General features: G+C 46.6%; 213 protein-coding genes, 1 tRNA gene and 2 pseudogenes (2 of these 216 only partly in view). 78 read left to right on the top strand and 138 right to left on the bottom strand.

Features of this window, described 5'->3' with window-relative positions; translation table 11 throughout:
- The 5 genes from ACKU41_RS03810 to ACKU41_RS03830 form a co-directional block, all read left to right on the top strand.
- Window positions 1–372, top strand: the 3' portion of a protein-coding gene (locus ACKU41_RS03810) for a sensor histidine kinase (RefSeq protein WP_321404236.1). The gene continues 1254 nt to the left of window position 1, outside the view; only the last 372 of its 1626 coding nucleotides appear in the window; its start codon lies beyond the left edge, outside the window; the stop codon is at window positions 370–372.
- Window positions 369–1085 (top strand): response regulator, encoded by a 717-nt coding sequence (locus ACKU41_RS03815; protein WP_319779865.1) that lies wholly within the window; start codon window positions 369–371, stop codon window positions 1083–1085. Before ACKU41_RS03810 ends, ACKU41_RS03815 begins: the two co-directional genes overlap by 4 nt.
- Before the next feature lie 301 nt (window positions 1086–1386).
- A complete protein-coding gene (locus ACKU41_RS03820) occupies window positions 1387–2364 on the top strand; it encodes a DctP family TRAP transporter solute-binding subunit (protein WP_319779866.1) in 978 nt (325 codons plus the stop codon).
- 57 nt (window positions 2365–2421) lie between these two features.
- Window positions 2422–2943, top strand: a complete 522-nt coding sequence (locus tag ACKU41_RS03825) for a TRAP transporter small permease (protein WP_321404237.1) — start codon at window positions 2422–2424, stop codon at window positions 2941–2943.
- A gap of 2 nt (window positions 2944–2945) precedes the next feature.
- Window positions 2946–4220: a TRAP transporter large permease gene (locus ACKU41_RS03830; protein WP_319779869.1), complete on the top strand. Its 1275-nt coding sequence runs from the start codon at window positions 2946–2948 to the stop codon at window positions 4218–4220.
- Between the two features lie 249 nt (window positions 4221–4469).
- Here ACKU41_RS03830 and ACKU41_RS03835 read toward each other — a convergent pair whose 3' ends face one another.
- Complete coding sequence (locus ACKU41_RS03835) at window positions 4470–4808, bottom strand: DsrE family protein (RefSeq protein ID WP_321404238.1); 339 nt, start codon at window positions 4806–4808, stop codon at window positions 4470–4472.
- A gap of 410 nt (window positions 4809–5218) precedes the next feature.
- Window positions 5219–5434 carry a hypothetical protein gene (locus ACKU41_RS03840; protein WP_321404239.1) on the bottom strand — a complete coding sequence of 72 codons (216 nt, stop codon included), beginning with the start codon at window positions 5432–5434 and terminating at the stop codon, window positions 5219–5221.
- A gap of 516 nt (window positions 5435–5950) precedes the next feature.
- Between ACKU41_RS03840 and ACKU41_RS03845 the strand changes: the two genes are divergently transcribed.
- Both ACKU41_RS03845 and ACKU41_RS03850 read left to right on the top strand, forming a co-directional pair.
- A complete protein-coding gene (locus ACKU41_RS03845; protein WP_321404240.1) occupies window positions 5951–6997 on the top strand; it encodes a two-component system response regulator in 1047 nt (348 codons plus the stop codon).
- Window positions 6998–7057: 60 nt separating this feature from the next.
- Window positions 7058–11884: a PAS domain S-box protein gene (locus ACKU41_RS03850; protein WP_321404241.1), complete on the top strand. Its 4827-nt coding sequence runs from the start codon at window positions 7058–7060 to the stop codon at window positions 11882–11884.
- A 79-nt stretch (window positions 11885–11963) separates the two neighbouring features.
- On the opposite strand, the gene ACKU41_RS03855 is transcribed toward ACKU41_RS03850, so the two are convergent.
- A complete protein-coding gene (locus tag ACKU41_RS03855; RefSeq protein WP_319779875.1) occupies window positions 11964–14096 on the bottom strand; it encodes an EAL domain-containing protein in 2133 nt (710 codons plus the stop codon).
- A gap of 773 nt (window positions 14097–14869) precedes the next feature.
- On the opposite strand from ACKU41_RS03855, the gene ACKU41_RS03860 reads away from it, so the two are divergent.
- The 5 genes from ACKU41_RS03860 to ACKU41_RS03880 all read left to right on the top strand — a co-directional run bounded on the left by ACKU41_RS03860 (window position 14870) and on the right by ACKU41_RS03880 (window position 24059).
- Window positions 14870–16891 (top strand): sigma-54-dependent Fis family transcriptional regulator, encoded by a 2022-nt coding sequence (locus tag ACKU41_RS03860; protein ID WP_321404243.1) that lies wholly within the window; start codon window positions 14870–14872, stop codon window positions 16889–16891.
- A 417-nt stretch (window positions 16892–17308) separates the two neighbouring features.
- On the top strand, window positions 17309–18784 hold the full coding sequence (locus tag ACKU41_RS03865) for an aldehyde dehydrogenase family protein (protein ID WP_321404244.1): 1476 nt from the start codon (window positions 17309–17311) through the stop codon (window positions 18782–18784).
- A gap of 195 nt (window positions 18785–18979) precedes the next feature.
- Complete coding sequence (locus ACKU41_RS03870; RefSeq protein ID WP_319779878.1) at window positions 18980–19816, top strand: sulfide/dihydroorotate dehydrogenase-like FAD/NAD-binding protein; 837 nt, start codon at window positions 18980–18982, stop codon at window positions 19814–19816.
- Window positions 19809–21221 carry an NADPH-dependent glutamate synthase gene (gene gltA, locus ACKU41_RS03875; RefSeq protein ID WP_321404246.1) on the top strand — a complete coding sequence of 471 codons (1413 nt, stop codon included), beginning with the start codon at window positions 19809–19811 and terminating at the stop codon, window positions 21219–21221. Before ACKU41_RS03870 ends, gltA begins: the two co-directional genes overlap by 8 nt.
- A 693-nt stretch (window positions 21222–21914) precedes the next feature.
- Window positions 21915–24059: a methyl-accepting chemotaxis protein gene (locus ACKU41_RS03880; protein WP_321404247.1), complete on the top strand. Its 2145-nt coding sequence runs from the start codon at window positions 21915–21917 to the stop codon at window positions 24057–24059.
- Between the two features lie 244 nt (window positions 24060–24303).
- Here the strand turns inward: ACKU41_RS03880 and ACKU41_RS03885 are convergent, their stop codons facing one another.
- A complete protein-coding gene (locus ACKU41_RS03885; protein WP_319779883.1) occupies window positions 24304–25362 on the bottom strand; it encodes a YeiH family protein in 1059 nt (352 codons plus the stop codon).
- 134 nt (window positions 25363–25496) lie between these two features.
- Here ACKU41_RS03885 and ACKU41_RS03890 point away from each other — a divergent pair, with 134 nt between their 5' ends.
- Entirely contained in the window at window positions 25497–26372 is an 876-nt protein-coding gene (locus tag ACKU41_RS03890; protein ID WP_321404249.1) for a LysR substrate-binding domain-containing protein, read from the top strand.
- 302 nt (window positions 26373–26674) lie between these two features.
- Here the strand turns inward: ACKU41_RS03890 and ACKU41_RS03895 are convergent, their stop codons facing one another.
- Together ACKU41_RS03895 and ACKU41_RS03900 are read right to left on the bottom strand one after the other, a co-directional pair.
- Window positions 26675–27637 (bottom strand): alpha/beta hydrolase, encoded by a 963-nt coding sequence (locus ACKU41_RS03895; protein ID WP_319779886.1) that lies wholly within the window; start codon window positions 27635–27637, stop codon window positions 26675–26677.
- 96 nt (window positions 27638–27733) lie between these two features.
- Complete coding sequence (locus tag ACKU41_RS03900; RefSeq protein WP_319779887.1) at window positions 27734–27898, bottom strand: hypothetical protein; 165 nt, start codon at window positions 27896–27898, stop codon at window positions 27734–27736.
- A 113-nt stretch (window positions 27899–28011) separates the two neighbouring features.
- On the opposite strand from ACKU41_RS03900, the gene ACKU41_RS03905 reads away from it, so the two are divergent.
- Window positions 28012–28362, top strand: coding sequence for a DsrE family protein (locus ACKU41_RS03905; RefSeq protein ID WP_321404250.1), 351 nt, complete (start codon window positions 28012–28014; stop codon window positions 28360–28362).
- Window positions 28363–28695: 333 nt separating this feature from the next.
- The gene (locus tag ACKU41_RS03910; protein ID WP_321404251.1) at window positions 28696–29337 is read left to right on the top strand and encodes a peroxiredoxin; all 642 of its coding nucleotides are present in this window, start codon (window positions 28696–28698) and stop codon (window positions 29335–29337) included.
- 236 nt (window positions 29338–29573) lie between these two features.
- On the opposite strand, the pseudogene ACKU41_RS03915 reads toward ACKU41_RS03910, so the two are convergent.
- Window positions 29574–29972: pseudogene (locus ACKU41_RS03915) on the bottom strand (DUF6573 family protein).
- Between the two features lie 221 nt (window positions 29973–30193).
- On the opposite strand from ACKU41_RS03915, the gene ACKU41_RS03920 reads away from it, so the two are divergent.
- Entirely contained in the window at window positions 30194–30700 is a 507-nt protein-coding gene (locus ACKU41_RS03920) for a hypothetical protein (protein WP_319779890.1), read from the top strand.
- An 82-nt stretch (window positions 30701–30782) separates the two neighbouring features.
- Here ACKU41_RS03920 and ACKU41_RS03925 read toward each other — a convergent pair.
- Window positions 30783–31364, bottom strand: a pseudogene (locus tag ACKU41_RS03925) (integrase core domain-containing protein); the annotation flags it as partial.
- Between the two features lie 336 nt (window positions 31365–31700).
- On the opposite strand from ACKU41_RS03925, the gene ACKU41_RS03930 reads away from it, so the two are divergent.
- The gene (locus ACKU41_RS03930) at window positions 31701–33464 is read left to right on the top strand and encodes a chloride channel protein (protein ID WP_319779891.1); all 1764 of its coding nucleotides are present in this window, start codon (window positions 31701–31703) and stop codon (window positions 33462–33464) included.
- 434 nt (window positions 33465–33898) lie between these two features.
- On the opposite strand, the gene ACKU41_RS03935 is transcribed toward ACKU41_RS03930, so the two are convergent.
- The 3 genes from ACKU41_RS03935 to ACKU41_RS03945 form a co-directional block, all read right to left on the bottom strand.
- On the bottom strand, window positions 33899–34948 hold the full coding sequence (locus tag ACKU41_RS03935) for a hypothetical protein (protein ID WP_319779892.1): 1050 nt from the start codon (window positions 34946–34948) through the stop codon (window positions 33899–33901).
- A 131-nt stretch (window positions 34949–35079) separates the two neighbouring features.
- On the bottom strand, window positions 35080–36189 hold the full coding sequence (locus ACKU41_RS03940; RefSeq protein ID WP_319779893.1) for an aminotransferase class I/II-fold pyridoxal phosphate-dependent enzyme: 1110 nt from the start codon (window positions 36187–36189) through the stop codon (window positions 35080–35082).
- Entirely contained in the window at window positions 36173–37480 is a 1308-nt protein-coding gene (locus ACKU41_RS03945; RefSeq protein ID WP_319779894.1) for a hypothetical protein, read from the bottom strand. The genes ACKU41_RS03940 and ACKU41_RS03945 overlap by 17 nt, the downstream gene beginning before the upstream one ends.
- 145 nt (window positions 37481–37625) lie before the next feature.
- Between ACKU41_RS03945 and ACKU41_RS03950 the strand changes: the two genes are divergently transcribed.
- Window positions 37626–38837, top strand: a complete 1212-nt coding sequence (locus ACKU41_RS03950; RefSeq protein ID WP_321404253.1) for an MFS transporter — start codon at window positions 37626–37628, stop codon at window positions 38835–38837.
- 4 nt (window positions 38838–38841) lie between these two features.
- Here ACKU41_RS03950 and ACKU41_RS03955 read toward each other — a convergent pair whose 3' ends face one another.
- From ACKU41_RS03955 to ACKU41_RS03965, 3 genes are read right to left on the bottom strand one after another with little or no spacing between them, the layout of a single operon-like run.
- Window positions 38842–39681, bottom strand: a complete 840-nt coding sequence (locus ACKU41_RS03955; RefSeq protein WP_321404254.1) for a xanthine dehydrogenase family protein subunit M — start codon at window positions 39679–39681, stop codon at window positions 38842–38844.
- A complete protein-coding gene (locus ACKU41_RS03960) occupies window positions 39678–40157 on the bottom strand; it encodes a (2Fe-2S)-binding protein (RefSeq protein ID WP_321404255.1) in 480 nt (159 codons plus the stop codon). Before ACKU41_RS03960 ends, ACKU41_RS03955 begins: the two co-directional genes overlap by 4 nt.
- A complete protein-coding gene (locus ACKU41_RS03965; protein ID WP_321404256.1) occupies window positions 40154–42439 on the bottom strand; it encodes a xanthine dehydrogenase family protein molybdopterin-binding subunit in 2286 nt (761 codons plus the stop codon). Before ACKU41_RS03965 ends, ACKU41_RS03960 begins: the two co-directional genes overlap by 4 nt.
- Before the next feature lie 426 nt (window positions 42440–42865).
- On the opposite strand from ACKU41_RS03965, the gene ACKU41_RS03970 reads away from it, so the two are divergent.
- Entirely contained in the window at window positions 42866–43117 is a 252-nt protein-coding gene (locus ACKU41_RS03970; RefSeq protein WP_319779900.1) for a hypothetical protein, read from the top strand.
- Window positions 43118–43201: 84 nt separating this feature from the next.
- On the opposite strand, the gene ACKU41_RS03975 is transcribed toward ACKU41_RS03970, so the two are convergent.
- The 11 genes from ACKU41_RS03975 to ACKU41_RS04025 form a co-directional block, all read right to left on the bottom strand.
- Window positions 43202–44221, bottom strand: coding sequence for a hypothetical protein (locus tag ACKU41_RS03975; protein ID WP_321404258.1), 1020 nt, complete (start codon window positions 44219–44221; stop codon window positions 43202–43204).
- A gap of 1 nt (window position 44222) precedes the next feature.
- A complete protein-coding gene (locus ACKU41_RS03980) occupies window positions 44223–44459 on the bottom strand; it encodes an acyl carrier protein (RefSeq protein ID WP_319779903.1) in 237 nt (78 codons plus the stop codon).
- A 64-nt stretch (window positions 44460–44523) separates the two neighbouring features.
- Window positions 44524–46014 carry an AMP-binding protein gene (locus ACKU41_RS03985; protein ID WP_321404260.1) on the bottom strand — a complete coding sequence of 497 codons (1491 nt, stop codon included), beginning with the start codon at window positions 46012–46014 and terminating at the stop codon, window positions 44524–44526.
- A gap of 615 nt (window positions 46015–46629) precedes the next feature.
- Complete coding sequence (locus ACKU41_RS03990) at window positions 46630–47202, bottom strand: hypothetical protein (protein ID WP_321404261.1); 573 nt, start codon at window positions 47200–47202, stop codon at window positions 46630–46632.
- A gap of 54 nt (window positions 47203–47256) precedes the next feature.
- Entirely contained in the window at window positions 47257–48981 is a 1725-nt protein-coding gene (gene fliD / locus ACKU41_RS03995) for a flagellar filament capping protein FliD (RefSeq protein WP_321404262.1), read from the bottom strand.
- A 10-nt stretch (window positions 48982–48991) separates the two neighbouring features.
- Window positions 48992–50200, bottom strand: a complete 1209-nt coding sequence (gene flgL / locus ACKU41_RS04000) for a flagellar hook-associated protein FlgL (protein ID WP_319779906.1) — start codon at window positions 50198–50200, stop codon at window positions 48992–48994.
- Window positions 50201–50211: 11 nt separating this feature from the next.
- The gene (flgK, locus tag ACKU41_RS04005; protein ID WP_321404264.1) at window positions 50212–52242 is read right to left on the bottom strand and encodes a flagellar hook-associated protein FlgK; all 2031 of its coding nucleotides are present in this window, start codon (window positions 52240–52242) and stop codon (window positions 50212–50214) included.
- 26 nt (window positions 52243–52268) lie between these two features.
- Complete coding sequence (locus ACKU41_RS04010; protein ID WP_321404266.1) at window positions 52269–53810, bottom strand: flagellar hook protein FlgE; 1542 nt, start codon at window positions 53808–53810, stop codon at window positions 52269–52271.
- A 26-nt stretch (window positions 53811–53836) separates the two neighbouring features.
- Window positions 53837–54508: a flagellar hook capping FlgD N-terminal domain-containing protein gene (locus tag ACKU41_RS04015; protein ID WP_321404267.1), complete on the bottom strand. Its 672-nt coding sequence runs from the start codon at window positions 54506–54508 to the stop codon at window positions 53837–53839.
- A complete protein-coding gene (locus ACKU41_RS04020) occupies window positions 54505–55050 on the bottom strand; it encodes a sigma-70 family RNA polymerase sigma factor (protein ID WP_321404269.1) in 546 nt (181 codons plus the stop codon). The genes ACKU41_RS04015 and ACKU41_RS04020 overlap by 4 nt, the downstream gene beginning before the upstream one ends.
- A gap of 355 nt (window positions 55051–55405) precedes the next feature.
- On the bottom strand, window positions 55406–56263 hold the full coding sequence (locus ACKU41_RS04025) for a flagellin (RefSeq protein ID WP_321404271.1): 858 nt from the start codon (window positions 56261–56263) through the stop codon (window positions 55406–55408).
- A gap of 251 nt (window positions 56264–56514) precedes the next feature.
- On the opposite strand from ACKU41_RS04025, the gene ACKU41_RS04030 reads away from it, so the two are divergent.
- From ACKU41_RS04030 to ACKU41_RS04045, 4 genes are read left to right on the top strand one after another with little or no spacing between them, the layout of a single operon-like run.
- A complete protein-coding gene (locus ACKU41_RS04030) occupies window positions 56515–57219 on the top strand; it encodes a response regulator transcription factor (protein WP_321404272.1) in 705 nt (234 codons plus the stop codon).
- Window positions 57216–59147, top strand: coding sequence for a TonB-dependent receptor plug domain-containing protein (locus tag ACKU41_RS04035; RefSeq protein ID WP_321404274.1), 1932 nt, complete (start codon window positions 57216–57218; stop codon window positions 59145–59147). Before ACKU41_RS04030 ends, ACKU41_RS04035 begins: the two co-directional genes overlap by 4 nt.
- A complete protein-coding gene (locus ACKU41_RS04040; protein WP_321404275.1) occupies window positions 59135–59695 on the top strand; it encodes a YfiR family protein in 561 nt (186 codons plus the stop codon). The genes ACKU41_RS04035 and ACKU41_RS04040 overlap by 13 nt, the downstream gene beginning before the upstream one ends.
- On the top strand, window positions 59692–61203 hold the full coding sequence (locus ACKU41_RS04045) for an ATP-binding protein (RefSeq protein ID WP_321404276.1): 1512 nt from the start codon (window positions 59692–59694) through the stop codon (window positions 61201–61203). The genes ACKU41_RS04040 and ACKU41_RS04045 overlap by 4 nt, the downstream gene beginning before the upstream one ends.
- 27 nt (window positions 61204–61230) lie before the next feature.
- Here the strand turns inward: ACKU41_RS04045 and ACKU41_RS04050 are convergent, their stop codons facing one another.
- Window positions 61231–62196 (bottom strand): IS481 family transposase, encoded by a 966-nt coding sequence (locus ACKU41_RS04050; RefSeq protein ID WP_321404277.1) that lies wholly within the window; start codon window positions 62194–62196, stop codon window positions 61231–61233.
- 234 nt (window positions 62197–62430) lie between these two features.
- The gene (locus ACKU41_RS04055; protein ID WP_321404278.1) at window positions 62431–62829 is read right to left on the bottom strand and encodes a DUF6573 family protein; all 399 of its coding nucleotides are present in this window, start codon (window positions 62827–62829) and stop codon (window positions 62431–62433) included.
- A gap of 223 nt (window positions 62830–63052) precedes the next feature.
- Between ACKU41_RS04055 and ACKU41_RS04060 the strand changes: the two genes are divergently transcribed.
- On the top strand, window positions 63053–63949 hold the full coding sequence (locus tag ACKU41_RS04060) for a hypothetical protein (RefSeq protein WP_321404279.1): 897 nt from the start codon (window positions 63053–63055) through the stop codon (window positions 63947–63949).
- A 1-nt stretch (window position 63950) separates the two neighbouring features.
- On the opposite strand, the gene ACKU41_RS04065 is transcribed toward ACKU41_RS04060, so the two are convergent.
- The 3 genes from ACKU41_RS04065 to ACKU41_RS04075 all read right to left on the bottom strand — a co-directional run bounded on the left by ACKU41_RS04065 (window position 63951) and on the right by ACKU41_RS04075 (window position 66161).
- Window positions 63951–65054 carry a DUF4145 domain-containing protein gene (locus ACKU41_RS04065; RefSeq protein ID WP_321404280.1) on the bottom strand — a complete coding sequence of 368 codons (1104 nt, stop codon included), beginning with the start codon at window positions 65052–65054 and terminating at the stop codon, window positions 63951–63953.
- Between the two features lie 22 nt (window positions 65055–65076).
- Window positions 65077–65772: a hypothetical protein gene (locus ACKU41_RS04070; protein ID WP_321404281.1), complete on the bottom strand. Its 696-nt coding sequence runs from the start codon at window positions 65770–65772 to the stop codon at window positions 65077–65079.
- 312 nt (window positions 65773–66084) lie between these two features.
- Window positions 66085–66161, bottom strand: a tRNA-Arg gene (locus ACKU41_RS04075).
- 262 nt (window positions 66162–66423) lie between these two features.
- Between ACKU41_RS04075 and ACKU41_RS04080 the strand changes: the two genes are divergently transcribed.
- From ACKU41_RS04080 to pheT, 9 genes are all read left to right on the top strand, one after another.
- A complete protein-coding gene (locus ACKU41_RS04080; RefSeq protein ID WP_319780083.1) occupies window positions 66424–67032 on the top strand; it encodes a TetR/AcrR family transcriptional regulator in 609 nt (202 codons plus the stop codon).
- Between the two features lie 68 nt (window positions 67033–67100).
- The gene (shc, locus tag ACKU41_RS04085; RefSeq protein ID WP_321404282.1) at window positions 67101–69218 is read left to right on the top strand and encodes a squalene--hopene cyclase; all 2118 of its coding nucleotides are present in this window, start codon (window positions 67101–67103) and stop codon (window positions 69216–69218) included.
- 1 nt (window position 69219) lies between these two features.
- A complete protein-coding gene (locus tag ACKU41_RS04090) occupies window positions 69220–69945 on the top strand; it encodes an acyl-ACP thioesterase domain-containing protein (RefSeq protein WP_321404283.1) in 726 nt (241 codons plus the stop codon).
- A gap of 235 nt (window positions 69946–70180) precedes the next feature.
- On the top strand, window positions 70181–72109 hold the full coding sequence (thrS, locus tag ACKU41_RS04095; RefSeq protein ID WP_321404284.1) for a threonine--tRNA ligase: 1929 nt from the start codon (window positions 70181–70183) through the stop codon (window positions 72107–72109).
- A gap of 70 nt (window positions 72110–72179) precedes the next feature.
- Window positions 72180–72644: a translation initiation factor IF-3 gene (infC, locus tag ACKU41_RS04100; RefSeq protein ID WP_321404285.1), complete on the top strand. Its 465-nt coding sequence runs from the start codon at window positions 72180–72182 to the stop codon at window positions 72642–72644.
- A 43-nt stretch (window positions 72645–72687) separates the two neighbouring features.
- Complete coding sequence (gene rpmI, locus ACKU41_RS04105) at window positions 72688–72885, top strand: 50S ribosomal protein L35 (RefSeq protein ID WP_319780087.1); 198 nt, start codon at window positions 72688–72690, stop codon at window positions 72883–72885.
- A 93-nt stretch (window positions 72886–72978) separates the two neighbouring features.
- Window positions 72979–73332: a 50S ribosomal protein L20 gene (gene rplT / locus ACKU41_RS04110; protein WP_319780088.1), complete on the top strand. Its 354-nt coding sequence runs from the start codon at window positions 72979–72981 to the stop codon at window positions 73330–73332.
- Window position 73333: 1 nt separating this feature from the next.
- On the top strand, window positions 73334–74380 hold the full coding sequence (gene pheS, locus ACKU41_RS04115; protein ID WP_321404286.1) for a phenylalanine--tRNA ligase subunit alpha: 1047 nt from the start codon (window positions 73334–73336) through the stop codon (window positions 74378–74380).
- 32 nt (window positions 74381–74412) lie between these two features.
- Window positions 74413–76812, top strand: a complete 2400-nt coding sequence (pheT, locus tag ACKU41_RS04120) for a phenylalanine--tRNA ligase subunit beta (protein ID WP_321404287.1) — start codon at window positions 74413–74415, stop codon at window positions 76810–76812.
- A gap of 123 nt (window positions 76813–76935) precedes the next feature.
- Here pheT and ACKU41_RS04125 read toward each other — a convergent pair whose 3' ends face one another.
- Both ACKU41_RS04125 and ACKU41_RS04130 read right to left on the bottom strand, forming a co-directional pair.
- Window positions 76936–77460 (bottom strand): hypothetical protein, encoded by a 525-nt coding sequence (locus ACKU41_RS04125; RefSeq protein WP_321404289.1) that lies wholly within the window; start codon window positions 77458–77460, stop codon window positions 76936–76938.
- Window positions 77460–78242 carry a NifB/NifX family molybdenum-iron cluster-binding protein gene (locus tag ACKU41_RS04130; protein WP_321404291.1) on the bottom strand — a complete coding sequence of 261 codons (783 nt, stop codon included), beginning with the start codon at window positions 78240–78242 and terminating at the stop codon, window positions 77460–77462. Before ACKU41_RS04130 ends, ACKU41_RS04125 begins: the two co-directional genes overlap by 1 nt.
- Window positions 78243–78478: 236 nt before the next feature.
- Between ACKU41_RS04130 and ACKU41_RS04135 the strand changes: the two genes are divergently transcribed.
- The 4 genes from ACKU41_RS04135 (at window position 78479) to ACKU41_RS04150 (ending at window position 81370) form a co-directional block, all read left to right on the top strand.
- On the top strand, window positions 78479–79096 hold the full coding sequence (locus tag ACKU41_RS04135) for a TetR family transcriptional regulator (protein ID WP_321404293.1): 618 nt from the start codon (window positions 78479–78481) through the stop codon (window positions 79094–79096).
- Window positions 79078–79875 (top strand): hypothetical protein, encoded by a 798-nt coding sequence (locus tag ACKU41_RS04140; RefSeq protein WP_321404294.1) that lies wholly within the window; start codon window positions 79078–79080, stop codon window positions 79873–79875. The genes ACKU41_RS04135 and ACKU41_RS04140 overlap by 19 nt, the downstream gene beginning before the upstream one ends.
- A 241-nt stretch (window positions 79876–80116) precedes the next feature.
- Window positions 80117–80896 (top strand): DUF4198 domain-containing protein, encoded by a 780-nt coding sequence (locus ACKU41_RS04145; protein ID WP_321404296.1) that lies wholly within the window; start codon window positions 80117–80119, stop codon window positions 80894–80896.
- Window positions 80897–81370 carry a hypothetical protein gene (locus ACKU41_RS04150; RefSeq protein WP_321404297.1) on the top strand — a complete coding sequence of 158 codons (474 nt, stop codon included), beginning with the start codon at window positions 80897–80899 and terminating at the stop codon, window positions 81368–81370.
- 10 nt (window positions 81371–81380) lie between these two features.
- On the opposite strand, the gene ACKU41_RS04155 is transcribed toward ACKU41_RS04150, so the two are convergent.
- The 21 genes from ACKU41_RS04155 to ACKU41_RS04255 all read right to left on the bottom strand — a co-directional run bounded on the left by ACKU41_RS04155 (window position 81381) and on the right by ACKU41_RS04255 (window position 96594).
- Window positions 81381–82067 carry a hypothetical protein gene (locus ACKU41_RS04155; protein WP_321404299.1) on the bottom strand — a complete coding sequence of 229 codons (687 nt, stop codon included), beginning with the start codon at window positions 82065–82067 and terminating at the stop codon, window positions 81381–81383.
- Window positions 82068–82244: 177 nt separating this feature from the next.
- Window positions 82245–83915, bottom strand: a complete 1671-nt coding sequence (locus ACKU41_RS04160) for a portal protein (RefSeq protein WP_321404300.1) — start codon at window positions 83913–83915, stop codon at window positions 82245–82247.
- Window positions 83916–84031: 116 nt separating this feature from the next.
- The gene (locus tag ACKU41_RS04165; protein ID WP_319780099.1) at window positions 84032–84145 is read right to left on the bottom strand and encodes a Com family DNA-binding transcriptional regulator; all 114 of its coding nucleotides are present in this window, start codon (window positions 84143–84145) and stop codon (window positions 84032–84034) included.
- The gene (locus tag ACKU41_RS04170) at window positions 84142–84621 is read right to left on the bottom strand and encodes an aminobutyrate aminotransferase (protein WP_319780100.1); all 480 of its coding nucleotides are present in this window, start codon (window positions 84619–84621) and stop codon (window positions 84142–84144) included. Before ACKU41_RS04170 ends, ACKU41_RS04165 begins: the two co-directional genes overlap by 4 nt.
- 9 nt (window positions 84622–84630) lie before the next feature.
- Window positions 84631–84891, bottom strand: a complete 261-nt coding sequence (locus ACKU41_RS04175; RefSeq protein WP_319780101.1) for a hypothetical protein — start codon at window positions 84889–84891, stop codon at window positions 84631–84633.
- Between the two features lie 2 nt (window positions 84892–84893).
- A complete protein-coding gene (locus tag ACKU41_RS04180) occupies window positions 84894–85484 on the bottom strand; it encodes a GNAT family N-acetyltransferase (protein ID WP_319780102.1) in 591 nt (196 codons plus the stop codon).
- Window positions 85484–87025 carry a hypothetical protein gene (locus tag ACKU41_RS04185; RefSeq protein WP_321404303.1) on the bottom strand — a complete coding sequence of 514 codons (1542 nt, stop codon included), beginning with the start codon at window positions 87023–87025 and terminating at the stop codon, window positions 85484–85486. The genes ACKU41_RS04180 and ACKU41_RS04185 overlap by 1 nt, the downstream gene beginning before the upstream one ends.
- Window positions 86994–87275 carry a hypothetical protein gene (locus ACKU41_RS04190; RefSeq protein WP_319780103.1) on the bottom strand — a complete coding sequence of 94 codons (282 nt, stop codon included), beginning with the start codon at window positions 87273–87275 and terminating at the stop codon, window positions 86994–86996. Before ACKU41_RS04190 ends, ACKU41_RS04185 begins: the two co-directional genes overlap by 32 nt.
- A complete protein-coding gene (locus tag ACKU41_RS04195; protein ID WP_319780104.1) occupies window positions 87262–87441 on the bottom strand; it encodes a hypothetical protein in 180 nt (59 codons plus the stop codon). The genes ACKU41_RS04190 and ACKU41_RS04195 overlap by 14 nt, the downstream gene beginning before the upstream one ends.
- Entirely contained in the window at window positions 87429–87653 is a 225-nt protein-coding gene (locus ACKU41_RS04200) for a hypothetical protein (protein WP_319780105.1), read from the bottom strand. The genes ACKU41_RS04195 and ACKU41_RS04200 overlap by 13 nt, the downstream gene beginning before the upstream one ends.
- Complete coding sequence (locus ACKU41_RS04205) at window positions 87650–87859, bottom strand: hypothetical protein (RefSeq protein ID WP_319780106.1); 210 nt, start codon at window positions 87857–87859, stop codon at window positions 87650–87652. Before ACKU41_RS04205 ends, ACKU41_RS04200 begins: the two co-directional genes overlap by 4 nt.
- Window positions 87852–88241: a holin family protein gene (locus tag ACKU41_RS04210; protein ID WP_319780107.1), complete on the bottom strand. Its 390-nt coding sequence runs from the start codon at window positions 88239–88241 to the stop codon at window positions 87852–87854. Before ACKU41_RS04210 ends, ACKU41_RS04205 begins: the two co-directional genes overlap by 8 nt.
- The gene (locus ACKU41_RS04215) at window positions 88238–88447 is read right to left on the bottom strand and encodes a hypothetical protein (RefSeq protein ID WP_321404306.1); all 210 of its coding nucleotides are present in this window, start codon (window positions 88445–88447) and stop codon (window positions 88238–88240) included. The genes ACKU41_RS04210 and ACKU41_RS04215 overlap by 4 nt, the downstream gene beginning before the upstream one ends.
- Before the next feature lie 163 nt (window positions 88448–88610).
- Window positions 88611–89366: a sulfite exporter TauE/SafE family protein gene (locus tag ACKU41_RS04220; protein ID WP_321404307.1), complete on the bottom strand. Its 756-nt coding sequence runs from the start codon at window positions 89364–89366 to the stop codon at window positions 88611–88613.
- Between the two features lie 2 nt (window positions 89367–89368).
- A complete protein-coding gene (locus tag ACKU41_RS04225; protein WP_321404308.1) occupies window positions 89369–89749 on the bottom strand; it encodes a rhodanese-like domain-containing protein in 381 nt (126 codons plus the stop codon).
- A gap of 100 nt (window positions 89750–89849) precedes the next feature.
- Window positions 89850–90815 (bottom strand): alcohol dehydrogenase catalytic domain-containing protein, encoded by a 966-nt coding sequence (locus ACKU41_RS04230; protein WP_321404309.1) that lies wholly within the window; start codon window positions 90813–90815, stop codon window positions 89850–89852.
- Window positions 90816–90946: 131 nt separating this feature from the next.
- Window positions 90947–91939 (bottom strand): DUF6976 family protein, encoded by a 993-nt coding sequence (locus ACKU41_RS04235; protein ID WP_319780112.1) that lies wholly within the window; start codon window positions 91937–91939, stop codon window positions 90947–90949.
- Between the two features lie 8 nt (window positions 91940–91947).
- Window positions 91948–92181: a hypothetical protein gene (locus ACKU41_RS04240; RefSeq protein WP_319780113.1), complete on the bottom strand. Its 234-nt coding sequence runs from the start codon at window positions 92179–92181 to the stop codon at window positions 91948–91950.
- Between the two features lie 210 nt (window positions 92182–92391).
- Entirely contained in the window at window positions 92392–93384 is a 993-nt protein-coding gene (gene hpnA, locus ACKU41_RS04245) for a hopanoid-associated sugar epimerase (RefSeq protein WP_321404310.1), read from the bottom strand.
- Window positions 93385–93711: 327 nt separating this feature from the next.
- Window positions 93712–95454 carry a carbon starvation protein A gene (locus tag ACKU41_RS04250; RefSeq protein WP_321404311.1) on the bottom strand — a complete coding sequence of 581 codons (1743 nt, stop codon included), beginning with the start codon at window positions 95452–95454 and terminating at the stop codon, window positions 93712–93714.
- 387 nt (window positions 95455–95841) lie between these two features.
- The gene (locus ACKU41_RS04255; protein ID WP_319780117.1) at window positions 95842–96594 is read right to left on the bottom strand and encodes an N-acyl homoserine lactonase family protein; all 753 of its coding nucleotides are present in this window, start codon (window positions 96592–96594) and stop codon (window positions 95842–95844) included.
- A gap of 246 nt (window positions 96595–96840) precedes the next feature.
- Between ACKU41_RS04255 and ACKU41_RS04260 the strand changes: the two genes are divergently transcribed.
- The 7 genes from ACKU41_RS04260 to ACKU41_RS04290 all read left to right on the top strand — a co-directional run bounded on the left by ACKU41_RS04260 (window position 96841) and on the right by ACKU41_RS04290 (window position 106909).
- Entirely contained in the window at window positions 96841–98775 is a 1935-nt protein-coding gene (locus ACKU41_RS04260; RefSeq protein ID WP_319780118.1) for a hypothetical protein, read from the top strand.
- A gap of 368 nt (window positions 98776–99143) precedes the next feature.
- A complete protein-coding gene (locus ACKU41_RS04265) occupies window positions 99144–99917 on the top strand; it encodes a DUF169 domain-containing protein (RefSeq protein ID WP_319780119.1) in 774 nt (257 codons plus the stop codon).
- 167 nt (window positions 99918–100084) lie between these two features.
- The gene (locus tag ACKU41_RS04270) at window positions 100085–101245 is read left to right on the top strand and encodes a sulfite exporter TauE/SafE family protein (protein WP_319780120.1); all 1161 of its coding nucleotides are present in this window, start codon (window positions 100085–100087) and stop codon (window positions 101243–101245) included.
- Window positions 101246–101360: 115 nt separating this feature from the next.
- The gene (locus ACKU41_RS04275) at window positions 101361–101987 is read left to right on the top strand and encodes a hypothetical protein (protein WP_321404313.1); all 627 of its coding nucleotides are present in this window, start codon (window positions 101361–101363) and stop codon (window positions 101985–101987) included.
- 48 nt (window positions 101988–102035) lie between these two features.
- The gene (locus ACKU41_RS04280; protein WP_321404315.1) at window positions 102036–102989 is read left to right on the top strand and encodes a phosphate/phosphite/phosphonate ABC transporter substrate-binding protein; all 954 of its coding nucleotides are present in this window, start codon (window positions 102036–102038) and stop codon (window positions 102987–102989) included.
- Window positions 102986–104923 carry an ATP-binding protein gene (locus ACKU41_RS04285; RefSeq protein WP_321404316.1) on the top strand — a complete coding sequence of 646 codons (1938 nt, stop codon included), beginning with the start codon at window positions 102986–102988 and terminating at the stop codon, window positions 104921–104923. Before ACKU41_RS04280 ends, ACKU41_RS04285 begins: the two co-directional genes overlap by 4 nt.
- Window positions 104924–104962: 39 nt before the next feature.
- A complete protein-coding gene (locus ACKU41_RS04290) occupies window positions 104963–106909 on the top strand; it encodes a PEP/pyruvate-binding domain-containing protein (protein ID WP_321404317.1) in 1947 nt (648 codons plus the stop codon).
- A gap of 10 nt (window positions 106910–106919) precedes the next feature.
- Here the strand turns inward: ACKU41_RS04290 and ACKU41_RS04295 are convergent, their stop codons facing one another.
- The 8 genes from ACKU41_RS04295 to ACKU41_RS04330 all read right to left on the bottom strand — a co-directional run bounded on the left by ACKU41_RS04295 (window position 106920) and on the right by ACKU41_RS04330 (window position 118344).
- Window positions 106920–107663, bottom strand: coding sequence for a tetratricopeptide repeat protein (locus ACKU41_RS04295; RefSeq protein ID WP_321404318.1), 744 nt, complete (start codon window positions 107661–107663; stop codon window positions 106920–106922).
- Between the two features lie 16 nt (window positions 107664–107679).
- Entirely contained in the window at window positions 107680–109308 is a 1629-nt protein-coding gene (locus tag ACKU41_RS04300; RefSeq protein ID WP_321404319.1) for a SpoIID/LytB domain-containing protein, read from the bottom strand.
- On the bottom strand, window positions 109298–111748 hold the full coding sequence (locus ACKU41_RS04305) for a right-handed parallel beta-helix repeat-containing protein (protein WP_321404320.1): 2451 nt from the start codon (window positions 111746–111748) through the stop codon (window positions 109298–109300). The genes ACKU41_RS04300 and ACKU41_RS04305 overlap by 11 nt, the downstream gene beginning before the upstream one ends.
- A gap of 2 nt (window positions 111749–111750) precedes the next feature.
- Window positions 111751–113925, bottom strand: a complete 2175-nt coding sequence (locus ACKU41_RS04310) for an AsmA-like C-terminal region-containing protein (protein ID WP_321404322.1) — start codon at window positions 113923–113925, stop codon at window positions 111751–111753.
- Window positions 113926–113945: 20 nt separating this feature from the next.
- Complete coding sequence (locus ACKU41_RS04315) at window positions 113946–114917, bottom strand: hypothetical protein (RefSeq protein ID WP_321404323.1); 972 nt, start codon at window positions 114915–114917, stop codon at window positions 113946–113948.
- Between the two features lie 11 nt (window positions 114918–114928).
- Window positions 114929–116134 (bottom strand): S-layer homology domain-containing protein, encoded by a 1206-nt coding sequence (locus tag ACKU41_RS04320; RefSeq protein ID WP_319780133.1) that lies wholly within the window; start codon window positions 116132–116134, stop codon window positions 114929–114931.
- A 125-nt stretch (window positions 116135–116259) separates the two neighbouring features.
- Window positions 116260–117366 (bottom strand): hypothetical protein, encoded by a 1107-nt coding sequence (locus ACKU41_RS04325; protein ID WP_321404324.1) that lies wholly within the window; start codon window positions 117364–117366, stop codon window positions 116260–116262.
- Window positions 117367–117396: 30 nt separating this feature from the next.
- The gene (locus ACKU41_RS04330; RefSeq protein WP_319780136.1) at window positions 117397–118344 is read right to left on the bottom strand and encodes a hypothetical protein; all 948 of its coding nucleotides are present in this window, start codon (window positions 118342–118344) and stop codon (window positions 117397–117399) included.
- Window positions 118345–118888: 544 nt separating this feature from the next.
- Here ACKU41_RS04330 and ACKU41_RS04335 point away from each other — a divergent pair.
- Complete coding sequence (locus ACKU41_RS04335) at window positions 118889–119356, top strand: hypothetical protein (protein WP_321404327.1); 468 nt, start codon at window positions 118889–118891, stop codon at window positions 119354–119356.
- A gap of 60 nt (window positions 119357–119416) precedes the next feature.
- Here the strand turns inward: ACKU41_RS04335 and ACKU41_RS04340 are convergent, their stop codons facing one another.
- Both ACKU41_RS04340 and ACKU41_RS04345 read right to left on the bottom strand, forming a co-directional pair.
- Window positions 119417–119908, bottom strand: coding sequence for a YajQ family cyclic di-GMP-binding protein (locus ACKU41_RS04340; protein WP_319780139.1), 492 nt, complete (start codon window positions 119906–119908; stop codon window positions 119417–119419).
- Between the two features lie 92 nt (window positions 119909–120000).
- Complete coding sequence (locus tag ACKU41_RS04345) at window positions 120001–120330, bottom strand: STAS domain-containing protein (protein ID WP_319780140.1); 330 nt, start codon at window positions 120328–120330, stop codon at window positions 120001–120003.
- A 139-nt stretch (window positions 120331–120469) separates the two neighbouring features.
- On the opposite strand from ACKU41_RS04345, the gene ACKU41_RS04350 reads away from it, so the two are divergent.
- Window positions 120470–120766: a YciI family protein gene (locus tag ACKU41_RS04350; protein WP_321404329.1), complete on the top strand. Its 297-nt coding sequence runs from the start codon at window positions 120470–120472 to the stop codon at window positions 120764–120766.
- Window positions 120767–120798: 32 nt separating this feature from the next.
- Here ACKU41_RS04350 and ACKU41_RS04355 read toward each other — a convergent pair whose 3' ends face one another.
- Together ACKU41_RS04355 and ACKU41_RS04360 are read right to left on the bottom strand one after the other, a co-directional pair.
- Window positions 120799–123015 carry an EAL domain-containing protein gene (locus ACKU41_RS04355; RefSeq protein WP_321404330.1) on the bottom strand — a complete coding sequence of 739 codons (2217 nt, stop codon included), beginning with the start codon at window positions 123013–123015 and terminating at the stop codon, window positions 120799–120801.
- 215 nt (window positions 123016–123230) lie between these two features.
- Entirely contained in the window at window positions 123231–124274 is a 1044-nt protein-coding gene (locus ACKU41_RS04360; protein WP_319780143.1) for a hypothetical protein, read from the bottom strand.
- A gap of 758 nt (window positions 124275–125032) precedes the next feature.
- Here ACKU41_RS04360 and nhaB point away from each other — a divergent pair.
- Together nhaB and tsaA are read left to right on the top strand one after the other, a co-directional pair.
- A complete protein-coding gene (gene nhaB / locus ACKU41_RS04365) occupies window positions 125033–126655 on the top strand; it encodes a sodium/proton antiporter NhaB (protein ID WP_321404331.1) in 1623 nt (540 codons plus the stop codon).
- A gap of 246 nt (window positions 126656–126901) precedes the next feature.
- Window positions 126902–127294, top strand: a complete 393-nt coding sequence (gene tsaA, locus ACKU41_RS04370) for a tRNA (N6-threonylcarbamoyladenosine(37)-N6)-methyltransferase TrmO (protein ID WP_321404332.1) — start codon at window positions 126902–126904, stop codon at window positions 127292–127294.
- A 97-nt stretch (window positions 127295–127391) separates the two neighbouring features.
- On the opposite strand, the gene infA is transcribed toward tsaA, so the two are convergent.
- From infA to ACKU41_RS04430, 12 genes are all read right to left on the bottom strand, one after another.
- Window positions 127392–127610: a translation initiation factor IF-1 gene (gene infA / locus ACKU41_RS04375; protein WP_015852266.1), complete on the bottom strand. Its 219-nt coding sequence runs from the start codon at window positions 127608–127610 to the stop codon at window positions 127392–127394.
- Window positions 127611–127811: 201 nt separating this feature from the next.
- A complete protein-coding gene (locus ACKU41_RS04380; RefSeq protein ID WP_319780147.1) occupies window positions 127812–128078 on the bottom strand; it encodes an RNA-binding protein in 267 nt (88 codons plus the stop codon).
- 282 nt (window positions 128079–128360) lie between these two features.
- Window positions 128361–129350: a ketol-acid reductoisomerase gene (gene ilvC, locus ACKU41_RS04385; protein WP_319780148.1), complete on the bottom strand. Its 990-nt coding sequence runs from the start codon at window positions 129348–129350 to the stop codon at window positions 128361–128363.
- A gap of 126 nt (window positions 129351–129476) precedes the next feature.
- A complete protein-coding gene (ilvN, locus tag ACKU41_RS04390) occupies window positions 129477–129959 on the bottom strand; it encodes an acetolactate synthase small subunit (RefSeq protein WP_319780149.1) in 483 nt (160 codons plus the stop codon).
- Between the two features lie 9 nt (window positions 129960–129968).
- Window positions 129969–131663 (bottom strand): biosynthetic-type acetolactate synthase large subunit, encoded by a 1695-nt coding sequence (gene ilvB / locus ACKU41_RS04395; protein WP_321404335.1) that lies wholly within the window; start codon window positions 131661–131663, stop codon window positions 129969–129971.
- A gap of 11 nt (window positions 131664–131674) precedes the next feature.
- The gene (locus tag ACKU41_RS04400; RefSeq protein ID WP_319780151.1) at window positions 131675–131893 is read right to left on the bottom strand and encodes a DUF465 domain-containing protein; all 219 of its coding nucleotides are present in this window, start codon (window positions 131891–131893) and stop codon (window positions 131675–131677) included.
- 33 nt (window positions 131894–131926) lie between these two features.
- Window positions 131927–132247: a DUF167 domain-containing protein gene (locus ACKU41_RS04405; RefSeq protein WP_319780152.1), complete on the bottom strand. Its 321-nt coding sequence runs from the start codon at window positions 132245–132247 to the stop codon at window positions 131927–131929.
- Complete coding sequence (locus ACKU41_RS04410; RefSeq protein WP_319780153.1) at window positions 132244–132747, bottom strand: DivIVA domain-containing protein; 504 nt, start codon at window positions 132745–132747, stop codon at window positions 132244–132246. Before ACKU41_RS04410 ends, ACKU41_RS04405 begins: the two co-directional genes overlap by 4 nt.
- Window positions 132748–132762: 15 nt before the next feature.
- The gene (locus ACKU41_RS04415; protein WP_319780154.1) at window positions 132763–133053 is read right to left on the bottom strand and encodes a YggT family protein; all 291 of its coding nucleotides are present in this window, start codon (window positions 133051–133053) and stop codon (window positions 132763–132765) included.
- A 190-nt stretch (window positions 133054–133243) separates the two neighbouring features.
- The gene (locus tag ACKU41_RS04420; protein ID WP_319780155.1) at window positions 133244–133954 is read right to left on the bottom strand and encodes an HAD family hydrolase; all 711 of its coding nucleotides are present in this window, start codon (window positions 133952–133954) and stop codon (window positions 133244–133246) included.
- A 16-nt stretch (window positions 133955–133970) separates the two neighbouring features.
- On the bottom strand, window positions 133971–134768 hold the full coding sequence (locus tag ACKU41_RS04425) for a hypothetical protein (protein ID WP_319780157.1): 798 nt from the start codon (window positions 134766–134768) through the stop codon (window positions 133971–133973).
- Window positions 134769–134894: 126 nt separating this feature from the next.
- The gene (locus tag ACKU41_RS04430; protein ID WP_321404337.1) at window positions 134895–135287 is read right to left on the bottom strand and encodes a hypothetical protein; all 393 of its coding nucleotides are present in this window, start codon (window positions 135285–135287) and stop codon (window positions 134895–134897) included.
- 196 nt (window positions 135288–135483) lie between these two features.
- Here ACKU41_RS04430 and ACKU41_RS04435 point away from each other — a divergent pair, with 196 nt between their 5' ends.
- The gene (locus ACKU41_RS04435; RefSeq protein ID WP_163352498.1) at window positions 135484–135669 is read left to right on the top strand and encodes a twin-arginine translocase TatA/TatE family subunit; all 186 of its coding nucleotides are present in this window, start codon (window positions 135484–135486) and stop codon (window positions 135667–135669) included.
- A 71-nt stretch (window positions 135670–135740) separates the two neighbouring features.
- On the opposite strand, the gene ACKU41_RS04440 is transcribed toward ACKU41_RS04435, so the two are convergent.
- The 7 genes from ACKU41_RS04440 to ACKU41_RS04470 all read right to left on the bottom strand — a co-directional run bounded on the left by ACKU41_RS04440 (window position 135741) and on the right by ACKU41_RS04470 (window position 142016).
- Entirely contained in the window at window positions 135741–136316 is a 576-nt protein-coding gene (locus ACKU41_RS04440) for a CDP-alcohol phosphatidyltransferase family protein (protein ID WP_319780160.1), read from the bottom strand.
- A 9-nt stretch (window positions 136317–136325) separates the two neighbouring features.
- Window positions 136326–137285, bottom strand: coding sequence for a hypothetical protein (locus ACKU41_RS04445; RefSeq protein WP_321404339.1), 960 nt, complete (start codon window positions 137283–137285; stop codon window positions 136326–136328).
- A gap of 23 nt (window positions 137286–137308) precedes the next feature.
- Window positions 137309–138352, bottom strand: coding sequence for a hypothetical protein (locus ACKU41_RS04450; protein ID WP_319780163.1), 1044 nt, complete (start codon window positions 138350–138352; stop codon window positions 137309–137311).
- Between the two features lie 85 nt (window positions 138353–138437).
- The gene (gene miaA / locus ACKU41_RS04455) at window positions 138438–139355 is read right to left on the bottom strand and encodes a tRNA (adenosine(37)-N6)-dimethylallyltransferase MiaA (RefSeq protein WP_319780165.1); all 918 of its coding nucleotides are present in this window, start codon (window positions 139353–139355) and stop codon (window positions 138438–138440) included.
- Window positions 139356–139357: 2 nt separating this feature from the next.
- Window positions 139358–139858, bottom strand: a complete 501-nt coding sequence (coaD, locus tag ACKU41_RS04460; RefSeq protein ID WP_319780166.1) for a pantetheine-phosphate adenylyltransferase — start codon at window positions 139856–139858, stop codon at window positions 139358–139360.
- Window positions 139846–140406, bottom strand: coding sequence for a 16S rRNA (guanine(966)-N(2))-methyltransferase RsmD (rsmD, locus tag ACKU41_RS04465; protein ID WP_319780167.1), 561 nt, complete (start codon window positions 140404–140406; stop codon window positions 139846–139848). The genes coaD and rsmD overlap by 13 nt, the downstream gene beginning before the upstream one ends.
- Window positions 140407–140408: 2 nt before the next feature.
- Complete coding sequence (locus ACKU41_RS04470) at window positions 140409–142016, bottom strand: MBL fold metallo-hydrolase (protein WP_321404340.1); 1608 nt, start codon at window positions 142014–142016, stop codon at window positions 140409–140411.
- A gap of 123 nt (window positions 142017–142139) precedes the next feature.
- On the opposite strand from ACKU41_RS04470, the gene ACKU41_RS04475 reads away from it, so the two are divergent.
- From ACKU41_RS04475 to ACKU41_RS04495, 5 genes are all read left to right on the top strand, one after another.
- Window positions 142140–143027, top strand: coding sequence for a DMT family transporter (locus tag ACKU41_RS04475; RefSeq protein ID WP_321404342.1), 888 nt, complete (start codon window positions 142140–142142; stop codon window positions 143025–143027).
- 567 nt (window positions 143028–143594) lie between these two features.
- Window positions 143595–143816, top strand: a complete 222-nt coding sequence (locus ACKU41_RS04480; protein WP_319780170.1) for a hypothetical protein — start codon at window positions 143595–143597, stop codon at window positions 143814–143816.
- A 338-nt stretch (window positions 143817–144154) separates the two neighbouring features.
- Window positions 144155–145132, top strand: coding sequence for a tungstate ABC transporter substrate-binding protein WtpA (gene wtpA / locus ACKU41_RS04485; RefSeq protein ID WP_321404344.1), 978 nt, complete (start codon window positions 144155–144157; stop codon window positions 145130–145132).
- Window positions 145133–145187: 55 nt separating this feature from the next.
- A complete protein-coding gene (locus tag ACKU41_RS04490; RefSeq protein WP_321404345.1) occupies window positions 145188–145976 on the top strand; it encodes an ABC transporter permease in 789 nt (262 codons plus the stop codon).
- Window positions 145973–147010: an ABC transporter ATP-binding protein gene (locus ACKU41_RS04495; protein WP_321404346.1), complete on the top strand. Its 1038-nt coding sequence runs from the start codon at window positions 145973–145975 to the stop codon at window positions 147008–147010. The genes ACKU41_RS04490 and ACKU41_RS04495 overlap by 4 nt, the downstream gene beginning before the upstream one ends.
- A gap of 21 nt (window positions 147011–147031) precedes the next feature.
- Here ACKU41_RS04495 and ACKU41_RS04500 read toward each other — a convergent pair whose 3' ends face one another.
- Together ACKU41_RS04500 and xrt are read right to left on the bottom strand one after the other, a co-directional pair.
- A complete protein-coding gene (locus tag ACKU41_RS04500) occupies window positions 147032–149416 on the bottom strand; it encodes a tetratricopeptide repeat protein (RefSeq protein WP_321404347.1) in 2385 nt (794 codons plus the stop codon).
- Between the two features lie 48 nt (window positions 149417–149464).
- A complete protein-coding gene (gene xrt, locus ACKU41_RS04505; RefSeq protein ID WP_321405243.1) occupies window positions 149465–150409 on the bottom strand; it encodes an exosortase in 945 nt (314 codons plus the stop codon).
- A gap of 492 nt (window positions 150410–150901) precedes the next feature.
- Here xrt and ACKU41_RS04510 point away from each other — a divergent pair, with 492 nt between their 5' ends.
- The gene (locus ACKU41_RS04510; RefSeq protein ID WP_321404348.1) at window positions 150902–153172 is read left to right on the top strand and encodes a GGDEF domain-containing protein; all 2271 of its coding nucleotides are present in this window, start codon (window positions 150902–150904) and stop codon (window positions 153170–153172) included.
- Between the two features lie 58 nt (window positions 153173–153230).
- On the opposite strand, the gene ACKU41_RS04515 is transcribed toward ACKU41_RS04510, so the two are convergent.
- From ACKU41_RS04515 to ACKU41_RS04540, 6 genes are all read right to left on the bottom strand, one after another.
- The gene (locus tag ACKU41_RS04515) at window positions 153231–155423 is read right to left on the bottom strand and encodes an ATP-dependent RecD-like DNA helicase (RefSeq protein WP_319780179.1); all 2193 of its coding nucleotides are present in this window, start codon (window positions 155421–155423) and stop codon (window positions 153231–153233) included.
- A gap of 171 nt (window positions 155424–155594) precedes the next feature.
- Window positions 155595–156200: a recombination mediator RecR gene (gene recR, locus ACKU41_RS04520; protein WP_319780180.1), complete on the bottom strand. Its 606-nt coding sequence runs from the start codon at window positions 156198–156200 to the stop codon at window positions 155595–155597.
- Window positions 156201–156493: 293 nt separating this feature from the next.
- Entirely contained in the window at window positions 156494–156805 is a 312-nt protein-coding gene (locus ACKU41_RS04525; protein WP_319780181.1) for a YbaB/EbfC family nucleoid-associated protein, read from the bottom strand.
- 68 nt (window positions 156806–156873) lie between these two features.
- Window positions 156874–158814, bottom strand: a complete 1941-nt coding sequence (gene dnaX / locus ACKU41_RS04530; protein WP_321404349.1) for a DNA polymerase III subunit gamma/tau — start codon at window positions 158812–158814, stop codon at window positions 156874–156876.
- A gap of 270 nt (window positions 158815–159084) precedes the next feature.
- Window positions 159085–160008: a branched-chain amino acid transaminase gene (locus ACKU41_RS04535; RefSeq protein ID WP_319780183.1), complete on the bottom strand. Its 924-nt coding sequence runs from the start codon at window positions 160006–160008 to the stop codon at window positions 159085–159087.
- A gap of 231 nt (window positions 160009–160239) precedes the next feature.
- Entirely contained in the window at window positions 160240–160545 is a 306-nt protein-coding gene (locus ACKU41_RS04540) for an isoamylase early set domain-containing protein (RefSeq protein WP_319780184.1), read from the bottom strand.
- A 336-nt stretch (window positions 160546–160881) separates the two neighbouring features.
- On the opposite strand from ACKU41_RS04540, the gene ACKU41_RS04545 reads away from it, so the two are divergent.
- The 5 genes from ACKU41_RS04545 (at window position 160882) to ACKU41_RS04565 (ending at window position 165965) form a co-directional block, all read left to right on the top strand.
- The gene (locus ACKU41_RS04545; protein ID WP_319780185.1) at window positions 160882–162057 is read left to right on the top strand and encodes an aminotransferase class I/II-fold pyridoxal phosphate-dependent enzyme; all 1176 of its coding nucleotides are present in this window, start codon (window positions 160882–160884) and stop codon (window positions 162055–162057) included.
- Window positions 162058–162145: 88 nt separating this feature from the next.
- Complete coding sequence (locus ACKU41_RS04550; RefSeq protein ID WP_319780186.1) at window positions 162146–163435, top strand: homoserine dehydrogenase; 1290 nt, start codon at window positions 162146–162148, stop codon at window positions 163433–163435.
- Between the two features lie 9 nt (window positions 163436–163444).
- Window positions 163445–164626 (top strand): cofactor-independent phosphoglycerate mutase, encoded by a 1182-nt coding sequence (locus tag ACKU41_RS04555; RefSeq protein WP_321404351.1) that lies wholly within the window; start codon window positions 163445–163447, stop codon window positions 164624–164626.
- A 2-nt stretch (window positions 164627–164628) separates the two neighbouring features.
- Complete coding sequence (locus ACKU41_RS04560) at window positions 164629–165039, top strand: thioesterase family protein (protein WP_321404352.1); 411 nt, start codon at window positions 164629–164631, stop codon at window positions 165037–165039.
- A gap of 140 nt (window positions 165040–165179) precedes the next feature.
- Window positions 165180–165965, top strand: a complete 786-nt coding sequence (locus tag ACKU41_RS04565; protein ID WP_321404353.1) for an amidohydrolase family protein — start codon at window positions 165180–165182, stop codon at window positions 165963–165965.
- Window positions 165966–166001: 36 nt separating this feature from the next.
- Here ACKU41_RS04565 and ACKU41_RS04570 read toward each other — a convergent pair whose 3' ends face one another.
- From ACKU41_RS04570 to gpt, 19 genes are all read right to left on the bottom strand, one after another.
- Window positions 166002–166505, bottom strand: a complete 504-nt coding sequence (locus ACKU41_RS04570) for a DUF2867 domain-containing protein (protein ID WP_321404354.1) — start codon at window positions 166503–166505, stop codon at window positions 166002–166004.
- Window positions 166506–166680: 175 nt separating this feature from the next.
- The gene (locus ACKU41_RS04575) at window positions 166681–167178 is read right to left on the bottom strand and encodes a cytochrome c3 family protein (protein WP_319780190.1); all 498 of its coding nucleotides are present in this window, start codon (window positions 167176–167178) and stop codon (window positions 166681–166683) included.
- Between the two features lie 823 nt (window positions 167179–168001).
- Window positions 168002–169204 (bottom strand): [FeFe] hydrogenase H-cluster maturation GTPase HydF, encoded by a 1203-nt coding sequence (hydF, locus tag ACKU41_RS04580; protein ID WP_321404356.1) that lies wholly within the window; start codon window positions 169202–169204, stop codon window positions 168002–168004.
- Window positions 169194–170201: a [FeFe] hydrogenase H-cluster radical SAM maturase HydE gene (gene hydE / locus ACKU41_RS04585; protein ID WP_321404358.1), complete on the bottom strand. Its 1008-nt coding sequence runs from the start codon at window positions 170199–170201 to the stop codon at window positions 169194–169196. Before hydE ends, hydF begins: the two co-directional genes overlap by 11 nt.
- Window positions 170185–170787 carry a hypothetical protein gene (locus ACKU41_RS04590; protein WP_321404359.1) on the bottom strand — a complete coding sequence of 201 codons (603 nt, stop codon included), beginning with the start codon at window positions 170785–170787 and terminating at the stop codon, window positions 170185–170187. The genes hydE and ACKU41_RS04590 overlap by 17 nt, the downstream gene beginning before the upstream one ends.
- 1 nt (window position 170788) lies before the next feature.
- Window positions 170789–172222, bottom strand: coding sequence for an aspartate ammonia-lyase (locus ACKU41_RS04595; protein WP_321404360.1), 1434 nt, complete (start codon window positions 172220–172222; stop codon window positions 170789–170791).
- 18 nt (window positions 172223–172240) lie between these two features.
- A complete protein-coding gene (hydG, locus tag ACKU41_RS04600) occupies window positions 172241–173665 on the bottom strand; it encodes a [FeFe] hydrogenase H-cluster radical SAM maturase HydG (RefSeq protein ID WP_319780198.1) in 1425 nt (474 codons plus the stop codon).
- Window positions 173666–173679: 14 nt separating this feature from the next.
- Window positions 173680–173922, bottom strand: coding sequence for a TM1266 family iron-only hydrogenase system putative regulator (locus ACKU41_RS04605; protein WP_319780199.1), 243 nt, complete (start codon window positions 173920–173922; stop codon window positions 173680–173682).
- Between the two features lie 216 nt (window positions 173923–174138).
- A complete protein-coding gene (locus ACKU41_RS04610) occupies window positions 174139–174477 on the bottom strand; it encodes an iron hydrogenase small subunit (protein WP_319780200.1) in 339 nt (112 codons plus the stop codon).
- A 12-nt stretch (window positions 174478–174489) separates the two neighbouring features.
- A complete protein-coding gene (locus tag ACKU41_RS04615) occupies window positions 174490–175746 on the bottom strand; it encodes a [FeFe] hydrogenase, group A (RefSeq protein ID WP_319781009.1) in 1257 nt (418 codons plus the stop codon).
- A 475-nt stretch (window positions 175747–176221) separates the two neighbouring features.
- Window positions 176222–177076: a putative beta-lysine N-acetyltransferase gene (ablB, locus tag ACKU41_RS04620; protein WP_321404361.1), complete on the bottom strand. Its 855-nt coding sequence runs from the start codon at window positions 177074–177076 to the stop codon at window positions 176222–176224.
- Window positions 177066–178379 carry a lysine 2,3-aminomutase gene (gene ablA, locus ACKU41_RS04625; RefSeq protein ID WP_321404362.1) on the bottom strand — a complete coding sequence of 438 codons (1314 nt, stop codon included), beginning with the start codon at window positions 178377–178379 and terminating at the stop codon, window positions 177066–177068. The genes ablB and ablA overlap by 11 nt, the downstream gene beginning before the upstream one ends.
- A 414-nt stretch (window positions 178380–178793) precedes the next feature.
- The gene (locus tag ACKU41_RS04630) at window positions 178794–180011 is read right to left on the bottom strand and encodes a PAS domain S-box protein (protein ID WP_319780203.1); all 1218 of its coding nucleotides are present in this window, start codon (window positions 180009–180011) and stop codon (window positions 178794–178796) included.
- A gap of 176 nt (window positions 180012–180187) precedes the next feature.
- Window positions 180188–180478, bottom strand: a complete 291-nt coding sequence (locus ACKU41_RS04635) for a hypothetical protein (RefSeq protein ID WP_321404363.1) — start codon at window positions 180476–180478, stop codon at window positions 180188–180190.
- 155 nt (window positions 180479–180633) lie between these two features.
- On the bottom strand, window positions 180634–182175 hold the full coding sequence (locus tag ACKU41_RS04640) for an ABC transporter ATP-binding protein (RefSeq protein ID WP_319780205.1): 1542 nt from the start codon (window positions 182173–182175) through the stop codon (window positions 180634–180636).
- A gap of 9 nt (window positions 182176–182184) precedes the next feature.
- Window positions 182185–183105 carry an ABC transporter permease gene (locus ACKU41_RS04645; protein ID WP_319780206.1) on the bottom strand — a complete coding sequence of 307 codons (921 nt, stop codon included), beginning with the start codon at window positions 183103–183105 and terminating at the stop codon, window positions 182185–182187.
- A 256-nt stretch (window positions 183106–183361) separates the two neighbouring features.
- Window positions 183362–184420, bottom strand: coding sequence for an ABC transporter permease (locus ACKU41_RS04650; protein ID WP_319780207.1), 1059 nt, complete (start codon window positions 184418–184420; stop codon window positions 183362–183364).
- Window positions 184421–184426: 6 nt separating this feature from the next.
- Entirely contained in the window at window positions 184427–185503 is a 1077-nt protein-coding gene (locus ACKU41_RS04655) for a BMP family ABC transporter substrate-binding protein (RefSeq protein ID WP_319780208.1), read from the bottom strand.
- 164 nt (window positions 185504–185667) lie between these two features.
- Window positions 185668–186165 carry a xanthine phosphoribosyltransferase gene (gene gpt, locus ACKU41_RS04660; protein WP_321404366.1) on the bottom strand — a complete coding sequence of 166 codons (498 nt, stop codon included), beginning with the start codon at window positions 186163–186165 and terminating at the stop codon, window positions 185668–185670.
- 321 nt (window positions 186166–186486) lie between these two features.
- On the opposite strand from gpt, the gene ACKU41_RS04665 reads away from it, so the two are divergent.
- Both ACKU41_RS04665 and ACKU41_RS04670 read left to right on the top strand, forming a co-directional pair.
- Window positions 186487–187569 carry a GGDEF domain-containing protein gene (locus ACKU41_RS04665; RefSeq protein WP_321404369.1) on the top strand — a complete coding sequence of 361 codons (1083 nt, stop codon included), beginning with the start codon at window positions 186487–186489 and terminating at the stop codon, window positions 187567–187569.
- A gap of 3 nt (window positions 187570–187572) precedes the next feature.
- A complete protein-coding gene (locus ACKU41_RS04670) occupies window positions 187573–189495 on the top strand; it encodes a S9 family peptidase (protein WP_321404370.1) in 1923 nt (640 codons plus the stop codon).
- A gap of 78 nt (window positions 189496–189573) precedes the next feature.
- Here the strand turns inward: ACKU41_RS04670 and ACKU41_RS04675 are convergent, their stop codons facing one another.
- The 7 genes from ACKU41_RS04675 to ACKU41_RS04705 all read right to left on the bottom strand — a co-directional run bounded on the left by ACKU41_RS04675 (window position 189574) and on the right by ACKU41_RS04705 (window position 197181).
- Window positions 189574–190896: a deoxyguanosinetriphosphate triphosphohydrolase gene (locus tag ACKU41_RS04675; RefSeq protein ID WP_321404371.1), complete on the bottom strand. Its 1323-nt coding sequence runs from the start codon at window positions 190894–190896 to the stop codon at window positions 189574–189576.
- A gap of 18 nt (window positions 190897–190914) precedes the next feature.
- The gene (locus tag ACKU41_RS04680; protein WP_321404372.1) at window positions 190915–191685 is read right to left on the bottom strand and encodes a transporter substrate-binding domain-containing protein; all 771 of its coding nucleotides are present in this window, start codon (window positions 191683–191685) and stop codon (window positions 190915–190917) included.
- 45 nt (window positions 191686–191730) lie between these two features.
- Window positions 191731–193179, bottom strand: coding sequence for a mercuric reductase (locus tag ACKU41_RS04685; RefSeq protein ID WP_321404373.1), 1449 nt, complete (start codon window positions 193177–193179; stop codon window positions 191731–191733).
- Between the two features lie 12 nt (window positions 193180–193191).
- Window positions 193192–194148 (bottom strand): glucokinase, encoded by a 957-nt coding sequence (locus tag ACKU41_RS04690; RefSeq protein WP_321404375.1) that lies wholly within the window; start codon window positions 194146–194148, stop codon window positions 193192–193194.
- Window positions 194149–194383: 235 nt separating this feature from the next.
- Window positions 194384–195253: a MotA/TolQ/ExbB proton channel family protein gene (locus ACKU41_RS04695; protein WP_321404376.1), complete on the bottom strand. Its 870-nt coding sequence runs from the start codon at window positions 195251–195253 to the stop codon at window positions 194384–194386.
- Window positions 195253–195984: an OmpA family protein gene (locus ACKU41_RS04700; RefSeq protein ID WP_319780219.1), complete on the bottom strand. Its 732-nt coding sequence runs from the start codon at window positions 195982–195984 to the stop codon at window positions 195253–195255. Before ACKU41_RS04700 ends, ACKU41_RS04695 begins: the two co-directional genes overlap by 1 nt.
- 240 nt (window positions 195985–196224) lie before the next feature.
- Window positions 196225–197181, bottom strand: a complete 957-nt coding sequence (locus ACKU41_RS04705) for an MBL fold metallo-hydrolase (RefSeq protein WP_321404377.1) — start codon at window positions 197179–197181, stop codon at window positions 196225–196227.
- A gap of 158 nt (window positions 197182–197339) precedes the next feature.
- Between ACKU41_RS04705 and ACKU41_RS04710 the strand changes: the two genes are divergently transcribed.
- Window positions 197340–197942 carry a nucleoside triphosphate pyrophosphatase gene (locus tag ACKU41_RS04710; RefSeq protein ID WP_321404378.1) on the top strand — a complete coding sequence of 201 codons (603 nt, stop codon included), beginning with the start codon at window positions 197340–197342 and terminating at the stop codon, window positions 197940–197942.
- 55 nt (window positions 197943–197997) lie between these two features.
- Here the strand turns inward: ACKU41_RS04710 and ACKU41_RS04715 are convergent, their stop codons facing one another.
- The gene (locus tag ACKU41_RS04715) at window positions 197998–199272 is read right to left on the bottom strand and encodes a RelA/SpoT domain-containing protein (RefSeq protein ID WP_321404380.1); all 1275 of its coding nucleotides are present in this window, start codon (window positions 199270–199272) and stop codon (window positions 197998–198000) included.
- A gap of 181 nt (window positions 199273–199453) precedes the next feature.
- Here ACKU41_RS04715 and ACKU41_RS04720 point away from each other — a divergent pair, with 181 nt between their 5' ends.
- The 3 genes from ACKU41_RS04720 to ACKU41_RS04730 all read left to right on the top strand — a co-directional run bounded on the left by ACKU41_RS04720 (window position 199454) and on the right by ACKU41_RS04730 (window position 200638).
- Window positions 199454–199615: a hypothetical protein gene (locus ACKU41_RS04720; protein ID WP_321404383.1), complete on the top strand. Its 162-nt coding sequence runs from the start codon at window positions 199454–199456 to the stop codon at window positions 199613–199615.
- A gap of 31 nt (window positions 199616–199646) precedes the next feature.
- Window positions 199647–199910, top strand: coding sequence for a type II toxin-antitoxin system ParD family antitoxin (locus ACKU41_RS04725; protein WP_319780226.1), 264 nt, complete (start codon window positions 199647–199649; stop codon window positions 199908–199910).
- 314 nt (window positions 199911–200224) lie between these two features.
- The gene (locus ACKU41_RS04730) at window positions 200225–200638 is read left to right on the top strand and encodes a GFA family protein (protein WP_321404384.1); all 414 of its coding nucleotides are present in this window, start codon (window positions 200225–200227) and stop codon (window positions 200636–200638) included.
- 208 nt (window positions 200639–200846) lie between these two features.
- Here ACKU41_RS04730 and ACKU41_RS04735 read toward each other — a convergent pair whose 3' ends face one another.
- Window positions 200847–201644 (bottom strand): ZIP family metal transporter, encoded by a 798-nt coding sequence (locus ACKU41_RS04735; RefSeq protein ID WP_394700734.1) that lies wholly within the window; start codon window positions 201642–201644, stop codon window positions 200847–200849.
- A gap of 322 nt (window positions 201645–201966) precedes the next feature.
- Here ACKU41_RS04735 and ACKU41_RS04740 point away from each other — a divergent pair, with 322 nt between their 5' ends.
- On the top strand, window positions 201967–202581 hold the full coding sequence (locus ACKU41_RS04740; RefSeq protein WP_321404385.1) for a LysE family translocator: 615 nt from the start codon (window positions 201967–201969) through the stop codon (window positions 202579–202581).
- Between the two features lie 68 nt (window positions 202582–202649).
- On the top strand, window positions 202650–203072 hold the full coding sequence (locus ACKU41_RS04745) for a GNAT family N-acetyltransferase (RefSeq protein WP_321404386.1): 423 nt from the start codon (window positions 202650–202652) through the stop codon (window positions 203070–203072).
- Between the two features lie 68 nt (window positions 203073–203140).
- On the opposite strand, the gene ACKU41_RS04750 is transcribed toward ACKU41_RS04745, so the two are convergent.
- Together ACKU41_RS04750 and ACKU41_RS04755 are read right to left on the bottom strand one after the other, a co-directional pair.
- Window positions 203141–203737 carry a transglutaminase family protein gene (locus tag ACKU41_RS04750; protein ID WP_321404387.1) on the bottom strand — a complete coding sequence of 199 codons (597 nt, stop codon included), beginning with the start codon at window positions 203735–203737 and terminating at the stop codon, window positions 203141–203143.
- Window positions 203738–203820: 83 nt separating this feature from the next.
- Window positions 203821–204738 carry a hypothetical protein gene (locus ACKU41_RS04755; RefSeq protein ID WP_319780236.1) on the bottom strand — a complete coding sequence of 306 codons (918 nt, stop codon included), beginning with the start codon at window positions 204736–204738 and terminating at the stop codon, window positions 203821–203823.
- Between the two features lie 604 nt (window positions 204739–205342).
- Between ACKU41_RS04755 and ACKU41_RS04760 the strand changes: the two genes are divergently transcribed.
- The gene (locus tag ACKU41_RS04760; protein WP_321404390.1) at window positions 205343–206092 is read left to right on the top strand and encodes a transporter substrate-binding domain-containing protein; all 750 of its coding nucleotides are present in this window, start codon (window positions 205343–205345) and stop codon (window positions 206090–206092) included.
- 273 nt (window positions 206093–206365) lie between these two features.
- Here ACKU41_RS04760 and ACKU41_RS04765 read toward each other — a convergent pair whose 3' ends face one another.
- The gene (locus tag ACKU41_RS04765) at window positions 206366–207097 is read right to left on the bottom strand and encodes a hypothetical protein (protein WP_321404392.1); all 732 of its coding nucleotides are present in this window, start codon (window positions 207095–207097) and stop codon (window positions 206366–206368) included.
- Window positions 207098–207458: 361 nt separating this feature from the next.
- On the opposite strand from ACKU41_RS04765, the gene ACKU41_RS04770 reads away from it, so the two are divergent.
- Entirely contained in the window at window positions 207459–208661 is a 1203-nt protein-coding gene (locus ACKU41_RS04770) for a diguanylate cyclase (protein WP_321404393.1), read from the top strand.
- A 178-nt stretch (window positions 208662–208839) separates the two neighbouring features.
- Here ACKU41_RS04770 and ACKU41_RS04775 read toward each other — a convergent pair whose 3' ends face one another.
- Window positions 208840–209907, bottom strand: coding sequence for a glycosyltransferase (locus tag ACKU41_RS04775; protein ID WP_321404395.1), 1068 nt, complete (start codon window positions 209905–209907; stop codon window positions 208840–208842).
- 212 nt (window positions 209908–210119) lie between these two features.
- Here ACKU41_RS04775 and ACKU41_RS04780 point away from each other — a divergent pair, with 212 nt between their 5' ends.
- Window positions 210120–210722, top strand: a complete 603-nt coding sequence (locus tag ACKU41_RS04780; protein ID WP_321404397.1) for a MarC family protein — start codon at window positions 210120–210122, stop codon at window positions 210720–210722.
- Window positions 210723–210739: 17 nt separating this feature from the next.
- Here the strand turns inward: ACKU41_RS04780 and ACKU41_RS04785 are convergent, their stop codons facing one another.
- On the bottom strand, window positions 210740–211501 hold the full coding sequence (locus tag ACKU41_RS04785; protein ID WP_321404398.1) for a transporter substrate-binding domain-containing protein: 762 nt from the start codon (window positions 211499–211501) through the stop codon (window positions 210740–210742).
- A 301-nt stretch (window positions 211502–211802) separates the two neighbouring features.
- Between ACKU41_RS04785 and ACKU41_RS04790 the strand changes: the two genes are divergently transcribed.
- From ACKU41_RS04790 to ACKU41_RS04800, 3 genes are all read left to right on the top strand, one after another.
- Window positions 211803–212405: a cyclase family protein gene (locus ACKU41_RS04790; RefSeq protein WP_321404399.1), complete on the top strand. Its 603-nt coding sequence runs from the start codon at window positions 211803–211805 to the stop codon at window positions 212403–212405.
- A gap of 229 nt (window positions 212406–212634) precedes the next feature.
- The gene (locus ACKU41_RS04795) at window positions 212635–212883 is read left to right on the top strand and encodes a phage regulatory CII family protein (RefSeq protein ID WP_319780246.1); all 249 of its coding nucleotides are present in this window, start codon (window positions 212635–212637) and stop codon (window positions 212881–212883) included.
- A 101-nt stretch (window positions 212884–212984) separates the two neighbouring features.
- Window positions 212985–213449 carry a phosphatidylglycerophosphatase A gene (locus tag ACKU41_RS04800; RefSeq protein WP_321404400.1) on the top strand — a complete coding sequence of 155 codons (465 nt, stop codon included), beginning with the start codon at window positions 212985–212987 and terminating at the stop codon, window positions 213447–213449.
- Window positions 213450–213534: 85 nt separating this feature from the next.
- Here the strand turns inward: ACKU41_RS04800 and pal are convergent, their stop codons facing one another.
- From pal to rsfS, 12 genes are all read right to left on the bottom strand, one after another.
- Window positions 213535–214125 carry a peptidoglycan-associated lipoprotein Pal gene (gene pal / locus ACKU41_RS04805; protein ID WP_321404401.1) on the bottom strand — a complete coding sequence of 197 codons (591 nt, stop codon included), beginning with the start codon at window positions 214123–214125 and terminating at the stop codon, window positions 213535–213537.
- 239 nt (window positions 214126–214364) lie between these two features.
- Window positions 214365–215735 (bottom strand): protein tolB, encoded by a 1371-nt coding sequence (locus tag ACKU41_RS04810; protein WP_319780250.1) that lies wholly within the window; start codon window positions 215733–215735, stop codon window positions 214365–214367.
- A 16-nt stretch (window positions 215736–215751) separates the two neighbouring features.
- Window positions 215752–216690, bottom strand: a complete 939-nt coding sequence (locus ACKU41_RS04815; protein ID WP_321404403.1) for a TonB family protein — start codon at window positions 216688–216690, stop codon at window positions 215752–215754.
- Window positions 216691–216718: 28 nt separating this feature from the next.
- Window positions 216719–217138 carry a protein TolR gene (gene tolR, locus ACKU41_RS04820; RefSeq protein ID WP_319780253.1) on the bottom strand — a complete coding sequence of 140 codons (420 nt, stop codon included), beginning with the start codon at window positions 217136–217138 and terminating at the stop codon, window positions 216719–216721.
- A 3-nt stretch (window positions 217139–217141) separates the two neighbouring features.
- Window positions 217142–217858: a MotA/TolQ/ExbB proton channel family protein gene (locus ACKU41_RS04825; RefSeq protein WP_321404405.1), complete on the bottom strand. Its 717-nt coding sequence runs from the start codon at window positions 217856–217858 to the stop codon at window positions 217142–217144.
- A 61-nt stretch (window positions 217859–217919) separates the two neighbouring features.
- Window positions 217920–218666, bottom strand: a complete 747-nt coding sequence (locus ACKU41_RS04830; protein ID WP_319780256.1) for an NAD-dependent deacylase — start codon at window positions 218664–218666, stop codon at window positions 217920–217922.
- Between the two features lie 15 nt (window positions 218667–218681).
- Window positions 218682–219338, bottom strand: a complete 657-nt coding sequence (locus ACKU41_RS04835; protein ID WP_319780257.1) for a histidinol phosphate phosphatase domain-containing protein — start codon at window positions 219336–219338, stop codon at window positions 218682–218684.
- A gap of 9 nt (window positions 219339–219347) precedes the next feature.
- Complete coding sequence (locus ACKU41_RS04840) at window positions 219348–219827, bottom strand: bifunctional nuclease family protein (RefSeq protein ID WP_319780258.1); 480 nt, start codon at window positions 219825–219827, stop codon at window positions 219348–219350.
- Entirely contained in the window at window positions 219821–221197 is a 1377-nt protein-coding gene (miaB, locus tag ACKU41_RS04845) for a tRNA (N6-isopentenyl adenosine(37)-C2)-methylthiotransferase MiaB (RefSeq protein ID WP_321404406.1), read from the bottom strand. The genes ACKU41_RS04840 and miaB overlap by 7 nt, the downstream gene beginning before the upstream one ends.
- 153 nt (window positions 221198–221350) lie before the next feature.
- Window positions 221351–221593 (bottom strand): hypothetical protein, encoded by a 243-nt coding sequence (locus ACKU41_RS04850; protein WP_319780260.1) that lies wholly within the window; start codon window positions 221591–221593, stop codon window positions 221351–221353.
- A gap of 3 nt (window positions 221594–221596) precedes the next feature.
- Window positions 221597–223129, bottom strand: a complete 1533-nt coding sequence (gene gpmI / locus ACKU41_RS04855; RefSeq protein WP_321404407.1) for a 2,3-bisphosphoglycerate-independent phosphoglycerate mutase — start codon at window positions 223127–223129, stop codon at window positions 221597–221599.
- A 21-nt stretch (window positions 223130–223150) separates the two neighbouring features.
- Window positions 223151–223537: a ribosome silencing factor gene (gene rsfS, locus ACKU41_RS04860; RefSeq protein WP_321404409.1), complete on the bottom strand. Its 387-nt coding sequence runs from the start codon at window positions 223535–223537 to the stop codon at window positions 223151–223153.
- 524 nt (window positions 223538–224061) lie between these two features.
- On the opposite strand from rsfS, the gene ACKU41_RS04865 reads away from it, so the two are divergent.
- The 4 genes from ACKU41_RS04865 (at window position 224062) to ACKU41_RS04880 (ending at window position 227841) form a co-directional block, all read left to right on the top strand.
- A complete protein-coding gene (locus ACKU41_RS04865) occupies window positions 224062–225369 on the top strand; it encodes a phenylacetate--CoA ligase (RefSeq protein WP_319780264.1) in 1308 nt (435 codons plus the stop codon).
- Window positions 225370–225398: 29 nt separating this feature from the next.
- Entirely contained in the window at window positions 225399–225830 is a 432-nt protein-coding gene (locus ACKU41_RS04870) for an ACT domain-containing protein (RefSeq protein ID WP_319780266.1), read from the top strand.
- Between the two features lie 197 nt (window positions 225831–226027).
- Window positions 226028–227455 (top strand): RtcB family protein, encoded by a 1428-nt coding sequence (locus ACKU41_RS04875; RefSeq protein WP_321404410.1) that lies wholly within the window; start codon window positions 226028–226030, stop codon window positions 227453–227455.
- A gap of 41 nt (window positions 227456–227496) precedes the next feature.
- Complete coding sequence (locus ACKU41_RS04880) at window positions 227497–227841, top strand: Hpt domain-containing protein (RefSeq protein WP_319780269.1); 345 nt, start codon at window positions 227497–227499, stop codon at window positions 227839–227841.
- Between the two features lie 87 nt (window positions 227842–227928).
- Here ACKU41_RS04880 and ACKU41_RS04885 read toward each other — a convergent pair whose 3' ends face one another.
- Window positions 227929–230686, bottom strand: the 3' portion of a protein-coding gene (locus ACKU41_RS04885; protein WP_321404411.1) for a pitrilysin family protein. It continues 74 nt past the right edge of the window; 2758 of the gene's 2832 nt are visible here — the last part of the coding sequence; its start codon lies beyond the right edge, outside the window; it ends in the stop codon at window positions 227929–227931.

The raw sequence follows: 230686 nt of genomic DNA on the forward strand, positions 1-230686 counted from the left end.
ATGCTTGATGTTCCGGATTGGATACAGCAGGAGAAAATAGTTACTATTGTCGGCAACCTTCTGGACAATGCATTTGAAGCGGTGCTGGAACAGGATAAAGACAACCGCAACGTTTTCCTTTCCTTTACCGATCTTGGAAACGACATAGTCTTTGAAGTGGAAGACTCGGGTCCCGGAGTTCCCCCGGCCCAAATTGAAAAAATCTTTGAAAAAGGAATATCTTCCAAAGGGAGCGCGCGCCGTGGACTGGGACTTTATCTAGTCCACCAGCGACTTGATGAACTTGGCGGGTTGATTACCGTTTCAGCCGCCAAACCCGGCGGAACACTCTTCTCAGTTATAATCCCAAAAGTCAGGTGTACAATAGTATGACCGAAGTCAAAGTTGTTATAGTCGAGGATGATGGCCGAATTGCAGACCTCCACCGCCGCTTTACCGAAAGGGTGCCCGGCTTCAGCGTAGTAGCCATAGCCCAAAGTCTTGAAGACGCCAAAACCATCATTGAACTATACAAACCGGACCTGATCCTGCTCGATCTCTATTTTCCGGAAGGGACCAGTCTGGATCTGTTACGCGAAATACGCACCAGAGGCTTGGAAACCGATGTAATCCTGATCACCGCAGCCAAGGAAATGGGACCGCTCAAGGAAGCCCTGCGCGGAGGGGTCTTTGACTATATCATCAAGCCTGTCATTCTCGACCGCTTCGTAACCTGCCTTGAAAAATTCGGTGAATATTTTCGACGCCTGCATTCAGAAGATGCCATCGAACAAAAAGATGTGGATAATATCCGCAATCTCAACCCGGCCACATCCATGTCGGAGTCTGGCCCGGAGAACCTGCCTAAGGGCATTGATCGCCTGACATTAAAAAAGGTCAAGGCCGTATTCGGGAAGAAAAACATCGATAAGCAGGAAGGAATCAGTGCCGAAGAAATGGGCGAAATCATAGGGGCCAGCAGATCCACAGCCCGGCGCTATCTGGAATACCTTGTTTCCATCGGCAGAATCTATCCTGATGTTGTGTACGGAACAGTCGGACGACCGGAACGTAAATATTTCAATACCAATGCCGTAGACTCATGACGTAATTCTTCCGGCGCCCCTGCCGACATTTTTAATCCTAGACTTTTTTTAGCAGGCTTCGCCCCTTCGAAGCACTGAATATCCTGAAAATATCCCCCTCCCTGACCTACTGATCCTGCCGAGTTTGTTCACCTTTTCACATTCGTGAACAATATGCACAATATCCGCATAAAACACAAAAAACACATTAAGCAGATAATAACACCTCCTGCGTTTTTTCATATAGATTCTGATCACTGCAATAATTGGGAAGCAGCTGTATGACTAAATTTTGAAAATCTGCCTAAGCAGAGGAGGGTTTATGAGACGTTTATTCGCAGTGATTTGTGCATTAGTACTTATTGCGGCCATGTCGGTTCCCGCATTTGCCGGAAAAGTGGTTCTCAAGCTCGGACATATTGCCGAACCCGTGCATCCCTACGGACAGGGTGCCGAAAAATTTGCTGAGATCGTCAAGGAAAAATCCGGAGGCGAAATCATCGTCAAGGTTTTCCCCTCCTCCCAGCTGGGCGGACAGAAAGACCTCATTGAAGGACTCATCTTCGGAACCGTTGACATGGCTCTGGTGGGAACAGCCGTTCTCGGCCAGTTCCAGCCCCAGATTTCAATCTTCGACATGCCCTTCCTTTTTCAGGACCGTGAACATGCTTACAAATCCCTCGATACCGTGGGTATGGATCTGGGCAAGGCTCTTGAACCGAAAGGCATCAAACTTCTCGGGTACATGGAAAACGGTATCCGCCACCTGACAAACAACGTCCGCGAAGTCAAGACTCCCGCCGATATGGATGGACTTAAAATCAGGGTCATGACCAACAAAATTTACATCGAAATGATGAAATCCCTCGGAGCATCCCCTACTCCCATGGCTTTCGGTGAACTGTATTCCGCCATGCAGCAGGGAACTGTTGACGGACAGGAAAACCCCAGCGCCCACATCTGGACCAAACGCTTTTTCGAAGTACAGAAATTCGCATCCAAGACCGCCCACTCCTACGCCCCGGAACCGCTGGTAATGTCCATGATCAGCTGGGCCAGACTTAATCCTGCCCAGAAAAAAATCATCAAGGAATCAGCCAAAGAAGCTATAGACTGGCAGCGCAAGTTCTCCACACAAAAGGATGATGAATACTGGACTCTTATCGAAGGTACCGGAAAAATCAAGATAACCGAAGTGGACCGTGAAAAATTCGCGGAAGCAACCAAGCCTGTTTATGAAAAATTCGCCGACGTCGTAGGACAGGACAACATTGACAAAATCAACGCTCTGAAAAAATAGCCGTTTCAACCGGAGCCGAGGGATTCCTCGGCTCCGGATTCTCAGGGAGGATTCCTGATGGATAAACTATTCGAAAAACTTCGTGCGGTCCTTTACTGGATATCCGTAACTTCAATGACCGTAATGCTCGTCCTGATCTTTTTTCAGGTTGTTACCAGATATTTTTTCGGACACACTTTTGAGTGGTCCGAAGAACTTGCCAGATTTCTTTTTGTCTGGGTCGTATTCCTTGGCTCAGCCCTGATCATGGGCGAAAGCGGACACCTTGCAGTACAGATCCTGCCAAGCAAGTTGAAAGATACTGCTGCAGGACTGGCACTGGAAACCGTAATAAATCTCTGCAGCTATGCCTTCACCATGCTCCTGCTGGTGCAGGGAGCCAAGATGACCTCTGTCATGACTTTTCAGGTCGCGCCGGGGCTGGGTATTTCCATGAGCGTGGTCTATTCCATAATCCCCATCAGTGCCTTCCTGATGATTCTTTACCTTATGAAGGATACGGTGCGGATTTTCAAACAGGTCAGGGAACGTTGCGGATCGTCCGCAGGTGTTGAACAGAAAGCTGAAGTCGGGAGATAGTCATGGAGTTAGTATTACTCGGTTCATTTCTGGGCCTGACTTTTCTGGGTGTTCCCGTCGCCTACGCGCTGGGCCTTTCCGTATCTATAATTCTCTACCATTACATGCACATACCTCAGGTCATGATCACTCAGGTCATGTACTCCGGTATTGATTCCTTTTCATTCATGGCCGTACCCTTCTTCATGCTGGCTGGTTCATTCATGTCTGCCGGAGGGGTAACTTCCAGACTGGTCAATTTTGCGCAGGCTCTGGTGGGATCGTTCACCGGCGGACTGGCTCAGGTTGTCGCGGTTTCAGGCATGTTCTTTGCCGCTATTTCCGGGTCATCAGCAGCCACCACTGCAGCCATCGGTTCCACAATGGTTGATGAAATGGAAAAGAAAGGCTACCGCCGCGAACTGGCCACCGGCATCGTCGCTGCAGGTGGAACAGTCGGCATCGTAATTCCCCCGTCCATCACCCTGGTTGTCTACGGAGTAATCGCCGGGGCATCCATAGGCGACTTGTTCATGGGTGGAATGGTTCCGGGCCTGCTTATGGGCCTGACTATGTGTCTGGTCAGCTATGCCATTGCCAAAAAGGAAGGGATTCCTGCGGAAGGATCATTTTCATTTATCCATCTATTGAAATCATTCAAGGATTCTTTCTGGGCCTTAATGACCCCGGTTATTATCATCGGCGGAATTTACGGCGGCATATTCACTCCCACCGAAGCTGCCGCAGTGGCAGCCGTATATGGTATCTTCGTCGGCTTCTTCATCTACAAGGAACTGACCATCAAGGATTTTCCGCGCATCATCTTTCAAGCCGTCATGGGTACAACAATGATCATGTTCATTGTCGGTGCCGCCAAAGTCTTCGGCTGGATGCTTACCAACCTTGAAATCCCACACCATATCGGGGAGTACATAGTATCCCTTACCAACTCTCCGGCAATGTTCCTGATCATGATGAACCTGCTGCTGCTCTTCATCGGGACTTTAATCAACGCCTCCGCTGCGGTCGTCATTCTGACCCCCATATTCCTGCCTGTTGCAGTGAAACTGGGAATTGACCCGCTGTTCTTCGGCGTATTGATGGTTATCAACCTAGCGATCGGTTGCATTACGCCTCCCGTAGGTCTGGACCTGTTTGTCGCCAGCGCCATCACCAAAGTACCCCTTGAAAAAGTTATGAGGGCATCGATCCCCTATCTGGTTGCCTTGCTGGGAGCGCTGCTGCTGATGACTTTCTGTCCCCCGATCATCACATTCCTGCCCAATCTCCTGCATTAGCGGGCAAAACAAAATCACAACGCTCAATTCTGAAGCCCTCGCAACTGTTAACAGTTGCGAGGGCTTCAGTGCGTATTGGGCAAAAATCAAATAGATCTACTTTTCCGGTTAGAGTCTACTTTTCACTAAATCTGTTATTCATTAACGGGACCGCTGTTGTCTACTTCAGTCATCTATTCAGTAAATCTCAGACCCTGACTAAATCAATTCTTAGCCTGCGGGTAAAAAGCATCCAAAAATCCCATAGAACTATATGGTAATCAAGTGCTCATTCTTCTTAATTATTTCTGTCAAAGGTGATCCCCAGAACCTAATTTCAAGATCAAGTTCTTCGAGCTGTGACTTAACTCCCAACTGATTCGCACAGGATTCACAAACGCTAAACTTAACACCAGATTCTCTGGCATCTGCTATCAACTGCTGAACATGTACATCTTCAGCAACCAACTTTGATGGCGCACCCCAGATAATCACCTGAACTTCGTCCCACCAGCCGTTCTTGATTGAGTTCTGTGCATACATCATCACCATCAACTCTGCGGTCACAGGGTCGGCATTTGTCCATAAGATATTCAATTTATTATTCATACTGCCTCCATATTTTGATGTACATTAAATCAAAATTACGAGGACAACATCAACACAATGTGGTAGTGCACTTCTACTTCTTCCAGTTTTCTGTGGTCTTCCGACATCAAGAAAAGCGCTTAAAAGCTGTCCCTGTAATACTCTTGGATGTAAGAACGGTACAAGATAACGGAGTCGTCCTTCTATGCTCTTCCATCCGCCTTCAAGCCCTTCCGGTAGCATATTGTATATTTCAAAAAAATTCAGTGATACCTCACCAGCTATAGAAAATTGAAGCCGACCAACTTTTCACTATTTCTTTTTACTTTTTTTTCGTTTTTCTTTTTCTGCCTTCCTGTCTTCCTTCTTACGTTCCTTCTCATTTTCTTTTTGATTCTTGCGAGTCTTTTTGTCCTCTGCCTTCTTTTCCTTTAAAAGTTTTTTCTCGTTGCGGTCTTGTTCTCGTTCTTCTCTCTTTTGATCCTTTCTACGCTCCCGTTCGTCTTTATCTTCAGCCCGTTCCTGTTCTCTGTTTTCTTTCTGCCTTGCTCGCTTTTCTTCATCATTCTTTTTTTTGAGTTCCCGGTCTTCCTCTTTACGTTTTTTGCGCAGTTCTTTTTCGCTTTTGTTTTTCTTATCTTTTGCATGGGCAGCAAAACCAATTAAAGGACATCCGAATGCAATGGAGCATATGCCTAAACCTTTAAGCAGATGACGTCTTGAGATTTTTTTTTGTCATTTGATTTCTCCTTTTGATACAGTTGGCGCTATTATAATTTATTATACTTAGGCATGCTCTCTCAACATTAGAAATTTCTTAACCTGCGCGGATATTGATATCGCACCGTTTATCACTGAGGCGCAAGTATGCTAAATAGGTTTGAAGAGGGTTGTATGTGTGGTCCTGATGATGACATGTAGCCCGGGATAATTCCGCTGCTGTCGGCTGATGCTCGTAATTAAAGAGAAATGCATGAAAAAAGGAGTAGATTGTTTTTTTTGGGATCCGTTTGGCGTTTTATAGCAAGATGTTTACGATTGGTTGATAAAAAAATAGTGGATATCTGTTGTAACTTGTGTTTTTTTTAGAAAGTTGGGAAATAAAAATTTATGTCTAAGTCTGTATTTAGTCTTAAATTGTATATATCTACAAGGCTGTATGAATGAGTAAGAATGCATCAAGGCAGACTGTTCTGGTAGTGGACGATTCGGCTGATAATATTGCTGTTTTTTCTAAAATTTTATCTGAAAAATATCGCGTCAAGGCTGCTAAAAACGGAGCTAAAGCATTACAAATCGCTTTTGCTACAGTCCCTGACATTATTCTGCTTGATATTATGATGCCGGGGATAGACGGTTATGAAATATGCCGCCAATTGAAAAAAGACTCCAGAACTCAAAAAATACCTATCATTTTTGTCACCGCAAAAGATGAAATTGAAGACGAGACTAAGGGGTTTGAATTAGGAGCGGTGGACTATATCGCAAAACCGGTCAGTCCTTCGATTGTTCTTGCCAGAGTGAAAACACACCTTCAGCTTTATGATAACAGCAGAGAACTTGAAAATGCTGTCCTCAGTCGGACTAAAGAGTTGGCGCAAAGTCAGCTCGAAATTATCCGCAGGCTGGGCCGGGCTGCAGAATACAAAGATAATGAAACCGGTATGCATGTCATCCGCATGAGTTATTACTCGTGTGTTATTGCCCGAAGTATAGGTATGGATGATGCTACCATCGATTTATTGCTTAATGCTACACCGATGCATGATGTTGGAAAAATCGGCATTTCAGACTCAATTCTGCTCAAAGCCGGTAAGCTGACTGAGCAGGAGCGCGAGGAGATGGAAAAGCATTGTGAATTCGGGGCTGAAATAATCGGCGAGCATGATGATAAATTATTGAAGTTGGCAAGGTCAGTAGCCCTCACTCATCATGAAAAATGGGATGGATCTGGCTATCCTAAGGGCCTAAAAGGCACTGACATTCCTATTGAAGGAAGAATTGTGGCTATTGCAGATGTTTTTGATGCTCTGACCAGCAGAAGATCTTACAAAGAACCTTGGCCGATTGATAAGGCTATAAGTTTTATCGAAGAACAGGCAGGACGGCATTTTGACCCGGAATTGGTTGCTGCTTTTATCAATAATATTTCTAAAGTAATTAAAATATATGAAAAAAACAGAGAAGAATGTCACGTTAAAGATATATAAATTATCCCCAGAGTGTTTGCTGACATGTATTAACAAGCTGTAATTAATCCGGGAGGGAACTTGAAACTCCGTTATCTTGCCATATTGAGTATAGCGGCTATGACTATACTTTTTGCGGCAGCTCAGTATCTAGCTTCAAAACAAATTGTACAGAAAGGGTTTCAGGAACTCGAAAATGAAAAAGTATATTCCAGCCTAAGCTCTGCTAAAAAAGTGCTTCAGAGTGAACTGGTTAATCTTAATACCCTTCTTGTGGACTGGTCGTCATGGGATGATACGTATCAATTCGTTAAAGACGTAAACACTGGCTATATTGAGTCAAACCTGCAGGCTGAGACTTTTGATGACCAGTCACTCACCTCCATAATTATTAAAAATAATGACAATGAAGTTGTTTTTGCAAGTTCATATAATCAACAAGGTGAAGAAGATTCCGCGCTGAATAAGTTGATCATCAAGCGTAGCGAAGAAATTCTGCCCAGAATTTATGGAAGTTTGGCCGGGTGGGGTGGAATTATCAGCCTTAGTGAAGGTAATCTTGCCATGATTGCTAAACGGTCTATTTTGGCGAGTGACGGGACGGGAGAATCCGTAGGGTCCATGTTTATGGTTCGCAGAATTTCGCCCGAATTACTTGAAAATTTATCCGATCTATTGGGTTTTCCCGTTGTTATTCAGCCGATTGATTCTAATTCAAAGCTGATCTCTAAGTTGCAAGCCTCTCCCGACAAGAGGGTTATAGTCTACCCTGATGACAAAACAGCAATCGGTGTCACTTATCTTCATGATATCACAGACAAGGCCGTAGCAATCCTTAAGACTTCCATTTCACGTCGAGTTTCAGAGCATGGGAACATTGTAGCTCATTTTTATGATGTGACTGTCTTCATAATGCTTTTGACTTTTGCTCTGCTGGGATATTTTTTGCTCCATAGAAGAATTCTCACACGTATTGAAAGCCTTAGTGAGCAGGTGTCTTTAATTGGTAAAAACGGTTATTCCAAGGAAAGAATCAAAAGTGGGGGAAGTGATGAGATTTATAGCCTGAGCAGAAATGTAAATTTAATGCTTGATTCAATTGATGAGTATCAAAATGAAATAGTTTTGCATTCGGATAAGATCGCAAAAAAAGAACAATACTTGAATCAACTTGTCAATTCAATTTCAGCAGGAATCGTTCTTGTTGATGCCGAAAGCAGAAAGATTCTCCATATAAATGATTTCGCTTTGAAACTTAGCGGTTTTGAAGCTGAGGAAGTCCTTGGAAAAATCTGTCATAACCTTATTTGTCCTTCCTCTGAAAACAACTGCCCTGTTCTGGATTTGAAGCAGTTCCGAGATATGTCTAAACGACATCTGCGCAAAAAGAATGGCCAGTTGCTCCCGATTATGAAGTCAGCTTCGCTTATCGAAAAAGAAGGCAAGCAGGTATTGCTGGAAACATTTGTTGATATAACTGAAATAGAAGATTCGCAGCAACAACTTGAAAAAACCATGAATGAACTTGAGGCGACAGTTGCTGAACGCACGGCCAGATTACGTGGAATTATTGATACAGCAAAAAATGGGATTATAGTAATTGATTCAAAAGGTATAATTACAGAATTCAGTCCGGCAGCCCGGGAAACGTTTGGATATTCTGAGGATGAAATTATTGGGCAGAATATTAATCTGCTCATGCCTAATCCTTATAATACAGAACATGATATGTATATTCAAAAGCATCTGGAGACCGGTATTGCAAAAGTTGTCGGCAAACAGGTTGAAGTCCCTGCCAGGCGTAAAGATGGATCCGAGTTTCCCATGGAAATTGCAGTTAATTCAGCTGTAGTGAAAGGGGACACCATTTTTGTTGCTGTAATCCGTGACGTTACTGATCGTAAACAAATGGAAGAAGCTCTTGCCGGTGAAAAAGATCGATTGCAGTTAATTCTTGATACAAGCCCTATCGGGGTGGGAATTTCTGTTGATGGAATTACTCGATTTGCCAACCCGGCAATGACCCGGATGGGGTTGGTTGTTGGTGAACTTGCCAATCGTATTTATGTAGACTCTGAAGTTAGAGAATTGGTGATCAAAGATCTGGAAGAAAAGGGATGCATTAAAGATTTTGAAACCCGGTTGGTCAATCAGGAAGGAAAAGTTATTGATGCCCTCCTTTCCTATTACGATTTCGATTTTCATGGCGAACGGGGGATTCTGTGCTGGGTGGTTGATATAACTGAACGTAAAAAAATGGAGAATAAGGTAAAAAGCAGTCAAGAAAAATACCAGAAGCTGGTTGAAAACATTGGAGATCAGTTTGTTATTTTCAGTCATAGCCTTGACGGCAAATTGTTATATGCCAGTGAAGGTTTTGTTTCTGTGTTCGGGCTTGATAGAGATAGCACTGTCGGGAAAAATTGGCTTTCCCTAATTAATTGGAAGTCCGGTGAACTTGATGCTGCTTCCGGTATAATCAGTGACATGCTTAAAAAACGGCTGGACATACAGCAATTTGATTTGAGCTACATTCACCCGGACGGCAGTGAACGTGTGATTGCTATCTCTGCCCATTCTGTGTGGGATTCTGAGGGACACCCTATTTCTATCGACGGAATTATCGAGGATGTAACTCTCCGTAAGTCCTCTGAAAAGGCATTGGCCGAAGCAAAAGAAGTTGCAGAAGAAGCAACTAAAGCAAAATCCCGATTTCTTGCTAATATGTCACATGAAATCCGCACCCCCATGAATGCAATAATCGGGCTTTCACACTTGGCTTTACAGACGGAACTTAACCGTAAGCAGCATGGGTATGTCAGTAAAATAAGTAGTTCAGCTGAAAATTTATTGGGAATTATCAATGAGATATTGGATTTTTCCAAAATTGAAGCCGGAAAGATTGATATAGAAAGTATTGAATTCCGCTTGGAAGACACACTTGAGCATTTGGTAAGCATCATGGGATTGAGGGCCCATGAATCAGGTCTGGAGTTGGTTTTTGATATAGAACCGAATTTGCCAATGTGTCTGATAGGAGATCCATTACGGCTGGGACAGATTCTGCTTAACCTTGTAAATAATGCTCTTAAATTTACAGAGAAAGGAGAGGTTGTCCTCGGTATAAAATGCACTGAACAGAATGATAACGCGCTAACCCTGCTTTTTTCGGTAAAAGATACCGGAATAGGTATGAGCAGGGAGCAACAGGAGAAATTGTTTCAGGAATTCAGTCAGGTGGACTCTTCTACTACCCGGAAATACGGTGGAACAGGTTTAGGGTTGGTCATTTCTAAAAAGTTGACAAATCGTATGGGGGGACAAATCTGGGTTGAAAGTGAAGTGAATAAAGGAACTACTTTTCATTTTACTCTCCAGTTTGAAAAGGCAGAGGATTGCCCTAGTTTATTGGTAGAAATGTCCGATATCGATGCAGTAAATATTCTTGTTGTAGACGACAATTCAACCTCAAGAAGAATACTGGTGAATGCACTCTCGAATTTCGGATTTATTACAGCAGAAGCTGATTCGGTTGCTTCAACAACATCAATACTGACCGGACAAATTGAGCCTGTAAAATTTGATTTGATTCTTCTCGATTGGAGTTTGCCTCGTAAGGACAGAGTTGAGATTGCGCAGATTTTAAATACAAACAAAAAAAATTCTTCCATTCCAAAAATAGTAATGGATTCTGCATATAGCGGGCCTGCATCTATCGCTGTTGACGAAGTTATAGATAACGTAGTTGATTATTTGAATAAGCCTGTAATTCCTTCCGTTTTATTGAATTCAGTAGTTGGTGCTGTAAGTGATAATGAAAGGTCTTCAAAGTCGGCAAAGTCAAGGCGCACTGTAATTCGTGAGGCGGCCACCAAGCTTAGGGGAACCAAAATTCTTTTAGCTGAAGATAATAGAATAAACCAGATTGTAGCCACTGACCTTCTTTCCCAATACGGCATAGATGTGCATCTTGCTGTTAACGGTAAAGAATGTTTGGAAATGCTTGAAGTTGATACGTATGATGGTGTGTTAATGGATTGCCAAATGCCGGAAATGGATGGCTACACCGCTACGCGTAAGATTCGTGAAAATGAAAAATATAAGCATCTTCCAATTATTGCCATGACAGCTAACGTTATGGCCGATGACTATGAAAGATCTTTGCAGGCTGGCATGAATGATCATATTGGGAAGCCAATTAATATTAACGAGATGCTTTATACCTTGAGTAAATGGATTTCCCCTTCTGTTTCGGCAGATCTGCTTTCTGGTAAGAAGAAATCAACTTTAACAAGTTCAAACGAAATATCGGTAAAGAGTGATTTCAACAAAATTCCGGAAATAGATGCAAAGGCTGCACTGGGCAGAATACAGAATGATTTGGAGCTTTATATAGATATATTGGCTGTCTTTGTAGAGGAATGTAAAAATTTCAAGTCCATGTTTTTGGACGCAAGGGCCTCGGGAGACCCGGTCGATGCTATCAGATGCGCTCATTCATTAAAGGGTATGGCTGGAAATATTGGAGCCATTAAGCTTCAGGGCGCAGCAAAATATTTGGAATCAGCCTGCATTAATGATTTACCAGAATCAGAAATTGATTTTTTAATTGAGAAAGTTGTCGAATCTCTTGATCCGGTGCTTGACGGTCTGGAGGATTTCTTTGCTAATCGTGAGACTGCGGAATCTGCAACAATATTTGCAGCAGAAGATGAGTATAAGCTTCTGTTGCAAAAACTACGTAAGTTTGTGGAAGATTCAGATACTGAAGCTGCTAACGTGCTAAAGGAGCTTTTATCGTTTTCTAATTTGGGTTCTGTAACTGACAAATTGAAGTTGATTCAAAAAGCCGTAAATAATTATGATTTTGATGAAGCGCTGGAAGTTATGAACCGAATATCTCTATAGATTTTAAAATTGAGTGAATGTTAACCATTTGATGTAACGTTACAGAGTGTATGCTTTTTATTTATTTAAACAGAAGAGGTTAAGAGGAAGATTCGAGAATGGCGGAGAATCTTTCGATAGGTACTGGTGGACTGAAATAATATCCTTGCATAATCTCACACCCAATTTCTTTCATGAAATTAAGCTGCTCTATCGTTTCAATTCCTTCTGCGACAGTTGAAAGATCGAAACTTTTAGCCAGTGAGATAATCGCCCTTACAATTTTTGCGTCTGATTTGTTTGTTGGTAATCCTGAAACAAATGACTGGTCTATTTTTAGGGTATGCATAGGTAAATTTTTAAGATGCGATAATGAGGAATACCCAGTCCCGAAGTCATCGATTGAAAATGTTATACCCAACTCATTTAATTTATTTAATATTTTTTGTGTTTGCGCAATATTATCCATCACAGTTGACTCGGTTATTTCCAATTCAAGGCAATTAGGCTTAATTTCAGTCATGGTAACTATGTCCATGATATTTTTAGAAAGATTTTTTTGTTTGAATTGTCCTAGAGATAAGTTCACAGACACTTTAAGGTTTGTGCCAAATCGTTTATTCAACTCTACGGTATCCAAACAAGCAGCTTCAAGTACTTGCTCGCCAATAGGTACTATCAGGCCGGTCTCTTCAGCTAATGGGATGAATTGTGCTGGAGATATGATGTTACCATCGGGCTCAATCCATCGTACCAGAGCTTCCATGCCGACAACTTTACCACTCATAAGGTCCACCTTTGGTTGGTAAAAAACAGTAAAGCTGTTATCGTTAGCGGCTTTCCTGAGTTTGTTTTCCAAAGATATCCTGCGTAGCGCTGATTCGGTCAATCCGGGGGTAAAAAGATGATATCTGTTTCTTCCCTCTTGTTTAGCTTTATTCATGGCTGTATCGGCATTTCTGACTAAGGAAATAGGCGAATTGCCATCATCCGGGTAAAGAGCAATCCCGATAGAAGGAGTGATGATAAATTGATGTGATTGAACTGTAAAAATATTTGAAAACAAGTTGATAATTTTGTCTGCCATAACCGCAGCATCATGCTTGTTCTCTATATCTCTGAGCATGATAACAAACTCATCTCCACCAAGACGAGAAACAGTATCTCTTTCATTAATAAAATTTTTAAGTCTGGTTGCCACTTCTTGCAGGACAGCATCGCCAATGACGTAGCCAAGTGAATCATTGATGTTTTTAAAGTTGTCTAAATCAATAAATAGCAAGGCAATCCATTTTCCATTCTTTTTAAATGATTTGATTGCCTTGCGTATGCGGTCCATTAATAATGTTCTGTTTGGGAGGCCCGTAAGTGCATCATGATATGCTTGGTGTCTTATTTTTTTTTGCTTTGCTTTTGCATCAGAAATATCACGAAATACAGCTATATAATTAATTATATTCCCTTCTGAGTCCGGTATGGTTTTAATTGAAATCCATTCAGGGAATACTTCGCCACTTTTCCGTCTGTTCCAGATTTCTCCTTCCCAAGTTCCATTCAATTTTAGTGACCGCCATATTGAGTGGTAGAAGGAAGGATCATGCCGATTTGATTTCAGTAAGTTTGGATTTTTACCGACAACTTCTTCATGCGAGTATCCTGTAATATGAGTAAATGCTTCATTGGTAAATAATATTTTATTATTACTGTTTGTTATTGTAACTCCTTCTGATGAATGCTTGAATACTTCTGTAGCAAGATTCAGCTGCTCAGTTTTTTGCTCAACTATTAATTTTAATTTATCTTTAGCTTCTATAAGTTCTAGCTCAGTTTCTTTTTGAACAGTAATATCTCTGGCGATGCTGTTAAACCATTTTATATTATTTTTATTGTCTTTGACAGCGGTTATAGTCCAGAGCATGTAGCAGAAATTGCCGTTTTTATGGATTTGTCGATTGGTATATGAAAAACTGCTACTTGAATCTTTCAACCAGTTGTTAAAAGCTATAGCAGTTTTTTCTTTATCGTCAGGGTGTATAAAATCAAATGCGGAGAGTCCGATGCATTCTTCAGGCTTTAGTCCATAGTATTTTACAGATGAAGGACTGAGGTATAAGAATTTACCGTCTGTATCGACTTGTGTGAAAAGGTCATCGGTGTTCTCGATAAAGTCTTTGAATGATATACAATCTTCGTGAAATAATAGATTTGTATTTGGAGATTTATGGGATTTCATTGTAGTCAAGTGTATAATTAAGAGTTGTTTTTTTGCGTTGTTTTTTGCTTTTTGGGAGTGTCTTTTTAAAAACTATGTCTTTTGATTAAGGTCTATGTCAAGAGCATAAAAAGCGGCTCAAAATTTATGATAAATTGGTAAAGAGTCTATTGATGAGGCAGATGCAACAGGAGGCACGCCGGTCAGTTTGATTTGAGGCGTGCTTTTCAACTTAGCTGGCCCCCTGCTTAAACTCAGGGGGAAGCCAATGGGTAGAATTAACACTAACCTGCCCCGGCCCTGACCATTTCCGCAGAACGCTTCTGTAAAGGCCAATTTTTCCAATAAAGAAACAGGCTTCTAGGTAGAATTATATTTTTTTCAAACAAACATTTTTTTAGACACCAACACAAAGCAGTAATACTATTTTTTTTAATAATAAATATTTTTATATGGTTATGATACTTTTTTTATGTACAGTTTTGTGGCATACAAAATAACAACGTTACATTTTAAGTTTTACACAATTATTAAGCATCATGCTTACACAAGACATGAATATTAGCAGACGACTATCCATAGTGTACAATTCAGCAGATATGCACATTTATTAATAAACACCAGCTCAGTATTAACATGACCGATACAAAACCATTAGACAAATAGAGCGTACACATAATCTCTGAATTTTAAAACGGAAGCATAAGTTATGAAAGGACGGTTTCATAATCGTATTTGTAAGGAACTCAAGTTCTGGAAAACAGTATGTTGTTTTCAAGAGGAGGCATATTAATATGTATCCTGAGAGAAAATTTGAACCGTCAGGCTCTGCGTTAAAAGAAGCATGGGAGCAATTCATTCATACTGGGAATCTGGATAGTTTCAGGGGCAGAACCGAAATATCCCAATCATGGACGAGGTGCTACAGGGCAAGAGTAGACCCTTACAGCAAAGGCTGCACACATATCCTGAACCCAAAGAAGGTTGCAGAGTTAAAAAAGCGCCACTCCGAACTGCTCGATATAGCAAGACCTTTCATGGATAAGCTCTATGAATTCACCGCAGGATCAAGACTGATAGTATTTTTATCAGATGAGACAGGTGTAATACTTGAGAACATAGGCGACTATGAAGTGAGAGACAGTGCATCGAAAGTCAATCTCGTAACAGGAACCAACTGGCAGGAAGAAGAAGTCGGTACAAACGGGATAGGCACGGCACTAAAATTGAAGGTCCCTATACAAATATCCGGCAAAGAGCATTATTGCGCAAACCTTCACCACTGGACCTGCTCCGCAGCTCCCATAATTAGCGATGACGGCACAATTATAGGCGTGCTGCAGGTTTCCGGCCCCTCGGACGAAGTCCACCTGCACACTCTCGGAATGGTTGTTGCCGCAGTGGAAGCCATACGTGACCAAATCAGGATTAAACGAAAAAACAGAGAACTTAACAGGCTTAACCACAGCTTGAACAAAATTTTCCACACTATGTCGGACGGAGCGTTGATAACAAACAAGGAAGGAATAGTATGCCAGATAAACAAATCCGGTAAAAAAATTCTGGGCGATGACATAGAAGGTCTATCGATTAAGAAAATATTAAACAGCAATCCCGGCATGTGGCAGGACCTGAACAGAGGAACGGGATATTCAGATGTTGAAGTCATGCTCGAGACCCAAAAAGGATCCTTCCATTGTCTGGCAACCGGCACCCCACTTAAAGATGAAACAGGCAAAACGGATGGCTCGGTTATCTTTTTAAATCAGATAAACAATGTAAAAAAACTTGTTAACCGTTTCACCGGCGCTCAGGCGTCCTTCAATTTTTCCGATATAATCGGATCAAGCCATGAGATACAAAAAGCAATAAAAACGGCCAAAGGAGCTGCACCGAGTTCCAGCAACATATTGATTTCCGGCGAGAGCGGTACCGGGAAAGAACTTTTCGCCCAATCCATCCATAACCACAGCCCACGCCGCAATGGCCCTTTCATAGCAATGAACTGTGCAGCTTTTCCACGGGAACTGATCGCCAGTGAACTATTCGGCTACACGGACGGAGCTTTCACCGGGGCCAGAAAGGGAGGAAGACCCGGAAAATTCGAAATGGCTGACGGTGGAACCCTGTTCCTTGATGAAATCGGCGACATGCCTCTGGACCAGCAGGCCATGCTTCTGCGCGTGCTTCAGGATAAAAAAATAAACAGGATAGGCGGAGACCACGTTATTCCCGTTAGTGCCAGAATTGTCTGCGCCACAAACAGGAATCTCATGGAGGAGGTCCAGAATGGCAATTTCCGGGCGGACCTCTACTATAGACTGAATGTTATCCAGGTCCGTATTCCTCCCTTGCGGGAACGCAGCAACGACCTGCGGGACCTTTTCAATCATCTACTAGACAAGATCTGCAAAAGGCAGGACCGTTGCATCGGATTTGTATCTGAAAAATTGATGCAGCATCTGCAACGGCATGACTGGCCCGGCAATGTCCGAGAGCTGGAAAATGTTGTTGAAAAAATGCTCAGCTCCGATCTGGAGGCAATAAATCTGGGAATAGAACATCTGCCCGAAAGAATTGCCGCTAAACAAAAAGGACCTGCAGTCTGCTCCTCGCCATTTTACCCCATTCCCGACCGCGACAACAAAAAAAAGGAAATGTCGGACCTTATCATTGAAAAAGAACTGATCATCCAGCTTCTGACTGCACACCGAGGCAATGTAAGCAAGGTTGCCAGAGAAATGAATCTTTCACGCAACACGGTATACCGTAAGATGAATTTCTATAATATAACTAAAGAACAACTTTTCAGTTAAACCATCTTCCTGACTATACATTGGCTGCCACAATAAAGCCCCTAGCTGCCTAGAGCCCTCCTTGCCACACCTTCATGGTAAAAGTTAAGGACGCCTTTCCCCTGCCCTATAATCTACCGCACTTAAAACTCCTTGAGAACGACTATTCGAGTTCCCGCAAATTAATGCAGAACAACAGAAATGGAACACAACTGTCATGTGCTCCATAAAATGTAACACCTGTCACAAAGTGTAACTTTAAATAAAACACAAGGGACAGGCACTAAAATCGGTACAATTGTTTTAATTCAGTGTTTAAGCCAAAATTTTCCATTTTAAATTTTGCGGCATCATTATTGCTGTCTGTTTTGACATAATTAAACCGGCCGGTTTGACTGCAGTACCAATTAATTACTTAACCATTTCGGAGGAACGTTAATGCAGAAGCCAATTGATAAGAATTACAAACTGTATGTAGACGGCAAATGGGTGGATAGTAAGGACGGTAAAACATTCAAAGCGTATTGCCCTGCCAACGGGGAAGAGTTGGCAACATGCGCCAATGCAAGCAAAGAAGATGTCGATATGGCCGTGGCTGCTGCCCAGGAGGCTTTCAAAACATGGAAAGATGTGTCGCCACAGGACAGGGCAGCAGTTCTTCTCAAGATTGCCGATCTCATAGATGAAGAAACCGAAAAACTGGCCATGGTGGAAACACTGGATAACGGCAAGCCCATCCGGGAAACAAGAAACATCGATGTTCCCCTCGCTGCAGATCATTTCAGATATTTCGCAAGCGCCATCCGAACCGAAGAAGGTTCTGCGGTAATGATCGACAAGGATACTATGAGCATTATCCTCAACGAACCTATCGGCGTTGTAGGACAGATCATCCCCTGGAACTTTCCATTCCTCATGGCAGCATGGAAAATAGCCCCGGCTCTTGCCGCAGGAAATACCGTAGTAATCAAGCCCTCCTCTGAAACCTCCCTTAGTATGCTTGAATTTGCGAAAATACTCGACAGAGTCCTGCCTCCGGGAGTCGTAAACGTTATCACCGGCGGAGGTTCCACTACCGGAAACTACATTCTGGAGCACGAAGGCTTCAGCAAACTTGCTTTCACAGGATCCACCGACATCGGCTACATGATCGCAGACGCAGCGGCAAAGAAACTTATCCCGGCAACCCTTGAACTTGGTGGCAAGTCGGCCAACATTTATTTCCCTGACTGCCCTTGGGAGAAGGCTGTGGAAGGAGCCTTGCTGGGCATTCTTTTCAATCAGGGCCAGGTCTGTTGCGCCGGTTCCAGAATCTTCGTCCATGAAGATATTTATGACCGCTTCCTAGCAGCCATAACTGAAAAATTCGAAAACGTTAAAGTCGGTCTCCCTTGGGAAGAAGACACCATGATGGGCAGTATTATCAGTGAAAATCAGCTCAAACAGGTCATGGAATGTGTGGAAACAGGCAAAAAAGAAGGCGCCAAGCTGGTTACCGGAGGCACAAAAATCACTGATGGAGAACTGGGCAAAGGCAGCTTCCTGTGTCCGACTATTTTCGCCGATGTGAATAACTCCATGGAAATTGCCCAACAGGAAATATTCGGCCCGGTTGTCTGCGTCATCAAATTCAAAGATGAAGATGAAGTAATTGCCATGGCCAACGACAGCGAATTCGGTCTCGGAGGGGCGGTCTGGAGCAAGGATATCAACTGCGCCATGAGGGTGGCACGCAATGTCGAAACCGGACGCATGTGGATTAACACCTATAACCAGCTTCCGGCACACAGCCCATTCGGCGGATACAAAAAATCCGGCATAGGCCGTGAAACTCATAAAATGATGCTGGCCCACTATAGCCAGACTAAAAACATATTCCTGAGCATGGATGAAGGAGCCTACGGCTTGTACTAACATTTCAGCATAACATGCTGGGAAAAACCTGAACTGCTGTTTTATTATGCTCGGAGTGAAAGTCCGCGGTGAAAACCTGAGAGGCAAGACCATCCCGAACAGGACGGTATACCGCGGGCCTTCACAAACCCATCAGGCCTCCAGATGCAGACTGGAGGCCTGTTCTTTGGACTCTCACCAATCAGGCGGTATATGATGAATAACACCATTATTAAAAAAAGAGCGCTGATTCCTGGGCAGACAAGTATGCTGATTATCGACGCTCCCCAGATAGCCCGAAAAGCCAAGCCGGGAAATTTCATAATTCTACGCGTATCCCAAAACGGGGAACGCATTCCCCTGACCATAGCGGATACGGATCCTCAGGCCGGAACCATAACCATCGTCTACCTTGTAGTCGGTAAAAGCTCGGCTCTGCTTGAAACCCTTAACGAAGGAGATTCGATCCTCGATCTTTGCGGACCACTTGGCAAAGCCACCCATATAGAAAAATGCGGTACCGTTGTCTGCGTAGGCGGAGGAACGGGAATTGCCGCAATGCATCACATTGCTAAAGGACACCATATGGCCGGCAACCATGTTGTCGCTATAGTAGGGGCAAGGAGCAAAGATATGCTTCTATTTTGCGATGAACTTAGCGGTTTCTGTCCCGAACTGATCATCGCTACAGATGACGGAAGCAGCGGACGCAAGGGATTTGTCACGGATGTTCTGCGGGAACGTCTGGAAAAAGATAAGAACGTTGCTGAAGTTGTAGCAGTCGGACCTGTTCCCATGATGGAGGCTGTAGCCGGTGTAACAAAGCCATTCGGAGTTCGTACGGTTGTAAGCCTGAACTCAATTATGGTCGACGGAGTCGGTATGTGCGGCGCATGCCGTTGCAACATCGAAGGCGAAACCAGATTCGCCTGTGTGGATGGGCCGGAATTTGACGGGCACAAGGTTGATTTCAACGAACTCAGGATGCGCCTTGCCCAGTACAGAAATCAGGAAAAGCAATCAATGGATTTGTTCAGGAGGGAACATGGCTAGAAAAAAATTTAACCCTATCCGCACTCCGATGTCTGAACAACCGGCAGATGTGCGCAAAAACAACTTCATGGAAGTAGCCTGCGGATACACTCGAGACCAGGCGATAACCGAAGCATCCCGATGCCTGCAGTGCAAGGAACCTCCCTGCCGCAAAGGCTGTCCCGTTGAAATTGATATCAAAGGGTTTATCGGCCATCTTGCAGCCGGAGATGTTCCCTCGGCATATAAGGTAATCAAGCAAACCAACGCCCTTCCCGCAGTCTGTGGACGAGTCTGTCCGCAGGAAACCCAGTGTGAAGGTTCGTGCATACTGGGCAAAAAACATGAACCTGTAGCAATAGGTCGACTGGAAAGGTACGTTGCCGATACTTTTGACAGTGACTCAGCATGTGAAATCATAACCGGAGACACTGCCTGCAGCATGCCCAACGAGCATCTCAAAGTTGCCTGCATAGGCTCTGGGCCTTCCAGCCTTACGGTTGCCGGCTACATGGCTGCCAGAGGCGTCCCTGTCACCGTTTATGAAGCCCTTCACGAAGTGGGAGGCGTTCTTATCTACGGAATTCCTGAATTCAGACTGCCCAAGTCGATAGTGGCACGAGAAGTCGGGGCATTGTGGAGCAAGGGAGTCAAATTTCTTCCGAATTGGGTTGGCGGCAAAACAGTCACCATTCAGGACCTCATGGAGGAAGGATTCAATGCGGTATTTATAGGCGTAGGCGCAGGACTTCCTAAATTTCTCAATATTCCGGGAGAAAATCTTGTAGGGGTATATTCATCGAACGAATATCTCACTCGAGTCAATCTGGGCCGGGCATACAGTTTCCCGGACCACGACACACCTGCTCCCAGACCTCGCAATGTAGCTGTTGTCGGTGGCGGAAACGTCGCCATGGACGCAGCACGCACAGCCCTGAGGCTGGGGGCTGAAAACGTGTACATAACCTACCGCCGTACCAAGGAAGAAATGCCGGCACGTCAGGAAGAGCTGCACCATGCAATTGAAGAAGGTGTTAAGCTGAACCTGCTGACCTCGCCTATCTCCATAAATGGAGATGAAAATTCGCATGTAAAATCCATGACTCTGCAGGTGATGGAACTCGGTGAACCGGACGACTCCGGTCGGCGCAGGCCCGTACCGGCAAAAGGGATAACCGAGGAACTTGAGGTGGATATGGTTATCATGGCCGTTGGAACCGGAGCTAATCCGGTGCTGCTTGAAGCTACTCCCGGACTAGACTTGAACAAATGGGGCTATATTGAAGCTGATTCGGAAACCGGCGAGACATCTATTCCAAATGTTTTTGCAGGAGGAGACATTGTATCCGGTTCAGCAACAGTAATATCCGCCATGGGTGCAGGTCGCAGGGCAGCAAAAACAATTGCCGAACGTCTGGGAGTGTAAAACAGCCAACACTGTAATCACTCCATATTAATGTTCTTTATTCCAGCCAGACTCTTTGCAGTCTGGCTTTTTCATGACAGGACACACCATGAATATCATTCACCCCTAAAAATTCCAGCAAACACGAAATCCGATTCAAAATAAATTGAAGGTTATCCTGATTGGTTTGATTTGGTCACTGGGGTGGGTTGATTATTTAAGTGATTCTGTGGATCAGGTTGTATGGCGACAGAAAGATGGTGGCAGCCTGATTTTCATTCTATAGACAATTGATAAAAAGAGTACATAATGATAAATTTGTCGAACTAACTACAGCCACCGACGTTTGAAAAGTGATTAAGTACAGGAGGTTTGATGCGCCCCACTGTGAACTATTTACCAGTAGACGGAACTCGCTTGATGATTTTTTAAGCAGAATTCATGTATCTCCACCTAATGACAGAACTGACTATAAGGTCATCCTGATTGGTTTGATTAAGTCAATGGGGTGGATTGATTTTTGGTGATTCTGTGGATCAGCCCCTCTCTGGAAATATTCACCGCATAAGAGCCAATAATTACAGGCAACGTCGTTACACAAAATATAGTACCATTAACCTAAATGTAAAAGTTCATAGCAAGTATTTTGTTAACATTTTGCTACCAGTACAATAATTGCGCAAATCAGACTAACAACGTTCAAAAGGACTAGACATGAAATTCAAAGATTGGAGCTTAAAGACTAAAATCATTATACCAATATTCAGCTTTGTTGTTTTAATTCTTGCAGCTAGCACCATAGTAATGACCGAACAAGCCAAAACCATGGCTGTTGAACAAGCAACTTCGGCCGCTGAAACCCAAGCGAAAGGATTTGGGAATGAAATATCCAAGACCTTGAGTAAAGCTCTAACTGCAACCAGAACAGTTGCTTCCCTATATCAGGAAGCTGCAAACTACAGCAGCATTCCAGAGCGTGAACTTTTAGACGCTGTTCGACTAAACGTATTGAAACGTCATCCGGTACTGGCAGGTTCATGGTGTGTCTTTCCATCTAAAACCACATTTGACAATAAAGAAGATGAGTACCGCGCCAAATACAAAGGAGCATACCGTCAATGGTACTACCGAGACGGGGCAAGCATTGTCGGAGATTATGCCGGTGATCCAGACATGAGCAAAGTTTCATGGTTCACAACTCCAATGTCCGGCAACGATGAGACAATCACCGAACCTTATGCATGGAAAACGGGAGGTAAAAAGTCATGGTTCTGCTCCACTGGATATCCAATAACGAGAAACGGCGAAAATATCGGCGTAATCGGCTTTGATTTTTATTTGGATGATTTGCAGAAAACAATTCGCGACATTAAGCCTTTTGAAACCGGTTATGCCTTTCTGGTCACCAATAAGGGTAATATTGTGGCCCATCCAGAAAAAGATATACAGGCTAAGAACCTCTCAGACGTAATGGATGGAAAACACAAGGACAATATTCTAAGAGCTATCAAGAGAGGGCAACATTATTCGTATACAGGAAAATCACCAATCACCGGAAAGATGGAATACATTACCTTTGCACCGGTTGTTGTAGGCAAAACCGTTTTCCCATGGTCTGTAGCACTTGTTATCCCAATGGATAAAGTTAAAGCTCAGGCTAATACTATTGCCTTCAACAGTGCGATTGTCGGAGTGATAGCCATTTTGATTTTGCTCTGCGTTCTTTTTGTACTGGCAGGAGTTATAAGCAAACCTATTCTCAAGACAGCCGATTACACCAACAAAGTTGCTGAAGGAAACCACGATGCTGAACTTGACATTCATCAACGGGATGAGATCGGAAGAATGGCAGACTCTCTTCGCTCAATGGTTAGTGAACTGAAAATTAATATCACAAAAGCAAAAGAAGAAACCGATAAAGCCAGGGAAGAGTCCACCCGAGCCCAGGAAGCAACTAAAGAAGCGGAAAAAGCAAGGGCAAAAGCAGATACTTCTCGCGCTGAAGGTCTTCATCATGCAGCAAACCGAGTAGAGCAGGTCCTTCACCATGTAGTCTCAGCTTCTGAACAAATGTCTGTACAATCAGCTCAACTCCTCAAGGGAACTGAAATACAAAGTGAACGTATATCAACCACCGCCACTGCCATGGAAGAAATGAATGCCACTGTACTTGAAATCGCACGCAATGCAGGAGATGCTGCAAAATCCAGCACAGAAGCGCAACATAAAGCCAAAGACGGAGCCGAGATTGTCAGTAAATCAAGGCTTTCACTGGACTACACTGTTTCCGAAGTGAACAATCTTAAGGGTAACATGGAAGAATTGGATAAGCAGGCAAAGGGGACTGAAACAATCATCGGCGTAATCACTGATATCGCTGACCAAACCAACCTACTGGCACTGAATGCAGCCATTGAAGCTGCCCGCGCAGGTGAGGCCGGGCGTGGCTTTGCAGTTGTTGCCGATGAAGTTAGAAAACTGGCAGAAAAGACCATGACCGCAACCGGAGAAGTATCACAATCTATAGGTGCTATTCAGCGCGTTGCTGTAGACAATATCAAGTCCATGGAAATGGTATATAAACGCATAGGTGAAGCCAACCAATACTCAGAAAGCTCGGGCGGCGTGTTAAAGGAAATTGTAGACGGAGCTGAGGCGAGTGCCTCACAGATTCAAAGCATAGCTACAGCAGCGGAACAGCAATCTGCAACCTCTGAAGAAATCAGTAGTTCGGTAGAAGAAATAAGTCGAATCACAACTGAAACAGCTGCCGGGGCCAACGAATTTTCCTTAGCCCTTGGAGCACTAGCTGAACAGATTTCTGAAATGCAAAAAATTGTTGAAGACCTCAAAATGTAATCGGCAACTTAACAGTATGCCATAACCGGACATAAACACTGCAATTCCGCAAAAAAATGGTTAACCCTGAAAAAGGGTTAACCATTTAATTTATAATCACAAAAACTCTGCCCTTCCCCTCCAAGTCCTTTCGGTGGGTTGATGTATCGTTCATGCAGGTTCAGAGAAACAGCCACTGAAACCTTGAATATTTTAACGAGATCAATGATTACAGTCAGCTAGGTATTTAACTCGTAACAGCATTCTATGAACATAAACCAGGCATATACTTAGCTACGAGTAATCCGGCACCCATAAGCCAGATTGCCAAAATCCCGGCTAAAATAAATGGCTTTGGACCAACAACTTTAGCTTTCTCGAGATTGGTCTCCATACCAAGAGCACACATAGCCATTGTCAGCAGGAAAATGTCGGATGAATTTATGAAGTGTACAACGTTTTCTGGAATGATTCCCAGTGAATTTATGAATACGCATAAAACGAAAAGCAGTGCAAAAACAGGGAAGCCTTTTCTTTTTGAGGAGGTCTCTTCTGTCTCAGCATTTTTTTCAGGGAATTTGGCAAGCCACAATCCAACTGCAATAAGTAATGGAGCAAGAAGTACCACACGCAGCATTTTAACTATGACAGCAACATTACCCGCTTCCGGGGAAATTGCGTTTCCTGCCGCAACAGCATGAGCTACCTCGTGCATTGTTGATCCTACCCAGATGCCATATGATTGTTCCGTTAAATTCAGCAGTCCGCTTTTATATAATAATGGATAAAGGAGCATGGCGATTGTTCCGTAAACCACCACAGTTCCAACCGCGATACTGCTTTCATGTGCTTTAGCACGTACAACCGGTTCAGTTCCAAGAATTGCCGCGGCCCCGCAAACAGAACTCCCCGCAGCAGTAAGCATTGCCAGCCTTCTGGGCATTTTGAGCACTTTAGTGCCTAAAACTGTTCCGCCAATGAAAGTACTGCTTACAATAAAAACATCTGCCATGATCCCGGATAGGCCAACAGATGTAATATCTTGAAGAGTTAGGCGGAAACCATATAAAACAACAGCAGCTCTAAGCAGACGCCCGGAAGAAAATAAAATTCCAGAAACCCATTGTTCTGGCAGATTCTGGCGCAGTGTGTTTCCATATAGCATCCCCAGAACGATACCTACAATTAAGGGACTGATGTTGATCGAACGAATCATGTGCAGAGAAGAAATTTGTGAAGCCGCAGATGCAAAAAGAGCTACAAAAAGAATTCCATTGAAAGCTTTTGTTGAATAAAAGTCAGGCGAAATAATTTTTTGAATCATTAGTCACTCCTCGTTTGTTTTTGTTATTCAGACTTATTCTTAAAAATTAGCAAATAGGCAAACGGTAAAAGATTGATGATTCAACAAGAAAAAGTTATCAATCAGATATGAAGTTAAGGCACATAGAAATATTTTTGGCACTGGCCCGTACTCCGAATATGCGTGAGGTCTCATCTAGACTGTTTCTGTCTCAGGCAGGGGTCTCCAGCTCTTTAAGGCTGTTTGAAAATGAGCTTGGTGTTTTGTTGTTTGATAGAGTCGGGCGAGAGATTCGTTTGAATGAAAAAGGGAGGCTGCTTTTTGCCTACTTAGCTCCGCTTTACAGACAGATTGACGACAGCATTGATATGATCATGTCAGGAGCGATGGTAGGAAATGTGAAACTAGGAGCTTCGGCAACTCTTGCGGACTATGTGCTGCCACATGTTTTATACGAATTTAAAACCCGGCATGACCGGGTGAATATTTCTTTAGAATCTGGAAGTACAAAAGAAATCGTGGAACAAGTTGAAGCCGGCACGCTCGATATGGGCTTTGTGGAAGGTGACGTTACCTCAACAGGAGTTCGCACAGCCTCACTTTGTAAAGATAACCTTGTTGTAATCAGCTCTGACATTAAACTGGCCGAAAATGGCCCTTACCCTATTGCAAAACTTGCAGAAAAAAATTGGTTGATTCGCCAAGAAGGTTCAGGAACTCGAGAGTTGTTCCTGCAAAATGTAATGCAAAAAGGCGTTTCTCCTAAGATCTTTTTGGAATTCAGCAACAATGAAGCCATCAAAACTGTTCTGCATAACTCAGGAACGTTAACTTGTATCTCCCCACGGGTTGTTGAATCCGAATTAAGACGTAATGAATTTTATACTGTGCCAATAAGTGATGTCCAGTTTTCAAGGTTTTTTTTACAGGTTCTGCATAAGCGAAGAAATTTATCTCCGTTACTCCAAGGTATCTCTGAAGCTGTAATGGAAATGTTGGCTAATAGTTTTGCAAAAGAGACTGCAAGCTAATTTAATCAATTAAGTATAATCGCCCACTTGCGCATGTAGCTAATCATTCGGCTGCATTAAAACATTACAGGGCATCATATCATCATTCTGAATGAATCTTTTACCCAATATATTTAAACACCTTTCATAAATTATAATCACAAAAACTCCGCCCTTCCCCTTCAAGCCCTTTCGGTGGAATGATGTACTTCGCATACAGGTGGTGATTCTGTGGATATGATGGGGGTATGTTCTGGAGGATATGAACATTAGAATTTTATCAATACCCATTACCGGCAATTAGGTTTCAAACTGCCTGTGTGTTACTGCTTTTTCAACCAATCAATAGTGTATTTCTGGACCTTGTAAGCATCAGCAGCAGTCCAGAAACCAATATGAGAAGCTTTCTCAATCCAAAGAAGTTGGGAGTTGGGTATTGCATCATGGGCATACTCGGCATCACGAGGGAGCACGTCATTATCGGAATCACCGTGTATGATCAACGCAGGACAGCTGATTTTATCCAGAGGAAGTTTTCCGATTGCCGCTCCTAGTGCGATATCATTTTCAGCACCTGCCTTGCGTTCAGAAAACTTGTCACTCATTGTTTTGAACATTGCATCAATCATGGCAAATTTCCTGTCATCTTTGACGATTTCTTTGACTCGGTTTCCCAGTTCATGCTTTTCCAAAGAACTTTCCGTTCGCAAGAAACTTTTAACCACCGATGCCGGAAAATGCTTGAAGAAGAAGCTCATCAACCATTGACCGGAGTTGCTAAGGTACATCCATTCCTCAACTTTATTAATATCATCTCCCTTGGTGTAGTTCATACTTATGCCGTCGATGACCACCAAAGCCTTTGTTTTTTCAGGGTGTCGTTGTGCTAATTGATAGCTTGCAGGACCGCCGCCTGAAACTCCGATTACAATTGAGCTTGGAATGTTCAAGGCATCCAGAAGAGCAGCCATGAAATCACCTTGTTCTTCAGCTGTTTTCCCATGGTTCAATGGCGTTCCAAGGTATCCAGGTCGGGATGGTGCAATAATTTTAAATCCATGTTTGCGGAAAAGTTCTCCAAGCATCAGGGCTTGGTCGTATCCTCCAGGGCCGCCATGCGAAATTAAGATGATAGGTCCTTCACCATTTATGGCATATTCAACTTTGCCGTATGAAGTTTCAATAATGGTTGAGGAATGTGCCAAACAATCATATAAATCCTTGGGAGTCGGAGTTTGGTCCTCGGACAAAAATTCGATTAAATTTCGAGATGAAAGAGTCGTCACATGCTTCTCCTTTGCTAAAGCCAAATAGCAAGACAAATATCTTGACTCTTATTTTTTGCCAGACTTTGTAATCAGAGGCAAGGTGGAATTATTCAATTAGTCGGATACGATTGGGACACCTAAACCGACTGCCCAGTATGCTGGACATGTTCTATTCTTACTGTCAAACACCTGTGTTTTCTTTACGCAAAACTCTACACCTGTTTTTTCACCAGTGATTTTCAATACGTAAACAATTGCGTTTTTTGAATTGCCAGTCATTCTGCCACTCCGTACCAAATCTATTCCTGTATGAAATATATTATGCTATGAACCTGCTAACTGGTAATACTTTATGCTGGTCAGAATAACCAAGACAGATCACAGGAGATATCATGGCTAATTTTTTATTTGTGCTGAGTAAAAACGACAACGAAGCTGCAACCAGATGTTTTCAATTCGCTAAAATCGCTCACGGTAAAGGTCATCATGTGGATATGTTCTTCATTGACGGTGGAGTGGAATGGGCAGTCACAGGCAGAGATTTAACCCAAAAAACAACTACTGGAGATTGTCCTCAAGATTATCTTCCGTACCTGATTGAAAATGAAGTCAAGACGGGTATTTGTACTCCTTGTGCCAACAATCGTAATCTGGATGAAGCAACCTTTCATTCCAATATGCAGTTAGATGGTGGCCCCCACCTGATCGACATGGCAGCAGAAGCAAAAGTATTCAATTTTTAATTTTTGGAAATACCCTTGGATTAAGTTTCAAGGGTATTCCTATCCCGGAACAGGAATAAAACGAATAGAAGGACTACGTGTAGAACTGCACCCGATATTCACAGGCCCGGCATTGTCTGCATCAGTCTTCCATCAAGTAAAAGCCAGACATATACCGGATGCCCTAACCGGTCCTCACTCATAGCTATTTTCAGAACTTCAAACGTTAATATCATTAGTTAACACAAAATCCATATAATCGTTGACTCCATTCTTCAGATACGGATAATAATTAGTAGTATTTTGATTTTTATAGAACGAACTTCAACTCATTTTAAACTGAAGGAGTCTATTATGGAATCAGGAATCCCCCTTTTAGGTGATAATTTTCCAGAAATGGAAGTCGTAACAACCCACGGAACGCTTAATTTACCAAGTGATATGGCAGGAAAGTGGTTTGTGCTCTTTTCTCACCCCGCAGACTATACCCCGGTCTGCACCACTGAATTCGTAGCTTTTCAAAAACGCTATGCTGAATTCAAGGCTATGAATTGTGAATTAATTGGATTGTCAATTGATCAGGTATTCTCACACATAAAATGGGCTGAATGGATTAAAGAGAACTTGGATGTTGAAATTGAATTCCCCATTATTGCTGATGATATGGGCAAGGTTGCCGCCAAACTTGGTATGGTCCATCCTGGAAAAGGAACTAATACTGTAAGAGCCGTTTTCATTGCCGATGATAAAGGTAAACTCAGGATCATGTTTTACTATCCACAAGAACTAGGTAGAAACATGGATGAGATTCTGAGAGCGGTTAAAGGGATGCAGACCTCTGATGCCAATGGAGTCGCAATTCCTGCAGGTTGGCCCAACAATGAACTTATAGGTGAGTCAGTTATTGTTCCACCTGCAAACAATGTAAAAACAGCCAAAGAACGCACTGGTGCAACTGATTGTTATGATTGGTGGTTCTGCCATAAGAAAATTTAAATATTTAAACTAATTCTTGTATGAAAAAAGGGTCGATTTACAATAATCGACCCTTTGAATTTTTAGATGTAAAAATAGCCTGAAATGACAACCCTACCCCCATATTCACAGGCCCGGCATTGGCTGCATCAGTCTTCTATCCAGTAAATCTCATACTGCCACTGCTTCAGTTCTCAGCCTGTATGCTTTTGAATCCCCAAAATCCCACAGAATCCTAATAGTCCTTTTCTGCTTACCTAATCATCATCCGGCAGCATCAGAGTAATACATGGCTTCATGTCATCATCTGGACCGCACTGGCACAAGACCTCTACTTCTTCAAGGGTCCTCGGCTGTGACTTGGTTAAAAACAAAACCTTGAAGCTAATCCTGCTCTCATTCTATTTATCCGGCATCGCCAACAAACACATGCTGAACAGGTCATGGAGCCGACCAGTAACGCTCTGCCCTTCGCCTTCAAGTCCTTTGGGTGAAGTGATGTATCTTTCATACAGGTTCAGAGAAACAGCCACTGGAACCTTGAATCCGGTCTCCTTCGCCTGTTCGGTGACATCGATTAAATTTCCGTCTTCGAGTGCCTGTTTACGAGTGTAGAAATAGACCATCTGCAAGGATGGATCGCACTTAATTACCATCTTAATTTCTCCATCAATTTCATAAGTTAAGTAGTTATGATAAATTGACAGTTCTCCTGTTTAGATCCAGAGAGGCATACCCTAGCCCTTATATCCATTAAGACAAATAATCACATCACTGGTATAAACTTTGCAAATCTTAACAAATAGGGAATTTTTTTCCTGATAGGGGAAACAAATTGAAATAATATAAGTTCAATTCATGCCTACGGAGAATATGTATGAATATTTCAGCAGCAACCAGTGCATATCAGGCAAATCAAATTCAGAAGACACGCAATAATTCTTCAACACAAGCAAATGAGACGACTGTTCCGAATAAATCACAGGGCGATACTGTTACGATTTCGGAGGAAGCAAGAAAAGCGCAGAAAAAAGAGGGGTACGACCCAGATGCATTGGTCTATTTTCCTGATTCAATTATCAAGTATGTCCCTGATTGCCGCATACTGGTCATAGAGGTCGGAAGATACGGCCCAGTCTATAAACAAACTCCCACAGCAGAACAAAAGCAAGTTGGACCAGAATACAATAAAGAACTCACTCGTATCTATAATGCATGTTTAAGGAAGCATGATCTTACCGGGGAAAAGTTAGGAAAAATGCCAAAAGAATATCAAGAAAAATTTGAAAGAGATCTTCATCAAATGCTCGCTGATGATCCCAACAGTAAACGCATTCAAGAGTTAATGGATATTCTGGAAGTTAAAGTAGATAGACTGAACTAATCTACAAAAAGGCTGACCTAATCTGTAGTGGTTCATACTCGATCTGACAGTCCGCCTTTTTGATGGGACCGAAATTGTCAGTTTAGTTTAAACTTTGGACCTTATCGTTCCAGAGCGCTTTTCCATCCAGCATAGTTGCCAGTGGTGTTCGACCGCAACATATTTTTCCCTGATGAGATCGTTGTGTGTTGTATTCATCAATCCAGATATCGAGATCAGTCTGTAATTCTTCAAGTGAAGTATATATCTTACGTCTGAACGTGACCCTGTAAAATTCATCCAGAATTGTTTTGTGGAATCGTTCGCAAATCCCGTTTGTTTGCGGATGACGTGCTTTCGTTTTTGTGTGCTCGATGCCGCAAACGCCAAGAAACAGCTCGTAATCGTGTTTCTCAACGCATCCGCAATACTCGGTTCCTCTGTCGGTCAGCATGCGTAAAATGCCCATTTCCTGCTCCGCGAAGAAAGGAAGAACCTTGTCGTTGAGCATATCGGCTGCTGTGATCGGAGTTTTGGTTGTGTAGAGTTTTGCGGCTGCCCACTTGGAATAGGTGTCCACAAAGGTCTGCTGGTAGATTCGTCCAACGCCTTTGATTGTGCCGACATAGAAAGTGTCCTGACTGCCGAGATAGCCAGGATGGGCAGTTTCGATTTCACCGCAAGCCAAATTGTAAACCTCCCCATAAAACACCCCACTACGGCAGAATTCTGCGCAAACCACTACCCGGCAGCTTTATTTTCCGTAAAATTTTCATACGGTAATAAATCCTAACATCAGTTTTTTTTACCACCGGCTCAACCAATAACCACTTAACTTAATTGATCATTACCAAAAACACTCACCATCAGAAACTAATTACACACAAACTAACGTATCTTTAACAATATAGAATATTTTGACTTTTACACAAAATATACATTAGAATCTGAAGCACCACCGATTTGGTTATGGACCAGACGGGCTTCTGGACAGCAGGTTTAATTGATTAGGAGATTGTTGATGGGCGTAGGTTTGGAAAGATTCAGGTTTTCCAACTGGCATCAGCACGCACGCTGGCTGCTGCTGAGTATTGCTGTCGGGGTTGTTGCCGGGCTTGGAGCAGTGTTTTTTGACCGGCTTCTGGACAATGCCCTTGAATTTTTCGTAAAACTGCCAATCAGTTTTTTTGAGCCGAATGTAGGCAATCCGCTGGCCGTTGATATTTCAGAAACTGGTTTTTCCTTATGGATTATCCCCATTGCGACAATTGGCGGACTTTTGTCCGGGCTGCTTGTTTTCAATATAGCTCCTGAAACCGAAGGGCACGGTACAGACGCCATGATCGAATCCTTCCACCTTCAGGGAGGATTCACCAGAAAACGAACACCTTTCATAAAAATTCTGGCTTCCGCACTGACCATCGGCAGCGGTGGTTCGGGAGGTAAGGAAGGCCCGATTGCGCAGATCGGTTCGGGGTTCGGCTCGCTGCTGGCAACATGGCTCGACCTGAAACCGAGAGAAAGGCGCGTCCTGCTCCTTGCCGGAGCGGCGGGCGGCATCGGAGCAATTTTTCAGGCCCCACTCGGAGCGGCATTATTTGTCCCCGGAGTACTCTACAGGGAAACCGAGTATGAATACGAAGCAATCCTGCCCTGCATCATATCCGCCATCATGGCCCATGCTGTTTTTTCCGAAATGTACGGCAGACATGCCCTTTTCCAGCCCGGCAACGTTGCTTTCGATCTGCCGGTGGAATTTATTCCTTACACTATTTTCGGCATCCTCTGCGCGCTGGTGGGATTCATATACATCAAGTTCTTTTATGGAATGCGGGACTACTTTTTCAACAAGCTGCCCATCCCCCGGATGTTTCGCCCTGCCGTCGGCGGATTCATGCTTGGCTGTGTTGCCTATTACTACCCGCAGATTATAGATGGCGGTTATGTATGGATTCAGCTGGCTCTTGACGGCAAAATGATCTGGGAAACCATGCTGCTGCTGGTTTTCATAAAAATAGCAGCCACGTCCTTTACGATCAGTTCCGGCGGCAGCGGCGGTGTTTTCGGGCCATCGGTTTTCATCGGTGCCATGCTCGGAGGAGCTTTCGGCGGCATAGGCCACATGATAGCGCCCGATTGGGTCGTTAACCCCAATTCCTTTATTCTGGTCGGCATGGGCGGATTTTTTGCAGGTGTCGCCAAAGTTCCTATCGCATCAATCATCATGGCCTGCGAAATGAGCTCCAGTTACACCCTGCTGGTGCCGCTTATGCTGGTTTCGACAATATCCTACCTGATTCTCGGCAAGATGAGCCTGTATGAAAAGCAGTTCAGCAGCCGGCTGGACTCTCCTGCCCATATCAATGAATTTGCCAGAGGCGTGCTTTCGGTGCTGCATGTCCGCGATGCCCTGATCAGCGAACATGTTAGTTCCCTTGAGGAGGGCCTGCCCATCGGCTCTGTGGTGAAAATCGTCACCCAGTACCCGGAATCATATTATCCCGTGGTCAGCGTTGATGGTGACCTGAAGGGAATTTTATCTATCAACGACATAAGGGAACTGATGTTCGAGGAGGCTCAATCCAACGTTCTTGTTGCAAAAGATGTCGCCAGCACAAATGTTATCACCGTTCTTGAAGACGACACCCTGCAGACCGCGCTGGAAAAAATGATCGCCCTGAATGTCAACGCACTGCCCGTTGTAGCCAAAGACAACCCCAAGAAGCTTGTAAGCATGCTTTCAAAGCAGGATCTCATAACCTGCTATTACAACCGAGGTGATTAAATACTAATCATCCTGGAACGCTATGAACAGCCGGAAGCCCCCCCCGGAAACAAGTGCCTCGCACTATAAACATTGCACAAAAATTTGACCTCAGTTCCTGAATCCAAATGCGGTTAATTAATGTTATGGAACGGATTAACCATGTTGTGCTGTCTTGCATCGGCCCCGAGAAGAGTTACAGATTTCACCCCGTCAATTTTCATTGCGATGGCTTTGACATTACCAAGTTGTTTGTTGCTGAAGCTGCTTATAAGCTGTGGAAAATGTATAGTTACGTGACCTTCATCACATGACACCAAAGCATGTCTGCGTCAGCCTTCCATATAGTAAATCTCATACTGTCCCTGAAGTATCCTACAGACAGCGATATACTCAGATAATCCCCATACGGGCAGACTGGAACGGGCTGTTTCGCATATGTTTTAGCCACAGTCTCAGCCATGCAAATCATTCCAGTCGGCTTCAACCATGTTCAGCAACGCCTTGCTTTCCTTCACCAACAGGCTGGGCTTACTAAAATCCGGGGTCCCGGCCAGCTTTTGCAGCAACAAAGCGTCCCTTTCAAACCACAAAGGCAGCAGGCCTCCGAAGAAAAAGCCCTCCGCACGAGCAGCTTCAACTGCTACAGAAATACTGTAACACCATAACGGCAGATAGATATGATACTTATGCATACCTTGATGTTCTCGAAGCACTCCTGCAAGACATTCTGCGAAATCGCAGCCGATGGATTCAACTTCAACCTTTACCAGCCCGGCTTCATCAAGAAGCTTTACTGACAGATTTGTTTCACCTGCGGAAGCAAGTTCCTCTGCTCCGAACGTGTCCGGAACAAATGAACGGTTCAGCCCCATCCATTCATAAATATCACGCAGCTGTGAGTCATAGCGAAAAGGGAGAACAACTTCATCCGAGCTATTTCGCAGCACTATCATGCCATCCAAAAGTGAAATATAGCCGTAGGATTCCTCCTCTCCCGATCTGGGCGACATTGACTCGACTTCAAAGGCACACGGTAAGGCTTTAAACTTCTTGCAAAGTTTTTGCGAAGTTAAGTGATCGCACACACTCTGTCCGAAAAAACCGTCAAACTCCAAATCTTCTGGAGGACGATTATGAAATCTGCTCACCATCCGCAGACCGAGGGACGTACCTCTATAATCCGGATGAACAATCCATGACCCGCCTTCCATAATTTTAGGATTGGGGGCCGCTTGAAACAAAGCATACAGCCCCACCACGTCTCCCTTAGGAGTACGACCGACAATCTGAATCAAATCATCACCTTTGTTGATACGGACCAGTTCATCAGGATCATAGACATGATCCACTGGAAAATTTTCACCATAAACAGCGTAATAGAGCCGCGCTATACCTACAGCATCCTCATGTTTGAAATAATCAACCTCAAACTTCTGATCAGGTTCTACTATGTATGAATCTTCCCTCAAACGGACCAAATTCTGCTCTCTGCTATTATTCACCGTTATTCTCCATATGCACATCATCTTCAAAACTGCGGCAGTATATTCCCCAGAAAAGGACTCCAAACCGGGGCACAAAAAAAACTGTGAAATAAATCGTTCTCATTTCACAGCCGGTTACATTTATAAAATTATCTGAACACACTTTTCAGGATAGAACTGAACTCCTCCAGCACCTGCACTTCTACCAGACTGACGCGAATCCAGTTCGGAAAACGGAACCCGGTCATGGTACGAACCAAAAATCCACGACGCAGAAGTTTACGTTGCAGCAGGGTATCGGAAATCGGCGTTTGAATCATGGTGTAGTTTCCTTCGCCGATAATATGATTAAAGCCTAATTCCGCACATGCTGCGCCGATGATTTCACGCCCCCGGCGCACCATCTCCAGCGTCTGCCCGATGAATGGAGACTGATCCAGCAGTGCCGCTCGAGCGGCCACCTGGGCCGTAGTGTTGACGGAATAAGCCACATGAGCACGGCTTATTATGTCGGTGACTTCCTCGCCCGCACAAAGATAGCCCACGCGCAATGCGGCAAGAGCATACATCTTCGAAAAAGTTCGAAAAACCACAACATTGGGGTATTCATCCAGCAGCTTAATGCCGTCCGGGTAATCAGGGCGTTCCACATATTCGAAATAAGCCTCGTCCACCACCACGATGCACCGCCCGTCCACCGCATCCAGAAAACGACGCATGGTTGCCTCGTCCCAGTAGCTTCCCGTAGGATTATTAGGATTGCAGACAAAAACAATCTTGGTCCGGCCATCCATGGCGGCCAGCATGGCTTCAGGATCAAAGCGATAGTCACTATCCAGCGGAACCAAACGCGCTTCAATACCGGAAAACTCGGCAACCCATTCATAGACCGCAAAAGTTTTATCCGCTGTGATTATATTGTCACCCGGCTCACAGAAAGCTTTAACCACGCTGGAAATCAATTCACAGGAACCGTTACCCACTAGAAACCGGGACGGGGCCGGACCAAGAACCTGAGAAAGAGTCTCCCGCAGAACCTTACTGTCACCGTGCGGATAAACGGGCATGAACCCGGTATCCATGCCGGACAAGAGTTCACTGACAGCGGGCGATGGGCCTAAAAAATTTTCATTGTTATTCAACCGGTGCAAATGGTCGAGGCCGAAAAGCTGCATCAGTTCAGCGTCCGGAGGACTCGGTCGGTACGGGTCGAAGAGTCGGATATGAGCCGGGATGAGAAGATCAAGATTCAGCGGCATAACGAAAAATCAATGTATCTGACTGCCCTCCATGGGGCAGAAGAAGTTCGGGACGGAATCCGCTACGGAGCAGGTATTCGCCCATGGCGGCGTGCCAGCCTTTGGCAAGGTCGATTTCAAAAAAAATGTTTCGGTATCCTGCGGAGACAAGGGAAGCCACATGTTCGGATATATTTTCACCTATGTCCGCACCGTTCAGTTCCGGGTAAAGAAAGACTTCATTCAGCACAGGGGTAAAGCGCGCGCCTATAACAGAACTCGTATGAACGGCCTCACCAAGGTTGCTCACCGGACGCAGATCACGCAGCAATTCCAGCGACTCGTAACAACTGCGCAGAAAATCGGCAAATCCTTCATGAGTCCAAGCTGTTGCACCGTAATCCTCCTGAAGCATTCTACCCCAGACAGAATGTATAACCGGGGCAGTTTCTCCCTCAAGCATATACGGAAGTTCTGCCAGCAGCTCAAAACCATAGTCGACCAGCGGTTGCGTCGCCAGACTGCTGAATACATTTTTAGTTTTGGTCCGTCCCACGGCCTGCAGCATGGAATTGATCAATCCCCCGGCAACAGAGCCGTCAAAGGAAAAATCGTAGGGGCCGAAAAAGGTGACGCTCTGCTCAGAGCGCTTCTGCCAGAAAATGATTCCGCACAGACGTCCTGTCTCGTCGCGGGCTTCCATGGCATTGAGTTCTCCGGCCCGGACGAGGTCCGCAGCTTTGCCCGGACAGGCACACCACACCGGCACCACGTGAGGAGAATGTAGTGCGGAGATGGAACTGCAGGCCTCAAGCAACGCCCCCGAATCTTCAGTCACGGAAAACGTTATCTGCCCCTGCACCCGGAAGCTTTCTACCGGGAACAGATCAGGCTCAGGATATGTCTTGTCCACCCGCAGGGCAATCTCCATGCGTCTGCCCTCCAGCCCGACACGAAAACCGTCCGACATACGCGCGGCCAGCAACAAAGGCAGAGAGGTCCAATCCCGGTCATCCCCACACGAATCCGGGGAGAAAGCCAGATTCATAGCCGAAAGGTCGACACCTTTCGAATCGAAAAAGACCCCGATCTCCACTCCGGTGCATATAGGCCTGAATATTGCTTCTATTGCGTCAGTTTCGGCAGAGGCAAGATAGAGCAGCAGTTCTTCGGCACAGTGAACCAGACGCAAAGTTCTGGCGCTGTCCAGCCCGAAGACTCGGCCGCTCTGCTCGGCAGCAGCCTGCATAAGTCCGGCCCAGGCTGCATCGGCAGGAAGATGAATACGAATGCACTGTGCGTCGGTGCTCACAAAAATCCTCGCTAATAAATTTGATTAAATGGCGCAGTCCTGTCAGAAAAACTTTACAAAAGGTCCATCAAAACGATAATCGCAAGCAAAGATAAGTACTCTTGCATCCGCGAAACATCTAATACTATTATTGAGATCTGCAACTATGCTTCTTTTTTCCCGAAATGACAATTCCTTGTTGACCCCTGAGTTCTGCCTGCTCATGGCGGTTACATTTCTGGCCTTCTGTAACATTTCCCTGTTCTACGGGTTGAACGCATATCTTGAAACACAAGGTATTCCCTCATTCTGGCGTGGAGTTCTGCTGGGTCTGGAACCATTCACCGCCCTTGCAGTCAGACCGTTAATCAGTCCCTTTCTGACCGTACGCAACAGCATCTCCGTAGTCGCAGTCTCCCTGATAATCCTTATGGGCGCGTTGTGTTCCTATTCCGTAGCCGACACCATCTGGGCCTTGTCCTTGGTTCGGATCGCCCACGGATTGGGATTAGTACTGCTGATTTCGGCAGTGGTAATACTGCTGGTGGCATCCATTCCCCCCGCGCGGGCAGGTCAGGCATTCGGCGTATTTGCCATAGCAGGACTGCTGCCTTACGCAGTACTGCCACCGCTGGTGGAAAAACTTCTGCCCCTGGCCGGCAGTGAACCGCATGTCTACGCACTGTTCTCTCCGGCACTGCTTATAGCCATGCCCGTGCTCCCTTACCTGCGTAAACGCATTCTCAGTTCGGAAAACAACAGAGGGACCTCGCATAGCCGCCCTTCATTCGCCGAAATCAAAACGAATCTCCGCGCACCGGGAGTAGGACGCCTTCTGGCCGCCAATGGCCTGCTTTTCACCGCCACAACAGTAGTCTTCTTTTTCATGAAAAACCGGCTGACATTACTCGATACGCTTAATGCGGGACTTTTCTTCAGCGTTTCCACTGCCGCAACCATCGGAGTACGGGTATTCTGCGGTAAACTAATGGACGGTATGAACCGCTTCACCATGCTGTTTGCCGTTATGCTGGCACTGGCGACAGTCATCGCTCTTTTCAGTTTCGCAGGAGAGGCCTCAGCACTTCTGGCTCTGGCCGGGGCCTATGGAATTTGCATGGGATTCGCCATTCCGCAGTTGAACGCGGCCATGTTCGAAATCTCCCCGCCGCAATTACGGGGATTCAATACCAACATGATGTTATTCACCATGGATGCAGGGTATGTATTCGGACCGTTACTGGCCGGTGGGCTACTGGCAGCAGGAACATCAACGGCCCATCTGTTCGCATGGTTTGCGGTTTGCCCGCTGCTGGGAGGGATTCTGGCCGGCAGTATGCACCGCCGAAACTCACACAGATATAATCTCCCCGGATAAAAAACTAATCCGTCCCCTGCCCTGCCAACCTGAGCACCAGATTGGCAGCCACCTGCCGTCGATATTCTACGGAGGCGCGTATATCACTGATGGGCCGGACCGCACGCCTTACGCTTTCCCCTACTCTAATGAAAGTCTCCATGGTCGGCTCACGCCCCATGAGCAGGGCTTCGGCCTCGGGGCAACGGACGACTGTAGGTCCTACGCTGCCCCACGCCAAACGGGCCTCAGCGATGACTCCTTCCTCAATACGAAGCAGTGCAGCCAGGCTGACAACAGAAATGGCCAGAGCCTTACGCCGACCTACCTTTTCGAAATGCTGAATACAATTTTTCAGGGGCACGGGCACAGTCACGGCACCAAGCAACTCTCCCGGAACAAGAGCCGTCCGACCGGGAGCGGTGATAAAATCGGCGATAGACATATGACGTTTTCCAGCAGACGAATAAATCTCCACTTCCGCACCCAGCACATAGAGAGGCGGAAGGGAATCCGCTGCCGGAGACGCAGTACAGATGTTGCCGCCGAGTGTAGCCATGTTGCGCACAAGCGGGGATGCAAAAAACTTCAGAGCACTATGCAGCAGAGGCAGTTGTTCCCGGACGGCCTCGTTTTTCAATAAGGCTGTCATGGTCGTTGCGGCCCCAATACGGATTCGGTCTTCCAGAATCCCGACGCCCATAATATCCGCAACCTTCTCCAGACAGACAATGCAGCCCGGAGCTGGTGAACCGGCGCGCCGCTTCACCAGCAGGTCTGTCCCCCCGGCCATGACCTTTGCATCCGGGTTGGCCTGTAAAGAGTCCAAAGCTTCCTCTACTGTGACCGGGAATAGAATATTCATCGCTGCACCTTACACTCTTTTTGCAGCCGTTTTGCAGCGTCTTCCACGGCGTCGATGATCTTATGGTAGCCGGTACAGCGGCAAAGATTGCCGGAAAGGGCTTCGCGAATCTCCTCACGGCTGGGATCGGGATGACGCTCAAGAAATTCGGCGGAGGTAACAGCCATGCCCGGTGTACAATAACCGCACTGTACCCCGCCAAGCTCCACCAAAGATCTCTGGACCGGATGCACCCCGTCCTTATCCAATCCCTGCGCTGTGGTCACAGTGTGTCCTTCCAACTGGGCGGCCAGCATCAGGCAGGAAAGTCTGGTCACGCCATCGACCAGCACGGCACAGGCACCGCATTCCCCGGTACCGCACCCCTCCTTGGGGCCGGTCACTCCGCAATGTTCCCGCAGGACATCCACAGCACGCAATCCGCCGTCCACTTCAAGGGTCCGGGATTCGCCGTCCAATACAAAAGATATGATCATAATTTTCCGCCTCCGAGCGCGGCCAGAATTCTTTCCGGAGTAAAAGGAGCTTCAGTCATGGGCATCCCCGAGTGCAGCAGCGCAGAGGCTACAGCCGGAAGAGGACCGTTCATGCCCACTTCGCCTATACCCTTCATGCCGAAAGGACCGGACTGCTCTTCCGTATTCACCGCATGGGACTCGATATCGGGAAGATCCCCGGCTCCGGGGATGACGTAGGTACTCAGGTCCGTGGTCAACAAGCGTCCTTCATCTGCGACACAATCCTCCCAGAGAGCGAAACCCAACCCTTGAGCTACCGCGCCCTGCACCTGCTGTTCAAAATTCTGCGGGTTAAGCACCTGTCCTCCATCGGTGAAGGCCACGTAGTCGGACACGGACACAAGACCGGTAAGTTCATCCACCTGAATACGCACCAGATGGGCGGCATAGGGAAAAATCAAATGGGGGAAGCCGAGCCTGAAATTTTCACCGCCCTCAGGCATATCCTGCGTTACGGGCATCATCGCCTCCCCGATACAGAACCTGTCCTCGCGGTGAAGCATACCTGCCAGCGCGACCAAGGGAAATTCCCGCCCGGAAGCTGCATGGAAAACCGCACCGGACACAAGCTCAAGGTCCGCGACGTCATCGACCATCATAACCATGGCCGCCCGATGCAGGAGTTTGTCCCGCATGGCTTTGCAAGCCTCGATCAATGCTTTGCCGTAGGTATATGTCGTTCGTCCGGCGGATGATGATCCTGAAGGATGGGTACGATCAGTATCGGGCTGAACCAACTCCATCAGGGATTCATCCTGATTCAAAATTTCACAGGCCATCTGCACAAAGGTAGGACTGTTGCCCTGCCCCATATCGCTGACGCCGTTATATACCCTGAAGCGTCCCTCTTCGGTCATCCGAATTTTTGCCACAGCCGCATCAGCAAGCCCCCGGCCATAGCCCATTCCATTATATATCGCGGCAATGCCCACACCCCGCCGGGTAAAAGAAGGAGCATTACACACCCATTCATTCCGCGACAGCCAAAGAGGATGGTTTTGCAGTCCGGCCAGACATTCCACCATGCAGGTGGAACGGGCCATAGTCACACCTACTCCATTTTTATCCCCCTGACGGATGGCATTTTTGAGCCGCAATTCCAAGGGGTCCATACCGAGCCTTACAGCCAGACGATCCATCATGCCCTCAAAGGCAAAACAGACCTGAGCCACTCCAAAACCGCGAAACGCTCCGGCCACAGGATTATTGGTGTAGATACATCGGCCGTTGGCCTCCAGATGCTCCACCCGATAAGGACCGCTGGCATGTTCCAGACCGAGAGCCATTATTTCCACCCCGAGGTGGGCATAGGCTCCAGTGTCATAGTCCAGATCACAAATCAGGGCCCTCAGGGTTCCGTCCGCCCCGGCTCCGAGCCGGAAATGCATCCGTGCCGCATGCCGTTTGTATCCGGCAAGCATGCTCTCCTCACGGCTCCACCACATTTTTACCGGACGTCCGCCAGCATGCATGGCGGCCAGAGCCAAAAGACATTGGACGGTGGCTCCGTCCTTACCCCCGAACCCTCCACCGAGAAACGGGGCGATGATGTGCAACCTGTTCGGCGGCAGTCCCAAAGCCCGTCCTATCTCGAATCGGTCACGAAAGGGAGCCTGAGTGGAGACGGTCATATGCAGAATGCCGTCCTCATCCATACGCGCCGTGCCGTTTTCGGTTTCCAGAAAACAATGTGCCTGCTGGGGAGTAAAAAAAGTTTCTTCGATGACTACATCACACAGGCTCAAGGCAGCCTGAGCATCACCCTTGCGCAAGGTGGCCTGCTTAAGAACGTTGCCTGTTTCAAGGTCATGAATCTGGAGTGCATCAGACGCCAGAGCCTTATCCAATGTGTCCACAACAGGAAGGGGTTCAATATCAAGAACGATGGCCCGCAGTGCCTCGGCCAGAATCTCCTTCGTCTCGGCTACCACCAGAGCCACGGCATCACCTGCGTGGCGCACCTTGTCCACGCATAACACAGGCATATCCCAATAGATGAAACCCTGCCGATTTTCACCGGGCACGTCCTCAGCGGTAAGAACCGCCACAACACCGGGTATCTTTCGGGCTGCCGAAGTATCCAAACTGCGAATTAGACCATGAGGTACTCCGGCACGCAATGCTCCTGCCCAAACCATATTTTCAGGGTATTCATCCGAAGCAAATATCTCCCTGCCGAGAGCCTTAGCGGGAGCATCAAAACGAGGTGAGCGAGAGCCCAATTTATGAGCTGAGGACATGAAACCTCCTAGTTAATTACCAGAAACGATGATATAGCCGTTAACGTTTGTCAATTGAAGGAAAGCGAAGAAATCGACCATATCATAATAGAGACATTCACACGTATATGCTTGGACAAAAAGGACTTTTCCCAACAAATGAATCCCCTACGGGATCACCGTATTGTGAACTCTAAATCTTTCTATCTGTCTTCAGGACAGCATTAATAGGTATTTTTACATGACCAACAATATTATGGCGCTGGCTTAGAACAATCAACAGCGCGCCAAACGTGTTCTTGACGAAACTAAAATCTTGGAAATCTGGGCTGCTGCTGGGCTGCAAGCCGAATTGGTAGGCTCCGTACGTATGGAGCTTTTAATGCGCAATCCCGATATCGACATGCATGGTACGAAAACCCTGACGGGGAAACATGGCAGATCGATATGATACAAATTCATATGGACTCTCCTTACGCCGGATACTTTGAGCGTGTTGCGGATGCCATCCGAGACAAACTGACCCCCGAAACCAAACAAATCATTCTGGAGATAAAATACGCTGTTCCCGACGGACAAAAAGTCATGGGGATCGAAATCTATCAGGCAGTACTCCGTGACGGAATCCGTAACTATGAGGAATTCATGGAGTGGAAAGAAAAAAATCCGCAACAGGAAATCATCACATGGATGCCATAATTACGCAGGATTAATTCCTTCAATCGGGGTCTTCAGCACTTCCCGGACTGTCCGGCATATAGAAGGCCCTGCTTATACTCATCCCTATTTCGGATAGAATCCGCGCAGACGGTTAAGGATTCCCTTGGCCCGATCCGAGTAAAGCTGCAACCGCTCCCACTCCGGTTCAACTGTCAGCTTCTGGAGAAGCAGACCGTCATCATCAAACCAGCGGGGTATAAAGCCTACCGGGAAACAGCCGAGTCCAAGCAGGATTTCCGCAGCGGCCCCGCATTCCGGGCCCCCCAAATTCAAAAACCACTGAATATTAACGCATCCCTTACGGCTACGGCTCGCGTCTTCTTCCATGGCCCGGACATAATCCATGAAATCCATACCGGGGCGTACAACACTAACCCGCAAAACCCCGGCAAACTCAAAATATTCCACAGTCGCATCCGTGGCAGGTGCCACCAGACCGGCATCGGCCGAAACCGTGACTCGTTTCGGTTCATACCCGTCCATGAAGAAGGCTAAAGCATCCTCCAATCCTGCTGGCTCATGCACTATGCGCTGGACAGTTCCGCTTTCCCTGCTTTGATAGAGGCATGAAACACGGCCCTCACCTTTGTCCGGCAGCAAATCCAGCTCAATGCCGGTCTCCATGAAACCATACAGAGAACTCAGATGCTGGGTGGCAATGGTATCACATACAGCTTCACCGTAGAGAGCAGGCACCTCTTTGGCCGGCCCCTCAATAAGTTCCTTGAACAGAAAAAAGAGCATGAAGGAACTGCGGTAATGAGGGTGGATCATGCCCATACCGCACTCCAGTAATCCTTTGAACGGAGCTGAAGAATGATACAGGGCCATATGCCCTGCTATCGATCCATCTTCCAGAACGGCCACCATGGAACAGACATTGCCGCGCTCCTGCTCTGCACGGATGGCATCGGGAATGTAATAGGCATCAATGGGATAGGCCTCACCGTAAATAGTCAGGAACAGTCGGGCCAAACCTTCTGCATGCTCCGGTCGAAAAGGCACAACCTCGAATGGCAAATCCGGCAGAACCGGGTCCGGGATTGCACGCAAGGTCTCGATAGCCTGATCTCTGCTGGACATGTCACTTCCCTTTCGCATTGATGAAATTCACAATGTCATTAACAGTCCGCAGGGCAATAGTATCGGCAATGGTCAGTTCTATGGAGAACTCCCGCTGCAGAGCCACGGCCAGAGTGGTCAGTGCAAGCGAATCCACCCCCTGAGTCAGCAGAGGCGTATCAGGATCTATCTTGTCCAAGGTCTCAGGGGGAACGGCGGAGGCAAACAATTCTATGACATTGGCGACAGTTACAGACATAAAAAACTCCCTTTATCTATTATGAATATACGAACTAAACCGGACGCGATATAAAATATCCAGCCTACCGCAAGACGAAACGCTGAATTTTTCCAAGCGGAGTCATGGGCATATCCTTACGAAATAGAATTTCATTGGGAACCATGAACTCTGGCAGATGTTCAGCAGCATATTGCCTCAGTTCATCCATCAAGCTCCGATCCGCTTCGGTATCAGGACTGGTCACCACATGAGCGCGCACCATGGTAAACGCTCCCGCAGATCCTCCGGTAACAGCACATTGAGCCACAGCAGGATGTCCAAGCAATACATTTTCCACCCTGATAGGCGAAACCCACTGGCCGCCGGCTTTGAACATGTCATCCTTGCGGCCCAGCACGCTAACCACCCCGTTTTCCATCCGGGCCAGATCGCCAGTAAGCATCCACCCGTCTGCAGAGAACAGGGCAGCAGTTTTATCCGGCATATTCAGGTAGCCTTTAGTCATGGTCGGTCCTTTCAGAGCCAGTTCACCTTCGATTCCGTCCGGGACGGGCATATGGCCGTCATCAAGGACCGCAACCTCAAACGGAGGAATAGGCCTCCCGATTGTGCCGGGGGTAAAGTCAGGTGATTTGGTGCGAATATTTACGGTCATGGATTCGCTGGAGCCGTAGCCCTGCCGAATATCAATGCCCATCTGTTCCTTCCACGCGTTCTGAATAGCTTCCGGCAGTCCCTCCCCAGCAGACATGCACAGGCGGAGATCGGCAAAGAGCGTCGTGTCGGTAACGCTCATGAGCAGCATGGCGTAAAATGTAGGTGAGGAAGTGAAAACAGTAACCCCATGGTCTGCAAAGGCATTAAGGATGGACAAGGTATCCGGTTTACCACCGAAAAGAACGGTTGCGCCGCCGCTCCAGAGCGGAACGCACAGAGAAGAATAAAGTCCGTATGCATGGAAAAGCTTTGCTGTACTAAGGACGACGTTGCCTGATTCCAACTCAAGATCATCATAAGCGGATTCAGCAACAATACGAAAATCGGAATGGGTATGAGGGATACCCTTAGGGTGCCCTGTACTCCCCGAGGAATAGAGAATCACAGCCTCTCCCCCGCCGAAGGCAGGATGAGGCATGAAATCATCCGACTCATTTTCCAGAAATCGGGCAAGGCCGTCATCGTCCAACGCAATCTTCCGACATTCGACGGAAGATGCCGCGTCCAGAGCGGGATGACCTTCGTTGGCAACCACCAGCTTCGCTCCACAATCCTCCAGAAAGGCCTCATAATCAGATAACATTACGCGATTATTAACAAATGCCGCGCTCACTCCTGCCAAAAGTCCCCCGAGAAAAACTGTCATGGAGGTCATACTGTCCGGCATGGCAATAAGGATACGCTCCCCATGCAGGACCCCCTGATTTCGTATCGCTGAAGCCATTCGCCTGACCATCGCACCCAGTTCGGCATATGTTGCTGTGCGCTCACCGCAGATCAGTGCAGTCCTATCCGCCCAACGAGTACCACGATACAACAAATCCGCCGCAAAATTATATTCGGATTGTTTACTCATCGAATTATCCTCCATGTTGCTGATCATTCAGCAGGTCAACACCTGCAGCTGATACTCGGAACTGATCCGAATAACGTAGGAAGATATAAGCCTAAATGGACTAATCTCTCAACTTATAACTGATACACCGCCCCCCTCCGCCCACCATTTTCCGAGATGCACAGGGAAACGGATCTACACCCGGCCCCTTTTACATATCTCTGTTCACATCCATAATTTTCCTTTTACCTAACTTGAGCGATCCACCAGCCTAAATTGCATTATCTCTAGCGTATCTGCCTGTTTTTGTTTATAATTTTATCCAGCAATTGACCAAAATAATTTCACCCATTTGGTGGAGGGCTGGATGTCCAAGGGCAAACACAATAGATCAAAATCCATCGACGATGTTCAAGTCACAAGCGACTGCCTGACGGGGCGGGCTGCGCTTACCCTCTTCGTCCGCTATCTCCGTGACATTGGTCTCTTTCCGCACATTACTCGTCTATTCGGTTCCATGCGAAAGCATACCAAGGGAGCCCCCATCGAGGAACTGTTAAAGCAGATGCTTTGTTTTCTCTTTGACGGCACAAGTCGTCATTTCACGCACTTCGATGCCCTGTCCAAGGACTCCGGTTACGCCGCCCCACATACAATAAGGTCAAGGGCTTCCAGCCTCTCCAGATGACCTAGGGGCACTACATTATTGATGCCGTCTTCCGTGGCGGAGACAAGCACTCTAACAATGGCGACACTGTCGAGAAAATGATCCGCCATGTGGTATGCATGATCCGCACCCGCTACAGCGAAACCGTTCCCATCGTTATCCGCATGGACTCTGGATTTTTCGACCAAGATATCTTTGCCGAAATAGAAAAACTCGACATCGGTTTCATCTGCGGCGACATCAAAGCTATGATCGAGCTCCTTCCTGAAACCGCTTATACCCATCACTTCGGCAAAACCGATAAGGACGTCTGGCAATACTTCGAGTTCGGCGATCACCGCAAATCCTGGGACCGATTTCGTAGAGCCATTTTCTGGCGTCCGTTGATGGAAGAAAAACAGGTCATGGAGCCGACCAGTAACGCTCTGCCCTTCGCCTTCAAGCCCTTTCGGTGGGGAGATGTACTTCGCATACAGGTTCAGAGAAACAGCTACTGGAACCTTGAATCCGGTTTCTTTCGCCTGCCCGGTCACATCAATCAAATTTCCGCATTAGATTGCCTGTTTACGGGTCAAAATAATATAGGCCCTACAGGCCTAATCAGAACTTAATGAAGAAATCGTGCTATCCAGCTGATCTCCAAGGTTGGAATAATAAGACAACATGGTATCCAAAGCGGAATACTTTTCCTCCAGTCGAGTCTTATAAGCATCAATTCTTGCTTCTTCGTCGTAAATTTCACCTTCAAGCTTTGAAGTAAGGCCTTCGTAGCTTGCCATCAGCAACGGGATACTGCCGGTTGAAACATCGGTCAAAGCTTCGCACAAATCCGCAAGTTGCCCGATCTTCCCCTGCTTTACGGTCACTGTGCTAGTATACGTACCGTCAGTCAAATCCGAGATCTCCATATAAAGCCCGTTTGCATCACTGTCGCTTCCAGCCAGAATTGTGTTGCCTTCAATGTACATATCCACACCGTCTATGGAGGCTGACGTAATAGTTCCGCCTGAAACAGTGTACTGCACATCATAATCTCCTGCCCCGGTAAGACCGGGAATGGAAGATATCACACGCAGGTCGGAACTGTCAGTCTCCGCCTCGCCGGATGCTGCAAAGAGAAGGGCTACTGCTTCCGGATCTTCGGCAAGGGCGTCTTCCAGATCATCATAATCAATTTCAAGCTGTCCGAAAGTATCGGAGCCTTCAGTGCTGTCAGTAGTAATGCCTACAGCAGAAAGTGAAGTGAACAGGTCGCCCTCTTCTGTTTCACTATTGTAGTAAAGAAAGCCAAGACCGGCGGAAGTCAGGGCATTTTTTATGGAACTGTAAACCATATCCAGAGTTGCATCCTTAATGTAAACACTATCGTCATCATCGTCGTCCACATCAGCAAGAGCTCCGGTCACATCCAATAAATCATAAAGGACCTGATTCACCTCGGTGACAAAGTCCTCAATGGTTTCCACCATGGCATCAGTATCATAAGAGACACCGATATTAATTCCGTCGGAATCGGTCACGGCATTTAGGGTGAGGCTCATGCTGTCGATAACATCGTCCACGGTGTTTGAATCAGTTTCTATCCATTCATCAGCTCCGGATGGAAAGCCGTCCACTTTAAGCCGGGCATTCTGTGCTGTCTGCGTGTTGGTAAAAGAATCAGCGGCATAACCGTCAATGGCAGCCAGATTTGTCAACTCTATGTTATTATCCGCCCCGGTATCTTCCCCGGTAAGCTTAAGGTAATAGTCGGTGCCGTCACTGATCACAGACGCTGAAATCTTGTCATCACAATCGGGATCGCTGTTAATCTGGTCCACAAGATCCTGCAGCGAAGTTCCGGCAGTGACGTCCAAAGTTATGGCTTCCCCGGCATAGGTCAAGGTTATGGATGAATTTGAAGAGATAATCTCATCATCCGCGGAGGAATAACTTAGCTCCTCGGAAATCCAGATATCATTTTTAGCCAGTTGGTTGACAACTACATTGTAAGTGCCTTCTTCAGCCCCGTCTTCAATGGAAGCTGCAACTTCGCCGTCTCCTGTGGTTACCACGGAATAGGAAAGGAACTCATCCATCTCGTCATACCCCTGCAGGGTTCCGGCAAGATCGACCAATTCATCGTCAAGAGCCTCAAGAAGATCACAAATGGTTTCTGCTTCCTCAAGGTCTGCTTCGTATTGCTCAAGCTCGTAGCTTTCCGCTTCTACACTGGCCTCAATAAGATCGGTCCAGTCAGTACCGTCACCAAGTCCGTTGATGGTAAAACCACCGGAAGTGGAGGTGGACGTATATGAACTTGCTGAAACTGACATTGCCATGACTGCTCTCCTATAAATAATCCAGTATGCTCATTCCGATCACATCTGAAGTTGAGCTGAGTACGGCCTGATAAATATACTGGGTTTTGCTTAGCTCGATGGTCAGGGCAGTGCTATCGGCATCTTCCTCGCTGCTTATGGCCTCGCTGACCCGTTCACGAGTATAATTAAGGCTTGTTTTGGTGAAATCAGCCTTTTCCTCGCGCACGCCAACATCTGCCATTTCATTGGTAAGATTGATATTCCCTTCGGTAACGGTATCCAGAGTTGTGGACACGCCGTTCTCATCGCCTATCCATGCATAGGCAATGGCATCACTGATGGATTCAAAAAGATTGGGATCGCCATAAACATCCCCGGTATCAGCATCCACACCGCCAAAGATGTCGCTGCCCGCAGTGGTGATGTCCAGATCGGTGCTTTCCGAGATATCAATGGACATGGCATCATCCGCCCCTTTGTAGGCAACGGAATTGCGAACCACAAAACTGCTGCCGCTGTCTTCATCATCATTCCACGCTGTTACGGATGTACCTGAATTCATTTCCACGGAAACATCGCCAAGCTCCATGGTGGTGTCCGGCGGAGTGGCTGTTCCGTCCATGGTTCCGGTAGTCCAGGAGTTGCCGCCGTCCAGAGAGTAGGTATAGGAGACCGCATCCGTGCCGATGGTTCCGTCCGAGGTGAATTGGACAATGATCGGATCCTCAAGTTCGCCCGTGATTTCAGTAAAATCACTTTTGGCCGGAGAGTCCCCGGTTACAGTCACACCGGGAACATATTCGTACGGAGAAGTATCAGTGGATTCACCGGAAAAAAGATAGTCGCTGCCCAGCTTGGAATTAGCCACTGCCAAAAGGGAATCCTGATAGCTCTGAAGCTCTTCCGAGATGGACTGCTGCTGGACATCGGAATAGGTTCCGGTGGATGCCTGCTCGATCTTTTCCAACACGGAAGTCATGGTCGTGCTGGCTTCAAGGAGCAACCCGTCGGCACTGCCCAGATACTCTCCGGCCAGTTTGGAATTTTCATAGTAATGCTCAAGTGCGCTGTCGTAGCTGCGCAGGTTGACTACCTTTGCCATGCCCGCAGGATCATCGGAAGGCGCGTTTATATCCTTCTGACTAGAGTTCCTGTTGATGGCATCCATGTAGTCATTCAGGGAGTTACCCACACTGCCTGAGACCTGTGAATATATCTGTGATGTGCTGATTCTCATGGCCTGCTCCTTTACATAACACCCAGAATGGTCTCAAACATTTCCTGAGTTACCGAAATAATCTGACAGGCAGCCTGATACTGCTGCTGGTACTTGGTCAGGTTGACCAGTTCCTCATCAACATTGACCCCGCTGACAGATTCCTGCTGTTCGGCATAAAGCTCCGCAGAAGCTGTGTCGCAGGTAACCTGAGTCTCCGCCTTGGCTGCGGCGGCCCCTACCTCCGAAACAATTGCCGCAAGATATTCGGTCAAGGTGGCACTCTGGGCACTACTCCCCTCACCTATTGATACGGATTGATTCAGCAGATCGTTTATGCTCTCCGCAATTGAGTTGCTGCCGGATGACACACTTCCATCGTCTGCAACTGCCCCGGCATTAATATGCTCTTTGTTTTCAGCGACATAAGAATTAATAGAAATATCTGAAGCCGAACTGCCTTCAAAAAAAGTATTGATACCTGTTGCAGCCAGAAACCCGGAAGTGTCGTCAGTAAATTCAAAAGTGGTATCGCCCACACCCTGAATTTCCAATTCACCATCAGAATTAACTGAAGCGGTCAGGGAACCGGCAAAATCGGTATTGATTTTGGTTACGATGTCACCGAGAGACTCCGTGGAAGGATCAACGGTTATTGATGAGTTGCCGGTCACATTGCCGTCAGCATCATAAGTATTGATGGTGAAGGAGCCGGATTCAATCTCATCCTCATAAGCCAGTCCGCTGCTTGAAAGGACTGCGTTCTGGTCATCCACACCGTAGGTACCTTCCACAGCGGAGTGGTGTTCGGTTCCCGCCCCCTGCGAATGAGCGGAGTTCACTTCCCAGATAAGAGCTGAAGTGTAGTCGTCCAGATCATCAAGGGTCGGCTCGATGTAATCGTCACGGACCTTGAACAGCCCGGCGATGCTTCCGCCGGAAGTTCGGTTGTTGATGTCATTACCGCTGGAATCGGTCATGGGAGTGATGTTGACCAGTGCCCCGGAATCACTTTCCCAATACAGACCGGTCTTAGCAACGATGCTATAGCGGTCCCTAGCAGTATGATCGGCGGTTGCACCGGAAAAGGAGATTTCCACCCCGGCCACGGTTACTGAATTGTCCGCACCGTCAGCGGTGTAAAGCAGGGTGTTGCCGTTGGCGTCCTCTTCCCATGTTTCCCCGCCGTCGAGGGATACCTTGAACTGGGCAGTGCCGTCCGCACCGGAAGAAACAAACTCAATCAGGATCTCTTCACTGGAAGTACCCGAGTAGCTTATCTCACCGTCGTAAGCGGAACCGGGCTGCAGGGATTCAGTTGATTTTGAACCGCTGTAGACCAGATAATGGGTTTCACTGCCCTCAACCAGAGGCTGTCCGGTTTCGGTATAGATTTTGGTCTGCCCGTCACTGGAACTGACAACTTCCACCCCGATGAGTTCATCAAGATCACGAATAGCCTGATCCCGGCTGGCAACCAGTTCGTAGTTATCAGGGGAAGCGGCAATCTGTTCATTAAGCAGTGCTATGGAATCAATAAGTTCATTGGCAGTTGCAACCTGGTCTACAATCTCAGATTCCACAGTGTCAGACATATCCTTCAGCTCGGAAGCCGTGGAGTTCAAGGCATAAATCAGGGTTTCCGCTTCACTGAGCAGCGAGGTTCTTTCAGCCAGGGAATCAGGGTCCGAAGCCAGTTCACTCCATGCACTGAGGAATTCATCCTGAGCAGCGGCCAGCCCTTCATCCTCACTCTGGCTGAAGATGGAATCCAGCTGCGAAAGGTACTTGGAAAGGGCTTCGCTGGAAGAGAGGTCGGCAGAAGCCGCAAGGTACTGCTTCTCAATAAAGCTGTCCCAATTGGCCTGAATGGCAATGATGTCCGCCCCGGTACCGAGGCTGGTGCCGTACGTATTGATATTGCTGGCACTGTCATAGACGGCATCGGCACGCTGATAGCCTTCGGTCTCGGCATTGGCGATATTATTACTGGTGGTATTGATCGATATCTGGGCATTGGTTACTGCCTTCTGCCCGATTGACATTGCATTGCTTAAGCTCATGACCTGCATCCCATCCTTTCAGCTAATTACCTTTTCAGTCCGATTGCGGTCTGGATAAGTTCATCAGTGGTGGTAACGACCTTACTGTTGGCCTGATATGAGGACTGGATGATAATCAATTCAGTCATCTGGGAAGCAAGGTCCACGTTGGAAGCTTCAAGGGCGTTGGAAACTACGGACCCGAACCCGGCAGAGCCGGCAGTACCGATGATTGCTTCACCGGAATCTGTGGTGGCCCGGAACAGGTTGCTGCCTTCGGCTGTCAGTCCGCCCTGATTTGTGAAGTCGGCCAAAGCCAGCTGGTAGAGCTCAATGGACTGGCTGTTGGAATAATTACCGATAATGATACCGTTCTCATCAACAGTTACGGATTCCAATGAGCCGGTGGCATAACCGTCCTGAGAAACGGTGTAGGTTGCCGAAGAACTGTCGCTGTAACTGGTGGTGGCACTGTTCTCCAGAGTATAATCACTGAACTTGGGCAGATTGGAATAACTGATGGTGCTGGTAATATCGTCAAGACTGTCAATACCGCCGCTGGTATCCCAGGTGTTGTTATCACTGCTCATACCGAAGCTGATGGCCACATCTTGCCCTTCGGCACTGCCGGTAAAGTTAAGATTGACTTCCGGAAGACCGGAATCACTGAAGTCGGCCAGTTCCCAACTTGAGGTATCCTTGACGTCTGCTGCAGCAGCGTTGCTGGCGAGGGTGAAAGAAGTCATGGAAACCATCTGCCCCTCGGAGTTGAAGGTCAAAGTACCGGTCATGGCCAGACCTGCACCGCTGGTTGTGTTCAAATCATTTCCGCCGGAACCGGTGCGCATGTCGTCGGAAGCATCAGTTGCGGCAACATATTCCCAAACAATATTACCATCAGCATCCACATCAACCGGGTCCATGTAAAAAGTAAGATCATGGGCGGAACCGTTCTCGTCGTAAATTGTCAGGGTGGTGGAATAACTGTACTGGGAATCATCAAGAGGCGGATTCTCGGTACCGTCATAAAGCTCAAACAAAGAAGTGTACGGATTTGTTGTCTGCGCCTCATCAGTGCTCTGGGAGTTCAGGTTCAGGGTAACGCTGACCTCGGAAGTAGCTTTCGGCGGAGACTGGGACTGGTCCAGCTGGATGGTGGTCAAAGCACCGGAAGCGGTGCCGTTCTCGACTTCCCAACCCTGCACCTGATTGCCGTAGGTATCTACAAGGTAACCGTCTTTATCGAAATCAAAGTTACCGGCACGGGTGTAGTAAGTGGTGTTGGTATCGGGATCGATAACAATGAAATATCCGTCACCATTCAGGGCCACGTTGGTGGAAATACTGGAATCTTCATATGAACCCTGAGTATAGTCGGTGTTGACTGTGGCAACTCCGGCACCGTTACCGACCTGGTCGCCGCCGCTTCCGGTGGTGATTGAAGAATAGAACAGATCTTCAAAAACGGTTGTGGAACCTTTAAAACCGATGGTACTCGAGTTCGCAAGGTTGTTGGAAACGACTGAAGTTGCCTGAGAGTTAACATTCAATCCTGAAATTCCGGTGTATAATGAACTGGTAATACCCATTTTTTCACTCCTTATTATTTATAATGTTAAGAAATCAGGCTGACATCAGTGATTGAAACTTCACGCCCGTCATCAAGAGTCAGGACTGTGTCGCCGGAATCCTGCTCCACCGAGGTAACTGTGCCTGCTGACAGAAGAGTCACACTTAGTGCCGACTCATCCTCGTCATAAGCAAAGGCCTTCACGGAGTAGGTTCCGTCAGTACCCAGATCTGCCTGCGCACTGAGTGCAGAACCGGAAATTACTGTTTCGCCCGCATCGAGGTTGGTGGTGTAGACCGTGTTAACGATGTTTCCGTCGGAATCGTAAATATTAAGACCAACCACAGAAGCATCCTCTTCAACTTTAACGGTGATGTCGGAAACATCCCCGTCCTCCACTGTTATGATTCCGCCTTCAGCCATGACCTCCTTGCCCACGTAGCTGGAGGTTGAAAGAGCAGCGAGTGAATCCAGCTGATTGATGATGGTTTCCAGATTTTCATTCTGCTCTACGTCTTCATCGAGCATGGAATAGTTGGTCATCTGGTTGATCATTTCCGAGTTATCAACCGGGTTTGTGGGGTCCTGATATTCCAGCTGGGTGGTCAGCAGGGTCAGGAAGTCCACCTGATCCAGCGAGGTGTTGTCGCTGGAAGTCGTTGTGGTTGTGATCGTTGTGGTATCGCTGCTGGTGTAGCTGCTGATTGCAGTGGTCATGATACGACCCTCCTCTTGTCAGCCGCTGAAAAGTGGCGGCGAAGTTTTTGAATTGCCTGATGCTTAATGCAGCGCACTGTACGGGAGGTAATTCCCAACTGCTCCGCTACTTCAACAGCCTTTAAATCACCCCAGAAAATCATCCTGACCACTTCATTCTGCCTTTTAGACAAAATATCTTCAGGGAGATTGAAATCATTTTTATCTTTTTCGCATTCTTCAAAGTCTTCCAGCTCATCTATATTAATATATATGCGATTATTTTTTCTCATATAGTCAACAGCAACAGAGCGACTTATGATATATAGCCATGTTTTGATGGAACTTTTTTCAGAAGAATACTTAGAAATATAATCGTTTTTTAATATCTTCAATGCTACTTCCTGACAAACTTCATCAACATCACTTTTGTCAGCTCCAACGTATTTAGAAAAAATAAACTTATTAACTACATTTTTAATAAAACTAATATTCTCATAAAAAAAACAACCCATTTCTTTTTCAGAAATATATTCATATCTTTTATCAATGTAAGTATTCATGTTTCCTCCTTCTGCCTAGAATTGAGCAACATGCATTCCTTGCAATATTAAATTACAATTATATTACATTCAGAATGAAACAGATTAAATTTACTGATTATTAAATAGCTATAGGAGGATTAATAAAAACGGGACAAAACTAATGATTCTTAAGGTGTGTCGCAGGCAACAGAGGGGAAAAACGTTCATTTGCAGAACCAATTTTAGGACGAGGGAACTTTTTGCCGGGGGCATGAGCAGGAACCGCACACCAAAAAACCGCAATCCTGATAAGTCGGAATTGCGGTTTCGCATGCTTGCGGGCATTAAAAAGGCCCGGTATACCGGGCCGTTCAAAGCTTATAAACTTGTATAGCTAACCGATGAGAGACAGGGCCATCTGAGGCAGGGAGTTAGCCTGAGAAAGCATGGCCACAGCAGACTGGGTAATAATCTGCTGCTTGGAATAGTTGGTCATTTCAGTTGCAACGTCCACATCAGAAATCTGAGACTCAGCGGACTGCAGGTTTTCACCCTGAATTTCAAGGTTTGAAATGGTAGCTTCAAGCCTGTTTTCAAGAGCACCGAGGTTCGCCCGGATCTTATCCTTGGAAACAATAGCATCATCAAGTGCCTGCAGAGATGCCTGAGCAGCTTCCTGGGTGGATACGGTGAACCCTGCGTCCCTGGTACTCTGGTTACCGATACCGAGGGCTGATGCGGTGCAAGTACCGATTTCAACATCGTACTTATCTTCCGCACTGTCGTTACCTGTTCCGAAATGAATGGTTACGGCATTATCGCCGGAGCAGTTACCGTTAAGCAGGTAGATACCGTTAAAGTCGGTAGCACTCGCAATTCGGGTAATTTCAGAAGCCATTGCCTGATACTCACTGTCGATCAATGCACGCTGGGTAGTAGTGTAGGTTCCGGTTGCTGCCTGTTCCGCAAGCTCCTTCATACGAATAAGCTTTTCATCCACAACACTCAGAGCGCCGTCTGCGGTCTGAATCATGGAGATACCGTCGTTTGCATTTCGCACACCCTGCTGCAGAGTTGAGATGTCGGAACGCATAAGTTCGCGAACAGCAAGACCGGCTGCGTCATCAGCAGCGGAGTTGATGCGCAATCCGGAAGACATCTTCTCAGTAGAAGAACTCAGCGCACTGTATGCATCATTAAGATGGCGCGCGGTGGCATTTGCAACGGTATTGTTATTGATTACTAAAGACATAAAAACCTCCGTGTTGTATCGTACATCCTTGCACTATCAGGCAGATGACCGATTCATCTGCCTTTACTTGTTTATACGTAGCGGAGGTAAAGAACGTTTACGTGGGAATTTTTTTCATACCGACTTGTTTTTTTAATACTATAGATAAATTTTATTTATCTTAATGTTTCTTAACTTATTTAACATTTATTTACACGAAACTTATTTGCTTATCCCTTCTAAACACTTAATATTTGTTGTAGGAGAACATTATGAACAAGATACTTCTAATCGATGACGACCCCGAAATGGGGGAACTTTTATCCACCTATCTAGACGGCGAAGGCTACAGCCTGCATCACAAATGCACTGCAAAGGAGGGGCTCAAGGCATTCAGCAATGAAGAGTATGACCTCGTTCTGCTGGACATTGTCCTGCCTGACATCAGCGGGCTGAATGTGCTGGAAAAAATCCGGCTGGACTCAACTGTTCCGGTAATCATGCTCACCGGTAAAGGAGATGAGGTAGACAGGATCGTGGGCCTTGAAATGGGTGCCGACGACTACATCTGTAAACCATTCCCCTTGAGGGAACTGCTTGCCAGAATGCGCGCCTCCCTGCGCCGCTGTTCCATGGCACCGCAGCCTCCGAGCATGACTCCGGCTTCAAAAGGAAACATCAAAGTCGGAGGACTGGACATCAACCTTGATTCCCATTCCATTCAGGTTAAGGGAATCGACACTCACTTTACCGCTGCTGAATTCAGCATCATTGAACATCTGGCCGCCAGTTGCGGAAAACTCATTGAACGAGACGAACTCATGGAAATCGCCCTCGGCAGGACAGCCGACTTTGACGACTATGTGCTCAACGTCCACATGAGCAACCTACGCCGCAAAATCGGCGACTCAGTTTCAATCAAAACCATCCGCGGCCGCGGATATATGATGACCGCGAGAAATCAGGCCGAAGCATGATTCGATCGAGGTTAGCAGTTCTTGCCCTCTCTCTCTTAATTCTGGTCACGGTGGCCGGAATATCTCCATGTTTTGCAGCAGACAGGGATGTCTCTGCAGATCTGGACAACCTTGACCTTGAAGACCTGCTGCAGGTTGAAATGGTCTCCCCTTCCGAACGCAAGCAATCCCTTGAAAATATTGCCGGATCATACACTATCCTCACAGAGGAAGACATCAAGCGCAGCGGTGCCACATCGGTACCCGAAGCCCTGCGCACAGTGCCCGGTGTTATTGTAACCCGTACCGACACAGATAAATGGGCCCTCGGGGTACGTGGATTTTCCGGCACTTTCAACAGCAAACAACTCATCCTTGTGGATAACCGCCCGATCACTTCGCCCTATTTCAACGGAGTTATCTGGTCCAGTCAGGACCTGCCCATCCAATTGGTCAAACGGATTGAAATAATCCGAGGACCATGGACCAGTCTCTGGGGCTCCGAATCATTCAACGGCGTAATCAACATCATCACCAAATCCGCTGCGGAAATGCAGGGCAACAGGAGTGTTACTACCGCAGGCACGGATGGAGTTAGCCAATATCTACGCAAGGGTGGACATCTTTCCGAAAACGGAACCCTGGCCGTATACGCCAAAGGCGGATATGAGCCGGGCAAAAAATACCGCATCAGGGGCCGGACCGAAAAAGGATCCACCGACTGGACAACCGCAAGCGGAGGGTTCCGCGCCGACTGGCTGAACGCATACACCGACCAATTTTCTGTACAGGGGCAGATAGCCGGATCATCAATCACGGAGCACTCTCCTCCGGGCAACCCTTTTTCCGCCGACAAGGACAAAGATGATTACAGCGGCTATGCCCAGATTCTCTGGGACAGGAAAACCGGAGCAAGATCAGGGATGCAGTTCCGCACTTCCTACACCAGAACATTTCTCACCGTCACAGATATGGAAAACATATCCAATTCAGCTGACGCAGAATTCATTTATTCCAACGAACAGCTTGAGGACCATTTCCTTACTTTCGGGCTGGGCAGTAAATATTTCTGGAACTCCTTTAAACAGGGAGAACATGTTCAGGTAACAAACGACAGCATTTACAGTCTTGAATTCAGCGGATTTGCAAAGGACCGCATAACCCTGATTGATGAAAAACTGTTTCTGAACCTCGGCCTTAAGCTTGACTATTCAGGTGGCAGTGAACTGGCCCCACAACCAACAGCCCGTCTTCTGTATATGGAAGAGGATGAAGAGTACTGGCTTGCAGCTTCTTATGCCAACCGCAAACCTAGCTACTGGGTTCAGGAGGGCAGTTACCGGGTCAGAGTCAATGACAAAGAATACACCGTCGACTTTAGCGGGGACCTGAAAAACGAAAAACTGGCTACAATCGAAGCCGGATACCGCAAACTTTTCAGTGAAACCCTGAAATTTGATGTATCACTTTACTTGAATAATTACGACCAGATGGTCACCTTCAGCTTCGATGACACCACAAATACCGCCACCCCGGTCAGCGGACTGTGCGGAATTTCATACGGAACTGAAGTAGCTCTTGACTGGCAGCCGTATTCATTCCTGACCCTGCGGCCTTCCATTGATATTTCCAATCAGGATTTTCAGAATATTCCCCCAGGAATTCCAGGGTTCTCGCCTCCCTTGAACACCCCGCTATACAGCATCAAGATGCAGGCGCTGATTGATCTGGCCGAAAATTGGGAGCTGGCCCTATTCTCATCATACGTCAACAGCATGGATGACAAGGATCTTTCGACCGGATTCGGCTTTGATGCACGTCTGGCATGGCAGGTCCGGGACAACCTCTCATTGGAACTTATCGGTTCGAACCTGCTTACCACGCTTGATGAAAGCAATTTCTCTCCGACCGAACCGTCATGTACTCTGAGGCTGACATGGGATTTCTAACACTCCGTAAAACAACGGCGATCATACTTGCCGTACTTTTTATGGTATATTCCATGCCACCGATGTCTGCCCATGCCCGGCAGGAAGCAGACCGGCAACACAGGATTACAGCCACCCAGCCGCAGTTGCAGGCCCTATTCATAAAAAAAATAACCAAATATGTACTTGATCCGGGAAAACGGAAAATAGCTTCCAACAACCCGGTTACAGTTGCAGCGGTAGCCCCTAAAAAAATATCCCGTTTTTTCAAAAAACAGGATAATTTCAAACTGGTACGCTGGCCGGACGAAGAAAGCAACGTCCTGTTCATTGACATTGACAACCCACGCATTATTGCAGCCGTACTTAGCAAGGTAGAAGGCAAGCCGGTGCTGACCATCGGACAAAGCCCGGATTTTCTTCGGCTGGGCGGAATGATAAACCTTGTGGAATCAGGAGCCCGTTTCAAATTGCAAGTCAACATATGTGCTGCGCGCAAAGCCGGACTGACCATCAGCTCCAAACTATTGAAGCTTTCGGAAATATATTGCGGAGACACCCCCCGATGAAAAAATACCGTAACAGCATAGGGCGCAAGGTGGGCTTCGCAATTCTAAGTACTACCATAGTTGCAGTGATACTTTCCATGACTCTAAATGTTGCCTCCTTCTTTCATTCCTTCCGACAGGCTACACTACAGAAAGCGACATCATTGACACAGGTGCTGGGGACCTCCATTGCACCGGCTCTTGATTTTAACGACCCGGAATCAGCAACAGAGGTTTTGCAGTCACTGGCACTGGTCAACAACTCCGCTGGAGCTACTATCTTTACTGCCGACGGCCATGTCTTTGCTGGATTCGGGAGGCAGACAGCGAAACTACCGATCCGAAATGACGGCATTATTGAAGAATTCAACCGCTATCGCATAATTCAGGAAATCCGCTCCGGCGATGAATTGTTAGGATTCATCCTTCTGGACGGTCGATTTTCCGATCAGTTGGACTGGTTCATCCAAAACCTTGTCACTTCCGGGCTGATTCTGGTCTCTGTCCTGACCATATGCTTCCTGACCACCAACCATATCCGTAAAAAACTGACCAGCCCTATCGGACAGCTGACCGATACGGTCCGAGATATTTCCGAAAGCAAGGACTACACCCGGCGGGTGTCCTATCGCAGTAATGATGAAATCGGCTATCTGGTCTCGGAATTCAATTCAATGCTGGCCAAAATCGACAAGCGGGACCAGTGGCTGAACAGCCACCGCGAAATGCTGGAAAATATCGTGTTACAACGTACTAAGGAGCTGCGTTCCAAACAGGCTGAACTTGAGAAAAAAAACAAACTGCTGGTCCAGCAGATACATGAAAGGCGCACAGCGGAAATGATCCGTGATGAAGTGGAACGCATCAACAGACACGACCTCAAATCTTCCTTGAATCTTGTCATCGGTTATCCTGAACTGCTGCTCAACAGTGAAGAAGAACTGACCATTAATCAGCGCAAATATATTAAACGCATCGCTTCGGCCGGTTACCGCATGCTGGATATGATCCAGTTCCATCTGGATATGTTCAAGATGGAGCAGGGAATATACCGATTGAAAACAATGAGCATTGATCTGGTGGATCTGATGACATCACTGGAAGAAGAAATGGCCCTGCTGCTCAACCAGTCAGGAGTAAAGCTTTCGATCATGCTGGAAGATAAAGAAATAGAGGGCATGGAAGAACTGCATCTGACCGGAGAAGGCATGCTCCTGCGGACCATGTTCAGGAATCTGATCAAAAACGCTGTGGAAGCATCTAATGAAGGGGACACCGTAACTATCGCAATCAGCAGCGGACCGCCCGTTTCAGTTACGGTGAAAAACACGCTCGCTGTTCCCGAAGAAATCAGGGGAAGATTCTTCGATAAATATGTCACCCTCGGCAAGGAAGACGGCACAGGACTAGGAACATATTCTGCCAAACTCATTGCCGAGACTCATAAAGCAACCATAACCATGCGTTCTGCTGAGACCAGCGGGACGGAAGTCACTGCCTGCTTTATGGACGAAAACAGCGCAGCCTAATTTCATCTATTGTGGAGTTAATAGACATCATTTCAACTTTTTTACCGCTTGCTCGCGCTTGTAATGCTGCTCCCTTATTGGCTCTTCTTCTGGGAAATAGTTAGCAATCACTTCATCTGAGAACGGCGTTTTCTTGTTAAGCTCGTAATAGCGATCCATTGGAGTTTTGCCACCAAGAAAGGAATGATGGCGGTGCCAATTATAGAAATGCTGCCACTCATCAAGCCTGTCGTGTAAATCAGGAGCAGAAAGGTCAGCTGTAGCATAAAACTCTTGCAAATCTGTTTTGTGACCACGTTCAACTTTCCCGTTTAAATGCGGTGAATATGGCTTTATAGGTCTGAACTTTATACTGTATTCCTTCAACCATTCTTGGACCTTGTAAGCAAAAGATTCACGTCCCCGATCTGTTTGTACCCCCTGAATAGGGAAAGGCATTTCTTCAACAACCCGATCTAGAAATTTAATCGTATTTGCTGCGGTTCGGCGCGGATATAAACCCATAACTTTGTAGCGAGAACAATCATCAATGGCTGCGTACTGATAAAGTCCAGGAGCAATTTTGCAGACGTCGATTTGCACTCTATCGCCCGGAATAGGGAGATTGTAGCGTTTAGTGTGCTTTCTCCTTTTAAGCTTGCTGGGAAGGTGACCTTTCTTGTTTCTGTTCAGAACTTTCTGGATTGTTGGCGGCGACAACTCGATTTCGTGGAGACGTAACATCTCGCTGCTAATCCGTTTTGCACCGAGAGGCCTTTCTTCTCTCATGGAAAGAATGATGGACTCGGTTTCAGAGCAGACTTTCTGTCTAGGAGAAGATTTAGGACGACGGGACATATCTACCAACCCGTCAATGCCGGATTCCTTATAGCGGCGATACCACTTCCTCAAAGTTGGCCGAAAAATGCCACATCGACGGCAGACAAATCCGGCATCACCGACCTCTTCGTAGAGCTTTACCCAACCCAATCTGGCACGCTGCTTTTCAGTCATGATCGCAGGTTATCAGTTGAAATGATCTATGTTAACCCCACAGTTCAGGTGATGCCCTGAAGAATTACAGAGGCACACCCTATACCCATATTCACAGGATCGATTGTTTCTGCATCAGTCTGCTATCCAGTAAATCTCATACTGCCCCTGCTTCACTTCTCAGACTGTATGGTTTTGAAACCACAAAATCCCATAGAATCCGAATAGATCAACTCCAGTCCAGTTTGGTTATTTCTAATCATCATCCGGCAGCATCAGAGTAATACATGGTTTAATGTCATCATCTGGACCGCACTGGCAGACCACTTCTACTTCTTCAAGGGTCCTCGGTTGTGACTTGGTTAAGAATAAGACCTGAAAGCTTATCCTGCTCTGGTCCAGTTTATCCTGCATAGCCAGCAAGCACATGCTGAACAGGTCATGGAGTCGACCAGTAACGCTCTGCCCTTCGCCTTCAAGTCCTTTCGGTGGAGTGATGTATCGTTCATACAGGTTCAATGACACAGCTACTGGAGCCTTGAATCCGGTCTGTTTAGCCTGTTCGGTCACATCGATTAGATTTCCGTCTTCAATCGCCTGTTTCCGGGTATAGGAATAGATCATCCGAAACAGTGGATCGCAATAGATTACCATCAGTAAATCTCCTTCAATTTCATATTGTTAAATAATCATGAGAATTGAAGGTTATCCTGATTGGTTTGATTTGGTCACTGGGGTGGGTTGATTATCTTTTGATTTTTTTGGTGATTCTGTGGATCAGATGGTGGTGTGGTCTGGCTGGTGGATTCTTCGGTTGACCGAATCACCCAAGCAAAGTAACAATTATTAAATAATTATAACATCAAAAGCACTATTTATGATTGACTATACAGAAATACCCGATGGCGAAGTATGGGAACTATTTGCTAGAGAATATTTAGAATCATGTGGATTTTATATTGAATCTCCACCATCAAGAGGGGCAGATGGAGGAAAAGATCTCATTGTTACCGAGAGATTAAAGGGACGGATAGGAAGGTACGAGTTTAAATGGTTAGTTAGTTGCAAACATAAAGCAACAAGCCAACGATCTGTATCCGAAACAGATGAACCTAATATTCTTGAACGAATGAAAGCCTACAAAGCTGATGGCTTCATAGGTTTTTACTCTACGATTGCCTCTAGCGGACTTGGCACTAGACTTGACAACCTAAAAGCCAATGGAGACATAAAAGATTTTAAAATCATGGACGGCAAATATATTGAAAACAACCTAATAACAGGAGCGCGATCCCATCTTTTTATAAATTATCTTCCAAAAGCATACATTTCAGTAAAACCTATTCATCATGTAACAGATAAATACGAACCACTAGAATGTATTGTCTGCGGAAAAGACCTTCTAATGGCTTCATATAATGATGAACGAGGTGGAAACATAGTATTTGCTGAAGATCTAGATAAAAAAAGATTCGAACATGTTTATTGTGTATGCGCTGGAAGCTGTGATCGCCACTACGAAAGACAACTTTTTGATTCACAAGGTTTGATAACTTCTTGGCACAGCCTTACAGACTTAATGATCCCAATGGAATTTTTACGTTATGTGATGGTTACATTAAACAGACTTAGAGATAAAAACGATATATACACAGACAAAGCCTTTAAGGAAGAAAAAGCAATCCTAATCAAACTATCACAAAGGGTACTGCGCTACACAAATGAAGCTGAAATGGAACGAGTTAAAACCCTAATGTCGTTACCGCAGCTTTAATCTAACGCTTTGGAGCAAACTTTCTATGCATTTCTTGTGAACGCCTACCAACAACTTCTTTTCTTTTTCTATTATAAAACAAATCGTTAATTACAAATTCAAAAATTTCATAGCCATCAAGAATATCGCTTCGTTCCAAACTACCAACATGGCTCGCATCATTTCCAAGCCATTTTAAGGCTAGCAAGTGACCTCCTATTTGCTCTTCGTCAAGTTTGTAAGTTTCAATGCGTTTATGAAGACTCAACGGCATTATCCTACCTTTACGATTCTCCATCTCCGTGGGAACGTTGAAAAAATCCATCAACCTTTCCAGTGAAATACGGAGATGCATACCAGATGCAACAGGGTCGTTAAAAAAAGAAGCAAATGATTGTTTAAGACTTTTGCTTATTTCATCTGGGCAATCGTCAGGGATACTGAATAAATTGATGCTAGGAGTAAACCATTTCGGATAGAAGTATTCAAATGTCTCGACAATATTCCAACGCTCAGATGGTAGCTGCTCGGTAAATGCTTCCCCACCCATTGATACATAGCGATTACATTTTTCATTAGTACACATCAAAAGAGCAGAGTAGACAAAGTTTAAATCTTCAGCATTTATGTCTTCTGCATAATAACCATACTCCATCTGCAATGATTCAGATGAAACTTTTAATTTTCCTGAACTACAAAATGGACATTTTATCTCAGTTAACTCGTCTCTATTTTTAAAACATAAATCTTCAAAATACCTACGATCCAGAGCATAATTTACTTGGTCAGATTCACCATTAATGTGAGCAACTGAATCTATTACCTTTACCTTCGATTTTTTCTCTGCACAACAGCACCTACGCTCTATATATTTATTAATAATAGTTAAATTTTCTCGATCATTCTCAACCAACCGCATAAGCACATCCAAAACAATATCAGAATAGTCGCCACTGGGATTGACCAATCCATCATAAATGCGGTGATCCTCTTTTATAAAATCATCTTCTTTAACCAAATGAAAAAGTTCTTCCCAACTTTCAGATGAAAAAAATTTCAAGACAGCATCTTTTAGATCAATTACTTCATACTTCTCATCACTAGCCAACTTCCTGACGATCTTCACTACCGAACTCCATTTCAATAAATCAAAAATTTAACTTGTGCATTATTGACTTCATATTCTTCTCTATTTGCTCAAGATGCTTATTAATTTTTTCAACAGGAGAATACGTATCTTGGGTATAGTAAAAAGAGGTAATATCAAGCTTGGAAATGCTTTTAAGCTCTTTCCTACCATTACTAAAATAACATTCTGCGATTATAGCTTCATCGCCAATATCATCACAAATTCCGGTATACTGCCCCCAACCAAAAACTCTGCTTTCATTCGGGGCAAGCATTGGTGTAAATTTTAGAGCCTTCCAATCAACCGATTCAGATGGAGTACGCCCCCATCCATAACAGCGTCTTAGTTCTTTGGAAGTTTCAACTCTAATATCGTATGCTGGACCATTCCCAATATTTTTCAATTCTAACATTATTAATGTTGCTCGATGTTTATCTGCTCGTGGGTAAATAATAACATTAGGATTTGAATTCAATTCTCGTACCTTTTTACTCTCATAAGCCATCCAACACGTAGAGACTGCCAATACTAAGGTCAAAACAGCTAAACATGCTGTTGCCCATGCAGTTATTGAAGCGTCAGACGCTCCATTAATCATAAAAACAAACGCCAAGACTAAACATAAGAAGGCTAAATATTTGTATGATTTAATCAATTCGTACAAAAACAACAAAGCCTTTTCAAAAAAAGAATCCACCGTATGAAATACATTCATCTTTTCGCCTCAGAACCTTCATGTTGCCAACTTTAACCGATTAAATCGACGAGACAGAAATCAACTCTTTCAATACTCTGTTTTTCGTATAACAACGCAACATCAATTACAATACCATGAACAACTTCAGTCAACCGAACCACACACACTTATAGATATTAATTATCACAATCAATTTTATCTAACACAACTCACCCACCCCGGTTGGCACCAAAGGTTGGCAGCACACCAAAAAAACCGCAAATAAACGCAGAAAAGGGTTAACTCTAAAAACGAGTTAACCCTTTAATATTATACTAGTTTTGTACTAGATGGTGACCCCGGCAGGAATCGAACCTGCGGCACCAGGATTAGGAATCCTGTGCTCTATCCTACTGAGCTACGGGGCCACTTTATATGAAAACATCGGGAGAATTTTAGCGTATTTCTCCGTCTGAGGCGAGAATTAATATCCAAACCGTTTTTTGATTGCAAGCTATTTTTTATCTTTCTACTTATTTTTCCATATACTTCGGCTACAGAACCAAGTTATTAACCTCATACTGATGCCTAATCATAAAATATGTCGACGGCTTCTTCAAGTTGACAGAACTATACATTCATGACAGAACGCTTCTCAGCTTAACACTGTTAAGCTATGGAGAATCAAAGATGAATGCTACTTCAAAAACAATAGAGACACCGCAGCAACCCCTACGAATGCTGATTCTGGATGCTGCACGCAAACTTTTTGCGGAACATGGATACGCGCAGGTTTCCATGCGCAAGCTGGCGACCACCATCGGCTATTCGCCAACTACCATCTATCATCATTTCAAAGACAAAAAAGAACTCTTCCTCTGCCTTACAGAAGAGACTTACCGGGATTTCCTGCATCGCATCAACAGCATCATCGCTTTGACTCCTCCGCCACGAGAAGCCCTGAAAAACATCCTTTACACCCTTGTAGATATGGGACTCGAAAATCCCAATGCATATCGGGTGGGCTTCATGATGGAAAGCGATCTTTGGAAAGACCACGACTCCCACTTTCAGAATAACCCCCTAGGCAAAACCATGTACAACCGCATCAATGAGTGCGTAAAAGACTGCCTGCCTAAAAATGCTTCAAACGAAGACATTCTGGTTACTGCAAACTCTGTAGTTGCCGCAACCCACGGTCTGACTTCGCTTTTGATCACCTACCCTACGTTTGAGTGGGGGCCACTTGATAAATTAAAAAGGCAGGTAATCGACTCTGCTGTTGACGCCATCGACTGATTACTATACCCAAAAATATTTTTTTCGCTCGGGTCGGGTATCATCCGTTTATATAAAGGATTCTCATCATGAACAAAAAAAGCGCCATGAAAATGAACAAAAAGGCTAAAAATCACGTTGTATCGCTACTGCAGCCCAAAGATGCCCTTAACCGGGTAATAAAACGGTTCCGCTCTCTGCAGTCCCCCGAAGGATACTGGGTTTTCGCACTGGAAGCGGATGTTACCATTCCTTCAGAATACATCATGTTCAACAGATTTCTGGGACGAAAAATAGATAAAGGCCTTGCAGAAAGGCTGGGTAACTACATCCGCGCCAAGCAGATGCCCGACGGAGGATGGCCCCTCCATGATGAAGATGGTCCTATAAACATTAGTGCTTCCGTAAAGGCATATATGGCACTCAAAATACTCGGTGATGACAAAAACGCGGAACACATGGTCCGTGCCCGCCGGACAATCCTTGCCAAAGGAGGTGCGGAAACTTGCAACGTCTTCACCCGCATCTGCCTTGCGACCTTCGGCCAAATCCCGTGGCACTGCCCACCGGCCATGCCGATAGAAATCGTACTGCTCCCCAAATGGTTCTTTTTCCATCTGGATAAAGTTTCCTACTGGTCTCGATCAGTTATCTACCCCTTGCTTATCATCTACGCAAAGCAGCCGGTCTGCCGTTTGCGCCCGGAAGAAGCTGTGCCGGAACTTTTCTGCAAGCCTGCGGAAGATCATATTCATATTGATAAATACCGTGACAAAGGCTGGCGCAAGAATCTTTTTATCCTGCTAGACCGCATTCTCAAGCGAACCATGCATCTGGTACCTAAATCAATCAACAGAAAGGCCATGGTATTTGCTGAAAAATGGACCCGTGAACACATGGCCGGACGAGGCGGAATCGGTGCTATCTTCCCGGCAATGGCTAATGCGGTTACAGCCCTGAGCCTGCTTGGCTACGATGAATCTGATCCAGATTACGCCCGCGGCATTCAGGCGGTGGATGATCTTATGGTCGACAAATTCCACGTACCTGAAAAATCCCCATGGGAACACACGGTTATCACCGGAGGAACTGAGCTTTCAGCAGCACCGGAACTGGATATTTCTCCCAATCATGGCACTGCCGAAAACCTTGAACAAGCCATGTGCCAACCCTGCAACTCACCCATTTGGGACACCTGTTTGAGTCTTTCTGCCATGATGGAAGCCGGAGAGGATCAAAACAGCAAATGCACACAGCAGAGCCTGAAATGGCTTTGGGACCAGCAGATATTTTTTCGGGGCGACTGGATTTCCAAAGCTCCTAAGCTTGACGGCGGAGGCTGGGCTTTCCAGTTTGAGAACACTTTCTACCCCGATCTCGATGATACTGCCATGGTACTTATGGCTATGTGCCGTGCCGGAGTTCTGGAGCAGCCGGAACATCATGAAAACTTTATCAAGGGTGTCAACTGGCTGATCGGCATGCAATCCTCAAACGGAGGCTGGGCTGCTTTTGATATCGACAACTGCGCAGAGTACCTGAACGATATCCCCTTTGCGGATCACGGCGCCCTGCTCGACCCGCCCACTTCAGACCTGACAGCCCGTGTCATCGAGTTGCTGGGTGTTATCGGTTATGACAAGAGCTTCCGCCCCATCAAGGACGGCATCGACTTCCTGAAAAAAGAACAGGAAGATGATGGATCATGGTTCGGACGCTGGGGTGTCAACTATATTTACGGAACATGGTCGGTGCTGTGCGGTCTGCGTCAGGCAGGAGAAGACATGAACTCCTCCTACGTCTGCAAAGCTGTGGAGTGGTTGGAAAATCACCAGAACAAGGATGGCGGCTGGGGCGAAACCTGTATGAGCTACAACAGCCAAAATTACGCAGGTCTGGGTGACTCCACCGCTTCTCAGACTTCATGGGCTCTGCTGGGCCTCATGGCAGCTGAACGGGTCCACTCCAAGGCTGTCAGCCGAGGTATCCGCTACCTGCTGGACACCCAGAAGGAAGATGGAAGTTGGGACGAAACCCTCTTCACCGGAACCGGGTTCCCGCGTGTGTTCTACCTGCGTTACCATGGCTACTCCCAGTACTTCCCCATGTGGGCGCTGGGTGTATACAAACGTTTCGTAGCCGACGAAGATACGAAGCAGATCATGATGCGCCGTGACACCCCGCTTGACCTCGGCAGGAAGTGGTAACATGGGCAAAAATTCAGCACAGATCAATATGGTCGTCCCGGCTTACGAAACAGGCCCGGACGACCGCATGCACTGCCACTGGCTCATGAACCATATGCAGCAGGCAGCCACTGTCCATGCAGATTCACTGGGTATCGGTGTGAACGACATGGCCAAGGAAGGTCATATGTGGGTAATGACCTCCATGCGCATAGAAATTGACGAAATGCCACGCCGTGAAGAAAACTTCACCCTGAGCACATGGTCACGTGGAGTGAAGCGTTTGCGTGCTTTCCGTGAATTTTCCGGCTGCAATGAATCAGGACGTGAAATCATCAGGGCCAGCTCAGAATGGATGGTGCTGGATGAAACAACCCGCAAGCCTGTAACCATAAATCCGGAATACAATTTCTACGCTCAGGATAGATGCGTGTTCCCTGAAGCAATGAAACGACTGCGCCCCGGTACGCCGGAAAAAGAAATCCGGATCTTGAATGTGGGCTACAGCTCCCTTGATGCTAACGGACACGTCAACAATGCCGAATATCTGCGTTGGTCTTTTGACGGGTTGCGTCCATTGGGATTTGACCAGAACAAGGTTAATTCCATACGCATTGCATTTCTTTCAGAAGTGTTCGAAGGCAACACCATAAATTTAATGGATTGTGGATGTGAAGATGATGGCTTTGAGTTGATTGGCTTGAATGAAAGCGAGGGTAAGGCTGCTTTTGCCTTAAAAGTTGAATAATCCTGGCCTAAACCCCTTCTCCCACTTGACTTCCCATCATTTGTCAGATAAATATACCGCCTTTCGTGCAGTAATATTATTGCACTCTTTTCTGATGTCTAGAGTCTTCACAGCTTATGAATTCAAGGATAACGACAGGTTGCAGCGGCAACTTTTCCATTGAAACGAAGACATTTTAAGATTGTCCGGCAGGTTCGGGCATAGAAACAATTTTTCCGCAAAGAGAGAATGGATTATGCAAGTTGCAGGTAAAGAACTTGAGGTTCAGCAGGGTGCGCTTTGCGGCGAGGTTCTCAAAGAGGCCTTGTCCAAAAAGCAGTTCAAGAACGTTGTAGTTGCCAAATGCGGCGATACCCTTCTTGATCTTACCACCACCGTGCCTGCCGACTGTACCGACCTTGAGCCGGTAATGGCTGATTCCGAAGAAGGTCTGGAAGTAATCCGCCACTCCACTGCACACCTTATGGCTGAAGCAGTGAAGAAACTCTTCCCAACAGCCAAAGTAACTATCGGCCCCTCAATCGCAAGTGGTTTTTACTACGATTTCGACTACGAACGCCCCTTTACCCCTGAGGATCTGGAAGCAATCGAAGCCGAAATGCTGCGCCGAGTTGGTGCCGACGAAGAATTTAGCCGCGAAGTGCTTTCCAGTGCTGATGCATTGGAAAAATTCGAGAAAATGGGTGAGGATTACAAGGTAGAACTCATCAACGATCTTGGCGAAGAAACTGTTTCCGTATACACCAACGGTGAATTTGCAGACCTCTGCCGCGGCCCCCACGTGGCCCGCACCGGCATGCTCAAGGCTTTCAAACTGCTCTCCGTTGCCGGAGCGTACTGGAGAGGCGATGAACACCGTCAGCAGTTGCAGCGTATCTACGGAACAGCTTTTCCCGATCCCAAGTCCCTGAAAAAGCATCTGGCCCAGCTTGAAGAAGCCAAAAAACGCGACCATCGTAAATTGGGAACCCAGTTGGATCTCTTTTCCGTAAACCCCGATGTGGGTGCGGGCATGACCATCTGGCATCCCAAAGGTGCGCTTATCCGAGCTATCCTTGAAGACTTCGAACGCAAGGAACACCTCAAGCGCGGCTACCAGTTCGTACAGGGGCCGCTGATTCTCAAGCGTGAGCTTTGGGAAAAATCAGGCCACTACGATAACTATCGCGAAAACATGTATTTCACTGAGATTGATGAGCAGTCCTACGGCATCAAGCCCATGAACTGCCTCTCTCATATGCTGGTATTCAAATCCAGACTGCGCAGCTACCGAGACCTGCCCCAGCGCTATTTTGAGCATGGAGTGGTCCATCGCCACGAGAAATCCGGTGTACTGCACGGCCTGCTTCGTGTGCGTACTTTCACTCAGGATGATGCGCACCTCATCTGCCGCCCGGACCAGCTCCGCGATGAAATCATCGGCGTTGCAAAATTCGTCGGCGATGTGATGGGACTGTTCGGATTTGAATATGAAGCAGAAGTCAGCACCAAGCCCGAAAAGGCCATTGGATCTGACGAAGATTGGGACAGAGCCACCGAAGCACTCGAAGGCGCTCTCAAAGAAATGGGTATGGAATACTCAATTAATGAAGGCGACGGAGCGTTCTACGGACCCAAAATCGACATCATTATCAAAGATGCACTTGAACGTCGCTGGCAATGTGCTACAATCCAGTGTGATTTTACCTTGCCAGAGCGGTTCGACTTAAGCTATGTGGGCGAAGATGGTGAGCGTCACAGACCTGTAATGCTGCACCGGGTTATTCTCGGTTCCATCGAACGCTTTATCGGAGTTCTGCTTGAACACACCGGTGGAGCTCTGCCTGCCTGGCTGTCCCCTGTTCAGGCAAAAATTCTCACAGTCACCGACTCTCAGAATGAATTTGCACGAAAAGTCTTGCAGTTTCTGCAAGAAAAAGGCATTCGTGCCGAGGTTGATGATCGAAATGAGAAACTGGGTTACAAAGTTCGGGAAGCCCAGCTTGAAAAAATCCCGTTCATGTTAGTAGTTGGCGACAAAGAAGTCGCTGCGGAATCGGTCAATGTAAGAGCCCGCGACGGGGAAGACCCCGGACTCAAGTCTCTTGAAGACGCGGCAGAGCTTATTTCGACCGCCATTAACGAACCATTCAAACGCGGAGGCATGAGCTATAGCTTTTCATAGAGACGGTAGGCGTCCCTATCGCAGGGATGACGGTGCCCGCCGAAACGAGCGCATTAGAGTTCCCAAGGTCATGGTTATTGATGACGAGGGTAACCAACTGGGAGTACTTCCCACACGTGAAGCCCTTGAAATTGCACAGGACCGGGGTCTTGATCTGGTTGAAGTTGCAGAAAAGGCTGACCCGCCTGTTTGCAAGATTATGGACTATGGTAAGTTCAAATATCAGCAGCAGAAACGTAAGCAGGAAGCCAAAAAGAAGCAGACAGTAGTCCAGATCAAGGAAGTCAAGTTTCGCCCCAAAACAGACGAGCACGATTACCAGACAAAGCTCAAGCACATCCGCCGGTTTCTTGAAGGCGGCGACAGGTGCAAAGTCACTATATTTTTCAGGGGCCGAGAAATTGTCCATAAGGACAGAGGGTTGGCTGTTCTGGAGCGAGTCAAAGAAGAGACCATGGATATTTCCAAAATGGAACAGGCTCCAAGGTCCGAAGGCCGCACCATGAACATGATGTTGGCTCCAATCAAAAAATAAGGTTTTTTCCGGCTTCCGAGCCGGTATTCCCAAGGAGGATAAAATGCCTAAAATGAAAACCAGAAGAGGCGCCGCAAAGCGTTTCACTAAGACCGGCAGCGGTAAATTCAAACGCCGTAAGCAGGGTCTGCGTCACATCCTGACCAAGAAGAATGCGAAGCGTAAGAGCAGACTCGGCCAGAGCGCAACTGTTGACAGTGCGAACATCGGTCAGGTCAAACGCATGCTTCCCTACGCTTAATTGCGTAAAAACAACTAAGACAATAAATGAACACTCCTGTCCGCGGAACTACGTTCGTGGCTGGTTTTAGAGAAAGATTCCTGGAGGAATACAATGAGAGTAAAACGTGGTATTGCCGCTAAGAGGCGTCATAAAAAATATTTAAAGATGGCCAAGGGTTTCCGTGGCTCCGGATCTACCCTTTACCGTACCGCCAGAGAGAGAGTTGAACGCTCCCTCTGCATGGCTTACGTAGGCCGCAAACTGCGCAAACGTGATATGCGCAAACTCTGGATCCAGCGTATCAACGCTGCTGCACGCCTCAACGGCATGTCCTACAGCCGTCTCATTCACGGACTGTCCACTGCTGGCGTTATCCTGAACCGTAAAGTTCTCGCTGATCTGGCTGTTAACGATGCTCCCGCATTCGCCAAAGTAGTTGAGATCGCCAAAGCTCAGGTTAGCTAAGGTGTCGGACGTAAAGTCCCTGTTACAGGAACTTGAAGGCCTGGTCCCGGAGTGCTCCGCACGCCTGGATCAGGCTTCTTTGTCTGAACTGGAAGACATCAAGATCGACATGCTCGGCCGTAAGGGCCGTGTAGCCAAAATCATGTCCGGTCTGCCCTCACTTCCCAATGAAGACAAGCCTGTAGCAGGTAAAAAAGCAAATGAAGTAAAGGCCGCTCTCACCGAGCTCATCGAGGGAAAGCAAAGCGAGCTTGAAAAAGCCGCCACCGTTGAGAGCCTGTCCCGTTTCGACCCCACCATGCCCGGACGCAAACCTGCTGAAGGTTCGCTACACCCGGTCACACTCGTCATGGACGAGATCTGTGACGTTTTCATCGGGCTGGGATTCGAGGTTGTAACCGGACCCGAAGTTGAAAACGACTGGTACAACTTCGAAGCACTGAATATTCCACCGGAGCACCCTGCGCGCGACATGCAGGACACACTGTACATTTCAGAATCCATCCTGCTGCGCACCCACACTTCTCCGCTGCAGATCCGCACCATGAAGGACAGAACTCCTCCTCTGGCTGCAATTGCACCGGGTAAGGTATACCGCAGAGACTCAGACCTCACACATACCCCCATGTTCCACCAGATCGAAGGTTTTCTTGTCGATCAGAATGTGAGCATGGCAGACCTGCGTGGGACCCTGACAGCATTCGTCCACCAGCTTTTCGGACCCAAAACTGACGTGCGTTTCCGCCCCAGCTTCTTCCCCTTTACCGAGCCCAGCGCAGAAGTGGATATCTCCTGTGTTATGTGCGGCGGAAAAGGAACCATCGACGGCAAACCCTGCCGCGTATGCAAACAGACCGGGTGGGTGGAAATCCTCGGCTGCGGCATGATGGACCCCAACGTGATGAAAGCAGTTGATTACGACACCGAAAAGTATTCCGGTTTCGCATTCGGACTCGGCATCGAACGCGTAGCCATGCTCAAATACGGCATCGGCGACTTGCGCATGTTCTTTGAAAACGACATCCGATTCCTCGAACAGTTTTCCTAATATATACGCAGTAAATACTGCTGGAGGCTCAAATGCTTTTAAGCATGCAATGGCTGCGGGATTTCGTTCCTTATGAGGGCGAAATTCAGGAGCTTGGCGACAGGCTGACCATGCTCGGCCTTGAGCTTGAAGAAATTTTCAATCCATTTGAAGCGATCAAAGACATCGTTGTCGGCCATGTTGTGGAGTGTGACCAGCACCCCGAAGCCGACAAGCTGTCTGTTTGTAAAGTAGACGTCGGCGACGGCGAGCTTCTTGATATCGTATGCGGCGCACCCAACGTTGCCAAAGGCCAGAATGTGCCTGTGGCAAAAGTTGGCGTAACCATGCCCGGCGATTTCAAAATCAAGAAGGCAAAACTCCGCGGTGTCAAATCTCACGGCATGATCTGCTCCGAGCGTGAACTGGAACTTTCCGACGCGCACGATGGTATCATGGTTCTGCCCGAGAACCTGAAACCAGGCGTGAAATTCACCGAAGCAATGAACATGGAAGACACAGTCATGGATCTGGGTATCACCCCCAACCGTGCCGATTGCCTTTCCATGCTCGGTATCGCCCGTGAAGCTGCGCTGGCATTCGACCTGCCCATCACCATGCCCGAACTCAACCTCGTTGAGAACGGCGGTCACGCGGCAGATCTGCTTAAGATTGAAATCGACGATCCCGAACTATGCCCGCTCTATCAGGCCAGAATCCTGCAGGGAGCAAAGATTGCACCTTCCCCGGACTGGATGCGTTACCGCCTTCTTTCCGTAGGTGTTCGTCCCATCAGCAACATTGTTGACGTGACCAACTATATTCTTTTCGAACTGGGTCAGCCCCTGCACTCCTTTGATGCAGACCGGCTCAAAGGCGGCAAGATCCGGGTCGGACTTGCTCCCGAGGGAACTAAATTCACCACCCTTGATGAACAGGAACGCAAGCTCCTCGGCTCCGACCTGCTCATCTGGGATGCAGAGCGTCCTGTTGCGTTAGCCGGTGTTATGGGCGGCATGAACTCAGAGATTCACGACGGTTCCACCAACGTGGTCCTCGAATCCGCAGTGTTCCGTCCCGGCCTCATCCGCAAAACTGCCCGCCGTCTGGCCCTGCCCTCCGAAGCATCCTACCGCTTTGAACGCGGCGTGGATCAGCAGCTGAATACTTTTGCAATGGACCGTGCAGCCCAGCTTATGAGTGAACTGTCCGGGGCAAAAATTGTTTCCGGCGTGGCAAAAAATGAACCCAAGCCGTGGCAGGACCGTACCCACGATTACCGCCACAAACGCTGCAACAGCTGGCTTGGTCTGGACCTAGAACCTGAATTCAGCAAAAAAGCTTTCTCCCTCATGGGACTGGAAGTTAACGATAGCGATGCAGACTGCTGGAAAGTCTCCACCCCTTCCTACAGACTTGACCTCGAACGCGAGGCAGACCTGTATGAAGAAGTAGCCCGCTACTTCGGCATGGATAAGATTCCTTCCGTACTGCCCCGCATATCCAAGACCTTTGACGCTTCCGTTATTGCGGAAACCCCTTACGGCTTTTATCGTCGTATTAAAAACTGGGGTCGTGGCGTTGGTCTGCACGAAGCAATCAACTACAGCTTCGTGGGAGATGATGATCTCGACCTGCTTGGACTGCCCAAAGAAGGTCGCGTAAACATCGCCAATCCCCTGAGCGAAGACCAGAACGTAATGCGTACCGAACTGGCTCCCGGCCTGCTCAACACAGTACGTCACAATCTCGCTCAAGGTAATACCCACATTCGTGTTTTTGAAATCGCCAAGAAGTTCATTAAGGACGCAGAATCAGACACAGAAACCCGAGAGCAGTCCCGTTTGGGCATCATGCTCAACGGTCCCCGTTCCTGCGTTGAATGGCCTAACGAACAGGGCGATGCCGACTACCTTGATATTAAAGGTCTGGTAGAACATCTGCTGGCTGATCTAAAACTTGGAGAAGCAGCTTTCTCTCTGGTTAAGGATCACAATTACCTTGAACCCTGTGTTGACATTCACCTTGGTGAACAGAAAATCGGCTTCATGGGTATGGTCAAGGCAGATATTGCCGACAAGTATCACGCCAAAAAAGAAGTCTGGATGGCCGACCTTAACGCAGATCTCCTGCGTGACATCGTCATGGCCCACAAAATCAAATTCCAGACTCTGCCGGTGTTCCCGCCTTCCAGACGTGACGTGACCGTAATCGGTCCCGTTTCCCTGCATGCGGAAACAATTAAAGAAGCAATCCTCGGCCTCAAATTGCCGCTGATTGAGTCTGTGGAACTGGTCAACGTGTTCGTACCGGAAAATAATAACGACGAACGCAACCTCTCCTTCCGCATCACATACCGCCACGGTCAGAAGACCCTGACCGACAAGGCAGTAGACAAGGAACACAAGAAGGTTCTCGCTGGGCTTGAAAAATCCCTGCCTGTACATTTCTAGTTTCTGCTCGATGTAATTTAAAAGCCCGGCTGAATATGTTCAGCCGGGCTTTTTATATTTCTCAAAAGATCCTGAAAATATGATTCCTGCTTCTTCTCATTTTTTTAATAAGCTTCAGGGTTATCACAACCTCTCCGACTCAGACTTGTCGCAGACCAATGCCACCAAATATGCGGTCCCCATTGCTCCAATTAAATTAATCAGAACAAACACAGTAGAAAACTTCCAACCGAAATAGGCCAGCAAAACAGGAAGCAGAACAGGCTTCACAGAACGGCAGCCAATAAAATTGGCAATGACAAAAATAGAAGCACCTTTTTCTTTCAAGCTTTTAAACAACGGGTACCAAGCATAAATCGGTCCCAGGGAAATTACGCCTGCCAAAGAAGAAAAGAACACTCCTCTGATACCCATTTTACTACCAAGAAATTTGGCTAGAGCTGCCGGGTTAAGATAACGATTGATTAACGTCATCATAACCAACACTATGCAAATAGGTGGGCCTAATTGCACTAAAAGAGTCCTGCATACATGCAACGCATTGGCTGTGGATTGTGGATCGTGCAAATAGCATAGGCCGTAAACACAGCCTACGCCAAGCGGAAACAGCCACGGTTTTACATAAGGCCAGAAGTTGTTAACAGACATCAAAACAACCCTCCCCATGATGTAACCAATAAAGACATTACAACTGCCATTACAAATCCACATAAATTACGTACAACTGCGAACCTGATTCCCAAAGCAGCCGATTCGGCGGGTAGTTGAATAACTCCCACAGTGACCCAAGCCATCATCAGAGCTATTATCCCGGAAAGATTCACTCCGGCGTTAAGCAGACTATCACCGATTACATAACTATTAACAGGATTTCCCACCAACACACTGCCAACAGTTGCTCCCAAGATCGAATCCTGCACAGCTGATCCGGAAAATAACGCAAACAGATCTTTCTCAGAGATAAAACCGCGAAACAACCCCAACAACATAATCACACCGGCTAATTTCGGTAAGAGCTGATAAAACTGGCGAAGTCCCTTACGGAATGCACTGATCCATAACTCTCGCCAGCCGGGGATACTGCTTTGTTCCACTCTCCCGTCCGATCCAACTGAATTTTTAATAAGATATGCCTGCACAGCATCACGAACTTTACCTTTTACCCCCGTGACAATCTTAAGTGATTTTCCTTTCATGGCGTTAACGATATGAGGAGCCGCATATCCGACAAGCAGCGCTTGGGCATCATTATTAGCTGCCAAAGATATTATCGACACACCGGCTCCGGACCCCACATCTTTTGGAGGCCCATCCAAAACTTCAAAGGACATATCGTTACTATCAATTAGAAGAACATACTTTGCAGTACCCAGCTTAGGGGCAACACTTCCATCCAGATCAGAGTCAGTACAAGGAACCGCTATTTTCATAATTCTCACCAAATAAAAATATTGCGTAAGTGTATTAGAATTTAGTTGCTACTGGACGCACAAAAAACATATACCTGATTCCCTATAAATAAAAGACCTCAACAACACATGTCCCTTCCAATTTAACACTCCCCATTTACATACACATCTGGACTTTTCCGCACTCAACCTGTAATAAAGTCACGTTACGCGAATCAGCTGAATTAATACAAAAATAAGCATAAGCAGGAACTAACATGGCCAGAAAGACCAAAGAAGAAGCGGAAAAAACACGGCAGGCACTGCTTGCCTCTGCCTTCAAGGTATTCAACGAAAAAGGGTATGCTAAAACAACCCTGCAGGATATCGCCGAAGATGCCGGAGTAACCCGTGGCGCAGTTTACTGGCATTTTAAAAATAAGACAGATCTCTTTGAAAAACTTTTCGATTACGCGTTCATGCCTGTACGCGATCTTCTTTTCAGCAAATTTGAAGAAAATCTTGAGCCTAAAGAAATGCTTACCGGCCTGATGAGGGTCTGGATCAAACATGCGGGGACAGAAGAAAATTTCCGGGCCGCTTTCGGCATAATGTTCAATAAGACAGAATGGTCTGAAGAACTCATGCCTTTTAAAATGAAATTCAGGGAATACGAATACAAATTTATAAAAAAGACTGAAATAATTATTGAACAAGGCCAGCAAGATGGTGTATTCCGTGATGAATTGAAACCTGCTGTTGCTGCGGCCCAATACTTTTCCATCCTGCTCGGTTTGGCTCAGTATTCCCAATTTTTCCCGGATGAAGTTGATATCCACGGAGAAGTCGAATCCTTAATCGAAATGTTTATGCACTCATGTTTAAAAACAAATTAATCATTTTCACTATCGGTCTGCTGCTTATAGCCAGTTCCGCTTTTGCTGCGGACAAAGAGCTTTTTCCTTCAAGCGAATTCAAACTCGGCTATGAAGGAATGTACATGGATTACGATGAACCCGCGATGAATGAAAAAGGTATTCTCAACGGTGGATTCGGGTCATGGACAGGATATTTTTCAGAATACAACATCATGGTGAATGCTGAACTGGAAGGACTTGCAGGCTCACTTCGCTACGATGGTCAATACGGTGATGGAACACCGGTGAAATGCGACAACGATGATTACTTCATCAGCGGCAGGGCCACCATCGGTATGGGCTTTGACTATGGCCGCACCGGGATAACTCCGTACTTAGGCCTCGCTGCCCGGTACTGGAATGACGACATCAAAGCCACAGGCGGTTACGAACGCCAGATCAAACAGGTTTACATGCCGATTGGTGTAAACCTGATCACCCGTCTTGATAAAGGCTGGTCCATCGGCGGAACACTGGAAGGCGACCTTTTGCTTGGCGGCAATGTAAAAAGCAAACTATCCGCTGTTGGCTCAAATTACGACGACGTCAACAATACTCAGGAGTTCGCATCAGGTGGTGGTGGACGTATTTCCGCTTTCCTTGAATACGATCTCGAAGGCTATTCTCTCGGTATGGAACCATACTTTCGCTATTGGTATTTCAAGGAATCCGAGTCTGATACCATCAGAGCAGGAACTTATGTAGAACCGGAAAATAAATTCTACATGTCGGGTGTTCGACTGTACTTGAAATTTTAAAGGTTGCCATTAAATTAAAGATTAATCCCCTGTTGAGAATCTCAGCAGGGGATTTTTATTTTGGTACAAAAAACCGATTGAAATCAAACTTACGCAGCCACATCTTCAAGCCCTCCCTATGTGAGGGTTTTTTTTGCGTTTCTCAAATATCAACTTCAATTTGATTTTAATATTGACACATTTTTTCAAACTTCGTAGCACATAAACACAATCAATCTATAAATTTTAATTGGAGTTTGTTATGAAATTCAATAAAGCAACTACGCTCGTATTGTCCTGCCTGCTTGCTGTTCTGTTCTGCTCGACTGCATTTGCCCATGAGTTCATCCTTAAGCCTGTACAGTTGACCACAGAAAAAAATCATGTCGTACCGTTCAGTGTCGTATCCGCGCACGTTTTCATGATCAGTGAAGAAATGGAACCCCTCAACGAGGTTGACGCTAAACTCATTCTGGCCGGGAAATCTACTCCTCTTAAACTTGCGGAAAATGAAATGCTTATGACCCTTGATGGACAGATCAAGCCTGAAGCAGAAGGTACCGCAATCATTGCAGGACACCGTAAAGGAATAATTTGGACCAATACCACCAAGGGCTGGAAACAACAGTCTAAGAAAGGTCTGAAAGGTGTCATCAGCAGCGGGAAATATGAAAAATTCTGTAAAACCCTGGTCACAGTAGGCAAAGCTGACGGCAGCTACAATAAAGTAGTTGGCCACAAGCTTGAAATCGTACCTATGAGCGATCCTACTCAGGCTAAAGTTGGTGATGAAATTGAATTCCAGACCCTGCTCAATGGCAAACCTGTATCCCTCGAAAGCATGACTGCAACCTATGACGGATTCAGCTTGACCCCTAACAGCTACGCATACTTTACCGAGCCTTATGGAAACGGACTCGCAAAAGTGAAAATCAGCGCTCCCGGAACCTGGATGGTCCGTGTTCAGTACAAGAATGCCCAGCCGACTGCTGACTATGACAGCCACGTCATGCGCGCAGTACTGGTTTTTGAAGTGAAATAAATGATGCTTAGAAAAATTCTCCCGGCCGTAATTTTTATTGCGGTCGGGTTATTCTGTTTTGGAACTGTGGCACGGGCGCACGGTGTTGCCTATGAGATGATCGAAACTTCACCGACCATCACTTTCAAATCCGGTTTTTCTTCCGGAGAACCTATCGCCTACGGAGAAGTGCTGATATACGCACCGGATAACTCCGAAGTTGAATTTCAAAACGGGCGAACCGACAAAAACGGTGTATTCTCGTTTCTACCTGACAAACCCGGGATATGGAAAATTGAAGTAAGCGGAGGCCAGGGGCATAAGCTTATTTTTGATCTGGACATTTCCGACACAGGTAAAAATGGCTTAACTGCCCATAAAAGAGAAAACCCGTTGCATGGATCTATGGAGATCCGGGTTCTGCTGGGAATCAGCCTGATTTTCAACTTATGTTTTGCCGCATTCTATCTCCGGAGAAAGCGTAAGGAGACATAAATAATAAAGTCTACTCCGGATAATATCCGGGGAAAATATACACCCCATTAGCCTGCATCCAAAAGCCCTGTTTGCCATTCTTGCTTTTGTACAATCTGCTGAGCCCGGCACGGATGTACACTTCTTCTCCACCGGCGAGCAGGGCTTCCAACTCATCAAGACGATCCTGCTGCACATATTCCATAGCCATGCGGTGAAAGCACAGGTCCGCAATAGGAGTATGGCGAAAAGTACTCCCGCCCTTATCAGTAAAACAAAGCCGCAACTTCACATCTTCGCCGGAATTAATTACCGAAACACTTACGGATTTGGGATTTATTCGAATTGTCCTGATAGAATGGTCACAAACATCCCCAACAGGCAGACACCTGTTCTTGGGGGTGATCATACCGCCGAAGGCCTCCTTGATAGAATCAATTGCACTGCGCTCCAGTAAATCCTTGAAAGTCTGTTCATCAACACAGTCGAGCCAGACATCATTTTCAAAGGTACAATCTTCCAAATGAGGACAATCAGGATTGTCATGTGGAATAACATCTGCGGAAACTATAATGCCCGGCCGGATATTCCTGAACTCAACAAAATCCATATTTTCATAAGGAAGGGGACGGTAACAGGTACAATCATCCTCATCCAGAAGGGCCATGCAGACATTATCGCTATCATTAAATCTCGTTAAATCAGTCAAAACCAGCATGTAAAAATTCCTTTCAATCAAAAAAAAATACCAGACACCCTCGTACAAATACAGAAAGCACAAATAATCAAAAAAAGTCAAGTAGATCAACACTTGAAGAAGCACCGAACCGGACAACTATAACGTCTAGTTCACAATACATTAAAAAAAGCGGAGCCTTAATGACTCCGCTTTCCGCTATAACGCCGGCCCCATTCGGCCGGCCCGGTCAACCATTCCCTGAAACTGAGCCGGGTTCAAACCTGCTTGCGATAAATTCTTAATTATTGCCGATCCCAATGAAGCAGCCTGTAAATTTTGCTGCAACTGCTGCTGTTTCATGTTCTCTTCCCGGCGACTACTCCTGAATTTTTCGACCTCATCACCGGAACGGACAATACCGTTGGGAACTCCGATAAGCTCCGCATAATCATCAACAGCACGGTCCATGTCCACCTTGTCCAGAACCTCGGGGTTTGCCTGTGCAAGATTGCCCACAAACTGGGCCAGCGACTGTATTGACTGAGTACCAACCATTTTCTGGGCCTGTGCCAGTACGGAAATATAGTCAATTTTGAGATCTGCACCTTCCAGAACCGAGGGAGGATCAGGCAGTTGTCCGGCCCTGTGCAGAATACCGAAAACCCTGTCAATGAGCGGATCAAGCAGCTCGGTATGCTGCCGCTCAATAACCGGACCGAGCTGAATCAACTTTTCCTCATGCCGTTCGGCAACTTCCGCGGCAGTTATGGTTCTGCGGTTGGAACCTGCCATCATCATGAAGATATCATTGTAAAAACCTTCTCTGATAGCAGTACGCACATCCTGAATTTTATTGCTGACTCCAGCCAGATCAGGGCGAACCTGATAAAGCGGTGCAACCGAATCCTGCTGATTCTGCTCTACCGGATTCTGCCCACCCGGCAACAGGTTCAATCGCCTTGAATACATGGAAGGAACCTTCATGGGCGGACGTAAAGTCAGATGCACGGCCTGAATCTGGCTCTTGCTCATTTCCATGAGCATCTTAACATCCGCCAGTACATCCATAGCCGGAGAACGCCCGTAAACATCCATTGCCGCAGTATCCCAGCGCGGAGCCATGTACGGATTCTCCACAAATCCGCTCTCCGAAAGAACATGTCCACCCTGCCCATTAAGAAGGAATACGGACTCAAAAGGCATATTCATGGTATCCATGCGGTCCACATCGAACTCGTCACGTGGCTGGACCACATGCAGCACGTCAAACCAATGATCACGATTCACATTCAGGCTGGTATGCACTGTTCCCGGCAGATTTTCACTGCCGAATCTTTTTTCCAACTGACGGGCTGTCATCTTGAATTCGCGGTAGACCGTATCCACACGCCCCTGCGCATCCGTGGCAAGACAGTATTCACCGGCAGTCAGGGTGCGGAAACGTATTCCACGCTCTTCATCCGGTTCGCAATACAGAATCCCGGTGCCGAATCCTGCCAATTCCGTATACAGCGAATGAATACAGGAATAAAAGTTACTGCGGGCCAACGCGCGATACATGGAATTCTCCACTTTGGAAATCCATTCGCGCACTGACTTATGCCGGGCAAGGTCTCGATCTGAAATACCAAGACGGAACCACGGTCTGGCCGGAGAGGTCAAACCTCCTTGCAGTCCGGCAGCTAAAATACGTAAAGCTCTTGTGGCTGTTGAATCAATAATCCTGCCGGACCTCATGCGCCCGTCATTGGGGCGGTCTCCGTCATAAACTCCCTTGCGGGGCAGAATATAATCACTGATCTCCTGCCAATGCGATTCCCAGCTATTGCGTTCCTGGCGCAAACTCTGCAATCGTCTTAAATATTTATTATTTTTAGTATGTCTCATATTTAACCTTTGCCTCCAAAGGCTATCCGAGGACTTAAACCCTTTTGATCGCTCTACTATTAAAAGAGTATAAGATTTTACCTCGGACAACTTCACTTGGAGACGTTCTCTTTTTTTTACTCACCTATAATTTTCACAAGCTTCTTACACTTCGGACATTTTACCTGCACTTCAATAACTTTTCCTTTCAGCAAAAGCCTGCGGCAGACCGGACAGCGGTGTTCAATCATTTCAAAACTCCTTTGGAGCGGTTTAAAAATTCTTTACTGATCTTCGCCTTACCGGACACTCCGTCCGGTCCGGTGAGAATGGTCTTCTTGCGCCCAAGGGCATGAACCTTGCGCATGCGTCCCTGTGTTTCCTTACGCAGAGCTACCTTTGCATCAAACTCCGCATTCTGGCGGTCCACTTCGCGCTGACGAATATCGTTGGGATGCAGCCATTCTCCGTCAATTTTGCTGTACCCGGCATTCTGCATCTCTGCAGGAGTGTACCAATGCCCGGTTTTTTCCGAAAAGGTCCAGTCTTCCGGGACGCGCCAATCAGCCGGAGCATTCAACCCTTGTGCTGATGACCGAGGATTAGTGCCGTAAGTAGTACGGTGCCATTTAAAATATCCATTAAATCCCGGGGAACCGTTACTGAACCAGACATTTGATTGTCCTTCCTTTGCTGCAGGCAGATCCGGCCTGTAATAACTGGGCATCACATCCTCCTACTCGCCTAACTTGGTTTTCCGGGCCTGAAGATTCTGGGCTGCTGTTGCCAACTGCCCGGTATCACCCTGTCCGCCGGTCAGCACGGTCGCGCTGCGCCCTTTTTTCATGCGCTCCATTTCACGCATTTTCTTGGCCTTCAGCTCCTGTTCGCTTTTGTTGATGGCGTCCATCTTTGGTGGTTCTGGTACCGGGGCCACCGGGGGTGCCGGTGGCGGTGAAACTGGTGCTGTAGGTGCTTTTCCTCCTCCGCCTCCCATGATCATTCTCCTTTATTAAAAATTTTTACTACGGACTCTCCGTCCTGATTATTCCTGACCGCACAAAAAATTGCAGCATCCACGCTTTTGTTATCCGCAGCCAGATAAGCTGCCTGCGGGAGGATTCCCGCTTTCCTGAAACCGGACCGTTCCGCCATGCGACAGGCCAAAACATTGGTCACTGGTATCAAACCCTTTATACAGTCAAACAGATATCCGCCCGCCACGTCAGTCACTGACAATAAATGGCGCAATCCACCGCGCCCCATCTGCAAAGTTCCTTTGCCGTGAAATCCGGGCATGGAGGCAATGTGCACAAAACACGATTTCGGGGTAAATCCGTTCAACCAGAACAATCCGGACGGTTCTCGATCCTTGAAGCCGAAAAAGAAATGCTGATCTTCACGGCGCACCAGTTGCTGAAAATCGCTGAAGGATTCCACGGTTCCGTCATAAAAAATTACCGAAATCTGCCCGGCCTTACGCATTATTTCCCAGAACCAGTGCAAATGCCCGTCCGTGAGGGCTTCTGTGCCGTCAAAGTCCCGGAATTTATAGAAGGTGAAACCTCCCTCCACTTCAAAACCATACATCATCCGACTCCTGTAAAAATATCGTAATCCATCAATCCCTGCATATCTTCCTGCTGTTCCAGCACATGCTGCTGTTTTGGAAAAACCGCCCCCAGTGCCGGGTCCAGAATACGGGCCATGCAGTCCAGCATGTCGTCGTGCGGTGCCACGGGAAAAGCAAGATATTCATCGTCTATAAACTCACGTACCAGATCGCGCTCCCGACCCTGATGATCAATGAACCGCGCCCGCCAAGGCAGGTAAAACCGGGACTGCTCAAAGAGTGGAACCAGCTTTCTGATGCGATCTGTTTTGGGTACATTTCCGCCCAGCGGGTCAATGGCAAAACGGTAGTTCTGCTCATTCATTACGTACTGCATGTGCTCCACATCCGCCTGTTGGCCGTACTTTTCATACCCTACAGCAAGCGGCGAATAGGCTCGGTGCAAGCGAAACAAAGCCCGAGCACGCTCTGTAAGATTGAGCCGGTCACGAATACCATCGATAAGGTAATAATTACGGTCCGGTCCCAGACCGATAACCAGCATTACAGTGTAATCACTACCGGATTTCTTCTCACTTGCCGGGTCCACAAGTAGGTATCTATTGAATTGAGGCCAGCGGGTTTTACCATTGCTGTCGCGTGGGTCCCAGCGACAGATCCATTCTTCACGGAAGCCCTGCACATCGTCCGCGCGCGGATCCTGCATCATCTGGCATCCGAACACATATGGTCCCATCTCCCGGCGCTTGGTCTGTAATTGTTCTTTAGTCAGCAGAACAGGCTCACCTTCCAAGGTCCCGTCAAAAGTTGCCGGATAGATACGTGGAATTGCGGCCTGACGCTTCATGATCTCGCGATAGGTATCGTTAAAATGATAACGGGTTCCGATATAACGCTTTATGCCTTCGCGAGTGCCGAGGTTGATGGACAGCGCCCATGCCTCGGTGGTCTTGAAAATCATATCCGGGGATGAAACCGATTCACGGGTAACCACATCGTCATATATGAGCCGGGAAAAATGCTTACCTGTAGGCTGTCCGTCCACCAATCCCCATGCCTCCACAGTGGCCTCCTTAGGATTTGATTTACGTTTGACAATGATCCCGTCCTCCTCCGACCATTTTGGTGAATCTTTTTTTGGATTGTTCCAGAGCACATCGGGATAGCATTGTTTAAGCAACTCATTGCGCTCAAATTCCTGCTTGATCTGTCGCAGGAAACCCTTGGCTACAGGCCGGGTATGACTGAAAATTCCTACGGTAACTTCCGGGTCACGCAAAATATCCTGAACGGTCAACGCAAAGGTGATTATGGTAGATTTGTAATGCTCACGGGACCAGAGATCGAGGCACCCGTCCGGTTTTGCCTGCACGTCACGGCAACGTTCAAAAACCCATTCCCGGTTGGCATCGGCACGCCCAAGCAAACGTGTCAGCAGAAAAAACAAATCATTTCGCCCTAGCTCCGCCATAACCTGCAAAGGCTGTTTCTTTTCTTCCGCCTCGTGCAGGATTTCCGCATACCATTTATTGGCGCTGCCCAGATCCGTAAACTTCATCGAGCTTCTCCCTCAGTTCCGGGCTGATCGTGCGGCTTTTCTTCGTGTCTTTTGCTGCTGTGCCCTCCTTTTTTACGTCTCCGATGCCCCATGCCTTGCGCTCCATATCGTGACGTTTATGCATAATATCGAGCTTGGCTTTCAGGTCCTTGACCATATCAGAATCATCGCCCTCTACCGCCAGTGCGAATACCTCCCGGAACCGGTCCAGCTCCTCTTTCTGTTTTTTTATGACTTCATTTTTGGTCACTGTTTTCTCCGAAAATACTTTTGATTTGATGCGCTTCGCGCTTTTGATTGCTCTGATTTCGTCTCCGGCGGCCAAAAGGGATAATCACCTTTGCAATCCCTGATTGCTTAGTTGAGATTCCTTTGGGCAGAGGAACGGAACCATTTATCATTGCTAATGAATCCATTTATCTTCAGCGAAACAGGAAATTCCTACTTCCGCCAGCTTCATACATTTGCGGCAAAGCCGGGCTTTGCGAATTAACTTCTTCCCGCCGAAACGAATCTCAATCATGAACGGCTTCAACACATCCGTTCGTCCGCAACGCTCACAACGCTCGCCTTCAAACATTCCGCCGATACCTGCCGAAACATCAGACGGAATTGCAACCCCGTTCATTTGAACGCCTCATAAGCCACGCGCCCGGCAATACCTGCAACGACTGCAGCAGTCCCCCAGACAGCCCTTTCAAGATTACGGAATTTTTCAGCATGGGTGTGACAGCGCCGCGCCCCGTTAATCTCCGCAATGTCTTCCTGAATGGACTTGACCCGTTCATCTATGCGGATAAGCAGGTCCTGCAATTCACTCCTTTCCTCAACCATTTTTCTCCCTCCATGTTTTTGCAACCTTTTCGGCGCTGCGCCCGACCACATACCCTCCAAGCCCCAATTCCATCAGCGACCATAATTGCGCTGGCAGTTCCAGCTGCGGAGCTTTAGTCCAAAACAAGGCCAGATAGGGATAAAGCAGATAATTATTTGCCACGATAGCAACAATGGTCAGCATCAGGATCGGGCGCCATGAACGCTGCAACCAGTTACCGGACATCTCCGCCAGCATGATTCTGACCCGTACTTCAAGATCGGCTAGCTCACCTTTTTTTTGCATTTCCATAAGCCGAAGCTTGGCTTTTTCACGCTCTCCGGCATCAGGCCAGATCTTATCGATGATGGTTGAACCAATATCGAGAATTGAACCGATCATTCCACCACCTCAGATCCTCGTCCGGGTCCGCTGCGCTGCGGACTGTTATAAATTGGTCTTACCTTCTGACGTTTGTAGTCGAGTAACGAATTCCCGGACTCAAGCCACTCGGGATGCTCCTCAATAAATGATGCATAGTTTTTGATCATTTGCCGCGTCTCCAACGGATAAAGCGCGGCAAGTGTTTCAGCCTTAATTTCTTTCATAATTCTGTCCTCCTTTAGCTATAAGATAATTAGCCGGGCGGACCTGAGTCAGGTGACTCGTGTCCGCCATGAAGACTTTTTTGAAATTCAGGCAAAAAAAAATCCTCCCCGGCCAAAACCGGGAAGGAAATTCACAAATCCTATGGAATAAAGATTTAAATTATTAATTCAAAACAACAGACCATAGTAGTTTTATACCCAGCAGGATAAGTACCCCGCCGAGAAATTTCTTTACCGTGGCCGGTTTCATCTTAGCGTGCATAGCCTTTGTTCCCAGATATCCGCCCCCCCAGGCTGCCAATCCGGCAAAAACAAGCAATCTGACTGAAACCGAACCCATCAAGGCATAAGCCGCAAAAGCAATGATAGATGAAAAAGGAACGGCAAAAGCGGTGACAGTAGCCACCTTCTTGGGATTGAAACCCTGCAGAACCATCAGCGGCGAGATGACTCCACCACCGCCGACACCAAGCAGTCCGGAAATAAATCCCGCCAGAACCCCAACCCCAAAAGGGCCGAAGAAAGGACGGTCCTCTCGGAACTGATCCTTATATTTAGAAGCCTTGAAGAAAAGCATCATCGTCCCGGAAAAACACAGGAAACTGATAAAAAACAGCATCAATAACTTCAAAGGCAGAAAATGCCCGATCCAGGCACCGACCGGAGCCATAATCACAGAGGCCAGTACGATGGGAACTCCCATCCGGAAATCAAGACGTTTTTCTTTAATATTGGAGTAGGTAGCCCCTATCATGCTGAGAGCATTTACAAAAAGGCCTGTCGGACGTGCCAGATTGAAAGGGACCCCCATCCATGTCAATATAGGGATAAGCACCACCGCCGAGCCCACTCCGCCAAGCGCAAAAACAAAACTCAGCACAAATGAAACTAAAGCGATGCCCACAGTAAGCATATCCATGACTACATTTTACCTAACGGTCCGGGTTTGAAAGCCTTGATAATATCTTCCATTGAAGCTGCCATACCTTTTACCTGATCAAATCCATGCGCGCGGAGCAGAGTGTACGCCACAGCAGAACGAAAAACTGAAGAACAGTAAGCCACTACCATCTTATCTTTGGGTAACTCGTTCATACGAGCAGGCAATTCATGCAGCGGAATATGTTTGGCGAAAGGCAGCACTAGGTAATTCATTTCCTTATCGGTACGCACATCAAGAAAAACCACATTTTCCTGTCCATTACCTAATACTTTACGCATTCCTTCAACGCTCATGGTATGTTTACCGGAACTCAAAAAATCAAAATCCATTTCAGCGACAGCATCATCAAGAACTTTCATTTCAGACTCCATTTGTATGAATATGGTTATTTGGCAAAATCACCAAATTAAAAGCAGGAATTTGGTAATATTGCCAAATAACCTAGAAGTCAAGAAAGCATTACATCCGCACCAGAACTTTCAAAGCCCCTTTGCTCATAGCCTGACCGAAAGCTCTTTTGAAATCAGTAAAATCATATTCGGCTTCAATCAAACCACTCACATCAATCAGCCTCTGCTCCAATACGCTAATTACCAGCCCTATATTCCCGCAACGGGACCCGATTATCGAAATTTCATCCACAACCAATTTGGCAAGATTAATGGAGCTGGGCAGGTGCGAAGTGGTCTTAGCCACAACGGTCCCTTCAGGACGTACAAAATCAAGAGCATAATTAATGCCCTGTTCGCTGCCTGTGGCTTCCACAACCAGATCAAATTTATCCCACCGGGAGGCAAGCTCAGTCAATTCTTCAGGATCACTGATGCAATAAGTCTTCACACCCTGCTTAGCGGCAATAGCAAGCTTTTCCTCATGCTTACCCACGAGCAAGACATTGGGATTATACAATTTCAAGGCAATAGCAGTAAGTAAGCCCAACTTACCATCACCGAGAACCATAACCCGCATGTCAGCGGTTACATGAATCTGCTGGCTCACCTCTAACCCTGCGGCCAAAGGTTCAGCAAAGACTGCCACCCGGTCCTCAACTTTATCCGGCACTACAACAAGATTTTTTACAGGAACCTTCAAATATTCAGCAAATGCACCGTCATGATTAACAATGCCGATAACGGTCCGGTTCGCTGCGTGACGGGGGTCACCTTCAAAAGATCCAACCGGGCAATTGATATCCGCCACCACCCGCTTGCCAAGCAACTCCGGACTGCCCGGACACTCCTCCACCTCGGCTACAAACTCATGTCCCGGCACACCTGAAAAACCGTAATACCCCTTATGCAATTCAATATCAGTATTGCATATACCGACCAGACGGACTTTAAGTAAAGCTTCACCCTCTGCAACTTGCGGCTTATTCCGCTCAACAAAATTAATTTCCCCATCTTCAAAATAAATTGCGCGCATTTATTCTCCTTTGAAAATATTTATGTGCAATCATAACAACAAGTTCAAACACAGCCAAGCTCTGCATCAACCCAAAAAAAGAAGCCGGTCCAAGGACCGGCTTCTTGAAAAGAAACATTATTCAGACGAAATTAATCGTGAATATCCACATAAACAAGAGTCTGGTTTAAGAGCTGGTAAGCAATTTCCCCAAAGGTGATAGGGCCAACAAAAGGATCTGTCTTTTTGCCTTCCAATTCGGAATAGAGGTAATTGAGAATGCAGTTGCAGGAAAAAGCAATTTTCTTACCTGCAACATTGTTATCCATCAACTGCTTGCTGAAAGCCGCGGCATAATCACTTAATGATTTTGCGTGCTTATAGCGCACACCGGAAAAAACAGGCGCATAAAAGCTGACTCCATCTTCAGCTGACACTGCCTGAAAACTGGTGTTGATAAGAGCGCCGTAATAATCAGCAACAAGCGGCAACTTTGTATCAAGGCCTTGCTCAGCAATGTATTCCGCGAAATTCTTTTTGACCCCGTTAACCATAACGTATTCAGTGGCAAAAGCATCCTGATTAAAGGTCAAAGTATCACCTTCAGCTTGTTCAAAGATATTAACGATTCCCACATCAACAGTCTTTCCGGGAATCAAGTCAACATGCATTACCAAAGCTTCATCTTCATAACTGTTACCGGTAGCTCCGCTGAAAACCTTGGGTTTAACTTTTCCGAGGTCATCCAGCAATACACCGGATATCCAACCGACTAACGGCTGGGATCCGAAATCCTTATAATTTGGAGCGTTGAGAGCAAAGGAAACATGAGCTGGGCTTGAAGCAGGAATAATAATAAAACTGAATCCACCGTCCCCGGCATCAACATACACATTTCCAAGATCATCCTGATCATATTTTTTCAAAGTAACAGAAGCAGCAACGTCAGATATATCCGTCACAAACACCTGTTCCTGTGTAACCAGCCCGCCTTTGGAAGTAGAAATGAAATACGGAATAGTTCCACCAATCCACTTTCCCTTCGGAAGCTTGGCTAGAAGGGTTTCATCTCCGGCAATCAGAAGGGTTTTGCCATCAGCAATCATATCCATGGTTTCTTTGATGCTACAAAGTACTTGATTCATAACCCCTCCTAACCGAACATGGTTTGCAGATCTTCCTTAGCCGAAGCGTTGTCTGCATTCTTGGTGTAAATAGCGTGAAGTTCAGCAACAGCTTTGGACACATTGTCAGCGGAGCCATCAGCCTTAACATTGCGCATAAGACGGCCTAGCAGAATTTTTGCAGCAAGAAACTTCAAGGTATAAGTTTTCTTGCCAGTTACAATTTCTTTCCACCTGGAGTTTGAACTCGGAGGAACACCCATCAAAATACCCTCCATTTTAATTTGATTCTCAACTCACTTAACCCTAATGATAGGATTAATAGTACTTCAACCTCAACGATTAACCAAACCATAGCATCGTGCGGCGATATTGTCTTGCCTTTTAAAAAAAATATATCCATACACATAAAAAACCCCGGCCACGAAAACAACGCAACCGGGGAGAAATTGATTTTTTTGACAAAAAAAGAACTAACTGAGCATCTGCTGTTCCTTGAACCAGCAAACGGCATCCTGAACGGCCTCTATAGCCGGACGATGGGTATAGCCCAGCTCTCTCTCAGCCCTTTCGGAACTGTAATACATTTTTTTGGATGCCATGCGGACACTATCCATGGTGGCTACCGGATTCTTGAGAAATCCCATCCGAGCCAGCAACTCACCGGTAAAGCCAGCTAGATACATCATAGCTTGAGGAACCTTGAATTTTGGGCCCGGCCGATCGGTTATACGCGCAGTCATTGCAAATAATTCCCTTAGACTCAGATTTTCTCCGCCCAGAATATACCTGCGCCCGACCTCGCCCTTCTGCAAAGCCAGCAGATGCCCCTGCGCGATGTCATCAACATGGGCAACATTCAATCCGGTATCGGCATAGAACATCCCGCCGTCACGAGCGGCATTAAGCACCATGGTTCCAGTGGGAGTAGGACGGGAATCACCCGGCCCGACAGGAGTAGAAGGATTCACAATAACAGCAGGAAGTCCTTTATCACGGACCATATCCATAACCAGCTTCTCTGCCAGAAATTTAGATTTCTTATACGGGCTGATCATATCCGCCACTGTTGATGCGGCCTCCTCATCTACAGGGCTTCCATCTTCATTACAGCCCAGCACGCAAACACTGGAGGTATAGACAATACGCTCCACTCCGGCCTGAAGAGCCTTTTGCATGACCAGCCGGGTACCTTCAATATTGGTGCGATTCATAACTTCCGGGTCAGGAACCCAGAGACGATAGTCGGCAGCAAGATGGAAAAGATATCTGCATCCCCGCAGAGCTTCTTCCAACGCGGCTTCGTTAGTGAGATCACCGCGGATAAATTCTATCGGTTCTTTAATGAGTTGCTGCGCCCGATCTATGTCACGGACAAGCGCCTTAATGGCGAATCCCTGTCTTGAAAGAATTTTAACTAGACGGGAACCAATCAATCCGGTTGCCCCGGTGATCATTACATTCATAATTTATTGTTGTTTACAGGTAAGATACTGATATAAAATATTTTACTGGACCTTAACGGCTTTCATAAAAATTGAAGCAATGCAGGAAACATAGAAAAAAGCCGTACCTGCGAATGAAGCAATGAAGGATGAAAGGTGTTGTGTCAAGTTTGGATTTATAAATAAATCATGTAGGCGGATTGCCGAACGACTCTTCCTTGCACGAAATATTTAGCCCGGCCTTATCTCTACGCGAGTAAACAGCACTATCTAAGTGTCATAAAAACACCCCCGGCAACCATAGGCTGCCGGGGGCTTCTTCATTCAATTCTAAGCTAAACCGAAACGCTAAATGTTTTGCGTTGCTGCGGAAGCATTATCTTCTCCACTGTAAACCTTCTTCATGACAAGATAGGTTTCAGCGATCATCCAGATTTCAAGCACAAATACGATCAGACCTACCACGAAGAGCAACCATTTGCCTCCTGCATAGAATTTCTGGAGGTTAAAGACCATTGCCCAGCCGGTCATGGCAATCATGAATACCATGGGTATGCCGGTATAAATGGCTTTAACCTTCTTGCGGGCAAGATAGACAGTGATAATCAACAATGCCAACGCAGCCAGAAGCTGGTTTACAGTGCCGAACAACGGCCAGAGAGCCAGCGCACCCTTTTTAAGTGCACCGATGGAAAAGCCGCCGTTAAAGCAGAGAATCGCAGCAGTACCTACCGCAATAAGGGTTGCAGGAATACTGCCGGCAAGTGAAGGCATTTTATAGGCCTGAGCCAGCTCTCCAACCACGTAACGCTGGATACGGGTGGCACTGTCAAGGGTAGTGGCTGCGAAGCTGACCAGAAAGACCCCCATGATTGCGAGTGCTATATTGGATGGAATACCATAACTGGCCATAAGGTTTGCGGAGCCTTCAACAAACGCGCTGAGCTTGGCACCGAGTCCGGCTGCGGAAGCCCATGATGCATAATGGGTGGTGAAGGCAGCCGTACCGGTCAGCAGCTGACCGTCAGCAGTATGCTTGCCAAGACCAAGCCCGGCACCGACAGCAACAATAACAAGGATGGACAGGGCCGCTTCCATAAGCATTGAACCGTAACCGATCATGCGAGAATCGCGTTCGGTTTCACACTGTTTGGCAGAGGTTCCGGAACTTACCAGCGAATGGAAGCCGGAAATAGCGCCGCAGGCGATAATAACAAAAAGGAAGGGCAGCATCGGCGGAGCACCTTGCGGAGCAAGATCAAGAGCCGGGGCCACGAAGGTGGGATGAGCCACAACAGCACCGATCACCAACAGAATGAGTGCAACAAAGAGCTGATGTCCGTTAATATAATCTCGAGGCTGCAACAGGGTGGTAACCGGAAGTACGGACGCGATAAAGGCGTAGACAAGCATTATCAGAGTCCAGACTACGATAGGGTTCATTCCCGCAATGGCAGGCATCTTGAAAGGCACGTAAACACCGACCACAACAAATGCATACATTGCCAGCAGCGCGATGAGAGACCAGATGGTATGGTCAGCCTTCTTCTTGTACATGAGCCAGCCCAGCCCGATGGCGATAGGAACCTCACTCCATACCGGAACGACAGCTGCAGGGTACATATTAAAAAGGATAGCGATAATAAGGGCAAATACGGCGATGACGATCAACAATTCAAAGAAGATAATGATCAGAAACAGGGAGCGCACGCGATGGTTAAGCAGCCCGGCAGCAAGGTCCCCTACGGAACGTCCCTGATTTCGCAGACTGACCACAAGAGAACCGAAGTCATGCACTGCACCCATGAAAATGGCTCCGAAGAAAACCCAGAGCACAGCAGGAACCCAACCCCAGATAATAGCAATTGCAGGTCCTACGATCGGACCGAGACCGGCAATGGATGTGAAATGGTGCCCGAAAAGCACTTCTTTTTTTGTGGGAACAAAATCTTTTCCATCTTCAAGTTCGCAACTGGGACAGACCTTGTTCTCATCAATCTGAAAAATCTTTTTTGCCAAAAATTTGCCGTAGGTATGGTAAGCAATTATATACCCCACAAAGCAAAGACCGGCGATAACAAGTGAGTTCACCTCAATACCTCCAAAGAAAAAAGAACCAAAAATACGGAGAAATACCATACTTCCCCGCAACCACACACTTATATGAACACCACGCCATTCAACCCGCTCCGGAATCAGCCCGCCCGTTGCCGCAACGCAACACATATAAATACTGAATCCGGTCCCCTCGGCACATCAGTGGGTACTCATATTAATTTTAGGATTCTCTTAACTAAATTATTTCAGCAAAAATTACCAGCTCACTTTTAAAAATATCGCAACATCAACCGTTTGCATTTTCTGTATTCAAAATAATACGGACAAAAACAAACGATTCACCTGCAACAAAACTACTGAAAATCGTTTTTACGTAAATTATGTACCTACAATTTAATTCCGAAATCATTAGAAAAGCTTTCAAGTGCCCTCTATTACGTCATATTTTGCAAAAGCAGGCTCATGCAAAGGGATTAAAATATCGGCCATTTCCTTAACCTTGAGCATGATGTCATATGCCTCATAGGTATTAACCGAGGTTCCGGGAGGAATGACTTCCATTTCCATACCCCTCACTTCCGGTGGAGGATTAAAATTCTCCATAATCACGCAGAACCCGGTAATGGCGGCCAGTCCGCCTTCGGTATCAATAAGGATGGTCATACCGCCGGGCGTATGGGCCGGTGTATGCATCATGCGAATACCCGGAACAACTTCATAATCTCCGTCCACAGCAACTACCTGCCCGGCATCCTCCACGTCTTCCACGTAATCTTCCAGATAACGGAAATCCAGAGGATGCGGTTCATGAACATGATCCAGTTCCTTGCGGTGAACATAGAATTTTGCATTCACACATTTATAATCATTTTCGCAATGGTCATTATGCAGGTGGGTATGGATCACTATGTCTATATCTTCAGGCTTGAGGCCATACTTAGCCAGACCATCTTCAAAAGTATAAATTTTCCCGCCCAGATCGATTTCACGATCTTCTGAAATAATGGGCTGCATTTCTCCGGTATCCACGAGTATCTTTTTATCCCCTCCTTCCAGATACCAGCTATAAATAGGGATGATGTAAGGCTGTCCATAATCATGCTGATAGGTCATCATACCTTTGTCGAATCTCTTTGTTCCCATGACTATGGGATGAATCCTGTACTTGGCCATTTTTCCTCCTGGGCAATATATCCACATCGAGCAGTCATCCGCCGAAAACTGTTATTTTATCCCGAAGATGAAACTTAAAACAATTTAACATGAAAAGGAACTTATCAGTGTAAACAACAGGAAATAATTATGTTCATCCACAACCAGTCACACACATATTTTTTTTATAAAAAAAACACTCCACAGCCCTAAAGAATTCTCAACATACGCCGATGGATATATAAACTTTATCAAAGAGAGGCTGTTGTGAACGGAATACATAATACCTATAATTCTGAAATAAATAACGATATCTACACTGAAACACAGCAAAAAACGAACTCTGTAATTTCCGACAACAAACAGGAAACTGCTGGTACAGCAAAACAGGAAGATACGGTTGATATTTCACAACAGGGCTACGAATTATCCGAAACATTGAAAAACGAAAAAAAAGCCCCACTCACATCTGACGGAAAAGAAATCGCCGGACAACCGCAGCAAACGCCAACAGCTATTGACGGGGACAGCTTTACGGAAAACATTACCACCGAAACCCTTGCAACAGCTTCAACACAGTCCGGACGCACCGTGACAATTGAAAAATTCACCTACAATGCTGAAACAGTAACAACCGACGACAAAGCAGAAAATGAACCTAACAAAGTCAAAATGTTCGGTTACATGGTTAATATTTCCGGCAAGGACGGAGAGCAAGGAAAGAGCTATCTGCTGAATTCAGATGCCCGCATTACCGAAGACAAAAACGGTGAAATTTCCATCACGGCCTACACCGCTGGAGATGAAACAGACAAAGATGATATTATCATAGGTATGAGCGGACGCGACCTCAGTGGAGGAGGCGGCAATGACACTATAGTCGATTTGACCCATGACCGGACTGAAACAATCGGCTCCAAAGCTCCCTCATGGGATAACCCAGCCACAATGTCCGGCGGCGATGGCAATGATACAATTATCTACGCCGGTAAAAGGGTACAAAATGCAATAATTGACAGCGGAGACGGAGACGACACCATTGTATTCAGCCACGATGTCCATATAAAAAACATCAATACCGGATCAGGCAATGACACCATAAAGGCCGGGGGTAATATGGTGGTCGACAAAGGTTCAGTTGATACCGGAGAAGGTGACGATACCATCGTGGCCGAGAAAGATATTACTATCTTGGGAGGCTCAGTTAATACTGGAGAGGGGAATGATAGTATCAGTGGAGAAAGTGTCAGAGTCTGGAGGGACGCATCCTTAAATACAGGTTCAGGAAGCGACAGCATACAAGCGGACAAGAATCTCAAAGTTGAAAGTAACAGCATTCTGGATACTGGAAGTGGTGATGACCACCTTCATGCCGGGAACAAAATGTTTACAGGAAGCCGAAGCGTGCTGAAAACCGGAGACGGAGATGACAAACTCAGTGCAGGACACACCCTGAGTACAGACGGGACCGGGACTCTGGATACAGGAGCAGGCGACGACAACCTAAGCGCAGGATATAGAATTCATACAGACGGTTTCAGTACCCTGAAAACCGGAAGCGGAGATGACACCCTCACCAGTTATGAAATTAGCGCTGATGGACACAGCACACTGGATACCGGATCCGGTGATGACAATATCAAAGCATCCGACAGAATCCACTCCGGGGCAAGCATGAGCACAGGCGGAGGAAACGATTCCGTTTACGCTCATTACAACATTTCCTCAGACGGAAACGGAACCATCAACACCGGGTCAGGAAATGATCGCATAAAAACCGATGGCAGGGTTCACGTTGACGGAAATTCTCAAATCAAAACAGGTTCAGGTGATGACAGAATAACCTCAGGCAGAGTCTCGGTTGCTGGAGACAGCATATTCAATACTGGCTCAGGGGATGACATCATTTCAGCCACCTACTCATTTTCAGTAGCACAAAACAACATATTCAACACGGGCTCAGGCGACGACACAATTAATGCCAACATCTTTTATAATTCAGGCTCCCTGTTCATGGGATCAGGGGATGACCGGCTGAACATAAACCTGCTTCTCAATTCAGGAACAATTGACATGGGCTCCGACAATGACCGGATAGATGCTAAGAAAATACTAACATATGGTCAGGAGCAGGATATGTACGACTGGAGCACCCTGATCCGCGGTACACTCATAGATTTCAAATTTGAAGATAAATCCTGAAGTCAGGTACGCTTTGTAGATAAAATGTTATTATGAAAATGGAATCACCCTATCCTTATCATTTTTGGTGATTGTTTTACGTTTTCCAACAAAAACACACTTTAAGAATAAATAATTTAAAATTTATTTTCAAATTTATTTTAAATAATACAATATGTTATAAACTTACTTGTGAATTATTTCACACAAAGACACTCTATTTAAAGCCAAAAACGCTCGAAGCAATGTGAAAAAAAGTTATTTTTTTCTTTATTTCAAAAAAGATTGTTTCTTTTTTCACAGTCCCATAAAAAATTGAAGAGTTAAAAAGTTACCGCCAAACATGGTCGGTGTTTATCAATTATAAATAAGGAAGTGAGGAGGTCACCATGACTTACAAAGAGATTCAAGAACTGCTGATGAAGGAAATGAGGCTTTATCATTACCCTGTAGCCGTTAAATATTTCTTCGATCAGGCTGAGGTAGACGAATTCAAGGAAAAAGCTGAATTCCACGTCCCCATCAAGCCTATGACATTCTGCCAGTGGGAAATCGCAGCCCGCATGAAAGGCCAGACCGTTTATTCAGATGTTTCCGGTCTCGGATGCGGCAATGCCAAATATGCCTTTGCATGGAAAGAGCTGGACGAAGGCGAAATCAAAGGTCACTCCAAGTACGTTAAGGACCTTGATCAGGCCAAAAAATTCGTACTCAGCAAGCCACGCATGAAAGAAGGCCTTATCGGTATCGCAGTTGCCCCCCTTGGCTCCATCGACGGTATTTTCGAGCCTGATGTAGTCCACTTCTACTGTGACAACATGCAGGCCTACCACTTTGCAGTAGATTACGCCGCAGCAACTGATACACACCCCCTGCGCCCCAACGTAACCATGAACTCCTCCGCTTGTGCGGGCTGTGTATACACCTATAATGAGCAGGAATTCAACATGGTTCCGGCCTGCTCCGGCAGCTACAACGCAGGTAAAACCGAGCGCGGAGAAATCAACGTGATGATCCCCGGCACCAAGTTCAAAATGATGGTTCAGAGACTTCTGGACCGCATGGAACTGGCCAGCTCCTCTATCACCAAGCCCGGCGACGGCTTCCCCGGTCAGGATGTCTGTAAAAACTGCCCGCTGATTATCTTTAAGAAAGAACAATAAAAAAAAGCCTGTTCCCGGTACAGCAATACCGGGAACAGGCACAAATAGGAATGAAGGCGCTGTTCCTGTTAAATCTGAATCTGAAAGGGTCTCCGGCTGCTGCAACAGCCGGCAAGGAAGCAGAAAACAGACACAGCAAAACCAACTTTCGCTCAAGGAGATACACTATGTTTAAATCACGCAAAAGCCTTTTAATTATGGCTATCGCGGCACTGGCTGTGGTGGCCTACATCCAGCCAGCCTTTGCAGACCGGCTCGCAGACGCCATCAGCGCAACCCCCACCGGTACTGAAACAGGCCAGATCAATACCGAACTCGCCCCCGGATTCCTCGGAATTCCCGGCGGCCCTAGCGTCAACCTGGTAATCGGCTTTGTCTGGGCCATCTGGGTAGGTTGGATTTTCTCTACCGTCGGCGCATTCGGCGGCATCATGGCCGGTGTCGGTCACATCACCATTTATGGTTTCGGTAACTACGCATCCACCTTCAAAAAGACCTCCCCGGTCATGAACAAGCTGGTCACCGACTCTATCCGTGTATCCAACCAGTGGCTGGTAGGTACTTCCGCAGCCATGTCCTCTTTCAACTACTATAAGATGGGCCGTCTGGTTCTGCCGCTGGGTCTTTCCCTTGCAGCAGGTTCCATTGCAGGTTCCTATCTTGTTCCCTGGCTCACCGCCGGTAAAATTTCGCTGAAATCCTACATCGGATTCTTCGGCCTCTTTGTTCTCGCTCTGGGCTGCTACCTGTTCTACGAAACCACTCCCAAAGGACAGGCAGGTAAAAAACAGGCCAAAGAAGCAGCAAAGGCTTTCGAAGCTTCCATCAAAAATGAAAAAGAAGGCGGAAAAGTCGACACCGAAGCCATGGGCGTAAAAGTTGTCAGCTTCTCCCCGACCAAGTGCGTATTCACCTTCTACGGTGTTGAATTCTCCTTCAACCCCCTCATCCCCGTAGTCGGCGGTTTCATCATCGCAGCACTTGCATCCTTCCTCGGCGTGGGCGGAGGATTCCTGCTCGTGCCTTTCCTGACCAGTGTTGCAGGGCTTCCCATGTACCTCGTTGCAGGAACTTCCGCACTGGCAGTACTCGTAGGTATGACCACCTCCGTCTTCACCTACATGGTTGTTAAAGATACCCCGGTTTTCTGGCCCCTCATCGGCGTTGAACTGCTCGGTATCCTCGTGGGTTCCTTCATCGGCCCCCGTACATCCAAGTACATCCCGGACGTATGGCTCAAGCGACTCTTCGTCGTGCTGGCTCTGTACGTAGGTATCCGTTACGCCTCCAAAGGGTTCCTCGGCTACAGCCTGCTGCCTCCGTTCTAAGATTTGTCCCTGACAGCCTGAGGGGAAAACTTCTGCAAAAGTTTTCCCCTCCGGACTCCCCTTTCAAAATCTTTAACGGCTTCGCCACTTCGCATGTAAAAATGGGGTTTAGATTATGTTTGAGTCAATTTACCCGCTGATAGATTCTATGCTTATCGCACCTTACCGCATCGGTCTGCCCACTGTTGCGGCTTTCTGGTTCGGTACTGCCCTCATGGCTTTATGGTGTACCATCGCCGGGGAACTCAGCATGAGCCTCATTTATATCTGGAACCGGGAATACTACACTGACTTGAACCGCAAAATGACCCGCATGCACAATATTTCCGTGGAAGCGGTCCGCCATAAAGAAAAAGACACTTTCAAATCCGCCAATAAATGGGCCAATGAATATTTCGGAAAAGTTTTCTTTTCCCACGCCGCGCTTTTCGCTGTCTCGCTCTGGCCCGTACCCTTTGCCATGGGCTGGATGCAATCACGCTTTGCCGGGATCGACATACATACCGTACCATTTACCAAATTTTCTCTCGGCTATTCCTTTGTTTTTATTTCTGCCTATATTATTGTACGCTATGGCTTTTCTAAGCTAAGATCATACATACCTGTACTCAAAAAAATTGACGACCTGAGAGCGGAAGACGCCCAAAAAGCCGGAGAAATGACTTCATGGAATGAACTGGCGCAGGCCCCTGTTGCAAAGGAGACTGCAGCTACCGGGGCCGGGCTTGAAAGCAAGGCCTGATGCCCGGGAGACATTCTCCGGCCCCCTTTCTCTCTCTGCGGAGAATTCATGTTCAAGCTCAGATACACTCTCCCGGCAGTTTTGTTGCTTGCCGGAGCCGCAATCTATTTCTTCGGTTCGCAGCCGGAAGAAAGAATCGTGCGTGTAGATATGTCTATTCGCGAAGAAATCCGCGTTCCCGAACCCAGACCGGCCATCACTTACGCCTATCTGCCTCAATATTCACATAAAGTTTCCTACCTCCGCCACAACAGGCTTATAGAATACCTTTCCCGAGAGTCGGGTTTTTCCATCCGTCAGGTATTTCCCGATACCTTCGAAGAACACCGCCGTATGGTGGAAAACGGAGAAATCGACATTTCTTTTTCCAATCCCATGACCTACGTGGAAATAGCCAGAAGCGGAGCACGTGCATTCGCACGTATCATCGAACCTTCCGGCAGTCCCACTTTCAGGGGACAGATCATAACCCGCAAGGACAACCGGTCCATTACAAGATTAGAAGACTGCATTGGGAAAACATGGATCGCAGTGGACCCCCTCTCAGCAGGAGGCTACCTTTTTCCGCTGGGGCTTTTCCTCAAGCACGGAATCCAAAAATCAGACTTCAAGGAGATTTCGTTTGCTCCCGGACCGGGGGGAAAACAGGAAAAAGCGGTACTGGCAGTTTACGCAGGTAAATATGATTTTGCATCCATAAGAGAAGGCACACTCAATGTTGTGCGCGACAAAATCAATATTGATAAGATAAAAATAATAGCTGAAACCGAGCCATATCCCGGCTGGGTCTATGCGGCACGCAAAGGACTTTCGCCCAAAGTGGTCAATAAAATCAAATACTGCATGTTCGCAATGTCCATGGACAACCCGCAGCAGGCCTCCATTCTCTATCAAGCCGGTATGAGAGGCATAATTCCTGCGGAAGACAAGGATTATGATTCTGTACGGGAATTGACCGAAAAGCTGGGCCTGAATGTTGAAGAACAGGGGGGAACAAAATGATGGATATTTTTTCCCGTTTAAAATTCAGGACCAAAATAAACTTGGGCATTACCCTAATTGTAGCCTTCACCTCATTGATTATTGCCATCTTCGTTATTCGCATGTCTTCAGATGCACTCATTGAGCAATCACGCAAGAGAGGTGAAGTTCTGGCCGGGAATCTAGCCATGCGTGCAGAAAACCCTTTGCTTTCCGTAGACCTGCTCAATCTTGGTTCAATGGTCAACGAACTGAAAAAGGCTGACAATGAAATTGAATATGCCTTCATCATGGATGACCGGCAGCGGGTACTCGCCAATACTTTCAGTGACGGATTTCCCGTACAATTGAAAGACGCCAATAAAAGCTCTGGAAACGTCATCGGCGTAGTCATCATAGATACCGGGAAAAAACGTATTTTCGATTTTGCGGCCCCCATACTCCTTGGAGATAAAAAACTGGGCATGGTTCGCATCGGCCTTTCCAGATCAGGAATACATGCTGTGGTGCAAAACCTTATTTTCGCCATTATGGTACTGACCGGAGCTGTCCTGCTGATGGCAGTGCTCATTTCCACCCAGTTCGCCCGGCAACTCACTCTCAGGCTCGGTTCTCTTCAGAAACACGCCGAAGATATTGTTGCCACCCATCTGGGACCAGGACTGCGCAAGGAACAGGAAAAAAAGGAAGGAATTACCGACAAATTCAAACGGGCAATATCCCATCCCCCCAAAGGAGATGAGATCGAAGAACTGACCGAAACCTTCGACGCAATGGCCATGAGTCTTGCCTGCCACATTGAAGACCTGCAGATAACCGAAGCCGACCTGACCCGGCAAAAGGAACTGCTTAAAACAATTATTAATGTATCCCCGGATTTTGTTTCCCTGCAGGGTCCCCAGCTGACCTATCTTGCGGTGAACAAAACATATGCGGAACACCTTGGACGCAGTGAAGAAGAAATCCTCGGCCTTACTGACGAAGAAATCTATCCGGGAGAGGTCGCTGCAGCACGCATGGAGGAAGCCAAGATGGTCCTTAAAACCGGCCATCCGGTAAATAAAGAAACCCGTGAACCGGAAACAGAAGACTATCCGCCGCGCTGGTTTCACACCATCCGCGTCCCGGTTCATGGGCAAAAAAACAACATCATAGGAGTGCTTTCCACTTCACGCGAGATAACTGAAATCAAGAGCTATCAGGCCCAGTTGATTCAATCCCAGAAAATGGAATCCATTGGTAAACTGGCTGGTGGTGTGGCTCATGAAATCAACACACCGCTGGGAATCATCCTCGGTTACTCCCAACTGTTGCAGGAAGACCTTGATCCGGAAAACCAGATTGCCAAAGATCTGGGCATTATCGAGAAACAGACCAGAGTATGCCGCAAAATAGTGGCCGACCTGCTCGGATTTTCCCGTCAGACCGAAAGTGAAAAGATCACCATGTGCTTCAACAACTCCATTCTGGAAGTGGTGCAGTTGGTCAGTCACACATTCAAACTGGAACAGGTCCGGATAATAACGGAACTTGATGACCGCTTCCCCATAATCCACGGGGACCCGGAAAAGCTGAAGCAGGTCTGGCTGAACCTGCTTTCCAATGCGCTGGAAGCGATTAATGATAAGGGCATCATACATATCTCCACGCAACTGGATACAGACTCCATGACCATTACCGCCATCTTTTCCGATACCGGACACGGGGTTGAGCCTAAAAATCTCAACACCATCTTTGATCCTTTCTACTCCACCAAACCGGTGGGCAAGGGAACAGGACTCGGGCTTTCGGTCTCTTTCGGTATCATCAAAGATCACGGAGGAACTATTGAAGCGCTAAGCCCGTTGCCCCGCAGTTTACGCAATAAACTTAAACTCCCGGAAAAATCAGGTCCGGGCACTTTGTTTAAGGTAATCTTACCTCTTGATGAACTTTCGGACGAAGATCAGACTTAGGCTTCCTTTATGGTCATCTCTTCGATATAATGCATCATTATGAAATTTAGACATGTTTTCAGTCATTGGACATATGAGACCTTCCCTCCGGGAAGGCTGCTCAGGCGCAGGTACAATTCTTTCAAAAAACTCATGGAGCTTGAGGAAGAATGCCTTAAATCCATTTCGCATATAGAAGATATAGGATTCGGGCAGACTGTCACCGACTGGGCCTATGTGGAAAAACAGGCAGCAAACCTCGGCATTAATATCCGGACCATGCTGGAGCATCTTCAGGACATGAATCCGGTGCGGTTCATGGATATCATGGACTATTACAACAAGATCAATTTTTACGTACGCATGGCTGTAACCGTGCCTGATCCTGAGATTTCAAAACCGTTCACCTTTACTCTTGATGATGCGATAGACTATGAATTCAAGGCCGGTGCCTGCGCCGCCGACCTTGCGAGGTTAAAAAAGTCAGGAGTTCCGGTTCTGGACGGCATGGTCATAGGTTCCGATGTTTATAATTATTTCATAGAAGCCAACAACCTGCGCATATCTATTGATGAAATCCTTGAAGCAGCGGTATCCACTAACATTTCAGAACTGAACCAGATTTCGCGCACCATCATCGACCGCTTCATGCAGGGGAAAATGCCGGAATCAATCGCCAATGAGATTGAAATTGCGGCTCTTGAAACCTCGCGAGGCAGTGGCAGCCTTACCTTGACCGCATCTTCCACCCCGGAAGGAAGCCTCTACGCCCTGCCCGAAAGCTGGTGTACTATCGGCCCTGTTCCGGTCCAGAATATTATTGAGGCATGGAAAAAAGCGGTCACCTGCAAATTTTCTGCGGAATCAATTAAAGCCCGCATTGAATCCGGTTACGCCGACCGCGAAAGCCCGTCTTCGGTGATAATCCAGCCGGTTAAAGATCTCCACGATTCAGGTATGCTTGAAACCCTGCATAAATCATCAGACCTTCCCCCAAAAGACCGGGAGCATGGCTGTTCAGCTGTTTTCAGTAACAATTCGACTACGCCGTACCTGATTTCAAGACGTGAACAACAACGCATCCTCTCCAAACCGGACAAGGCCCAACTCTCAGCCCATTCTGCAAAAAGTATCGCCAGCATGGGCAGAAAGGCTGAAGATCTCTTCAAAACGCCTCAAAAATGCCACTGGGTAACAGACCGGCGCAACCGGGTCATGATCACTTCAGTACGCTCCTACCCTTTTAAAGGAGAAAAAGAGACTGTGCGTATCAAGCAGGCCCTTTCATATATCGCCAGCCTGAATATCTCTCCGCGCAATACTGAAATGTTCCTGCCGGAAAAAAGCCGCTCCATGTACGATCTGGTGCGCTTTGCCAATGAAAAAGGAATTGAGGAAATGTTCTCGCTGGTCAGCAAAAAAGGACTCGGCATTGACGGAGCCAAGCAGCTGAAAGCACGCCAGCCCATATCTGTAACGGTACTCAACCTTGCGGATGGATTATTCTCCACGGCTGCGGGGAAAATGGATATTTCACCGGACGACATCAAATCCGCCCCCATGTGGGCGCTCTGGTTCGGCCTTGGCGCAGACCGTTCTGGCTGGGACGGGGACAAGAGTATCGAAGGATACGCCATTCTTTCCCGGACATATATGAATATCACCCTGAAATCGGAAAAGGACCTTACCGAGGTAGACGCTGTCTGCGATCCAGACCCAAAAACCAACCATATCCATTTCCGCTTCAAGGGCGGCAAAGGAACACCTGCCCAGCGCATAGAACGGATCAGGTTCATTAAAACAACACTGGAATCACAAGGGTTCAGCACCACTCATCAGGGAGATATGATAGAAGGGGTACTCAGAAAAGGTATGGAACCGGAAATCCAGAAACTGCTGGCAACAACAGGCCACCTCATTGCCTACATTGCAACCCACCACCCGGTTGTGGCAGAGAATGAAGATGCGGATCAGATTGCAGCAAAATTTATTTCCGGACTTGGCTAATAACTGCTCGTCAGCTCTTCGCCTGTGATTTCTTATGAATCTGAACCAGAAAATGGACCAGCTTAGCCTCAATTTCACGATCATCAACATATTCGATGATCATTCCCTTGGCTTCTTCAAGCTCATACTCTTCTAAAAGTTCCCGCAAACGCATACGCAATTGGGCTTTTTCACGCTTGATCTGCAAATCCTCCAGAATATCAGTAACATAGTCAAAGTCCTTTTTAGCAAGGGCCTTCCTGAAGCTGGTACGCACAAAATGGGAATAGAAACGGCCCGAAATACCGGAAAGCAGTGTACCCAGCCAGACACCTATAACCAGCGTCACCAGATCTGCTGCTCTTTCCTTGGCAATGTTGACCCATTCCGTAATATCCCGGTCTTTGAGCAAATCCTGAGTCTTGCGCATTTCCAGGACCATGCGCTTGGCTGCGGGGTTATTTTTGTTGATATCCAAAGCCTTGCGGAATTGGGCTTCAGCCTGTCCCAGATCTCCCATCTTAAAATAAGCCCGCCCGAGCAGGCTGTAGAGCCAGTCCGAGCGGGGATGATCATTTAAACTCTGTTCAAGGCTGGAGATCGCAAGTTCATAATCTCCACGGTCAATCAACTCCTGCCCCATTCTGCCGCAGGAAACCTCGGAACGAAGTGCCGTAGACGCAGACATGTTCGCCCGGCACTCAATAATACCAACCATCACCGTTAGAGTGAGAACAACACAAATCAGCCAGATAATTCTCTCTGTTCTATTCATCAAAGGCCTTGTTTATCTACCACAGCTGCTTGATGCTGCTGCCGGGATAATAGAATTTCAAAATGTGATCGTACTTCTTGGATTTACCAAGCTCCGCAGCTCCCCATTGCGAATAGCCTACACCGTGACCCCAACCACGTCCTTTAAATGTATAATAATCTCCGTTCTTGTCAATTCTAAGAAGGATATCCGGCAATTTCAAAACACGGGAACTGCCTAATGTGGTCCGGGTCCGTAAATCGCGGTAACCGGACTTATACTTGATACGCACCTTGACAATCCTGCCGGACGGTCCTTTTTCCAAAGCGGTAATGGAACTGATACCGGGCACGGAAATACCAATCTTCTTCAGCTTGGACTCTATATCTTTTTTGCTGTACTTTTTGGACCAGGAAGCCATCTTACCCTTCAGGCTGGCCGGGTCTTCATGGGCTACAAGATAAGCCTTGCCCGCACCGAAAATAGCCTTGGCATCAGCAGTGAATCCGCCGCTGTTGGCAGTGTACTGCGAAAGGATCGGCTTATCCTTATACAAAAGCACATGGCCTGCGGTCTGTTTAACCGCCTGATCAGTGCGTTTATCCTCGCGGTCAACTCCGGCATACATCTGGTCATAAGTATCTGCGTAGACATCATAAAACAGATGGGTACGGTGCATCTTCTGATAATAGGCATAAGTCCGTGCAGCAACGGCCTGAGCCTTCAACGCTTCGGCAGGCCATGAGGCATAAGACTCTGCAGGAACCACTGAACGAAGGTAATCTTCTATCTCGACAAGATTAAGGATCAGCAGCTTGCCTTTGCGAATACTTACATTGATAATCCCGCGAACCGTCTTGGTTTCGGACCCGTAACTAACCTTAAGCGCGCCTTTGGATTTAAATTTTATCCTTGTCGCAGTTACGATCCTGCCATCAAGTGTCAAATTATTTCCGGACATACCGACCTTGTACTTGCGTCCACAGCCCAGATCATCAGTGCATATTTTGTCTTTGCCTGATCCGGTGGTCACAGTCATGGAAGAAACCTTCCGACTCAAACAAACTCGCAGAGTCGGTTCTTTACCTATCTTTTCAGGAATTTTCTCTCCGGTTTTTTCATCCGGCTTCTGAACTGGTTTTTGGTCGGTTTTTTGATCAGGCTTTTGCTCCTGCTCTACCGGCATGGAAGAAATCACAGCCTCAGCCTGAAATCTAAATTTACCTGTGGGGAAATAGTGAAGATACTGCCGGAACACGGATTTAGCCCGGTCATACCTGCCCATCTGATAATAAAGAAAGCCAAGACGATAAAGCGCGGTATCACTGTAATCCGGATAATTGCGTCCTACCATACGGTAAAGATCGGCGGCTTTTTCCGGGGCATCAAGAAAGGTGGATAGGACCATAGCCTTCCCGAACATGGCATTGACCCTTGTCTTAGCCACCGGAGAATAATCGATAGCAGTGTCATACTGTTCGAGGGCTTCAAAATATTTACCAATATCAATAAGGTAACTGGCATAGTTTATATGCCACTGGGCCTGAGCCTGATCCTCCAGTTCAACGGGAGAATAATCACGGGCCTGTGAACCCACAGGAATCATAAATACCAGAACCAACACCGGAAGAATAAATTTATATATCATCTTAAACTTATTTTTCATTGTTTGACTCCTCTGATTTTATATCATCCGGTTTGTCTGTATCAAAATTATCTTCAATCGGCTTTGGCTTTGCTTCATCCGTCCGAACCGGAGTTGAATTAATTTTCGAATCAGTTTCCGGCTCAACCGGAGCTGACAAATGATCAAGATACTCCTTCAGATAAAGCAGACTGCTGTCTGCCGGGCTGAGCGTCAAAGCTTTATCCAGCACCTGCCGGGCCTGTTTGAGATCCCCTTTATTCACCAGATACCGCACATAAAGCTGATGTAAACGGACGTCGTAAGGAAACTTAGAAATCCCCTCGATCAACGTATCCGCCAATGCAAGATCATCTTCGAGAGCCAACAGGGTGTAGGAAAGATAAAGGTAAACATCGCGGTCATCCTTCAGCTTAACCGCCTTATTCAAGGCCTGAAAGGCATCTCCGTAGTGCTGAACATGAAAAGCACTGACCCCTTGCTCCTTAAGCACCGCAAATTTCTTTTCCAGTTCTTCAGGTGTTATATCCTTGTCATCAACCAGAATGATCCTCCGTCCGTGCGGATAAGGTGCATCAAGGATGGATTTAACCAGAATATCACCCTTCAACTTTAAATCATCTCTGGAAGCGGTCCCGAAATAATTGTCGCTGACTACCATTTTTGCGGAAGACAATATGTTTATTTCATTATCAAAAAAATTGTTATCTTTGATTTCGGTATTGCCGCCACTAAAAACAATGCCCCGTGTACAATTATTAATATTTGAACGAACCACGGTTCCGTTCCCGGCACTGAACAACAGCCCCTGACGGGCACTACTTATACGCAATCCCTTTAAATCATAATTACCAGTCTCTGTGACCGCCACAGCATATTCGCCTCCGCTGAAATCAGAAGAACGCACTTCAACATATCCTCCGGCAGCAGTAACCGCTTTACTGAATCCGGTAAATTCACATTGCGAAAGAACTGCCTTGCCTCCAGGCAGAACTTTGATTCCCTCGGTGGCATTTGATTCCATACGGACCGGGAAACTTATTTCGCCCATAGACTGCAAAGATCCGGAAACATCTATACGGCCTTTGTTTTCAAAACGAATCCTTGTGCCTGATTGGATTGAAAATTCAGCACCCTCAGGTACAGTCACCGGGAACGCTATTCTATAGTTCCCCTTGACCAGAACCCCGGAAAGATCACCGAAAAGTTCACGCTCATCGAACTGGGGCATGATTACTTTTGTTACACCGTTTATCGGGGACAGGTTACCGGCTTTATCTCGGATACGTACCCGGTAAAAAATAGAAGTCCCCTGCATTATATCCGCATCAACAAATTCAGGCGTTCTGGTTCTGGAAACAATCTCAAAATCACCGACTGGATCAGTACCTTTTTCAATCACAAATTCATCAAGATCGGCAGCGGACGGTACTTCCCAGTGCAATAAGATTCCATCTCGACCGGTACGGAATTTAACAGTTTCAATAACAGGGGGCAGCTCTCCGTCCAAAGTGAGAAGAGAACCTGATTCCGGCCAGAGCCTTTCCACGCCGTTCGCCTTGCGCATCCGAACCATCAGGGTGTCATTTGCAGACTTATCGCCCTCGCGCACAACGTAAAATCCTTCATAAACACCCTGAGCAGTCTGAGGCAAAGGGATTCCTTTTCTAAATTCACCGATATCAAAAGAACACTTCAATCCCGGTTCTGCATCAACTCGAACTGCCACCTTTTGACCAACTCCGAACAAACCGTTGTCCACATTGGTATCCACGGCAATGACTTCGGGAAGCTTAGGCCCTTTGGGACAATCAGGCAGGACCTGCGCCATATTCCATGCCCAGTCGTAGACAACCATACGCATCTGTCGCCTGATCGGGTCGGAAAAGACCTCTTCAACGATTGTCCCGGCAAGTCCTATCACTCCGGTTGGCACTGAAATCCTGCGCTTGGAAGCACTGTCCCGCCATTTTCCAACCAGTGTACCGGAGGAATTATACATCATCACTTCCGCATCCAATTGGAAAAGGTCAAAGGCCAAAGCCTTGATCATGTCGGCACTGTAAATATCCGTCTTGACTATGCCGTCCGCATTAAGCAACTTGCACAACTCCGTATCACTCATCTTGCGCCAGCCTTCATCCCGGCCCAGCTCTGCAAGAGTGTTGTCCACAACATCCTTCTGCAAGGGCATGAAGCCCTTCCCGGCCAGTTGATTAGTTATGGACGCACGGGCAATATCCGCCACGAAAACACGGTCATCATCCAAAACCAGCACGGACTTATGCTCAGTGGAATTTTCAGTATATTTCACGTACTCTGCAGGCAACACCGCAATTTTATAAGGAATAGCTTCTTCCTCGGCATACTGCACGGCCTGTGTTGTTTTCTTAGCGAAGCACCCTGAAAGCAACAGCGCCGAAAACAATAAAAAAATAGAAAAACTAAGCTTGTTAGCCATGGCTAAGACTCCAACTTCCTGTCGACATTAAAAGAATTAACAGTACCGAGAACGGAACGGACTTCCCCCTCAAGTTGCAGGTGCTTGTCAGCAAGGGAATATGTCCCCCCTCCCCAGGCCTGAAATTGGCGTCCGCTAAGATTAAAAGTATTAATGAGCAGAGTTTTTCCGCTTAAAGCAGCACGCAAACGAGCAGTACTGAAATTCAACCCCTGTCCGCCCTGGGGATTGAAAGAAACAGCATCCAGCAGATCGATGAAAAATCCCAAGCGTGGATCAAGATTGGCAAGGTTAAAAATATGCAGGTTGTCAACCTTTGCAGAGGCCTCGCCACGCACTGACCGGACAAGCTCATCAGCATCACCGCCCTGCATGAACATATTGGCATTGAGATAAATTTTCCCACGCAGGGAAACAGAAAGATCTTTGGCAAAACAGGCTATCAGACTGGGCAGGCTGGTCCCGCGTCCTTTCACATTACACTGTGCGGCCAAATTATCCTTAGCCAGCACCACATCGGCATTAAGATTGAGAAGGAAAAGCTTGCCGCTTGCTTTAACTAAAGCGCGATCAGTCCCGGAATGAACAAATACGGCAACATCGCTAAAAGGCCAGTCATTGTAATAAAATCTGTGTATGGAAGCCTTACCGCTGATGCCCCGTCCAAGCAGGTTTTCAAAATCAAACTTTTTTTTTGATTCCGCCACATCTGTTGTTGAAGCGGACTTTTCTTTTTCAGGAACACGAATGCTCAAAGATTTCAGCTGGGCTTCATAACCGGAAAGATTGTTACGTGGAGTGTTAAAATACCCGGAAGCTTCAACTCGTGTTTCCCTGAGCTTCAGCCGGGTATCAAACACGGTCCGCAAAGGATTTTTTTTTTCAGCCGCACAGGTGATTATGTAATCGAAAAGAGAAAAATCCTGAGCTTCGGCCTTGAACCGGGCCTGTTTCAAATCAAGGGGAAACGGAATATAAGCCTGCATATTGCAGCTGCCACCAGTTGCCGAAGCAATATTAAAACTGCGTACGGAAACAACGGGCTTCCCATCCTTCAACTCTACGTCGGCATCTATCTCGGAAATACTCAATTCCTGCTTTTTGCCATCAAGAGACTCAAGCACCAGCACCAAATCCTTGGCGCTGACCGTCATCTTGCCGGAAAGCCCTTTATTGGCAACAGTACTTGGCGGAGAAACAAGAGTAACTCCCTTGAAAATCAAAGTACCCTGCGGTTTGATGGACTTCAGCTTGGCAGATTCACACAAAGAACGCGTGCCATTACGGCCCCGCTCACTTTTCTGGGCCATAGCGTAAAGCTCCCCGGCATCAACCTGCGCTTCATCAAGACTGAGCTGGAATGTTCCGCCATGCCCCATCTGCAGGGAAAGCCCCTTACCGCTGGTAGAATCGAGAACAAGTCCCCCGGCTTTCACATCCATGGTCCCGGCAGCACTGTCCACACTGAAATCAAGATTCGTTGTCTGGAACTTTCCGGCTTCGGCCAATTCGGGGATAGTGGAATTGGACATATAACCGAACCCGGTCAAAAACCCCAGAAAAGATGCGGGATCAACAGAACACTCTCCCGCCTGAAGATTAAGCTTCAGCGGAGAAGTTGAAATCATGTCCAGCCGGCCTGAAAATTTAAAGCCAAGTTCTGCAATGGATGCACTGCGTACGTTGAAAACAAATCCACTGCTTTCCTTTTCCATGCTGGCTGAAACAGTAAGTGGTTCAGCCTGATAGGAGTTAGTCAGCTGCACTTTGCCCGAAACAACGTCAATTTTATCTGGAAAGATGGCAGGCAATTCAAACTGGCCTGCACTTGAGCCGTCTCCTTCCCGATGAGCAAGAGCCTTCACGTCAGGAGCCTGTAGAATAACGTGCCGAAGCTTGATATCTCCGGTTAGCAGGCTTGAAATATCGGGAAATATTTCCAGTTGAGGAATACTGACGGTATCCATACCGCTCTGTACACGCAGATTCTTAACCAGCAAGGAAGGAAGGGGGGAGTAATGGAGTTCAATATCCTCCATCACTACCCCCATATCGGTCATTTCAGAAAGCAGTTTCTCTGTGGCGTCCACAAAATGGACCCTGACCAGCACCATGGAACCGACCATAACCATTGCCGCAATAATTCCGCCAATGAGGATTCCCTTTTTGTGCAACACCGCAATACCGCCTTATTCACTTACTTGAGTACAAAAACAACCCTTGCCTGTGCCAGCAGGTTATACCTCTGGTCATAGACAAATACGGTAGATGCATCATCAACACTGACCACGGCGTCAGTCACATTCTGCACAGTCTTACCCTTGAGTACCATGGGAGACTTACTGCCCCATGTTTCGAGCAGAGCACGGGCCTTTTGCAGATCAGTGGTATAACCGCCGCAGCCGCGTTCAATCAGAACCTGATTAAGAACCTTGGAAGGATCGAAAAGGACTTCATTCTTTTCGGTCAGGATACGGTTGACCAGCGCGGGTTTGAAATCAAAATCACGCACATCGACAATTATTCCGTCAACCGGGGTAGCTACAGCGGCCTGAATTTTTTGAGAGGCGGACTCGGTTGTCTGAACCTGAGCCTCCTCAATTTCTGTCTTTTCTTCGACTGCAGCAGGCTTTTCCTCTTCCTTGACTTCAATCTTTTCCTTGATCATGGGCACGGGGATAGCGGCTACCTCCTGCACATTATCAGGCTTGAATGCAGGAATCTCACGAACTTTGAGTTCCTTGGGTTCCTTAAGAATAATTTCATCAAATGCGCTGTAAACGGAGTCCTGACCGTGCAGATTCAAACGCAGGCAGACACGTGCATAACCTTCGGTCCGGTCAAAAGACTCACCGCAGGGGACAGCACCGCGCAGGGTTCCGTCAACAGTTGTGCGAATCCGTTCGCTGGAAAGCATACCATCACGGACAGTTGTTTTTCCGCTCAGGCGCAGACCCTGAAAGATTTCGAGCATCCTTCTCTGGGCTACAACTTCAGCAGCGCGCTTGGCACGGTAACGACTCTGCCCGGCTTCGGATTCACCGATAACCTGAATGTATCCCTTCTGGAATACTTCGTCGGCATTAACAACCTCAACAATTTTGTCCCCGGCAACAGCGGAGCCTGCAAAAAGCACGACAGCTGTCAGGGCTAGCAATATTTTTTTCACTTTATCCTCCACTAGTAAATATTCATGATATTACGCAGACGCATCAAAGAAAGAATGAGATCCGCACCATCCATGTTAGCATCCGGGCGAAACGCTCCTGACAAATCGGTTTCCATCAGGTTGCGGTTAACCACGGTGACAATGGCGTTGTACCATGCATCGGTGGATGCCACATCAGGATAGAGAGATTTACTCTGCCCCATGTACTTGGTGGAAATGGTCTCATCCCCGGTCAACTTAATGAGCACATCCTCCAGAACAAAAGCCAGTTCCTTGCGGGTCATTGGCTTTGCAGGATGAAAAAGATAAGCTCTGGTCTGCTCATCATAAGTAGGCTCCAGTCCTCTGACATTCCACTTGAGAACAGTCATGATCTCGGGCTCAAACATGTGCCCCACGACATCAGCGGGAGTAAATTCAGCCTTCCTGTCTTTATCAGGAACAGGAATACGTCCGGCAAAAAGCCTGTCCAGATGGAGTTCATCCACCAGCAATGCGGCAACGTCAGCACGGTCGACTTCTTCCTTGACCGCAATCTTCTTAGCGACATCCGTCAGGGTATAGTTACTCATGGCCCGCAGAATTTTCTGAGCACGATTATACAAAGCATTCGCCTTGTCATGCCACTTGCCCGGAGAAGCTGAAAGAACTCCACCTAGCACATCTTCGGACTTACGGAACTCACCACCCTTGAAATAAGCCTCACCCATAAAATAATGAAGGGCTTCGGTCTGGCGATAGTAAGGAAGATCCTCTTCCACTACGTATTTAACCATCAGCTTGGCGTCGGCGTAGAGGTCTTCAGCCCTCTGCAGCCAGCCACGGGTGGCGATATGGGTATAAACCCTGATACCGGTCACATAAACACTGAATTTCTGAGACCTGTCACGCCTTGCCTCACGCACAGCCTTGTCAAACTGTGTGATAGCTCTTTCAGCATCAACAGCGCTGTATTCCTTGTCGCTCTCGCTTTCAGCGCGCATAGCGTAAACAAGAGCCTTACCGGCAATGGCGGGTGCATATTCATCATCAAGAGCCACAGCCCTTTCAAAACGAACAAACGCCTTGTCAGGCATGCCTTGATCTATAAGCTCCATACCCATCAGGTAATGATGGGCCGGGTTGTCTTCAATGGATTGGGGTTTTACTTTTTTTCCGCAGCCCGCAAGGGAGAGAATTAAGAGTAATCCCGTTAGAAATATTAAATATTTTTTCATCCGGTTATCCTCCTTGCAGCGGATGCTTTCCGCTGACAATCATGATTTACCTGCATGATACATCAACATTTGATACAGGCGAGGGTTTAAATTTCATAATCCATCCCTCACCGGTTTCGTATCATTTAGAATCCTTCAGGATTCTGCCAACGGAATTTTAAATTCCTTCCTTCCATTCTGCTCTGGAATTTTTCCACACCAACATCTTTCAGTGCGCTCTTCACACGCTTGAAAAGATTTTCAGCACGCAGTGTAGACCAGTAGGCTACCTCCATGTTCATGCCGTTTTGACGTTTAATTTCCTTACGCACAAAACCGGGCACATCTTCAAGCGCAGCACTTACCTGCGGCAACTCGGGAAAACCTAGAAAGGTCATCGTATAACGAAAACCCTTACCCCGATCCAGTTCGGACTCCATGTTTTCCAGCAGGTCCCGAGCAATACGCACCGAAGCCCAGTAGGCTTCCGGCTGGGCAGCATCGACAGCACGGCTGTAGACTTCAGCAGGTTTACCGGAAAGGCTTACATACTTTTCAATCGGCTTGCGTACTTCACCGACTTTAAAACCGTCCGAAGTCCGCACACAGGTAAGATGGATTGCCGGGTTGGCATCACGCGGAAGCTCAAGCTCAACAGTAACTACGTAGTCGGCTTTGAGCAGACCGTTAAACTTTGCAGCTTTCCTAAGGTTCATGGAACCTTCGATTTCACTATACTTAGCCCGGGACATAGGCCAGTCGATAACCTCAAACTGGAACTTTTTCCCGAAAGTATCCGAAACAGCATGCACGAGTTCTTTCATGGATTGGGCAGGAACCGAATTGAATCCGGCCCCTGAACCGAAAATAAGCAGCCTTGGCAGGCCGGACATTTTCTGCAGGATGGCAAGAGTTGTATAATCAGAATACATGAGCTTGCTATTGACCACGGCATCAATGGTGATGGCGTAGCCGTCAGCTGTAGCTCCTTCCCGCAAGATCTTATAAGAAGAGATATACCCTTTGGAATGGCTGGCAATTTCGTCACGGACAAGAACCCCGGACTCCACAAGGGAATCAGAGGCTACAGCTGTACCGATCTGCATTTCAACCGCAGTCCGCAAAGCGGAATTGAGCGCCTGATGACGGTCAATTCCTTCCCCGGTTGCCTCCACAGCCAAAGCTGTGGAGGCAGCCAGCAATATTGCGAGCGAAACAGCAACCACCTGAGAGTACAGTTTTGCTAAGGACATACAGACCTCATCTTTTTACGGCAGAAGAACCTACCATTCACTGTTGCTCTGCTTTCTGCGCTGCTTTACGCGGTGCTGCTTAACGACCTTAACTTCATTACCGGAAACGTATACGCGTCCCTTCATGTTCAGCTTTCTGAGCATGCGTACCACGTTGCGCTTCAGGTGAGCGGAATCAATGGAAGACTTGTACCACATTTCGTGGTGGGAAGAAGTATTCAAGGCATTAGTCTTAGGACGATGGCTCTCGTAACCGCTGAAGATGGTGATATAATCTTCAACGTCGAGCATATCATCATCGCTGAAACCGTCAAAAACAAGAGTCCATTCGATAAGACGCCCACCGGAACCTATACCTGAACCGCCGCCTGCTCCGGAACCGGAAGCGCCTCCTTCAGAGTAATTGTCTCCGCCGCCTTCAGGATGATACTGATCAAGACGGTCTGCGAGCACTGCGCCCACATCGGAACCGATAATTTTGGAGAGCTTGCCGACTGCTTCAAGAACGTCATTGCGGCTGTAAGGTCTGGGAACAAGCTGGTACTGCTGAGGCTCTGCTTCGAAGTTACCCATTCTGGAACCGTCCCAGACGGAAAGGAGGCGTCCTTCAATACGGGCGGTAACCCTTACACTGTTCTGGTTGGACTTGGCATTTGGGTAAATGCTGAAAATGCAAAGCACATCAATGCCTGCATCCTTGGCAATCTGGATAAGCTCAGCATCGTCACGTCTGGTACGGCCCTGGGCATGGGTCGTATGAGTCAGTGCTGTTTCATCTTTAACGTCAAACCCGAGATTGATCATCTCATTGGAGATGGCATTAAGAACCCGTTTGAAAACCCTGGAATTACGGGGAACTGTATCAGGGTCGGCATCTTCACCGACAATCATGACCCTCGGCAGGTCGGTGGCAAGAGCCATGGATGGCGCTATAAAAAAACAAACTATAGCGATGAGAAGTAATACTGTTTTCCTCATGTCACTCTCCTTAGAAATGGGGGTTTACTATATTCCGCCCGGCAATCAACATCCGGACAATGATTTTAATGACTCTACCCTCAATCCCGCCTATTGAGCAGGCAGAAATCGAGCGTATTTTAGCAAACTTAATACATACAAACAGCTATATTATATTACACAACATATGCAACATAAATTAAGTTATTCCGCTAACTTTTCCCAAACAAACACATTAATTTCAAAAATAACAGCACTGCAATAAAACAACCATAACCATGAGTCAAGCCAGTTTAAAAAAAATAATGACATTCCTGAATGTTATACTTACCTTTCTTCACATATGCCTCTAAGCTGACCAGATTGGTCTATTTGCCTTCATATTGAAAAAGGCACTGTTTTATGTATAACATATTCAAACATTATTTATCCACGGTTTTTATATTGAAACTCCTGGGAATGAAAAGCGAGGGGAAAAATAAATCAGTTCAACCCACGCATTTCAAAATCGCATGGAGGTCAACCCCAGCTCACCATAACCACGATTAAAACAAAGGCTTTATGCATGAGACCAAAAAAGACAAATAATGCCTCCCAAACATGGGAAATGATGCAGTGTTCCCGCGAAGTACTGGGGGCAACCTGCCTGCAGAAAATCTTTTCAAGGGGCCAGACGCAGATCAACCGCTATTGCTCCTCGCCACAACATGAAGACCACCAACGTAATCCGTTGGACAGACTCCAGCTGCTTTTCACGAAACTTGACGAAGAAGGGGAAAAGGAACTGGTGATCGCGGCTTTAAACCATCTATGTGATTCTATCGGTTATCGCGTTCAGGAACAGGGTAAGGTAATACCGGACAAGCTTACAGTGGAAGAAGAATGCCTTGATGACTATCCTGAAAAAGTGGAGCTGGACAGGCTGATAGCCAGTAATGCAGCCCCGGAGCTGGTCCGCAGGCAAGGAGAACACACCTGCCGGGAAATCATGGAGACAGTGGTCAGTTACGAGGAGCATTGTAAAAACAAATAAGAAAACCGCCCTGAAAAATATTTCAAGGCGGTTTTCATAAAGTGCTTATAAACAATTGAATTATTTCTTCATATTTACGAACTGGAAAGGCATATCAAGATCGGAATCCTTAACCAGCGAGATGACCTCCTGCAGATCGTCCAGTTTTTTACCGGTAACACGAACCTGATCATCCTGAATGGCTGCTTGCACTTTCATCTTGGAAGCTTTGATCAATTTGACAATTTTCTTAGCAGTATCCTTATCAATACCTTCCTTAAGCTTTACTTCCTGCTTGAGCTGAGCACTTGAAGTAGGCTCGACCTTACCGAAATCAAGGAATCTGGGATCAACCTTGCGTCTGGTGAAATGGGTGATCATCATGTCCTTCACGGCCTTGATTTTCATCTCATCACCGGTCACAAGACTTATTGTGTTGGTCTTCTTATTCAAGGAAAGCTCAGTATTGACTCCGCGGAAATCGTAGCGGGTTTCAATCTCTTTGAGAACATTATTAACAGCGTTATCGACTTCCTGAGTGTCGATCTGGCTGACAATATCAAAAGACGGCATAGTATATCCTCCATGAAATTATTGGCAGTTTGAAATCGCCCTGTTATTTAACAATCAGCAAAACATAGTCAAGTCCTGCGTATAATCATGATTCAGGACATCAGGGCATCAGCAATAGATGGATAAATATCAAATATGGTGTCAAGTTTGGTAAGCCTGAAAACCTGTTCTACGCGCGGGGTCAGGCCGGCAAGTAGAAAACGTCCGTTTACAGGGACATCATATGCTGCGGGGATCAACCCCGCAAGACCGCAGGAATCCATGAATATCACCGCTGAAAGATCAAGCACAAATTTGCTGTCGCCTTCACCGACCAGCGAAGACACACGTTCCTGCAATGCACCAAAATTAGTTGAGTCAACCCGATTTTCTCCAATTCGCAGAATGACAAAGTCCCCGACCCTTTTCTGAGACAAAATCATATTCCGCTCCTGAGCAGCTAATGAGTTACCCCGCTCCCCCATTGTAATTTCAGAACAAACAGGATATTGAAATAAATTATGTATGCACGTCAATTACAAAGACAATCATTAACATTCAGAAAGATGAAGAGCAATAACTATGTACATACTGAATATAAACTATATCAAATCATTAGAAAGCATTGATTCCTTGTTGGAAGAGCACATAAAATTTCTGGAAAAACATTATAGCGAAGGTATTTTCATCGCTTCTGGCCGCAAAATTCCACGGTCAGGAGGAATCATTTTTGTGAAAAATATTACCTTCGAAAAACTTGAAAAAATAATCAATGAAGACCCCTTCAAACGAGAAGGAGCCGCTGAATACGAAATTATTCAGTTCACCCCCACTATGATGGCTGAGGGATATGAAATATTAAAGGATGCCACATCTTAAACCGTTAGCGCAGTGGACCTGGGTCCAAAAACTCAGGTCCAACCCAATTCCATGGCCTTAAATGCATGTATCTTCTTGCTGTCCTTGCGCCCCCAATCTCCCATGAAATACATACATTCTTCACCGGAAAGGGGTTTACTGAAATAGTACCCCTGAAAACACGTCCCCCCCATCTCCCGCAACTGCGCCAACTGAGTCGGATCCTCAACGCCTTCAACAACAACTTTCATATTAATGTTCTGGCAAAGATCAAGAATGCTGGACAAAATATGCATGTTAACATCATCCAGAAAACCGAATGTCAGAGAACGGTCTATTTTTACTTTATCAATAGGCAGTTCACGCAGATAACGCAGCGAAGTGTGCCCCATACCAAAATCGTCAATGGAGATGCGGACTCCCCGCTTACGAAGCCTGTTTAAATTTTTAAGCTCCCATTCATTGGACGACATGGCAACAGACTCAGTAATCTCAATTTCAAGGCAATCTGCAGGGACCTGCGTCGCATGCAGGCAGGCCATAACTTTTTCGTCAAGTTTTTCATCGGCAAAAAGAGACGGTGTAAAATTAACTGAAACAAAAAAATCTTTACCGAATCTGTCATGCCAGACACTAAGCTGTGCGCATGACTCTCTGAGGACAAAATAACTCAGGCTATCAATATAATTCATGTCTTCAGCAAGTGCGACAACCACCTCTGGGGGGATGTGACCGTATGAAGGGTGATTCCAGCGCAAAAGAGCTTCAGCACCTATAATCTTACCGGCGTCAACGTCCACCTGCGGCTGATATACCATGTAAAGCTGCTCTTCACGCCTGATAGCATATGCGAGATCATGTGCTAGCGACCGGGCTACAAAGCCTTCAAAACCTGACAGCCCAAGACATTTGTAGCCATTTATCCTCCCGGAGCCAAGGGCTGCGGCACGAACCTCACTCAGACCCTGCTCATACTGTTTTTTGGCTACCCGGTCGAAAATAACCACAAAAGGCATGTAAATTCCAACACCTACAGAAATAACAAAAATCTGCAGCAAAACTCCGGACCACGAACCTGTTGACATGTAACTGTTGAATAATGCCGGAGTTGTCCAATGCACAACACTCGAAATAACCGGAACAAGACCTGCAAGAGTAGCCGTATAGGCAATGCAATAGGTCAGTACCGGGGTAAGAATAAAAGGAATAACGTAAACAGGATTCAGGATCAGCGGAATGCCGAAAAGAAGGGGTTCATTCACATTAAAGACACAAACAATCAAAGCGAGCATGGAAATTCTTCTGATCCCTGAATCGCTCCCCTTAAGCAGGATTGCAATAATCAGACTCAAAGTAAGCCCGGAACCACCAGCCAGGGCAAAACAATCAATAAAACCTTTAGTCAGGATATGTGGAGGAACCCCTCCGGCTTTAACGGCAGCAATATTGGCAGCAATATTATCCGCGAAAAGAGTGCTATCAAAAAAAGACAAACAATTTGGACCATGTACTCCGAAAAACCATAGACTTTGTGAAGTTAAAGTATATACCAGCCCGCTTAAAAACTCGGAATCAGAAAAATTAACCGTGGCAAACACCAAATGCTGCTTAAGTTGTTGCAGATTGGTGAACCCTGACAACAACATCAGTTTTTTTAGCAGACCAAAAATCAAAATCACCGCCACACATGCCGGAATAAGGGATAAAATCTCCCTTGAAAAAAGGTCATATCCTGCCCCGGAAACCGGTATGCGCATTTGAAAATCAATAAATTTATGCAACAGGTAACTGGAAACTGAGGCCACAAAAAAAGCCTGCGCAATTCCTTTGCCCAAGGAAGCAATTTCGCTGAAACTTGAAAAATTAATATCGCCATGCAGAATAAAAAAGCATGACAGGGCAATTATCACAAATAAATTCGGACTGGCGTATTCACCTGATCCTTTCTTATTGTGCATCACCCCGAAATTATAACTCATACTACACAGAAGGACCAAAACGGCAACACCGTATGTTCCGTTTACAATGTCCTCCAACAACTTTCTGAGAGACTCAGATAAGCCTCCGGTAACACTTTGTAGGGGAAAATTTAAAATGCAAAGAAACACCGCTCCGACAACAATCAAAGGAAATACCTGTAACTGACTGCGCTTCAAGACCCGAAAAAAAGTCGTTGAAGAGATTCTACCCAAGGCAAGGTAGACCAATTCAAAAACCTTAAAAACGAAAATTATTCCCGGAATCTGCTCTTTGTCAGAATTTTCAATCATAAAGCCCTTCTACTTCAGAAAACACCCTTTTAAAACTCATATCTCGTGACGCATTAAAGACATAATAAAAAAAAGATTTTTTTTAAAGCCCTGAAACAGAGTAATTTATGCCTTAATTGCAATATTATCTATTTTCATACGACATAATGTATATAAAAAAAAAGAGCCTGCACTTGTTAAAAAGTACAGGCTCATAACAAAAGATACACAAAAAATTAATCTAAAGAATTTATCCTGTTGGTCAACTTGCGAAATTCAGTCTTCATTTCTGAGCTCTGAAACACAATTAAATCCGGAGTCTGCAATTCAGCAATACGGTCAAGCATGGCATTGGCATCGCGCATCAAAGAAATCAAGCTGTGCGCCCCCTGCACGGTTTCATAGGTATTCAGCGCCACCTCATACTCATGGCTCACACCTGATTTAGCATCCGCAATGCGATCCCGATTTCTGTTTAAATATTCGCTATACATTTTGGCTGTACGCACTGTGAGCCCCTGAGCCGCCAGGTTGGTTTTATATATACCCCGATACTTGGCTGGTTCATTGTTAATCTTTTCCACAGTCCTCTGAATCAGTTCTTCCTGCTTGCTGATAATATCTGCAATCTTGACCAGATAAACATCCTCAATCCTGTGCTCATAATTATCATACAAATTAAGCAGAATACGCAGCAGCAATGTATGCATTCCGTAATAACGCTTAGCCATCTCAATGTTCTCATTGGCCTCAGCTGTCAAACGCTGCAATTCAGTAGTTATCAATTTCACATTATTAAATACCGAAAGAAGGCGCACATCATCATCTCCGGTAACACTGTAAACAAGTGTCTCCACCTGTTCGCGGTCCACCTCCATCCCGATAGCGTGCATTTCCTCCAAAAGCCGGTCAATCAACTTTTCGACCCTCTTTCCGTTTACCTCTTCCCGTATTTCAAGATCTTTAATTTTATCATCAATGGAAGCGGCATCCTTTTTCCATACCTCCCATTTCTCTACTTTCTTGGGAGCCGCAAGCCGTTCTGTCTTAAGCTCTGCAACTCTTTCCCGGCACTCCCGTGAATCTTCCTGCAACCTGCGGATAATATCCTTCGTTTCAGACATACCGGAAATTCCCAAAACCTCAATACACTCATCCAACAAATCATTTATCTTGCCGTCGATACTCTCTTTATCCGCTTTTAACGGATTCCATGATGAATCCGGTACCCTTCCGCGTAAATCAAGCTCGGACACAGCATCTGACAGTAATGGATGCACTTCACCCCAGACGTCCTCCAAAGAGGACGCTAAAGCCGAAGAGACAAAACAGAACACCAATATCAATAAAATAAAAAAACTTCTCACCTGTATTCACCTTCGATCGATCAGCAAGATCGACATTCATCACTGTACGTTCTTCGCCGTCAAATATATTAGCTCAAAAATCACAATGCGTTAAATCCCGTTATTATAATAATCGTTTTCACAACTACTACAATAACTCCAGTCAAAAAACTTCCTTTTTTAAATTTTTAAAAAAAATAAAACCCATGCGAACATATTAGCGTAAAACGTTTAAAAAAAAGCTACGCGTGCTCGCAGTTAAATGAAATTGTATAAGAACATAACATCTTATAAAAGCGGATGTCATGTATAAAGTTCAAGCACACCATCAAAGTATAGATGGACTCGCTGCAATATATTTCATTATTCTAATCAAATGTGAATATTTTCCCGATTATAAACCAAAAATAATATAATACTATAATTTAGTACTTCACGACTGGACTTATGACTGACAGGCGAATATATAACCCACCGAAGGATAGTGGATTTTTCAACCACTATATACTGAAACCCGCGACACAGCCTCCTGACCACCGCCAGAAAATTCGGTCCGTGCGTTGTGTCCTGCCCCCGGACTTATGCTTTAGCATTTCCAGCTAGCCAGACAAAATATACCACGAACACGTGATATGCCGGGCAATCACTTCAGTATTCATTATTTTACAGATCTAAGCGAATGGAGAGACGCTATGCCCCAATCATTAGCAAAAACTTTTGTGAATACCTTTCTGGGCCATGCCCCGATGTGGTATAAACTGGCCATTCTGGCCTTCCTGATCATTAACCCTGTAATTATGGCAACCATAGGACCTTTCGTTGCAGGCTGGGTTCTTATTGCCGAATTTATCTTTACCCTGACCATGGCATTGAAATGCTACCCCCTTCCGGCAGGCGGACTGCTGGCAATGGAAGCTGTACTTATCGGACTGACCAACCCGGAAACCATCTATCATGAAGCCCACCACAACTTTGAAGTAATCCTTCTGCTGATTTTCATGGTCGCAGGTATCCACTTCATGAAAGACTTCCTGCAGTTCACCTTTACCCGCATTCTGGTTAATGTGCGTTCTAAAATGCTTATCTCACTGCTCTTCTGCTTTGCAGGAGCATTCCTTTCAGCATTTCTTGATGCGCTGACTGTTACCGCGGTCATTATCGCCGTAGCGCTGGGTTTTTACAGCGTATATCATAAGTATGTTTCCAGTGGCGCGGATACAGGCTCTCACAGCCTTGATTCAGACCTGCACCTTAAAGAAAAAAACCGCGAAGAGCTTAAAGAATTCCGAGGATTTCTTCGCAACCTGATGATGCACGGCGCTGTGGGTACTGCTCTCGGTGGTGTATGCACCCTCGTTGGCGAACCTCAGAACCTGCTTATCGGCAGCGAAATGGGCTGGCATTTTATTCCCTTTGCAGTCAATGTAGCCCCGGTAACCATGCCTGTTTTTGCTATCGGCCTGCTGACCTGCATGCTCGTTGAGCAGTTCAAAATCTGCGGATACGGCTTTACCCTGCCCGGCAACATTCGCTCATTCCTTTTTGAAGAAGCCATGCGTCAGGAAGAAAAACAGGGGCAAGCCGGTCGTTTAAGACTGATCATCCAGGCCATCATAGGTGTCTGGCTTATCCTTGCATTGGCCTTCCACCTCGCTGCAGTCGGTATTGTCGGTCTTTCCATCATCGTATTGCTGACTGCTTTCACCGGGGTTATCGAAGAAAGCCGTATCGGCCCCGCATTTGAAGAAGCCCTGCCTTTTACCGCATTGCTGGTTGTATTCTTCTCCGTGGTTGCCGTCATCCACTCTCAGGAACTGTTCAAGCCGATTATTTCATACGTACTCAGCTTGCAGGGACAAGCCCAGCTTATGGCTTACTACATCGCAAACGGATTACTATCTGCCATCTCTGACAACGTATTCGTTGCAACTGTCTACATTTCGGAAACCAAAATGCATTTCGTACATTTACTTGATGCCATCCCCGGAATCGGTATGAGCGGACAAGCCCTCATGGACAAACTGACAGACCCACACGCTGTACGTGCCGACGTTATCGCCGCACTGCCCCAAGCCGCTGCAACTCAAGTCCACGCAGCCATGCACCAATTTGACAAACTTGCTGTTGCCATCAACACAGGTACCAACATTCCATCTGTGGCAACACCCAACGGACAGGCAGCTTTCCTCTTTCTGCTGACAAGTGCTCTTGCCCCGGTCATCAGGCTTTCATACGGCAGAATGGTCTTGCTGGCACTTCCCTACACCCTGACCATGTCCATCACCGGCCTTCTGGCAGTTGACTGGTTTCTATAGAAAACTTCAGATAGCCCCTTGGGAACCCAAAAGAACTTCTGGCAAAATTATTGGGAAACTTCTCAAACTTTCAACGGGCTTCACTAAAATATAACTTAGAAAGCGGGTAAACTGATTATCAGTTTACCCGCTTTCTTTTGCCCTGCTCTAGACATACAGAAACAAAAAATTTAGCCTCAATATGAAAACAAGAATCACCTACAAGTTAGGCAACAGATTGAAAGGTCTTTAGTTGCCGGAGGCAAAATGAATACAACTCTCAAAATTATAGGAAACATAAGCTCCACGATAAAGACACGCAAAGATGCCCCCAAGCAGGGAAATGAAGGTGGGGTGGAAGCGGTGGTGGAGATCAATGAAGAATATCGTGAATCAATGGACGGATTGAATGTGGGAAATGAAATCCTGCTCTTCACATGGCTGCACGAAGCAGACCGCAACTGCCAAAAGGTTCACCCACGTGGAAAAGAATCTCGCCCTAAACGGGGTGTATTCTCCACCCGCTCGCCGGACAGGCCCAATCCCATAGGCCTGCATCCAGTTACCATCACAGAAATAAACGGATGCAAAATAAAAGTCCGCCCTATGGAAGCCATAGACGGAACACCGCTTGTGGACATAAAAATAAACCAGCGCTAATAAGATTGAAATGCCATCCCACGGGGTCGGTAACTTTAGGACCGACCCCGCATGGGGTATTCCATCAATACAGGTATCGTGAAATCTCGGGTAGCTACTACCGGGGACGGTAAGTAATTCTGCCGCGAGTGAGATCGTAAGGAGAGAGCTCAACCGTTACCTTGTCACCGGGCATAACCCTGATGCGGAATTTACGCATCTTGCCGGAGATGTGAGCCAGAACCTCATGACCGTTTTCAAGCTCTACACGAAACATAGCGTTGGGGAGAGCTTCTTCTACAATACCGTTTACTGCAATGCCTTCTTCTTTAGCCAAAACTTTTCCTCTTATTCTTGATTAGTTACATAAAAAATTAGTTACATAAAAAAAGCCCGCATTCGCAACTGCGACAGCGGGCTTAATTTTTGATTTTCCCGGTCTTGGGAAGATCAAGACTGTCTTTAGGTACAAAATGGTTTCAGCGAGAATAACACATTCTCGCCAGCCCAAAGGGGCTTTATACCAAATCGCAACAAATTACCAGCGTCTGGGACGTGGTTCACGGGGACGGGCTTCGTTTACTTTCAGATTACGGCCGCCAAAGTCAGTACCATCAAGATTTTCAATAGCCTGAATAGCGCCTTCATCTTCCATTTCAACAAAACCGAATCCACGGGGGCGGCCGGTTTCACGGTCATTGATGAGTTTAACAGAAATAACTTCACCAAATTCTTCAAAAGCTGCCCTTACATCTTCCTCGGAAGAGTTCCAGGGAAGATTGCCCACGTAAATGTTCTTCGACATCTCAAAAAACTCCATAAAACGTTAGAACTTAAAACAAAACCAGACCGCCGTTCGAACTTAAAAATTCTTTACGACACTTGCTGTACTCAGAAACCCGCTGAGATAACCAGCCATTCAACAAAATACCTATAAAGACAATCTATGATATTCGGCTGAAATCCGGTAGCCTATGTAGCCCCATACCCCAGCAAGGATAAAAGAGCAATAGGCCCGCGCAAAAAAGGTTATTTAAATACAACTTTTTTTTACGCGGGCCATAATATTTTAATAAAGAGTGGTCAGTTATTTTTTGAGCCAGCTCATCATTTTGCGGAGTTCACCACCGACCTGCTCGATCTGGTGTTCTTTACCGATGCGGCGCATAGCGCTGAAGTGAGCCTTACCGGTCATGTTCTCAGCAATGAATTCCCTAGCGAATTCACCCTGCTGGATTTCCTTGAGGATCTTCTTCATTTCTTTGCGGCTTTCTGCATTGATTACGCGGGGACCGCGGGTGAGATCACCGTACTCAGCGGTATCGGAAATGGAATTACGCATCTTAGCCAGACCACCTTCATAAATGAGGTCGATGATCAGCTTGCATTCGTGCAGACACTCAAAATAAGCAATTTCGGGCTGGTAACCTGCTTCTACGAGAGTTTCGAAGCCAGCTTTGATCAGTTCGGAAAGACCGCCGCAAAGAACAGCCTGTTCACCGAAAAGGTCGGTTTCGGTTTCTTCACGGAAAGTAGTCTGCAGAACGCCGGAACGGGTTGCACCGATGCCTTTTGCGTAAGCAAGAGCGATATCAAAAGCCTTGCCGGAAGCATCCTGATCTACAGCGATGATTGCAGGAACAGCTCCGCCTTCGGTGTAGGTACGGCGTACGAGATGGCCGGGGCCTTTGGGAGCAGCCATGATTACATCAACGTCTGCAGGAGGAGTAATCTGTTCGAAATGAATGTTGAAACCGTGTCCGAAAGCAAGGATATTACCGGGCTTCAGGTTGGGCGCGATGTCAGCTTTGTAGATTTCTGCCTGAACCTGGTCGGGCAGGAGGATCATAATGAGATCGGCCTGTGCGGCAGCTTCAGCAGCACTTACGGGTTCAAAACCGTGCTCTTTGGCAAGCTCGTAGTTTGCACTGCCGGGACGCTGACCAACAACAACTTTAACACCGGAATCACGGAGGTTCTGTGCGTGGGCATGACCCTGACTACCGTAACCGATAATGGCAACTGTCTTATCTTTAAGCAGATTAAGATCAGCATCATTTTCATAATAAACTTTCATTGCTTTCTCCTAGATATTATTCGCTTTAATTCGGACACGAAACTTGTGAATAGTTCCCCGGCGGCTCGCCTTGATAAAAGCCGTGCGGAGGACACTCTTGTGCCGAAATGTTTATGAAATTTTAAACTAAACTTGCAGGGCACGCTTCATGGCGACGGTGCCTGTGCGGGCTACTTCCTTGATACCGAATCTGCTAAGCATATTGATCAGTGCCTCGATTTTACCACGGTCACCTGTCACTTCAATGGATAATTCATCCACACTGACATCGACAACCTTACAGCGGAAGATATCCACAATACGCAGAATTTCAGCCCGCTTGGCATCTTCGGCATTGACCTTGAGAATGACCATCTCACGCTCAACAGCCTTGTGTTCCATCATATCAACAACCTTGATGACAGTAACCAGCTTACGAAGCTGTTTAACTATCTGCTCCACAATGTGCTCATCGCCGAAGGTTGTGATAGTCATCTGGGAAACTCCCTCCTCAAGGGTGGGAGCTACGTTGAGGGATTCAATGTTGAATCCTCGCCCGCTGAACAGTCCTGCAACTCTGGAAAGAACCCCGGGCTCGTTTTCAACTGTCACGGATAAAGTATGTCTCATTACTTCCTCCTAAACGAGCAGCATGTCGGTTAATGAAGCACCGGCGGGAACCATGGGGTACACGTTCTCTTCCGGATCCACACGGACATCGATGATAGTCGGCTTTCCATTGGAAAAAGCTTCCTTGAGTATCGGTTCGAGGTCTTTTTCTTCAGTAACCCTGTACCCGGCGGCTCCGTAAGCTTCGGCAAGTTTCACGAAATCAGGCTGGGCATCCATGCAGGTTTCACAATAGTTGCGATTGTAAAAAAGCTCCTGCCACTGGCGGACCATTCCGAGATATCCGTTATTCAAGATAACAATTTTTACGGGAAGGTTGTTGCAGACGGCAGTCATCATTTCCTGAATATTCATCTGAATAGAACCGTCACCGGCAATATTCACTACAAGTTTGTCCGGGAAGGCCATCTGAGCGCCGATAGCTGCGGGAAACCCGAAGCCCATGGTCCCGAGACCACCTGATGAAAGAAATGATTTAGAGCGTTTAAACTTGTAGAACTGGGCGGCCCACATCTGGTTCTGGCCCACTTCGGTAGCGATAATGGCTTCCCCTTTGCTGATCTCGTAGACTTTCTCCACGACCAACTGGGGTTTGATGAACTCGGTATCGCTTTTTTTATAACGCAGGGGATGAGTTTCTGACCATTCCTGAACCTGCCTGACCCAAACGGCGTGGGCAACTTCCCAATCCACGGAATCAAGATCCGGTTCCATTTCACTCTTTAATGCAGACAGCGCGCTTTTACAGTCAGCGACCAGAGGCACGTGTACGGCTACGTTCTTCTGAATTGAGGTGGGGTCAATATCGATGTGAACAAGAGTGGCTTTGGGGGCAAAAGTGCTAACCTTACCGGTCACACGGTCATCGAACCTCGCCCCGATCGCCAGGACGAGGTCCGCGTTATTTATTGCCATGTTCGCGGCGTAGGTACCGTGCATGCCCAGCATCCCCAACCAAAGGGGATCATCTCCGGGAAAGGCACCCAGCCCCATAAGGGTAGCGGTCACCGGAATGTTCAGGCTCTTGGCGAGCCATGTCAATTCATCCTCAGCTCCAGAGCTGATAACCCCTCCGCCTGCATAAATCAAGGGTCTTTCTGCACCTTCGATCAATTTTGCGACTTTTTTAATCTGCCGCGCATGCGGTTTCAGATTCGGGTTATAGCTTCTAAGAGTTACATCTTCAGGCCATTCGAACTTAAATTTCTGCTGCATAATATCTTTAGGCAGATCCACAAGAACCGGCCCGGGGCGTCCTGTACGGGCCAGATAAAAGGCCTGTCGGACAGTATAGGCTAGATCTTTGATATCCTTTACAAGATAATTATGCTTGGTGCAGGGACGGGTGATCCCGACAATATCCACTTCCTGAAACGCATCGTTTCCGATCAGTGGAGTGGGAACCTGCCCGGTGAAAATAACCACCGGGATCGAATCCATATATGCCGTTGCTATGCCGGTAACAGTGTTGGTCGCTCCGGGACCTGATGTCACGAGGCAGACCCCAACATCGCCGGTGGCGCGTGCATAGCCGTCCGCAGCATGGATTGCACCCTGTTCATGCCTTACAAGTATGTGCTTAAACGGATAATTGGGTAATTCGTCGTAAATATCAATTACGGCTCCTCCTGGGAATCCGAATACGACGTCCACACCCTCCCTTTTCAGACATTCAAGAAATATCTGAGCTCCGGTGAGCTCCATGGCACCCTCCCTTATTTATGCTTGTCGAGCAAAGCTTGCAGCTTTGTCTTTCCAGCGAGTTTTTTCTTTTTTAATTCTTTGACCTCCTGAGTTTCAGTTTCACTCAGGTAGGACTTGGCTTCCATTTTATCGATGAGTTTCTTAAATTCGTTGTGCTGGCTCCATAGAGCATTAATTTCGCTATCCTGGCCCACTAGCTGCTCGATCAGTTCAATCTCTCTCTGTTCCATTTGTGAAACTCCTTTTTGCAATTGGTTTGCAACTCAGGCGCCTTCAGGGATTATCCCTTCCCAGCGCGGTTCGACATCGGACTCAACCAGTAAAACCTTTTTACGGTTGGAATGCCCTGATGCAATGGAAATATTACGTTTTTTAAGACCCAGACGGGTCGCGACAAATGCGGCAAGGGCCTTATTGGCCTTGTTATCGACTGCGGGAGCGTTTATCCGCACGCGCACACTATCCTGATACTCCCCGGTAATGCCCTCATTTTTGGCACCGGGCTGGACCCATACAGAGACCCTCCACGAACCATGTCCGCAAGGCCTGACATAGGATGGCAGTTCAGCAATAGCTTCGGTCACTTGGCCTTCTTGAAGAATTTTAATTTGGATTCGATGGCTTCAACCTTCTCTACCTCGGGATCCCCTATCTCCAAAGTCTTAAGATGCGACTCAAGGAGAGCTTTCAACTCGACCTCAAAACGAGTTCGCTGCCGTTTCAGCTCATTTATGTCCTCGTGAATCTGCGCCAGCCTGTTATGAGCCTGCTGCAGAATCACTTCAGCCCTTGAATGAGCTTCATTGATAATGAGCTCAGCTTCTTTCCTTGCGGTAGCTTTCAGGTCGTCCACCATTCTCTGGGTGGTCATCAAGGTATCACGCAGAGTTTCCTCACGCTGACGAAACTCGGAGATAGTACTCTCTCTGCGGGAAACCTTCTTCTGTAGCTGCTTTTTTTCATCGGCAGAAGCGCCAAGGACATCCGCGAGTTCGACCATCAGCTGGTCAACTTCGCTCTTGGAATACCCGAACAGGGATTTAGAAAACTTTTTATTGAGTAAGTCTATTTTTGAAAGACTCATGCCCACCTCCGGCACTTACATACCATAAGCGAGTCTGGTGAGGTTGCCCACCAGCGCTATGTCGAGCATCTGAATAACCAGAAGCACAACAATGGGTGAAAGATCAAATCCACCAATATTTACAAAGGGAAGATACTGACGCACTTTGGCGAAAACAGGCTCGGTCACACTACGCAAAAACCTGACAACAGGATTGTAGGGATCAGGGTTGACCCAAGTAATCAGGGCGGAAATGATAACCACCCACATATAAAGATTAAGAACAAGCGAAAGGACCTTCGCCACGGCAAGAATCACGTAATCCATTTAACATACTCCTAACGGGCTGGATCAGAAGCAGCCGCTTCCGATCTTGACTATAAATTGGCACAGCAGGATTCAAGAATCAACTGTTTTTCCAAATTTACCTAAATTCTATTAAATATAAGTACAGTGGCCACGACAAAAGGGCCTGAAAACCCAAAAAACGCCTTCGCTCCATACTTCTTCATACTGCTTAACTAAACTTCTGCTGACCGCAACCGCAATTTGTCCATACATCATTGCGGGCCTTTTCCATCAGGTTACAGAGTGTCCAATAACTGTCCACATGTAATCTGGCCTTAAGAAGTGGGCTGCGATAAGCCCAGAATTCAACTCCGGCCCGCTCGGCGCAACGTTCATCCACCCATGTATCGCCGATGTAGACTACATCTTCCGGGCTCATATTCCACTTCTGCAGAATATAGTGAACCCCTTCGGGGTGCGGTTTGCTATTGGGCAAGGTTTCCGAGGTTACCATGGGTGAGAAAAAACTTTCAATGTCGAACATCTGCAGAACTGTAGGCAGGGTGTCGGTGCGGTTTGTGTTAATGCCCATACGGATATTGTTGGTTCTAAGCCACTCCAGCAGGCGGGAAAGGCCTTCTTCCACCTCAATATAATTGATACCTTCCTTGAGTGAAGGATCTGAGCTGAAAACAAAAGCCTCCTCATGAAACTCTTCAGGAAGAATATACTTCAAGGCTTCAGCGTGAGTCAGCGCATGAACCTGCTTTTCTTCCTCTGCGCTCATAAAATCAAGGCCGAATTTTTCCTTGAATTTATTGTAATACCATTTGTTGGCCTCGAATGAATTTATCAGTACCCCGTCGCAGTCAAAGATAACACCCTTGATTCTCTTCAGTACTTCAGGAGGGGTTACCGGGCTGATATATACGGATTCCATACTTCAATATTCCTCTTTATTTCTCGTCATTATTATTAAGGACCACGGTGAACTCACGATCAAACCACGGTTTATCTTCCGGCATGGAAGACAGGCCCAGCAATTTCCACACTTTTTCACGCAGAACAAGGGCCTTCTCCGCCAGCAGTCCTTCCTTCTCATAAAATTCAAAATCGCGGTCCCGCCAGAAGGCTACAGCCTCAACATCAGATGTCACCAGCACAGAATTTTCCGGCAGCAGCAAAGCGAATCCTTCCAGCACCTTCTTCCACGGCAGTTGCACATCTCCACCGCCCATTCCGGGCAGGTTAGCCATCAAACCACCGAGGACCATTGCTTTGCGATCATCTTCATCGTCTACATCCAGACCGAGACTTTCGCCAAAACCAGCCCATTTATCAGTCAGATTCTGTTCCAAAGTGCCAAGCTCGAGGTGCTTTTCTTCATAGGCATAACAAAGAGCCAGCACGATCTGATTCTGAATTCGAGCTTCTTCATCGCTTTTATCAACAATATCAGGGGAAATACGTGCGGTCAGTTCTGTGTGGATGGCTGAAGTCCTTTCGCCAAACTGGTCCCGGTCAAAGGGCTGGGGGTTGGCTATAAATTTAAACATATTACCAAGACTTTCCCCGTAACTGATAAAGTCATCAACCATGCGGCGGCAGGTCTGAGGCACCACGGGCAGATCTTCAGGCCGAAATACTGCGACCTCACCGGTGCCCTCCCGATCAATACCCGGATCAAAAATCAATGCACCTTCGACCTTTTCCCCGATCAGTTCTTCATGCATTTGCGGAAAATATATCAACACGGCTTGGACTCCTTATTATGATGCGCTACGCGTTTTTGATTAAAAGATTCGCCCCCGGCGGCTTAACCCTTTAAAAAGAGTTTAAAAATCCAAAACTTTTTTAATAATACTTCGCCGCCATTAATCTTAATCTGTCTTTTTTATAAAAATCTCATCCTTGCGTGGCTTGAAGAAATTGCAAACACCTTCACATTTCGGCTGTTCGAAAAGACAGATTTCATCGTGCAGTGCTCCGCAAAAGGGATCATCTTCTTCATCGCACGGGACCATCTTGCGACACACCACGGTGGATTTCAAGTGTTCTTCAATCCTTTGTTCCCAAAGATCGCGGAATGCCTGTTCATCCAGATGAAAGTTATCAGCCTGTAGCAGGAGCTTGTCATACTCCCCTTCCAGATCCTTCAGGACCCGACAACGCCATTCCCGGTTGTATCCGGGATTGAGCATCTCCTCATAGAGACACCTTCCATTCACATAGAACCGGCACATGCGGCCCGGCATCTTGGTAACCTTGGCCAAAAAAAACTCCTTCGGAAAAAAACACACCCAGCGTTCTGGATTGTTAAGTATACAAGTGATGAATTATGTACGGTTCGCACCTTTGTAAAGATTAAAAATATAAATTTTCCGTGCCGTTCCGGGACAAGAAGACATTCTTGACCAAAAGACAAGGCCCGTGTAAAAGTTCCTTACCGTCTAGCATTGGAGGATTAAAATGTTCGGTTTAGGAATCACAGAAATTCTTTTAATTTTGGGTATTATCATCCTGATTTTCGGAGCTAAAAAGCTTCCCGAGGTGGGCAGCGGACTGGGCCGTGCAATTCAGAATTTTAAAAAAGCAAGCAGCGAGTCTGAAGAAATTGACGTAACTCCGTCTAAAGATAAAGACAAAGAAGCGTAAACTTCTGCTGTCAGCTTGATTTTTTGCAGGTACTGCCTGCAGAGCCCCGGTTTGCCATGCGAGCCGGGGTTTTATTTTGGCGCACTATCTACTTCTTCAGCAAACATAACCAAACCCCGCCGAAGATACACAGCACCTGAAATAAACGTAAAAACAACAGTAACGATCTCAATTTCCGGAAACATGAAGCTGACATCAAGCCCGAAAGCCAAGCCGCTGAGAACGGAAAAGACCACCAGAAGTTGAAGGGCTGTGGTTATCTTGCTGGTCCATAGTGGATCGATCTTCTTCTCCACATTCACGCCATAAAATTTAAGCAGGAAAAGACCGCCAATAATTATCAGATCACGGGAGACGACAACAACTGTCAACCAGACGGGAATATAATTCTGGGCCGAAAGACAAAGAAAAGAACTGACCAGCAATATTTTATCCGCAAGAGGATCAATCATAGCCCCGAATTCGGTTCGCTGATTCATGACCCGAGCCAGAAAACCATCCAGACCATCCGAAATACCGGCCACCATGAAAAGCATCCACGCCACAAGGAAATGACTCTCGAGGTAGGCAATAACAACCCCCGGCGTGAGCAATATCCTGAATATGGTGATCAGGTTGGGAATGGTCCAGATATTCCGGCGCGCCATGGTCCTTCCTTATTCTTTCGCCTCCTCAAGTCCCTCCAGACTGAAAGTCAGCCCGCGGGGAGGCAGGTAATCATTCAAATAACCACGAAGCACCCACTGGTCAGAAATTTCAAGAGACCAACTGGCCGAGACAGCAGTGGGCTTCATTTCCACATCCAGCAACTGAACTTCCTGTACGGCTGAGTCCCATGTTTTCAGCTTGCGCCCGAAATCACGTACTCCCTCGGGATTGAACCAGCCGCTGACCACCAGCACTGCCTTGGGATTCATGAGGGCATCAATATTCTCAGAGCCGAAATATTTACCCCAGAGTTCACGCCAAACCGAATCAATACTGTCGCCTGAACCGTACCACTTTCCACGGGAAGACTGCAGTTCTCCGGCCCAACGTTTTTCGGAAGCATGGCGCACGGAAAAGACCGCAGCAGTACCGTTACTGTCTGCAACTGTGGATTTGCTCAAGCCGTAAAGAGTGACCAGACGGTCAATCTCCCTGTTCTGTTCAATCAGAAGTTCTTCATTCAAGGGGAACTTCCCGTTGGAGACTTCAATCTGCGCAGCCACTTCCCCGCTGGAAAAAAGACCCATTTTTTTCAATGCAGCACGCAGGCTCTTGCGGTTTACATTAACATCAATGGAAACAGACACGCCGTCTTCAGCCATCTTGACATCCATATCTTTATAACCGCTGATGTACTCTTCATAATATTTTCCGAAAGACTTTTTTACTGCTTCTGTCCTTGCTGCTGAGAGTGTTCCGGGAATCATACGCGAAGCCTCTGCAAACAGGGCCTGGGCAAAAGCCTCGGTCACAGCTTCCTGTCGCAGAGTCCTTTGCGGCACTTCCACTTCAGGATCCACAGGCTTGAAAATCTGAACCTTAACCGCATGGGCCGGCACAGCGGCACAAAGCAGCACGGCAACAAAAGCTGTAAAAACAAAAAATCTTATCTGATGGAAAAACTTCAATTTATAACTCCGGTCTGTATTCATTATTGCTGCTGGTTCGGGGTTGGGTTGGTTTCATCAAGAGAATCTTCCTGTATCCCGCTCTCAATATTATCAACATTGGAACCCTGTTTCCGGCCTGAGTATGTGTCTTCAACAGAATCATCATTCTTTGCTGAAACATTATTCCCATCAACAAGAACAACTACAGCACAATTCTCAACCACCGCCCTGCGTTTAAGCACGGCCCTGACTTTTGCTGCATCCTCAAGAGAGAGAATAATGCTGCTGCGTGAATTTCCGTGTGTATTCACGGCCTTGACTTTCAAAGGAAAATTTCCGGCTCTGGCGCGCAGATTTTCGGACTTTCCATCAACCATATAAGCCACAAGACCATGTTTGAGAACAGACTCCCTGCTGACCGCAAAAGTTCCGTACACACCTACCCCTTTACCGTCGTAGATAAGCGGCAGCAAAACAGGGGTGTAAGGAAACCCTCTGGCATCAATAACCACCCCGCTGTATACATTACTGTCTATGTAGCCGTTATCAGCTCCTTCAAGGGCCTGAATTTCAACCCCGGTTTCACCGCGCTCACCGGAAATGGTCGGCGGGATACCGGTCTGGAAAGAAATAGTAGGCGGAATAATAATCGAAGAAAGGCCGTTGCGCAGATTCAATGCTGAAGTAACTATTACGGTTCCGGTATCCAATTTCGTGCTGAGTAAAGAGTTCTGCACGTATCCGCGCAGAGAATTCAAGGATTTAATATCATTTTTCAGAAGGCTGGATACCTTGTGTTTACCATCCACGGATAAACCGAGGACCACATCCAGCAGCCCTTTACGTGATTCCACCCCGCCCTGCCGCACGGCGAGGGCCTTGCTGCGCACGGGGTCAATGCTGCCCGGCATCAGTTTGATCGCTGACGAAGCTGAAATAAAACCGTCAGCCCAGTTAATGACGGTCCTGTCTGTTTTTTCAATCAGGCCGCCAAAACCGTTGCTTTTATCTATGGCTCCCTCCTGGGCAAATGCAGAAGAAGCAACCAGCAGAAAGATTAAAGCCAGAAAAGTATATATTCTCATTGGTATTCCACCATTAAAATTTCAACTCAGGAAAAATTTATTCAATAACCGCCTACCCATATAAAACCCAATACCCTTCCAGGCCTCAATCCGCAAGCCACCGCTCTACAAAATTAACAGCTCTGTCAGACTCATGGGGTGCGAACCATTGGATATCCTGCTCCCGTTTAAACCATGTGATCTGCCGTTTGGCATAAGCACGGGTATTTTTCGCCCAAAGGTTAACGGTTTCATTGATGTCAATTTCACCTTTGATAAACCGCATCAACTCCATACAACCGATTCCGGTCCAGCCGGGCGCGTTTTCATCCGGACATTTTTCCCAAGCCTTACGAGCTTCCTCAACCGCCCCGGCCTCAAGCATTTTTTCAATACGCAACTTGAGCAGCGGGGTCAGTTCGTCAAGATCGACCTTGATGCCTATCTTCAGAAAATTATAAGGTGAAGGGGGGACTTCACGGTTATGCCACCATGTAAAGGGCTTGCCCGTGGCCTCGTAAACTTCGAGAGCTCGTGCGTTACGCTGACGGTTGTTGGGGTGGGTCCGTTTGCAGTATTCAGGATCAATCTTCTCCAGCTCAGCGTAAAGAGCCGGACCACCCTCCACTTCCGCACGCTTGCGGATGCTCTCCCGTATTTCGGCCGGAATATCCGGGATAGGTGCCAGTCCTGAAGTCAGGCTTTGCAGATACATACCGGTGCCGCCGACCAGCACCGGGAGTTCATTCTCCGCAGCAGCATCAATACGCTCTTTGGCCAATTCGACAAAACCGGCGGCATTAATGACCTCGGTGGTAGGCAAAAACCCATAAAGCTCATGCGGACAGACTCCCCTCTCCTCCAAACTGGGTTGGGCTGTGATAACCGGGAAATCTGCATAAACCTGCCGTGAATCAAAATTAATCACCCGTACGGGAAATTTCCGGGCCATGCCCAGCGATGTGGCGGTCTTTCCGGCCCCGGTAGGGCCTAGGATGCATACAACGGGTCTGCGCTTTTCCATTATTATTTACCGGGAACAAGCCTTTCGATTACTTCATCATAAATCTGACGCGGTACAAGTCCCTTGATATCCCCGCCGTTCACAGCCACATCTTTGATGATCGTTGAACTCAGATACATCCATTTGTAGTCAGTCATCAAAAAGATAGTCTGAATATCATTATCAAGACGACGGTTCATGAGTGCCATCTGAAATTCGTATTCAAAATCGGAAACAGCGCGCAAACCACGCATAATCACATTGGCCGGGCTTTTCTCCACGTAATGGACCAGTAATCCATCAAAAGAATCGACCTCCACCTGCGGATGATGCTCAAAAATACGCTTAGCCATGTCCACCCTTTCTTCAAGGGAGAACTTTGTCTTCTTCGAAGTACTGCCCGCCACAGCGACTATAACTTTGTGAAATGTTTTGATCCCGCGCATAACCAAAGAAAAATGGCCACGGGTAAAAGGATCAAAGGTACCGGGAAAAACTGCAGTTACTGGCTTTACTTCTGCCATAATAAAATCCTCGTTTGACCGTAGAGTTTGTTGACCAGCAAATCGAGACACTCCACGTATTCAGATTCCGGAGGTTCCACTTTATCCTCCACTTCCGCCAACACAAACCCATCCTCGGAAAGCCAACCGTTTTCCAGAGCTGCGTCAAGAGCCTTGGGCAGCAGATCATATCCGTAGGGAGGGTCTATAAAAATAAGATCGTACGGTTTATCCGGGGCCTTTCCGAGCACTTTGAACAAATCGGCCTTAAAGACCTTGTACTCTTTCTGAGAAACCCCCAGTTCCTTAAGATTGGTATTGATCAAGGCAGCGGCACGCCCGTTTTTCTCAACAAAAAAGGCAAACTCAGCTCCTCGGCTGAGAGCTTCGATGGCAAGGCTTCCGCTTCCGGCAAACATATCCGCCACGCGCAGCCCGTCCCAGTCCACGCCTCTTGATTCGAGCATGGAAAAAATAGCCTGCCGCACCTTGGATGTAGCCGGACGGTATCCGGGACCGCTGGCAGTCTTGATCACCCGGCCCCCGTATTTACCGCTTATAAGTCTCATATTTATAATTCCGAAATAAGTTCTATTACCTGACGGTTGATATCAAGCAATCTGTCTCGCAGTTCAGTCTGACTCAGGAAAGATTGAGCCTGAACCTTGTCCAGTCTGCCCCTGAATTCAGTAAAAAGCTTCTCAGAATCCTTGAGCAGAAAATCCCAGTCTATTTCAGGTTTTGCAGGCTTTCCTTTGATTACGGGCTGCATTTCCCCGCCGGGAACAAGCATAAGTTCTTCCCGGTAATCGGCGATATGCACCTTATAACCGAATTCCTGCTTGATGCGACCGGCCAGCACCTTTTGGCCTTTAGGCTCGCCGTGGGTCAATATGATTTTCATGGACGGGCTGTCAAAGTGCTTCAGCCAGTCAATCATCTCATCCTGCCCGGCATGGCCTGAAAAACCGTTGATTGTGAAGATTTTCGCCTCCACAGCCAGTTTTTCGCCGAAAATGGTGATGTTGTCCGCACCATTGACCAGCCTGCGACCCGGAGTACCCACTCCCTGATAACCTACAAATACCACACTGGAATCTTTTCGCCAGATATTATGACGCAAATGGTGTTTGATTCGCCCTGCGTTAGCCATGCCGCTTGCAGAAATAACAATAGCCGGGCCGGAAGTCTCGTTGATAGCCTGTGATTCCTCAGTGGAGAGGGTAAATTTCAGGTTTGGCAAGGAAAGAGGATCATTGCCGTTATGCATCATTTCCTTGGTATCAAGGTCAAAGAATTCTGGATGGCTTTTGAAGACCTCCGTGGCCTTGATAGCAAGAGGGCTGTCCAGATAAACAGGCATATCTGCCGGGAGCTTACCAGCTTTATAGAGCATATGCAGGGTGTAAATAAGCTGCTGCGAGCGCTCCACCGCAAAGGCCGGGATAACAACCTTGCCGCCCCTTTCGTAACTCCATTTAATTGCCTCGGCCAGTTCATCGAGACTGTTGGAAGAATCCTTGTGATTGCGGTCCCCGTAAGTGGACTCCATAAGCAGGTAATCGGCCTTATCAATGATACTGGGGTTACGCACTATAAGCTGGTCCTTATGTCCCAGATCACCGGAAAAGACTATCTTTGTGGTTTCCCCGGCTTCCTTGATCCATAATTCAATGAAAGCAGAACCGAGAATATGCCCGGCATCCTTGAAATTAACGGTCACCCCTTCCGCAGGGTCAAAACTGGACCCATACTGCACGGTGCGCATGAGCGGTACAGTCTTAATGGCATCATCCTGCTGATAGATAGGAGAAATGGGAGACATCCCCTTACGCAACCTTTTGCGGTTGGCCCACTCGGTTTCCATTTCCTGAATGTATGCACTGTCCAGCAACATGATATCCAGCAGATCGCGGGTGGGGGTAGTCATATAGATAGGCCCCTTAAAACCGGCACGCACCGCAGCGGGAAGCAGACCTGTATGGTCTATGTGGGCATGGGTAATCAGGATGAAATCGAGATTTTTGGGATCATATTCAGCTATGCCCCGGTTACGTTTTTCAATCTCGGCATTACCTTGATGAAGGCCGCAATCCACGGCGAATCTTGAATTTTCAGTTTCAATAATATAGCAGGAACCGGTAACGGTCTTAGCTGCACCCATGAAAGTTATCTTCATTCACCCTCCAATTAAAGTCCGTGAAATATTTCAGACTATCATTGTCTCTCTTTATTTGATAATTCGAATGCACTGTTACATGCACCAATAATGAAATTCAGGCAACAGCGGAGCACTTAGAAATTGCAGCAGCACAATCAGAAAAAAGCATACTTATACGGCCTCTCAGCCGTACTTATCTGGTCCACAGTGGCTTCGGCATTCAAGATAGCGCTGGGCTATATGGACCCGCTGCAACTGCTCTTCTACGCGGTAATATTCTCCACCGTCTCACTTTTTGCCATTCTGAAAATACAGGGTAAAATCGAGCTGATAAAACAAATGGGCGGAAAAGAGCTGCTCAAAAACGGACTGCCCGGCCTGCTCAACCCGTTCCTTTATTATATAATTCTTTTCAAAGCCTACGCCTTGCTCCCGGCGCAGGAGGCCCAGCCGCTGAACTACACATGGGCCATCACACTGTCACTATTATCCATCCCTTTGCTAGGCCAGAAGATGACCGTACGCGAACTGCTGGCAATACTGACCAGTTATATGGGTGTTGTGGTTATTTCGACCCACGGCAACTTGCTCGATATTGAATTCAGCAATGGATTCGGGGTCTTTCTGGCCTTGTTCAGCACGATATTATGGTCCCTGTACTGGATCATAAATGCAAAAAGCAAATGCGATCCACTGATCGGGCTATTTCTCAATTTCTGCTTCGGACTGCCTTTTGTGACCGGGGCAATGCTGCTCTTTTCCGGTCCGCCGCCTCTGGAAGTTCCGGCAATCCTCTCCGCCGCCTATGTGGGACTATTCGAAATGGGCATAACCTTCGCACTCTGGCTGAACGCCCTGAAACTTACAGAAAAGGCTTCCAGAGTCAGCAATCTGATTTTCCTTTCCCCATTTATTTCGCTTATCCTGATCCATTTCATTCTAGGGGAGGCAATACTTCCCTCTACGCTTGTGGGACTGATTTTTATCGTGGGAGGAAATGTGATTCAACAGCTTGGTAAAAAGAATTAAGCTAAGGCCAGAAAATGGCTAAAGGCCCCGCTGTCATTCCGCAGTATTGGGCATTGCTTCGAGTTTTTATTTGTGAGCGCGACCAAGTTGTCATCGAAGACAAAAATACAAAAGGACCGGGCTGGAGGCGTCCCGATCCTTTTTGTATTTTAAGGAGTGATGATGAAGAATGAAGACTATATATTTATTCGGGCTATTCTTGAAGCAGATGCAGGGGAACATCTTTTTCGCCCGTCTTGTTTTGCTACTTAGCATCTAGTGTGCCAAAATTTTTTTCACATATTTACAACAGCTTACCAAAAATCATATTTCTTTATCGCCATTTACTCATCTTTTTGCACATCTTTTTTGCACATATGTGCAATGCACAAGTTCACAAAACTGCACATCCGTTCAGTCCTGCACAAATATTTAAGTTTAAGAATTGACGTCAAAACTGTTAAATCCGCGCAACCTACTGTACATAACTTTTTTCCCGTATTATGTAGTTGGTAGAAGTATACGAAGAAACATTGAATTAGAACTCAATGTGGCTTCAAGCAACATGATTTAATAAAGGAGTAAACTATGCATACACGCCTTTCAGATGTGTACCTTAACAAGGAAATTAATGAAAAAATTGAGGATGCCTGCCATAATCTGGGAATCAGCAAAAGCATGTTTTTAAATGTTCTTTTGCAGGAATTGTTCAGCAAGGCCGGTCCGGAAGACCTTTTTTACAACCGGGTCAAACTCTGCAATGATAAAGAAATCTCATCAAAAGACACGACCGGGCAGATCCCCCAGTAACCAGATTACCCGTCACGCCAAGGCCGTATATTTAAAAAGAATCAATTCGAAAAACGGCAACAGAACTAAAGGACGGCGCAAAAATTCAGGACAAACAATTCGATAAACCTGTATTTTTGCGCCCATGTTTCTTCATTCAAGCTACCCACCTCATACCGCGCAGCATTTTCATGCTGCTTTTTTTTGCCCTTGATCCCCTCCGCAAACTCTTTCCTCTCACTACAATTTTATTATGCACGCAATGACATATGTAAGATTTGACAATAATTCACCTACTAAATATACGGTTATTGTGATTCCTTTTAAATTTTAACTATCTTACAACCGGAGAAAGAAGAATGCGTTTAATATCTTTAGGAGTAATGCTTGTGATGCTTTCCCTGATATCAGCTGTTCCGGCTTTTGCCGCAGATAAAATCAGCGGCGATGTAATAATGTTCCATGCCGGCAGTCTTTCTGTTCCCCTCGCTAAAATGGAAAAAGAATTTGAAGCCATGCACCCCGGAGTAGACATCAAGCGGGAAGCCGGCGGCTCCACAAAAATGGCCCGTATGATTTCTGAAGTCGGTAAACCAGCAGACATCATGGCCTCTGCAGACTACGTTGTAATCGATAAAAACCTGATCCCTAAATACGCGGACTTCAACATCCGTTTTGCCTCCAACCAGTTGGTTCTCTGCTACACAGACAAATCCAAATTCGCTTCTGAAATCAATGCCGACAACTGGTATGACATCCTTCTGAGACCCGGCGTAGTCTGGGGCCACTCCGACCCCAACCTCGACCCCTGCGGATACCGCAGCGTCATGGTACTGCAGCTGGCTGAAAAATTTTACGGCAAAAAAGGCCTTTACGATAAGCTGATCGCCCAGCGTAAAAAAGAATGGGTCCGCCCCAAATCAGTCGAACTGATCTCCCTGCTCAAAACAGGAAACATGGACTACGCATGGGAATACCTCTCCGTAGCAGTACAGCACGGCCTGAAGTACATAACCCTCGATAAACACATCAACCTTTCCGATTACAAATACAACAACTTCTACAAACAGGCTAAAGTGACCGTCAGCGGCAAAAAGCCCGGTACTACCATCGAACGTATAGGAAAATCCATCACCTACGGCATTACCCAGCTCAAGGATGCTCCTAACAAGGCTGCTGCCACTGCATTCATGGCTTACATGCTTTCCCCAGAGGGTGGCCTGAAAATCCTGAAAGAAATGGGTCAGCCTCCCTTTATTCCGGCTATCGTTCCGGACGAAGCAATGGTCAAAAAAATGCCCGCAGAACTGCAGAAACTTGTTAAAGTAAAAAAATAATACGAGATAAAAATGGAAAGCCGGGTTTTAGAACCCGGCTTTCTCCTCCCAGCCCATGAGAAAATTTCACAAGACATCAGTAAGCAGCATTGTCTCCACCATTCTGGTCCTCGGCTTTATTCTAGTTCCTTTAAGCCAGTTGATTCTTGGGTCCAGCTACGATGAATTACTTCAGACAATCATGGACCCGGACGTACGCGCAGCCATCATCCGCAGCATGCTCTGTTCCGGTCTGGCTGCACTTATTTCTTTCGCCATAGGCACCCCTTTTGCTTTCCTGCTGGCACGCAAGGACTTCAAAGGCAAGGCAATGGTTGAATCAATCATCGACATGCCGATCATGATCCCGCATCCGGTCATCGGTATTGCCCTGCTGTCCATTGCCGGACGCAACCACTGGATAGGGCAGATACTGATTGATGCCGAAATACGCATTATGGGAACAAATACCGGCATCGTGGCTGTGCTGGTCTTTGTGGGACTTCCTTTTTACCTCAATGCTGCACGTGACGGTTTTGAATCCGTACCGGAAAGGCTGGAAAAAGCGGCCCGCACTCTCGGGGCCTCTCCTGCCCAGACATTTTTCAGGGTAACCCTGCCGCTGGCATGGCGATCCCTGCTGACCGGGATGATCATGTGCATGGCCCGCGCACTCAGCGAATTCGGAGCTGTGGTCATTGTAGCCTATCATCCCATGATCGCCCCGGTACTGATGTACGAAAGGTTCACTGCCTACGGGCTGTCATACTCCCGTCCGGTGGCAATCTGGCTTATTTTCTTATCACTTGTGCTTTTTGCGGCACTTAGACTTCTTTCACGCGGACTGGGGAATAGGGATTCATGATAAAAATAGAAAAGCTGACAATAGAACTGCCTGAATTTGTGCTGCAGGAAATCGACCTGCATATTGCCGAAGGCGATTTTTTCACCCTGCTCGGTCCAACCGGTTCCGGAAAATCCGTACTGCTGGAAACAATCGCCGGGCTGGTTCCGGTCTCTTCCGGTTCCATTAAAATTTCCGGTAGCGAAATCACCCAAATTCCACCTGAAAAAAGGGGATTGTCCATTGTTTATCAGGACTACGCTCTTTTTCCGCATTTGAGTGTGCTGGAAAACATTACATTCGGAGCGAAATACAAAGGAATCAATAAAGACAGGGCAACACAAAAAGCCTCCGAACTTGCTGAAAAACTTAATATTTCACATTTACTGACCCGTACTCCGCTACATCTTTCCGGCGGAGAAAGGCAGCGCGCAGCCATTGCCCGCGCCCTGCTGGTGGACCCGGCGGTGCTGCTGCTCGACGAACCGTTGTCCGCACTGGACCCCGCCTTCAGGCAGGAAGTTCAGGACCTGCTCAAGAATTTGCATCGCGAAACAGGTATCACCTTTGTCATGGTCACCCATGATTTTGATGAAGCGCTTTATCTTTCGACAAACGGAGCAATCATCAGGAACGGAAAACTGGTCCGTAAAGGAAAAATCAGGGATATTTTCAATTCACCCGGCTCTGAATTCGTAGCCGGATTCGTCGGCATGAGTAACATCTATCCCTGCAACCCCATGAGCGATTACGTAAAGCTGGGCGATATCGATCTTACTTACACTAAAGAAAAAGAAGGCTCGGAAACAAGACTCGCTTTCAGGCCAGAAGAAGTCCTGCTGGGTAGTGAAATCGGGGAACACAACGAACAGAACAGTTTTTACGCCACTATCAAGGGAATCACTGCCGGTGGATTCCACGCCAGAGTAACCCTTGAATACGGAGACATGGAAATATTCGCCCTTGTACCCCGTAAAATGATCGGTAACGGCGAACTTGAACCGGGCCTGCCCATCAAGGTGGCTATTCCTGAGCAGAGTCTGCATCTGTTTTAATTACAGATACTCAAACTTGAATCATATCCGATTCAACAGAGTCTCCGCCTCTGCCCTTTCTGGAAAATAGTCTTTGTTTTTCAAAAGTTTGACAAGTATACCTTTGGCATCATCGTTCTCTCCCTCATGATTAATGACCATGGCTTTGTGATACAGTGCCGCTGGAAATCCCGGAAGAATCTGAAGAGCAGAATTCAGCACATGCAATGCCTGCTTATATTCGCCATTCAGGTAAAGCACAAAACCGAGCGTATCAAGTGCTTCCGGACTCTTGCTGCCGGCAGCCTCACGGGCCAGCTTCAAAGCTTCTGCCATGTATTCGTCATTATCCGAAAACCTTGTAGCCAAAAGATAGGCAAGGTTATTTTCCGCCAACTGAAATCCGGGATGCTGCTGCAGAAGCTTTGAATAAACCTCACGCGATTTTTCATACTCCCCGGACTTCTCGTATAAAAGTGCCAAAATAAACTTCGGACCGGGACTTTGGCTGTCTTTCTTTTCCTCTTCCTTGAATTTTGCAATTCCGGCTTGGAGTTTCTTATCGGCAACATACAAATCACCGATCCGCAGGTAAGGAAGCATCCATTCCGGTGCAAGTGCCACAGCCTTGAAAAAATTGGTTTCAGCTTTTTCAAAACGTCCCCAGTCTGCGTAAACCCGTCCCAGCAACTCATAGATACGCGGATTATCGGGTAACCTGACCAACAATTTTTCGCAAAATTTTATTGCTCTGGTATATCTTTTCCGGACGCAGAGAACATCAACCTTCCCCTTAATCGCAGCAAAGGAATCAGGTAAAATCTTCATGGCTTCGTTGTAATGCTTTTCAGCAAGGGAATACTTGCCTTCAGCACGGGCAAGTTCGGCCATTTTCATCGGCCCCACCGGGGAATCAGGAAACTTTTTTGATAGTTCATAAAAAGTGCGGTTAGCCAGGCTCCTCTCACCCTTGAGGGCATAGACATCGCCGATAGAGGCCATAATCCCAATGTCGTCAGGACGCTTTTCCCCTAAGCGCTGCAGTTCAAGTATTGCCTGATGCCAATCCTTGCTGTCGAGATAGGTATTGATCAACAACTCTCTTGCCGGAGCATAGCCGGGCTCAAGAGAAATTGCTTCCTTGAGATTATCAATGGCGATACTTGTTTCACCATTAATCAGATGCGCCCGGGCCAGCAATACATATGAGGAAGCACTCTCGGGGTTATCCCTGACCACCTGCCGGAATTCTGATACAGCAAGATGACCGCGCCCCTCAAAAAGGTAAATCCGCCCCCTGAGGTTGTGAGCTTCGGTATCATCAGGGTTGAGTTCAATAATCTTGTCCAGCTGCTCAAGAGCCTTACCCGGATCATTCATATCCAAAAACATTGTGGTCAACTGCTTGCGGTAAACAACAGGATCGGAGCTCTCGGCACCTTCAGGATCAAGGGCTACGCCATCCTCAAAAATCTTCACCGCCTCACCCTGCCGCCCCTGCGACATATAAAGACCGGCAAGGGCCGTCCTGATGGGCAGAGAAGTTTGATCTAAGGTCAAGCCTTCCTTAAGAATATTCTCCATCTCTAAAAATCGTTTCTGAGAATTAAGAATCCTTGAATAAATTACCCTGAACTCCGCTTTATCAGGATGGTTGCGCACGACCCCGGCCAGCAATTCAGAAGCCTTGCCGACGTTTCCAGATGCAGAATAGAACTCAGCTGCGAAAACATCAGTCCGGGCATCACCTCCCCCTGCCTCCAAAAGTTTTTCCACATATTTAACGGCGTTGTCATTTTGATTGCTGTTACGATAAAAAGTTACCGTTTTCATCAGCAAGGAAGTGTCATGGGGAATACTGCTTATCCCTTCCAGCAGTGCATTCTCTGCCTCGTACATCTTACCCTGACGTGAGTAGACACTATTCAGGGCAAGATACACATCCGGGTTGCCCGGATCTCCATTCAGGGCAATTTCAAGCATCTTTTCGGCTTCGGATAATTTTTTATTCTCAGCCAGAACGGAAGCAAGTACCAGCCGGGCTTCAATATTTGTTGAATCCTGATTCAAGGCCTCACGGGCCATGTCCCCGGCATTATCGTATTCATGGGCCAGCAGATAAAGCTTGCTAAGCTCAACCTTGGCATCGACCAACACTGGATCAAGGTCTGCGGCATACTTGAAATTGACAAAAGCTCCCTGAAAATTACTCTTTTCAAGATAAATTCTACCCAGCAATAAACGGCATGGAGCACACTCAGGGTCAAGGGAAAGAGCATTTTTAATCTCAAGACCGGCTTCTGTATTCATCTTTTTACTGTAGTAGTCCAACGCCTTCTGGTAAAAATCATCCCGTCTTTTTTCACATCCGCCAAACAGACAGACGGTTACAATAATCAGCACCAGCGCAACACTATTCTTTCGCATTGATTTCCCCGCGTTTGTTGATTCAATACAGAAACATTATTCAGGAAGCTAAGGCTTAAGCTTTATTGAAAAACTCTTGATAAAATTATCAAAACTAACGCGCTCAGGAACAAACAGCGCTGAATGCAAATACATATTTCCGGCAAAATACAAGCTCAAAACACAAGCCATGATGAAAATATGCAAAGATCTTCCAACTGGATTCCCATAATATCCAGGCCGTGAGTTGGCGCGCTGTTCAGGCTTTCGACCGCCGACCAGATTCAGCAGCAGACTGCATGCGGCCATCAGGCCGATTGAAAGCAAATAAATAACTATGCCCGAAGCATCGTGGAAAAAATTTTCCGCCGTTTCCACTGAAACATTACGGGCCAGATAACCGACAATGGCAATACGCAACGCGTTGGTAAAAATCGCAGTTGGCACAGTTGAAAGGAGAACCAGTATCCTCTGCCATGTTCGGGTATTAAACCAGCAGCCCATCAGTATCCCGAGCAGAACAGTCGGAAAAACATAACGCAGCCCGCTGCAGGCATCCACAACATGTAGTTGGATCAACCCGAGATCAATAACATTGCCCTCTCTGAATACCGGAATATCAATGAACTGCATTATGCGAACGGAAATATCTGATGAGATAAGGCGTAATTTAAAAGTCAAAATACGGTTGATAAACAGCGGCGGCGGAACAGCAAAAGCCAGCACTAGAAGCGGAAAGAAAAAAGCTTTCATGGAACGCCAGCCGTAGATAAAAAGAACCAACGCCACAAAGCAAAGCCACATGGATACAAAAACAAGAGCATCAACAGCCGAGGCTTTGCCCATGAAAAAAAAGATTCCGGTCAGCAGCAGGACGACATAAGCCGATCCGGTTGACGGGGTTATTACTTTCGGCAACAAATCCCTCCTCTGCCACGCCAGGAGAAGGGCAAGGGGAACTACCAGCCAGCAATAGGAAGAATCACCGGTATTCCACCGTCTCACCAGGGGCATAAAGGAATCCCAATAGAGCACAATCCATGCTGCCACAACCGAAACAAAAGAAAAAAAAGCTGCCACGTATAACACTCCCCGAAGCAATAATTCCCGCAAATAAAAACAGCGGAACGAACTAACGAGTAACAGAAAAACGCCTGATCAGAAACATCAAACCTGCTGGAATAAAAAACTTAGTGCAATGAGCCCCGGTTCTGCCGGGGGGAGGGACTGCATTAACAACAACCGCATTATCGCGCCCAATCTAAAGTCTGCGTATCTTATTATAAAACAACAAACTCAGTGTAATTTTTCCAGATAAACGACCGCAAACTTTCAAATTTGAACTGCAAAAACAGGTGCAAAGCCACCCCCGCAACAATTCTTCTGAACATTGTAACATTGCAGTAACAACGTAGTCTGAATTGAGAGTAATTCTTGCGCACCGTAATGATTCAAAGACCATAATACGGATAAATTGAATACTGTTACCTGTCGGGGACACTAATTATGCTGCAATTATTGAAAAAAAAAGCTTCCAGTTTCGCTGAATCACACCAAGACAAGCTAAATATCTTCGAGGGACCGGGAATCGGCAGCCTCATCCAGAATGTAGGCCTGCTTAATATATTATACTTTGCAATTCAGGACTTTCCCACCCTCTCAGCCATGTACGGTCCGGAATGGGCGGAACAACTCGAGGCTGAAATACGGTCAGCTATTCAAGAAGAAGGTAAAAAACTTCTGAAGCATGATGATTTTCATATCTTCTCATTTAATGCCGGAGAATTTTTCCTTCTGGATCCAACCGAAACCATAAGCAATTTTTCGTTGCAGGAACTGGCATATCAATTAAAAGTCAAGATTGAAAACCGCATCAAAAGCGACCAGATAAGCCGAACCGGAAATAGCATAACCATTAATAGCGGCCATTCCTCATTTAAAGCTGAACATTCAAATGACAAACTGTGGTCCAATTTTCTTTCAGCCATTGGTACAGCACGCCTTGAGGCACAAAAAAACGTCGATATTTCAAAACTTGAATTAAGCAACGAATTTAACGACATTATCATCGGTTCAAATGTCCGCAGCCACTACCAGCCAATTGTAAATTTAAACGATAAATCAATACACGGTTGGGAAGCGCTGGCAAGAGGTCCGCAAAAATCTCCCTTCCGTTCACCGCTGACTCTTTTTGATATGGCGGAAAAACTGGGGAAATTGTTCCAGCTGGAAAAACTCTGCCGCGAAGCCGCAATCAGGGCTTTCGGTAACCACAGCCCCCAGCATAAACTCTTCCTGAATATTCACCCCAGAACAATTGTCGACCCCAACTTCACCACCGGGGAGACCAAACGCCTCTTGGATAAATGGGGCCTGAAACCCGGCAACATCGTTTTTGAGATTACAGAAAGACATAGCGTGAAAGACTTTAAAACCTTCCGCAAAACCTTGGACCATTACCGCAATCAGGGATATCTCGTTGCCATTGACGATGCGGGAACCGGCTATTCCGGCCTTACTTCCATTGCCGAAATCAAGCCGGACTACATCAAACTGGACAAGTCATTTGTCGACAACATTGAAACCAATCAGGTCAACCGGGCCTTGATCGACACCTTCACAGATTTTGCCGAAAAAATCGGCGGCAAGCTGATCGTGGAAGGCATTGAAACTCAAGAACAGGCCATTACGGTCACCGACATGGGCGTCCATCTGGGACAGGGATTTTTCTTTGCCAAACCGCAACAGGAAAAACCGCAACTCAGTGAAAAAGCACTGACCCTGCGCCGGACATCGGACAGACTTTCAAACGTAACCACCTATGGCATCCCGGTAAAAAATCTGGTCAACAAAGTTGAATTTGTGGAATCAGACACTCCGGTACCCATGGTTCAGCAGCTGTTTAAAGAATCCAATGCCAGAAACAGCATTGTGGTTATCAAAAATAATTATCCTTGCGGACTGGTCATGGAATACAACCTCAACAAACACCTTTCCGGCAAGTACGGGGTAGCCCTCTACTCCAACAAGCCGATATCCTCGGTGATGGATGACGGCCCTCTCATTGTGGATCTCGAAACCACGGTAGAAAAAGTATCCCAGCAGGCCATGGCCCGGTCCAGAAAGAAAGCATATGATGATGTTATCGTTACACGGAAAAGCCAGCTCATGGGTACGGTTTCAGTGCAGCGTCTGCTGGACACACTGGCCCACGTTCAGGTTGAAATGGCCAAAGGAACCAACCCCCTCAGCGGATTGCCCGGCAACCTTGACATTGAAAAAGAGATTGGACGCCGTATGAAGGCAAGCGAGAGATACAGCATTATCTACGCAGATCTCGACAACTTCAAAGTCTATAACGACACTTACGGATTTAAAAACGGAGACAAGATCATTCTCCAGATCAGCAAAATTATCTCATGGGCAACCAAAAAACATGGAACAAATGGAGATTTTGTGGGACACATAGGCGGAGACGATTTCGTAATGGTTACCAACACCACAAAAGCTGAACGCATATGCAAATCAGTAACCCGCATTTTTAAAAGACTGGTCAAACAGAACTACAATGAACACGATGCCGGAAACGGCTGGATGGAAGGAAAAGGTCGTGATGGACATGTCTCCAGATTCCCGCTCGTATCAGTTTCGCTGGCAATCCTCGACTGCGAACCGGACCAGAATCTCATGGAGATCGGCGAACAGGCCGCATCGCTGAAAAAATGGGCTAAATCCATAGAAGGAAACTGCTGGGTACGGGAAAGAAGACGGAGATAGAATTTAAGACACTCTCCGACATTCAGCTATAAAAATTGAGCATCAGGCGGCAACATGATCACAATAAATTCTCATCGAAAATCTGCTTAATGCGATAGCGCAGGTTGGTAAATCGTTTACCTGCGGTCACGTTATTCAGTCCTATTGAAAAAGCCCGCTTGCTACCGATAAGAACAGCCAGTTTGCGGGCCCTTGTAAGCCCGGTATAAAGCAGATTGCGCTGCAACAACAAATAATGCTGGGAAACAATCGGCATGACCACTGCCGGATATTCGCTGCCCTGTGATTTATGCACGCTGACCGCATATGCAAGGGTCAACTCATCCAGCTCTGAAAGCTCATAGTGGACAATATTGCCATCAAATTCGGCTGTGAGTTCATTTTCCTCGGAATTAATATACATGACCCGGCCAAGATCACCGTTAAAAACTTCTTTTTCGTAGTTGTTGCGTAACTGTAAAATACGGTCACCTACTCGATATTCCACAAAACCGCGTTTCAACCCTTTTCCGTTTCCGGGATTAAGGCGCTCCTGCAGCAATGCGTTCAGCTTCTGGGTACCCACATCGCCCTTATGCATAGGGGTCAGCACCTGTACATCGGTCATTGGATCAAGGCCGTAACGCTCTGGAATCCTCTCGCAGACAGTCTGGGCTATCATTTCCTGCACCTTCTGCGGAGATTCCTGCGGAATCCAGAAAAAATCGGCCTCCGGTGCTTCTGCCGGATGCCCTAAAGGAAACTCACCGTCATTAATACGGTGAGCATTGACTACGATATAGCTTTCCTGTGCCTGCCGGAAAATATGATTCAGTACGGCACTCGGCACCTGTCCGCTCTGCAAAAGATCAGAAAGCACGTTCCCCGGACCGACAGATGGGAGCTGGTTCACATCACCCACAAAGATAACCCGGCAGGTTAAAGGAACCGCCCGCAGCACAGCAAGGCAAAGCTGGGCATCAAGCATGGAAGCTTCATCCACAACCAGCACATCAGCCTTGAGCTTCTGGTCCTCATTGTAATAAAATCCGCCGTCTTCCGGGGTAAACTGCAACATACGGTGGATGGTGGAGGCCTGACGCCCGGTTGCCTCGGAAAGCCGCTTGGCAGCGCGTCCGGTGGGAGCAGCAAGCTTGATTTTAAGCCCCAGCTCTTTCAAGGTCATAACCACGGCACGGGTGATGGTGGTCTTACCTGTACCCGGCCCCCCCGTGATGATAAAAAATTTATTTACACACGCCTCCAAGACAGCCTCACGCTGTTCATCTGAAAGCTCGAAACCAAGCTCCGCTTCAACTTCCGGTAGGGCTTTCTCCACCTTTTCCCGGCTGACCGGTGACGGATGGCTGACCAACCCATGCAGCCTTTTGCAGATCTCCCGCTCAAAACGGTAAAAATGCATCAGGAAAACAGCCTCGTCGATGTCCTGCTCCGGCAGGTTTTCCACCCGGACCCGTTTGCGTTCTTCAAGGGAAAGGATGCCCTCACTGATCAGCTCCAGATCAACCCCGCCGAGCATCTTGGCAACATCCTCGATGAGCTTGGCTTTCGGGGAAAACATATGTCCGCCCCGCTCACTCATAGAAAACAATGAATAAATAATGGCCGCTTCAATACGTTGCGGAGAATCCGGCGCGAAACCGAGTTTCAATGCCATTGTGTCAGCTGTTTTAAAACCGATACCCCGGATCTCATAAGCCAGCTCGTAAGGATTTTCACTTATCCTGCTGACAGATTGCGCACCATAAAGATTAAAAATTTTGGCAGCGTAAGTGGGAGGAACATCATGTGTGTGCAGGAAAAGGATAAGATTCTTTATCTCGCGCTGGGATGACCACGACTCTTTGATATCTTCAAGCTTCTTCTTGGAAATACCTTTGATCTTGAGCAGTTTTTCCGGTTCATCGTCAAGAATATCCAGCACGTCAATGCCGAAAGTCTTAACCATATCAGTAGCAATAGCTTCGCCGATGCCCTTAATGGAAGATGATTTCAAAAACCGGATAACTCCGGCCTCGGTCGCAGGCCGGACCCTTTCATAAAAATCGGCCTCAAACTGACGGCCGAACTTTGGATGCTGTTTCCAGCGCCCGTGGAGTTCTACCGATTCTCCGGGTGTAAGAGAGCCCAGAACTCCCACAACCGTAATCTGCGAAGGCTCGTCCTTGGATGAGACACGGGCTACAATATAGCCGTTCTCTTCATTGTGATAAACAACTGTCCGGACTTCACCAGTAAGCGTATCTGACATTTTGCCTTCGGCGACCCTGCGGGGCTTCATTTTGATGCGCTACGCGCTATTTGATTAAATTATTTTGCCTCCGGCGGCTTAAACCCTTTTCCAAAAGGATTTAAGAATCCCAAAACGTTTTGATAGTTTTGATCTACTGGAATTCAGGAAGGCATACCTTGTTATACTCAACTACAACTTCTGGCGATATTCCAATGACTGCCGGAGAGTTTCTTTATCTGTATACTTAACTTCCGATCCGATGGGGATGCCCTGCGCAAGACGGGAAAGCTCGATTCCGGGAAATTTATTTTCAACCATATTTTTAATATAGGAAGCAGTGGCTTCAGCGTCTACAGTGGCACCCAGTGCAAGAATAAGTTCCTTGACCTCTCCCTTTGCAAGGCGCTCCTCAAGTTTCTGGAACTCCAACTGCTGCGGAGTCACCCCGTCAAGCGGAGAAAGCAGGCCGCCAAGCACGAGGTAGTAACCTCGGTACAGTCCCATCTCCTCAATTGCCAGCAAGGAATCCCATTCCGAAACAAGACAGAGCTTATCGTGCTCCCGCTTGGGATCGGAACAGATCTTACAGGGGCAGGTATCGGTAATGCTTGCGCACTGCTCACAGATGCAAAGCTTCTCACGCAGATCAATCACGCTCTGCCCGATGCCCGTAACTTTCTCTCTGGGCATCTTCAACATAGTCAACGCAATACGAAGTGCGGATTTGGGACCAAGACCGGGAAGTTTCGCCAATTCCTGCGCGACTACCCTTAACGGCTCAGGTAAATTTTCCATTTAGAAGCCTCCGGCGGCTCTCCGAGGGTCAAAAAAACCTTTTACAAAAAGGTTCTCTGGACTCTCCTAAAACTTTTAGTAAGCTTCGCATCTGTTAACAACAGAACCGTCTAAGCTCAAAAATCGTTCCACATAAAATATCACTATGGGGAAAAATATTTACAAAAAAACACCCCAAAAACCAGCTCTCCCGGCGACGAAGCCCTATCAAAAAATTTTGAAAGGATGGGGTCTGGGGAAGGGAAACTTTTGGAAAAGTTTCCCTTCCCCTGCCGCCGGAGGCATCAAATAATTTAGAACATGCCGGGAATGTTCATACCACCAGTAATGGCAGACATTTCTGATTCCATCATGGCTTTTGCTTTTTTGTTGGCATCGTTGACTGCAGCAAGTACGAGATCCTGAATCATTTCAACATCACCGGACTCAACGATAGTGGGGTCAATTTTGATTTCAAGCACTTCAGAAGAGCCATTAACTTTCACGTTGACCATTCCGCCACCGGCAGAGCTTTCCACTTCACGGGTCTTGAGATCATCCTGCAGAGCGGTCATTTTGCGCTGCATAATCTGAGCCTGACGTACGAGATCGTTCATACCTTTCATTATATTACTCCTTGAGATAATTGACTTGTTTACAACAATGAACCGCCGGAAAAATCCCGTCGGTCCGGTTAAATATCTTTGCGCGGATCAATGGAAATAATACTTGCCCCGAAAGACTCAATCACCCTTTTTACATCCGGGTGAGCTTCCACTTCATCACGAATTTCCTGCCTGCTTTTACGTTTGCCCTTCTGGCTGATCTGGATTTCCAGCTCAGTTTCAGGGCCGAAATACTCGGAAACCAATCGTTCGACAACCCCACGTGAGTCACGTCCGGCCACCTGACCATGATGAAACGGATTGGCACAGGTCAGGACAAGCTTACCGTCTATCAACTCACCCTTACATTTGCTCAGGCCGGAAATGGAACCATTCCCGCTATCGGACACGTACTTCAAAAAGCCATCAAAATCACGCGGACCGCTGACAGATGCAGGGAATGACGGCTTGGCAGAAGCAGGTTCAGGAACCGGCTCCAATTGCAAATGAGGTTCCGCTGCCGTATTTTTGGGTTCAGGTACGGGTGGATTAATATCTGTATCGAGCTGTAAATCTGCCGCGTCAGGGAGGGAGGAATCCTCAGCTCCCATATCGTTTGCAGAACGATTACCGGCCGGAGAACCGGACTCTGTACGTCCCATGGGGCGACCATTCACGGCCCCCATTCCCTGCGGCTGCATACCCTGATTCTGCATAGACTGATTTTGAGGCGGAACCTGATGCGGCTGCATACCCTGCTGAGCTCCGGCCTGCCACGGCGGAGTCTGTCCGCCTGTTTGTCCGCTGGTCTGATGTCCACCGCCTGAGAGACCCGTAGCGGGCTGACTTGGAGGAGGAGTCTGATTTAGTGATTGCGGTGCTTGTTGCGGACTTGGAGCAGCAGAAGCGAGCGCACCGGCCCGTTCCATGGAAATAAGGTCACTCAGACTGGCCATGTTGAGCAGCAGCAGCTCCAAAGCCATAGCCGGTTCAAGACTGGTCATAACTTTACGCTGTCCGTCAACGGTCATCTGCCAACAGGCATGGATAAAGGAACGGTCAAAAGTCTGAGCCCATTTCATGAACTCGGCAGCTTCCTCAGAAGATAATCCAAGCAAAGGCACAGCCCGCTCACCGGACTGGTTAAGCAAAAACATGTTTCGCCAGCAATTGCCCAGTTCACGGATAAAGAAACCAAGATCAAGTCCGCGCCCGAGAACCTGCTGCACAGTCTCACCCACTGAAACCAGATCACGCACATGAATCGCCTGCATTAACGAGAAAAAAACATCCCGCCCGGCAAGACCGAGAATGGAGCGAACATCTTCTTCCAGCAGTTTCTCACTGCCGAGAGCCAGCACCTGCCCCAGCAAAGACATGGAATCACGCACACTGCCCGCGCCGCGTTTGGCAATAAGATCAATTGCGCCCTGCTCAAAATCAATCTTTTCCATATTCAGAATATTGGAAAGATGGGCGGTAAGCTCATCATTGGTTAGCATCTTAAAGGCATAATGCTGGCAACGGCTGATAATGGTGGCCGGAAACTTGTGAGTTTCCGTTGTCGCCATGATAAAAGTCGCATGCGGCGGCGGCTCTTCAAGAGTTTTAAGCAGAGCGTTGAAGGCCTGCACTGTAAGCATATGCGCTTCATCTATAATAAAAACCTTGTACCGGAATTCAATCGGCGCATAGCCGATATCTTCCTTGAGTCGGCGGGCGTCATCAACTTTACCGTGTGATGCGGCGTCAATCTCGACCACATCAACACCCACGCCGGCAGTAATCTGACGGCAGTTGTCACAAACGTTGCAAGGTTCGGCGGTCGGTGCATTTTTACAATTGAGCGCCTTGGCAAAAATTCTGGCAATGGTAGTCTTGCCGACCCCGCGTGTGCCGCTGAAAAGATATGCGGGTGCAACCTTATCCTGAGCCGCTGCACGGGAAAGGATTGTTTTGACTGCTTCCTGTCCTGCGACTTCAGCAAAAGTCTGCGGACGGTATTTTGCTGTCAGATTCGATGTACTCATAATAATTAAGATGCCTTCGGCGACCCTGCCGGGAACCTTAAACCTTTTTTGATTCGCAAGGTTTAAGAATCCAAAAAACTTTTATTAAGCTTCGCTGCTGTTAGCAACGAATCCCACATACAATCATACGCGGGGAAAAAAATACAAATAATACCCCGTTCTAAATAACCTGCGGCGAAACCTTATCAAAAGGTTTTGAAAAGATGGGGTTTGGGGAAGGAAAACTTTTGCAAAAGTTTTCCTTCCCCAGCCGCCGGAGGCATCAAATAATTAAATTTCGTAGTAATCCAGCCAGCCTTTGTACTTGTCATTTCCGCCTTTAACAGCGTTGAAGTACTCTTTCTGGAGGATGGTACCGATAGGACCGCGCTTGCCTTCACCTATTACGCGGTTATCCACTTCACAGATGGGGGTAACTTCAGCGGCAGTGCCACAGAAGAAAGCCTCGTCAGCAATATAAAGTTCATCGCGGGTGAAGAGCTGCTCTACCACTTCGTAACCGAGATCGCGGGCAACCTTCATCAGGCTGGCACGGGTGATACCCGGAAGTACTGAAGTAAGCGGGGTTGTCTTGATCAGATTATCTTTTACGATAAAAATATTCTCGCCGGTAGCCTCGGAAACAAAACCTGCGGTATCAAGCATGAGCGCTTCGTCGTAACCGTCTTTCACAGCCTCAACCTTGGCAAGGATGGAGTTTACGTAGTTACCGCAAGCCTTGGACTTGGTCATCATTGCGTTTACATGATGACGGTTGAACGAAGAGGTCTTTACACGGATGCCTTTTTCAAGGGCTTCTTCTCCAAGATAGGCACCCCACGGCCATGTTGCAATGCAGACACGGATGGGGTTGGAGCCGGGATGTACACCCATGACACCGTCACCGATGAAAACCAGCGGGCGGATGTAACCTTCCTTCAGACCGTTCACCTTGAGGGTTTCAAGAATTGCATCATGAATTTCTTCAACAGTGAAAGGAATAGTCAGACCGAGAATCTTTGCGGAATCAAAAAGACGAACCACATGTTCACGCAGTCTGAAAACAGCGGATTTGCCGTCCACAGTGGCGTATGCACGAATACCTTCGAAAACACCGGCACCGTAGTGCAGAGTGTGGGTCAGCACATGAACCTGTGCATCGTCCCAGTTAACCATTTCTCCGTCAAACCAGATTTTTTCTGCTTTTTGAACCATTAAGTCCCCCTAATTTTCTTCTATAAATATAAGCAGCGCAGGAGCATGATGACCTCGCTTAATTGCAACGCATAACAACAGAATGAATGAAGCTAAAAAAAAGAGGGTCCGAGGTCAAGAAGGAACGGGAATATCAAGGTCATGAAATAGCAGAAATCATTCACAGGGAAACACGAAATGGACGGAAGCCAACAAGCTCCCGCCCTATATATGGTACATCACCGGCAAAAATCAGACGCTGACAACGGAGTTTTCACAATCTCCGTAAGGAGTCGTTTCAGTACGGTCAGGTTCGCTATCGTTAAACCATTTGCTGCCGGCCAGATAACGGAACTGATAATCGCGCCCGGTTTCAAGATCCACGGTAACAGTATATTTACCGCTTTTCAGTTTTTTCATGGGAATGGCATTTTCATCCCAATCATTAAAATCGCCGACCAGATAGATTGCTTCGCCGTTTTCTACCTGAGTCTTTTCCACTTCAAATTTAACCTTGCAGACAGGTTTGGTTTTCAAAAACTTCTTGGAAAGAGCCACATGGTCCTCCTGATGATTTAAATTTCAGAAACGTCAGTGATAAAATTTTTCTATTAACAATTAATCGCGATTTTTTTTTAATGTCAACATAGTCGAAAAAAAATACATGCAACCGTCACTATAAGTAAGGGAAACGATATTCAGTAAAATTGAATTTTATCCGATGTATACTCATAATAAACGAATTTTTTATAAATTTATAACTCATTATACAAAAACAAACCAACGATCTTACAAACAGGTAATACACCGATCACACGAATAATAATTTTGACAGCAAGAGTCGCCACGGGTAAGTATAAGCCTCAAGTTTATAATTATTTAGGAGTAACGACCATGGACAAATTTCCGAGAGTTCACCGGCTGCCCCCCTATGTGTTTGCCAAGGTGAACGAACTGAAAATGCAGATGCGCCACGAAGGTGAGGACATCATCGACCTTGGCATGGGGAACCCAGATATCCCCACCCCTCAACACATTGTAGACAAACTCGTTGAAGCGGCGAACAAACCCGCCAACCATCGCTACAGCGCGTCAAGGGGAATCAAGGGCCTTCGCAGGGAAATGGCGCTTTGGTATAAAAGAAGATATGGCGTTGAACTGGACTATGATCAGGAAGTGGTCGTTACCATGGGCGCCAAAGAGGGGCTGGCGCACCTGGCGTTGGTTATGCTTTCACCCGGTGACGTTGTGTTCGCGCCGGATCCGTCTTACCCTATCCATCCTTACGCAAGTATCATTGCCGGAGCGGATGTAAGACGTGTTCCCATCGGTGCAGACAGGGATTTCTTTGAAGACCTTGAACTGGCAATGCGCCAGACATGGCCAAAGCCAAAACTTCTGATTATCAACTACCCGCACAACCCCACCGGGGTTACTGCGGAAATTCCGTTCTTTGAAAAGATCGTTGATTTCGCCAAAGAAAACGACCTGCTGGTCATTCACGACCTCGCCTATGCCGACTTCACTTTTGACGGCTACGAAGCACCTAGCTTCCTGCAGGCACGGGGTGCGAAAGATGTGGGAGTTGAATTCTTCTCACTGTCCAAAAGCTACTCCATGCCCGGCTGGCGCGTAGGCTTTTGTTGCGGTAACCGTGAAATGGTTCAGGCTCTGACCCGGATCAAAAGCTATCTTGATTACGGACTTTTCCAGCCGATCCAGATTGCGGCCTGCCATGCCCTTTCCGGACCGCAGGAATGCGTGCGGGAAATAATGGACATCTATCAGGACCGTCGCGATGCTCTTTGCGAAGGGCTGCAGCGCATCGGCTGGGATGTCACTCCGCCCAAAGCCACCCAGTTCATATGGGCACCGATCCCTGAACAATTCAAGGACCTCGGATCAGTGGAATTCTCCAAGCTGCTGCTGCGGGAATGCAAAGTCGCGGTAGCACCGGGACTTGGTTTCGGGCATTACGGAGATGACCATGTTCGAATGGCCCTTGTTGAAAACAGACAGAGAATCAATCAGGCCGTACGCGGCATGAAAGATCTCTTCACAAAAGGCTAAAAGATTACTATTCAAATTTCTAACAGGCTGCGGTATAACGCAGCCTGTTAGTTATTTTGAACCCCGTGAAATGAATTAAGAGGTTTTAATGCAGACTGTAAAGCTTGCCATCGCCGGATTCGGCACCGTCGGAACCGGACTCGCCCGGATTTTGGAAGAAAACGAAGATGTAATCCTTGCCCGCTGCGGCAAAAAATTTGAGATTGCATCCATTCTGGTCCGTGACGTGAACAAAAAAAGGGATTTCCTGCCCGGCCCGGGAGTAACTTTCACCGCCGACCCTGATGAATTCACATCCAGCCCGGATGTGGACATTGTGGTAGAACTTATGGGCGGAACTTCTCTAGCCAAAGAAATCGTCATAAAAGCCCTTGAAGCCGGCAAGCATGTAGTCACTGCCAACAAACATCTACTGGCTGAACACGGCATTGAGCTTTTCGAAATAGCTGCCCGGAATAAAGTCGGCCTGTATTACGAATCAAGCGTTGCCGGCGGCATTCCCATCATCCAGTCCATCAAGGAATCTCTGGCTGGAAACCGCATTAAATCCATTGTCGGCATTCTCAACGGAACCGCCAACTATATTCTTTCCGAAATGTCCACCAATGGGCTGGAATTTGACACCGCACTGGAACAGGCCACAGAACTCGGCTACGCCGAAGCTGATCCCACTTTTGATATTGAAGGTATCGACGCCGCACACAAAGTCTGCGTACTGGCACGTATTGCCTACGGTAAGGACTACCCTCTGGCCGAACTGCCCATAGAAGGCATCACCAAAGTCGAAGGTCAGGATATCCGCTTTGCCCGTGAATTCGGTTACCGTATCAAGCTGCTCGGTCAGGTCCGCGACGTAGGCGGCAAGCTTGAAGCCGGAGTATTCCCCGCATTGGTCAGATACACGATGCTGCTGGCCCGTGTCGGCGGTAACTACAATGCAGTGCGCGTCGAAGGCAATGCAGTGGGTCCCGCATTTTTCCACGGTCAGGGCGCAGGATCGCTGCCCACCGGAAGCGCAGTTCTGGCTGACATTATGGCCCTTGCCAAAACAGACCAGCCGGATAACACCGGATTCTGCAACGCTCCCATTGAAAAAGCCGAAATTCTCCCCCCGGAACTTAGTACCTCGGAATACTATTTCCGCTTCACTGTTCAGGATAAGGCAGGCGTCATGGCCGCGCTTTCAAAATGCCTTGCCGAACACAATATTTCCATTGCGCAGGCTGTTCAGAAAGGCTCGCCCGAAGACAGGGATATACCAGTGGTATTCACCACCCATAAGGCCAGCGCCAAGGACGTTAATGCTGCTATTGCCGAAATCGACAAGATGCCCTTCATCACCAGACCGACCATGTCCATGCGCATTTTAAAAGGATAACCTTTACATATGAAACTTCTTTTTCTCATTGCAGACGGAATGGGCGGTTGGCCCATTGAAGAACTTGGCAACAAAACAACCCTCGCAGCAGCGAAGACACCAAATATGGACATGCTTGCCGGAAAGGGTTTGATCGGCACCTGCCGCACCGTACCCAAAGGCATGGCTCCCGGTTCCGACGTTGCCAACATGTCCCTGCTGGGATTTGATCCCGCCACCTACCATACAGGACGCGGTCCCATTGAAGCCGCAGCGCAGGGCCTCAAGCTTGAACCTGATGATCTGGTCTGGCGCATGAACCTGGTTAATATTTCCGAATTTGCTGAAAACGGTACCATGTTCGACTATTCTTCCGGCCATATCGGTACGGAACAATCGGTACCGCTGGTGGAAAAGCTTCAGGCTGAACTCGGCAATGACGAGTTCACCTTTTACCCCGGCATCCAGTACCGCCACCTGCTCGTGCAGAAAGGCGGAGCCAAGGAAATGGAAGCGGGACTTAACATTCGTCCGCCCCATGACCTGACAGATAAGCCCATTGACGAAGATGTGCGCGAATTTGCAAAAAGCCCGCGTCTGGACAAACTGGTACGTGACGCAGTAGAAGTGCTCTCAGGAAACGGTACTAAGGCTGTATCCATCTGGCCTTGGGGTCAAGGACGCCCGCTGAATCTGCCTCCTTTTGAAGAAAAATTCGGCATGAAAGGCGCTGTTATTTCCGCAGTTGACTTGATCAAAGGACTGGGCAACGCATCAGGCATGGAAGTGATTGATGTTGAAGGTGCCACCGGACTGGTCGATACAAACTACGAAGGAAAAGTTGAAGCGGCCCTGAAATTTCTGGAGCATGGCGATTTCGTATACGTACACCTTGAAGGACCGGATGAATCCGGGCACATGGGTAGTGTAGAAGACAAGATCAAATCCATAGAACATTTTGATTCCCGCATTTTGGCTCCGCTGTTGGAAAAATTCCCTCTTGATAAAGCCAACTACGTAGTCACCTGTGACCACTACACCCCGATAGAAACCAGAACCCACGATGAAACCCCGGTTCCATTCATAATGACTTCTCCACGCCTGATTCCTTCAGGGGAGACCTCATTCACGGAAGAAACCGCTGACCGCGCAGGTATAATCATCCCCGACGGACATGATTTCATGCAGTGGGTGTTAAATAAAACAAAATAACCATGAAAAACCAATTTCCAACTCCGCATTCATGGCTGGAGCACAGTGTTTCCTATGGCGAAACCGATGCCATGGGCGTAGTTTATTACGCAGAATATCTGCACTTTTTTGAACGGTCCCGTTCGCTGTTTATCCGCGAACGGGGCATGAGTTATGCCGAAGTTGAAGAACGCGGAATCTACCTGCCTGTGCGCGAAGCCAACTGCCGTTACCGTGTACCGGCTCAATATGACGACCAGCTTGATATTCAGGTGGGTATCATCGAATGGAAACGAGCTTCAATCAAATTCATCTACGACATCTACAAGGATAACCGTTCAACACTGATCGCATCCGGGTTCACCGAGCACGCCTGCGTCAACAAAGACGGACGGCCTGTACGCGTCCCGGAATGGCTCAGAGAAATATTTTAACCCAAAATGACGCCCTCCACCTCTCTCCAACAACGTTGGCGAAGCCCTGATAAAAGTTTTTGAAGAGTCCAGCGAAACTTTTTTTAAAAGTTTCACTGGCCCTCGGAGAGGCACCCGGCAGGGTCGCCGAAGGCACAATCATGTACTACGACGTTCATACTCACGCATTTCATCCCAAAATTGCTGACAAGGTAATCCAGCAACTGCACGATCATTACGGCATAACCGCAGTAGGTAACGGACATCCGGAAGACCTGCTGAACCGTGCGACCCGTGCAGGTCTGGACCGAGTCATCATTCATACCGCTGCAACCGCCCCGGATCAGGTCATCCCAGCCAACAACTGGTCTATTGAACTGGCAAAATCAGACGAACGCATCGTTACCTTCGGGACCATGCACCCTGATTACGCCGACCCGGAAAAAGAATTCGCAAGGCTGGAACGCAACGGTATCAAGGGTCTGAAATTCCACCCGGACTTTCAAGGCTTCTTCATGGACGACCACAAATTTTACCGCATCATGGAAATGGTGCAGGGCCGCTTTGTATGCATGTTCCATATCGGGGACAGACTGCCGCCTGAAAAGAACCCCTCCTGCCCGCTCAAGCTGAAAAAACTGCTCCAGAACTTTCCTAAGCTGAAAGCCATCGGCGCGCATATGGGCGGGTTGTATCATTGGAAAATGGTTGCTGAAGAACTGGCTGGAATGGATGTATATTTTGATACTTCCAGTTGCCTGCCCTTCATGGATAAGAAAGTGCTTTATGAAATAATCAACAAACACCCACGCGAACGGATTCTGTTCGGAAGCGACTACCCGCTCTTTGATCCGCAAGATTCAATGAAAGAATTGCAGCACGCCCTCAAGCTCAAAGACAGCGAACTGGAGCTGCACATGAGCGCAGTGGAATCTCTGCTTGCCTAATAAACAAAAACGCACAAGACACCCCTTGTGCGTTTTTTATTCTGCCGCATTCCTACCCATAAAATAAACCACCAAATGATGAAAAGGCCTGATCAGGTTGAAATATAACGGACCGGTCCAATGCCTATAATGGACGATTGTAAAGACGTGATAACGATTTAATCCTTCATGTACAGGTTCTGAGACCACGCCGATATATGCACTTAGATGTTTATCCACGGCCTCACCAATCCAGAATCTTTCGGCTTCAAAATCAACAGACTGGAAAAAATCAACCTGCCCTCCGGCCTTGAAGTCGTAGTCAGAAACCTGAAGGCCATGACCAACTAATTCATCATGCTTGAGCCCCAGTAATCCGACCAGAAGCCCCCTTATCTTGTATAAGAATTTCAACCAGCCCGGTTTATAGGAAATCAGGCGGATCAGGAAATCCTCCATATTTCGGTGACTATCAAAAGCCATGCTGTCCATATGATCGGCATTGATAATTAATTTATTGATGGGATCTACGGATTTTACGATTTCTATTGATTGTGCCACAGATGCGCCTCCTTGAATATCCGAACTGAGAATTAGCCGATAAATATATAATTTCTTAAATTAACAGACATATACATCAAATAATTACATAGGCAAATCTAAAAAAGAAAGAGCCGTCTGCGGGCAACCACAGACGGCTCTATCGTACAACTTCGAAAAGTCTTGAAAATACTTTTTAGTTGTGTGTTCTAACCCGCTTGGGGTGACATGCGTTGTTCGCACAAGGAGCAGTGGCAATATCAGTCTCGCCGGCCTTGTTCATCTTCACGTGACAACCACGACAGCTAACGTCGCTCTTCAGAGTGTGGAACGCCTTAAAGTAAGAATGAGGCGCAGCCTTTTGCTTCAGGTTGTCATGACAACCGGCAGAAGCACAGCCCTTGATCTGGGTTTTACCGTCCCAAGTATGGTGACACTTGGCACAGTTAACGTCCTGATGGTCAAAATGGGAGAACTTAACCGGGGTAAACCGGGTCTGATTCAACACTTCAGGGCGTTTGAATTGAAGATTAACGGGAAATCTTACAACCAGCTCTTCGGAAACAACTTCAACCTTTTTGTCGCCGGAGATGCTTGCAATCTCCTCACTGAGATTACTGGTAGCAGTTGAATACACAATAACAAGAACGGCAAAGACCACAGCCGCTCCAACATACAGAAAATTCGTCTTCATTCTATTCCTCCTCATGAAAGTCGTCCTTACCTACTCAAAATCAGGGATTATTTCAATAAAAATACGTAGATGTATATACTCTGCAATGCTTGAGAACAAAAGAACAAGCGACTACACAACATAGATTGAGAAAATTTTCACACAAATCACTTTTATATACAATAAAATATAAGATCACTAAAACAACTGCATTTATCAACTCCAACAAGACACAACACAACTCAATTCATAAAAGTTATATTCAGTAAGCCATGATTTAACTTTTTTTACACTTCAAACTAAAGCATAAAACCGAAATCAATATCGCATTATTTTAATTCAGAATTAAAAAAAACTTCATATTTTTTCTAATATGACACACTACTTTTCTCTATCCTGAGTAACAGACGTTCACAGAGGACAACTTATACCCCGTCTTATATTCAAAACAATAAAAACATCACCGCAATGACCAGCCGAAAATCATTAACCGCTAAAAACACAAATTAAAATTATGTACGACATAAGTAACAACTTTCATTGACTAGTAGCACGAATTGGTCTAAGTTATATTCAACGAAGAACAAAGCCTTGCTTGGGAAACACACCCCTACCTCCTGTGTTTTCCTGTTTTCTAGGGGCGCAGCCTTAAGAAACAACCTCCATCCCCAAGGCAACCTGTTTTTCAATCCCACGGCGACTCGGACATAGCGAAAATTCTGATTCGGATGCGGGCCTGACAGCACCCAATCCATGCAGTCAGGCCCGCAGGGATACAACAAAAAAATGACCGGTGACCATCTGTAAAGACGGCTGCCGGTCATTCCAGTCAGGCAGATAAAATCTAAATATCAAAAGGCTTGATAACCCGGTCAAGCACTCCCTGCACTTTAGATATGGCCACTCCATAATTGGTTACCGGAACTCCGTTCCGCTGACACTCTTTGATGCGGCGCAACATCTCACTGCGATTAAGCATGCATGCTCCGCAATGAATCACCAGCTTGAATCGCTCCAAATCATCCGGGAAGTCATGTCCCGAATACATAACAAAATTTATGTCCTTGCCGGTATACTGACGAATCCAACGAGGAATCTTGACCTTACCGATGTCGTCAGCCACCGGGTGATGGGAACAGGCTTCCCCCATCAGCACGGTATCCCCGTCCTGCAAGGAATCAATCGCTGCCGCACCTTCCACGAGGCTGGCCAAATCCCCTTTGTAACGGGCAAACAAAGTTGAAAATGTGGTCAGGGGAATTTCGTCCGGGACATCCCCAGCTACGCTCATGACGACCTGAGAATCTGTTATGACCAACGCCGGATCACGCTTCATCGACATCAATGTTTCTTCAATTTCACGCTCTTTTACAGTTACCCCCACCGCATCTCTATCAAGGATTTCCCGCAGGACCTGCACCTGCGGCAGAATCAACCGTCCTTTAGGAGCAGCAAGATCAATTGGAACAACGCAAACCACCCAATCTCCTTCATCAAACAGATCACCCGCAAGCACAGGCTCCCGTTTCATTTCTTCCGGAGCCAGATCAATTACAGCCGCTTTGACTTCGTCCACAGAAGCTGACTCGAGGGTCGACGTTCTGTAAAAAGGGATGCCTTTCCGGCGGCAATAATCCATATCCGCCTCAACCGGTTCCTTCAAATCATTTTTATTGAAGACAACCATATAAGGAATCTCAAGCTTGGAGACCCTGTTCATCAGCTCGACTTCATAATCCGTAAGTCCATCTTCCCCCACAACTATAAGAGCCAGATCAGTCCGCATCAGAATCTTGTTAGTAGCCTTGACACGCAATTCACCGACTTCACCTACATCATCAAGACCAGCGGTATCATAAAATGTAACTGGACCAAGTGGAAGCAACTCATAATGTTTCGGCACCGGGTCTGTTGTCGTACCGGGGTGATCGGAAACAATGGCAACATCCTGTCCGGCAATGGCGTTAATTAACGAAGACTTACCTACGTTGCGCTTTCCAACAAGAGTAATCACCAGCCGCACGCCGCGGGGAGCCTTATTCGACATTATTCATTCTCCTTACAGAACCTTTGGTAGCCGAAGGCACAAAATCCAGTGAACGGATCAACTCTTCGGCTCGAGAAATAGTATCGGTAACATCAACTGAAATAGAATTTTTGCCCGGATAGATGTTGTAATCTCCTCGTCTGGCAACAGGTGTCACCGAAGGCATAATGACATTACAACCACGCAACAAACCTTTTGCCCGGCCTTCAGGGTCAAATGAATCAAGAGCAGAAGTTGCTGGAATATTAGAAAAGGGACTAAGCAAACGGGCTAAGGCCGTGAACCGGAACGAGAGATTGATATCTCCCGAAACGCTTGAGGAAAAAGGAGTCTCCGGGTGAGGGACAAAAGGCCCAGCCGCGAGCATATCCAACTCCAATCCAGCCAGAAAAATCAAATCATCAGCCAACTGCTCCACGCTGTAATCCGGCAGCCCTACAATGATCCCGGAACCGACCTCATAACCAATTTCCTGTACTGAGCGAAGCAAGGTAATGCGATCATGGAATTTTTCTCCGCACCTTATTTTGGCATAAATATCCGGGGCGGTTGTTTCCAATTTAATAAGGCAGCGGTCAGCTCCGCAATTAAACCAATGCTCATATTCTCCAATACTGCGGTCTCCCAAAGAAAGAGTCACCGCCACATCATATGAATCCTTGATCCTGCGGATAATTTCCTCAATCTGCAGGGTGGAATAGCTGAAATCGTCTCCGGATTGCAGCACAATTGTGCGCGCCCCTGCTTCAGCTGCCTGACAAGCGGAAGCGACAATGGAATCCACATCCATTCTATAACGATTTACATTTGAATTCGGGGCTCTCAACCCGCAGTAATTACATTTTTTATTACAAACATTGGAAAATTCGACAATGGCCCGCAGATAGACCTCCCTGCCAAAAACATTACCCCGGACACTGTCTGCTAATGAAAACAACTCTTCATCATCGCCGCCGTTCAAATAATAAATCAATTCATCACTAGCAAGCGAAACCATAATCACCTTCTCCACCATCTAAGCCGCATTTCATAGCCCTTGAGCATTCACTGACCAACCTGAATGCGGCAATTTCCTCCGCATCGGCTTCGCGCGGCACCTCACCGGACTCGGCCCAGCCGAAAAGTTTCTCGACATCAGCCTCAACACACCCCCAGAATCCCTGCGGAGCATGAACACAGGCATGGGCATACTGGCCGAAGCAGATGCAATCATCCACAATCACCACCGGCAGACACGGTAAGTTATTAGCCGGGTAGACATTAACTTTTTCCGGGTAACGTCTAGCGAGTTCACTTAAAAAAAATTTTGAATAATCAAGTTCATCAACAACAGACTGCCGGGAAATACCGAACCGAAGAGCAGTTAAAAACGGCTGATCCCATCCGTTTTCCCCTCCGGGCTGTACGGCAATGACATCAAAGCGGCTGAATTCAGCCCTTGAAAATGCTTTTTCCAATCCATCAAGGTGGGGTTTGGACTTTGCAAAGGGTCCGTAAACCGATGCATGAAGTACAATCCTTCGTTTCGCCCTTGAAAACATTGCGGGAATCCCCAACTCCCCAACTCCGCATACAAGCTTCATTTTAATTACCCCTTATCTTTTCACCCGGGGTAAACCCCTGCTTGCAAAGTCGTTGCGGAGAGAGAAGTTCATCTACTTCATCGGCATCGGCAAGACCCTGAAAAATGATCTCGTCGCGTAAAGAACGTCCCGAACTCCGGCAGGCATCAACGATCTTTTCCACACGGGAATATCCCAGAAACGGCACCAGAACGGTAGCCAGCGCATCACTCGATTCGACATGTTTCCTGCAGCGGTCTTCGTTTGCAGAAATACCCTGCACACAATTACGGGTAAAACTTCCGCTAACATTCAGCAGCAGACTCAGGGAATTGAGCAGGTTGTGCGCCAGCAACGGCATGAACTGGTTAAGCTCCAACTGCCCCATGGACGCAGCCAAGGTTATGGTTTGATCATTACCCATGACCTGCAAAGCCACCTGCGCAACAGATTCAGGTATGACCGGATTGACCTTTCCTGCCATAATGGATGAACCGCACTGGCGCGGAGGTAATTTCACTTCCCCGATCCCTGTTTCCGGTCCGCTGCCAAGAAGACGAAGATCGTTTGAAATCTTCATCAGATTTGCAGCATATGATTTGAGCATGCCGGAAACTTCCACCATAGAATCAGTGTTCTGGGTGGCATCAATAAGATTTTCAGATCTTGAAACAGGCAGGCCGCAAAGATTCTTCAATTCTCCGGCGACCTGAAGAATATATTCGCGGGGAGCGCCAAGGCCTGTACCGATAGCAGTTCCGCCTAGATTAACTTTCTTTATCCTTTCCCGGCATTTGAAAAGCCTCCAGCGGTCACGGGCCACTGCATCGGAAAAGGCGCCGAAAGTCATCCCCAAGGTCATGGGGACAGCATCCATCAGCTGCGTCCGACCGACTTTTACAATTCGTGAAAATTCACTCTCTTTTGCCTGTAATACTTCTTGGAGCTTTGAGACCTCTTTTTCAAGATCAACAAGCAAGGTAAAGACAGCAACTTTTAAAGCCGTAGGATAAACATCGTTGGTGGACTGATGCATGTTTACATGCTCAACAGGGTGGACCAGCCCGTAATCACCAAATTCACCACCTAGAATCTCAACAGCCCGATTGGCGATAACTTCGTTCAGATTCATATTGGTGGAAGTTCCAGCCCCGCCCTGATAGGGATCGACCATTATACTGTCATTCAATTTACCGGAGGAAACATCCCTGCAGGCCGCTATAACCGCCCTTCCAGTACTCTCATCCAGATACCCCAGCTTCATATTCACTGCGGCACAGGCTTCTTTCACCTGCGCAAAGGCCCGAATGAACCGTTCATGCAAACGCTGACCGGAAAGCGGGAAATTAAGCATAGCCCGCCGGGTATGAATACCGTAATACGCGTCAGCGGGAATTTTCATTTCGCCGAGCGAATCCTTCTCGATACGGAAATCATTATTTCCGGATTCAGACATGTTTCCTCCGGAAACCAATTACAAGTAGAGATCCCGCTCGCCATTCTCCATACGGGCAAGACGGTCAGTCAGAAGCTTACGGCGCTCAGGGTCGGCATAGCTTTCAATTTCATTCCTGATAAGTTCTTCGCCAACCTTTTTAGTCTCCTCGGATGCATAGTCCTCGAGATATTCCTTAAAAGTCAGCAAGCCGTTAGGCAGGCAGAATTTCTGGATAAACCCGGTCTTGGCCAGTTCCATGAAATGTTCACCGGTTCGCCCAAGGCGATAACAGGCAGTACACCATGAAGGAACATAACCATGATCGCCGACGATGGAACGGATGGTTTCATCAAGGGAACGGCTGTCGCCGATACAGAACTGCTGAACCTCGGGACGGTCATATTCAGGGTCACTGTAGGCACCGGGATATGTGCGTGATCCGCCTGAAATCTGGGAAACGCCTACTTCCAGCAATTCCTTACGGGTTTCCGGATTCTCTCTGGTGGACAGAATAAGTCCGGTATACGGCACAGCCAGACGCAGAACAGCTACAATTTTCTTAAAATCATGAGGAGAAGAAAGAAATGGAGGATTTAATGCCAGATCAGAATTCTGCGCGGGCTCAATGCGGGGAAAAGAGATAGTATGCGGTCCAACTCCGCAATCGATTTCCAGTTGTCTGGCATGGTAAAGAAGGCCCATTACCTCGAAGACCGGATCATAAAGACCGAAAAGAGCACCCATGCCCACATCATCAATACCGGCTTCCATGGCCCGATGCATGGCATAGAGACGCCAGTTGTAGTCCGTCTTGCGTCCTGCGAGATGATATTTCTTGTACGTTTCCTGATGGTAGGTCTCGTGGAAACACTGATATGTTCCGATACCAACATCATGAAGTTTCTTAAATCCTTCAACATCCAGTGGAGCACAATTTATGTTTACCCTGCGAATTTCACCGCTCTTTCGTGAAGTTACGGAGTAAACTTCTCTAACTGTCTGAGCAATCCAATCAGCATCATATTTGGGATGCTCACCATAAACAAGAAGAAGACGTTTATGGCCCAGATCTTCAAGGACTTCTACTTCCTTATGAATTTCTTCCGCGGTGAGTGTGCGGCGCTCGAGGTCTTTATTGGTGGCGTTAAAACCGCAGTATGCACACTGGTTGGCACACTCATTACTGACATAAAGAGGTGCAAAAAGAACCAACCTGTTACCGTAGATTCCCTTTTTGACCTCAATAGCGGCTGAAAAAATTTCGTTATCCAGATCTTTATCTTTATTCTTCAGCAAAACTGCTGCTTCAAATGGAGAAAGACCTTTTCTCTCTTTGGCCTTTGTTATTACATCACGGACAAGGGAAGGTTCCGGATTGGTGGCTTTTTCCATTTCCGACCAGATAAGCTCTTCATCAATAAATGACTTGAGACCGGTTCCAAGAGTAGCATTCTTATTCATAATTGTATCCTTTCCTACACGAGAAGTGATTTTACTTTTACACCTTGAAGCATGCCCAGTTGACCGGTCAATGCTCCGACCTCGTCCGTGGTTGCCTCGATAATTATACCGATGACATTCACGCCCTTTTCGCGGAAAGGAAGTCCCATGCGCCCTACAATTATCTCTCCATGTTCACTAAGAGTCTGGTTGACCTTAGGTGCAGATTTATATCTGTCTTTGATGGTTATCCCTATAATTCCCAAACGCTTATTCATTAAAAAGGCTCCGCAATGGTCGAAGTAAGAGAAGCAACTGACAGCTTCCGGAGCTTGCCGGGGAAACCCCTGCAGGAAGTCAGGACACACCCCTTTTCCTCGGTAATTTGCCGGTAAGAAAGACACTGGCTGATTAATATAAACAGCCTCCAACGCTTGCGCCTGCCCTTGGGTCAGATTCATCCTCACCTCAGGTTAACGCACGCAGATTTTTTTTTAGAGATTAAGCTCGATTCCCTTTTCTTTCAGGGCATTAAGCTTACTGCTACGATCATAGTAATGGGTATGCAGAAGATGATGGGATTCATGTCCACAGGGACCGTCATGCAGGAAACCGTCTTTATGATCGTAAATTTTAACAATCATGGGGTTGTCCTGAGACTTTCTGTATTTGTAGATATTCTTATTCGCATCAGCCGCATAAACCGAGTTCTGACGACGGGCGACAAAGTCCATGACTTCCGCTGCCGCTTCTTTGGCGATATTAACGCCAAGAACCGCATAACCGGCTACCGCACCAGCGGCTTTGATGAAACTGCGTCTACTTAATTTCATGTCAGTTTCTCCTTATGCCTTAATTTTGCGGGCTCTGAACCGTTTATTGATCTGAGCCACGGTAGAGCGGAACAAAGAAGCCCTGATTTCAGGATCAAGAGGCTGTCCGCCACCGTTAACACAACCGCCGGGACAGGTCATAATCTCGATAAAATGATAAGGAGATTTACCTGCACGTACTTCATCACAAAGCTTGGCGGCATTGCTGAGTCCACTGGCCACAGCAACTTTTACAGTACCGAAGTTGGGCACCTTCACATCAGCAGTGTTGATACCCTCGTGGGTACGTACAACTTTGATATCAGGGTTGGCAAGCTTGGTACCGGAAAGGACTTCGTAAGCGAGTCTGAGAGCCGCTTCCATTACCCCGCCGCTGTTACCGAAGATAGTCGCCGCACCGGTTGATTCACCCAGGACCGGATCAGGATCTTCATCAGGAAGATTATTAAAATCAATACCGGCAGCCTTAATCATATAAGCCAGTTCACGTGTGTTGATTGTGGCGTCAATGTCGCGGTCAAATCCGGCATCATCCAGCTCACTGCGCACACCTTCATACTTTTTGGCAATACAGGGCATGATGGAAACAGTGTAAATCTTTTTACCGTCTGTCTTTGTTTCCTTTGCACCATATGTCTTAGCCAAAGGACCAAGCATACCGATAGGTGATTTACAGGTGGACAAATTAGGGATCAGGTCGGGATAAAAAGTTTCTGCAAACTTTACCCAACCGGGACAACAGGAAGTGAACTGAGGCAAAGCCATTGCGTCCTTGGTTCCCTGGCTCTTAACTCTGTTAAGAAGCTCAGTACCTTCTTCCATGATGGTAACGTCAGCAGCAAATTCGTTATCCCAGATATAATCGAACCCCAGCTTGCGTAAAGCCGCATGCATTTTTCCGCCAACGTATGTTCCGGTGGGAGCACCGAAACATTCGCCAAGCCCATAGCGGACAGCCGGAGCAGGCATGGAAACAACGATGGTGTCCGGGTCCTTAAGTTTTGCCGCGAGCTCGTCTATGAAGGAAACTCCTTCAGAAATAGCTCCATAAGGACAATTGACAAGACACTGACCGCAATTCATGCAGGCAACCGGATCGACGATACCGTGAATTCCGTCATCATTGATAGCCTGAATAGCTCCACTCGCGCAGACCTCTTCACACGCCCCGCATCCTTCGCACTTGGACCCATCAACCCGCACAAATTGTACTGTGTCTGCGTCTACCCCTACTGGAGGAGCGTAAAGACTGTACTCAACACCCTCCATTCGTTTGGCATTTTCATTCACAGCAGGCTGAACTGCTACAGCCCCGGCAGGCGGGGACTTAGGCGCACATCCTGACATGCATGGCCTCCTTTGTTAAAATTAGTTAACAAAACTTCAAACACAACAAACACATATAATTAAAAAGTAACACTAGAAACGTACTAATACACTTCCATTATACATGTCAATTCATCACCTAAAAGATAAATTACCCTAGGCAAATAAAAGATCACTGAACACAGGACCTTTTGAGGTAAAGTACATAGCCTACTAATTATTCTATGGAAAATTCAAAAAGATGATGGGATGTAGGACGAACTATCAGCCCTAAAATGAGGAAAAAGATAAAACTCAAAATAACCACAATGACACGAAACTGGCCACGTCGGTTATTTAAATCAAATTTCAGTTTTTTTTGAAGGGTGATCAGGAAGATCACCCTTCAAAAAAAATGGATGGACTAAGAGAAATTAAACTAGTGAGACTGTTTCTGGCCAAGTTTATACCAGACATTCATGGACTCAAGGCTGCCGCTGATATTTGTATTGTTGATTAGACAACCTGAAAAATTATAATTCCCCTTGGAAAACAGGGAATTAATTCCATATGAGCAGGCTCTGGCGATTGTAAAGAAGCACTTTATGCCGGACTTTACGCAATCCTCCTCCAGAGAACACAAAAGCGCCCCGGCAAGACCGGCTTTACGGTAGTCCGGGAGAACAGCAAAATCGGTCATCTCAGCACTTATCCCGTCAGCGGCCACTTCCGCAGATGCGGCACCCACAAGGTGGTTACCATCATAAACGCCCATGAAACGTACTCCAGCCTCCATTTCCTGACAGATGTAGTCAGAATCGGTGACAGGAAATGGATAGGTTTCAAAAGTCCGCTCATAAAGATGCGCGAGTGCTTGCGCATCTTTATGGCCGAGTCTGCATAGCTGCAGATTCCCGGGAAGAGATTTAACATTGCCCTTCCCTTTCTTGCTTTCGGCAATAGAAAGAACACGATCAAGCTCCCGCCTGTTGCGCTGCTCTTTTCGCCACTTATACCGATAGAAACTTAAAAAAACACCATCGTCATCGCCAAACATCCCCGGCACCAACGCCTCCTTCTCAAACCCGCAGGAAAGAAAGGGGACCATATATTCAGCAGGAACTTTTGCAAATATCTTCGACAGGTCTTCCTGCACAGCAATATCTATCAATTCATCTGCAAGATTGATATTCTTACAATCTTCAACCGCATATGACATCAGATAAATACGGTCATTAAATGAACCTATCTGCACTCTGCTTTGACCTACACTGACAATCGAATCATACAACATGGGAATTACGCTCCGCCCTTTCGTTGTCTTCAGGAGTCAGGCTGAGGGTGTCATCCCAATCGGAGATCAATTTTTCGATACCGATTGCTTTTTCTTCAGCCCCTTCTTCCTTGAGCTGAAGATTGCACTCCTCACAATTGCGGTCACAATAGTTGCATTCGTAGGAATCAGGCTCCGTATAAGTAGTTATAACACCTTCATAATTTCGTAACACAACCTTATTGGTGGCCCATGACACAATATAATTAGGCATAACCGGAATCTTACCGCCTCCGCCGGGAGCATCCACAACGTATGTGGGGACAGCAAAACCGCTGGTATGCCCTCGCAGGCTTTCAAGAATCTCGATACCTTTGCCCACGGGAGTTCGAAAATGGCTTAAACCTTCGGAAAGGTCGCACTGATAGAGATAGTACGGACGCACCCTGTTCTTGACCAGCTTGTGGTTCAAGCTCTTAATCAAACGCGGACAATCATTGATCCCGGCCAGCAGCACGCTCTGGTTACCAAGCGGAATTCCGGCATCAGCCAGCTTGGCAAGAGCCCTGCGAGAAGAATCAGTTACTTCCCGAGGATGGTTGAAATGGGTATTGACCCAGAGAGGATGATGTTTTTTGAGCATATTTACCAGATTATCAGTAATGCGGTATGGCAGGACAACCGGCATACGGGTCCCGATACGGATTACTTCAACATGTTCAATCTCACCCAGTCTGGTCAGAATCCAATCCAACTTCTCATCCGAAAGCATGAACGGGTCCCCCCCGGACAGCAACACATCACGCACCTGCGGGGTATTGCGGATGTACTCGATACCCTTTTCCAACTGACTGCGCGACGGAACGGAATCCTGATCACCAACCTTGCGTTTACGGGTGCAGTGCCTGCAATACATGGAGCAAAGATTGCTGATATGAAAAAGTACCCGGTCCGGGTATCGGTGGGTCAGCCCGGGTACCGGACTGTCTTCATCCTCATGCAGCGGATCGGTCATATCACAACGCTCAATCTTCAGCTCTTCCGGGCTGGGGAAAGATTGCAAGAACACGGGATCGTTTTCATAATCTTCAACATCAATAAGCGATAAGTAATAAGGGGTGATCGCCAACGGAAATTTTTGCAGGGTCAACTCATGTTTCTTACGTTCAGAATCACTGAATTTGATGCCGAGTATTTTTTCAAAGCTGGAGACAGTCCTGACTGTATTGCGGACGTGCCACTTCCAGTCAGTCCAGTCAGACCTTGAAGAGTCATCATCAATCACACATGCCAATGCTTCCTGTCGCTCAGTGTAAACAGTCATAATATCCTGTAGTTTTATAAAATTTGAGAAAGAAATCCCTGAAACGGACTTAAACTAGAAAACCCGCAAGGTATAAGGCAGCAAAACGTTTCTGTTTTCTCCTGAATATGTAAACTATTTTAGAAGATATACGCTCTTATATATCATTATATAAGGTGCTGAAGTAGCTTTTCGAATTTCGCTGCGATGCACATACGAAAACCCAAGAAATAAACACAATGCAACAACAGCCAGCACAATAGTTACGATTGCGTTTTGCAGGTCACAATTTGCTATATTATCAGGTTTCATTTGTATGCAGGTAGATAAAAATAAATTGAGTAATTCTGTCGTTACGCAAAACAATACAGAATTACCGTCCACCAACAAGGCGATTTATTGGGTACAAAATGGGTACAGGAAGTACCCAATAATCTAAGAATTCATTTGATGTTTGAGATAGGAAATCAATGAAATGCTCTTACCTTGCAGGCCGAGCTTGCGCCGAATATTTTTACGGTGAGTGCGTACTGTATCAGCAGTTATTTTCAGAAGTTCAGCGATATGCTCAGTGCCTTTACCTGCTTCAATATAGCGGCAGACCTCCACTTCACGGGGAGTTAGCTTAAGCAGCAGGTCTTCAAACTGGTCCCCGGTCTCTCCGGCGAGTGCAGAAAGACGTTCTTTGATAAACTTTCCAAAACTCCTGCGCATCTGGGGAACAGGTTCTTCAATCATCCGATCTAGAGCAGGCATAATCTGCTCACGGACTTGCAAGGCGAAATCCTCATGCATGTCCTTTTTTTCTTCTTCAACAGATTCAATAACTGTGCGCAAAGCTACGTTCATGCCGTCAACCTGCTCACGTGTCTCCTCCAAACCGGTTTCAAGACGTTGAATATCAGTCATATCCCGAAGTCCGACATGAAACACTGTACCGGATTGAAGGCGTACTTTATGCATGGTCAGCTCTACTGAAATTTCCTTACCGGAACTGTTTCTGGCGGTAAGTAATTCATCAAAAGGTACCGTAATTTCGGTGGTACAGGTTTCAAAATGCTCACGCACTATCTTAGACGATTTCGCACTGAAAATACTCAAACAGCTATTACCGGAAAGAGTGCGGCTACGCCCAAAAATCCTCTCCGCAGCAGGGTTTGAGGTGAGTATACGAAAAGATGAATCAGCCAGAAAAGTTGGATCATGAGCTGCTTCAAAAAGAGCATTAAAGAGCGCAACACTGTCATCAAGAGCTGCAATATTATCTTCAATACGTTCTTCGTAAGTCTCATGCAATTCTACAAAAGGAGCATTATTGGTGACAACAGCAGCATAACCTTCCGAACAATAAGGCCCAAGAAGAGGAATCAGGCGCAAGGAGTAGCTACCGCCGCTTTCACCATAAGGGATTTCATGTACCCCGGCGACAGGATAAGCTGAAAGGAAATCTTCAATACCGGAGGCTTCTACACCCAGAATTTCCCAAAGCTGTCGTCCTTCCAGAGGGCAGCCAAAAAAATCAACTACCCGTTCACTGGCTGAACAGACGAAACCTCCGCCATCGGTGAAAAAGAAATAATCGGAAAAGGACTCAAAAACTTCAGAGATAGGTTCAGGGAGTCGTTCAAAATTGTCGTCTGTATTTGAGCTCACGGTAAATTCCTGCACTTAAAAATTATTGAAGGCCAATATTTATCAGGCAAACAAACTTAATTCAAACATGCTGCTGACCGGATTTTATCCAAGAAAAAAGGCTCAGCTTAAAATTTAAGCCAAGCCTTTTGAAAAAGCATAATTTTAAAGATACAGCCGTAATTATTCAGGCAGAACTAGTGCCCCTTGCAGACATGCTTGCTCGGTGCCCATCCGTCCATATACCAAGCCCGATCACCCTGTATCTGCAAACCGTGATAACGCACGTACTCCAATTGTTCTTCAGAATAAGTATGTCCCTCAATCGGCATGATTGCCTGAACCTGAGCAGGCCCATATGCTTCTGAGGATGAATCAGCAACAAATACCGGCTGTCCTATCGAACCGGAAGGATGCTTAGTTGTTAATTTTCCGAGTCCAATACCCTCCGCCATGCACGGAACATCTATATCGTGGATTATATCCATTTTGAATCTCCTTAGATTTGGTTGAAACAGATCGGATCATTACGAATACCAACAAAATACATTTCGTTAATTAAGCACATAACTCCCATATAAACAATATATCAGTACTGCCTAGCAAAATGACAGGAGAAAAAAAAGCACAAATTTTCATGCCCTTATTCACGTACACCGGCCATGAGCAGTCCGATACTTTCAACCTTGGCTTTATCTTTAACAGAAAATTCATCCATAATCTGACCACAATACATTACCGCTACACGGTCAGCCAGCTGCAGGGCTTCGCCCAGATCGCCTGTTATGAGCAGTACTCCGGCCATCTCGCGGGCCTTGAGCAGTCTATTCCAGACCTCTTCGGTAGCGGAAATATCCAAGCCCTGTGTCGGCTGCTCCGCAACTATCAGGTGCGGCTGACGGTAAAGCTCACGGGCAAGCACCATCTTCTGCAGGTTACCGCCGGAAAGCTGCCACGCCAGAGCACGTATGCGTCCGGGACGCACATCATATTCTTCTACAAGCTCTTCAGCCACTTTAGCGGCATGATCATGCTTGAGAAAAGGTCCTGCGGTAAATCCCTGACGAGTGCTCAAGAGAAGGTTGTCCACCAGATCAAGGTTGCGGGCCGTTGCAAGGTCCAAGCGGTCTTCGGGAATGTAGGACATGGAATTATTCCAGGTCATCTCGGCAAAAAACTTGCGCCACGGCTTACCCATGATAAAAATTGTATCTTTCGGAGGCTTACGCATACCGCAAACTCCTTCTACAAGCTCCTGCTGTCCATTCCCGGCAACACCAACAATAGCTACAACTTCGCCCTTACAGACGTGCAGATTGATGTCGCGCAAGCCGATCCCGGTCATATTCCTGACTTCCAGAACCTTCTCACCGGGTTCAATCTCTTCCTTGTTCACTTCAAGAATTATTTCCTTACCGACCATGCGGCGGGCCAGATCACCCTTGGAAGTAATCTTGTCGCGGGGAACCTCGGCATCAATGTTTCCCCGGCGCAGAATGGCAACTTCGTCGGCAATGGCCATGACTTCTTCAAGTTTATGGCTGATGAAGACAACAGACTTGCCCTGACGGGTCATTGCCCAAAGGGCTTCAAAAAGGCGAAATGCTTCACGCGGAGTCAGAACTGCGGTTGGTTCGTCAAAAATAAGAACCCGGCTCTCGCGATAGAGCAACTTGAGAATCTCAACCCGCTGTTTCTCACCCATAGACAGGGTTGAGACTTTGGCAGAGGGATCGATTTCAAGTTCATAATCATCGGCCAGTTTACGCACCCGCTCTTCCATTTCCTTAGGATTAACGAAGAAACCGCCCTCCTGACCGAGAAGCACGTTCTGTGCTACGGTCATTGTATCCACAAGCATGAAATGCTGGTAGACCATGCCCACTCCGGCTTTGATGGCATCTTTTGAGTTGGCGAAGTCCATGCGTTCGCCGTCGACTTCAATGTATCCTTCGTCAGGCCTAAATCGTCCGGCAAGCATAGACATGAGCGTACTTTTGCCCGCACCGTTTTCTCCGAGCAGGGCCTTGATACGTCCGGGATAGAGATCAAGTGAAATATTATTGTTGGCTACAACCTTACCGAAACGTTTGGTAATGCCCTTCAACGAAATAAGCGGAGCACAGCCTTCAAATCCGGTAGCCTTCTGGCATTCGGGACGTGTGAAATCCTGTAGTGAACTCATCGTGACCACCTACCCTTCAGGCTCGATGTTGATTCCCAGATGTGCGGGAGCATTGCCGCTGCGTCCCCGCATGGCGGAGAAAATCAGCACAAGAATGGTCAACGCATACGGCAGCATCAGCAGCAGAGATGATGGGATATGGGTTCCCACAGCCTGCAAGCGCAGCTGAAATGCCATAACCCCGCCGAAAAGATATGCGCCGAATACGGCCCTGCCCGGTCTCCAGAAAGCGAAGATAACAAGGGCAACAGCGATCCACCCGCGTCCGCCGGAAAGTCCGTTGGCCCAGAGATGGGTATAGGCGAGAGAAAGGTAAGCCCCACCCAGACCTATCAGGAACCCACCGCCCAACAATGAGATCCAACGCAGGCGAAGAGCCTTCAATCCTACTGCGGCAGCTGCAGCCGGCTTCTCACCAACAGCGGTAATGGCCAGACCTAAGCTGGTTCGGTTGATAAAAAACATGAACAAAACAGGAATCAGGTAGGAGACATAAACAAGAGCATCCTGCTTAAAGAAAATATCCCCGAGATACGGGAGCGCGGAAAGCACCGGAAAACTGAATTTATCGAACCCGTCAGTAGCTGTACCGATATATGGAGTGCCGAGGAAGTTGCAAAGTCCCACACCGAGGATGGTCAGTGCCAAACCGGAAACAACCTGATTACCGAGACAAGTGATACAGACAAGACCATGCAGCGCAGCCATGAATGTTCCGGCAAGACCTCCGGCAATGAAACCGAGCCACGGATTGCCTGTGGTCATGGTTACAAAAAAAGCAGCAAAAGCCGCCATACTCATCATGCCTTCCACACCGAGGTTGAGCACCCCGCCCTTCTCAGTGAGAATCTCACCAAGGGTCGCGTAGAGAATCGGTGTACCGGACTGCACTGTCGCAGCCAGCAAAGGGACAATAAAACTTTCTAACATCAGGAACCATCCATATTAGTATGCCTCCGGCGACCCTGCCGGGGGCCTTAAACCCTTTTTGTAAAAAGGGTTTAAGAATCCCAAAAACTTTTGATTAGCTTCGCATCTGCTAATTGCAGACCTGTCTATGCTTAAAAATATACTTACACGCAAAATGTCATGCGAAAAAACTTTACTAAATCCAATCCCGACTTGACGTCTCCTGCAGCGGAGACCCACCAAAGAAGTTTCCCTTCTCCAGCTGCCGGAGGCAAAACTAATTTTTCTTAACTATCTTATAAGTTACAAACATCTGGCCAGCGAGCACAGAGAGAAGAATCAACCCCTCCATAATAGACCCGAAAGAAGCCGGAGTCTGAAGCTCGAGCTGCATGTTTTCAACACCGACACGCAGAGCTGCCAGCAGGTAAGCGGAGATGCCGATGTAAAGAGGATGAAGTCTGGCAAGCCATGCTACGACGATTGCAGTATATCCGTAACCGACCATAATTGATGGCTGCAGCCTATTGATGGTGGCGGAAGCTTCAATACATCCGGCCCATCCGGCCAGCGCACCGGAAATAGCCATAACGAGTATGGTCAACATTCCATAAGGCAAACGGGAATACATAGCGATGCGTTCGCCTTCACCTGCAATTTTGATCTCATATCCGAGCCGGGTAAAACGCATGAAGGCCCACATGGCAATACCGGAACCGACACAGACCGCAAATCCCCAATGCAGCCGGCTATCTCCTATCTGCCCGATAATGGCTGCGGGTGTAAATTCCGGGGTCACCGGAAAACCGAAGCTGGCCGGGTCCTTCCATACACCGAAGACAAGGTATTCGAGCAGGAGGATGGCAATGTAGTTGAGCATCAGGGTGGAAATGATTTCGTTGACCTGCAGTTTAAGCCGTAGAATAGCCGGAATGTAGGCCCAGAAAGCGCCGAAAACCGCGGCACAGATAAACATAAGCGGCATAAGCAGATAGCCGGGCAGGCCGGAAAAATTAAGCGCAGCCCAAGTGGCCCCGATTGCACCGAGAGCGAACTGCCCTTCGGCACCGATATTCCAGACCTGCATCCTGAAGGCTGTAGCAACACCCAGAGCACAAAGAAAAATGGGAATAGATTTTAGAAGGGCATCTTCCAAAGCCCATGAAGCACCAAAAGACCCCTGCCAGAGCACTAGGAGTCCTTGTACAGCAGATTTTCCCTGCAATTCAAGCAGGAGCGCGCTGATCCCGAAAGATAGAACCAGAGCGCCCACGATAATAATCGGGGCGCCCCAGTTCCAGGGTTCATCACGCTTTTGTAAGCGATAACCCAACATAAATTATTACTTGGTATTCCCGATTACGCCTTCAACAAACCACATCATACCGAGCAGTTCAGGATCGGCCATGGTTTTTCCGGCGGGAACCATTTCTTTACCGTTCTGGTCGTTAATGGGACCTACGAAAATTGCATTACTGCCTTCAACAATAGCTTTCTTGGCAGCAGCCACCTTGTCCTTTACGTTCTGAGGAACCATGGGGCCGAAGGGAGCAATATCCACGATGCCCTGATCCATACCCCACCACAGGGATTCATTACCCTGCCATACACCGTCACGAACCTGCTCTACAGCGTTCTTGAAAAGCGGTGCCCAGTTCCAGACAGCAGCGGTCAGGTGAGCCTTGGGAGCCATCTTGGACATATCGGAGTTGTAAGCGATGGCATACTTGCCGCGTTCCTGAGCAGCTTCCATAGGACCGGGGGAATCCTGATGCTGGGTGATAATATCGGCTTTCATGTCCAGCAGGGAAATGGCTGCGTCTTTTTCCAGAGCGGGATCGTACCATGTTTTTGTCCAGACCACGCGGACGGTAGCTTCGGGATTGACGGAACGCACACCAAGGGTAAAAGCGTTGATACCGCGGATAACTTCAGGAATGGGGAAAGCGGCAACATAGCCGATTACGTTGGATTTGGTCATCAGGCCCGCAACAATCCCGGTCAGGTAACGAGCCTGATACATACGGCCGAAGTAGTTGCTCATATTCGGAGTTTTCTTAAAACCGGAGCAATGCATGAATGCGGTCTTGGGAAATTTCTTGGAAACTTTGACCATGGGATCCATGTAACCGAAGCTTGTGCCGATTACCATATCGTAACCCTTGCGGGCAAAGTTGAGCATAACACGCTCGGAGTCCGGACCTTCTGCAACGGATTCTACAAAGGAAGTCTCTACCCAGGGGAGGGCGTCAATTGCCTTACGGCCCTGATCCTGTGCATAGGAGTAACCTTCGTCACCCACGGGAGAAATGTAAACAAAACCGACTTTCACTTTATCCTTTTTGGTACCGGCAAACGCTACGGATGCCAGCATCACGGACATGACCGCAACAATGGCCATAAGCAGAACTTTACGCATCATCCACTCCTTGAAAATTGTTTAGAAACCCTGTTGAAGTTCCGTATAAACGAACCTTCCCCTGATTGTAAAAAAAACAAATACACAACCAGCCCCCGGACTCCCTTCGTCCGGCAGCTGGCAATGCAAATGTCTAAAAACCTGAACCGTGTTAAGATAAAATCTTAACTATTATTTTCCTGCGAAACCTTCACAATGGGTTGAGCGAACTGGGTTGCACTGTCCCATGGAAAGAGAATCCAGGTATCCTGACTTACTTCAGTAATGAAGGTATCCACCAAAGGACGGCCTTCGGGCTTGGCGTAAATTGTGGCAAAATGAGCCTTGGGGACCATTTCACGGACCAGTCTGGCAGTGCCTCCGGTATCAACCAGATCGTCAACCAGCAACCAGCCTTCGCCGTCGCCTTTGAAATTTTTGAGTACAGTGGCTTTCTTTTCCTGAGTTTTCCAATCATAAGTGGAAATGCAGACGGTGTCGATAAGTCTTATCTCGAGCTCACGGGCTAAAATCGCCGCAGGGACCAGTCCGCCCCGGGTTATAGCCAGAATGCCTTCAAAAGGCCCTTTTTCAAGCAGCCGCCAGGACAAAGCCCTGCAATCCCGGTGCAGCTGTTCCCAAGAAATGGGGTACATTTTATTATATCTGTCTGCCTTGGACAATTTATCTTCTCCTTAATTTCCATGCATGCACGCGGTTTTCCCTAGCCCAACGAATGGACAAGGGCAACATAAAATTTAAAGCATTTCCACATTTATGAAAATTCAGGTTTATTTTCACCATGCAAAACATTTTTGCCGTTGCCGCAAACAGCAGGATACTTTTTAGCAGCAGATAACTGTTTACGTCTACCCTGCACAAGCCCTCAGCCTTGCACACGCCTTGGCAAACTTTATTTTTGGTTTTACATAAACCTGCGCCAAGGTTAAAAGAAAATGATAGGAAGCGAAAAACAAAACACCGCAAAATAAAGGTCATAGCTTATGAGATTTCAAGATGCCGCCAGATTACGCTACAAGATTACCCTGCCCCTTATCCTTCTGCTGGCCCTGAGCGCACTTTACCTTTTTCATACCCTGCTGATTGAACGCAGAAATTTCACAGACACCCAAGGACTGCTGACCGGACTTCATCTTACCGCAGTGGAGATTCTTACCTCGCAGGAAGGTATGGGTGCGGATTCCGCCATAGGAACCTTCGCTGCTATCATTAAAAAACTACAGGAATATCCTGCCGACAACCGCTTAACCAAATCACTGAACAACGAAGATTCCAGCCTGTTTTTTTCCGCTGAAAACTTTATCCGTGCAGCCAATTCAGGACAGGCAGACGCAATCAATAAAACTATGCGCAAGCTGGCTTCATCAATAGGCACGGTATCATCGGACATAAGCAAAGCTTCGAACAGATTTCACGTAAATCTGGTTAAATATGAATATGCAATCCTGTTTTTGATCTGTATTCTTGCAGTTATCCATTACTATATTGTGGACTCGCCAATGCGGGAAGAACTTATCCGCTGCGTACGGGAAAAAGAGCTGAGCCAAACCACCATCAAAAAACTGGCGGAACGGGATTCACTGACAAATCTCCCCGGCAGAATGAAATTTTACGAAGAATCGGAAAAAGCAGTATCCACTGCGACAAGATACGGGTCAGATCTGGCACTCATCAAGATGGACATCCACAATTTCAAAGCAATCAATCAGAAACACGGCCAGAAAACCGGAGACAAGATTCTGGCCGGTTTTGCCCGTGTAGTACGTAAAAATTTAAGACGCCCGGACAGCTTCTTCAGGGTCGGCGGAGATAAATTCATTATTCTGGCCCCGCACACTTCCGTGAAAAACGCAAAAAACCTTACTGACAAAATCAACAAACTTGTTTCGCAAACCAAAAGTCTGAACGCCGTACCCTTTCTGATGAATACCGGAATTGCAATGTGCGGACATGATGAAAATTCCGAAACCCTGCTCAAAAAAGTTGATCTGGCCTTAAAAGAATCCAAAAAATATGGTCCCGGAACTGTATACACACACCCCGAATCCATTAAACCTGCCGAGTAATAAATGAAAAAGCTACAAATTCTCGTTGCTGCACTCACTGCTGCTGTTTTTATCTCTATCTCTGCCTGCTCCAGCCATCAGCCCGATACGGTGCAGGCTGTCCAGCCATCACATACCGGCTCAATTCCCCTACGCGATTTTTTTAAGAATCCGGTGGCAGAAGCTTTCAGCATCTCACCGGACGGCAAAAAAATCGCATGGCTTGCACCTTGGGAAAACCGGCTCAATATCTTTGTCAAAGATCTTTCCAGCGGGAAAACCACAAGAGTGACAAGTTCCACCAAGCGTGACATCTACGGTTATTTCTGGGTCGGCAATGAGCGCATTGTATTCGGACAGGATTCCGGCGGAGATGAAAATGTCCACACATTCTCCGCAGCCATTGACGGAAGCGGGGCAACCGATCTGACTCCTTTTGAAAATACCCGTACCAATCTGCTGGATGAACTGGAAAACGATGACGAACACATCCTGATTGTCATGAACAGGGATGACCCCAGACTCTTTGATGTATACAGACTTAATGTTGTCAGCGGAGAACTTGAACTTGAAGCCCGCAACCCCGGAGATGTAAACGAATGGAGGACAGACCATGACGGAAAAGTCCGCCTCGCCATTGCAAGCCGCAACGGGCAGAACGAAATTTTATACCGCAACAATGACTCCGAAATATTCCGCCCGATCATGGATGTTGACTTAAGGACTCAATTCAGTCCTCTGATTTTTGATTTCGATAACAGGAAATTTTACGTCAGCACCAATATAGACCGGGATAAACAAGCCATTTACCTCTTTAATCCGGAAACCAAAAAGCTGGAACAGTTAATTTTCGAACACCCGGATGTTGATGTAGAGCGGCTTCTTTATTCAAAAAAACGTAAAATTATTACCGGAGCAGGCTTTTTCACTGACAAGCATCATTACGTTTTTTTTGATGATGACCGCGAAAAAGTACAGAACGATCTGGAGAAACTGCTGCCCGGATATGAAGTTGTCATAACTGCTGCGGACCGGGAAGAAGACAAATATATTGTCCGTACATACTCCGACCGTAGTTTAGGGGCGGGTTATATCTACGATGTCAATAACAAGAAATTGACAAAAATTACTGATGTCAGCCCTTGGCTTGATGAATCGCAGATGGCTGAGATGAAACCGGTTTCCTTTATTTCCCGTGACGGACTGACTATCCACGGCTACCTGACCCTGCCCAAAAACAGAAAACCGGGCAACCTGCCTGTAGTCATTAACCCGCATGGCGGACCGTGGTTACGCGATTACTGGGAATTCAACCCGGAAACTCAATTTCTGGCCAATCTGGGCATTGCGGTAATGCAGGTTAATTTCCGTGGCTCCACAGGATACGGACGCGAATTCATGGAAAAAGGGTTTAAGCAATGGGGCCGGAACATGCAAAACGATCTGACCGACGCAGCCCACTGGCTAATGGATCTGGGCATTGCGGACCCTGACAGGATAGCTATTTACGGAGGGTCATACGGAGGTTATGCAACCCTTGCCGGACTGACCTTCACCCCTGATCTATATGCCTGCGGAATCGATTATGTAGGGCCTTCCAACCTGTTCACCCTGCTGGAGACCCTGCCTCCGTACTGGGAAAATGAAAAACAGGATTTCTACCTCAAAATAGGTGATCCGGTCCGCGACTATAAAATGTTACGCAAGATTTCACCTGTTTTCCATGCGGATAAAATCAAAGCTCCCCTTTTTGTTGCGCAGGGAGCCAACGATCCCCGAGTGAAAAAAGCCGAATCGGACCAGATAGTAACAGCCCTGCGTAACCGCGGCGTTGCCGTGGAATATATGGTCAAAGATAACGAAGGACATGGCTTCCACAATCAGGAAAACCGTTTTGATTTTTACGAAGCCATGGAAAAATTCCTGAATAAACACCTGCTGCGGTAGCTTAAACTATCGAGTCATTAAAAAACGCCGCATCCTCTATGGAGTGCGGCGTTTTTATTTTGAAAAACAAGGATCAAACTATCTTCGCAGCAGCGATATTCCCGAAATTTTATTAAAAGTCCGTACTGCAAAGGTATCGGTCATACCGGAAACATAATCTACAATCTTCTGGATATTTTGATACACACTTGCATCTGGTGAAGGTGCATAAAGTTCGGGCAGCAGCTTGACTGATTTTCTGCACTTGGCACCAAGCTCGCCTTTATTGTGGATTTCAATGACAATCTGTCCCAGAAAGTCCAAAATCTTCCAGAGCACTTCGTATGCAGCGGACTCGGTTTCAATTACTTCGGTGGAGTTGTAAACTTTTTCAATTGCGATTTTTTTGAGCCTGCTGAATTCCTCTGCCTTGGCAATTTCTTCAGTAAGGCTGGAATTGAATCTCCCGGCCAGAATTTCCTGTTCGTGCTCAAAAAAGATATCGCTGCAACTTTCCACCAGCGCATTGATGGTGCAGGCCCGCAGGTATTCAACCTGCTCCTTCTTGCCCGGGATACAATCAACTCGTGAAATTATATCCGGCTTGTTATCCAGAACATCCAAGAAAATACGCCGCAATTCATCAAAAGATATTAAATCGAGCCGATGCCCGTCTTCAATATCAATGACATGATAGCAGATGTCGTCCGCTGCTTCCACCAGATAGGCAAAAGGATGGCGCGCCCATTTTTTATCTTCCAATTCGATTAACCCGAGATGCCCTGCAATCTCAGCATAGATATCTGCTTCACTGGCAAATATTCCGAATTTAGTCTTATTTTCAATATGTCCCGAGATATAGGGGTATTTGGTAAAAGCAGCCAAAGTAGCGCAGGTAAGCTGCATACCTCCCTTACTGTAAGGTCGTTGCAACGCAAGAATATTGCGCAACCCCTGCGCATTACCTTCAAACCAGATGAAATCAGCCTGTTGTCCTTTATCGACCATGGAACAAAGTTCCGTACCTATTTCCGAACTTTGAAACCAGTCGCGGATTACATCCTCTCCGGAATGTCCAAAAGGCGGATTGCCTATGTCATGGGCAAGACAGGCCGTGGCTACCACGGTTCCCGGTTCCGAAGGAATCAAATCAAGATCGTCATACTTTTTTACCAACCTGCTACCGACCATATTGCCCAGAGATCTGCCCACAGAAGAAGTCTCCAGACTGTGAGTCAGTCTGGTTCGCACGTAATCACTACGCGAGAGAGGGAACACCTGTGTTTTATCCTGTAATCTCCTGAAAGCGGAGGAGAAAATTATGCGGTCGAAATCACGCTGGAATTCGCTGCGGTCTTTATCTATATAATTAGATTTTTCTTTTCCGATTCTCTGCTTGCTGATTAGCTTATTCCACTGCATTTATATCCTATCCTTTAACTACTCATCAAAATACTTTTTCCTGATCCGATCCAAAGTTCCATCATAACGCATTGATCTTAATGCTGAGTTGAATCTCTTTCTCAGGAATCTCAACTTGCGTTTTTTGGAAAAAGCAACATGCACATCGCTGGAATTGATAGAAGGTCCAAGCTTTCTAACCTGTTCCGCAACCCCCATCTCTTTCATGATATTCAATGATGAAATAGTATCTCCGACATAAATATCAAACCGGCCTCTGAGAAGCTTGGCTATATTCATTTCCGGGGAAACACCTATTTGAACTCTGGATGCCGGGATTTCATTTTCTAAAAAAGAGTCCACAGCCTTACCGTAACTATACCCACTCACAATCCCGAACGAACAATTCTTAAGTTGATTTAAATCACCATCAAAAACAAGGGGGGAATCTCGACGCACGAAAAAAGATATCTTTTCTTTACGTACAGGCTCACTGAAAAACATTTTCCTTACACGTTCAGGACGCTTGAACACTCCGAAAACACCATCCACTTCTCCAGACATGCCCATAGATAGAGCCCGTTTCCATGGAATAAGGGTAATTTCTAATTCTTCACCCATACGGCGAAAACATTCCCGCAAAACTTCAACATCATAGCCTTGAAATGTCCCGTTGCTATGGTACGAATACGGCTCATACTCCAAAGAGACAAGAGTATACGCCTTCGCTACTCCATGATGAGAAGCGAATATAAAAATAACGCCAAACAGTAATGCGATAAATTTAAGTTTCAACCACTTTTTATCCATACCGTAAACATAGCGCAATAGGGATATTGCGGCAATAAAATCATCCTAGACGCCCACTTCCGACCCTCTATATGCAAAAAATAACTTCAATATTTTTCGAATCTTATCTGAGAACAGCTTTTCTCCCAACAACTTTCCGGCAACCTTTTTATTCATTTCAGATAATGTCGGGTAAGGATGGACAGCCCCGGCAAGAGTTGAAAGACCGACCCTGCCGTTTAATACCGCAATCCACTCGGAAAGCAGTTCCCCGGCATGAACCGCCGCAAGCTGACAACCGATGGGTTTGCCTTTCTCGTTCAGCAACAGCTTTATCAGCCCCCGTCCTTCTCCTTCGGCCAAAGCACGGTCACAGGTGGAAAATTCTTCGATTACGGTTTTATACTTGATGCCTGCCTTATGCGCTGCTTTTTCATTCATTCCCACACTGGCAAGTTCCGGGTCTGTATAAGTACACCAAGGCAGCCATGTATAATCAGCCTTGCGCGGTAAATGAAAAACCGCATTGGAGATTACAATGCCTCCCTCGTAGCCCGCAGCGTGGGTAAAACGGTATTTCCCGGTCACATCTCCGGCAGCATAAATATTTGATACTGATGAACGCATTCGTGCGTCCACCGTAATAGAACCATGAGCCAGCTCAACACCAATCTTATCCAGCCCCAGCCCTGTTGTATTGGAACTGCGGCCCATAGCCAGAAGCAATTTGGAAGCTGAAACAGTTATGCTCTCACCGCCCGACTTCAAATGAACCTCAACACCACTATCAACATTACGGACGTCCTCAATCGTCGAACCAAGAATAAAGCGCACTCCATCGTCTGCCATTCCGTCCATTACATAGCGGGCCATATCCTCATCTTCACGGCTGAGTATCTGATTACTGCGCTGCACAACCGTAACTTCGCTCCCAAGACGCTGGAAAGACTGTGCCATTTCCACAGCGATTGGTCCCCCTCCGAGCACGATAAGAGACTGCGGCAACTCCGGCAGTGAAAAAAGATCCACATTGGTCAAATAAGGAACTTCATCCAAACCTTTAATTAGCGGAACCGCAGGAGATGATCCGGTAGCGACAACCCATGAACGGGCTGAAACATTTCGCCCATTCAGGGAAACGGAATGAGCATCAATAAAATAAACTTTGCCGAAACGGACTTCAACTCCCAACGAGTTAAACCGTTCCACGGAATCGTGAACTTGAATCTCAGCTATTACTTCGTTAATACGTTGAACAACCTGAGAGTAATCCACCGGGGGCAATTCGACCTCAGGCAAACCGAAATCTCCGGCCCGGCCCATTAGATGACGCACCCGAGCTGTGCGGATCAAAGTTTTGCTGGGAACACAGCCATAGTGCAGGCAATCCCCGCCAAGCCGCTCATCCTTATCAATAAGCAGCACCTTCACCCCTAATTGCGAGGCACCGGCAGCAACTGTCAATCCGGCAGCCCCACCGCCGATCACGCCGAGATCAAAATCGTATGAAGCCATTATTTTTCCACCTTAAACGTACAGCACACCCCGCAAAGCAGCACCGTAAAGGCCGCTCTCCTGATTATCATTCAAAAAAACAGGTATCTGTTTCAAAAAATCGCCCATGGAACTGGAATCGAGAAATTCATCCATGAACACAGGTTGCTCAACCACAAAGGGGTTCTTGGCCACGATCCCCCCTGCAATGTAAAGTCCCCCGGTAGCGCAGACGCTGATAGCGTAGTTTCGACAGCAACGAGCGGTAAACCGGGAATACCATTCAAGTGTTTTTCCGCCCTGCTTCATTTTCTCGGCCACTTTGCTCGGCTCAAGGTCTTCTCCGGTTAAAAAAAGGTGTAACATGTTCAGACCGCGACCGGTAAGCACCTCATCACCGCAACAATAAGAAATTTTGCGTTTATCCATGACAAATCTACAAAAATCCAATTCATCGGCTGTCTGGCACGGGAAGCTGATGTGTCCTGCTTCGGACGGGACAGGCACATAGCCCAGTTCCGAAACAGGAACAGGAACCAGTGCGCAATGCCCCAGCCCGGTTCCGGCACCGATTACCCCGACTGTTCCGATAGGTGAAATCTCAACATCATGAATAATCCGGCAACCTTCAACCGCCGCAGTACGGCAGGCATAGGCCTGTGCCGCAAAATCATTGATCAGTACGGCAGCGCGAAAGCCGTATTTCTTATAACCTTCACGAAAATCAACTTCCCAGTCCACATTAGTCACGTTACAGTAAACCCCGCCAACCACAGGGCCTGCCACGGCAATAACTGCAACGTCAAAATCTGAAGGCACATACGAAAAATCGCTTTCAGCCAACATTTCCATAAGATGGTCAAAGCTGCGGGCTTCCACACTGGAAAGCCAGACGGTTTCTTTCATGACCAGCTTATGGCCCGGACCAGACTCAAATGCAGCAAACCTGCTGTTTGTGCCACCAATATCAACGGCAAGAACAAGACCCATTACAGCAATCCCCTGCTCTAAAATTTAACAAACGGTTCCAAACAACCTGACTGAATTCTAATACATTAATAAGAATTAATAAATGTGCTCTACACAGTTTTCACATGAATAATAGATTTCAGGCTAAGCTGTTGGTGTCATAAAATAGACACCAAAAAGCCCGGGCGGACTGCCCCATTACAGGACGCCGCACCGGGCTGTTTATTCAATTATGCCTAAGAGATTTTTTAATGAGCTAGGAAGCCTTGGCCTTAACCAAAGGGACTTCATGAAGAATCTTATCTTTGGACTTCTTCTCATCCCGGCGCATTTTAATATATTTGCGGGTGATATTCCTGAGAGCTTCGGCCTTCTCTTCACGATCATCAACATCCAAAAAAGCACCAAGTTTACGTTCCAGCTTGTAGGGATTCTGTTCATTTTTAATTGCAATTACGCCATCAAGAATCATTTTCTGATTAATCAGCTCGTTACGGGTCCGGCAACGCACAGTTTCAGCCATGGGCGCGAAAATCATGTTACTGAAAATTACTCCGTAAAGGGTTGAAATAAAAGCTACCGGAATATGTTTAAGAATCATGGCAGGGTTATCAATACCCATCAACAGTCCGATCAGTCCGATTACAGACCCGGCGACCCCGAAGGCAGGAGCAAAACGGGCCATGGACTGGAAGACTCTTTCGGATTCACTTCGGCGCATGTTGAAAAATGACATTTCGGTCTTCAGGCAATCCTTAATCTCATCTTCCTCAAAATTATCCACCAGCAGCATGAGCGCATTACGTAAAAATGAAATTGTTGTTTTCTCTCCTGCTTTTTCAAGGGATAACATGCCATCCATTTTCGAGCGAACACTCAAATCCAGCAGGGTTTCCACAATTTCCTCATGAGTGGCAAGACGAGTAGAATAACTGTCCTGCACCACCCGGAAAGCATTCTGAAGCTGCTCCACCGGATAGCTGAGCAACACTGCCACAGCGAGGCCGGAAAGCACAATTGCAAGGGCTGCGGCATTCCAATAAAGGGCGACACCTCCGCTAAGCCAGAAACTGCCTGCAAAAACAGCAGAAGCGACAACCACACCAATTAAATTTTTCTTATTCATTACATACCTCCTTGGGCATTAACGTCGGTATTTATGACTATGATTTCGACCCTGCGGTTATTGCCTTCCACCTTGCCCATATCGCCGGGTAATTCGGGAGCTACACCGCCACGACCGCTGACAATTATCCGTACCGGATCGATTGATTTCTGATTGATCAGATACTCAGCCACCTTTGCGGCCCGCCTTGCGGATAGCTCGAAAACATTTTCCCGGCCTGTTTCGGCAATGTCGGAAGCATCAGTATGACCGATGATATGAATAGCGTGAGTGCTGGTTTTAAGAACCTCAGCCACTTCGGCAAGATATTGACGGGTCTTGGACTCAAAGACGCTTTGCCCCGGAGCGAAAAAGGCATTACCGCGCATGACAATCTTAAGTTCGCCATTCTCCTCTTTCATGCTCACCGCACCGTCATCACTGCGGTAAAGCACGTCCTCCGGAGACATGACCACCCTTGCGGAACTGGACATGGCTTCACGGTGAAAAGAGATCATTTCAATTAGTTCATCCGCAGGGTTCACAGCAACCTGCGAATTGGCATTACCCTCGAAGATGACTTTGATATTCTCCTTGGACTGGCTGTAGATAAACAGCACCACGAAAAGAACAAACATCACCATCATCAGGTCGGACCATGGAACCGCCCAGCCGTTCATGCCGGAATTATCCGCTTCACCGGAATCAAATTCCATCAGTTCAAGTTCACATTTAAGATCATCAAATTTCATAACATGCTCCGTCATCGGAAGGTTCGGGTTAGTCCCGTGATTCTCTTCTGACTTCAAAGCAAGGGTAATGCCAATCGCTAAAACAATGTATATTACGGGGGCTAAGAAAGATTTTTTTTACTTAAGGAAAAGATAAATAATGAAAAAGTCAAAAACAGGACATAAACGGATAATTAGAAAAAAAGGACGTTCCCCGATTACGGGAAACGTCCTTTGAAAATCATATACTTTAAAGATCAGCTATAAATCAATGCACAGTCCGTCCTGAGCCATGATGATGTTCTCAGGCCGGTACTCAGCCAACTGGGAAAATTCTTTTGTATCTTCAAGAAATTTCTGGAGCTGAAAATCATCAAGAACCGGTTCCTGATGGAAAAGGCAAAGGGTTTTGACCTTAGCCATACCGGAAAGCTCCACCGCAATGATATTATTGGAATGCCCCCAGTCTTCTTTGATTGAGTTGGCCTCTGCAAATGAATACTGGGCATCCATAATTAACAGGTCGGCTTCATTAAAAAATTCTACAAACCCTTTATCTGCAAGGGCCGTGGCGCTTTTGTGTTCACAATCCGTAGAGTAAACAGCCGATTTGCCGCCTTTTTCAAAGCGGTATCCGAATGAACCGCCGGGATGATACTGGGCCTTAATCTCTATACTTACTCCGGCCACATCCAGCTTCTGCCCGCTTTTCAAGCGGATAAAATCAAATTCAGCCCCCAGATTATCAAAATGAACCGGAAAACAAGGTTCGCTTTGCTGCTCCCGCAGGACCTTTTCTATTCCGGGATGGCCGCCATAAAAAGAAATCCTGTTACCGGGAATATAGGCCGGAACAAAGAACGGAAAGCCCTGAACATGATCCCAATGCAGATGTGACATGAAAATATGGAAATGAGCTCCGGGAGCACCTTGCCGCTCAGACATGACCCGGTTACCTAAATCACGCAATCCGGTTCCGCAATCACATATGATGTAATCATCCCCTTCCCCTTCTACCTGAATACAGGGAGTATTGGTCCCGTATGAACCTCGGACAGAAAAAGGGAGTTCATTATCAATGAATTCATCAAGATCTGTTGTTGAATCAATTCCTTTTTCAACAGCAATCTCCAGTGCGGCCTTGACTTTGGCTCTAGCCCTTTCGGCATTGAATGTGGCAGACAGGGAACCTCGCGCTCCCCAGATGCAAACCCTCATTAAGCTCTCCTATTCAGTAATTTATTAATTATTACATTTAGAAGCGCAAAAGGGCAACAAAAGCATACAAAAAATAACTTAAAACCTATGAAGGCCATTCACTTTTAACCATTTTCAAACTATCAAAATATTTTCAGATCAACAAAACAGGAATCATCATGAGCATATACCGCACAGTCAAACCATTGATACTCGGCTCCGGCTCACCACGCCGCAAGGACCTGCTTCAATCTGCCGGTCTTGAGTTTAAAATCACCCCCGCAACCTGTGACGAGCCTGCCCCGCTCCCCGGTCAGGACCCGGAAGATTACGCAATCAAAATGGCCGAATTAAAAGCAGAAAACGTAGCCGCTAGCAACAAGGGAGCGTATATACTCGGCTCGGACACTATTGTTGTTCGTGACATGGAAATCCTAGGTAAACCCAAGCATCGCGAAGAAGCATATCAGATGGTTAAGTCCCTATGCGGACGCAAACATAAAGTTATCAGTGGATGTGCCCTTATCTCGCCAGACGGGGAAAGAATAAGCTACGCCGTATCTACGGAAGTTGAATTCATCGAATTCAATGACCCTGCAGTACGGTCCTACGCCGCCACCGGAGAACCGGACGACAAAGCCGGAGCCTACGCTATTCAGGGGCAGGGAGCCTTTCTAGTCAAAGGAATCTGCGGATCATACACCAACGTGGTCGGATTACCCTTGGCGAAAGTGCTAGAAACCTTAGTATCTTACGGAGTTATCGTTCCGGGAGATGGGTAAAAAATCGTACATTCGGGGTGGTTTACTTGGGTGGTTCCCACGGGATTCCCACAGTTTATAAATAACTTTCTATTTGAGCCTTTTGCCCAATATTTAAGGAAACTGAGGTCTTAGAGTTAGCGTAAGTAATTAATTCCTTTTCTGCCAATGCTTCAAGCGAACTATCAAAGGTTAATACATTATTACAGAAATGATTCTTGAGTGTGGGTATTGTAATTATCTTACTCCCCCAATGCTTTCTCCTACTTAAGACTAAAAGAATTCTTCTAGCCCCGGTATCAATATCCATTTTACTTGAAAAACCTAGAACAGATTCACTTAAATTTTCTAAAATATTGTCGCCGTGGGTTATTCCGAAATAGTGACTGTGAGTTTGTCTTATCGTTGCAACACTTGATGATCCTATCAACACAACTTCAAACCCTTCTCCTTGATTGTACTGACTTTCAGCCTTAACGTACGTATTTACAGCTTCATCAATGTCCCTTCCCACATCGGACCAATCTATAAACGATCCTGAATTCCAATCAAAAATCATTAACCAATTTTTGAACCCAACGCCTCTTGATTTCTCACGAGATGCCATTGTTTTCAAAATATCATCATGTATAAAACTATCAAAAATTCTTTTATTATCTGAAGACTGTATTATTTCTTCTGCTTTTTTTCTAAATTCTTCTAAACCAATCTGCATACTTGATGTAATATCGCGCCCAGATTCTATCTCATAAAAAGCGGAAGACAACTGCTGAAAATAATATATAACCTCAGGGTCTCCTTTCTGCTCTTTAAGAGTAAATCCATACACAACGGAAGTACGTTCAATCAACTCAGACCAGTAGTGCTGAATCCTACTTCTAATCTGAAGTTCAATAAATACACCGTCAAGAGACAGAATCACATGTAAAGCGCGGTACCCCGTTGTATCTCTACCTTTTTCTCGATAATCCTTTACCCTAATTACTGATATTTTATCTTGCTTTCTTAATTCATCACGAAGATATGAATATATTTTTTCAACCTGATCATTATCTTCTACAACTATTCTCGCTCCACCAATATCTTGCAACTGTGTCAAGCGGACATGTAACCTTTGTAACTTACTGATTATCTGTGGTTTTCGTTTTAATCGCTGTGCAATATAGAACTCACATTCATAATCCGCTAGCCATCTCTGTAAGTCCATTGAAATTTCAGTTAATGGCCCTAAATGTCTTTTGCGATATTCATCAAAAATATCTTCTAGCGCTATATAATCAACTTCATCTTTATAAACGTCCTTCGATAGAGCCAAGCCGGACTTATCAATTTTTGTCTTAGATATCTTCATAGCTTACTGTGTGGTAATTATGCGTTACACTACTTTTAAAGAATTTACTAAGTATTGCCCTATTTACATAAAATGTAAACCAACATTTTATTATCAAGATCACACCACACCCTCGTGGCCAACCCCCCACCCCACAGGATACCCTCCAAATTTTACCACCCAAATTTGAAGGAGAATCATGATGGCAATCCATTGCGATCCACTGTTTAAGATGATCTATTCGTATACCCGGAAACAGGCGTTGGAGAACGGCAACCTTATCGATGTAACCGAACAGGCCATGGATAAAAAACTTCAAATTCAGCTTGCCAACACCATTACGTGGTCTTATTCATATGAGTAGGATTAAATCCTACACATCACTGGAGGACAATATGAGATCAACAAAACAGATGAGCATTACGCTGCCCCATGAAATGGCTCAGTTGGTAAAAGATAAAGTTGCCAAAGGCGAATATGCATCTGAAAGCGAAGTCATTCGCGATGGACTAAGGGCTTTGCTGGCACGCGACCGTGCAGTTGATGAGTGGCTCAGAGAACAGGTGGCACCAGTTTACGATGCTATGCAGGAAGATAAATCCCATGGCAAAAGCCTTGATCAGGTTCGGGCCAAATTATCTGAAGAACATGAAGCGTAGGTCATAAAATTTAGATGTCCTACCCAGTAATTTTCTCACCGGAAGCAGAAGAGCAGCTTGTCAAATTATACAGATATGTTGCCAAAGCAGTATCCTCCGAAACGGCATAAGGATTTACAGATGCCATTATCAACCATTGCGAAGAGTTAAAATCTTTTCCGCAACGAGGAACATTACGTGAAGACATCCGCCCCGGCCTGAGAATTACCCATTTCAAAAAACGTACAATTATATGGGAAGTGGGATCGTCCATATAGAAACGAAGCTATAGCTGGAACGCCCCAGTAAAAAACTAAACACTAGCAGGAGGCATAATGAAATATACAGGGACATGCCTATGCGGCAAGGTCGCCTTTGAGGTGGAAGGAGATTTTGATAATTTTTTCCTTTGTCATTGCGAACGATGCCGTAAAGACACCGGATCCTCCCATGCCGCGAATTTGTTTTCCTCCACGGCCAAGTTGAGATGGCTTGCCGGGGAAGAGGAAGTAAGGACATTCAACTTCAATTCAACTGGGCATATCAAGAGTTTTTGCAGCACTTGCGGCTCGGCTCTTCCTAATATCCAAATGAATGGCACCCTTCTTGTCGTTCCAGCGGGCAGCCTAGACAGTGACATACCTGTTAGAGCGGATGGTCACATATTTATCGCAAATAAAGCCAATTGGGACTTTGAACTGGAAAGTTTGCCCATGTTCGACCTGCTTCCCGGAGAAAATGAAGGTTAACGAGAGGATAACATGCTTGATAATAAGGCATCGGCTATCGAAGAAATGGGCTTTTTAGTCGACTTGCCGCTCGCAAGGATGTAGACCGACACTCCCTCACAGGTCCCCACACACTTTTGGCTTAGCCATTAAAAAATGGCTAAAGCCAAAATTCTCCATTCCATGAATAGTGCGTCAAACCACCTAGTGGACAGGCAAGGCGAGCCATCTAGCCCAGTGCAACATCAAGAGTCATCATCACCGCGAACCCGAGAATACACCCCATAGTCGCTTGGTCCCCGTAACCGGAAGCCTGTGATTCCGGCACAACTTCCTCCACAACAACAAAAATCATTGCTCCGGCGGCAAAAGCCAACGCATAAGGCAGAATGGGCCTAGCTATAATGACTGCCGCCGCACCGATAACCCCGGCTATGGGCTCCACAAGCCCTGAAGCCTGCCCGTAAAAAAAACTCTTCGCCCGCGAAAAACCGATCCGGCGCAGAGGAACTGAAACCGCAGTTCCCTCCGGGAAATTCTGGATTCCTATACCCATGGCAAGAGCAATAGCTCCGCCGATGGATGCCGAATCATATCCCGCCCCAACAGCTCCGAAGGCCACACCAACAGCCAGCCCTTCCGGAATGTTATGCAAAGTGATGGCGAGAACCAGCAGGATAGAGCTATTCCAGTTGGTCTCAATACCTTCCGCCTCCGAACGTGGGGCGTTGATGTGCAGGTGCGGTAAAAATTTATCCACCAGTCGCAAAAACACTGCACCCATGATAAAGCCAACCGCAGCCGGCACGAACTTGAACGGCCCCATATGCTCACTCATTTCAATAGCCGGAGCAAGTAGCGACCAGTAACTGGCAGCAATCATCACCCCGGCGGCAAAACCGAGCATGATGTCTAATGTACGTTTACTGATATCCTTACCGATGAAGACCACCGCTGCGCCTAGAGCGGTTAGTCCCCATGTAAATAAAGTAGCTATCAAAGCCTGCATAACCGGCGACAGGGCCATAAAATAATCCACGTTCAACCTCCTGACCTGCGGGGAATTTTAAAAACAGAGTAGCAAGATTAATAATACTATGCCTTAATTTCGCATCAAGCAAAATAGGCTAAACCATGGTATCAGCAGGATCAACTCCCCTAAAATAAATTAACACGATAATTACAATAGTTACTGAGTTAATTTTGGATCAACGCCGTCGAATTGACCATTGCGAGGGTTATTGAGACACTGGTTCTCAGTATGAAGTTTTTCAGGTGGACATCCTTCCCTTAATTTAATGCATGATTATATTGAAACGACCTCAAACACATAGATCAGGAGCACTAGCATGATAAGTCTTGAATTCCTACTGACGGCATTGGTTGTTGTACTCGTGCCGGGGACAGGTGTAATTTACACAGTCTCAAGCGGTCTTTTTCTTGGGAAAAAAGCAAGCTTAGCTGCCGCAGCCGGCTGCACTGCCGGTATCATTCCTCACTTGGTCGCATCCATTCTTGGCTTATCAGCCGTCCTCCACGTAAGCGCAATAGGCTTTCAAATAGTTAAATATGCCGGAGCAGCCTATCTTCTTTATCTGGCATGGGCGACATGGCAAGAAAAAGGGACCCTGAAATTCAATGAATCAAATGGAAATCAACGCCTGCTCCAAATTGCCAAACGCGGGTTCCTGATCAATATACTTAACCCGAAACTTTCAATTTTCTTTCTTGCTTTCCTACCCCTATTTGTACCGGAAAACGCTGTATCCCCAACTCTAAACCTGATCATATTGAGTCTGATTTTTATGCTCATGACGCTTATAGTGTTCGTTCTTTATGGACTATCTGCCACCAGTGTGCGCAAATATGTAACTCGATCTCCCAATATTATCAGCTGGATGCAACGCTCTTTCGCTATTGTATTCGCTACTATCGGACTCAAGCTTGCGATGACCGAACAGTAAATTTGACTTCACAACCGCCCACTCAATACACCTCGGTTATAAAATACAACTAAACAAGAGGAAAACCAATGAGCATTGAAATAAAATATAGCTGTAATGGAATAGATTGGAATCACTTAGCCGGCATACTCAAAAAAGTTGGGATGGCCCACTATACTCCTGAAATTCACGCAAAGGCCTTCCAAGCCAGCCATACGACTGTTTTTATATTCGATAATGACAAAATGATTGGGTTTGGCAGAGCTATCTCAGATGGAGCATATCAGGCTGCCATATACGATTGCGCTGTTCTTCCTGAGTATCAGGGGCAGAAGATTGGCTCGCTTATAATGGAGCACATTCTAAAGCAACTTGAAGGTTGTAATGTTCTTCTTTATGCAGCCCCGGGGAAAGAAGGATTTTACGAGAAACAAGGATTCAGACGAATGAAGACGGGTATGGCAAAATTTGTCACAGAAGAAAGTATGCGCGAGAAAGGCTTTATTGAATAAATCACCACACCCTTGTGTACAGGACCAAAATTTGGATCTTCTGGATAAGCAAAAGGACATCTCACATATCAAGAAGAAATAATTTCTATATCCGGTAAATTTTCATACACGGCATCATAAGTATTATACTTTTCCAACACTTGAACGACAAGAGGATGAGGCTCAGGCCAGATTTCAGGTAAAACGGCTTCTTCTTTTAATAACGTTGTAAAAGCCAGTTGTTCAATCGGAGGATTAAATTGTGCGTCAACACCTGCTTTATTCCCCCGAGGATCTATTCTATACCAACCATACTTATTTAAATGCACTGCAACAAAACCATGCAGACAAAACGGTGCTCCACCACCCGCAAGACTCAAACGCTGATAGCAAAGCCCAGCTGGAATTTCAGAAGCTCTGAGGAGAGCAACCAAAAGATGACTCTTGGCAAAGCAATAACCCGTTCTATGCCGGAGGACATCCGAAGCCTTACATGTTACCGGGTTCATTTTATAATCAGCACTGTGTTTGATGTTATCACGAACCCACTCGAAACATTTTTTTGCAACATATTCGTCTTCCAAACCTGATAACTCAAGTGACTCCAAAAGGCGTAACACCCCACTGTCACTATAATCAATATACTTTGAGCATTTCAAATACTGCTTCATCATTTTCAAATCCATATTCATACACCCTGAAATGAAAAATTAAATCACGTTACTCAAATATTCTGCACAGAATTAGGCAAATAAGCACAAAAAACAGACTAGAACCGCCACATAAATTTGACAAGTCCCCCAAACGAGTCACCCAAATCCTGTGCCGATAATTTGCGTCCGTTGCTGCTGTAAAAAGTATAACTCCGGTCATAGATATATTCCGGCCCGATTGATAAAGTCCAATTATCATAGGGAGAATAATCAAGATACAGAGCGAACTTTGATTGAGTTTCTTTTACAAAGCCATCAGTTTCATAAATTTTATTTGACCCGGACATGGCCACGGTCATTCCTATGGTTTTCTTTTTGCCATCGCCCATTTCCACCCCGATCATCTTAAGGGTCTCGGCAATGGCTTCATACGATACGGAAAGGACTAATCCCAATTCAATATCCCCGAAAAGCTCATCATTAATCGGGCTGACAGCGACGGCTTTAACTCCGCCGCCCAGAATAGAGCCTTTCCACAAATCGTAAGCAAGTCCTCCCTGCAGACCAAGCCCCAAAGCTCCGGGGAGATTTTTTTCAAAAGCTGAGGTGGCAGTGCAATCAAGCCAATATATCCAGTCCTTGTAAAATCTACCGTTAGCCAGATGTGCCTCTAGGGTTAGATCCTGCAGATTTTCAAAAGGAGGGTTGGAACTCTCTCCTCCGCTGATCTGCTGTGAAAACTCACCCGCGTCTTCCCATAAAAAATTGGAGACTCCGTATGTTAACTCAAAAATGGAGTACCCTGCTTTGATCGTGTTACGCACAACACTGACCTTACCGGAGGAATTGGCAAAAGAAGCCGGCAATGCATAAGAGGAAGAGACTGTAATATAGGGCTTCTTTTTAAACTTGGTAGGAGTATCCATTAAAGCGTCATCAACAAGTCCGACAGGTCCCAGCCCTATTCCTGCAGCAGGCTGTGGGCATAAAAAAAAGCATAGAATAGCGAAAAAAATAAATTTAAAATCAGACATTTATATATAACGGCTGACAGCAAGGTCAGATGATTTTAGCTTTTACAAAATTTTGCGGCAGCAGATGTATTCAGCTGCCAATTACATGTGAATGTTCAATGCGAGAAAACCTGTTTGTCGCAGCAAAAATTTAAGCATATGTGATGCATTAAGTAAAAACAAATTACGCAATACGGGTTGTTAAAAATACGCATTATTTAGATAATCCCATCAAAATCAAATCTGTTACATCTATCAACAGCATACGAATATATATGGCTCAAACAGATTCTTCCCGTACAACCTCCGGCTAAACCAAAAATGAAATACTGTTTTTGATCAATGGGGTCGGAAACCTTTATCACTGAGAATTGAGACGCGCCTTTAGGGAAGTGCTATACATGCGCGGAATGAGCAAGGAAATTTTTGTCGCTGTTTATTGCCGCAAAGCTGTTGAAGTGCTAAAATAATGCAAAATCTAAAATAACCAAAACTAACACTTGCCAGTCAATTATTTATCCGCTTGTGCAGTGATCATTAATCAACTTTTTAATACGAATAATCTACCATGAACACATAAAACTGGTTATTATTTTGATAACATGTCTCAATCTAAGGACAAAAAATGATCCGCAAGCAAACATTAATCATAATCTTAATAGTAGTTTTAATGCTTTGTTTTGCAGTAAGTGCAAAAGCTAAAAAAATAACTATTCTGGTAGATACATGGCCTCCATATAACTTTAAGATAAATAATAAAATTGTCGGAATAAGTACGGAACTGGTAGAGGCAGCATTACAAAAGACCAAGCTTAATTACGAACTTGTATTATATCCATTTAAACGAGCCTTAATTACAGTACAAAAAAATCCAAACACAATGCTCTATACAGTGGCACGTATTCCGCAACGCGAAAATATGTTTGCATGGATTGGTCCCCTACACCCCAGAAAAGTATACCTTTTCAAATTGAAAAGAAGGACAGACATACATATTGCTGGAGTAGAAGATATTAAGAAATATCATACTGGAGCTCTTTCAGGCGGCTCTGTTGAACAATTTTTTATCACCCATGGCTTTCATGAAGGAGACTACTACTTAGTCAGCAAGTCAGATCAATTATTGAAAATGCTCTTCAAAAAACGAATTGATCTCATCCCGGGCGATCCTTTAGATTTAGCCTATCAAATGAAACTGTTGGGGCTTAAATATTCAGAACTTGAAAAAGTGTATATGCTATCTGATGAAGGCGGTTATTACATGGTAGCAAATAAAAATACTCCAGATGCAATCATCACAATGATACAGAAATCTCTAGACGAAATAATAGCAACAGGTCTCAGAGAAGAAATAATTAATAAATATTTAAAATGAGTTTGGCCTTGGCAAGCTAATGTCAATAATTCAGCGCAGAAGACTCCCACACACATCAAATAAGTTTAATTATATTTTATATTAGCTACAGGGATACATTTCAGTTGTACAATTAAGTACTGTCATTTATTAAAAATAAAAACATCGTATAGTAAAGATCTATTACCATTCTCAAAACATTAATACGTTGCGTTCTTGAAACTGAAATTATTAAATTATAGCTAAACAACTCATTCTGATTATTTAAAAGACCATATCACTTACAGTAAAATTTTACATATCTCTAATTTGCATCAGAATAAAATAATGATAAGGATTTGGCGAATGAAAAGCACTAAGGATATCAAAAGAACATTGGGTACAAACATCGAATACTGTATCTAAAGATATCCCTTCGCGACCAATTTCCCAATAATGAACTGCCCACGGAAATTCTTCTATATATTCTTTTCGGTATTTTCGTTGCGGCAAATTAGTAGGATAAAAATCTTCATGAACGCTCTCTTTTAGAACATTCTGTCTTTTTTGTGACACAACATGAACTCTAGAACCATAACAAGAATAGGGAAGACTTATGAAAATGTACTTCTTGCTCAATAAAGATAATTTCATCAAATTTAACTTAAAACTAGACCAAGAAAAATGTTCAAGAACTTGAAATGCACAACAGATGTCATATTTTCGAGGGTGACTCTTTACATCAAAAGTGTTCCAATCGCCAACAATAGTTGGATTATGAGTTTTCTCAAAATCGAATGTAGTATAATCATAACCAATATTACGCATATTATTAGCACAAAAATGTTCACCAGGGCCTAGCTCAAAAACTGACCGAACATCTGGTATCCTATGTATCGTCTGCATCTGCAGCATGTACGACCCTGCATGAGCTTGAGTTAAAAATTTTCCAGAATTAATTTTTTTGCTATTTACTATTCGATCTAAAGTTTCTGGAGCATAAGCCTCATCAAACATTTTGATTGATCTGTCATATTTTGCGGCCATAACAAACTCCTGCGGAGAACAGATATTCATGGGTTGCATCTTAAATGCAGTACCTCAGTGCGTACTGCAACATTCAACAAATATTAAAGATTCAATATTTTGATACTCAACTACAGTACTTATCACAATATGCACTTAAACAGTAGCATATCTAAAAATAATTTTTCAACCATGACGTGGCATTGTAACCTAAGTAGAGCCTCAACGAAAAAAGACTCGGCAAATACTCATATTTTTTAGGAGAACCGTATCTAAATTCAACCAAGCTCTTGCTAAACTGGAAAAAAACGGACAATTTGATATTTGATTAAAGAGTCAGGTGTTTAAGTTCAACCCCAACAGTAGCAGAAATACTTAATCAATGATGGATCAACTGGACATGCGAACAATGTTGCTGGTGGGGGCTATGGTCTGCCTCACACTGGCGATGGTAATGACGTATTATTCTTTTGCCCGGAAGACATATCGCGGATTCCAATACTGGACAGCAGGGATAGTTAGCATCGGCTTAGGCGCTGTCCTTGTCTCCATGCGAAGAGTTCTACCTGCCTTTGTATCAATCGTAATTGGAAACTTTCTGATTATCTTGATGCCTTACCTGCTCACCCAAGGCTTAGCTGTTTTTTTAAACATAAAATGGAAACTATCCAAACTTAACGCAGCAGCTTTAGGCCTGTTTTTTTTGGGATTTGCATGGTGGACATACATAAAGCCGGACCTGCATGCCAGAATAATAGGTCTAAGTCTGGTAATGGCCTTTTTTTTCGGACAAGCTTTATACCTTACCACAAAAAAGATGCCGTCTATATTAAAAACACAAGAATGGTCTTTAACTGTAGCACTAGTAATATCTACCATATCTTCATTATTCAGATTTGCTGTAACAATACTGAGCACTCAAAAAATAGGATTTTTGAATAACTCCGGAGCACTTCAATCAACAGCCCTAATGATGATTATCATAAGTGTTGTAGCAAGTGCATGTTCAATACTGATCTTGAATTCACACCGCATGGAAAAAGATCTTAAAGATGCTAAAACAAAAATAGAGAAACTAGCCAACATAGACGAACTGAGTAACCTATTCAACAGAAGATACTTTAATCAAAAGTTGGAACAAGAATTTAAACGACATCAAAGATCAGCATCTTCTTTATCTTTGATCATGCTGGATATCGATTGTTTCAAATTATACAATGACACATACGGACATCAATCAGGAGACCAATGTATCCAAGAGGTTTCCGCAATTTTAAAGGACTCAGGCTCTCGCCCCTCAGATATTGCTGCAAGATACGGAGGAGAAGAATTTGTTTTACTTTTACCGGATACCGATACAACCGGAGCTCAAAAAGTCGCAAAAACAATTCAAAAAAAATTGAAAGCCAAATCCATTCCACATAAGGCATCTACGGTAGCTGATGTTGTTACTTTAACTTTTGGAATCGCAACAATTATTCCAGACAGGACAACATCCCCGGAGTCTATTATAAAATTAGCTGATCAATATCTGTACAAAGGAAAAGAGAATGGAAAAGACCAAATTAAATTATACTGTTCTTAGTAAAATACTATCCTACAGAAATCATACTCTGCAACAAGTATATCAAATCAATATGACTAAATATAATAAGATGTCATTCAAATCATAAGCCATACAATTTATCTTTTCATATATTTGACCACAATTGATTGATCAAAATAACACCCCAAAACACATAAATAAGTTAGCAAAATTGATCTTAACTTTTATTTTTATTACGAATTACATCATGCAAAAGCCATTTTTCCAGTTCTTCAACTTTTCCTGGCAGAAAAAAATGCTCTTTACAGTTATTGCGGGCTAATTCTTTTGCTGTAAGAATCTGCTCATCCGCCATATCAAGCACCTTTTCAAAGGCTGCTTCAAATTCGGCTGGTCCTGATTCAAACGGCAGCAGGAACTCATTGAAATAATCAGGCCAGACTTCACAAATTCCACCCACATCTCTTGAAATAGGGAGCAATCCTTCCGCCATGGCTTCCAGCAGAGTATTGGGCAGTCCTTCAAAATATGAAGGCAGCACAAACACATCAGCCCTGCGCAGATACCCGGAGACATCTTTGGTGAAGCCTACCCACTCTATTTTCTCAGACAATCCCAATGAATTGCATAAAGCATGAAGCTCTTTTTCAATATTTCCGGTACCGAGAATAATGCACCTGAAATCAAAGCGGAGTCTGGCGAGCGCGTTGAGCACATCCTCATGACCTTTGCCTTTGTTCAACTGAGAAGTGCAGATAAAGGTCAACGGCCTGTTCACTGTAAGTTCGTGCTCGGAATAAATCTTTCCATTCAAAATAACTTCGGTATCTTCCTTTTTTATATATGGAAGACTGTCCACAAAGCCGTCACGTATATATTCACAAGGACATAAAAAATGCGGTTTGATCCAGTTGTGCAAAAAATCAACTTTTTTGGTGTAAGGGATATCTTCCGGTAAACCTATCCTTTGAATCAAGGGGATACCCAGAATCTTTGCTGCAACACCGGCAGTGGTGAGATCCTTACCTACATTAATAATTACTGCATCTATCTTTTTGATTTTAAATTCATAAATAAATTTAGCAATTGCAACTGGATTAAAATCAGGACCGAACCATGTTTTTTCTCCGTGTCCTGCCTTATCCCGGCATTTCTCCACGAATGCAGGCTGCCTGCCCCAGATATAAACATTGTTTCCGCGAAGTTTAAGCTGTTCCGCGAAACTTACGACCCATGATTTTACTCCACCCCATTTATGGGTAGAGTTTACAAACGCAATATTCATATTTTCCACCTAATATAAAGAACTACCTAAACTTGATATGTAAATCATTTAATGAAAATAAATTTGTTTAAAAATTCTGCTGTTCCTGAAACTGGAGCTTTTTAACCGATATCAACGGACGCGGCAAGATTTTCCAGATGAGAAACCTGTTTGAACATGCTGAGGCGAGCCGGGGATTGTTGTAACTGACAAATCCTTGTACAGATATAATTATGAAAGAATACATTCAAGCAGTAGTAACAATACTTGCCCTGATCAACCCACTGGTATGCATGGAAATCTTCACTGACTGTGTATCCGGGATACCGCCTGAGCAAAAAGTAAAGGAAGCACTGAAGGCGCTTACAGCAACAGGCGCAGTGCTATTCGCATCAGCTTTTTTCGGCATGGCTGTATTAAAAAACCTCGGCATATCCATGGCAGCTTTTTCCTGTGCAGGCGGTGGTATTCTTGCGTGGATCGGTGCAAATATGCTTACACCAGACCGTAATGCACCAAGTGCTATAGCTACCAGAGACAGTAAAGACATATCATTATCCCCACTCATACTTTTTGCAGCCAGTCCCGGAACTATTACCGCGGTAATAACAATTGCAGCCACGCACAACAGGCACGACATGCCCGTAACGGCAGTTGCCGGGGTGGCAGTTGCACTTGTAGTTCTAGCGGCTGCACTACTGTCTGCAGCAAAATTTTCAAAAGTAGAAAACAAGAAAAGCGGAATGCGGGAGATAATTTCCAGCTATATGGGAGTATTGATTATCGCCATGGGAATTCAATTTATCCTCAGCGGTATAAATGAATTCTCGAAGTAGAGAGGGACAATGTATGACTAGTGGTAGCTGTCATAAATTTTTTTAATTGTTCCATCCTTCAATAATTTATCAATTGCTTTATTGAAACGCGGAACTGCATCTTTCTTACTTGGATGAAATCGTATCATCATAGCCGGAGAATCGTACGGTTCGCTGACAACAAGTTTACCTGCCAGCCCATTTGTCTTTATCTGATATAATGCAAAATCCTTATTCATAAGGGCCTGATCGAGACGACCTGCAAGAATAAGCTGAACAAGTTTATTCTCATTTTCAAGAACATGTGGAATTATACGCCCATCAGCAAAGTAAGGATCATATTTTGGATACACGTATCCCCTGACCACACCTACAGTTCTACCCAGTAATTCATTGGGGTAAGCATGAGGTACGGCCTTCTCAGCATTAAAAAGAACTATTGAATCCGAAACAGCAAACGGCTTGCTGAAGACTCCAATAACTTTTGCAGATTGCCTCCACGCGGGATTCGACATTGGTTCGATATCTACTTCACCTGCATCAAATTTCCGCTGAGACCGGTTGAACGGACAACGCACAAACTCAATAGTATCCCCGGTTTCTTTGGCAAAAGCATTAAAGACGTCTTTGACAATACCTGTGTAGGGGGTATTTTCCGGGAAATAGTATGGGGGGAAAGAACCTGTGTGCAACATCACCCGAAATTTTTCTCCAGCACAGAGACATGAAAAAGAAGTGCTTAATATGAAGAATGCAGCAATAAAACAAATCGCCAAAAGTCGCATATTCTGATACCTCACGCTGAACATCATACACAAGACAATATCAAGAAAGGCATATATCTTAAAATTATCTACAAAACAACTTTTCGTGCTAAAATAAAACGAGTACATTCAAGTTTAAAACAAAATCCAATTATAATTTACGGACTCATAATTAATATGCTTTTATTTCCAAGCATTGCGGTGTCATGCCCCGGAACATACCTACATCATTTGCTATATCAGATTGGGTTGCAGCAAGCGCAACAATATCTGAAAGGGCTAATTACTTATCTAACACATGAATACTATTGACCTTTCTCATACAATAAAAGATGGAATGCCCGTTTTCCCCGGCACGGAAACACCCTGTATTGAAGACGTCTTCACCCATGAGGTTCATGGATTCTGGGAGCATAAACTCACTCTGTTTTCCCACGTGGGGACACATATAGACGCGCCAGCCCATATGATCAAAGGAGCCCCGACTCTGGATAAGATGACAACAGACCGTTTTATCGGACCGGGGATATGCGTTGACTGCACCCATAGAAATCAGAATGCTCCAGTGATCAGCATTGATGACTTACTCCCTTACGAATCTGAAATCAGTGAGATTGATTTTGTTCTCTTGAATACAGGATGGTATAAACACTGGGGCAGGAATGAATATTTCACCAACTACCCGGCCTTGAGCCCGAATGCGGCGCGCTGGCTTATGGAATTTGATCTCAAGGGAGTCGGTGTTGACGTTATATCGATCGATTCTGCTGAATCAAGCGGCTATGAAGTCCATACCATCCTTCTAGAACATGGTACGATAATAATTGAGAACCTGACCGACCTGCACCTTTTGCCTTCTGATGGATTTATCTTCTCCTGCCTGCCGCTCAAATTCGATGAAGCTGACGGATCGCCGGTAAGAGCAATTGCAATAGACTAATATCGTAGCAGGTCAATCTCAAATAATTCGAAAGTTATTACTTGAGTTCACGTTCAGCAGAACCCTACTCTGAAAACCCCACCCCACCCCCGAAACCCTACCCTCAAATACAGTACGAATTAAGCAATATACAAAGTTTAGCCCGTTTACAGAGAATCCTCCCCGCCACATAATGCAATTGAAAGGAGAGGCTTTATCAAGCAAGCCTGCATCAGAGGAGGAGAAAAAAATGAGCTACGAAACAATCACAAAAGTGACTCAGGATATTGTTCTGGAGGGCACCAAACCAGCTAAAGAAGTTGCCCAATCCATAGGAAAACCATATTCCACGCTGCTGCGCGAGATCAATCCATTTGACAGCAACGCAAAACTGGGAGCAACCACTTTGATGGATATACTAAAAACCACAAACGAAACCAAACCGCTAGAATTCATAGCACAAAGCATCGGCTACACCTTAAAGCCACGTGTTAATTAGAGCTGTAAGAATAAGCATTTTATAAGATAAGGCAGTATTCATCATGAATACTGCCTTATCTCCTTCTGGACATTTAACTGATATAGACCGATACTGACCTTATGAAAAAAGTCAGCATAAATCTAACGCATGTGGCAACTCTCGGCCCAGTGGGACACCTACCCAAAGCACCGGGGACCTGGGGATCTGCCGCAGCCCTAATTACCGCACCGTTTTTATTTTTGCCCTTTCAACTTCCGATAAGAATTCTGATTCTGGGTCTAATCTTCTACTTCGGTGCCAAAGCCTGCACAGCAGCAGAAATAGAGCTTGGCCAAAAAGATCCGGGCTGTGTTGTCATTGATGAGCTATTTGGACTATGGTTTGTCTTTCTGCCCTTTCCGGCTGTTGTATACTGGCACCTGATTGTAGGTTTTATCCTGTTTAGAATTTTTGACATCACCAAACCTTTCCCCATCAGGCAGTCTGAAAAATGGTTGAAAGACGGATGGGGAGTCATGATTGATGATGCCTTTGCCGGGCTTTATGCCATGCTCGGGCTCTTACTTATCCGCTATCTGACCTGATTAACGAACTTTATACAAATCCAAAAAATCCCCGTTTTTCTGAGAAAAACGGGGATTTTTTATGCAGTTTGTTTTTACTTGAAATCTAATAAGTCAAGCGAAACTGGGCTCTTCTGTTTTTTGCCCATGCGGTTTCGTTATGACCGGGATCAAGAGGATCTTCTTCGCCGAAACTGACGATGCTCAATCTTTCAGGCCCCACTCCAAGCAGGATGAGGAACTCATAGGCTGCACGAGCGCGTCGTTCGCCGAGAGCGAGGTTATATTCTTCAGTACCGCGCTCATCACAATAACCTTCTATGATTAAGGTCACATTGTCGAACTTCTTAAGAAGCTCAGCCTTCTGCTGCAGTAACGGGCGGTATTCCTGTTTAATTTCAAAAGAATCGAAATCAAAGTGAACCATGTTACCAAGTTCTACAACAGCATCATTAAATTCCTTTTTAGCAGCTGCAGCCGTACGCTCTTCTTCCAGGGCCTGCTCCTGAAGAGCCTGTTCCCTTTCCAGACGAGCCTGCTCATCTTTATTGAGCTGATCTTTGTTCTGCTGTTCAGCCATTCTTTCCTCTACAGCAGGGCTGGCGGCGGAAGACTCAACACGCTTTTTGGAACAACCGGTCCCCAGACCGGCAATCAACATGAATACTACACACAAAATTATCGCTTTAGCTCTCATTTGCCCTCCTGAATAAGGAACTTTTAGGACAGGAGTTTGTCCACGCTAAGAAATACTACACTAAATTAGACTTCCAATACAATGACCCTAAAGTGTTTTGTAAAAAAATCAAGTCATGACTGCAACAAAACAGTTAAACAATTCCTTTGGTGCGATGCCCTAAAATAAATCAATGTTTGTTTTAAAGATATAATATTTTAACTTAAAACGCATATCCATTAATTTAATGGACACACTGATCACGACTTATGGGCCTTACCCCATGCAGGGGCCTTCGCAACACCGTTCCCTGTAGGCACCAGCATGGCCGGATCTCCATGGCGGGTGGTCAGGTAAATTTTATACTTACCATTTCTACTGGAAGCGAAAGCTATAAAATACCCGTCCGGCCCGAAAGCCGGTTCTTCATCATTCCCGGGGCCGAAAGTCAACTGTCTTTCAGTCCTGGTTTTCAGATCATGCACAAAAATGCGATGACCTAAAGGAGTCTGACGGGAAAAGGCCACATAACGGCCATCCGGGCTTATGGTCGGGTTGGTGTTATACTTGCCCTCGGTCGTTACCCGCGTGACAACACCGCTTTTCATATCCAGAAGAAAAATATGTGGATTGCCGAACCGGGCAGAAGTGAAAACCATTTTTTCACCGGTGCGGTCAAAGTCTGGTGAGACTTCTATAGCCCAACTCTTGGCCAGCGCCTTCTTCGGTTTGTAATTACCGTTAATCAGAAAAATATCTGAATTACCGTTCATGGTCAGTGTAGCAGCCATATTTCCGTCCGGCAGAAACTCCGGACCGATAACGGTATTCCCTGGAAAACTTTTCTGATCAATCTTTCCGGTAGCCCGGTCCCAGACACAAAGCAGGTGCTGGCGAGATCCCAGACGGGTAAAAACCAATCTGTTCCCATCCGGGGACCAATTGGGACTCAGGTTTATACCTCCAAGGGAGCTTATCTGCCTGAGATTGCGGCCCTGCGGACTTACCGTGTAGATTTCCTTATTCTTCCCCACCTTGCGCACAAAAGCGATGGAGGATTCGAAGAATCCATCCCTCCCGGTCAGAATCCGCATTAGATGCGAACTGAAACGGTCTGCAATACGGGGCAGCACTTCCTCGGTTACCATAGAATATTTCTTGCCAAGGATGGTACGCCCGTTAAAAGTTCCAATACAACGGATGAGCAGGTTCTTCTCGCCGTTCGGACGAATTTCCCAACCGGTTGTCAGAGCAAGGTCAACCTTGGAAAGCCTGAGCGGTTTGATATCTATATCTCCGGGACGTACGCCACGAGAAGGATCTCCGCCCAGAATGTCGGTGATCGGTACGATGTTCAAAAAAGGCAGGTAGGCGAGATCCTGGGCAAGATCATTGTTGAAAGTCCATGCTTCTGCTGGAAGAGGAAGATCTTTTTCCTTGGAATTCTTATATTTTCCTGCCTGCACAGTCTTGGGAGGCAGCAGAATGATATTCACCTTGCGCTGTCCCGGACCGTAAATATCCACGGTAAGGGTATCCGCAGCAAAAAGGTTTCCGGCAGCAAGCAGCAATAGCAACATTACGGCCAGCAACCCGAAAACGTATTTTATACTTAACTTAAATCTTTTCATAATTATAAAACCTGACCTACTGATCGAGATCGTGCAGGTTAAAGTTAACAACAATGGTTCTGATAGAATTTCCCGGAGGCTCGGGAAGCACTTCGGTATCACGCAATGCGGTCATTACCGAGTCATCAAAATCAGCATTGCCTGACGAATTCAGCAGCTTTATGTTGCTGATTTCACCGTTTGATTTCAACTGAATCTGTATCTGGGCAACCAGATTATCTTTCTGTCCGAAAACAGGATAGCGCCAGTTTTTTCGCACCGCCTCCATAACAATGGAAGCATAAACCTGAACCAACCCGGAAGCACCGGCAGTACCATCTGCCGATCCGGTTACAGCTGTTGCTTTAGCACTCTCGGTGAGAGATGCCAGATCACTGGCAACAGCCTGCCTTTCTGCCTTTTCCTGTTTTTCCACCAGCTTTGTAAGGGAGGCTAGGTCGGCAGCCAGAGCGTCCTCTGCCGAAACTTCAGGTTTCTTTTGCTCTTTTTTAGAAGGTGTCTTTGCCGCAACTTTTGTCTCTGCCTTTTTCGGTGGTTCCGTCTTTTTGACCGGTTGCTCGACCTTTTTTTCCGGCTTTTTCTTTGTTGTAGTCTCTACTTTTTTGGATGAAATTTTCTTGGTTTCCGGTTTTGGTTTGGCTTTCGGCTTGGGAGCAGGCTTGGGAGCTGCCTTTGGAGCAGTAGTTTTAGCTGTTTCTGGCTTGGCCTTGGGTACCGCTTTTGGTTTGGCATCTGGAATAGCAACAGCGTTGGGTTTAGAAAGTTTCGGAGTTGTCTTGGCAGGAGCTTTTTTGACAGCAGGTGCAGAAGGCAAAGGAGCAAGGCTGACCAGATCAACCTTGTAAACAGGCATATCAAGTGAGATTCTCACCGGTGGTGAACTTGACCACGTCAGAACCAGAATTACCAGACCGGCATGGAGCAGTAAAGATATGAAAAGGCCGAGGATTTTCATCAATTAATTCGCCTGTGATATTCCTGAACTATTTCTTTTTCTTTTTTTCCACAGGTTCGGCAACTACGCCCAGCCTGTCGATTCCGGCAGCCTTGATTTCACCCATGACTTTAACCACTTCGCCGTAAGCCACATTCTTGTCTGCGCGCAGGAAAAGCATCTTATTCTGCTTTTTAACCAGCTTTTCAAGATGGCCCTGCAATTCGTCAAATCCGACCTTGTACTCATCAAGAAAGATTTCACCCTTATCGCTTATTGAGAGCACAAGGTGCTCATTATCCTGCGGCAGGGAACGCACGGTACGGGTCTGCGGAAGATCAACCTCAACCCCTTGAGTCATCAGCGGAGCCGTTACCATAAAGATAATCAGAAGCACCAGCATGACATCCACAAAAGGAGTCACGTTGATTTCGGCCAGCATGCCCCGGTTATTGGTGGAAACACCCATACCCTACTCCTCTGATGAATTTTTCCCGGAAGGCTCGACCCATGCGACTTCGCGCTCAACACGGTTGAGAAAAGTGCCTGCGAAGTTGACCAGCTCGGTCTCGATTCCGTTCAGTACTCCGAGAAAAAAGTTATAAAAAATGGTTGCCGGGATAGCTACAGCCAAGCCGATAGCTGTGGCGACCAGAGCTTCGGAAATACCGGGTGCGACCGCAGCCAGTGCGGCGGACTTGGCAGCACCGATGGAATGAAAAGAATTCATGATCCCCCAAACGGTACCGAACAGGCCTATGAACGGAGCACCGTTGGCACAGGTTGCCAGAAAAGAAAGGGATGAGGTAAGCTTTTTCATTTCCGAGCTGACTTTGCGGCGCAGAATCCTGCGCAGGGTATCCTTGATCAACCTGCGCTTGTGGCTGGCACTGACCGCAGATTTTTCCAGAACACGATATTCCTTAACTGCTGCGGTTCCGATGCGATTAAGTGGCGAGCTTTCAGTCTTGCTGATCTCAGTAAGTCCGGAAGAAAGAGAATCTGCTTCTTCCATAATTTTATTACCCTTAAGAATAAGAGTCCGCGCCCGGCCAAACGAAATCAACTTCCAAAAAATAATTGTCCAGCTCCAGAGAGACATGGCTGCCAGCAGACAAAGTACACCTTTGACTACAATGGTGGCCTGATCGAGCATAGCGATAATTCCGCCCTGGGGTAAGAAATCCATACTGCACCGCACCTTTGTTTTGCCTGCGCGTTAAAGCGTCCGGCATTTTATAAAAACTGTTTCAGCTTAAGCTCTGCACAATGGCAGGCAGAACATCTTCCGCCGCGCCCTGAATAAAAACATCGCTAAACGATGAGTAGGCGGACGGAGCCTTATTTATCTCAATAATTAATCCCCCGGCCTCCTGTATTCTCGGTGGAATCAAGCTGGCAGGGACAACACCCCCGGAGGTTCCGGTAACAATCACCAGATCGGACTGGTCGGCAAGCTCGAAAGCCGCCTTGTAAGCTTCAGACGGAATCTGCTCTCCGAAGAAAACCAGATCCGGCCTGATAACCCCTGAACATTGCGGACACCTGACCGGGAGTTCCATATCTTTGTGTATCTGCTCTGCTGGGTATGAGGAGAAGCACTCCATGCAGTAAAATTCGCTGCAATTACCATGAAATTCAATTACATTCACCGATCCTGCCCGCTGGTGAAGCCCATCGATATTCTGGGTTATAACACCTTGTATATGATCGCATTTTTCCAGCTCTGCCAACCCCTTATGCCCGGCATTAGGTTCAGCTTTTTTAAGCATGGCATCAGTTTCCAGCAGAAACTTCCAGACAGTAACCGGATCGGCTTTCAAAGCCCGGATAGATGCGACCTTCTCAGGATCGTATTTGGACCACAGTCCGCCAGGACTGCGGAAATCCGGTATTCCGCTGGCAACGGAGATTCCCGCCCCGGTCAAAGCGACGGCACAACGTGCTTTTTTAATCAGCTTTGTTGCCTGCTCTATTCCGGGTCCTAATTTATCCATAGTGCAGCCTGTTGACTAAGACCGCTTCATAATTTTCTGGACCAGTTCGCGGGAGTTTTCCTCAGCCTGCGCGTACTCTTCAATACTGAGCCCCGCACCGAGGGCGATCTTGCGGCGCATTTCAAGTCCCACCAGATCACCGGGAGCATGGGCATCATTATTTATGACCAGCTTGGCCCCGTGTTTACGGGCAAGATTTGCCACATGCCCGTTGGTCAGGCTGTGACCCTTGCGGGTGGTAATTTCCAGACAGACTCCGTACTCGGCAGCCAGTTTTACTTCCACATCGGTAATCAAACCGGGATGGGCCAAAACATCCACCCTGGCCTCAATCGCAGCGAGGTTTGTACCCTCCGCCACAGGCTCTACAATAGTTTCACCGTGGCAGACCACAATCTGCGCTCCGGCATTACGGGCATATTCAGTCATCTCACTGATCAGCCCCGGAGGGACGTGGGTTAATTCCACTCCGGCAAAGACATCAATATCAAAATAATGACCGTGTTTCTTTGCAAATCTGCAAATATTTTCGAGAATTATATCAATGTTACTGGAGTCGCCATGGTCGGTCATGGCCAGAGCCCGGTAACCGGCAACTTTGGCCCGTCGGGCCAGTTCAGCCGGAATGAGCTCCCCGTCACTGAAAACTGTGTGGGTATGTAAATCTATCATAAATTCGCCTTACATCTTATATTTAAAGTCATCGGGAGAAAGGCCTTCCAGCTCGTCTTCCCAACCGGATTTTTTTTCCATCTTTTCCTCAATGTCCTTTGTTCCGGCCACATCAAGAACCTTGTTGGATACCCGCACAGGACAGCCCGCACGCACAGCAAGGGCCACGGCATCGGATGGACGAGAATCAATTGCCACCATTTCACCTTCACGGCGGACCATTATTTCAGCGTAAAAAGTGCCTTTTTCAATATCAACGATATCAACGGAAACAATTTCACCGCCGAATGTAGCAATGGTGCTGAGCAGCAGATCATGAGTCATGGGCCGGGGAAATGAGACCTCGTTAAGCACCATCGAAATTGCCATGGCTTCCATGGCTCCGATCCAGATGGGCAGAACTACGCCCAGCTCTTCACTTTTCAGGACCAGAACCGGAGTCTCGGTATCGTTCTCCACCGCCAGACCGTAAACCTGCATTTCTACCATGGTTCTCCTACCTTCGCACCCACAAGGGAGTGATTCTTGGCTTCAGTGATCTTCACCTTGACCAGTTTGCCTCCGAGCTTCTGCTCTTCACCATAACCTGCAAAGTAAACATTGACCACCCGTCCTCCGGGATCTTTACCCCTCCAGGACATGCCGCCAGTCTCCTGTCTTTTACTGGGCCGTTCCAGCAGAACCACGGTATCACGACCGATTAAAGCCTCTAGACTTTCTCTAGTAATACGGTTTTGCCTTTCCTGCAAGCGGGCAAGTCTTGCCTGCGCAACATCTTCAGGAACTTTCGGTTTCATTTTAACAGCCGCAACGCCCGGACGGTCGGAATATTTAAAAGAAAAGCTGCTCTCATAGCGCACCCTTTCCAGCATATCCATGGTCTGTTCGAAATCCTCGTCCGTCTCACCGGGGAAACCGACAATCAAATCCGTAGTCAGTGAAATATCAGGACAGGCTTTTTTTAGCCCTTCAACTATTCCAAGATAACGCTCGCGATCATATTTGCGGCCCATTTTCTTCAAAATATTATCCGAACCGGACTGAACCGGCAGATGCAGGCTGGGGCACAGATTAGGCAATTCGCCAAAAGCCTTAATCACTTCCGGGGCAATGTCCTTTGGATGGGATGTGGTGAAACGGATACGTTCCAATCCCTCTATTGCGGAAATTTTATAAAGAAGCTGCGCGAAACTGATGTCTTCACCCTTCTTGTCCATACCAAAACTATTCACATTCTGGCCAAGCAGGGTAATCTCGCGAATGCCGGAATTTACAAGATGCCGGCATTCTTTGACCACCGCTTCGGATTCGCGAGATTTTTGCCGACCACGGGTATAAGGGACAATGCAGTAAGCGCAGAAGTTATCACAGCCCTGCATGATATTCACAAAGGCCTGACCGGGGATGGTGCCGATGCCGGGCGGAATCAGATCAAGATTGGGCTGAACTTCTCCCCCCTCCCGTTCGGGGTAATCTTTGAGGAAATCATTAAGAACGAGACGCTTTTCATGGTTTGCAGCAAGATCTTCCAGAGCGTCCGGAGCCTGCGCGATGCCGTCACTGCCGAAAACAAGACGCACGTGCGGAAATTTCTCGAGAAAGCCCTCACCGATCTGCTGCGCGACGCAACCGCCGACAGCAACGAAGCTGCCCGGTTTTTTACACAGCGGGGCCAACCTGCCCAGTACGCTGTAGACTTTCTGTTCCGGCTTTTCGCGCACGGAACAGGTGTTAATAATAAATATATCTGCTTCAGATTCAGAAACAGCTGTCCAACCACGGCTCTCCATGGCCCGGATCAGCCAGTCTGAATCGTGAACGTTCATCTGACATCCGAATGTTAGTACTGTAAATTTCATACCCGGCTCATACTCTATATGTATATGATGGTAAAGCTTGGGGGGGCAGCTTTAAAAGTTCTACGCATGAATAAATCCTTTATAAAAAAAAGGGGAAAACTTCTTACCCTCGTAAGAAGCTCTCCCCTAAATATTTATAATTCTGTTTGCTTTTTAGAAAAAATCGGGATCAACAGCAGCCTTGCCGTTTTCAAGCATGGTTTTGTAAAACCTGACTATCTTTTCATCCACCGGAACTATCGGAAAATTCCGACGGCAGGCATCACAGGTAGCCATGGCCGGCTGCGTCGGTGCGATGTATGGAACTTCCCGACCGCAAAACGGGCAGGGAAACATGAAAATCAACTCCATCCCACTGGGTTTAACCGGAGACAGAGGTTTGCGGCTTTCAGACATCAATTATCCTTTTAAAAGGTCTTTACCGGTCATTTCTGCGGGAACGGAAATGCCCATGAGATTTAGAATTGTGGGTGCTATGTCGCAAAGAGCGCCTTCAGCAGGAGTCTTGCCTTCAAATGCGCCACCGATGAAGACCAGCGGAACATTGTTCAGGCTGTGTGCGGTCTGCGGTCCGCCGTTGGCATCAATCATTTCCTCAGCATTACCGTGGTCGGCAGTAAGGAAAATGGCTCCCCCCTGCGCTTTCACTGCTTCTACAATTCTGCCGACACATGTGTCAACGGTCTCGCAGGCCTTGATTGCTGCCGGGATGATTCCAGAATGCCCGACCATGTCAAGGTTGGCGAGGTTGCAGATGCACAGCGGATAGTTCGGCAAAGCATCAATGAGTTTGTCAGTTACTTCCTCAGCACTCATCTGCGGCTTGAGATCGTAAGTAGCAACTTCACGCGGGGAAGGCACAAGAATACGATCCTCGCCTTCAAAAGGTTCTTCGCGTCCGCCGTTCATGAAATATGTCACGTGGGCATATTTCTCGGTTTCTGCAATACGCAACTGCTTCAACCCTTTATCCGCTACAACTTCCCCGATGGGGTTGCTGATGTTCAGCGGAGGAAATGCATTGGGAAAAGTAAAATCAGACTCATACTGGGTCATAGTTACAAAGCCGCTGAACTCAGGCGCCTTGGGACGATCGAACTCACTGAAATCCTTCACAGCAAGCACCCGGCAAAGCTGGCGGGCACGGTCTGCACGGAAGTTAAAAAAGAACACACCGTCACCATCTTTTAACGTTCCGTCTACACCGGAAAGCAAGCGAGGCTTAATGAATTCATCGGTTTCACCGGCGGCGTAGGCATCTTCAACGCCCTTGACCGAGTCTGCAACTTCCTGCCCTTCACCGAGAACCAAAGCCTTGTAGGAAAGTTCGTTACGCTCATAGTGCTTATCGCGATCCATGGAGTAATACCGACCGGAAATGGAAGCAACTTTACCGGCTCCGATTTCAGCCATCTTATCCACCAGCTTCTGCATATAGTCTTTGCCGCTGGTGGGAGAGGTATCACGTCCATCCATGAAAGCGTGAACAAAAATTTCCTTGACCCCGGCATCCTTGGCCACTTCAATCAAGGAATAAAGATGATTGATGTGGGAATGCACGCCGCCGTCTGAAAGCAGGCCCATGTAATGCAGACGCCCGCCCGCAGCTTTGACATCAGCCATAAGCTTGCTGATCGTCTTGTTGGCAGCCAACTCGTCTTTCTCAATTGCAATGTCGATACGAGTCATGTCCTGATAAACAACACGGCCTGCTCCGATATTGGTATGGCCGACCTCGGAGTTGCCCATGAATCCGTCAGGAAGGCCGACCGCGCGACCGGAGCATTTGAGCTGGGTCCGGGGACAGCTTTCCATCAACCCATCCAGAACGGGAGTGTTGGCAAGTTTAACTGCGTTACCTTTACCTTCAGGGGCAATTCCCCATCCATCCAGAATAAGCAGGACAGTAGGAGCACCGGTTTGCTCAGACATGTTTCTATTCCTCGCGCAGATTTAATCCTGCGGCTTAAGATTTAAATCAATCCTGGTACCTTCTGACCAGAGACCTTCCACGTTATAAAAACCGCGATTATCTTCCTGAAAAATGTGTACGATAATATCATTCAGATCGAGCAGAATCCAGTCCCCGGTCTTGTAACCTTCCATACCGAGATATTCGATATTTTCCTTGGAAAGCTGTTCCAGAACAAAATCAGCCAGAGCCTGAGCATGGCGCACACCTTTTGCCCCGGCTACCATCACAACTTCGGCAATGGGGCATATTCCCTGTACATCTACAGCAGAAACGTCACTGGCCTGTTTTTCGTCCAACCATTCAGCAACAAGCTGAACTTTATCCTTAGTATCGATCTGTTTAAATTTCTTTTCTTTAGTTTTCATTCTTTTGGTTTGATTAACCGGCGACTTCCCCTTTCGGAAAACGCACTTGAATCCGGACCGGAAACGGCGGGAATAAAGGGATTAACACCCCTGCGTGCCGGGAGTCCGTTACTACCGGCCAGACGCAGTTCTCACATTTCGTCCAAAGTACAATATGATTATATAGAGAATTTACGTCCGCTACGCAATCAATCAATAGCGTACTTTTAAATTATTTTCAATTATGAAAACAATTTTCGAAAACGAAAAAAACATAACACCCCCTCATTACACCCGGCAAATGGTGCTTTATGGATTCTCCGGGTTGACGCGGGGCAAACACTTATGCATTATACATCCCTATGATTAACCACATCTTTTTTCCCTTTTTCTTTTTTTTCTTTTTTAAGACTGAAATATAGTCATTCCGTGGTTATGGAAAAACACCAATTGAAATTTAAACAGGCCACGGGCAAAAATCCCGTGGCTTTTTTATTTTATAACTTCAACCCTTTACCGGGATCAGCCATATCAGGAGGCAAGCGATGATCTTCGATGTAGACAAAGAAACCATGCCGAGGGAAGAGCTGGAAGAATTACAGCTCAAGCGTCTTAAACAACTTTGTGAGCGCGTTTACGCCAATGTTCCCTTTTACGCCAAAAAATTTAAGGAATTGGGAATCGAACCCAAAGATATCAACTCCCTATCCGACATCACCAAGCTTCCCTTTACCGAAAAGCAGGATCTTCGTAACCACTACCCCTTCGGCCTGTTTGCTGTTTCCCGCGAGAACATCGTCCGTATACATTCATCCTCCGGTACAACCGGAAAGGCTACTGTTGTCGGATACACCAAGCGCGACATCAAGAACTGGGCGGATATGATGGCCCGGTCCTTCGCCATGGCCGGAGCAACCCCGGAAGACACCATCCACAACGCTTACGGTTACGGACTCTTCACCGGCGGACTCGGCGCACATTATGGCGCTGAAGCTCTTGGCGCAACCATCATCCCGATTTCCGGGGGAGGCACCCGCCGTCAGGTTATGCTGCTTAAAGATTTCGGTGCGGACGTAATCTGCTGTACCCCCTCCTATGCACTCTTTCTACATGAAACAGGCAAAGAAATGGGTATTGATTTCAGCAAGCTGCCTCTGCGAATCGGGGTTTTCGGTGCAGAACCGTGGACCGACTCCATGCGCCGCGACATTGAAAACAAACTGAACATCAAGGCACTTGATATCTACGGCCTCTCCGAAATCATGGGACCAGGTGTAGCTATGGAATGCGCCGAAGAGCAAAACGGCCTGCACATCATGGAAGACCACTTCCTGCCTGAAATCATCAATCCAGAAACAGGCGAACCCGCGAAACCAGGCGAAGTGGGCGAACTGGTAATCACCACCCTGACCAAAGAAGGGATTCCGCTCATCCGTTACCGCACCCGCGACCTGACCCGCCTGAATTACACTGCCTGCCGCTGCGGTCGTACTTTTGCCCGCATGCAACGGGTAACCGGACGCAGTGACGACATGCTCATCATCCGTGGTGTCAACGTCTTCCCGTCCCAGATCGAATCTATCCTCATTGAGACAGAAGGACTCTCGCCGCACTACCAGCTGGTGATTGAACGCGACGGCAATCTCGATATCCTGACTATTAAAGTCGAAATTTCAGGTGCTGCATTTTCCGATGAAATTAAAAATTTACAGCGTCTCGAAAGAAAGATACAAAAAACTATTAAGGAATTCCTTGGCGTAACAGCCCGGGTACAGCTTGTGGAGCCCAAATCAATTGAACGTTCCGTGGGTAAAGCCCAGAGAATTCTCGACCTGCGTAAACAGGACCAGTAATAGAACCTATTCAAATGCGAGGAAACACCATGAAATGTGACCAGCTATCCATATTCCTTGAAAACCGTTCCGGAAGACTCGCCGAAGTAACCCGTCTGCTGACAGAGAACAAAGTCAACATCCGTGCTCTTTCTCTGGCCGACACTTCTGATTTCGGCATCCTGCGACTCATCGTGTCCGACTTTGAAACCGCACAGAGAGTGCTTAAAGATGCAGGATTCACCGTGGGCAAAACCTCTGTCGTAGCTGTAGTTGTGGACGACCAGCCCGGTGGACTGCACAACCTGCTCGAATTGCTGCGTTCATCCGGCATCAATGTGGAATACATGTACGCCTTCGTCCACCAGTCCGGCTCCAATGCCGTAATCATCTTCCGCTTTGACCGCACCGATCAGGCAATTGAACTGCTCAATGAAAAGCAGATCAAAATGATCCCCAGCGAAGAACTTTGTAAATTATAAGCCTCCGGCGGCTGGGGAAGGGAAACTTTTTACAAAAAGTATCCCTTCCCCAGACCCCATCTCTTCCAAAACTTTTATTAAGCTTCGCATATAGCGCATTCAGGCGTCTTAGATTTGATCGCAATATCTTGGTTGGTATTGCGTTTTTTTTATTATTTTTTTTTACTTCAAAAGAAACAAAACGTATTACATCTATTATGAATATCAAGCTGCTCAAACAAGAAGCCCCGTGCCGCTGGCGTATGGAAAAATACGGTCCCATGCGCGTAGACGGACTATTCTTCGGCAACAAAGATATCATCCTCGAACTGGACGAGACTACGGTTTCTCAGGTCCGCGATGTGGCATCTCTTCCGGGCGTGGTCGGTCCGGTCTGCGCTATGCCTGATGCCCATTCAGGGTATGGTTTCCCCATCGGCGGAGTGGGCGCTTTCGATGAGAAACACGGGGTTATTTCTGCGGGCGGAGTCGGTTTTGATATATCCTGCGGCGTACGCACCCTGACCACCGGGTTGAAAAAACAGGACTTGATCACTTGTGATGCCAAGCTTGCAGATTTGATTTTCCAGAGGATTCCTTCCGGCGCTGGGGTTGGAGGTGATATTATCCTAGAAGGCGATCAGCTTGATGAAATGCTGATCGGCGGTGCTTCATGGGCAGTCGGACAGGGATTCGGAAAACCGGAAGACCTCGGCAGGATTGAAGGACATGGCAAAAGCCTTCTGGCTGCCCCTTCCAAAGTACCCCTAAAAGCCAAGCAGCGCATGCGCAATCAGATGGGTTCGCTGGGATCGGGCAACCATTATCTGGAAGTACAGTATATTGAAGAAATCTACGACGCTGACAAAGCTGCGGCTTTCGATATCGAGGTAGATGATGTTGTGGTCAGTATCCATTGCGGTTCACGCGGACTGGGACACCAGATTGCAAAGGAATACCTGCCCATGATGGCTGATAAGGCACTGGAATTCGGAATTATACTGCCACACAAAGACATCGCCTGTGCGCCAATTAGCTCAGAACTGGGCCAGGATTATCTCGGTGCTATGGGAGCAGGCATCAATTGTGCGCTTGCCAATCGTCAGGTTATTGCCCACTTAGTTCGTGAATGCTTTGCTGAAATTCTGCCGCAGGCTGATTTGAAATTACTTTACGATGTGAGCCACAACACCTGCCAGAGGGAAATTTACAAGGTTAACGACAAAAACAAAAAACTCTGGGTACACCGCAAAGGTGCAACCCGTGCACTGGGCCCTAACCACCCGGAACTGCCCCGCGAATTCAAAAAACACGGCCAGCCGGTAATCATAGGCGGCAGCATGGGTACGGCATCATACATTCTAGCCGGGACCAAACAGGCTGCTGAAATATCATTTTCATCATGCTGCCACGGTGCAGGACGGGTTATGAGCCGTTCAAAGGCGCGCAAATCTTTTAAAGGCAATAAAATTCAGAAGGAACTGAGCAGGAGCGGTATCACCATCCGCAGCGGTTCAATCAGGGGGATCGCCGAGGAAGCCCCTCTCGCATACAAGTGTGTAGACATGATTATCGAATCGACCCAACTTGCTGGAATAGCAGAAAAGGTTGCCCGGTTACGTCCTATTTTATGCATTAAGGGCTAAAACTTGTGGAAATAGATTATTTTTTGAACTAAGTTACTCTGATGGAAAATATCGAAGTAATCAATAAAGATTGGCTGGCCTCCATGGCCTCCACCAAAAAAGAATTCCTGACCAAATTATTCGGGGTCTTTCTGCGTGATGAACCGGCACGGGTAACTAAAATAAGGGAAGCCTTTGAAGCCGAAAAGATGGACGAGCTGAAATATCTTGCCCACTCCCTGAAAGGAGCTGCCGCCACCATGGGGGCTGATCGGGTACGTGAAGCCTGCCTGCAACTGGAATACAGCGCCCGTGACGGGAACAAAGAACTTTCAGAAAAAAATCTTTATCTACTGGAAGAAGAAATGAAACTTGTCTACGATTTTATGAGCGACTTTATCCAGTAGCCGGGTAGCAAGAAATCCCTACAGAAAAGTAAGGACCTTAAAAGCTTTAACCCCCGACACCATCTGATGCCGGGGGCTGTTTTTGAGTTAAGGCTTTACAGTCAAAGTATATCTATTGTCCCAGTCAATATATTTGTTTATCAACTCGCGGACTTGAGCGGCATCGATTTTAGACGCTTGCTCGACTATCTTCTGGTCAAAATCAGGCTGGAATCCTTTGACAATCAGGCTTGCAGCCTCCCGGCTCCTGGAAAGCAGACTCTGATGATCCTGATAATATTCACCGCGCAGAATATTACGGGCACGCAGTATTTCTTCTTCAGGCAGATCCTTTTCTTTAAGCATCTTCACTGTCTTGTCGAATCCGGCAAGGGCCTGTTCAAGCTGTTCCGGCTTAGTACCTATATAGAAAGCCATGAACCCGGTTTTAGGTGCCTGCCAGAGAAATGCCGTGACTGTGTAGCCAAGGCCCTGCTTATCACGCAGATCACGGAAAAGCAGCCCGCTCTGTCCGGCCAGTGAAGCCCGAAGCAGGGAAAGCCCAGCACTAGCCTGCCTGTCTTCCATTCCCGGAACAGGGAAAATAACCATCAGATGGGCTTGGTTACGGTCCGGCAGGGTCATGGTAAGATCTTTTTCCGCTCCCCAATTTGGTACAGGAACAGAAACAGCGGTATCCTTCGTCACCAACCGTCCGTCCAGCTCTTTTGCAAAAGCGGCAATAGCCTCACGATCATAATCTCCGCAGATGGAAATCACAAAAGGACGGGAACTCTGCTTTTTCCAGTAACCGGTAACTTCATCACGTGAAAATTTATCCACATTGTCAGGCATTCCAAGATGAAAATAGGAGTAGCTGCCGTCCTTATACAAAAACGGAAAGATATTCCTGAAGGCAAGACTCAAGGGACGGTCTTCCTTGCGCTTGATAGCTGAGACCTGATCCTGCCTTGCACGATCCAGCTCCTCAGGAGCAAAACGGGGACTGGTAATAACCTCGCTTATGAGCGGAAGCATATCTGCAGTAAAGCGGGACGGGAACTTGGCATTGATTGCAAAAACTTCGCGACCGGCAGTTGCACCAAGGGATGCAGCACGGTCAGAGACAAAATCCTCCAGTTCGGTGGCATTGAGGCTCTCTGTTCCACGGGTCAGACTCTGGGAAACCATTGCCGCAAGGCCCTGCTCTTCAGGAGTAAGGTCCGCATCACCGCCAACCCAATACATGGACAAAGCTGTGTACGGGAGGGTTTCATCAGGAATGAAAACCACCTTACTGCCATTGGCGAGTTCAATTGTTGCAGCTTCTCCCGGACCGGAAACATCCGCCTGTGCAGCAGCTTTGCTTTTCTTGGGCCAATTTTCAGCTACAGCTTTTTCGAAAACCTGTGCATCAGCTTTCACCTCATCAGGCACAAGCATGCAGGCCGCAAGCTTTTCAGGAACAAAATATTCATCATAAAGCTGCTGCAACTGTTCACGTGTGATATTGCGCAAGTCGTAAAGGTAATTTTCCTCAGCCTGCTGTCCACCTTCAAAGAACTGGAAATACCCCAGCTTGGAAGCCAACCCGGAAAGGGTCTCCTTGGTCAGAAACAACGAGTCCTCAAGATTGATAAGCACCCGGTCCATTTCACGATCAGTAAAGTCGTTGAAATCAACAGAGGACAACTCCTCCATGAGTTCCTTCCAGAATTCATCTACCTTATCCGCATCAAGGGTCGCAAAGACATAAAGCATCCCGGCACGTTCAAGGGTCAGGGATGAAACAGAGATGCTGTCCACCATACGTTTTTCATACTTGAACTTGCGGTACAGGCGTGAAGTTTCGCCCCCCCCAAGCAGCTCGCACATGGTTTCAAGCCCTGCGATCTTGGCGGAATCAAGGCCCGGAATGGGAAAAGCCACCCCGATGTATGCTTTATTCCACTTACCGGGAACAACCTGCACTGTTGTCTTGCCGGAAGCAGGAACAGGAAAAGTCTTAGGCGGCACTACCGGTGCCACAGATTTGCGGCTGCCACAAAGTTTTTCGGCTTCCTTGACCACTGCTTCAGGATCAATTTTACCGACGACGGTCAGCAGCATGGATTGCGGCTGGTAAAGACGGTCAATATATGCATGGATATCTTCGGAGGAAAGCCCTTTTACGGTGTCGCGGTAACCAATGATAGGCCATTGGTAGCTGGTATCTTTCCAGACGATAGACTGCAGGGTCTTGAAAATCCTGCTGCCGGGATTATCCTCGCCCCGCTCCAACTCGGAAAGCACAACCTCACGCTCAGACTTGAGTTCATCGGGATCAATCCTGGCGTTAAATGTCATGTCGGTGACAATATCCATGCCCAGTTTCCATTCGCTTTCCGGGACTTCGACATAGAAAACAGTATAATCGAAGCTGGTGGCAGCGTTCATATCACCACCCACGGATTCAATCTCACGAGCAGTCTCACCGGGCCCCCGGTTCTCAGTACCTTTGAAAACCATATGTTCCAGCAGATGGCTTATCCCGGCCTGCCCCGGTTCTTCATAAGAAGATCCGGCATGAACAAACAGCCGCACGTTAACAAGTGGGAAACGGTCATCTTCCTTGACAAGGATTGACATACCGTTCTTAAGCCTGATCACGTGCGGACCTTCACCGGAAGCAAGAGCGCTTTTGATTTCCGCACTCAGCTCAGCCGCTGCGGCTTCTTCCGCAACTGAATCCACTGCAGTCACAGCAGGAGCAACTGAAGATCCGGCCACGTTTTCAATTAATCCGGCAGCCACATCTTCTTTTTTACTGGCATCTATTTTTTCAACTTTGCATCCGCTACTCATCAGCAGCACCCCGCAAAGAAGC

This window comes from Maridesulfovibrio sp. (assembly GCF_963678865.1).
Taxonomy (GTDB): domain Bacteria; phylum Desulfobacterota; class Desulfovibrionia; order Desulfovibrionales; family Desulfovibrionaceae; genus Maridesulfovibrio.

Coding starts and splice junctions, on each gene's coding strand:
- ACKU41_RS04790 (WP_321404399.1), top strand. CDS start 211,803: ATGCCCGTTTTCCCCGGCACGGAAACACCCTGTATTGAAGACGTCTTC.
- ACKU41_RS03955 (WP_321404254.1), bottom strand. CDS start 39,681: ATGAATATTCTATTCCCGGTCACAGTAGAGGAAGCTTTGGACTCTTTA.
- ACKU41_RS04590 (WP_321404359.1), bottom strand. CDS start 170,787: ATGAAGCTTGTATGCGGAGTTGGGGAGTTGGGGATTCCCGCAATGTTT.
- ACKU41_RS04500 (WP_321404347.1), bottom strand. CDS start 149,416: ATGCGAAAGAATAGTGTTGCGCTGGTGCTGATTATTGTAACCGTCTGT.
- ACKU41_RS04285 (WP_321404316.1), top strand. CDS start 102,986: ATGATGGATATTTTTTCCCGTTTAAAATTCAGGACCAAAATAAACTTG.
- ACKU41_RS04080 (WP_319780083.1), top strand. CDS start 66,424: ATGAATGCTACTTCAAAAACAATAGAGACACCGCAGCAACCCCTACGA.
- ACKU41_RS04435 (WP_163352498.1), top strand. CDS start 135,484: ATGTTCGGTTTAGGAATCACAGAAATTCTTTTAATTTTGGGTATTATC.
- ACKU41_RS04330 (WP_319780136.1), bottom strand. CDS start 118,344: ATGAGGAAAACAGTATTACTTCTCATCGCTATAGTTTGTTTTTTTATA.
- ACKU41_RS04420 (WP_319780155.1), bottom strand. CDS start 133,954: ATGGAATCCGTATATATCAGCCCGGTAACCCCTCCTGAAGTACTGAAG.
- ACKU41_RS04020 (WP_321404269.1), bottom strand. CDS start 55,050: ATGAATACTTACATTGATAAAAGATATGAATATATTTCTGAAAAAGAA.
- ACKU41_RS04680 (WP_321404372.1), bottom strand. CDS start 191,685: ATGGATAAAAAGTGGTTGAAACTTAAATTTATCGCATTACTGTTTGGC.
- ACKU41_RS04070 (WP_321404281.1), bottom strand. CDS start 65,772: ATGAATGTATTTCATACGGTGGATTCTTTTTTTGAAAAGGCTTTGTTG.
- coaD (WP_319780166.1), bottom strand. CDS start 139,858: ATGGCAGAAGTAAAGCCAGTAACTGCAGTTTTTCCCGGTACCTTTGAT.
- ACKU41_RS04840 (WP_319780258.1), bottom strand. CDS start 219,827: ATGGTAGAAATGCAGGTTTACGGTCTGGCGGTGGAGAACGATACCGAG.
- ACKU41_RS04345 (WP_319780140.1), bottom strand. CDS start 120,330: ATGATTTTGTCTCAGAAAAGGGTCGGGGACTTTGTCATTCTGCGAATT.
- ACKU41_RS04825 (WP_321404405.1), bottom strand. CDS start 217,858: ATGGATTTCTTACCCCAGGGCGGAATTATCGCTATGCTCGATCAGGCC.
- ACKU41_RS03870 (WP_319779878.1), top strand. CDS start 18,980: ATGAATAACACCATTATTAAAAAAAGAGCGCTGATTCCTGGGCAGACA.
- ACKU41_RS04800 (WP_321404400.1), top strand. CDS start 212,985: ATGAAAAAAGTCAGCATAAATCTAACGCATGTGGCAACTCTCGGCCCA.
- ilvB (WP_321404335.1), bottom strand. CDS start 131,663: ATGGAGCTCACCGGAGCTCAGATATTTCTTGAATGTCTGAAAAGGGAG.
- ACKU41_RS04780 (WP_321404397.1), top strand. CDS start 210,120: ATGAAAGAATACATTCAAGCAGTAGTAACAATACTTGCCCTGATCAAC.
- ACKU41_RS04640 (WP_319780205.1), bottom strand. CDS start 182,175: ATGAGTTCACTACAGGATTTCACACGTCCCGAATGCCAGAAGGCTACC.
- ACKU41_RS04745 (WP_321404386.1), top strand. CDS start 202,650: ATGAGCATTGAAATAAAATATAGCTGTAATGGAATAGATTGGAATCAC.
- ACKU41_RS04450 (WP_319780163.1), bottom strand. CDS start 138,352: ATGAGAATATATACTTTTCTGGCTTTAATCTTTCTGCTGGTTGCTTCT.
- ACKU41_RS04510 (WP_321404348.1), top strand. CDS start 150,902: ATGCTGCAATTATTGAAAAAAAAAGCTTCCAGTTTCGCTGAATCACAC.
- ACKU41_RS03920 (WP_319779890.1), top strand. CDS start 30,194: ATGAATATTTCAGCAGCAACCAGTGCATATCAGGCAAATCAAATTCAG.
- ACKU41_RS04760 (WP_321404390.1), top strand. CDS start 205,343: ATGATCCGCAAGCAAACATTAATCATAATCTTAATAGTAGTTTTAATG.
- ACKU41_RS04555 (WP_321404351.1), top strand. CDS start 163,445: ATGAAACTTCTTTTTCTCATTGCAGACGGAATGGGCGGTTGGCCCATT.
- hydE (WP_321404358.1), bottom strand. CDS start 170,201: ATGGTTTCGCTTGCTAGTGATGAATTGATTTATTATTTGAACGGCGGC.
- thrS (WP_321404284.1), top strand. CDS start 70,181: ATGCAAGTTGCAGGTAAAGAACTTGAGGTTCAGCAGGGTGCGCTTTGC.
- ACKU41_RS04175 (WP_319780101.1), bottom strand. CDS start 84,891: ATGGGAGGCGGAGGAGGAAAAGCACCTACAGCACCAGTTTCACCGCCA.
- ACKU41_RS04275 (WP_321404313.1), top strand. CDS start 101,361: ATGTTTGAGTCAATTTACCCGCTGATAGATTCTATGCTTATCGCACCT.
- ACKU41_RS03940 (WP_319779893.1), bottom strand. CDS start 36,189: ATGCCGCTGAATCTTGATCTTCTCATCCCGGCTCATATCCGACTCTTC.
- ACKU41_RS04135 (WP_321404293.1), top strand. CDS start 78,479: ATGGCCAGAAAGACCAAAGAAGAAGCGGAAAAAACACGGCAGGCACTG.
- ACKU41_RS04255 (WP_319780117.1), bottom strand. CDS start 96,594: ATGGCCAAGTACAGGATTCATCCCATAGTCATGGGAACAAAGAGATTC.
- ACKU41_RS04700 (WP_319780219.1), bottom strand. CDS start 195,984: ATGAAATTTGATGATCTTAAATGTGAACTTGAACTGATGGAATTTGAT.
- ACKU41_RS03830 (WP_319779869.1), top strand. CDS start 2,946: ATGGAGTTAGTATTACTCGGTTCATTTCTGGGCCTGACTTTTCTGGGT.
- ACKU41_RS03885 (WP_319779883.1), bottom strand. CDS start 25,362: ATGATTCAAAAAATTATTTCGCCTGACTTTTATTCAACAAAAGCTTTC.
- ACKU41_RS04380 (WP_319780147.1), bottom strand. CDS start 128,078: ATGTCGAAGAACATTTACGTGGGCAATCTTCCCTGGAACTCTTCCGAG.
- ACKU41_RS04720 (WP_321404383.1), top strand. CDS start 199,454: ATGGCAATCCATTGCGATCCACTGTTTAAGATGATCTATTCGTATACC.
- ACKU41_RS04725 (WP_319780226.1), top strand. CDS start 199,647: ATGAGATCAACAAAACAGATGAGCATTACGCTGCCCCATGAAATGGCT.
- ACKU41_RS04730 (WP_321404384.1), top strand. CDS start 200,225: ATGAAATATACAGGGACATGCCTATGCGGCAAGGTCGCCTTTGAGGTG.
- ACKU41_RS04515 (WP_319780179.1), bottom strand. CDS start 155,423: ATGTCAGATACGCTTACTGGTGAAGTCCGGACAGTTGTTTATCACAAT.
- ACKU41_RS03910 (WP_321404251.1), top strand. CDS start 28,696: ATGGAATCAGGAATCCCCCTTTTAGGTGATAATTTTCCAGAAATGGAA.
- ACKU41_RS04740 (WP_321404385.1), top strand. CDS start 201,967: ATGATAAGTCTTGAATTCCTACTGACGGCATTGGTTGTTGTACTCGTG.
- ACKU41_RS04280 (WP_321404315.1), top strand. CDS start 102,036: ATGTTCAAGCTCAGATACACTCTCCCGGCAGTTTTGTTGCTTGCCGGA.
- gltA (WP_321404246.1), top strand. CDS start 19,809: ATGGCTAGAAAAAAATTTAACCCTATCCGCACTCCGATGTCTGAACAA.
- ACKU41_RS03845 (WP_321404240.1), top strand. CDS start 5,951: ATGAGTAAGAATGCATCAAGGCAGACTGTTCTGGTAGTGGACGATTCG.
- ACKU41_RS04550 (WP_319780186.1), top strand. CDS start 162,146: ATGCAGACTGTAAAGCTTGCCATCGCCGGATTCGGCACCGTCGGAACC.
- ACKU41_RS04210 (WP_319780107.1), bottom strand. CDS start 88,241: ATGATCGGTTCAATTCTCGATATTGGTTCAACCATCATCGATAAGATC.
- ACKU41_RS04750 (WP_321404387.1), bottom strand. CDS start 203,737: ATGGATTTGAAAATGATGAAGCAGTATTTGAAATGCTCAAAGTATATT.
- rplT (WP_319780088.1), top strand. CDS start 72,979: ATGAGAGTAAAACGTGGTATTGCCGCTAAGAGGCGTCATAAAAAATAT.
- ACKU41_RS04880 (WP_319780269.1), top strand. CDS start 227,497: ATGGAAAATATCGAAGTAATCAATAAAGATTGGCTGGCCTCCATGGCC.
- ACKU41_RS04575 (WP_319780190.1), bottom strand. CDS start 167,178: ATGAAGACGAATTTTCTGTATGTTGGAGCGGCTGTGGTCTTTGCCGTT.
- ACKU41_RS03855 (WP_319779875.1), bottom strand. CDS start 14,096: ATGAAATCCCATAAATCTCCAAATACAAATCTATTATTTCACGAAGAT.
- flgL (WP_319779906.1), bottom strand. CDS start 50,200: ATGAGAATCAGCACATCACAGATATATTCACAGGTCTCAGGCAGTGTG.
- tsaA (WP_321404332.1), top strand. CDS start 126,902: ATGAATACAACTCTCAAAATTATAGGAAACATAAGCTCCACGATAAAG.
- ACKU41_RS04200 (WP_319780105.1), bottom strand. CDS start 87,653: ATGAACGGGGTTGCAATTCCGTCTGATGTTTCGGCAGGTATCGGCGGA.
- ACKU41_RS04265 (WP_319780119.1), top strand. CDS start 99,144: ATGACTTACAAAGAGATTCAAGAACTGCTGATGAAGGAAATGAGGCTT.
- ACKU41_RS04320 (WP_319780133.1), bottom strand. CDS start 116,134: ATGAAAAAATATTTAATATTTCTAACGGGATTACTCTTAATTCTCTCC.
- ACKU41_RS04595 (WP_321404360.1), bottom strand. CDS start 172,222: ATGTCTGAATCCGGAAATAATGATTTCCGTATCGAGAAGGATTCGCTC.
- ACKU41_RS04300 (WP_321404319.1), bottom strand. CDS start 109,308: ATGAAAAATAAGTTTAAGATGATATATAAATTTATTCTTCCGGTGTTG.
- ACKU41_RS04810 (WP_319780250.1), bottom strand. CDS start 215,735: ATGAAAAGATTTAAGTTAAGTATAAAATACGTTTTCGGGTTGCTGGCC.
- ACKU41_RS04765 (WP_321404392.1), bottom strand. CDS start 207,097: ATGGCCGCAAAATATGACAGATCAATCAAAATGTTTGATGAGGCTTAT.
- flgK (WP_321404264.1), bottom strand. CDS start 52,242: ATGAGCTTAAGCAATGCAATGTCAATCGGGCAGAAGGCAGTAACCAAT.
- hydF (WP_321404356.1), bottom strand. CDS start 169,204: ATGTCGAATAAGGCTCCCCGCGGCGTGCGGCTGGTGATTACTCTTGTT.
- ACKU41_RS03960 (WP_321404255.1), bottom strand. CDS start 40,157: ATGATCATATCTTTTGTATTGGACGGCGAATCCCGGACCCTTGAAGTG.
- ACKU41_RS04305 (WP_321404320.1), bottom strand. CDS start 111,748: ATGGCTAACAAGCTTAGTTTTTCTATTTTTTTATTGTTTTCGGCGCTG.
- rsmD (WP_319780167.1), bottom strand. CDS start 140,406: ATGAGACTTATAAGCGGTAAATACGGGGGCCGGGTGATCAAGACTGCC.
- gpmI (WP_321404407.1), bottom strand. CDS start 223,129: ATGTCTGAGCAAACCGGTGCTCCTACTGTCCTGCTTATTCTGGATGGA.
- ACKU41_RS04675 (WP_321404371.1), bottom strand. CDS start 190,896: ATGCAGTGGAATAAGCTAATCAGCAAGCAGAGAATCGGAAAAGAAAAA.
- ACKU41_RS03820 (WP_319779866.1), top strand. CDS start 1,387: ATGAGACGTTTATTCGCAGTGATTTGTGCATTAGTACTTATTGCGGCC.
- ACKU41_RS04040 (WP_321404275.1), top strand. CDS start 59,135: ATGGGATTTCTAACACTCCGTAAAACAACGGCGATCATACTTGCCGTA.
- ACKU41_RS04325 (WP_321404324.1), bottom strand. CDS start 117,366: ATGTCCTTAGCAAAACTGTACTCTCAGGTGGTTGCTGTTTCGCTCGCA.
- ACKU41_RS04440 (WP_319780160.1), bottom strand. CDS start 136,316: ATGGCGCGCCGGAATATCTGGACCATTCCCAACCTGATCACCATATTC.
- ACKU41_RS03965 (WP_321404256.1), bottom strand. CDS start 42,439: ATGTCCTCAGCTCATAAATTGGGCTCTCGCTCACCTCGTTTTGATGCT.
- ACKU41_RS04015 (WP_321404267.1), bottom strand. CDS start 54,508: ATGACCACTGCAATCAGCAGCTACACCAGCAGCGATACCACAACGATC.
- ACKU41_RS04355 (WP_321404330.1), bottom strand. CDS start 123,015: ATGATTGAAAATTCTGACAAAGAGCAGATTCCGGGAATAATTTTCGTT.
- ACKU41_RS03835 (WP_321404238.1), bottom strand. CDS start 4,808: ATGAATAATAAATTGAATATCTTATGGACAAATGCCGACCCTGTGACC.
- pal (WP_321404401.1), bottom strand. CDS start 214,125: ATGAGAGCTAAAGCGATAATTTTGTGTGTAGTATTCATGTTGATTGCC.
- ACKU41_RS04035 (WP_321404274.1), top strand. CDS start 57,216: ATGATTCGATCGAGGTTAGCAGTTCTTGCCCTCTCTCTCTTAATTCTG.
- hpnA (WP_321404310.1), bottom strand. CDS start 93,384: ATGAATGTAATGATCACCGGGGCAACCGGATTGATTGGTTCCCGTCTA.
- ACKU41_RS04230 (WP_321404309.1), bottom strand. CDS start 90,815: ATGCGCGCAATTTATTTTGAAGATGGGGAAATTAATTTTGTTGAGCGG.
- ACKU41_RS03980 (WP_319779903.1), bottom strand. CDS start 44,459: ATGTCTGTAACTGTCGCCAATGTCATAGAATTGTTTGCCTCCGCCGTT.
- ACKU41_RS03900 (WP_319779887.1), bottom strand. CDS start 27,898: ATGACTGGCAATTCAAAAAACGCAATTGTTTACGTATTGAAAATCACT.
- dnaX (WP_321404349.1), bottom strand. CDS start 158,814: ATGAGTACATCGAATCTGACAGCAAAATACCGTCCGCAGACTTTTGCT.
- rpmI (WP_319780087.1), top strand. CDS start 72,688: ATGCCTAAAATGAAAACCAGAAGAGGCGCCGCAAAGCGTTTCACTAAG.
- ACKU41_RS04340 (WP_319780139.1), bottom strand. CDS start 119,908: ATGCCGTCTTTTGATATTGTCAGCCAGATCGACACTCAGGAAGTCGAT.
- ACKU41_RS04060 (WP_321404279.1), top strand. CDS start 63,053: ATGATTGACTATACAGAAATACCCGATGGCGAAGTATGGGAACTATTT.
- ACKU41_RS04690 (WP_321404375.1), bottom strand. CDS start 194,148: ATGGGTCTTGTTCTTGCCGTTGATATTGGTGGCACAAACAGCAGGTTT.
- ACKU41_RS04615 (WP_319781009.1), bottom strand. CDS start 175,746: ATGGAGGGTGTTGAGTACAGTCTTTACGCTCCTCCAGTAGGGGTAGAC.
- ACKU41_RS04050 (WP_321404277.1), bottom strand. CDS start 62,196: ATGACTGAAAAGCAGCGTGCCAGATTGGGTTGGGTAAAGCTCTACGAA.
- ACKU41_RS03975 (WP_321404258.1), bottom strand. CDS start 44,221: ATGTCCAGCAGAGATCAGGCTATCGAGACCTTGCGTGCAATCCCGGAC.
- fliD (WP_321404262.1), bottom strand. CDS start 48,981: ATGGCAATGTCAGTTTCAGCAAGTTCATATACGTCCACCTCCACTTCC.
- ACKU41_RS04560 (WP_321404352.1), top strand. CDS start 164,629: ATGAAAAACCAATTTCCAACTCCGCATTCATGGCTGGAGCACAGTGTT.
- ACKU41_RS04495 (WP_321404346.1), top strand. CDS start 145,973: ATGATAAAAATAGAAAAGCTGACAATAGAACTGCCTGAATTTGTGCTG.
- ACKU41_RS04010 (WP_321404266.1), bottom strand. CDS start 53,810: ATGGGTATTACCAGTTCATTATACACCGGAATTTCAGGATTGAATGTT.
- miaB (WP_321404406.1), bottom strand. CDS start 221,197: ATGAAATTTACAGTACTAACATTCGGATGTCAGATGAACGTTCACGAT.
- ACKU41_RS04130 (WP_321404291.1), bottom strand. CDS start 78,242: ATGAAAATAGCGGTTCCTTGTACTGACTCTGATCTGGATGGAAGTGTT.
- ACKU41_RS04145 (WP_321404296.1), top strand. CDS start 80,117: ATGAAATTCAATAAAGCAACTACGCTCGTATTGTCCTGCCTGCTTGCT.
- ACKU41_RS04835 (WP_319780257.1), bottom strand. CDS start 219,338: ATGATAGATTTACATACCCACACAGTTTTCAGTGACGGGGAGCTCATT.
- ACKU41_RS04295 (WP_321404318.1), bottom strand. CDS start 107,663: ATGAATAGAACAGAGAGAATTATCTGGCTGATTTGTGTTGTTCTCACT.
- ACKU41_RS04685 (WP_321404373.1), bottom strand. CDS start 193,179: ATGGCTTCATACGATTTTGATCTCGGCGTGATCGGCGGTGGGGCTGCC.
- ACKU41_RS04125 (WP_321404289.1), bottom strand. CDS start 77,460: ATGTCTGTTAACAACTTCTGGCCTTATGTAAAACCGTGGCTGTTTCCG.
- ACKU41_RS04400 (WP_319780151.1), bottom strand. CDS start 131,893: ATGGAACAGAGAGAGATTGAACTGATCGAGCAGCTAGTGGGCCAGGAT.
- ACKU41_RS03860 (WP_321404243.1), top strand. CDS start 14,870: ATGTATCCTGAGAGAAAATTTGAACCGTCAGGCTCTGCGTTAAAAGAA.
- ACKU41_RS04875 (WP_321404410.1), top strand. CDS start 226,028: ATGAATATCAAGCTGCTCAAACAAGAAGCCCCGTGCCGCTGGCGTATG.
- ACKU41_RS04795 (WP_319780246.1), top strand. CDS start 212,635: ATGAGCTACGAAACAATCACAAAAGTGACTCAGGATATTGTTCTGGAG.
- ACKU41_RS04410 (WP_319780153.1), bottom strand. CDS start 132,747: ATGAGTCTTTCAAAAATAGACTTACTCAATAAAAAGTTTTCTAAATCC.
- ACKU41_RS04335 (WP_321404327.1), top strand. CDS start 118,889: ATGAGACCAAAAAAGACAAATAATGCCTCCCAAACATGGGAAATGATG.
- ACKU41_RS04870 (WP_319780266.1), top strand. CDS start 225,399: ATGAAATGTGACCAGCTATCCATATTCCTTGAAAACCGTTCCGGAAGA.
- ACKU41_RS04815 (WP_321404403.1), bottom strand. CDS start 216,690: ATGAAAATCCTCGGCCTTTTCATATCTTTACTGCTCCATGCCGGTCTG.
- ACKU41_RS04705 (WP_321404377.1), bottom strand. CDS start 197,181: ATGAGGGTTTGCATCTGGGGAGCGCGAGGTTCCCTGTCTGCCACATTC.
- ACKU41_RS04220 (WP_321404307.1), bottom strand. CDS start 89,366: ATGGATATGCTTACTGTGGGCATCGCTTTAGTTTCATTTGTGCTGAGT.
- recR (WP_319780180.1), bottom strand. CDS start 156,200: ATGGAAAATTTACCTGAGCCGTTAAGGGTAGTCGCGCAGGAATTGGCG.
- ACKU41_RS04240 (WP_319780113.1), bottom strand. CDS start 92,181: ATGGGTGTTCCTCCGAGTTCAAACTCCAGGTGGAAAGAAATTGTAACT.
- ACKU41_RS04180 (WP_319780102.1), bottom strand. CDS start 85,484: ATGTATGGTTTTGAAGTGGAGGGAGGTTTCACCTTCTATAAATTCCGG.
- ACKU41_RS03950 (WP_321404253.1), top strand. CDS start 37,626: ATGCTTCTTTTTTCCCGAAATGACAATTCCTTGTTGACCCCTGAGTTC.
- ACKU41_RS03985 (WP_321404260.1), bottom strand. CDS start 46,014: ATGAGTAAACAATCCGAATATAATTTTGCGGCGGATTTGTTGTATCGT.
- ACKU41_RS04235 (WP_319780112.1), bottom strand. CDS start 91,939: ATGAATCAAGTACTTTGTAGCATCAAAGAAACCATGGATATGATTGCT.
- ablB (WP_321404361.1), bottom strand. CDS start 177,076: ATGTTGTATGATTCGATTGTCAGTGTAGGTCAAAGCAGAGTGCAGATA.
- ACKU41_RS04545 (WP_319780185.1), top strand. CDS start 160,882: ATGGACAAATTTCCGAGAGTTCACCGGCTGCCCCCCTATGTGTTTGCC.
- ACKU41_RS04605 (WP_319780199.1), bottom strand. CDS start 173,922: ATGAATAAGCGTTTGGGAATTATAGGGATAACCATCAAAGACAGATAT.
- ilvN (WP_319780149.1), bottom strand. CDS start 129,959: ATGAGACATACTTTATCCGTGACAGTTGAAAACGAGCCCGGGGTTCTT.
- ACKU41_RS04055 (WP_321404278.1), bottom strand. CDS start 62,829: ATGGTAATCTATTGCGATCCACTGTTTCGGATGATCTATTCCTATACC.
- ACKU41_RS04865 (WP_319780264.1), top strand. CDS start 224,062: ATGATCTTCGATGTAGACAAAGAAACCATGCCGAGGGAAGAGCTGGAA.
- ACKU41_RS04525 (WP_319780181.1), bottom strand. CDS start 156,805: ATGAAAGGTATGAACGATCTCGTACGTCAGGCTCAGATTATGCAGCGC.
- ACKU41_RS04470 (WP_321404340.1), bottom strand. CDS start 142,016: ATGAAGATAACTTTCATGGGTGCAGCTAAGACCGTTACCGGTTCCTGC.
- ACKU41_RS04635 (WP_321404363.1), bottom strand. CDS start 180,478: ATGGATATAATCCACGATATAGATGTTCCGTGCATGGCGGAGGGTATT.
- ACKU41_RS03930 (WP_319779891.1), top strand. CDS start 31,701: ATGGGCGTAGGTTTGGAAAGATTCAGGTTTTCCAACTGGCATCAGCAC.
- ACKU41_RS04155 (WP_321404299.1), bottom strand. CDS start 82,067: ATGCTGGTTTTGACTGATTTAACGAGATTTAATGATAGCGATAATGTC.
- ACKU41_RS04710 (WP_321404378.1), top strand. CDS start 197,340: ATGAGCATATACCGCACAGTCAAACCATTGATACTCGGCTCCGGCTCA.
- ACKU41_RS03865 (WP_321404244.1), top strand. CDS start 17,309: ATGCAGAAGCCAATTGATAAGAATTACAAACTGTATGTAGACGGCAAA.
- ACKU41_RS04025 (WP_321404271.1), bottom strand. CDS start 56,263: ATGTCTTTAGTAATCAATAACAATACCGTTGCAAATGCCACCGCGCGC.
- ACKU41_RS04655 (WP_319780208.1), bottom strand. CDS start 185,503: ATGCGTAAAGTTCTGCTTATGGCCATTGTTGCGGTCATGTCCGTGATG.
- ACKU41_RS03825 (WP_321404237.1), top strand. CDS start 2,422: ATGGATAAACTATTCGAAAAACTTCGTGCGGTCCTTTACTGGATATCC.
- ACKU41_RS04735 (WP_394700734.1), bottom strand. CDS start 201,644: ATGGCCCTGTCGCCGGTTATGCAGGCTTTGATAGCTACTTTATTTACA.
- shc (WP_321404282.1), top strand. CDS start 67,101: ATGAACAAAAAAAGCGCCATGAAAATGAACAAAAAGGCTAAAAATCAC.
- ACKU41_RS04290 (WP_321404317.1), top strand. CDS start 104,963: ATGAAATTTAGACATGTTTTCAGTCATTGGACATATGAGACCTTCCCT.
- tolR (WP_319780253.1), bottom strand. CDS start 217,138: ATGGGTGTTTCCACCAATAACCGGGGCATGCTGGCCGAAATCAACGTG.
- ACKU41_RS04225 (WP_321404308.1), bottom strand. CDS start 89,749: ATGAAAGTTCTTGATGATGCTGTCGCTGAAATGGATTTTGATTTTTTG.
- ACKU41_RS04650 (WP_319780207.1), bottom strand. CDS start 184,420: ATGTTGGGTTATCGCTTACAAAAGCGTGATGAACCCTGGAACTGGGGC.
- ACKU41_RS04850 (WP_319780260.1), bottom strand. CDS start 221,593: ATGTCTGAAAGCCGCAAACCTCTGTCTCCGGTTAAACCCAGTGGGATG.
- ACKU41_RS04480 (WP_319780170.1), top strand. CDS start 143,595: ATGCATACACGCCTTTCAGATGTGTACCTTAACAAGGAAATTAATGAA.
- ACKU41_RS04665 (WP_321404369.1), top strand. CDS start 186,487: ATGAGATTTCAAGATGCCGCCAGATTACGCTACAAGATTACCCTGCCC.
- ACKU41_RS04270 (WP_319780120.1), top strand. CDS start 100,085: ATGTTTAAATCACGCAAAAGCCTTTTAATTATGGCTATCGCGGCACTG.
- ACKU41_RS04185 (WP_321404303.1), bottom strand. CDS start 87,025: ATGAAGTTTACGGATCTGGGCAGCGCCAATAAATGGTATGCGGAAATC.
- ACKU41_RS04715 (WP_321404380.1), bottom strand. CDS start 199,272: ATGAAGATATCTAAGACAAAAATTGATAAGTCCGGCTTGGCTCTATCG.
- pheT (WP_321404287.1), top strand. CDS start 74,413: ATGCTTTTAAGCATGCAATGGCTGCGGGATTTCGTTCCTTATGAGGGC.
- rsfS (WP_321404409.1), bottom strand. CDS start 223,537: ATGAAAACTAAAGAAAAGAAATTTAAACAGATCGATACTAAGGATAAA.
- ACKU41_RS04030 (WP_321404272.1), top strand. CDS start 56,515: ATGAACAAGATACTTCTAATCGATGACGACCCCGAAATGGGGGAACTT.
- ACKU41_RS04150 (WP_321404297.1), top strand. CDS start 80,897: ATGATGCTTAGAAAAATTCTCCCGGCCGTAATTTTTATTGCGGTCGGG.
- ACKU41_RS04090 (WP_321404283.1), top strand. CDS start 69,220: ATGGGCAAAAATTCAGCACAGATCAATATGGTCGTCCCGGCTTACGAA.
- ACKU41_RS04770 (WP_321404393.1), top strand. CDS start 207,459: ATGATGGATCAACTGGACATGCGAACAATGTTGCTGGTGGGGGCTATG.
- ACKU41_RS03815 (WP_319779865.1), top strand. CDS start 369: ATGACCGAAGTCAAAGTTGTTATAGTCGAGGATGATGGCCGAATTGCA.
- ACKU41_RS04755 (WP_319780236.1), bottom strand. CDS start 204,738: ATGTCTGATTTTAAATTTATTTTTTTCGCTATTCTATGCTTTTTTTTA.
- wtpA (WP_321404344.1), top strand. CDS start 144,155: ATGCGTTTAATATCTTTAGGAGTAATGCTTGTGATGCTTTCCCTGATA.
- ACKU41_RS04205 (WP_319780106.1), bottom strand. CDS start 87,859: ATGGTTGAGGAAAGGAGTGAATTGCAGGACCTGCTTATCCGCATAGAT.
- ACKU41_RS04670 (WP_321404370.1), top strand. CDS start 187,573: ATGAAAAAGCTACAAATTCTCGTTGCTGCACTCACTGCTGCTGTTTTT.
- ACKU41_RS04565 (WP_321404353.1), top strand. CDS start 165,180: ATGTACTACGACGTTCATACTCACGCATTTCATCCCAAAATTGCTGAC.
- ACKU41_RS03970 (WP_319779900.1), top strand. CDS start 42,866: ATGATACAAATTCATATGGACTCTCCTTACGCCGGATACTTTGAGCGT.
- ACKU41_RS03880 (WP_321404247.1), top strand. CDS start 21,915: ATGAAATTCAAAGATTGGAGCTTAAAGACTAAAATCATTATACCAATA.
- ACKU41_RS04195 (WP_319780104.1), bottom strand. CDS start 87,441: ATGGATTCATTAGCAATGATAAATGGTTCCGTTCCTCTGCCCAAAGGA.
- ACKU41_RS04140 (WP_321404294.1), top strand. CDS start 79,078: ATGTTTAAAAACAAATTAATCATTTTCACTATCGGTCTGCTGCTTATA.
- ACKU41_RS04160 (WP_321404300.1), bottom strand. CDS start 83,915: ATGAGACATACTAAAAATAATAAATATTTAAGACGATTGCAGAGTTTG.
- ACKU41_RS04415 (WP_319780154.1), bottom strand. CDS start 133,053: ATGGATTACGTGATTCTTGCCGTGGCGAAGGTCCTTTCGCTTGTTCTT.
- ACKU41_RS04695 (WP_321404376.1), bottom strand. CDS start 195,253: ATGAATAAGAAAAATTTAATTGGTGTGGTTGTCGCTTCTGCTGTTTTT.
- xrt (WP_321405243.1), bottom strand. CDS start 150,409: ATGCCCCTGGTGAGACGGTGGAATACCGGTGATTCTTCCTATTGCTGG.
- ACKU41_RS04215 (WP_321404306.1), bottom strand. CDS start 88,447: ATGAAAGAAATTAAGGCTGAAACACTTGCCGCGCTTTATCCGTTGGAG.
- ACKU41_RS04535 (WP_319780183.1), bottom strand. CDS start 160,008: ATGGTTCAAAAAGCAGAAAAAATCTGGTTTGACGGAGAAATGGTTAAC.
- ACKU41_RS04830 (WP_319780256.1), bottom strand. CDS start 218,666: ATGGATAAATTAGGACCCGGAATAGAGCAGGCAACAAAGCTGATTAAA.
- ACKU41_RS04350 (WP_321404329.1), top strand. CDS start 120,470: ATGTACATACTGAATATAAACTATATCAAATCATTAGAAAGCATTGAT.
- ACKU41_RS04610 (WP_319780200.1), bottom strand. CDS start 174,477: ATGAAATTAAGTAGACGCAGTTTCATCAAAGCCGCTGGTGCGGTAGCC.
- ACKU41_RS03840 (WP_321404239.1), bottom strand. CDS start 5,434: ATGCAAAAGATAAGAAAAACAAAAGCGAAAAAGAACTGCGCAAAAAAC.
- hydG (WP_319780198.1), bottom strand. CDS start 173,665: ATGAATAAGAATGCTACTCTTGGAACCGGTCTCAAGTCATTTATTGAT.
- ACKU41_RS04490 (WP_321404345.1), top strand. CDS start 145,188: ATGAGAAAATTTCACAAGACATCAGTAAGCAGCATTGTCTCCACCATT.
- ablA (WP_321404362.1), bottom strand. CDS start 178,379: ATGACTGTTTACACTGAGCGACAGGAAGCATTGGCATGTGTGATTGAT.
- ACKU41_RS04645 (WP_319780206.1), bottom strand. CDS start 183,105: ATGTTAGAAAGTTTTATTGTCCCTTTGCTGGCTGCGACAGTGCAGTCC.
- nhaB (WP_321404331.1), top strand. CDS start 125,033: ATGCCCCAATCATTAGCAAAAACTTTTGTGAATACCTTTCTGGGCCAT.
- ilvC (WP_319780148.1), bottom strand. CDS start 129,350: ATGAAAGTTTATTATGAAAATGATGCTGATCTTAATCTGCTTAAAGAT.
- miaA (WP_319780165.1), bottom strand. CDS start 139,355: ATGGAAAAGCGCAGACCCGTTGTATGCATCCTAGGCCCTACCGGGGCC.
- ACKU41_RS04165 (WP_319780099.1), bottom strand. CDS start 84,145: ATGATTGAACACCGCTGTCCGGTCTGCCGCAGGCTTTTGCTGAAAGGA.
- ACKU41_RS04775 (WP_321404395.1), bottom strand. CDS start 209,907: ATGAATATTGCGTTTGTAAACTCTACCCATAAATGGGGTGGAGTAAAA.
- infC (WP_321404285.1), top strand. CDS start 72,180: ATGGTTATTGATGACGAGGGTAACCAACTGGGAGTACTTCCCACACGT.
- ACKU41_RS03905 (WP_321404250.1), top strand. CDS start 28,012: ATGGCTAATTTTTTATTTGTGCTGAGTAAAAACGACAACGAAGCTGCA.
- ACKU41_RS04045 (WP_321404276.1), top strand. CDS start 59,692: ATGAAAAAATACCGTAACAGCATAGGGCGCAAGGTGGGCTTCGCAATT.
- ACKU41_RS04170 (WP_319780100.1), bottom strand. CDS start 84,621: ATGCCCAGTTATTACAGGCCGGATCTGCCTGCAGCAAAGGAAGGACAA.